We start from the raw sequence: 226987 nt of genomic DNA on the forward strand, positions 1-226987 counted from the left end.
GCCCTCGCCCTCGCCGGTGAGGTTGTCACCGGTGTGCTCGACCGAGCCGTCGGGGCTCGTGAGGTTGTTGTAGAAGACGAAGTGCTGGTCGGAGACGACCTTGCCCGAGGCGTCGCAGAGCAGCGCGCTGGCGTCCAGGTCGTAGTCCGTGCCGGTCGTGGTCCGCACGTCCCAGCCGAGGCCGACCAGTACGGCGGTGAGGCCGGGCGCCTCCTTGCTCAGCGAGACGTTGCCGCCCTTGGCGAGGGAAACTCCCACGGTGTCCTCCTGTGGTCCTCTGCGGAGATGGTCCTTGTTGGAAAACCGGCCCCGTCCGTGAACCGGACCGGGAATTAGAATCTACATGACTGTAGAAGTTGCTGCGGCGGCCGCACCGGCGCCCAGGGGGCCTCCTGCCCACTGCGGCCGTTACGATGTGGCGCTCCCCGGTGACGTGCCCGACAGGCGTGCGGCGCGCGGAGCGCTGACGGCGGGCCGAGCGCGCGCCGTCGTCACGACGGCAGGCGAGGACACGGCATGGAGCGGCAGGACGGCGACGGGCGGGAGCACCGCACGCGCAGGCGGGGCCAGGGCGAACTGGAGGCCCAGGTGCTCGCGGCGCTGCACGAGGCACCGGGCCCGGTCGGCGCGGTCTGGGTGCGGGAACGGGTCGGCGGCGACCTCGCGTACACCACGGTGATGACGATCCTCACCCGGCTCCTCGCCAAGGGCGTGGTGAGCCGGGAGCGCGCGGGCCGCTCCTTCCACTGGCGCTCCACCGCCGACGAGGCGGGCCTCGCCGCGCTGCGCATGCGCAAGGTGCTCGACAGCGAGCGCGACCGCGGGGCCGTGCTCGCCAGCTTCGTGACCACCCTGTCCGCCGCCGACGAACGCCTGCTGCGCGAGCTGCTCGGCGACGCGGGCGGCGCCGCGGCGGAGGGCTGACCGGTACCCATGGGGCTCTTCGTCTATCTGCCGCTCGTGCTGCCGCTCACCGCCTGGCCGGTCGCCCGGCTCGCCGCGCAGCACCTGCACCCGCGCACCGCGACCCGGCTGCTCGCCGGGCTCGCCGCCGTCATGGCCCTGTGCAGCACGCTGTGCCTGGCCCTGCTCATGGTCGTCGGCACCGCCCAGCTGCCCGGCAATCCGCTGCCCGACGCCTGGTCCGACCCCGAGGTCCGCGCCGCCCTGCCGTACGACGAGGTCGCGGGCGCGGCCGCGATCCCGGCGCTGCTCGCCGTGTGCGCGGCGGTGGGCCGCACGGTGGGGCGGCACCTCGCGGTGCGCCGCCGGGCCGCGCGGGCCGTCGCGGGCCTTCCGGGCACCTCGGTGGCGGTCCTCGGCGACAGCGCCGACGGCGCTGCCTACGCGTACGCCCTGCCCGGACCGCCCGGTCGCTCCGGATCCGGCCGCGTCGTCGTCACGCGCGCCCTCCTCGACCGGCTCGGCCCCGCCGAGCGACGGGCCCTGTTCGCGCACGAGCGGGCCCATCTGGCCGCGCGTCACCACCGGTTCCTGTTGGTGACGCAGCTGGCCGCGCGGGCCAACCCGGTCCTGGTGCCGCTGCGCACGGCCACCGCCTACACCGTCGAGCGGTGGGCCGACGAGGAGGCGGCCCGGGTGGTGCGGGACCGGCGCGTGGTCGCGCGGGCCATCGGCAAGGCCGCCCTGGTGGCGGGCCGCGCCCCCGCGCCGGGCCTCGCGGGGCTCGCCGCGGCGGGTCCGGTGCCGCGCCGGGTCGCCGCGCTGCTCGCGCCCGCCCCGGCCGCGCGCACCCGCCCCTCGCTGTTCACGGGGGTGGGGCTCGCCCTGTGGTGCGCGGCGGGCGGCACCGCCGTCTCCGCGATGTCGTCGGCGAACGCGGCGGTCACGATGGTGCTCGTGCTGCGGGCGGCGACGCCCCTGTGAGGTGCGCCTGAGGTGCGCCGCCGCCCGCGGTGCCCCGCGGGGCGTCCGTCAGAGGTCGAACTCGTGCGGCGGCAGGTCGAGGGCGTAGCACGCCTCGCGCACGACGGCCTGCTCGTCCTTGTCGAAGTCGCCGTCGGCGCCGCCGATGACGATGCCGATCTGCACCACGGCACGGGCCTCGGCGGGCTTCTTCTTGGCCTTGGCGACCTCCTGCAACACGCTGACCTTGCCGAAGTCGAAGTCGGTCGTGAGCTTGTTCACGTACTCCTCGAAGCGGTGGCGCAGGTCGTCCGCCGGGAAGTTCTGGAGCACGTCGTTCGACGCGATGAGCTGGGCCACGCGCTGGCGCTCGGCCTGGTCGACGGTGCCGTCGGCGGCCGCGACCAGGGCGCACATCGCCATGCTCGCGTCGCGGAAGGAGCCGCTCTTGAGGTCGTTCTTCTTCGCGAGCAGCTGGGCCTGCATCGTCGAGGCGGATTCCTTGAAGCGGTCCCACAGGGCCATGGAAAGTCTCCATCGGGTTGGTGCTCGTGAGCGGGCGTCAGACAGCGCCGACGCGGCACGCTCGTTTCTACAACGATGTAGAAACTAACACCCGGGCGGGAAAGTTCCGCAAGGATGGGGGAGGACCTACACGAGGGATGTACGCGAGGGACGTACGCGGACCTGTTCGGCGGACGCGCGCACGCGTACGCCGTGGACGTACCACCACGGAAGGGGTGCCCCGATGACATCGACGAGCCCGGGGCCGAGTGGGCCGCCCGGCGGGCGGCCGCAGTTCACGGCGCGGGACCTGCTGGCCCGCGCGGCGGCGGAACTCCTGCCTCCGCCGGACGCCAACCCGTTCGTGCCGCTCGTCGCCGACGGCACGGCGGAGCGGGGCGCCGTGGCCGCGCTCGCCCTGGAGCAGTGCCAGGTCATCCCGGCCGACCGCCGTTCCTTCCTGCACCTGGCGGACCGCTCGGCGCGGGCCGGGCTGCCCGCGGGCGCCGCGTTCTTCTCCACCCTCGCCGAGGGCGAGGCCCTCGCGGCCGACCGGCTCGGCCCGCTGCTCGCCGCCTGCCGGGTGAGCGCGGAGCAGGCGCGCGCGTACGTACCGAGGGCGGGCTGCCAGGCCTACCCCGCGTATGTGGCGTGGCTGGCCCTCAACGGCGAACCGGCCGACGTGGTGCTCGCCCTGACCGCCAACTTCGCGGCGTGGGGCGGCTCTTGCGCGACGCTCGCGGCCGCGCTGCGCACGCGCTACGGCTTCCCCGACGAGGCCTGCGCGTTCTTCGACCTCTTCGCCGCGCCGGCACCCGACCTCGACCGCGCGGCCCTGGCCGCCCTGGAGGAAGGGGTGGCCCGGGGCACCGTCACCCCCGGGACCGCACTGCGGCAGGGGCGGCTGCTCCAGGAGTACGAGGAGATGTTCTGGGCGAGCCTCGCCGGGCGGGCGGGGGACGAACGGCCGTGACCCCGCCGCCCGGCGCGCGGCTCACTCCGGGCGCAGCACGATGGCCGTCGCGATGACCCCGTCCCGCATGGTCCACAGGCCGTCGAGCCCGGTCAGCTCGGAGCCCGCGACCAGCGGGCCCTCGATGAGGATCTTGGCGGAGAAGGTGCCGTCGGCGCGGATGGTCAGGTGCGCGTCCTCGAAGCCGAGCCAGCGCCGGGCCAGCGGGAACCACGTCTTGTAGACGGACTCCTTGGCGCTGAACAGGAGCCGGTCCCAGGGCACGGACGGCTGCTCGGCGGCGAGGGCGGCGAGCGCGGCGCGCTCCGCCTCGTCGCTGACCAGGTCGAGCACGCCCGGGTCCGAGAGCCGCTCGGCGGGCTCCGCGTCGATGCCGAGCGAGGTCACGGCGGCGGCTTCGGCGACGACCGCCGCGCGGTAGCCCGCGCAGTGCGTCATGGTGCCGACCACGCCGTCCGGCCACACCGGCTCGCCCTTCTCGCCGCGCGGAATGGGCCCGGGCGGCACGCCGATGCGGGCGAGGGCGGTACGGGCGCAGTGCCGCGCGGTGGTGAACTCCCGCCGCCGCTTGTCCACGGCCTTCGCCACGTGCACGGCCTCTTCGGGGTACAGGACCGCGTCGGCCGGGTCCTCGCGCGTCTCGCAGACGGCGACGGGCAGTCCGGCCAGGAGCGCGCTCAATATGCGGGTTCCGCCGGAGGCCTCGGCCGCCGCGTTCGAAGGTGAGTTCACGGCGGATCACTCTACCGGGGGGCCCGCGCCCCCGACAGGGCCGCACGGCCCGCCCGCGCCGGGCTGGTCACCGTATAGGTCACATATAGCGACCGAACCGACGCTCGACTCATTCGAACGATTGAGGGGGGCTTCACGTGGAGTCGGACCAGGGGGCCGGGCGTCAGGCCGGGCAGCAGGGCAAGGGCCGGGAAACACGCGTCGCGCTGGTGACCGGGGGCTCCCGGGGCATCGGCCGCGCGGTGGCGACCCGGCTCGCGCGGGACGGCTTCGACGTCGCGCTGTGCTACCGCTCGGACCAGGCGGCGGCCGACGTCGTGGCCAAGGAGGTCGAGGCCGCGGGCCGCCGCGCCCTGACCCGGCAGGTCGACGTCGCCGACGGGGCGGCGGTGCGCGAGCTCGTCGCCGAGGCCGAGGGGGAACTGGGGCCGCTGCACGCCGTGGTGGCCTCCGCGGGCATCACCCGGGACCGGCCGCTCGGCCTCATGACCGACGACGAGTGGGACGGCGTCGTCCGCACCAACCTGGACGGCACCTACCACCTGCTGCGGTCCGTGGTGCGGCCCCTGATGGGGCGGCGCGGCGGAGCCATCGTCACGCTCTCCTCGGTGTCGGGCGTCGCGGGCAACTCGGGCCAGGCCAACTACGCCGCCTCCAAGGCCGGGATCATCGGCCTGACCCTGTCGCTCGCCAAGGAGGCGGGCCGCTACGGCGTGCGCGCCAACGTGGTGGCGCCCGGCTTCATCGACACCGACATGGTCGCGGGCCTCCCGGACAAGGCGGTGCAGGGCGCCCTCACCGCCATCCCGCTGCGCCGCTTCGGCCGCGCCGAGGAAGTCGCCTCGCTCGTCTCGTACTTGGTGTCCGACGAGGCCTCGTACGTCACCGGGCAGGTGCTGCGCGTCGACGGAGGCATGGCCCTGTGACCGCCCCCGACGATCCGGGCCTGTGGTTCCACCGCGCACCCGGGCCGCCGCGGACGCCGCGCCTGCGCCTGGTCTGCTTCCCGCACGCGGGCGGCACCGCACGGCTCTTCGACGGCTGGCGGCACCGCCTGCCCACCACCGTCGAGGTCGTCGCCGTGCGCTACCCGGGACGGCAGGAGCGGCTCGACGAGCCGTGCGTGGAGTCCATGACCGAACTCGCCGACCGGATCACCGGCGCCCTCGCCGGGTACGACGACGTGCCGCTCGCCCTGTTCGGGCACAGCATGGGCGCGAGCGTCGCCTACGAGGTCGCGCGGCGCCTCGAAGCGGGCGCGGGCCCCGCCCCCGTCCACCTCATGGTGTCCGCGCGGGCCGCCCCGGGCCACGGCGGGCGCACCACGCTGCACCGCGCGGCCGACGAGGTCCTGCTCGCCGCCGTGCGCCGCCTCGGCACGCTCGGCGGCGTCGACCCGTTCGCCGAGCCCGAGCTGCGCGAGCTGCTGCTTCCCGTACTGCGCAGCGACTACCGGCTCGTCGAGACGTACGCGCCCGCCGCCGAGGCCGCCCCGCTGCACGCGCCCATCACCGCCTACCTGGGCGACCGCGACCCGGGCTGCTCGGGCGACCGGGTGCGCGCCTGGGCGGGGTTCACCACCGGTGACTTCGCGCTCCGGGCGTTCTCAGGAGACCACTTCTACCTCGCCCCCAGGGAGGCGGAGCTGACCTCGGACATCGCCGAGCGGCTCGCGCCCGCCCCGGTGGCAACCGCGAGAGGAACGACAGCGACATGACGCGATCCCAGACCTGGGCCCCGCACGAGGTGCGGGCGGACGCCGGCGGCGGCGCCGACGAGCTGCTCACCCGCATCGACGAGCTCGACGGCGGCCTCGACGCCGCCCTCGTGCGCGAACGGGCCCTGGTGTTCAGGGGGTTCGAGGTCGGCACGGACGAACTCGACCGGGTCCTCGACCGGCTGCTGCCGCACCGCCTCGCCTACGTGCACGGCAACTCGCCGCGCACCAAGGTCGGCGGCAACGTCTACACGTCCACCGAGTACCCGCCCGAGTTCACCATCTCCATGCACAACGAGATGAGCTACGCGCACGTGTGGCCCGCCCGGCTCGCCTTCTACTGCGCGATCCAGCCCGGCGGCGGCGGAGCCACCCCCGTCCTGGACGCCGCCCGGTGGCTGGCGGCCCTCGACCCGGAAGTACGCGAGGCCTTCGCGGGCGGCGTGCGCTACATCCAGAACCTGCACGACGGCTACGGCCTCGGCAAGAGCTGGCAGGACACCTTCGAGACCGCCGAGCGCGGCGCCGTCGAGGACTTCCTGAAGGGCTCGGGCGCCGAGTGGGAGTGGCAGCGCGACGGCTCCCTGCGCGTGGAGTCCGTGCGGCCCGCCACCACCCGGCACCCGGTCACCGGCGCCGAGGTGTGGTTCAACCAGGCCGACCAGTGGCACCCGGCGGGGCTCGGCGACGAGACGGCCGCCGAACTCGCCGCGATCCTGCCCGAGGACCAGCTGCCCCAGATGGTCACCTTCGCCGACGGCGGCCGCATCCCGGGCGAGTACGTCACCCAGATCCGCGACCGCGGCCTCGAAGCCGCCGTCGACGTCGACTGGTACCAGGGCGACCTGCTGCTCATCGACAACGTCCTGCTGGCGCACGGCCGCCGCCCGTTCACCGGCGACCGGCGCGTCCTCGTCGCCATGTCGGACTGACGGCGCGCGCCGCAAAGAGAGCGAGACAGCCATGAGCCACCAGGTCGAAGAGGTGCCCGCGGGCTGGGCAGGCGCCGGAACCCTGCCCGGGCTGCACCGGCCCGAGGTCCCGGGAACCCGGATACAGGACTACATCCACAGCCATCGGACCGCGCTGCGCGCCCAGCTCACCGAGCGCGGCGCCCTGCTCCTGCGCGGCTTCGACGTCGCGGGCGTCGACGGCTTCGACGGGGCGGTGCGCGCCTTCTCCGGCACGCCGCCGCTGGCCTACGCCGAGCGGTCCTCGCCCCGCAGCACCATCAAGGGCCAGGTGTACACCTCGACCGACTACCCGCCGGACGAGGAGATCTTCCTGCACAACGAGAACTCCTACCAGGCGGTGTGGCCGCGCACCCTGTACTTCTACTGCGTCGAGCCGCCCACCACACAGGGCGCGACCCCGCTGGCCGACACCCGGCAGGTGCTGCGCTCCCTCGACCCGGAGGTCCGCGAGGAGTTCCAGCGGCGCGGCTGGCAGGTCGTGCGCAACTTCCACCCGGGCTTCGGCGTGCCCTGGCAGGAGGCCTTCAACACCACCGACAGGGCGGCCGTCACGGCGTACTGCGCGGAGCGCGACATCACCGCCGAGTGGCGTCCCGGCGGCGGCCTGCGCACCACCGCGGTGCGGCACGCCGTGCACCGCCACCCCGTCACCGGCGAGCAGGTGTGGTTCAACCACGCCACGTTCTTTAACCTCACCACCCTCGCCAAGGACGTGAGCGCGGGGCTGCGGGCCATCTTCGACGACCCGGACCTGCCGACCCACACCTACTACGGCGACGGCGGCGCGATCCCCGACGCCGTCACCGACCAACTGCGCGCCGCCTACCGGGCCGCGACGGTCCGCTTCGACTGGCAGCGCGACGACGTGCTGATCGTCGACAACATGCTCACCGCGCACGCGCGTGAGCCCTTCACCGGCCCCCGGCGCATCGCCGTCGCCATGGCCGAGCCTTCGGACACCTGAGCGCCCCGAGCGCCGAGGACACTTCAGAGAAGTCGAGGAAGACATGCCCCTGGCAGACCTGTTGCAAGACGAGCGCACCTACGGCTCGCGCATCACGGGCATCGCCGCCTACCGGCCCGCCCGGCAGCTCACCAACGAGGACCTGGCACCGCTGACGACGGTGTCCCCCGAGTGGATCGAGCAGCGCACGGGCATCAAGACCCGCCACCACGCGGGTGAGGGCGAGGGCCTGGTCGCCATGTCCGTGGCGGCCGGCGAGAAGGCGCTCGTGCACGCCGACGTCGACCCCGCCGAGGTCGACCTCACCATCGTCGCGACCGCCACCCGCAAGCGCCGCATGCCCGGCATCGCCCCGGAGGTGGCCAGCCGCATCGGCCTGCCCAACTCCGGCGCGTACGACCTGAACGCGGTCTGCGCGGGCTTCACCTACTCCCTCGCGATGGCGTCCAACGCGGTGCGGCTCGGCGAGGCCCGGACCGTCCTGGTCGTCGGCGCCGAGCGCACCAGCGACTGGATCGACCCCCAGGACCCGGACACCTTCGTCATCTTCGGTGACGGGGCCGGTGCCGCCGTCGTCTCCCGCTCCACCGAGGTGGGCGTCGGACCCGCCGTGTGGGGCAGCGACGGCGCCCGGCACAAGGTGCTCGGCATCACGGAGAAGGCCGACGGCCGCGAGTACGTCCAGATGAACGGGCCGCTGGTCTACAAGTGGTCGACCGCCACCATGCCGGACGTCGCCCACCGGGCCTGCGCGGCCGCGGGCATCACCATCGACGACGTCGACTGGTTCGTGCCCCACCAGGCCAACAACCGCATCATCAGGACCCTCACTCACGAACTGGGGCTGCCGCCGGAGCGCGTCGTCAACGACGTCGTCGTCACCGGCAACACCTCGGCCGCGTCCGTACCGCTGGCCCTCAGCAGCCTCTACGACAGCGGTCGCAGCACACCCGGCGACATCGTGCTGCTGCTCGGCTTCGGCGCGGGGCTCACGTACGCGGGCCAGATCGTACGGATGCCGTAGCGCTTCGCTGGATTTGCCGCGCTGTGCCGTCGATCGACTGCGGGTTCGTCGTGGCTGGTCGCGCCCACGCGGCGGAGCCGCATATCAGCACAGCCTCGCGCCCCTTCGGGGCACTCCCGTGCCGCAGCGCACTTCATCCGTCACCGTCCATTCACGTCCCCAACCGCACACAGAAAGAGGTCACCATGGCCAGAGACGTACTCACCGCCGACGTCGTCCGCCTCGTTCAGGACACCGCGTTCGACCTGGACGGCGAGGTCACCGCCGAGTCCAGCTTCGAAGAGCTCGGCATGGACTCGCTCACCCGCGTCGACCTGCTCGCCGCCGTAGAGAAGACCTACCAGCTCTCGGTGCCCGACGACACCGTGGCGACGCTGCTTCGCGTGCGCGACGTCGTCGACTTCCTCGTCGAGGCCAAGGCAGGAGTCTGACGCATGGACCGCACCGACCCCTTGGCCGGGACGCTGCCCCTGTCGGTGGGGCAGGAGGGGCTGTGGCTGCTGCACACGCTGCACCCCCAGTCCACCACCTACAACCTCGCGGGCGGTGGGCGGATCACCCCCGCCCCCGACCTGGCGGCCCTGGACCGGGCCTGGCGGGCCCTGCTCACCCGGCACCCGATGCTGCGCTCGCGCTACACCGAGGTCGCGGGTCGGCCCCGGCGCGTCGTCGACGCCCCGGAGGAGGCCGCGCAGATCGCGGTCGTCGAGGTGCCGGACGCCACCGAGGAGGAGCTGCGCCGCCGCGTCAACGCCGAGGTGCGCGCGCCCTTCCGGCTCCGGGACGAGGGGGCGGTGCGGGCCACGCTGCTGCTGCGCCGCACGGACGCGCTGCTGGTCGTCGTCACGCACCACATCGCGACCGACGCCATCTCGCAGTGGCTGCTGTGGCGCGACCTGTTCGCCGCCTACGAGGCGGAGATCGCCGGAAGCGCCCCCGACTGGCGGCCCATCAGCCATGACTACGACGAGTTCGTGGGCCGGGAGCGCACCCTCCTCGACTCGCCGCGCGGCACCGGGCAGGGAGAGTTCTGGCGCGCCGAGTGCGAGGGCTCCACCCCCGCCGAGCTGCCCACCGACCGGCCGCGCCCCGCGGTGTCCTCGCACACCGGGGCCAGCCTGGTGCGCAGGCTGCCCGACGCGCTCGCGCAGGCGGTGACCAAGGCCGCCGCCGAGCGCCACGTGTCACCGTTCGCCCTGATGGTGGGCGCCTTCCAGGCCATGCTGCACCGCTGCACGGGACAGAGCGACTTCCTCATCGCCTGCCCGGCCTCCACCCGGCGCGCGGCGGCGGCCGACATCATCGGCTACTTCGTCAACCCGGTCCTGATCCGCGCCCGCTTCGACCGCGAGACCACCCTGCGCGACGCCGTGGACGCGGCGGCGGACCGCGTCCGGCAGGCCACCGCGCGCGTCTCCTACCCGTTCCCGCTGGTCGCCCAGGGCGCCTCCGGGCCGCTGTTCCGCATCTCCGTCACCATGGTCGCCACCGACCGGTTCGGGCACGGCATGGACGGCCTGGTCGCGGGCGAGAAGGTGGCCCTCGCCGGACACGAGCTCGCCTACGTGGAGATCCCGCACCTGGAGGGCCAGTGCGACCTGGCCCTGGAGATCACCCGGGACGCGCACGGCCTCACCGTGGCCCTGCGCTACGACACCGACCTGTTCGAAGAGGCCACCGCCCAGCGGCTGTTCGACCAGTTCCAGCGGTGCGTCACGGCCGCCGTCGAGGCGCCCGACACCCGGGTCGCCCGGGTGCCGCTCACCGACGACACCGAGCGCGACCTGCTGCTGGCGCTGAGCGGCGGGCAGGCGTGAGCCCCCGCACCGCGGTCCACGACAGCATCCTCGACGCCGTCGGCGGCACCCCGCTGGTGGAGCTCGGCGGGCTGCTGCCGAGCTTCGGCTCCCGCGTCTTCGCCAAGCTGGAGTCCGCCAACCCCGGCGGCAGCGTCAAGGACCGCTCGGCGCTCTCCATGCTCCTGGGCAAGATCCGGGCCGGGGAGCTGCTGCCCGGCCGGTCCACCGTCGTGGAGTCCAGCTCCGGCAACCTCGCGATCGGCATCGCGCAGATCTGCCGCTACTACGGCATCGACTTCACCTGCGTCGTCGACCCGCGCACCACCCGGCAGAACCTGGCGATCCTGCGCGCCTACGAGGTCACCGTCGACATGGTCACCGAGCCCGACCCGGAGACCGGCGCCTATCTGCCGAGCCGACTCGCGCGGGTGCGCGAGCTGGTGGCGACGACCCCCGGCGCCTACTGGCCCAACCAGTACCGCAACCCGCTCAACCCGCGCGCCCACGTGCGCACCATGCGGGAGATCGACGAGGCGCTCGACGGCAGGGTCGACTACCTCTTCTGCTCCACCGGCACCGGCGGCACCCTGCGCGGCTGCGCCCAGTACATCCGCGACCGCGGGCTCGCCACGACGGTCGTGGGCGTCGACGCGCTCGGCAGCGTGCTGTTCGGCGGGCCGCCCGGGCCGCGCCTGCTGCCCGGCCACGGCGCCGCCGTGCGCCCCGAGCTCTTCGACCCGAGCGCCGCCGACGAGGTGGTCCTCGTCTCCGACCTGGAGTGCGTGGTGGGCTGCCGCACCCTGACGCTGCGTGAGGCGATCCTCGCGGGCGGCTCGTCCGGCGCCGTCACCGCGGCGCTCGGCAAACTCGCGGACCGCATCCCCCCGGGCAGCACCTGCGTGCTGGTCTTCCCGGACCGCGGCGACCGCTACCTCGACACGATCTACGACGACGACTGGGTGCGGCGCCACTTCGGCGACATCGAGCACCTGTGGAAGGAACAGGGACACACCATGGCGGTGGCGGCATGCTGATCCTCGGACACGGCGCGGTGGAGGGGCTGCTCGCCGGGCGCGAGCGGGAGCTCATCGACCTGGTCGCCGCCGCGTACACCGCGCACGACGAAGGCCGCACCAGCCTTCCGCACTCCGTGTTCCTGCGCTTCCCCGACCGGCCGAAGGACCGCATCATCGGGCTGCCCGGCTACCTCGGCGCGAGCGCGCCCACGGACGGCGACGAGGGCCACGAAGCCGTCGCGGGCATGAAGTGGATCGCCTCCTTCCCCGACAACGTCGCCTCCGGCCTCCAGCGGGCCAGCGCCGCGATCCTGCTCAACTCCCTGAAGAACGGCCACCCCGAGGCCCTGATCGAGGCCTCGGTGATCTCCGCCCGGCGCACCGCGGCCTCCGCGGCGCTCGGCGCCCGGCTGCTCCTCGGCGAGCGCAGGCCCACCGGCGTCACCCTCATCGGCTGCGGCGTCATCAACCGCGAGGTCCTGCGCTTCCTCGCCGCCGACCGGCCCGAACTGACGGACCTCACCCTGTACGACAGCGACCCCGAGCGGGCCCGCTGCTTCGCCCGGGACCACGCGCGGCTGCTGCCCGACGTCAAGGTCCGCAGGCGCGACCGGCTCGACGAGGCCCTCGCCGACCACGACCTGGTGTCGTTCGCCACGACCGCGGCGACCCCGCACACCGGCCTGGCCGCCTGTAGGCCGTCGGCCGCCGTGCTGCACGTGTCGCTGCGGGACCTGACCGTGCCCGCGATCCTCGGCGCGCACAACGTCGTCGACGACGTCGACCACGTCTGCCGCGAGCGCACCTCCATCCACCTGGCCGAACAGGAGACCGGCGGGCGGGACTTCATCGAGGCCAGCGTCGGCGAGCTGCTGCGCGGGCGGGCCACCCTGAGCCCCGCCCCGGGCAGGCCCCTGGTGTTCTCGCCGTTCGGCCTCGGCGTCCTGGACCTGGCCCTGGCCCGCTTCGTCCACGACAAGGCGCGCCGCTGCGGCATCGGCACCGTCGTCAGCGACTTCCTGCCGTCGCCGGTCCTCTGACACCGCGGCTCGACACTCTTACGGAGAAACAGACATGACCGTCCCGCTCCATCAGCTCATCGCCGCCCGGGCCGCGTCGACGCCGCGGGCCGTCGCGGTCGAGGACGACCTCGGCTCCCTCACCTACGAACAGCTCGACCGGCGGGCGGGCGACGTCGCGCGGCTGCTCGTGGCGCGCGGCGTCGCCCCCGAGTCGCGCGTCGCCGTGTGCCTGCCCCGCGGGCGCGACCTGCTCGCGGCGCTGCTCGGCGTGTGGCGGGCCGGCGCGGCGTACGTGCCCCTCGACGCGGGGCACCCGGCGGAGCGGAACACCTGGGTGACCCGGGACAGCGGGGCGGCCCTCGCCCTGACCACGCGGGCCTCGGCCGGGCTCTTCGACGCCGCCCTGGCCGGGCGCGTCGCCGCCCTGGACGAGGAGGGCGCCTTCGACGGGCTCCCCCCGGAGGACGTGGCGGTCGAGGTCTCCGGCGACCACGCCGCGTACCTCACCTACACCTCGGGGTCCACCGGCCGCCCCAAGGGCGTCGTCATCCAGCACGGCGGCATCGCCAACCGCGTGGCCTGGTCGCTCTCCCACCAGGAGCTCTCCGCGCGGGACCGGGTGCTCCAGAAGACCGTGATCACCTTCGACGCGGCGGCCTGGGAGCTGTTCGCGCCGCTCGCCGCGGGCGGCACCGTGGTGATGGCCCCCGCGGGCGCCGAGTCCGACCCGGCGCTGCTCGCCCGCACCGTCGCCGAGCGGCGCGTCACCGTCCTGCAAGGCGTGCCCTCGGTCCTGCGGATGGCCGTCCAGGAGCCCGCCTGGGCCGACTGCGCGGCGCTGCGCCTGGTCGCCTCCGCGGGCGAGCCGCTGGACGCCGCGCTGTGCCGCCGCCTCGCCGAGCCCTCCGGCGCGCAGGTGTGGAACACGTACGGGCCCACCGAGTGCTCCATCGACGTCAGCGGCCAGCTCTTCGACCCGGAGCGGCACACCGACGCCGTGCCGATCGGCCGCCCCCTCGACGGCATGCGGGCCTACGTCCTGGACGAGGAGTTCGCCCCGGTGCCGATCGGCGTCGTCGGCGAGCTGTACGCGGCGGGCGTGGGCGTCGCCCGCGGCTACGCGGGCAACCCCGCGGGGACCGCCGAACGGTTCGTGCCCGACCCGCACGGCCCGGCCGGAAGCCGCATGTACCGCACGGGCGACCTCGCCCGCTGGCGCTCCGACGGCGCCCTCGACTTCCTCGGCCGCGCCGACCACCAGGTGAAGGTCAACGGCGTACGCATCGAACCCGCCGAGGTCGAGGCCGCCCTGACCGCCCACGAGGACGTGCGCGGCGCCGTCGTCGCGGCCCGCGAGACCCCCGGCGGGAAGCGGCTCGTCGCCTATCTCACCACCGGCCGCCGGGTGCCGCGCGACGAGCTGCGCCGCTCCCTGCGGGGCAGGCTGCCCGAGGCGATGATCCCCTCGATGTTCGTCACCCTCGACTCCTTCCCGCTCACCACGAGCGGCAAGGTCGACCGCGCGGCCCTGCCGGACCCGGTCGACGACCAGGGCGCCCAGGGCACCCACACCGCGCCGCGCACGCCCGCCGAGAAGCTCGTCGCCCAGGTCTGGGAGGAGCTGCTCCAGATCGAACGGGTCGGCGCCCACGACGACTTCTTCGCCCTCGGCGGCTCCTCGCTCGTCCTGACCCGCCTCGCCGACGCGCTGCGCACCGCGTCGGGCGGCGACGTGCAGCTGCGCGGCCTGTTCGGCGCCTCGACCGTCGAGGCGCAGGCGCGCCTCCTCGAAGAGGCGCGGCCCGCCGTGCCGCCGGTGACGCCCGTCCCGCGCACGGAGCCGCTGCCCCTGTCGTTCGGCCAGCACCGCCTGTGGTTCCTCGACCGCATGCACCCGGGCAGCCCCGAGTGGGTGGCGCCCATGTTCCTGCGGCTGCCCGCGGGCACGACCACGGCCGCCGTGCAGGGGGCCCTGGACACGCTGGAGTCCCGGCACGAGTCGCTGCGCACCCGCTACGTCCTGCGCGGCGAGGAGCCCCGGCAGGCCGTCGTGCCCGCCGCCCCCGTGGAACTGCGGGTCGAGCACGCCGGTGAGGACGAGCTGGAGCGGCTGTTCGGGGAGCAGTTCGGCCGCGGCTTCGACCTGGGCGAAGGGCCCCTGTGGCGGGCGCTGCTCGTCCACGTGCCGAAGGGCGGCCCCGTGCTGCTCGTCACCACCCACCACATCGCCACCGACGGCTGGTCGACGGTCCTCCTGGAGCGCGAGCTGCGGGAGCTGTGCGCCGCCCGCTCCGAGGGCCGCGCCCCGGTCCTCGCCGAGCCGTCCGTCCAGTACGCCGACTACGCCGCCTGGCAGTCCGAGCGCGCCGACGACCCGGCCCTCGATCGCGAACTGGAGTACTGGAAGGAGCAGTTGGCGGACCTCACGGAACTCCAGCTGCCGACGGACCGGCCCCGGCCCGCCCGGCGCGACGCCCGCGGCGCGGGGGTCCGCTTCACCATCCCCGCCGGGCTCGCCGACGCCCTCACCGGCGTCGGCCGCCGCCACGGCGCCACCCCGTACGTCACCTTCCTCGCGGCGTTCGCCGGGCTCCTCGCCCGCTACTGTGGCCAGGACGACATCGGCGTCGGCAGCCCGGTCACGGGCCGTACCCGCCCCGAGACGCAGGACACGGTCGGCTTCTTCCTCAACTCCCTCGTCCTGCGCTGCGACACGAGCGGCGACCCCGCGTTCACCGAGCTGCTGGAGCGCGTGCGCACCACGACACTCGCCGGGTTCGCCCACCAGGAGCTGCCGTTCGAGCGCCTCGTAGACGAGCTCCAGCCGGTGCGCGACCTCTCCCGCACCCCGCTCTACCAGGTCGCCTTCGACCTCCAGGACGAGGGCGCCACCGCCGTCGCCACCGACGACGTCCTGATGGACGCCTTCCAGGGCGCCTGGCGGGTCGCCAAGACGGACCTGACGCTGTTCATGTGGCGCCAGGCGGACGGCTCCCTCGTCGGCGCCTTCGAGTACGCCACGGCCCTCTTCGACCAGCCGACCGCGGCCCGCATGGCCGAGCACTACGTCCGCCTCCTGGAAGGCGTCGCCTCCCACCCGGAGCTGCCCCTGTCGGCCCTCGACATCTCCTCCGTCCAGGAACGCCGCCTGCTGCGCGCGTGGGGCGGTTCGGAGTCGGCGGCGGTCCTGTCCGGCGTGTCGGTGCCGGAGCTGGTGGCGCGCCAAACGGTACGAGTTCCTGACGCTGTTGCCGTCGAGTGCGGTGAACAGCGCCTGACATACGCGGAGTTGGACGCGGCGGCGAATCGTCTGGCTCATCGTCTGCGTGCGGACGGCGTGGGCGTGGGTTCGTCGGTGGCGGTGCTCCTGGATCGTTCCGTGGAGCTGATGGTGGCGCTGTTGGGTGTGTGGCGCGCTGGTGCGGGTTACGTACCGATGGATCCGGTACTGCCGTCGGAGCGGATCGCGGCGATGGTGGCGGACGGCGGGGTCTCGGCCGCTGTCACGTCGGTTGAGTACGCGGATCGGTTCACCGGCGTACCGACGGTGCTGACGGCCGTAGACCTGTCGGCCTATCCGGCGCAGGCGCCCGAGGTCGTGGTCGATTTGGACGCGATGGCGTACACGGTGTTCACGTCGGGTTCGACGGGTCGGCCCAAGGGTGTGGAGGTCACGCACCGGGGTCTGGCCAATCATGTGGAGTGGGCCGAGCGGGAGCTGGCGTCTGCTGGTTCGGGCGGAGCCCCGGTCTTCTCCTCCGTCGCCTTCGACCTGGTGGTGCCGAATGTGTGGGCGCCGTTGGTGGCTGGTCAGCGGGTGTGGCTGTATGGCGGTGAGCTGACGGAACTCGGTGATGCGTTGGTGGCGGCGGGTCCGTTTGCGTTCATCAAGCTGACGCCCGGTCATCTGGAAGTGTTGGACCAGCAGTTGTCGGACGAGCGTGTGCAGGAGCTGACGCGCAAGGTCGTGGTCGCGGGTGAGGCGCTTCCGGGGCAACTGGTGGAGCGGTGGCGGCAGTTGCTGGGTGATGGGCAGGTCATCAATGAGTACGGTCCGACGGAGGCGACGGTGGGGACGTGTGTGTTCCCGCTGGAGGAGGAGTTCACCGGGGTCGTGCCCATCGGACGGCCACTTCCCAACATGGTGATGCGGGTGCTTGATGGTGGGATGCGTCCGGTTCCGGTCGGGGTCGTGGGGGAGCTGTTCGTCGGTGGTACGGGTGTCGCGCGCGGTTACGCGGGCCGCCCCGGGCTGACCGCCGAGCGGTTCCTGCCCGACCCGTACGGGGGCTCGGGCGAGCGTCTGTACCGGACCGGTGACCTGGTCCGGTGGCGGGCCGACGGGGCGGTCGAGTTCGTCGGCCGCATCGACGACCAGGTCAAGGTGCGGGGCTACCGCATCGAGCTGGGCGAGATCCGTGCCGCCCTCGTGGCGCAAGCGGCGGTGTCCGATGCCGCCGTCGTCGTCTCCGACGAACAGCAGCTGATCGCGTACGTCGTCGGCGACAGCGACGGACTCGCCGAGGCACTGGGCGAGGCGCTGCCGCCGTACATGGTGCCCTCGCTCTTCGTGGAGCTGGACGCGATCCCGCTCACGGCCAACGGCAAGGCCGACCGCAGGGCCCTGCCCGGCCCCGGCGCGACGGTCACCGACACCTATGTCGCCCCGCGCTCCGAGGTCGAGGCGCGCATCGCCGAGGTGTGGAGCCAGATCCTCCTCGTGGACAAGATCGGCGCCGACGACAACTTCTTCGAGCGCGGCGGCCACTCGATCCTCGCGGTCCGGCTGATCTCGCGGCTCCAGGACGAGTTCGACCTCGACCTGCCCGTCCGGGTCGCCTTCGAGCGGCCCACCGTCGCCGGGCTCGCCCAGGAGATCGAGGACCGCGTACGCGCCGAGATCGAGGCGATCCTCGCGCCCACCGCCGACGACGGCGGCGAAGCCCGCACCGGCACGCCCACCGACCAGGCCTGAGACAGGGGGACAACCACCATGCAGCAGCACGCTCGACACCACCTCAACGGGGCCCGGACGGAGGCCGCGGGAGCACCGGACGGCGCCACCCGCCATCTGATCTCCGTGTGCGACCTCAGCGACGACGACCTGCGCGCCCTGGTCGCCCGCGGCGCCGAGTTCGCGGCGGGCGTCCGCGAGGAGACCCTGGCCGGGGAGATCGTCGGGATCTACTTCCGGCGCACCTCCACGCGCACCCGCACCGCCTTCACCACCGGCGCCCTGCGCCTCGGCGCCAGGACGGTGACGTTCGGGCCTGGCGACCTCCAGCTCAACACGGGGGAGACGAGCGAGGACACCGGGCGCGTCCTCGCGGGCATGCTCGACCTGCTCGTGGCCCGGACGTCGGACGCCACCGAGGAGCTGCGGACCTGGGCCGCGGCCGGGCCGATGTCCGTCGTGAACGCGATGAGCGCCGAGGAGCACCCGACGCAGGCCCTGACCGACCTGACCACGCTGCACCGCCACTTCGGGCACGTCGACGGCCTGCGCGTGCTGTACGTCGGCGAGGGCAACAACAGCGCGGCCGCCCTCGCGCTCGCCCTGAGCCGGTTCCCCGACACCACCCTCGACCTGCGGACGCCGCCCGGCTACGGCCTGCCCGCGGACGTCATCACCACGGCGGTCGCGCAGGCCGACATGCACGGCGCGACCGTGCGCGAGCGGCACGACATGGCGGACCTGCCCGAAGGCGTGGACGCGATCTACACCACGCGCTGGCAGACCACGGGCACGACGAAGCCGACCGCCGACTGGCGCGAGGTCTTCGCCCCCTTCCAGGTCACCCGCGACCTGTGGCGCTCCAGCCCCGACGCGGTCTTCCTGCACGACCTGCCCGCGCACCGTGGTGAGGAAGTCACGGCCGACGTCCTGGACGGGCCCGCCAGCATCGCCTTCACCCAGGCGACCCACAAGCTGCACAGCGCGATGGCCGTCCTGGAGTGGTGCCGGGCCGGGGCGCGATGAGAAAGGCAGCCGACGGCGGCACGAAACCGCGTCGACGGCACGCCCTCCCGGGCCTCAACTCCTACCGCGACTTCCGGCTCCTGTGGACCGGATCGGCCCTGTCGGTGATGGCCGAGCGCTGCTCCGGCATGGCCTTCACACTGCTGATCCTCTGGCACACCGGGTCCAAGAGCAGCGCGGGCCTGGTCGGCTTCGCCGCGCTCCTGCCCGCGCTGCTCGTCCAGCTGCCCGCCGGGGTCCTCGTGGACCGCTGGAACCGGCGCGGCGTGATGCTCGTGTGCGTGGTGGGGCGGATGGTGGCGGTCGCGACCGTCGCCGTCGCCCTGGCGGGCGACCGCCTCTACGTGTGGCACATCGCCGCCGTCGCCTTCGTACAGGGCGCGCTGACCGTCTTCTACCAGCTGGCCGAGCGGGCCACCGTGCGCGGCGTGGTGCCCGCCCGGCAGCTGTCGGCGGCCATGGCCACGAACGAGGCGCGCTCGCGTGCGGTCAACTTCGTCGGACACCCGGCGAGCGGCATGCTGTTCGGCATCTCCGCGTGGATGCCGTTCATGTCCAGCGTCGGGATGTACCTGCTGTCCCTGATCACCCTGGTGCGGCTGCGGGCCAAGGACGACACGAAGGCCGAGAAGGGCAAGGGGAAGGGCGGCAAGGGCGGGAAGAAGCGGCCCATGACGGCGGAGATCCGCGCCGGGCTCGACTGGGTATGGAAACGCGCCTATTTCCGCACCGCGCTGCTCATCATGGCGGGCAGCAACCTGATCTTCCAGGCCCTGATCCTCAGCGTGGCCGTGGTGGTGCGGGACTCCGGCAGACCCGCGGGCACCGTCGGCCTGATCATGGCCGCGGGCAGCGTCGGAGGCCTCCTCGGCGCCATCACCGGCGGCGCGCTCAGCAAGCGCCTGCCGATGCGCCACACCATGATCGTGTCCCATGTGGCCTGGGCACTCGTCCTGCCCGGAACGGTGGTTTTCCACCATCCGGCCGCACTTGGGTCTCTCTTCTTCATAACATCGCATATAGGAGCCGCTGTTACCGTCGCAGGCATGTCCCACCAGGTGCGCATCACCCCGAACAACATGCAGGGGCGGGTCGGCAGCGTCGTCATGCTGCTCGTGTCCGGGGCGAGTTCCCTGGGCGCGCTCGGCACCGGCTTCCTCCTGGACGCGTACGGCACCCGTCAGGTCCTGATCGGCGCATCCGTGGTGATGGCGGTCCTCGCCGCCGTCGCGACCCTCGTGTTCACACGCCGAGGCGCGGCACTGGAGGACGAGAACAACATGGCGCCGCCCCCCGAGAGGGAGAGCGAGCCAGTGGTCGTCTCCTCGCGTACGACCCTGACCTTACGGAGAATCGATGGATGAGGCAGTGCGGCTGGAGTCGCTCACCAAGACATACAGCTCGGGAGCCAACCCCGTGACCGCGCTGCGCGAGGTCACGATGGCCTTCCCCCGGGGCAGCTTCACGGCGATCATGGGCCCCTCCGGCTCCGGCAAGTCCACACTGCTGCAGTGCGCCGCGGGCCTGGACCGGCCCACGTCGGGCCGGGTGAGCGTCGACGGCACCGATCTGAGCACCCTGAACGAGACGCAGCTGACCGAGCTGCGCCGGGAGCGGACGGGCTTCATCTTCCAGTCCTTCAACCTGCTGCCCTCGCTCACGGCCGCGCAGAACGTGTCCCTTCCGCTGCGCCTCGCCGGGCGCAAGCCGAAGCGCGAGGCGATAGCCCGGTCGCTGGCCCTCGTGGGCCTCGGCGACAAGGCGGGCAGCCGCCCCAGCCAGCTCTCCGGCGGTCAGCAGCAGCGCGTCGCCATCGCCCGCGCCCTGGTCAGCCGCCCCGCCGTGCTGTTCGCCGACGAGCCAACGGGCGCCCTCGACCTGCACACGGGACGGGAGCTCCTCGACACCCTGCGCAAGCTCGCGGGCCCGCCGACCGGCGACGGCTACGCGGCCACCGAGCTCGCCGACCGGCCCACCACGATCGTGATGGTCACGCACGACCCGAACGTCGCCGCGTACGCCGACCGCGTCGTCTTCCTCGCCGACGGCGTCCTCGCCGGTGGCCTGGAGCGGCCCACGGCGGAGGCGGTCGCGGCCCGGATGACCAGCCTGGCGGTGTCGTAAGTGCTCTTCATCGCCTATCAGACCCTGCGATCGCGCTGGGTGTCGTTCCTCGGCACCCTCGTGGCGCTCGTCCTCGGCGTCGCCCAAGTCGCCGCCATGGGCGCCCTGCTGCTGACCGTGCTCGACCTGCCCGACCGCCCCGTCGAACGGTTCGCGAAGGCCCCGGCCGTCGTCAAGCCCGACGACGGGGACTGGAACGCCTCCCAGCACGACCTCGGCGTCCGCTCCCTGCCCGAGTCGCAGGGCGTCGAGCCCGCCCTGCGGCAGAAGGTCGCGGGCACCGGCGGGGTCGTCGTCGACCGCGCCTTCTACGCCCAGCTCGACGGCGGCCCCAAGGACCAGGTGGGCCACCCCTGGCCGGTCGCGCGCTTCGGCGGCTACCGCCTCACCGACGGGCGCCCGCCCACCGGCAAGGACCAGGTCGTCGTCCCCTCCGACCAGGCCCGAACCGGCGAGCGGATCACCGTCATGACCGCCGCGGGCGTCTCCCGCTACACCGTCTCCGGCACCGTCTCGCCCGTCGACTGGGAGGACGCCGTCTTCTTCAGCGACGCCGAGGCCGCCCGGATCTCGCCGCGCGTCGAGGCCCTCGTCCCGCTCGGCCCGCTCGACGCGGTCCGCGCGGCCGTCGGCGACGACGCCGAGGTGCTCACCGGGCAGGACCGGCACAAGGCCGACGCCAGTGAGGACCGCGACCGCGAGACGCTCGACAACACCGTCACCCTGGTGCCGGTCATGGCGAGCGTCGCGGGCACCACCGCGGTGTTCGTCGTCGCCTCCACGTTCGCCTTCGCCGTCGTCCAGCGCCGCCGCGAAGTCGCCCTGCTGCGGGCCGTCGGCGCCACCCCCAAGCAGGTGCGGCGCATGGTGCGCGGCGAGGCCCTGCTCGTCGGCACGCTGGCGTCCGCGGCGGGCGCGGCGCTCGGCCTGTACGGCGCGCAGCTCCTCGCCGACGTCCTGATCGCCATGGACATCGCCCCCGACTGGTTCGAGGTGAAGCCGTCCCTGCACTGGACGATCACCGCCCCGCTCGCCGGAGCGTTCCTGGTCGGCACCACCGTGGCCTGGTGCGGAGCCGTCGCCGCCGCCCGCAGGGCGGGCACGGTCCGCCCCGTCGAGGCGCTGCGCGAAGCCGCCGTGGACGACACCGGGATGACGCCCGCGCGCCGGCTGCTCGGCGCGGTCGGGGTCGCCGCGGGAGTGGGCCTCGCCGGGTGGATCGCCTTCGGCAAGCCGCAGAGCGTCCTGTCGCCCAACACCTACGTCACCGAGCTGCTCGTGCCCGTCCTGGCGGCGGCCGTCCTCGCCCCGCTCGCCGTCGGACCGCTCACCCGGTTCTTCATGTGGCCCTTCCGCAACTCCGCCGGGCCCACGGCCATGCTCGTGCGCGAGAGCGCGCTCACCGCCCGCCGCCGCACGGCCGCCACCGCCGCGCCGATCCTGCTCACCGTCGGCCTCGCCCTGTCGCTGCTCGCGGCCACCGACTCCCTCGGCGCCGCCCGCGACCACGGCCTGCGCAACTCGGTCACCTCCGAGTACGCGCTCGCGCCCGACCACACGCCGGGCATCAGCCCCGACGTCATCGACAAGGTCAAGCGCATCGACGGCGTACAGATCACCGCGCCGCTCCTGACGACCGTCTACACCCGCGACGAGGACCGCTTCGACGTGAACGACGGCCTGGTCGTCGACACGGCCGCGCTGAAGCACACCATGGACCTCGACGTCACCGAAGGATCCCTGGACAGCCTTGACGACAACAGCATGGCCGTCGCCGACCTGTGGGGCTGGGACGTGGGCACCCGCGTGAAGATCTTCCTGGGCGACGGCGAACAGGCCACGCTGAAGGTCGCCGCCGTCTACAAGGCGCTGCGCGGCTCGGACGTCGCCTATCTGCCCGAGCGGTTCGCCGCCTCCGCCGCGTACTCCCGCGACGGCCTGGCACGGCGCGCCTACATCTCCCTGAAGCCGGGCACCGACCGGGCCGCCGCCACCGCGGCCATCGAGAAGGCCGTGCGGGGCAACGGCGCGAAGTTCATGACGCGCGACGAACTCGTCGCCACCGAGAGCGCGTACGCGCGCCACCTCATCGAGGTGCGGCAGCGCTCCACCGCGCTGATCGTCGTCCTGTTCTGCTTCATCGCCATCCTCAACACCCTGCTCATGGCCACCGCCGACCGGCGCCGCGACCTCGCCGTGCTCCGCCTCGCCGGGGCCACGCCGAAACAGGTCGTGCGGTTCTTCGTCGCCGAGTCGCTGCTCGTCACCGCGATCGGCGTGGCCCTCGCCGTCATCGCCTCCGCGGTCAACCTCATCGGCCTGTGGGGCGCGCTCCACGAGCTGTTCGGTGCGGCGCCGATCGTGGTGCCGTGGGCCGTCGTCGGCACCGTCACCGCCGTCTCCGCGGTCCTCGCCGTCGTCGGCACCGTACTGCCCGTCGGCGCGGCCCTGCGCTCGCGCATCGTCCAGCTGGTGGGCGCCCGCGAGTAGGCGCTTCGCGCCCGCCCCGAAGATCACGCGGCCCGGTCCCCATCGCCCCGGCGGGACCGGGCCGCGTGCTGTCCGCGCGCGCCCGAGCGGCGCGCGCCCGCCGTGTTGCCTGCGTAGAGGCCGCATATAGGTGCCCGCCGGAAGCTGAGGACGTAACGATCCCCGGGGCTTGCCCCGGCATTCCCCCCGGGCTCGCCCCGGCTTTCGAAAGGGACGCCGACATGGCTGACGACCTCAACGACGACCGCCTCTACCGCGTCGTCCGCAACGACGAGGAGCAGTACTCGATCTGGGCCGCCGACCGCGAGCCGCCCGCGGGCTGGCACACCGAGGGCACCGAGGGCACCCGCCAGGAGTGCCTGGACCGGATCGACACCGTCTGGACCGACATGCGCCCGGCGAGCCTGCGCCGCCGCATGGAGCAGGCGGGCACCTGACATCCGCGCCCCGGCCGGGGCGCCACACCCAGCAGGTTCGCGGCAACGCACGGACGCATCACGTGAAAGGTCGGGAGGAGCGCTCAGCATGAGCACTGGCGGAAATCGGACGGGCCAAGGGGCCGGTGCGGCCCAGGACAAGCGCGAGGAGCTGGTGCGCGCCAGGCTCGCCGGAGCCCGTGGCGGACGGCGCACCGCGGTGGCCCGTGCCGACCGCGAAGGGCCCCTCGCCCTCTCCCACGGTCAGCAGCAGATGTGGTTCCTCAGCCGCCTCGACCCGGACAGCTGGGAGTACAGCGTCCCGGTGGCGCTGCGCCTTCGCGGGCCGCTGGACCCGGACGTGCTGTGCCGCGGCCTGACGGCGGTCGTGGCCCGGCACGAGATCCTGCGCACCCGCTACCGCCTGGACGGCACCGAGCCCGTCCAGGTCATCGACGAGCCGGGCCTGTTCGACCTGCCCACCGACGACGTCAGCGCGTTCGGCGACCCCGCCGAGCGCGAGCGGCGCGCCCTCGCCCTCGCCGAGGCCGAGCCCGGCAGGCCCTTCGACCTGGAGCGCGGCGGCCCGGTGCGGGCCCGCCTCATCCGCGTCGCCGCCGAGGACCACATCCTCGTCGTCGTCTTCCACCACGTGGCGTGCGACGAGTGGTCCGTCGGCCAGTTCCTCGGCGAACTCTCCGCCCTGTACGAGGCGTTCGCCGCCGGGCGGCCGTCGCCGCTCGCGCCGCTCGCGGTGCAGTACGCCGACTACGCCGCCTGGCAGCGCTCCCGGCTCGCCGACGGCGCGCTCGACCGGCACCTCGCGTACTGGCGCACCCAGCTGGAGGGCCTCACGGCCCTGGAGGTGCCCACCGACCGGCCGCGCCCCGCGACCCGCTCCTGGGACGGCGACGCGGTGCCCGTCGCGCTCTCGCCGGAGCTGACCGCCCGCCTGCGCGACCTCGGCGGCGGCCGCGGCGCCACGCTCTTCCACACCCTGCTCGCGGGCTACCAGGCGCTGCTCTCCCGCTACACCGGCCGCACCGACGTCCCCGTCGGCACCGTCGTGTCCGGGCGCGGCAGACCCGAGCTGGAGCAGCTCATCGGCTACGGCATCAACACCCTGGTGCTGCGCGGCCGGTGGAGCGGCGACCCGGCCTTCACCGACCTCGTCGCACAGGCCCGCGCCACCACCCTGGACGCCTTCGACCACCAGGAAGTGCCCTTCGCCCGGCTCGTCGACGACCTCCAGCCCGAGCGCGACCTGTCCCGCACCCCGCTGTGCCAGGTCGCCTTCACCCTGCACCAGGAGCGCACCAGCTCCTTCCGGCTGCCCGGCGTCACGGCCGAGCCGCTGCGCGCCACCAGCCGCGTCTCCCGCTTCGACCTCACCCTCCAGCTCGGCGAGCGCCCCGACGGCGGCGTGCGCGGCACCCTGGAGTTCAGCACCGCCCTGTACGACAGGGCCACGGCCGAACGCCTCGCCCGCCACTACGTCCGCCTCCTCGAAGCCGCCGCCGAAGCCCCCGGCCTGCCGCTGTCCCGCCTCGAGCTGCTCGACGCGGCCGACCTGGCCGTGCTCGTGCCGCCCGCCGAGACGCTCCCGGCGCCCGCCGCCTGCGCCCACGAGGTCTTCGCGGAGCGGGCCGCGGCGGCCCCGGACGCCGTCGCCCTGGTGTGCGGCGCGCAGCGCCTGACGTACGGGGAGCTCAACGCCCGCGCCAACCGCGTCGCCCACCACCTGCGCCACCTGGGCGCCGGAGTGGGCGACCTGGTGGGCATCAGCCTCGACCGGGGCATCGACCTGCTGCCCGCCCTCATCGGCGTGCTCAAGTCGGGCGCCGGATATCTGCCGCTCGACCCGGAGCACCCCGCCGACCGCATCGCGTACACCCTCAAGGACGCGGGCGCCGAGATCGTCCTCACCTCGCGGGCGCGCGCCGAGCATCTGCGCGGCGCGCACACGGGGCGGCTCGTCGTCCTCGACGGCGACGAGAACGACGAGGACACGGCCGCCCTCGCGGCCGCGCCCGACACGAACCCGGACTCCGGCGTCACCCCCGACGACCTGATCTACACCATCTACACCTCCGGCTCCACCGGCCGCCCCAAGGGCGTGGGCCTGACGCACGCCAACGTCCTGCGCCTGTTCACGAGCACCGAGCGGTACTACGGCTTCGACGACCGCGACACGTGGACGCTCTTCCATTCGTACGCCTTCGACATGTCGGTGTGGGAGATGTGGGGCGCCCTGCTGTACGGCGGGCGGCTCGTCGTCGTGGGCGCGGAGACCGCGCGCTCCCCGGAGGACTTCCTCGCGCTGCTCGCCGAGCAGCGCGTCACCGTCCTGAACCAGACGCCGTCCGCGTTCCGCAGCCTGGTCTCCCTGGCCGGTGACGGACATCCGCTGATCGACGAACTCGCCCTGCGCGTCGTCACGTTCGGCGGCGAGCGCCTCGACGTGCCCGGCCTCGCCCCCTGGACGGCCCGGCGCGACCTGGACCGCACCCAGCTCATCAACATGTACGGCATCACCGAGACCACCGTGCACACCACCTACCACCGCGTCACCGAGGCCGACATCGCCTCCGACGCGGGCAACCCGGTGGGCGTGCCGCTGCCCGACCTCAGCGTGCAGCTGCGCGACGCGCACGGCGAGCTCGTGCCCGTCGGCGTGCCCGGCGAGATCCACGTCGGCGGCCCCGGCGTCGCCCGCATGTACCTCGGCCGCCCGCGCCTGACCGCCGAGCGCTTCGTGCCCGACCCGTACGGGCCGCCCGGCTCCCGCCTCTACCGCAGCGGCGATCTGGCCCGCTACCGCCCCGACGGCACCCTCGACTACCTCGGCCGCATCGACCACCAGGTCAAGATCCGCGGCCACCGCGTCGAACTCGGCGAGATCAAGGCCCTCCTGGCCGGGCACCCGCGGGTGCGGGACGCCGTCGTCGTGGTCCGCGAGGACACGCCGGGCGACCGGCGCCTGGTCGCCTACACCGTCCCCACCAGCGACGCCGTGGCCGCGCCCAGCGAGCTGCGCGCCCTCCTGGCCCGGGCACTGCCCGCGTACATGGTGCCCAGCGCGTTCCTCGTCATCGCGAAGATCCCCCTGACCGTCAACGGCAAGCTCGACCAGGCCGCGCTGCCCGCGCCCGACCGCGGTGCCCTCGCCGTCGAGCGCGCGCACGTCGCGCCCCGCACCGCGGCCGAGGAGGAGATGACGGGCGTCTGGCGCGACGTGCTCGGCGTCGACCAGGTCGGCGTGGAGGACAACTTCTTCGACCTCGGCGGCGACTCCCTGCGCGCCGTGGCCCTCGTCGGCGCCCTGCGGGAGGCCGCGTACGACGTGACGGTCCGCGACGTCTTCGCGCACCGCACCCCCGCCGAACTCGTCGAGTTCCTCACCGGCCGCCCGGCGCCCGCCGCGCCCGAGCCCGGCGTCGAGCCCTTCGCGCTCCTGTCCGCCGAGGACCGGGCGAAGCTGCCCTCCGGCGTCGTGGACGCCTACCCTCTGGCGCAGGTCCAGCTCGGCATGGTCGTCGAGATGCTCGCCGACGACGGCCGCAACCACTACCACAACTCGACCTGCTTCCGGATCCTCGACGACCGCCCCCTGGACCCGGCCGCCCTCGACCGGGCCGTGCGGACCGTACTCGGCCGCCACGAGATCCTGCGCACCTCCTTCGCCCTGGAGGGCTACTCCGTGCCCCTCCAGCTCGTCCACGCCCCCGGCGAGGTCCACTCCCCGGTCGCCGTCCGCGACGTACGGGCGCTCGACGCCGAGGAACTCGACCGCGACCTGCGGCAGTTCATGGCCGCCGAGCGAGCCGAGCTCTTCGACCTCACCGCGGCGCCGCTGGTCCGCTTCACCGGCCACACCCGCGACGACGGCAGCTGGTGGCTCACCCTCACCGAGTGCCACGCGGTCCTGGAGGGCTGGAGCCACCACTCGCTCCTGATGGAGCTCGTCGCCACCTACCGCGCGCTGCGCGACGGCGTCACGCCCACCGAACCGGAACCGGCCGCCGTGCGCTACGCCGACTTCGTCGCGGCCGAGCTGACGGCCCTCGCCTCCGACGAGGACCGCTCCTACTGGCGGCGGATCATCGACGGCCACGCCAAGTTCGACCCGCCCGCGGGCTGGGGCGACGACCCCGCCACCACCCCGCGCGGACTGCACCGGGCCTGGGTGCCCTACCACGACGTGGAGCAGGGCCTGCGCGCCCTCGCCGCCACGGCGAAGGTGCCGATCAAGAGCGTCCTGCACGCGGCGCACCTGAAGGTGATGAGCCAGCTCACGCCCGAAGCGACCCTGCGCACGGGCCTGGTGACCAACGCCCGCCCCGAAGCCGTCGGCGCCGACCGCGTCCACGGCGTCTACCTCAACCCGCTGCCGTTCCCCTTCCGGCGCGGTGCCCGCACCTGGCGCGACCTCGTCCAGCAGGTCTTCGACCAGGAGATCGAGCTGTGGCCGCACCGCCGCTACCCGCTCGGCGCCATGCAGCGCGACAGCGGGGCCGCCGGGCGCCTGGTCGACGTCCGCTTCAGCTACCAGAACTTCCGCCAGGTCGACCAGGACGTCATCGACTACCCGGCCACCATCGACGACAGCCCCACCGAGTTCCCGCTCGGCGTGTCCACCCGGGCCGGATTCATGGTCATCACCGCCCAGAACCACGTGCTGTCCCGCGCGAGCGTCGACCGCCTCGCGGCCATGTACCGCGCGGTCCTCGAAGCGATGGCCGCCGACGCGGACGGCGACGCGCACCACGACTACCTGCCCGGCGGCGAGCGCGAGCGCGTGCTGCGCGCGTGGGGTGGTGCGGAGTCGGTGGTGGCGGTGTCCGGGGTGTCGGTGCCGGAGCTGGTGGCGCGCCAAACGGTACGAGTTCCTGACGCTGTTGCCGTCGAGTGTGGTGAACAGAGCCTGTCCTACGCGGAGTTGGACGCGGCGGCGAATCGTCTGGCGCATCGTCTGCGTGCGGACGGTGTGGGTGTGGGTTCGTCGGTGGCGGTGCTCCTGGATCGCTCGGTCGAGCTGATGGTGGCGCTGTTGGGTGTGTGGCGTGCGGGTGCGGGTTACGTACCGATGGATCCGGTACTCCCCTCCGAGCGGATCGGGGCGATGGTCGCGGACGGCGGGGTCTCGGCCGCTGTCACGTCGGTTGAGTACGCGGATCGTTTCGTGGACGTTCCGGTGGTGCTGACGGCCGAGGATCTGTCGGCCTATCCGGCGCAGGCGCCCGAGGTGGTTGTCGATTTGGATTCCGTGGCGTACACGGTGTTCACGTCGGGTTCGACGGGTCGGCCCAAGGGTGTGGAGGTCACGCATCGGGGTCTGGCCAATCACGTGGAGTGGGCCGAGCGGGAGCTGGCGTCTGCTGGTTCGGGCGGAGCCCCGGTCTTTTCCTCCGTGGCTTTCGACCTGGTGGTGCCGAATGTGTGGGCTCCGTTGGTGGCCGGTCAGCGGGTGTGGCTGTATGGCGGTGAGCTGACGGAACTCGGTGACGCGTTGGTGGCGGCGGGTCCGTTCGCGTTCATCAAGCTGACGCCCGGCCATCTCGAAGTGCTGGATGGCCAGTTGGGCGATGCGGAGATCCAGTCGCTCGTCTCGCGTGTGGTCGTGGCCGGTGAGGCGCTTCCGGGGCAACTGGTTGAGCGGTGGCGGCAGTTGCTCGGTGATGGGCAGGTCATCAACGAGTACGGTCCGACCGAGGCGACGGTGGGGACGTGTGTGTTCCCGCTGGAGGAGGAGTTCACCGGGGTCGTGCCCATCGGGCGGCCGCTCCCGAACATGGTGATGCGGGTGCTCGACGGCGGGATGCGTCCGGTCCCCGTCGGTGTGACCGGAGAGCTGTACGTCGGTGGGACGGGTGTCGCGCGCGGTTACGCCGGGCGCCCTGGGCTGACCGCTGATCGGTTCGTGCCGGATCCGTACGGGGGGCCGGGGGAGCGTCTGTACCGGACGGGTGACCTGGTCCGGTGGCGGGCCGATGGAGCCGTGGACTTCCTGGGGCGTATCGACGACCAGGTGAAGATCCGGGGCTATCGCATCGAGCTCGGCGAGATCCGCGCGGCGCTGGTCGCGCAGTCGTCGGTGTCCGACGCGGCCGTCCTCGTCTCCGACGACCAACGGCTCATCGGCTATGTGGTCGGGGACAGCGAAGGACTGGCCGAGGCGCTGGGCGAGGCACTGCCGGAGTACATGGTGCCGTCGGTGTTCGTGGAGCTGGAGACGATCCCGCTCACGGCCAACGGCAAGGCCGACCGCAGGGCCCTGCCCGACCCCGGCGCGAGCGACTCGGACACCCATGTCGCCCCGCGTACGGAGGCCGAGGCGCGGATCGCCGAGGTGTGGGGGCAGATCCTGGGTCTGGAGAAGGTCGGTGTGGAGGAGAGCTTCTTCGACCTCGGTGGGCACTCGATCAAGGCGATTGCCCTGGTGGGTGCGTTGCGGGCGCAGGGCTTCGAGGCGGGTGTGGGGGACGTGTTCCGGTACCGGACGGTGGCGGGGCTCGCCGCCGCGCTCGGCACCGGTGGCAGCGCCCCCGAACCGGAAGGCATCGCGCCGTTCGCGCTGCTCGACCCGCACGACCGGGAACGGCTGCCCGAAGGACTCGTCGACGCGTTCCCGCTCGCACAGGTCCAGCTCGGCATGCTGGTGGAGATGCTGGCCGACGACGGCCGCAACAAGTACCACAACACCACCACCTTCCGGATCAAGGACGGCCGACCCTTCGACCGCGCCGCGCTCGCCTCGGCGGGCCGCGCAGTCGTCGAACGCCACGAAATGCTGCGCGCCGCCTTCGACCTGGAGGGCTACTCGACACCACTGCAACTGATCCACGCGGCCGCCGAACTGCCGGTCACCGTCCACGACCTGCGCGACCGGAGCGCGGACGAGCAGGAGACCTTCCGCCGCGAGCACATCGTCAGCGAGCGCGCCCTGCCGTTCGCCCTCGACCGCGCGCCGCTCCTGCGGATCTCCGCGCTCGTCGAGTCCGACGAGGCCTGGTGGCTGTCGGTCAGCGTCTGCCACCCGATCACCGAGGGCTGGAGCCACCGCTCCCTGCTGAGCGAGATAGTCGAGGGCTATCTGACGCTGCGCGCCGACGGGGAACTGCCCCGGGCGGAGACCCCCGACGTGCGGTACGCCGACTTCGTGGCCGCCGAGATCGCCTCCCTCGCCTCCGAGGAGGACCGCGCCTACTGGCGTGACGTCATCGACGGCCACAGCACGTTCGAGCTGCCGTCCGCCCTGGGCGACCCGGAGGCCGCCGGACGCGACGCGCACACGCTGCGCGTCCCGCTCGACGACCTCGCGCCGACGCTGCGCGCCCGCGCCCGTGAGACCGGCACCTCGCTCAAGGCCGTGCTGCACGCCGCGCACCTGAAGGTGATGAGCCAGCTCACACCGGAGGACGCCTTCAGCACCGGCCTGGTGTGCAGCGGCCGCCCCGAAGCGGTGGGCGCCGAACGGGTCTACGGCATGTACCTCAACACCGTGCCGTTCGCCCACCGCCGCGGCGCCCGCACCTGGCGCGAGCTCATCGGCCAGGTCTTCGAGCAGGAGGGTGCCCTCTGGCCGCACCGGCGCTTCCCGATGCCGGTGATGCAGCGCGAACTGGGCGACGGCTCCCGCCTGCTGCACGTCCGCTTCAGCTACCTCGACCTGAGCGACGCCCAGACGGACAGCGACATCGTCGACGCCGACTCCGGCATGGGCGAGGGAGCCACCGAGTTCGGCCTCGCCGTGGCGGCCCGCGCCAGCGGCCTGCTCCTCACCGTCGACCCGAGCGCCGTCACCCGGACGAACCTCACGCGCCTCGCCGCGATGTACCGCGCGACCCTCGAAGCGATCGCTGCGGACGCCGACGGCGACGCCGAGGCGACGCTCCTCCCGGACGGCGAGCGCGAGCGCGTGCTGCGCGCGTGGGGTGGTGCGGAGTCGGTGGTGGCGGTGTCCGGGGTGTCGGTGCCGGAGCTGGTGGCGCGCCAGGTGGCTCGGGTTCCGGATGCTGTGGCCGTCGAGTGTGGTGAACAGCGCCTTTCGTACGCGGAGTTGGACGCGGCGGCGAATCGTCTGGCGCATCGTCTGCGTGCGGACGGTGTGGGTGTGGGTTCGTCGGTGGCGGTGCTCCTGGATCGTTCCGTGGAGCTGATGGTGGCGCTGTTGGGTGTGTGGCGTGCGGGTGCGGGTTACGTGCCGATGGATCCGGTACTGCCGTCGGAGCGGATCGCGGCGATGGTCGCGGACGGTGGGGTTTCGGCCGCCGTGACCTCGGTTGAGTACGCGGATCGTTTCACCGGCGTACCGACGGTGCTGACGGCCGAGGATCTGTCGGCCTATCCGGCGCAGGCGCCTGAGGTCGTGGTCGATTTGGACGCGGTGGCGTACACGGTGTTCACGTCGGGTTCGACGGGTCGGCCCAAGGGTGTGGAGGTCACGCACCGGGGTCTGGCCAATCATGTGGAGTGGGCCGAGCGGGAGCTGGCGTCTGCTGGTTCGGGCGGAGCCCCGGTCTTTTCCTCCGTGGCCTTCGACCTGGTGGTGCCGAATGTGTGGGCGCCGTTGGTGGCCGGTCAGCGGGTGTGGCTGTATGGCGGTGAGCTGACGGAACTCGGTGACGCGTTGGTGGCGGCGGGTCCGTTTGCGTTCATCAAGCTGACGCCCGGCCATCTGGAAGTGCTGGACCAGCAGTTGTCGGACGAGCGTGTGCAGGAGCTGACGCGCAAGGTCGTGGTCGCGGGTGAGGCGCTTCCGGGTCAACTGGTCGAGCGGTGGCGGCAGTTGCTCGGTGATGGGCAGGTCATCAATGAGTATGGTCCGACGGAGGCGACGGTGGGGACGTGTGTGTTCCCGCTGGAGGAGGAGTTCACCGGGGTCGTGCCCATCGGACGGCCACTTCCCAACATGGTCATGAGGGTGTTGGACGCACAGCACCAGCCCGTACCCGTAGGGGTCGTGGGGGAGCTGTACGTCGGTGGGACGGGTGTCGCGCGCGGTTACGCCGGGCGCTCCGGGCTTACGGCTGAGCGGTTCGTGCCGGATCCGTATGGGGGGCCGGGTGAGCGGCTGTACCGGACGGGTGACCTGGTCCGGTGGCGGGCTGATGGGGCCGTGGACTTCCTGGGGCGTATCGACGACCAGGTGAAGATTCGCGGTTACCGCATCGAGCTGGGTGAGATCCGCGCCGCCCTCGTGGCGCAGGCGGCGGTGTCCGATGCCGCCGTCCTTGTCTCCGACGAGCAGCAGTTGATCGCGTACGTCGTCGGGGACAGCGACGGGCTCGCCGAGGCGCTGGGCGAGGCGCTGCCGGAGTACATGGTGCCGTCGGTGTTCGTGGAGCTGGAGACGATCCCGCTCACGGCCAACGGCAAGGTCGACCGGCGGGCCTTGCCCGAGGCGGCGGCGGTGGCCGACACCTACGTCGCCCCGCGCTCCGACGCAGAGGCGCGGATCGCCGAGGTGTGGGGGCAGATCCTGGGTCTGGAGAAGGTCGGTGTGGAGGAGAGCTTCTTCGACCTCGGCGGGCATTCGATCAAGGCGATCGCGCTGGTGGGTGCGTTGCGGGCGCAGGGCTTCGAGGCGGGTGTGGGGGACGTGTTCCGGTACCGGACGGTGGCGGGGCTCGCCGCCGCGCTCGACACCGGTGGCAGCGCCCCCGAACCGGAAGGCATCGCGCCGTTCGCCCTCGTCCCGCAGAGCGTGCGCGAGGCCCTGCCCACGGGCGTCGCCGACGCCTACCCGCTCTCCCAGGTCCAGCTCGGCATGCTCCTGGAGATGCTCTCCGACGACGGCCTGAACAAGTACCACAACACGTCCACGTTCCGGATCAAGGACGGCAGGCCGTTCGACGCGGACGCGCTCGCCCGCGCCGCACGGACCGTGGTGGCCCGGCACGAGATGCTGCGGACGTCCTTCGCGCTCGAAACGTACGAGATGCCCCTGCAACTCGTGCACCAGGAGGCCGACACCACCGTCGCCGTGCACGATCTGCGCGGGACGACGCCCGAGGAGTTCGAGGAGGGGCGGCGCGCGCACATCGCGCGGGAACGCGCCGAGCTCTTCGACGTCGCGCGCCCGCCGCTCCTGCGGATCTCCGCGCTCGTCGAGTCCGACGAGGCGTGGCACCTCGGCTTCACGCACTGCCACGCCATCACGGAGGGCTGGAGCCAGCAGTCGCTCCTGATGGAAGTGCTGAACGCGTACCGCGCGTTCGCCGAGGGCGGGGAACCGGAGCCGCAGGAGCCGATGCCGGTGCGGTACGCGGACTTCGTCGCCGCCGAACTCGCGGCGCTCGACTCCCCGCAGGACCGCGACTACTGGCGGCTCGTCGTCGACGGCCACGCGCCGTGCGCGCTGCCGCCCGAGTGGGGCGACGGCGTGGCCGCCGAGCGGGAGGACTTCAAACTGTCGGTGGAGTTCCGTGACATCGAACCCGCGCTGCGCGCGCTCGCCACGGAGACCGGCACGTCCTTCAAGGCCGTCCTCCTCGCCGCGCACCTGAAGGTGCTCGGCTCGGTCACGAACGAGGACGCCTTCCACACCGGCGTCCTGTACAGCGCGCGCCCCGAAGTCCCGGGCGCCGAGCGGGTGTACGGCATGTTCCTGAACACGCTGCCGTTCGCCCACGACCGCACCGCCGACACCTGGCGCGACCTCGTGCGGCAGGTCTTCGACCGCGAGGCCGAGGTCTACCGTCACCGGCGGTACCCGCTGCCCGCCGTGCAGCGCCTCGCGGGCGGCGGGCGGCTGTTCGACATCATGTTCCGCTACCAGGACTTCCACCAGGTCGACACCGGCTCCGTGGACGTCCGGGCGGGCGCGGGCGACAGCTCCAACGAGTTCACGATGTCGATCGCCAACGTCCCCGGCAGGCTCGTCCTGCGCGCCGTGAGCACCGGCCTCAACCGCGCCAACGCGGAACGCCTCGCCGGGATGTACCGGACCGTCCTCGAGGCCATGGCGGCCGACGCGGACGGCGACGCCCGCGCGGCGGTCCTCACGGACACCGAACGCGCGCGGCTTCTCCAGGACTGGAACGACACCGACATGGAGTGGGAATGAGCAGGCGCGTGCACGACGTGTTCGAGGCGACGGCCGCGGCCACCCCGGACGCGGTCGCCGTACGGGCGGGATCGACCGTCCTGACCTACCGTGAACTGGACACCCGCGCCAACCGCGTCGCGCACGAGCTGCGCGCTGCGGGCGTCGGCCCGGAGTCCGTGGTGGGCGTGCTCATGGAGCGCGGCCCCTGGCTGCTCCCGGTGCTGCTCGGCATCTGGAAGGCGGGCGGCTCCCAGCTGGCCCTCGACGCCGCCCTGCCCACCGAGCGCCTGGCCTACATGCTGGACACGGCGGGCGCCCGGCTCGTCGTCACCCAGCGCACCCTGGCCGGGCTGCTCGGCGATGCCTACGACGGGCAACTCCTCGACCTGGACCGCGACCAGGGGCGGATCAGCGAGCGGCCCGGCACCGCGCCGGGCCCCGCCCCCACCGCCCCGGCGGGCCCGCCGCCGCCCGAGGGCCTCGCCTACACGCTGTTCACCTCCGGCTCGACCGGGCGGCCCAAGGGCGTGCAGATCGCCCACGGCTCGCTGCTCAACCTGCTCTTCTCGCTGCGGGCGCGCTTCGACGCGGCGCCGGAACACGTGTGGCTCGCGGCGACGTCGGTGTCCTTCGACATCTCGTACGCCGAGCTGTATCTGCCACTGATCACCGGCGGCTCCGTGGTACTCGTGGACGACAGCGGCCTGGGCGACCCGCTCGCCCAGCTCGACCTGATCGACACCCACGGCGTCACCCACCTCCAGGCCACCCCCGCGGGCTGGAAACTGCTGCTCGCCGCCGGATTCGCGGACCGCCCCGTCACGGCGGTGACCGGGGGCGAGACGTGCCCGCCGTCACTGGGCCGTGAACTGCGCGGCCACGTGCGCCGCCTGTTCAACCTGTACGGGCCGACCGAGACGACCATCTGGTCCACCGGCTGGGAAGTGCCCGCGGGCCCGACGGACATGCCCGTCGGACGGCCGATCCACAACACCCGCGCGTACGTGCTCGACGCCGCGCTCCAGCCCGTGCCGGTCGGCGTCATCGGCGAGCTGTACCTGGCGGGCGCGGGCGTGGCCCGCGGCTACGCGGGCCGCCCCGGTCTGACCGCGGGCCGCTTCCTGCCGGAGGAGCTCGGTGGGCCGCCGGGATCGCGCATGTACCGCACCGGCGACTGGGTCCGCTTCCGCGCCGACGGCGAACTGGAGTACCTGGGCCGCGCCGACCACCAGGTGAAGATCCGCGGCTACCGCGTCGAACTCGGCGAGATCGAGGAACAGCTGGTCACCCACCCCGGCGTCGGCACGGCCGTCGTCGTCGCCCGCGAGGACGGCCAGGGCGAACCCTGGCTGGTCGCCTACGTCGTGCCGCCCGGCGGGCCCGCCGGGCCCGAAGCCGCCGAGGCTGGGCAGGACGAGCTGCGCCGCCACCTCGCCGCGCGGCTTCCCGGATACATGGTGCCCACCGGCTTCGTGCTGCTCGACCGGCTGCCCCTGAACGCCGCGGGCAAGGTCGACCGCGCCGCCCTGCCCGCCCCCCAGCGCACGGCGCTCGTCGCCGACCGCGCCTACCAGGCGCCCCGGACCCCGACCGAGCGGCTGCTCGCCGACGTGTGCGCCGAGGTCCTCGGCGTGCCCGGCGTCGGCGCGCACGACCGGCTCGCCGACCTCGGGGTCGACTCCATGCGCATCGTGCACGTCCTCGCTGCCGGGCGGCGCGCGGGCCTCACCGTGACCCTGCGGATGCTCCTGGACAGCGTGACCATCGCCGACCTCGGGGCCGCGATCGACGGAACCCCCGCTACCTACGGAGCACAAGACGATGACGGCCACCCTCAGGAAGCCCACGACGCCCACGCGGCGGACGACGGCGAAGGGAACGCGGCGGACGACGGCTCCGGCGGCCGGTCACGGGCCGGTGCGCCGGTGACCGGCGGCACGCCCGCGCCCGACGTGGAAGCCGTGATGGCGGCGCACGGCATCCCCGGCGCGGCCGTCGCCGTCCTGCGGGACGGCGAGGTCGCGGCCCTGCACGTGCACGGCGTACGGTCCACGGACACCGGCGCGCCCGTCACCCTGCGCACCCGCTTCCAGGCCGGGTCGATCAGCAAGCACGTCATCGCGTTCGCCGCGCTGCGCCTAGTCGCCGACGGGCCGCTCGCCCTGGACGAACCGCTCGACGCGTATCTGACCGGGCGGACCGTGCCGCGGCTGCCCGGCGGCGGCCGCGTCACCCTGCGGCACTGCCTGTCGAACACCGCGGGCCTGTCCTCGACCTCGGCCACGTGGTGGCACCCCGACGAGACCATGCCCACGCTGTCCGACGTCCTCGACGACGTCGAGGCGGAGGCCGATCCGGGGTCGGTGTTCCGCAAGGCGGGCAGCCAATGGGCCTTTGTTGAGCAGGTGTTGACCGATGTGACGGGCCAGGAGCTCGGCAAGCTCGTCGACGAGCTGGTGTTCCGGGAGCTCGGCATGCGGGACAGTGCCTTCGCGGCGGGCGGCGCCGACCTCGCCGCGGGCCACGACCGGCACGGAGAGGCGCTGCACGGCGGCCACCGCCACCGCCCCGCGCGGGCGGGCAGCGGGCTGTGGAGCACGCCCGCCGACCTCGCCCAGTTCGCCGGCGCGCTGCGCAGGACCCGCAACGGCCTCGGTGACCTGCTGCCGGGACCGCTCGCCGACGCGATGCTCACGGAAGCCTTCCCGGGGAGCTTTTACGGCCTCGGTACGGTCATCGACCACTCCCTGGGAGAGGTGGAGTTCGGCCACGGCGGACAGACGCCCGGCTACCGCGCGCTGACCTCCCTGCGGCTGCGGTCCGGCACGGGCTGCGTCGTGATGACAAACTCCGACCTGGGGAAAGAGGTGCACAAGGCCGTCGCTGCCGGGCTCGGCCGGGACATCACCGCGCGGCTCGCGGGCGACTGAACGCCCCCCCCCGAGGCACGGGAGCACCAGGATCCGGCACCGCACCGCATACGGCTGAAGGCAGGTATTCAGCCGTATGCGGTGCGTGAGGTTTAAAGGTTGTTGTCCGCCGAATAAGCCGTGGATAACGGCACTTCGTAGCGTCAGGCCCAGCAAGTGTTCGCCTGAAGACGGGGGGAGCCGAGATGGACTTTCGAGTCCTCGGCCCGGTGGAAGCAGTACGGGGCGCCGACAGAATCGCCCTGACCGGATCCAAAGTACCTACGGTGCTCGCGGCGCTGTTGCTCGCGCGGGGGCGCGTGGTGTCCGACGCGCGCATGAGCACCCTGCTGTGGGGGTGGGAGCCGCCGGCCACGTCCGGCGCGCAGATCTACACGTATATGTCGCGGCTGCGGAAGCTGCTCGGCGACGAGGTCGCCATCGAGCGGCGCCCGCCGGGGTACGCGCTGCGCGCGCCCCGCAGCACGGTCGACCTCATCGAGTTCGAGCGGCTCGCCGAGCGGGGCCGCGCCGAACTGGCCGCGGGCCGCAACCGCGAGGCGTCCGCCCTGCTCGGCCAGGCCCTCGGCCTCTGGCGCGGCACCGGCGTCTCCGGCGTGACCGACCATCTCGCCGAAGCCGAGCTGCCGCGCCTGGAGGAAGCCAGGATGCACGTCCTGGAGCGGCGCATCGAGGCGGACCTCGCGCTCGGCAGGCACGAGCGGCTGACCGCCGAACTCACCGGCCTGGTCGCGGAGTACCCGCTGCGCGAGAAGCTGCGCGCCCAGCTGATGACCGCCCTGTACCGGTGCGGACGGCAGGCCGAGGCGCTGCGCAGCTACCACGAGGGCCGCGACGTCCTCGCCGACCAGCTCGGCATCGACCCGGGGGAGACGCTCGGCTCGACCTACCACGCGGTCCTCGTGGGCAAGCTCGGCCCCGGCGCCGCCAGCGGCGGACCGGGCGCCGACGCCTACGACGACGCGCCCCGGCCCTCGACGCTCCCCGCGGACGTCGAGGAACTCATCGGCCGGGAGGTCGAACTGGCCTCCATGCAGAAGCAGTTGACGCCGGACCCGGACGGCGGCGGCCCGCGCGGCCTGCTCGTCACCGGCATGGCGGGCGTCGGCAAGACGGCGCTCGCGGTCCGGGCCGCGCACGCCGCCGCCCGGCACTACCCCGACGGCCAGCTCTTCGCCGAGCTCACCACGGCCGACGGCACGCCCCGCAGCGTGCGCGACGTCCTCACGATGCTGCTCCGGGCGCTCGGCGCGGTGCCGGAGCTCACGGACACCAGCGGCGGCGTGGGCGGCACGGACGGCTCCTACGACGACCGCACCTGCCTCGACGAGCTGATCCGCCTCTACCGCATCCGCACCGCGGGCAAGCGGCTCCTCGTCGTCCTCGACGGCGCGGTCGACAGCGGCCAGCTGGAGCCCCTGGTGCCGGGCTCGCCCGAGGCGACGGTCCTCATCACCAGCCGGGCCCGGCTGCCGCGCGTCACGCAGGCCCGCACCACGGTGCTCACACCGCTGGAGGACGACGCCGCGCTCGACCTGCTCGTCAGCGTGGCGGGCCGCGCCCAGCTCCTCGCCGACCCGGCGGCCACCCAGGCGCTGCTCGCCCACTGCGGCGGCCTGCCGCTGGCGCTGCGCGTCGTCGGCAGCCGCCTCGCCGCCCGGCCCCGCTGGCCCGCCGCGTGGCTCGCGAACCGCCTCGCCGAGCCGTCGACGCGACTGCGCGAACTGTCGTACGGCGGCCTGGACGTGCGCGGAGCGCTGCTCACCTCGCTGCGGCAGCTGCCCCGGCACACCGGCCGTACGCTGATGTGCCTGGCGGGCCTCGGGACGGAGCCGTTCCGGGCCGCGACCGCCGCGCGCTGCCTCGCCGAGCCGGAGTCGACGGCCGAGCGGCGCCTGGAGCGCCTGGTGGACGCCGCCCTCCTGGACATCTGCGGCGTGGACCGCCTGGGGCGGCCCCTGTACCGCTTCCACGAACTGGTGCTGCTGTTCAGCCAGTCACTCGGGAGCGCGAGAGCCGAGCCCGCGCGGACCTGACCGGTGCGGGACCGCGTGCCAGTCCTCGTCGTCGCCGGTCTCCAGGGGCCCGGCGACGACCCGGTCCTTGAGGGGGGCGGCATCGCCGCCCGGTGTGGTCCGCCTGCTGTGCATCGCATTCCTTCCACGAACGACGAGAACGATGAGGACGACGAGAACGATGAGGACGATGTGAAGAACGAGAACTGACGAGAACTGACGAGAACAATGCTTGTCGTGGCGCCTCGCGGGACACCGCGGGGCGCCACGGCGACGTACGGGGTGCCGTGGGGGCCCACGGCGGTGCGGGGCCGCGTCGGTGAGGCGACCGGCCCCGCGCGGCCGACAGTAGGAGGCGGGGACTTCGGTCCCCTATCGATCCGCCTTCCGCCGGGCCCGCGCCGCGATATCGCCCCAGCTCAGCCATCGCGGTGCTCGCGCGGCCCCTCGTGCGGGGGCCCGCCGCCAGGGCCGCCGGGCGCCGCGCCGAGGGCGGTGGCCGTGTCGAGCTCGCGGTCCGCGCCCTGCTGGTCGGGGTGGATCCGGCGCGGCCCGCCGCGTTCGGGCCCGGGTTCGGCGCCGTCCTCGTCGTGGTCGCCGTGCTCCGTGGGCGCGAGCCCGGCCCGGGCCCGGGCCGCCGCGGGGTTCCAGATGGCGCGCTCGGCGGCCGTGCGGTCCCAGGGCGCGCGGGCCCGGGGCACCGTCGGACGCCGGGCGGCCTCGCCCTGGTGCGCCTGCCCCTCGGCGCGCCGCTGCGCCCCCGCCGTGCGCAGCGCGGCCAGTGCCTCGTCGGCGCGCTTGACCCAGTCGTCTACGCCCACGCGCAGGAAGCAGTCGCGGGCCGCCCGCAGATGCTCCCGGGCGCGGTCGTCCTGGCCGCCCATGCCGCAGGCCGCCCCGAGGGCCAGCTTGATCTTCCCCAGGACCAGCGGGCTGTGCACCGTGGCCACGATGTCGAGGGCGTGCAGGAGGGTGGCGCGGGCCTGCTCCCAGTCGCCGCGGCCGAGCCGGGCCTCGCCGAGGCCGAGGAGCCCATGGGCGAGACCGAGCAGGTCGGCGCTTGCCCGGGTGATGCGGATCATGCGCAGGAGAGCGCTCTCGGCCAGGTCGTAACGGCCTTCCGCCAGATAGACGCGGGCCAGCCGGTGGGTGCCCTGCGCCGTGCTGCGGGCGCCTCCCGGACTGATGCCCGACGAGATCCGCACGGACCGGAGGCTGAGCTTGCGCGCCTGCGCCAGATGGCCGCGGTCGAGCTCGATCTGCGCCATGTTGTTGAGCACATGGGCCTGTGACGACAGGTCGCCCACCGCGCGGAACACCTCCAGGGCGGCCACGCTGCGGTCCATCGCGGAGTCCGTCGCGCCCCGCATCTGGTCGATCATCGCCATGCTGCGCAGGACCAGGGCGCGCCCGTGCTCCTCGCCCGCGAGCTCGTGCAGCGCGAGCGCCGCGGCGAAGCCCGCGTCGGCGCCCGCGAACCGGCGCAGGCGCATCTCCAGGGCGCCCAGGGCGTAGAGCATGGCGCCCTGCCCGCGGACGTTGCCCGCGTCGCGGGTGGCGGTCAGGGCCTGCTGGGCGCACTGGCGCCAGTCGTCGACGTAGTTGCGGGTCTCGAAGAGGACCAGCGAGCACAGGGTGAGGTCCCAGGCCAGCTCGTCGAGGCCGGCCCCCGCGGCCTGCCCGACGAGACGTACCAGGGAAAGCCGCTCCGCCTCCAGCCACTCCAGCGGCCTCGCGAGCAGCTCGGCGGCCAGGGCGTCGGGCGGAGCGCAGCGCGGCGCCGCGCTGTGGATGATGCTGAAGTCGCCGCCGTAGAGCCGCCGGTGGGCCTGCTCGGCCAGGCCGAGCGCCGCCTGGAGGACCCGGACGACGGCGGCGCGCGCCTGCTCCTCGGCGTCCTCCCCGTGGGCCCGCTCGCGCGCGAAGAGGCGCAGCAGGCTGGGGGAGTGGTACCGCGGCTGCCCGGCCGCGTCAGGACCCACAGCGGTGAGGAACTGGGCGTCGACGAGCTGCTCGATGAGCCGCTCCGCGGTGAACTGGTCCGTGTCGAGCAGCGCCGCCGCCACCCAGGGCGCGAAGTCGTGGACGTCGAGGAGGCCGAGGCCGCGGTAGAGCCGGGCGGCGTCGGCGGACAGACAGCGGTAGCTGATCCCGAAGCTCGCCCGGATGCGCGAGGTGCCCTGGCTCAGCTCGTCCAGGCGCCGCTCCTCGTCGCTGAGCCGGGACACCAGGTGGGTCACGGTCCAGTGCGGCTTGGCGGCGAGCCGCGCGGCGGCGATCCGCAGCGCGAGCGGCAGCAGGTCGCACAGCTCCACGAGCCGGGCCACCGCGGCGGGCTCGGCGGCGACGCGCTGGGAGCCGACGACGCGGTCGACCAGCTCCACCGCCTCGGCCGGGGCAAGCCGGTTGAGGTGCACGCGCGCCCGCGGCGGCCAGGCCACGAACTCGGCGAGCTGGTCGCGGCTGGTGACCAGGGCGCTGCAGCCCTCGCTGCTCGGCAGCAGCGGCTGGATCTGCGCGTACGTACGGGCGTTGTCGAGGACCACGAGGACGCGCCGGTCGGCGAGCGCGCTGCGGTACATCGCCTCGCGCTCCTCGGGGGCCTGCGGGATCTGCACGCCCGCGAAGCCGAGGGAGCGCAGGAAGCCGCCGAGGACCCCGGCGGCGGCCGTCGGCTCGTGGCGCTCGTCGTAGCCGTGCAGATCGGCGAAGAGCACGCCGTCGGGGAACCGGTCGGCGACCCCGCGCGCCCACCGCACCGCGAGGCAGGTCTTGCCCACGCCCGCGAGCCCGCTGATCAGCCCGACGGTCGGCCCGCGCACGTCGGCGCCGCGGTCGAGGAGCACCCCGAGCTGCTCCAGCTCACGGGCGCGGCCGGTGAACCCGGGGGCGTCCGTGGGCAGCTCGAAGGGCGGATCGTGCGGGAGGGCCGCGGCGGCGGGCGGCTCGGCGCCCGCGCCGTCCCGCGGGTCGGGTCCGCGCTCGCGGTCGTCCTGGAGGATGAAGCGGTGCAGCTCCTTGAGGGCGGGGCCCGGTTCGAGACCGAGCTCGTCGATGAAGCGCTTGCGCCCATGCCGGTAGCTCTCCATGGCCTCGGCGCGGTGGCCCGAGCGGTACTGGGCGGTGATCAGCAGGTGCAGGGCGCGCTCGCGCAGCGGGTGGGCGCGGACGGTGGCGGCCAGCTCCGGAATGACCCGGTGGTGCTGGCCGAGGCGCAGCCGTACGTCGGCGGCGTCCTCGAACACGCTGAGCTTCAGCTCGTCCAGACGCCGGGCCTCGTCCTCGACGGCACGGCCCGTCACACCCGTCAATGCCGGGCCTTCCCAAAGGCCGAGCGCCCGGGTGTACGCATGGGCGGCGTCCGTTAATCGGTCAGTCCTGACGGCTTCCTCGGCCGCGGTCACGAGCTGTTGGAACTCGGTGGCGTCCACCTCGTGCTCGCCGATGCGCAACAAATACCCCGGGTGCGCCGTCACGATGACCTGGTCCGTAAATCCAGCAGCCTTGAACGCTTTGCGCAGCGCCGCGACGCAGATGGACACCTGAGTGCGTGCGGTGGCCGGTGGGCGGCCGTCCCACACCGTGTCGACGAGCGTGTCGACGGACACGATCCGGTCCACGTTGAGCAGCAAGGACGCGAGGATGGTGCGGTGTCGGGGGCCTCCCACGTGCACCTGGCCGGAGCCGGACATGACGCAGAGCGGGCCGAGAATCTTGAATCTGAATCGGTGCCCCATATCTCCTCCGGAGCCCTGGTGTCCCTGACCAGAGCACTTGAGTGTTACACCTTACGCATCGGTGCGAAGGAATCATGCACCGGAACCATAAATGGAAGCTTCAACTCCGTACCGCTCAGCGATTTTTCACCGTGGTGTGATCCCCGGTTGCGAATGCCCCTCAATAGACGCGCCGGTAACTGTCGCGGTTCCTGCTGGTACGTTCCGGATTCACGATGTCTGAATCCTATGAATACTGCGCGGTAATGTCCTTGTGGTACTTGTGAGTAAGAACTGGGGTAACACCGAGTACGGACATCGACTAATCGCGACGGCCGTGTGAACCGCCGCGAAAGTACCCAGGGCCGTCCGAGGGCGGCAAGCAGGCGCACCGGTCCGCCGCGTCGCCGCGGGCACCCGTCCGGGCCGCCCGACAGGGGGCATACGCTGGGCGGATGCTGGACGAGTACCGCACCGTGGCCCGTGAGGGCGTGCACGAGACCGAGATCAACCGCTCGCGCTTCCTGTGCGCGCTCGCGCCCGCCGCCACCGAGCGGGAGGCCCAGGACTTCGTCGCCCGCGTCCGCAAGGAACACCCCACCGCCACGCACAACTGCTTCGCGTACGTCATCGGAGCGGACGCCTCCGTACAGAAGGCGAGCGACGACGGCGAGCCGGGCGGCACGGCGGGCGTGCCCATGCTCCAGATGCTGCTGCGCCGCGACATGCGCTACGTAGTGGCCGTCGTCACCCGCTACTACGGTGGGGTCAAGCTCGGCGCGGGCGGGCTCATCAGGGCCTACGGCGGCGCCGTCGGCGAGGCCCTGGACGCGCTCGGCACCCGCACCCGGCGCCGCTTCCGCCTGGCCACCGTCACCGTCGACCACCAGCGCGCGGGCAAGCTGCAGAACGACCTGCGCGCGGCGGGCCGCGAGGTGCGCGACGTCGGCTACGGCGAAGCGGTGACCATCGAGATCGGCCTCCCGGAGGCCGACGTCGAGCAGTTCCGCGCGTGGCTGGCCGACGCGACGGCGGGCACCGCCGGGTTCGCACTGGGGGGAGAGGCGTACGGGGACGCCTGACCGGCTGGGCTCCGCTGGGTGCGCGGTGCCCGCGCGGGGCGCCGGGGCCCCGCCGGATGTGCCGTGCCGTGCCGTCGGTCGTCTGCCGCCACGTCGTGGCTGGGCGCGCAGTTCCCCGCGCCCCTTTGGGGCACTGCACCTACCGGGGCGCCTGTGATGTCAGACCCGGCCGTTAGTCTCGGGGGCCATGAGGCTGCTGCACACTTCCGACTGGCATCTCGGCCGGGCCCTGCACCGGGTGAGCATGCTCGACGCGCAGGCCGCGTTCGTCGGCCATCTCGTCGCCACCGTCCGCGAGCGCGCGGTGGACGCCGTCGTCGTGTCGGGAGACGTGTACGACCGGGCGGTGCCCCCGCTCGCCGCCGTCGAGCTGTTCGACGACGCCCTGCACCGCCTCGCCGACCTCGGCGTGCCCACGGTCATGATCTCCGGGAACCACGACTCGGCGCGGCGCCTCGGCGTGGGCGCGGGCCTCATCGACCGCGCGGGCATCCACCTGCGCACCGACCCGGCAGGTGTCGGCGAGCCCGTGGTGCTCCCCGACGCCCACGGGGACGTGGCCTTCTACGGCCTGCCGTATCTGGAGCCCGCCCTGGTGAAGGACGAGTTCGGCGTCGAGCGCGCCGGCCACGAGGCGGTGCTCGGCGCCGCCATGGACCGGGTGCGGGCCGACCTGGCCGTCAGGCCCGAAGGCACCCGCTCCGTCGTCCTCGCCCACGCCTTCGTGACCGGCGGCGAGATCAGCGACAGCGAGCGGGACATCACCGTCGGCGGCGTCGCCTCCGTGCCCTCCGCCGTCTTCGAGGGCGTCGACTATGTGGCCCTCGGCCATCTGCACGGCAGCCAGATCATCGACGAGCGCGTCCGCTACAGCGGCTCCCCGCTGGCGTACTCCTTCTCCGAGGCCGACCACCGCAAGAGCATGTGGCTCGTCGAGCTCGACGCGGCGGGCGGGCTGAGCGCCGCCGAGCGCGTCGACTGCCCGGTGCCCCGGCCCCTCGCCCGGGTCAGGGGCGACCTCCAGGACCTCCTCGCCGACCCGGCCCTCGCCCGGCACGAGGACGCCTGGATCGAGGCGACCCTCACCGACCCCGTGCGTCCGGACGAGCCGATGGCCCGGCTCTGCGAGCGCTTCCCGCACACCCTCAGCCTCGTCTTCGACCCGGCCCGCGCCCCCGAGGAGCCCGGTGTGTCGTACGCGCGGCGCCTCAAGGACCGCACCGACCAGCAGATCGCGGAGGACTTCGTGACCCACGTGCGCGGCGCGGGCCCCGACGACCGGGAGCGGGCGGTGCTGCGCGACGCGTTCGACGCCGTCCGCGCCGACGACGTGCTGCGCGAGGTGGCCGGATGAGGCTGCACCGGCTGCGGATCACCGCCTTCGGACCCTTCGGCACCCCCCAGGACATCGACTTCGACGAGCTGTCCGCCGCCGGGCTCTTCCTGCTGCACGGCCCGACGGGCGCCGGAAAGACCTCCGTCCTGGACGCCGTGTGCTACGCGCTCTACGGCTCGGTGCCGGGGCCCCGCCAGGGCAGCGGCCAGGGCGTCACCCTGCGCAGCGACCACGCCCGCCCGGACGCCCGCACGGAGGTGCGCCTCGAACTGACCGTGGCGGGGCGCCGCCTGGAGATCACCCGGCAGCCCCCGTGGGAGCGCCCCAAGAAGCGGGGCACGGGCACCACGACGGACAAGGCGCAGAGCTGGCTGCGGGAGCACGTCCCCGGCCAGGACGGCCCGGCCGCGACCACCGGGACCTGGAAGGACCTCAGCCGCTCCCACCAGGAGATCGGCGAGGAGATCACCCAGCTGCTCGGCATGAGCAAGGAGCAGTTCTGCCAGGTCGTGCTGTTGCCGCAGGGCGACTTCGCGCGCTTCCTGCGGGCGGACGCGGAAGCCCGCGGCAAGCTCCTCGGGCGGCTCTTCGACACCCGCAGGTTCGCCGCCGTCGAGCAGCGGCTCGCCGAGCGGCGCCGCGCCGCCGAGGCCCAGGTCCGCGAGGCCGACGCGGACCTCCTCGCGGACGCCCACCGCATGCAGCAGGCCGCGGGAGCCGCACCCGGCGACGCCGGTGCCGAGCTGCCCCTGCCGGACGTCGAGCCCGGCGACCCCGGGCTCGCCGACGCCGTCCTCGCCTGGGCCGCCGTGGCCCGCTCCGCCGCACGCGAGCGGCACACCGTCGCGCGCTGCGCCCTCGCCCAGGCCGAGTCCGCCCGCGCCGCCGCGGCCGCCGAGCTCGACGACGTACGCGAACGGGCGCGGCTGCAGCGGAGGTTCGCCGACGCCGAGGAGCGGGCGGCCCGCCTGGCGGAGCACGCGGAAGACCACCGGCGCGTGCTCGCCCGCATGGAGCAGGGCCGCAAGGCGGAAGCCGTCGCCCCCGCCCTCGCGCTGCGCGCCGACATCGACACCGACCACCGGCGCGCCACCGCCGCCGAGGCACACGCGCGCGGACGCCTCCCCGCCAGGTACGCCGACGAGAGCGCCGCAGGTCTCGCGAGCGCCGCCCGCAAGGCCAGCGAGGAGCTCGGCGGCCTCGCGTCGGCCCGCCGCGCCGAGCACCGCCTGAGCGACCTCTCCGCGCAGCGCGCCGACCTCGACCGCCAGGAGCGGGCCGACGACGACCTCCTCCAGGAGGCCGAGGGCTGGCTCGCCGGCTGGGACGGCACCCGCACCCGCCTCCAGCAGGACATCGAAGCCGCCCAGGAGGCGGCCACCCGCACCGAGCACCTGGCCGGTCAACTGCAGCCCGCCCAGGAGCGGCTTGACGCCGCCCGGCGCCGCGACGAGCTCACCGAGGCGGCCGCCACGGCCAGGGAGCGCGCCGTCACCGCCCGCGAGGGCGCCGCCCGGGCCCACGAGCACTGGCTCACCCTCAAGGAGCGGCGCCTCGCGGGCATCGCCGCCGAGCTGGCCGCGCACCTCACCGACGGCGCCCCGTGCGCGGTGTGCGGCGCCACCGAGCACCCCGTGCCCGCCCGCAGGGCCGAGGGCCACGTGGACCGCGCCACGGAGGAGGCCGCGCTCGCCGCCCACCAGCGCGCCGAGGAGGCCGCTCAGCGGGCCGAGCGCGAGCACGCCGACGTCCGCGCCGAGCTCGCCGCGGCCACCGCCGCCGCCTCGGACACACCGGTGGCCGAACTGGCCGCGTCCGTGGCGCGGTTGCGCCAGGAGCACGGGAGCGCCCGCGACCGCGCCGGTGGCCTGCACGCCGCGCGCGAGGCCCTCGCCCGGGCCGAGCGCGAGCACGACCGCAGGGTCACGGCCCAGCAGGAGGCCGCGCGCCGCGTCGACTCCCGCGCGGCGCTGCGCGACGCCCTGGAGCGGGAGCGGACCGCCCTGGCGGACGAGCTGGCCCACGCCCGCGGAGGCTGCGCGAGCGTCGCCGAGCGCGCCGCCCAACTGGAGCGCGAGGCCGCCCTCCTCACCGAGGCGGCCGACGCCGCGCGCACCGCCGACGACACCGCCCAGGGCCTGAAGGACGCCGACGCCCGCCTCGCCGACGCCGCCTTCCGCGCCGGGTTCGACACCCCGGCGGCCGCTGCCGCGGCGCTCCTGGACGACGCCCGGCACCGGGAGCTCCAGCACCGCGTCGACGCCTGGCAGCGGGAGGAGGCGGCGGTCCGCGCGCTGCTCGCCGAGCCGGACGCGGCCGCCGCGGCCCGGCTCCCGGCCGCGCCCCTCGCCGCCGCCGAAGCCGCCGCCGAGGCCGCGGACCTGCGGGCGCGCGCCGCCGCGTCCGACTGCGACGCCGCCGCCCGGCGCGGCGCCGACCTCGACCGGCTCTCCGCCCGCTCGGCCGCGGCGGCCCGCAGGATCGCGCCGCTGCGCGAGGAGTATGACCGCGTGACCCGCCTCGCCACGCTCGCCGCGGGCACCTCGGCGGACAACGAACGCAAGATGCGCCTGGAGTCGTACGTCCTCGCCGCCCGTCTCGAACAGGTCGCCGCGGCGGCCACCGCCCGGCTGCTCCGCATGTCCTCGGGGCGCTACACCCTGGTCCACTCCGCCGACCGCACCGGCCGCGGCCGCTCCGGCCTCGGCCTGCACGTCGTCGACGCCTGGACGGGCCGCGAGCGGGACACCTCGACGCTCTCGGGCGGCGAGACGTTCTTCGCGTCCCTCGCCCTCGCCCTCGGCCTCGCGGACGTCGTCACGGACGAGGCGGGCGGCGTCCGCCTGGACACCCTCTTCATCGACGAGGGCTTCGGCACCCTGGACGACCAGACCCTCGACGAGGTCCTCGACGTCCTGGACTCCCTGCGCGAGCGCGACCGCAGCGTCGGCATCGTCAGCCACGTCGCGGACCTGCGCCGCCGGGTGCACGCGCAGCTGGAGGTCGTCAAGGGGCGCGAGGGATCGGTGGTGCGCCAGCGCGGCGCCGGGTGAGGCCCGGGCCGGGCGGGGTCAGCGCCCCAGCGGGCGCCTCGGCAGGGGGGAGGAGTAGACGATGCTCGTCGTCACGGCGCCGAGCGCGCCTATCTTGCCGGAGACCTCCTCCAGGTGCCGCATCGAGCGCGCGGCGACCTTGATGACGAAGCAGTCGTCCCCGGTGACGTGGTGCGCCTCCAGGATCTCGGGCGTCGCGTCGACCAGGTCGTGGAACGGCTTGTAGTGGCCGTTCGGGTAGCGCAGCCGTACGAACGCGAGGATCGGCAGGCCGAGCCGCTCCGGGTCGACCACGGCCGCGTACCCCTGGATCACGCCCGCCTCCTCCAGGCGCCGCACCCGCTCGGTGACGGCGCTCGGGGACATCGAGACGGCCCGCGCGAGCTCCGCGTAGCTGGCGCGCCCGTCCCGCTGGAGGACGTCGAGGATGCGCCAGTCGGTGGCGTCCGTGGAATAACCGGTCATGCCCGAGAGGAAACAGGGAAAACCCCGGCCGATCAAGAGGTACGCCGGGAATCACGGGTTCAGCGCCGACCGCGCGGCCCGTAGATTTTTGGCCATGAACACGATCGCCGCCGTGAGCGCCACCGCCCCGAACCCCGTCCTCCGTGTGCCTCCGGCCGCTCCCGCCGCGGCCGCCGCCTACTTCGGCGCCAGCCTCGCCTTCCACGCCGACGTCTCGGACGTCGCCGCCGCGCTCGCCGCCGACGGCGACCCCGGCTTCGTCGTCCTCGACTCCCGCTCCACCGAGTCCTGGGACCAGGGCCACGTCCCGGGCGCCGTCCACCTCCCCACCGCCCTCATCCCCGAGCAGGCGGAGGCCCTCCTTGACAAGTCGGTGCCCGTCGTCACCTACTGCTGGGGCCCCGGCTGCAACGGCGCGACGCGCGCCGCCCTCGCCCTCGCCGAACTCGGCTTCCAGGTCAAGGAGATGCTCGGCGGCTTCGAGTACTGGGCCCGCGAGGGCTTCGCGTACGAGACCTGGGAGGGCCGGGACCGGCGCGAGCCGGACCCCCTGACGGCCCCCCTCGACGGCGACTGCGGCTGCTGAAGCCGCCGTCGAGAGGGGCGTACGGCGCCGGGGGCCCGGCAGCCGCAGGTCAGAGCGCCGACAGCTCGTCCACCAGGTCGTCGAGCCCCAGCGAGCCCTGGGAGAGCGCCGCCATGTGCCAGGCCTTCGCGTCGAAGGCGTCCCCGTGGCGGCGACGCGCGTTCTCCCGGCCGAGCAGCCAGGCGCGCTCGCCGAGCTTGTAGCCGATGGCCTGGCCCGGGATCGTCAAGTAGCGGGTCATCTCGCTCTCCACGTAGTCCGACGGGCGGCTGGAGCGCGCGTCGTAGAACTCCTGCGCCAGGTCGGGGGTCCACCGCTCGCCCGGGTGGAAGCCGGAGTCCGCCGGGATCTCCAGCTCCAGGTGCATGCCGATGTCGACGATCACGCGCAGGGCACGCATCATCTGCGCGTCCAGATAGCCGAGCCGCCGCTCCGGGTCGGTGAGGAAGCCCAGTTCGTCCATGAGGCGCTCGGCGTACAGCGCCCAGCCCTCGGCGTTGGCGCTGACGATGCCGACGGTCGCCTGGTAGCGGGACAGGTCGTCGGCGACGTGCACCCACTGCGCGAGCTGCAGATGGTGCCCCGGCACGCCCTCGTGGTACCAGGTCGACACCAGGTCGTACACGGGGAAGCGGGACAGGCCCATCGTCGGCAGCCAGGTCCGGCCGGGCCGGGAGAAATCCTCCGACGGAGGCGTGTAGTAGGGGGCCGCGGCACCGCCGGGCGGGGCGATGCGGGACTCCACCTTCCGCACCCGCTCGGCCAGGTCGAAGTGGGTGCCGTCCAGCGCCTCGATGGCCTCGTCCATCAGGCCCTGGAGCCACTGCCTGACCTCGTCCACGCCCTCGATGTGCGTGCCGTGCTCGTCCAGGTGCGCGAGCGCCACCCACGGCGTGGCCGCGCCGGGCAGGATCTTCTCGGCCTCCGCCCGCATCTCGCCGAGCAGCCGGTGGTACTCCGCCCAGCCGTAGGCGTACGCCTCGTCCAGGTCCAGGTCCGTACCGTTGAAGAAGCGGGACAGGCGCGCGTAGCGCTCGCGGCCCACGGTGTCGGGGGCCCCGGCGATGGCGGGCGCGTACACGTCCCGCATCCAGTCGCGCAGGGCCGCGACCGCGCCCGTCGCCGCCTTCGCCGCCGCGTCGAGCTCGCCCCGCAGGGACGCGGGCCCGGCCGCGGCGAAGTCCTCGAACCAGCCGCGCCCGTCCTGCGGCCCCACCCACTCCGTGAGCTGCCCGACGAACGTCGCCGTCGGTCGCGGCGCGCCCGGCAGACCCCGTTCGAGGCCGAGCGCCAGCGAGGCGCGGTAGCCCTCGTACGCGGCGGGCACGGCGCGCAGCCGCTCGGCGATCGCCGCCCAGTCCTCCTCGGTCTCGGCCGGAGTCACCGTGAAGATCTCCCGCACCTCGTGCGGCGGGGTGCCCAGGTTGCCGACGGCCCGCAGGGGCTCGTCGGCCTCGTGCACGGCCAGCTCCGCCGTCAGGCGCTCCCGCAGCAGCCGCCCGCAGCGCCGCTCGATCGCGGTGTCGGCCCCGGGGCGCGCCTCGGCCTCGTCGAGCCGCGCGAGGGTGGTGCGCAGGAGCTCGGCCCGGGCCGCGTGGCCCGCGGGGGAGAGGTCGGGCAGCTTGCTGTGGCTCTCCTTGACGCCGAGGTAGGTGCCGGTGACGGGGTCGAGGGCGACCAGGGCGTCGACGTAGGCGTCGGCGATCTCGCGGGGCAGCGGGCCCTGGCCCGCCGTGGTGCTTGCGATCTTCGTGTCTGACATGCGGACATCCTGATACGGGACCGGGGCGCACGTCACGCGCGTATCCCGGCCGGTGCGGCCGCTCCCGCCGCGGTGACCGCCGCGCCTCACGAGTGTTTGACTGACCGTTCCAGTTGCGGCTAGCTTCTGCGCCATGGCCAGAACCAAGGAATTCGACCCCGACGTGGCGCTCCGGTCGGCGCTCGACCTGTTCTGGAGCCGGGGGTACGAGGCGACGTCCATGGCGGACCTCGTTACGCATCTCGGCATCGGCCGCGCCAGCATCTACGCGACCTTCGGCAACAAGCACGAGCTGTATCTGAAGGCCCTGGACCGGTACGCGGAGGCGCGGGAGCCCGAGCTGCTCGACGAGCTGTCGCGCCCCGGGCCCGCGCTGCCCGGCGTGCGGAGCCTCGTGCGCCGCTTCGCCGCCGAGGCCACGGCCGACGGCCGCCGCCGCACCGGCTGTTTCATCACCAACACGGCCGCGGAGCTGGCCCCGCACGACGAGGCGGCGGACCGCAGGGTCGAGCGGAACTGGGAGGGCCTGGAGACGCTGCTGCGCTCCGCGCTCCTGCGCGCCCAGGCGCAGGGCGAGCTCCCGGACGACCGTGATCCGCGTGCCCTCGCCCGCATGCTGCTCGTACTGCTCCAGGGCATCCGCGTGGTCGGGAAGGTCTCCGGCGGGCGGGAGCGGGTGCGCGACGCGGCGGAGCAGGCGCTGGCGCTCCTGGACTGACGGGGCGGCCGGGACCCGCGGGAGGGGGGCGGGCCTCGCCGCGCGCGGCGAGCGCTCCCCAAGGGCCCTTGGCGCCCTTTCGCATGCCCAAATAATGGAACGTTCGGTCAAGAAAATTCGCTCGAAAGGAATCTCATGACAAGGAACCTCATGGCACAGCAGAAGGTCGCCGTGCTCGGCACCGGCACCATCGGCGCGCCCGTGGCGCGCAACCTGCGCGGCGCGTTCGCGGTGAGCGTGTGGAACCGCACACCGGCCAAGGCCGCCGAACTCGCCGCGCTCGACGGCGTGGAGGCGCACGCCGACCCGGCCGCGGCCGTGGCGGGCGCCGACGTCGTGGTGACCGTGCTCAAGGACGGGCCCGCGGTGCGCGAGGTCATGGAGGCCGCGGCGCCGGGCCTCGCGCCGGGCACGGTCTGGGTCCAGCTCAGCACCGTGGGCGTGGCCGCCGCCACCGACCTGGCGGGCTTCGCCGAGCGCCACGGGCTCGTCCTGTACGACGCGCCGGTGCAGGGCACGAAGCAGCCCGCGGAGAACGGGCAGCTCGTCGTCCTGGCCGCCGGCCCGCGGGCCGGGCGGGAGCGGGCGGAGCCGGTCTTCGACGCCATCGGCAGCCGCACGGTGTGGGTCTCCGAGGAGCACGGCGCCGCGAGCCGCCTCAAACTGGCCCTGAACGGCTTCGTGTTCGCGCTCACCCATGGCGCGGCGGAGAGCCTGGCCCTGGCCGAGGGCCTCGGCGTCGATCCCGCCCTCGTCGTGGACGTGATCGCGGGCGGGCCCCTGGACAGCCCGTTCTTCCGGGCCAAGGCGGCCGCCATGCTCGCGGGCGACCACGCGCCCAGCTTCTCCGTGGCCAACGCGGCCAAGGACGCGCGCCTGGTGGTCGAGGCCGCGCGGTCCGCGGGCGTACCGGTGGACGTGACGGCAGCCGGCCTGCGGCGGTTCGAGCGGGCGGCCGAGGCCGGGCACGGCGACAAGGACATGGCCGCCTCCCACCTCGCCCCGGACGCCGCGGCCTAGCCCCGCGCGGTCACCCCGCCGGGGCCCGGGACGCCCGGGCCCCGGCGGGGTCGCCGGTATCGCGTGGGACTACTGGTGGCTGTCGTACGGAAGGTGCGAGCGCACCGGTGTCGCGTCCAGGCGGGCGGTGATGACCAGCGTGCCCTCCTCGATCTGGAAGTCGAGGGGCAGGGCGAGGCCGCGCATCGCCGCGACCATGCCGGTGTTGGACGACTGCGTCACCGCGTACACGGTGTCGCAGCCCGCTTCCACGGCCATCGCGACGAGGCGGGCGAGCAGTTCACGGCCGATGCCGCGGCGCTGCCACGCGTCCTCGACGAGCAGGGCGATCTCCGTCTCGTCGCCGTCCCACAGCAGATGGCCGAGGCCGACGACCCGGCCGGAGGCCGTGCGCGCGGCCAGGGTGCGGCCGAAGCGCGGGCTCAACAGGTGGTTGAGATAGCGGTCGGCGTCCCCCACCGGGCCGTGGTAGCGCATGCCCAGGGTGCGCGGGGAGCAGCGTCCGTGCATGGCCTTCGCGGCGTCCAGGTCGGCGGTGTCGGCGCGGCTGACCGTGATGTCGTTGCCCTCGGCGAGGGTGAGGACGTCCTCGCCGCGCGGCACGCGGGGGCCGAGCCTGGCGTCCAGCTCCACCAGGGCCCGCGCGCGGGCGAACTCCGTGGGCGTGAACGGCAGCTGCGGACGCTCGACCGTGATCACTCCGCCTTCGGGGGCCCGCAGGCGCAGGAGCGTGCCCTCCCAGGTGCCTTCCACCGGCACCGCTTCGCCGTCCTGCCCGCTCCGGGCAGGCAGCAGGCGGATCGTGCAGCGCCCCAGCAACTGGCGCAGCGCGAGCGGCAGTTCCGCGGCGTCCAGGGCCGTGCGCGTGGCGAGGTTCAGGATGCGCGTGGGCGCGTCCACCAGGTCGTGCGCGTCCGCCCGCTCGATCCAGGTGCTCGATCCGCCCGCCCCGGCGATCGCCCGGGTGAGGTCCGCCGCGGGGAGCGCCGCGGGCGCGCGCAGCAGGAACTCGTCGACCGTGCCGTCGGCCAGGGGGTGCGTCTGCAGGCTGAGGATGTCCACGCGTGCGTGCGCGAGCGCCGTGCACAGCGCGGCGAGCGAACCCGGCTCGTCGCGCACGGTCGTCCGCATGCGCCACAGCGTCGATCCGTCCGGGGCCGGTGCCGGGCCGGTGGCCCGGTCCTCCACGGCGGAGGGCCGGGCGCCGGTATCGGGATGGCCCGTGCCGGGCGGTGCGTGGGTATGGCGCCGCGCCCACCAGGTGTGGAACCCGGCCGTGGCGACCAGGACGACGGCCGAGACGAGCAGCAGCTCGGGCCCGTCCGGGCCGTGCCCCACGAGATTCGCCACGGCGTCCGCGACGGCCACGGCCGTGAACAGCGCGGCCAGTTCGACGACGTCCCGGCGCCAGTGGTGCACCGGCCGACCGTCCTTGCTCCGTGTCACCTCAGGCATGTCAGCAGTCATACGGTCACTGTGGCCCAAGGGTGTTGCGTGATCACGAACGCCTTGTGTCTGATGGGTTAAGTGCGGATCTGTCGCTTTCATTCCTTTTAGTTCACCGTGATGGTCCATCGATCTCCCCCGTCGGCCGTCACCGGCCCATTGATCGTCACTGACCTCTCGGTCCGTCCGACCCGTGCGACCGTCCCGGGCCCCTGGGCCCGCGACGGTTCCGCGGCCGCCGTCGGCCCGCGCGTCGTCACCGACCGCGGGCCGTCAGCGGCACCGCGTCCACCGTGGCGCACCGGTGGACGTGCCGTCCAGCACTTCACCGGCGGAAGCCCCCATCGGTATGCGCCAACGGAAGCACCCGCGAGCGCTCGCCGGCGGACGCGCCCGCCGGAGGCTCACTGGCCCACGCGCCCCGGCTGCAGCACCTTGGTGAAGAGCACGCCTCCGCCCTGCTGCCGCAGCCGCACCGTCAACTCGCCGCTGCCGCCGTCGATGTCCACCTCCCCGTAGTACGGAGGCGTCTCCACCGGCGAGGTGTTGGGCCGGTCCGGTGCTTTGACGAACGTCTGGTCCGGGCCGAAGGTTCCGTCGAGCTTCACCGCCGGGAAGCCGCCCGCGGCCAGCGGGCCCGACACGAACTCCCAGAACGGCGCGAAGTCCTTGAACGCCGCGCGCGACGGGTCGTAGTGCTGCGCCGAGGTGTAGTGCACGTCGGCCGTCAGCCACACCGTGCCGGTGATCCTGCGGTGCTTGATGTGCCGCAGCAGCTCGGCGATCTGCAGCTCACGGCCCAGCGGCGCGCCCGGGTCGCCCTGCGCGACGGCCTCGAAGTTCGTCGCGCCGTCCGCGACGACCAGGCCAAGGGGCATGTCGGAGGCGATCACCTTCCACACCGCGCGCGAGCGCGACAGCTCCCGCTTGAGCCAGGCGAGCTGCTCGGCGCCGAGGATGCCGGTGGCGTCGTCGGGCTGCCGGTTCGGCGAGTTCGCGTTGCGGTACGTGCGCATGTCGAGCACGAACACGTCCAGGAGCGGGCCGTGCCGAAGGACCCGGTACACCCGCCCGCCCTTGTCGCCGGGGCGCTGCGTCGAGATCGGGTAGTAATCGCTGAACGCCCGCAGCGAACGGCCCGCGAGGACGTCCACGTTCTTCTCCGTGTAGCGCGGGTCCTCCAGGATCTGCCCCGGGTACCAGTTGTTGCGCACCTCGTGATCGTCCCACTGCACGATGGAGGGCACCTGGGCGTTGAAGCGGCGCACGTGCTCGTCGAGCAGGTTGTAGCGGAAGTTGCCGCGGAACTCCGCGAGGGTCTCGGCGACCTTCGACTTCTCTTCCGTGGTGACGTTCCGCCACACCCGCCCGTCGGGCAGCGTGACGCTCGCCTGGATGGGGCCGTCGGCGTAGATGTTGTCGCCGCTGCACAGGAAGAAGTCCGGGTCGCGCCGACGCATCTCCTCGTACACGCGCCAGCCGCCGAGGTCGGGGTTGATGCCCCAGCCCTGGCCCGCGATGTCGCCCGACCACAGGAAGCGCACGTCGTCCTTGCGCGAGCGGGAGACCGTGCGGAACGTGCCCGTGACCGGCTTGCTCGTGCGCCTGGGGTCGTCCGGGTCGGCCAGGAGCACGCGGTAGTGGATCTGTTCGCCGGCGGGCAGCTCGCGCAGCCGCGTCGTTCCCGTGAAGTCGGTGCGGGGGCCGAGCAGCGGCCCGTACCAGCGCTTGGGTCTGCGGAACGACTCGGTGGCGGAGGTCTCCACGATCATGCGGGCCGGGCGGTCGGAGCGGACCCACACCAGACCCGAGTGCGCGCCCACGTCCCCGGCCTGCACGCCCCACCGGGCGCTGGGGCGCCCGGAGAGGGCGAAGGCCGGGGCGGCGCCGCCCAGCGCGGACACGGCGGGCACGGCCAGCGCCGCGGGCACGGCGAGCGAGCCGCGCAGCACGCTGCGGCGGCGCGGGGACGGGCTCGACGGACGGTGTGACATGAGGGCGCCTCCAAGGACGGCGGTCGTTCGGTGTGCGAAGTCACGTTTACTTTCGTGTCACGGCTCGCACGCGAACCCCAAGTGAACAACTGGCCATGGCCCCAGGGGAACCGCCGCGCGGGCACCTCCGCACCCGACGCCTGGACGCCGGGAAGGGCCTAGTCCCGAAGGCGTACGCCGCGCGCCCCGAGCACTGGGACCGACGCCCGATGGTGACAAGATCCACTGCTTCCTACAGTGGCCAGGACGGCGCGCGACAGGGCGGGCCGCACCTCAGCAGGACGCAAGGAGTACGCCGTGCCCGTCAACGGTTCCCGTCACATCCGCATCGCCCGCCCCTCCCGTGACCTCGCCGCGGCGGAGCGGTTCTGGGTCGAGGGGCTCGGCCTGAGCGTCGTCTACCGCAAGGACGAGGGCGGTCCCGGCGAGCACGCGCTGCTCATGGTCGGCTGGCCGGACGCCTCCTGGCACCTGGAGCTCGTCCACGGGGCGCCTGTGGACTCCCGGCCCACCGAGGAGGACCTCCTCGTCATCTACGTGGACGGCGAGGTGCCGGACGACCTCGTCGCGCGCCTCGAAGCCCACGGCGGCAAGCGCGTCCTGTCGCCCAACCCGTACTGGAACGAGTGGGGCGTCACCGTCGAGGACCCCGACGGCTACCGCCTGGTGCTCTGCACGCGCGCGTGGTCCAACTCCTGACGCCTGCCCGCGCGTCAGCGGCTCGTGTCGAGGATGACGCGCGCCACGCGCGCGGGGTCGTCGTTCATCGGCACGTGCCCGCAGCCGGGCAGCCGGACGAGCCGGGCCCCGGGGATGGTCCGCTTGGCCCGCGCGCCCTGGCGGCGCAGGAGCAGGCGGTCGCGGGTGCCCCAGGCGATCGTCACCGGAAGGCCCGGCACGTCGTCCCGGAACACCACGTCGCGCCCCGCGGCCAGGGTCTGCTCGAACCCGGTCGCGTACCGCAGCGCCAGGGTCTCGGCGACGGCGGCCTCCGGCGCCCGGCGCGCGGGGCGGGCGTAGATGGTGCTCGTCAGGGCCGTGCGGCCCGCGGCGCTGCGGGAGAGGCGTTCGATCGCGGGCACCGGCAGGGCGGACGCCGCGCGTCGCATCGCGAGCAGGGTCGCGAACGCGTACCGCCGCTCGGCCTGGGTCCAGAACCCGGCGGGGGACAGCGCCGTGACGGACCGTACGAGCTTCTCGCGGCCGAGCTCCAGGGCGAGCAGGCCGCCCAGCGAGTTGCCCGCCACGTGCGGCCGCTCGACGTCCAGGGCCGCGCACAGCGCCGCGAGCGCGGGCACCACCGACGACAGGCCGTACGCGAGGCCGTCCGGGAGCGGCGGTGACACGCCGAAGCCCGGCAGGTCCACGGCGATCACGTCGCGCTCGGCCGCCAGGATGTCCACGACCGGGTCCCAGGCCTGGCGGTGGTGCCCGATGCCGTGCAGGAGCAGCAGGGGAGCGCCGTCACCCGTGCGCCGGTAGGAGACGGTCACCGTGCGCGGCCCGCGAGGCGACTCGACGGCGAACGTGACATCTGCCACCTCTGCGGCCATGACCACTCCTGACTTAGACAGCTTGTCAGCAACAATTACCCTTCAGTAGCGCCGAGTTCAAGGGGCCGTCCGGCACCGGCCGGGAACGCCCGGCCGCCCCCGGCTGTGATCCTCGTCCGCCGCGCCCGCCGCGGGTGGACAGCCCATCGCCGGTGAGCTGGGATGGGAACGTGGCTACCGACACCGCGACCGACGTCTTCGAAGAACACCGGCCCGTCCTCCTGGGCGTCGCCTACCGCATGCTCGGCCGCGTGGCCGACGCGGAGGACGTCGTCCAGGACGCCTGGCTGCGCTGGTCCCACGCCGACCAGGAGCAAGTGCGCGAACCGCGCGCCTACTTGGTGCGCGTCACCACCCGCCTGGCCATCGACCGGCTCCGCCACGTGCAGTCGCGCCGCGAGTCCTACGTAGGGCCCTGGCTGCCCGAGCCCTACGTGACCGACTTCGGGCCGACCGTCCCCGACACCGCCGAGCGGGCCGTGCTCGCCGACTCCGTGTCGCTCGCCGTCCTCGTCGTCCTGGAGTCCCTCTCGCCCCTGGAGCGCGCGGTGTTCGTGCTCCGCGAGGCCTTCGGGTTCCCGTACGCCGAGATCGCCGTCACCCTCGACCGCACCGAGGCCGCCGTGCGCCAGCTCGCCGGGCGCGCCCGCAAGCACGTCGACGAGGGCAGGCCGCGCTACGAGGTCGACCCCGCCGAGCGGCGCGACCTGACCGAGCGGTTCCTCGCCGCGGCCCTGGAGGGCGACCTGGACGGGCTGATGTCGCTGCTCGCCCCGGACGTGCGCCTGGTCGGCGACAGCGGCGGCAAGGTCAGGGGGCCGCTGCGGACCCTGGAGTCGGCCGACAAGGTGGGCCGTTTCCTCCTGGGCGTGACGAAGAAGAGCGTCCCGGGCGCCGAGCGGGTCGAGTTCCGCTTCCTGGAGCTCAACGGCGCCGCCTCCGTCGTCTTCCTGGTGGACGGCAAGGTGGACAGCGTCTTCCAGCTGGATGTCGCCGAGGGGCGCGTGCAGCGCGTGTACATCGTACGGAATCCGGACAAGCTCGTGAGTCTCTCCGCCTAGGTTCCCGACGCCCAGGACCAAGCCCCCGCCCGTGCCACCGGCGGGGGCTCGCTGCCGCACGCGCGCATGGGTGACGTATCGGTTTTCGTCACCCCAGGGGGTGAGGTGTCGACCCTGCGCGAACACCGCGTGAATGCTCTGTGGCACCACTTCTGTGCGGGCAGTAACGGAAGCAGGATTGGTCTTGACCAAGGATGAGCGCGGCTCTATCGTCGCTGAGATAGTGCAGGAACCTTTAATAAACAAGGCGCTGAAAAGCCGCCTGCGCACGGCGATTGCGGAGGACAGGGTGGGGACCACGCAGCTGGAAACGGTGCCGGAGCCGAAGTACTGGCACCTCAAGACCGTGCTCAGCGAAGCACTCGACTCCGAGTTCGCCGTCGGCGAGATCCTTCCGAACGAGCGGGACCTCGCCGCCCGGTTCGGCGTCGCCCGCGCGACCCTGCGCCAGGCCCTGGAGCAGCTGGAGCTGGAAGGCAGGCTCCAGCGCCGCCGCGGCGTCGGCACGACCGTGGCACCGCCGCGCATGGGCGTGGCCGTCGGCACCGACCGGGGCGGCTGGCCCGGGGCGCCCGGCGACGACTGGCAGCCCGCCGACAGCGAGGCCGCCGTGCCGCCCGCCGACGTCGCCCGCGCCCTGGAGACCGGCCCGGACGAGCCCGTCCACACGGTCCGCCGCACCCGCGTCTCGCACGGCCAGCCCGTCGCCGCCGAGCTGCTGTACGTGCCGTCGGCGTCGGTGCCCGACCTCACCGCCATCGACGCCCCGGCCGGACCGGCACGCGCGCGTGCCGTGCTGCGGGAGCTCGCCCGGCTCGACATCGAGGGCCAGGACCGCGCCGTCGAGCTCGGCTCGGCCCGCGCGGACGACGCCCGGGCCCTGGACCGGCTGCCCGGCGCCCCGGTCCTGGTCGTCACCACCCGCTTCCTCGCGGGCGGCCGCACGGCCGCGCTCTCCGTGGCCACGTACCGGGCCGACACCTGCCGCCTCACGTTCGGCGACCAGGGCGCGGTGGAGATCCACCACGGCCCGGAACGCCAGGCCTCCTGAGGCCTGCTGGAGAGCCGAACGCCGGACGGACGCAGCAATGAGCCCGTCCGGCGATCGAGGACAAGCGCGAAGCGCGAGGACCCCGCACCTCACCGCGGAGCGGCCACCGTGCCCTCCACGGCGAACAGCTCGTCCTCCACATGGTCGAGCGCAAGCCGCAGCGCACCCGTCGCGACGGCCGCCTCGCCCAGCATCGACAGCGCCACCCGGGGCGGCCGGAGGCAGTAGCGGGCCAGCTCGCGGCGGAGCGGGTCGAGGACACCGTCCAGGCCCGCAGCCCAGCCGCCCACCACGACCAGCTCCGGGTCGAGCGCCAGGACCAGCGCCGCCACGTCGTGCACCAGCCGCCGGATGAAGCGGTCCACCGCCGCGAGAGCCCGCTCGTCGCCCTCCCGGGCGTGCGCGAACACCTCCGCCACGGCCTGCTCGTCCAGCGGGTGCAGCGGCTCGTCCGTGGTCGAAAGGAGCGTCTCCGGCTTCACCTCACGGCCAAGCAGGTGCAGCGCGCCGATCTCGCCCGCCGCGCCGCCGTAGCCGCGGTGCAGGCGCCCGCCGATCAGCGAACCCGCCCCCGGGCTCAGCCCGGCGAGGACGAACACCACGTCGTCCGACTTCGTCGCCGCGCCCTTCCAGTGCTCGGCCACGGCCGCCGCGTTCGCGTCGTTCTCGACCAGGACCGGGCACTTGAAGGAGCGGCGCAGCCGCTCGCCGAGCGGCAGCCCCGTCCAGCCCGGCAGCGCCGTGCTGAGACGCACCGAGCCGTCCGCCTCCACGATGCCGGGGCTGCCCACGCCGACGGCGCGCAGCGAGCCACGGGCCACCCCGGCGCGGCGCAGCAGATCGGCGACCGCGCCGCGCAGCCGCTCCAGGCGCTCGTCCGCCGACGCCGTCTCCGAGACGTCCTTGGCCGCCGTGCCGAGGATCTTGCCGTGCAGGTCCGACAGGACGGCGGCCACCCGGTGCGGGCCGATCTCCAGGCCGAGCAGATGCCCCGCCTCCGCACGGAAGCGGAACTTCCGTGCGGGTCGTCCCTGGCGCCGCGCGGCACCGTCGTCCACGTCCGTCTCCACCACGAGACCGGCCTCGATCAGCCCTTCGACCACGCCTTCGACGGTGGGCCGTGACAGGCCCGTCGCCCGGGTGATCTCCGTGAGTGTCGCGAAATCCGCGGCGCGCAGCGCGTGCAGCACCACCGAGGAGTTGATCCGCCGTAGCAGAGATGGATCTCCGCCGGTCAGCCGCCCCAACGTCCTACCTTCCATCCCATGCGCATGATGGGCGGATGGTACTCGCAAGCCGTCCACCAGTGCGAGTGCTGATCGCGCCGGCCCCCTGGGAACCGCCCCCTCCGGAGCCGCGCGTCACCCCGGAGCCACGAAACCGGACTCGTAGGCCACGATCACCGCCTGTGTCCGGTCCCGCGCGCCGAGCTTCGCGAGCACCGCGCTCACATGCGACTTCACCGTCTCGGTGCCGACCACGAGCCGCCCCGCGATCTCCGCGTTCGACAGGCCGCGCGCCATCAGGCGCAGCACCTCCTCCTCGCGCCCGGTGAGCCCCGCCCGCGCGAACGCGGCCCGGGCGCCCTCCTCGCCCCGCTCCTCGCCGTGGCTGGCCGCCAGGCGGCGCACCGCGGCCGGGAACAGCAGCGACTCGCCCTCGGCCACCAGCCGCACCGCGTGCACGATCTCCGCGGGCCGCGCCCGCTTGAGCAGGAAGCCGTCGGCACCCGCGCGCAGCGCCTCGTACACGTACTCGTCGTTCTCGAAGGTCGTGATGACGACGATCTTGGGCGGGTCCTGCACCGTGCGCAGCACCGCGCGCGTGGCCTCGATGCCGTCCAGGAGGGGCATGCGCACGTCCATCGCGACGACGTCCGGGCGCAGCTGCCGCACCAGAGGGATCACGGCGGCGCCGTCGGCCGCCTCCCCGACGACCTCGATGTCGGGCTGCGCCTCCAGGACGGCGCGCAGCCCCGCGCGGACGAGGGGCTCGTCGTCGACGAGGAGCACGGTCACGGGCATCCGGCCAGCCTAGATCACCGGCCCGGCAGGGGGCTCAGAGGCCCTCAGCGCAGCGGCAGTTCGGCGTGCACCCGCCACTCGCCGTCCTCGGGCCCCGTGCTCGCCCGGCCGCCGAGCAGCACGGCGCGCTCGCGGATGCCGCGCAGACCGCTGCCGCCCCGGCCGGTCGGGGCCGCCTGCCGCGGCAGGGCGTTGCGCACGTCGAGGGTCAGCGCGCCGCCGGACACCGCGACGCGCACCCGGACCGGAACCGGGCCCGCGTGCCGCAGGACGTTCGTCAGGGCCTCCTGGAGCATGCGGTAGCCCTCCCGAGACACCGGCCCCGGCAGCTCGTCCACCGGGCCGGACACCTCGGCGTCGACCTCGGCGCCCACCGTGCGCGCGGACTCCAGGAGCCGGTCCGCGGCGGCCAGGGTCGGCCGCTGGTGGGCGGGCTCGGCGTCCTCCCGCAGCACCCGCAGGACCCGCTCCAGGTCCTCCAGGGCGTCGCGGCCCGTCTCCTCGATCGCCTCCAGGGCGCGGTCGGTGAAGTCCGCGTCGGCCGCGGCCCGTGCGGCACCCGCCTGCACCACGGCGACGGTCAGGGCGTGCCCGATGGAGTCGTGCAGCTCACGGGCGATGCGGTTGCGCTCCAGGAGCTGCTCGGTGCGCTCCTCCAGGGCCGCGAGACGCTCGGTCGGCGACGGGCCCAGGAGGCCGCGCGCGGCGGCCGCGGCGAGGCGGCCCGCCACGACCACCAGGACGCTCAGGACGAGCAGGGGCAGCGGCAGGAGCAGCGCGTTCCAGGCCGCCGAGGCGGGCCGGGGCAGGAACAGGCCGTCGTCGTCGGGGGCATCGGACGTCGTGCCCAGCAGCGCCAGCGCGTACCCGATGAGCTGCACCGAGGCGACGCCGAGCCCCCACCCCAGCTCCAGGCGCACCACGAGCCACACGGCGGTCCGGCCGCGGTCGCGCCACGACGCCGAGGGAGCCACGGAGACGCCGGGGCCCTCCCCGTCGGCGCCGTCGGCCCCCGGGTCCCCGGATCGCGCCTCCCGCGCGTGCGCCCCCGGGAACAGCATCAGGCGCGCCTGGAGCCCCTCGGCCCGGCGCATCGCGGGCACCAGGGCGACCGCCGCCATCAACGGCACGGGCAGCAGCGTGATGACCACCCAGTCCCGGGCCGTGGCGTCCTCGATGCCGTGGACCGAGGCCGCGGCGAGCACCACGAGACCGCCGACGAGCAGATGCAGCCAGCGGGTGTACGTGACCGCGCGGGTCAGCGGTCGCAACAGGCGGATCATGCCGGTCATCGTGCCAGTACGCGCGCGTGGCCCGGCTCCCCCGCACGGGGGAGGCGATCTCCTCGGCCGGGGGAGGCCCAACCCCGGCGCGGAACGCGAGGGTTGCCCCATGACCAGCATCGACGTCCACCACCTGACCAAGGAGTACGGCACCAGGCGCGCGGTCGACGACCTGACCTTCAGCGTCCGGCCCGGCCGCGTCACCGGCTTCCTCGGCCCCAACGGCGCCGGAAAGTCCACCACGATGCGCCTCGTGCTCGGCCTCGACCGCCCCACATCGGGCACCGCCACCGTCGGCGGCCGCCCCTTCGCGACGTACGACGAGCCGCTGCGCCAGGTCGGCGCCCTGCTCGACGCGCAGGCCGCCCATGGGTCGCGCACCGCCCGCGACCACCTGCGCGCGCTCGCCGTCAGCAACCGCGTCGCCGCCCCGCGCGTGGGCGAGGTCCTCGAAGAGACCGGCCTCGCCGCCGTCGCGCACCAGCGCGTCAAGACGTTCTCGCTGGGCATGCGGCAGCGCCTCGGCATCGCGGCCGCCCTGCTCGGCGACCCCGCCGTGGTCCTCCTGGACGAGCCGTCCAACGGCCTCGACCCCGAGGGGATCATCTGGATCCGCGAGCTCGTGCGCCGCCTCGCCCGGGAGGGCCGCACCGTGCTCGTGTCGAGCCATCTGATGAACGAGACCGCCACGTTCGCCGACCACCTCGTCGTCCTCGGCAAGGGCAGGCTCCTGACGGACACGCCCATGCGGGACTTCATCACCGCGCACAGCAGCCCCCGCGTGCGCGCCCGCACCAGCGACCCGGCACGGCTGCGCGCCGCCCTGGCCCGCGCGGGACACGAGCTGACCGAGGCCGAGGACGGCGCCTGGACGGTGGACGGCGTCCGCGCCGCCGAGGTCGGCGCCCTCGCCGCCCGCGAGGGCGTCCCGATCCTCGGACTCGCCGACGAGGAGGCCTCCTTGGAGCAGGCCTATCTGGCCCTCACCGCCGAGGAGACCGAATTCTCCGCGGGCCCCACCGGCTCCGCGACCACCACCACCCGACAGGAGGCCTGACCATGTCGACCGCCGCCGTGCTCCACTCCGAGTGGATCAAGATCAAGTCGCTGCGGGCGACGCTCGTCTCCCTCTTCGCGGTGTGCGCGGCGACCCTGGCGATCACCGTCCTCGCGTTCGCCACCGTCGGCAAGGCGGAGGCCGACAACGTCGACGCCGAACCCGTCTTCGACGCCTTCTACGCCCTCAACTTCGGCCAGATCGCGGCCATCAGCTTCGGCACGGCCGCCGTCGGCTCCGAGTACGTGACGGGGGCGCTGCGCGTCTCGCTCACGGCCGTCCCGCGCCGCGGCCTGTTCTACACCGCGAAGACCGCCGTCATCGGCGCGGCCGCCCTGCTCGTCGGCCTCGTCACCTGCTTCGGCGCGTTCCTCGCGGGCCAGGCCTTCCTGGGGGAGTACGCCATCGGGCTCGGCCACCCCGGAGCGCTGCGCGCCTGCCTGGGCGGCGGGGTCTACCTGGCCCTGATGGCGCTGTTCGCGGCGGGCCTCACCGCCCTGCTGCGCAGCGGAACCGCCGTGCTCAGCCTGCTGATCCCGTTCCTCCTCATCGTGTCCTTCGTGGTCGGCGACGTCGCGGGCGGCGCCGCCCAGTTCCTGCCCGACAGGGCCGGACAGCAGATCCTGCACGCGGACCCCACGGGCACCCTCGGCGCGTGGACGGGGCTCGCCGTGACGGCGGCCTGGGCGGGCGCCGCGCTGCTCGCGGGCTGGTGGGCGGTGCGCCGCAGGGACGCCTGAGCGGCGCCCGCACGGTCCGGGCAGACCGCTGTCGCCCCGGCGTCGATGACTGATTGTCAGTGGCGGCCGCTTTACTGGACGCATGAGCAGCGCAGAGCACCTCGCGACGATCGACCTGCTGCGCGCCCGGGACTTCCCCGAGGCGCCCGGCAGGTCCGCGGCCGTCCGCGCCGGACCCGGCTTCCACATCGCGGAGTTACGCACGTACGAGACGGCGGAGGACGACGACGGCACGGCCCGCGACGCCATGGAGGAGCAGTACGAGGCGGAGCGCGACGCCCTCGCCGTGCTCCTGACCGCGCGCTGGGGCGAACCCCACATCATCAGCCTCGCCAGTGCCTTCGCCCGCGTCGTGGCCGGTTCGGGGGACGTGCCGGAGCCCTGGGCGTCCCTCAGCGAGACCGTGCCCGACGTGCACCTGTGGCAGGTCGAAGGCCACTGGCTGGCCCTGGGGGTGGCCCGCTGGGGCGGCTGGGACGCGCTGCAACTCCTCGCGGTGATCACGAAGGTCGACCCGCCGTGACGACGCCACCGCCTCCACCCGGGCGACCCCGTACGTCAGCCTCGGCCGCCCCGAAGGCCAGGACCGTCAGCCACCGGGGCGAACGTCAACTCCCCGTACGGGGACGGCAGGAAGAAGCGGGCCACCTCCGCGTCCCGCACCTCCGCGAGGCGCGCGGGCGACCAGCGGGGCTTGCGGTCCTTGTCCACGACCTGGGCGCGCACGCCCTCCGGGAAGTCCGCGGAGGTCAGACACGCGCACGACGTGCGGTACTCCTGACGCAGCACGTCCTCCAAGGAACCGAGGGCGCGGGCGCGGCGCACGGCGGCGAGCGTGACCTTCAGGGACGTGGGCGAGCGCGAGAGGAGCGTCTGTGCGGCCTCCTTCGCCGCAAGATCGCCCCAGGCAAGGAGCCGGTCGACGATCTCCTCCACGGACCCGGCGGCGTAGCAGGAGTCGATCCACTCCCGGTGCGCGGCCAGTTCGCCCTCGGGCGCGGCCTCGGCGAAGGCGGCCACCACGTCCGCCGCCTCGCCGTCCGCGAGCGCCGCGGTGAGCTCCCCGAGCCGCCCGGAGGGCACGTAGTGGTCGGCGAGCCCGCACAGCAGGGCGTCCGCGGCGCCCACCGCCGTGCCGGTCAGGGCCAGATGCGTACCCAGCTCACCCGGCGCCCGCGACAGGAGGTACGTCCCGCCGACGTCCGGCACGAAACCGATGATCGTCTCGGGCATGGCGACCCGCGAGCGCTCCGTGACGACCCGCACGCCGCCATGGGCCGACACCCCGACGCCACCGCCCATCACATAGCCGTCCATGAGGGCGACATAGGGCTTCGGATAGTGCGCGATGCGGGAGTTGAGCACGTACTCGTCGTGCCAGAACGCCGCCGACGCGGCGCCACCGCCCGCCAGGATGTCCGCGCGCACCGCCCGGATGTCACCGCCCGCGCACAGGCCCCGCTCCCCGGCGCCCGACACCACGACGGTCGCCACCGCCTCGTCCCGCTCCCAGGCGGTGAGCGCCTCGTCGATCAGACGGACCATGGTGTGGTCCAGGGCGTTCAGCGCGCGGGGCCGGTTCAGGACGACGTGGGCCGCGCGGCCCTCGGTGCGCAGGAGGACCGGGGGTGGTGCGTCATGGCTCACGGGGTGGTTCCGTCCTTCGGTAGTACGTCGTGAGGGGGCGCGTCCCCGGAGGTCCGGCGCTCTCCTGCGCTCTCCGGCGCGCCGCCGCCCGCCTCGGTGTCCTGGAACGCTCCGGTGGTCTGGACCGCCCCGGTGTCCTGGAACGCCGCCAGGATCCGCTCCGCGGCCGTCGTCGCGGTCACCGTCCCCTCGCGCACGCCCCGCTCCAGCTCCGGCGCGAGCCGCCGCACGTCCGGGTGGGCGTACAGACGGCCGAGGAGCTCCTCGCGCACCATCGTCCACGTCCAGTCGACCTGCTGGTCGCGGCGCTTGGCGGCGAGACGGCCCGTGGAGTCCAGGAGCGCGCGATGCTGCTCAAGGCGCTCCCAGAGCGTGTCGAGCCCGCTGCCCTCGCGGGCACTGCAGCTGAGCACCGGCGGCGTCCACACCGCGTCCGAGCTTGGGGTCTCCCCTGCTCGAGCGGAGCCGAGAGCTTGGGGATGCATCAGGCGCAGCGCGCCCGCCAGTTCACGGGCCGCCGAGCGCGCGTCCCGCTCGTGCGGGCCGTCGGCCTTGTTGACGGCGATGACGTCCGCGAGCTCCAGGACGCCCTTCTTGATGCCCTGGAGCTGGTCACCGGTCCGGGCGAGCGTGAGCAGCAGGAAGGAGTCGACCATGTTGGCCACGGCCGTCTCCGACTGGCCCACGCCGACGGTCTCCACGAGCACCACGTCGTAGCCCGCGGCCTCCATCACCACGATGGACTCACGGGTCGCCTTCGCCACGCCGCCGAGCGTCCCCGCCGTGGGCGAAGGGCGTACGAACGCCATCGGGTCCACCGACAGGCGCTCCATGCGCGTCTTGTCACCCAGGATGGAGCCGCCCGTGCGCGTCGACGACGGATCGACGGCGAGCACCGCGACCCGGTGCCCGAGGGAGGTGAGCATCGTGCCGAGCGCGTCGATGAACGTCGACTTGCCCACCCCCGGCACACCACTGATGCCCACGCGCCGCGCCCGCCCCGCGTGCGGAAGCAGCTGGGTGAGCAACCGCTGGGCGAGGACGCGGTGTTCGGGCTTGGTGGACTCCACGAGCGTGATGGCCCGCGCGATGTGCGCGCGCTTGCCGTCGAGGACACCCTTCACATAACTGTCGAGATCGATCGTCGGTGCCATGGGGTCAGCGGCTCACAGCCCGTTCCCGGGACCGTCGGCGGCCTGTTCGTCCTCAGGGCCGTCCGCGGGCAGCTCGTGGCCGAGGCTCACGGCGAGCCGCCGCACCAGGTCGTACGCCGCGTCCGGGATCACCGTGCCCGGCGGGAACACGGCCGCCGCCCCCATCTCCAGGAGCGTCGGCACGTCCTGCGGGGGAATGACACCACCCACGACGATCATGATGTCCTCGCGGCCCTCGGCGGCGAGCTCCTCGCGCAGCGCGGGCACCAGCGTCAGATGCCCGGCCGCCAGCGAGGACACGCCCACGATGTGCACGTCCGCCTCGACGGCCTGCCGGGCCACCTCACCGGGCGTCTGGAACAGCGGGCCGACGTCGACGTCGAAGCCCAGGTCGGCGAAGGCCGTGGCGATGACTTTCTGGCCGCGGTCATGGCCGTCCTGGCCCATCTTGGCGACCAGGATGCGCGGTCGGCGCCCCTCGGCCTCCTCGAAGGACTTCACCAGCGCGCGGGTGCGCGCCACGGACGGCGACGGGCCTGCTTCGGTGCGGTACACACCGGAGATCGTACGGATCTGGCCCGCGTGCCGCCCGTACGCCTTCTCCAGGGCGTCCGAGATCTCGCCGACGGTCGCCTTCGCACGGGCCGCGTCCACGGCCAGCGCCAGCAGGTTGCCTTCCAGGCCGGGGCCGGAGCCGCGCTCGGCCGCCGCCGTCAGCTTGGCCAGCGCGTCCTGGCAGACTGCGTCGTCGCGCTCGGCGCGCAGCCGCCGCAGCTTCTCGATCTGCTGCGCGCGCACCGAGGAGTTGTCGACCTTCAGGACCTCGATCTGCTCGTCGGTGTCCACGCGGTACTTGTTCACGCCGATCACCGGCTGGCGCCCGGAGTCGATCCGCGCCTGTGTGCGCGCCGCGGCCTCCTCGACGCGCAGCTTCGGGATGCCCGCGTCGATGGCCTGCGCCATGCCGCCCGCGGCCTCGACCTCCTGGATGTGCTGCCAGGTGCGGCGGGCCAGGTCGTAGGTCAGCCGCTCCACGTAGGCGCTGCCGCCCCACGGGTCGATGACCCGGCAGGTCCCGGACTCCTGCTGGATGAGTAGCTGCGTGTTGCGCGCGATACGGGCCGAGAAGTCCGTGGGCAGCGCCAGCGCCTCGTCCAGGGCGTTGGTGTGCAGCGACTGGGTGTGGCCCTGCGTGGCGGCCATGGCCTCCACACACGTACGCGTCACGTTGTTGAACACGTCCTGCGCGGTCAGCGACCAGCCCGAGGTCTGCGAATGCGTGCGCAGCGAAAGCGACTTGGGGTTCTGCGGATCGAACTGCTTGACCAGCTTGGCCCACAGCAGGCGCGCCGCCCGCAACTTGGCGATCTCCATGAAGAAGTTCATGCCGATCGCCCAGAAGAACGAGAGCCGCGGAGCGAACGCGTCCACGTCAAGACCCGCCTCCCGCCCCGCCCGCAGGTACTCCACGCCGTCCGCGAGCGTGTACGCCAGCTCCAGATCGGCCGTCGCCCCGGCCTCCTGGATGTGATAGCCGGAGATCGAGATGGAGTTGTAGCGCGGCATCTTCTGCGAGGTGTACGCGAAGATGTCGGAGATGATCCGCATGGAGGGCTTGGGCGGATAGATGTAGGTGTTGCGGACCATGAACTCCTTGAGGATGTCGTTCTGAATGGTCCCCGCCAGCATCGTAGGCGGCACGCCCTGCTCCTCGGCGGCGACGATGTACAGCGCGAGCACCGGGAGCACCGCGCCGTTCATCGTCATCGACACCGTCATCCGGTCCAGCGGAATGCCGTCGAACAGCTGACGCATGTCGTAGATCGAGTCGATGGCCACGCCCGCCATGCCGACGTCACCGGTCACCCGCGGGTGATCGCTGTCGTAGCCGCGGTGCGTGGGCAGGTCGAAGGCCACCGAGAGGCCCTTCTGCCCGGCGGCCAGATTGCGGCGGTAGAAGGCGTTGGACTCCTCCGCGGTGGAGAAGCCCGCGTACTGGCGGATCGTCCACGGCTGGTTCACGTACATCGTCGGATACGGCCCGCGCAGATACGGCGCCACCCCCGGATACGTGCCGAGGAAGTCCAGGCCCTCCACGTCCGCGCCCGTGTACAGCGGCTTGACCGCGATGCCCTCGGGCGTCTCCCAGAGCAGGTCGTCCGCGTCCTTGCCGGTGACCGCCTCGACGGCGGCGCGCCACTGCCCGGCGGAGCCCTGCGGCGGCGCGCCCGCCCCCAGGTCGATGCCGGAGAAGTCGGGGATCGTCATGACGCCACTCCCATGAGGTCGAGGGTGGAGGACAGCACGGCCACGGCGTCACAGCCGGCGAAGACGTACGCGTCGACGCTCTCGCCGTACGCGCCGGGCCGCCCCGCGAGGAACACCTGCCGGGCGCCCGCCGCCTTCAGCGCGGCCGCCACGCCCGCCGCCTCCTCGGCGTACAGCGCGTCGCTGGAACACAGGCACGCGACCGTCGCCCCGCTGGCGCGGAACGCGTCGGCGGCGGAGTCGGCCGTCACCGACACCGGGTCATGGACCGGCTCGACACCGCCCGCCTGGAAGAGGTTCGCGGCGAACGAGGCGCGCGCCGTGTGCGCGGCCGCCGGGCCGAGCGCGGCCAGGAACACCTTCGGCCGGGCGCCGGTCGCCGCCAGATGGGCGTCCGAGCGGGACCGCAGCGCCTCGTACGCCTCGTCGCGGCGCACCCGCGGCAGACCGCCCGTCGGCCCCGCGGGCGCGGGCTCGCGCTCGACCGGCTTCTCACCGAGGTGCGGGAACTCGCTGACGCCGGTGATCGGCTCGCGCCGCTTGGCGAGCTTGCGGCTGCGCTCCGCCCAGGTCGCCGCGAGGCGCTCGCCGAGCAGACCCGAGCGCAGGGCCGCCGCCTGGCCGCCCGCCCGCTCGATCCCCTGGAAGAACGCCCAGGCCGCGTCGGCCAGTTCGGCGGTCAGCCGCTCCACGTACCAGGAGCCGCCCGCCGGGTCGATGACCCGGGACAGATGCGACTCCTCAAGGAGGATCGTCGAGGTGTTGCGGGCGATCCGGCGCGCGAACGCGTCCGGCTGGCCCAAAGCGTGGTCGAAGGGCAGGACCGTGACCGCGTCGGCGCCGCCCACTCCGGCGGCCAGGCTGGCCACCGTCGTCCGCAGCATGTTCACCCACGGGTCGCGGCGGGCCATCATCACCGGGGACGTGACCGCGTGCTGCCGCTGGGCGCCCGCGCCCGCGTCGCCGCACGCCTCGGCCACCCGGGCCCACAGCTGCCGCGCCGCCCGCAGCTTGGCGATGGTCAGGAACTGGTCGGCGGTCGCCGCGTAGCGGAACTCCAGCTGCGCGCACGCCTCTTGGAGCGACAGGCCCGCATCCGTCAGGAGCCGCAGATACGCGACGCCCGTCGCGAGCGAGGCGCCGAGCTCCTGCGCGGCCGAGCCGCCCGCCTCGTGGTACGGCAGCGCGTCCACGACCAGGGCCCGCAGACCGCCGTACTCACGGCCGAGGAGCCGCGCGAGCTCCACGGCGGCGTCCGCGCCCAACTCCTCGCCCGTACGCGCCTCGTACCCCAGCGGGTCGGCGCCGAGCGTGCCGCGCACCGCGCTCTTGGCGACGCCCGCCGCGTCCACGAGCCCGAGGAAGGCCCGCGCCGCCGGCTCGTACGCCGCACCGGCGTCCAAGGCGACCGGGGCCAGATCCAGATACACGCCGTCGAGCGCCCGCTCCAGGCCGGACACGGGCAGCGCGTCCGGGCCGAGGGCCAGCCACAGCGAGGTGACGCCGTTCTCCAGGTCGGCGAGGACCGCTTCGTTCGTGCTCCCGGGGTCGCTCGTCGCATGCCGCTGGCGTACGTCCCAGCCGGTGGCGGCGGCGCCCGCGGCGGAGCCGCCCCGCACGAAGGGGGCGAAGCCCGGGTGACCCACGTCGGCCACGGCGTCACGGGCGGTGTACAGCGGGCGGGTGCTGAGCCCGTCCTCTAGCGCGGTGGACAGCGCTTCCTCAGCCGCCGCCCCCGATACGTCCTTGCCCGACTTGCGCAGTACGCCTTCCACCAGGCGCTGCCACTGCTCATGGGTCGCATCAGGGAAATCGGCGGCCAGCGAAAGCCCGTCGTCAGGCAGGACCGTCATGCGTCGATGCTAGGGCGGAAACGGCACCTGATGCCGAGGCTCGGCTGTGACCTTGGACTCTTTGGATGCTCTTGAACTCGGGCGGCGTGAACGCTATTGCCGCACGTCACAGAAGGGGCATCAGGGGTGATGTGGGGTTCGGGAGGGGTTTGCCCAATGCCGCCGATTGAGGTAGAGGAGCGCCGGTGGCGAACCGGGTGTGCTCGCTCTCGAGCCGGAAGCCCGTCGTCCAGGCGAGGAGGCGGCTCGGGCGGTTCTCGCGTGCGCAAGACCAGCTCGCGGTGCGGCCGCGCGCCGCTACGTCCGCCGTGAGCGCGGTCACGCAAGCGTGCGCGAGCCCTCTGCGGCGGTGCTCGGGCGCGGTGGCGACGGCCACGTCCTCGTACGCGGCCCCCGCGAAGTAGGCGCAGGCCACGGAGAGGACCCGGCCGCCGCGGTCGAAGGCGGCGACCGCGCGCCCGGAGGCGGCGAGCCCCTCGGCGCCGCCCCAGCTGTCGTGGATCCAGTCGGAGCCGGGCCACCCAGCGGCCAGCGCCGCCGCGTCGTCCGCCGTCACCGGGCGGACCCGCACCCCGCGCGGCGGGGGCGGCACGGCCACCGGCTCCCGATGGACGTACACCATCCGCTCGACGGGCACCAGGCGTTCGAACGCGGCACCGAGCACGGGCAGGAAGCGCAGCGGGGCATCGACGTGCCCGGCCGCGAACGGCGCGAGACCCGCGGGCGTCACCGCGCGCGGGTCGCCGCGCAGCACGACGTGCCCGGCACAGGTCACCGCGAGCGCGCGCGGCGCGTCGGCACGGTCGGCCCACCACTGCCCGGCGCCGTGCGCCAGGACGTGTTCGGGCAGGGCGGCGGTCCCGGGCGCCCCGACGGCGAACCAACGGGAGAGCGCGGGAAGTTGACGCGGATCGAGCGGGATCACGGAAGCCGACCTCCAGAGGTTTCCACCAGCGATCGAGAGGATAAAGGGTTGGCACTCGGGCCGGGACGCGCCCGCCCGGGCCGCACGGACAGCGGCCGGGCCGGGCGCGGGAACCGGCAGCTCCGTCAGGAGGCGTGGCCGACCAGCACGTCGGCCAGCTTGGTGAGGCGCTTGACCGTGCGGTCCTCCCGGGCGGCCGCGGCCGGTTCCACCCGCTCCGCACGGTCGTAGTACGCGCCGTTGACGATCTCGACGGCCGGATCGCACAGGCGCACCACGTGGGCGGCGCCCTCGGCGGCGGCCGCGCCCTCGTGCGCGTACAGCGCAAGCAGCGCCGTGTCGCACACGCCCGGGTGCACGGACACCGCGGTCACGCGCGGATCGGCGGCGAAGACGGTGAGCGCGAGCTGCGACTGGGCGTACGCGGCCAGGCGCGAGTAGCGGCGGACGCGGTTCGGGTCGTTCCACTGGATCGACGCCGTGCGGTGCAGCGACGAGGAGACGTTGACGACGCGGCCGCCCGGATCGCTGGTCAGCGCGGGTTCCAGGAGGCTGGTCAGGAGGTAGTGCGCGAGGAAGTTCACCTGGAAGGCGATCTCGTTGCCATCGGCGGTGACCGTGTGCCGCTCGGGGGCCGCGATGCCCGCGTTGTTCACCAGGACGTCCAGGTGCGGGTGCTCGGCCACGACGCGCCGCGCGAGCTCCTCGACCTCCTCCAGGCGCGTGAAGTCGGCGGCGACGGCGTACGGGCGCGCCGCGCCGGCGCGGGCCGAGACGCCGAGCGCGTCGACGGCGGCCCGCGCCTCGGCGGCGGTGCGGCCGTGCACCAGCACGGTGACGCCGCGCTCGGTCAGGAGGCGGGCGGTCTCGAAGCCGATGCCGGAGGTGGCTCCGGTCACGAGCGCGGTACGGCCGGACAGTGAGGCAGAAGACATGGTCGTGTTCCTGTGTCGGGGCATGCCGGGGCGACCCCCCGGCGGGGGTCGGGCATGCGAATGGAGAGCTGTGCGTCCGGGAAGGGGCCGGGCGCGCTCGTCAGGAGCGCCGGGGCACGGCTGGAAGGCGCCGACGGGTGTCGGCGGGGGTGGTGAGTGTGGCGGGTGTGGCGGGTGTGGCGGGTGTGGCGGGTGCGGCGGGTGCGGTGCGGGTTGAGCGCCCCGTCAGGAGAACGGGCGCGCGACCGGCACCGCCGTATGAGGCGGCCGGTCGTCATGGCGCGCGAAGCTGTTCACGATCCTCATCCAACTGGCCCCTGAGCTGGCCTTCAAGCCGCCCGTACGGTCCTTGACGGGGCCCTGATACGCGCCGCGCCACCCCTGGGCACGCTCTGGCCCTCGGGCGTCAAGACCGCGTCAACAGGCCCTGATGGCGCATCAGGAGAGCGTCAACAAGAACAGGAACCTCCGGAACCGGCCCAAGACTGATCACTGCGGGGGGACGGACGAACGGAACCCCGGTGCGGGCTCGGAGGTCGCGTGACGACGACCATCGCCGACAGCGCACCCCTCCGGATACGGGGGTAACGGGGGGCGGGGCGGGTGCGCCCCGCACCGGGCATCCCTCGTCCGTCCAAGCGGACGTCCCGGGTCACGGCCACGAGGGGGCCGGGGCCCGGGACGTTTTCGTGTGCCCCTTCTTCCTTCCCGGCCTCCTTGGGTTGCTCGCTGTGGCTGTCGCTGCTCGTTGTCGCTGTTCGCTGCGGCCGCTCGCTGCGGCTGCGTGCTGTGGCTGCGCGCTGTGGCTTCTGAAAACGGGTGGGGCGCATCGGTTTGACGAGGCGTCGCGCGGATACGCGACCCGCCAGATCGGCCACCGACCCGACAGGGGAGCGAGGATGAGCGACCGAGGCCAGAACAAGACGGGCCCCTTGCGGGACGACGAGTTGAAGAGGGAACTGCGCGGGCACCTCCTGAGCGGCCACGAAACCCGAGCGCGCGAGGAGCGGGCCCTGGAGCCCTCCGGCGAGGACCAGCCCGCCGTCGACCCGATGCCCGTACCGCCACGGCCGGGCTCGACACCACCCGGAGTCACCCCGAGAGAAGTGGAACTGCGCGGCGAACTGGCCCGCCACCTCAGCCGCCGCGCCTACCCCCTCCACCGCGACGAACTGGTGCGGACCCTGCGCGACCACCACGCGCCGGACCTTCTCGTCGACCTCGCGGCACGGCTCCCCGACGACCGGCCCTACGCCAGCGCCCAGGACATCGCCCGAGGACTCGCCGACGACTGAGGACATGTAAGAGACGCGTCAACGCCGTGGGGCCCGCCGTATGAGAGACATCAAGAGCGACGGCGAACCCGCTGGTGGGCGCTTTGCTGAACGGGACCGCACTAATTCCTGCGGGCCCGTTCCGCTGCGGCCGCGTACGGTCGCGGGCAGGGTCCGCCCGCACTGTCAGGAGGCGGCACACGATGACCCGGGTGCTGGTGGTCGAGGACGACCCACAGCTCGTACGGGCTCTGGAGATCAACCTCAAGGCGCGTATGTACGAGGTGGACGCGGCGGTCGACGGGGGCATGGCCCAGCGTCTGGCGTCGGCGCGGCCGCCGGACGTGGTCCTCCTTGATCTCGGACTGCCCGACATGGACGGCATCGATCTGATCGGCTGGCTGCGCGGATTCAGCCGCGCCCCGATCCTCGTCGTATCCGCCCGCCAGGCCTCCGACGAGAAGGTCGCGGCGCTCGACGCGGGCGCCGACGACTACATACCCAAACCGTTCAGCATGGACGAACTCCTCGCCCGGCTGCGGGCCGCGGCCCGCAGGACCCGGCCCGCCGACCACGAACAGACCCCGGCCCTCGTCGAGACGCCGGGCTTCACCCTCGACCTGCTGGCCAAGAAGGCCTTACGCGACGGCCGCGCCGTGCGCCTCACCCCGACCGAGTGGCACTTCCTCGAAGTCCTGATCCGCCACCGCGGCCGCCTCGTCAGCCAACAGCAACTGCTCGGCGAGGTATGGGGACCCTCGCACAGCACACGCACCAACTACCTGCGCGTGTACATGGCCCAACTACGCCGCAAACTGGAGCCGGACCCGGCCCATCCACGGCATCTGATCACCGCGCCGGGGATGGGCTACCGGTTCGAGGAGTGACAGCTTCGAGAAGCGACGGCGGGGCGGGGCCGGAGCTGAGGCCAGGGCAGGGTGGGGCCGGGCCGGGGCTGGGCCGGGCTGGGCGTCACGCATGCCCGCACCCGTTCACCCGTTCTGGGCCCGCCGACCGGGGGGCGCGTCAGCAGAGTGTCAGCGTGCACCCCTTTACCGTCAACGGCACGTCATGGACAGTCGGTTGACACCCCGTGCCGGGCATAACGTCACCATGTGCCCGCTGCCCGGCACCGGGCCCCCGCGCCCGCGCCGACCGAGGCCGCGGCGCCCGACCGACCCACGAGAGCCTCACCCGAGGCTGCTCAAGGAGGAACCATGACCCAGCCCCTGGTGTGCGGCGAAGACCCCGAGCCTGCCGAACGGGGCCCGGCCGGACCCCTTTTCGTCCCCGTCCGGCCGGGACCCGCGGGCTGCATCGCCCGCCTGTTCCGCACACCCGTCGGCGGCCGGACCGCCGTCGCCTTCACCTCCGAGCAGCGGCTGGCCGCCACCCTCGGCGCCCGCCAGCCCTGGATCCGCCTCTCCGAACCCGCGCTGCGCGCCCTCGCCGAACCCCTGGGCGTCACCGGCGTCACCCTCGACCCGCGGCTCACCTCCGACGCACCGGCCACCCCCGTGCTGCCGGTCACTCCCGTGCCGCCGGTCACCGTGCCGTCCGTCGCCGCCTCTTCGGCCCACCGCCCCACACGCCGACGCGAGTGGGACCCGCAGGCCGCGGGCGCGCCGCGCGTCACCGGGGCCGCCGCCCTGGTCGGCGCGCTGACCGCCTGGATCGGCTGAGACGGCCCGGTGACGATGTGAAGACGAGGCGAAACGAGGACCCCGCCATGACCCTTGCCGACCTGCCCGCGGCCAGAGACCACGCCGCGCCCCCCACCCCCGCCGCGCCCCCCGCACACCTGGACGCCGCCGACGACCTGACGGTCTGGCCGCACTCCACGACCCGCCTCCCGCACGGCGACCTGTCCGTCGGCGGCGTGGCACTCACCGACATAGCCGACCGCTTCGGCACCCCCGCCTACCTCCTGGACGAAGCCGACGTACGCGACCGCTGCCGCACCTACCTGCACGCCTTCCCCCACACCGACGTCCTGTACGCGGCCAAGGCCTTCCTGTGCCGCGCCATGGCGCACTGGGTGGCGGAGGAGGGGCTCGGCCTCGACGTGTGCTCCGCCGGCGAGCTCGAACTCGCCGTCACCACCGGCTTCCCCGCCCACCGCATCGTCCTGCACGGCAACGCCAAGAGCCCGCAGGACCTGCACGCCGCCCTGCGGCTCGGCGTCGGACGCATCGTCATCGACAGCGCCTCGGAGATCGCCCGGCTCGCCTCGGCCGTGCCCCACGGCAGCCGCCAGAAGGTCCTCGTCCGCGTCGTACCGGGCATCGCCGCGGGCGGCCACAGCAAGATCCGCACCGGCACCGAGGACCAGAAGTTCGGCCTGTCCATCACCGACGGCTCCGCCCAGCACGCCATCGCCCGCATCCTCGACCAGCCCGGACTCGAACTCGTCGGCCTGCACTGCCACTTGGGCTCCCAGATCACCACGGACAAGCCCTACCTGTGCGCCGTGCGCCGCCTCGTCGGCCTGATGGCCCGCATCAAGGACCACCACGGCGTCACCCTGCCCGAACTCGACCTCGGCGGCGGCCACGGCATCGCCTACCGCCCCGGCGAGGACGCACTCGACATCACCACACTGGCCCGCAAGGTACGCGCCGAACTCAACGAGAGCTGCGCGGCGGCCGGCCTCCCCGTGCCCCGCCTGATCGTCGAACCCGGCCGCGCCATCGCAGGACCCGCAGGCGTCGCCCTCTACCGCGTCCTGTCCGTGAAGCGCACCAGCGAACGCACCTTCGTCGCCGTCGACGGCGGCATGAGCGACAACCCACGCCCCGCCCTGTACGGAGTGCGCTACCTGCCCCGCCTCATCGGACGCCGCTCCACCGCCGCACCCACCACCGTCACCGTCGTCGGCCGACACTGCGAAGCCGGGGACGTCCTCGCCACCGACATCCAACTGCCCGGCGACACCCACCCCGGCGACCTGCTCGCCGTACCCGTCGCCGGCGCCTACCACCTCTCCATGGCCTCCGGCTACAACCTCATCGGCCGCCCACCGGTCGTCGCCGTCGCAGACGGCCACGCCCGCCTCCTCGTACGCCGCGAGTCCCTGGAGGACATCCGCAGCCGAGACGTCGGCCTCTAGCCGCACCGAAGGCGGGCCGCCCCCTCCACGCCCCCTCAGGGGCGGCCCGCCAGCGGGTCTCCAGCCCCGGCCCCCAGACAGCCCCCGCACCCACCGCACCCGGGCCCTGCCTTCCGTACCCCCCACGTGATCCCTCCGCCACCCCAACGGCCGCACCTCAGGACCCCACGAAGCGCAGCACCGCCAACACCCGGCGGCTGTACCCGCTCGCCGAAGGCAACTCCAACTTGTCGAAGATCGCGTTCACATACTTCTCCACCGCGCTCTGCGACACGTGCAACTGCTCCGCGATCGCCGCGTTCGTATGCCCCTGCGCCATCTTGCCCAGCACCTCGCGCTCCCGGTCCGTCAACCGCGACAGCGGATCAACCTGACTGCTGAACGTCAGCAACTGACGCACGACCTCCGGGTCGAAAGCCGTCCGCCCCGCACCCACCCGGTCCAAGGCGTCCAAGAACTCGTCGACCTGCACCACCCGGTCCTTCAGGAGATAGCCCACACCCTCCGTCGCCGTGGTCAACAAGTCCGTGGCATACCGCCGCTCCACATACTGGGACAGCACCAGAACCCCCGTACCCGGCCAAGAACGGCGAATCTCCAGCGCCGCGCGCAGACCCTCATCCGTATGCGTCGGAGGCATCCGCACATCCACGACCGCCGCGTCCGGCGGATCGGCCGCGATCGCATCCAGCAGCGCCTGCGCGTCCCCCACGGACGCCGTCACCTCATGCCCCTCGTCCGCCAACAGCCGGGCCAGACCCTCGCGCAGCAGCGTCGAATCGTCGGCGAGCATTACACGCATGGCAACTCCGCGGTGATGACAGTGGGACCCCCGGCCGGGCTGGCCACACTGAACGTACCGTCGAGCGCGGCGACCCTCCGCGTCAGGCCCAACAGCCCACCGCCCGCCGGATCGGCACCACCCCGGCCGTCGTCCTCCACCCGCAGCCGCAACACCCCCTCCGCACCCCGCGCACACACCGTGACCAGACTGGCCCCCGAGTGCTTGACCGCATTCGTCACGGCCTCGGCAGCCACGAAGTACGCGACGGCCTGCGCCGTGGGCGGCGGCGCGTCCCGCAGCTCACAGTCGAGTCGCACCGGAATCGCGGCCCGCTCCGCGACCGTCTCCAGAGCCGCCGCAAGGCCGCCCTCGTCCAACGCCGCCGGATACACTCGCCAGGCCACCTCCCGCAGCTCCACCAGCGCCTGCTGACTCTCCTCATGCGCCTGGCGCAGCAGCGCCGCCGCCTTCTCCGCATCAGGCGTACGACGGGCCCGGCCGAGCAGCATGCCCAGCGCCACCAGACGCTGCTGCACGCCGTCGTGCAGATCGCGCTCGATACGGCGCCGCTCGTCGTGCACCGCCTCCACGACGCCCGCGCGGCTCTCCGCCAGCTCCCCGATCCGGCGCTGCATGCGCTGACGGGCACTCGGACCCAGGAAGTGCCGCGCGAGGCGCTCGTCCATCAGCGCCACCGCCCGCACTCCCTGAGCCGCCAGGAACAGCAGGAACATCCCGCCGAAGCCCGAGACGCCCATGGTCATTGGCCATCTGCTCAGATCGACCGCGGCCCAGCCCCACAGCAGCAACGAGGCATAGCCCCCACCTATCAAGGCGCACACCAGGACCATGCCCCCGAGCAGCCCCACCGGCCAGCGCGTGGCGACGAAAGCAAGCGCGGGCGCACCACTCGTCGGCGGCGCTATCTCCGAGCCGTACCACCTCGCCATCCGGCGCCGCTGCCCGTCGGCCCACCGGCGGGCGACCCGAGCGACCACGCCCGACTCGCCCCGACCCGCGCCCGACCGCCCGAGCGTGAGCAGCAGCCAGAGGCCCGACGCCAAGGTGAGGACCAGCTCGACGACCGCGCTGAGGAATCCGAGCAACACGCCCACGGCGACGCGCAGTCGGCGAATGAGATAGCTCCGCATGATCAATCACGCTAGTCGAGCGCCGCGCTCCGCGGACTGCGGAAAACCGCAAACCTCACTGAGGCACCCCACAGCCCCGCCCTACGGAGCCCCACAACGAATCTCTGCGGCGGCCCCCATACCGCCCTGGCCTGCACATTCCGTAGCGTCGACGACATGATCCTCACAGCTGAGCACGCCCTCGACACCCCCCTCCTCACCGCCCACGCGTCCACATCACCGGACGCCCCCGCGGGCGGCATAGCGGGCTGGGCCGCCGACCTCATGGACTCCCTCGGCGCGGCAGGCGCGGGCGCCGCCATCGCGCTGGAGAACCTCTTCCCACCCCTGCCCAGCGAAGTCATCCTGCCCCTCGCCGGATTCGCCGCGAGCCAGGGCAAGTTCAGCCTCCTCGCCGCACTCGTGTGGACCACCGCCGGATCAGTGGCGGGCGCCATCGCCCTCTACGCCATCGGCTCACTGCTCGGCCGCGACCGCACCGTCGCGATCGCCGCCCGCCTGCCGCTGGTCAAGACGTCCGACATAGAGAAGACAGAAGCGTGGTTCGCCCGGCACGGCACCAAAGCCGTGTTCTTCGGCCGCATGGTGCCCATCTTCCGCAGCATGATCTCGATACCAGCGGGCATCGAGCGCATGCCCCTGCCCGTCTTCCTCGGCCTCACCACCGCGGGCAGCCTCATCTGGAACAGCGTCTTCGTGCTCGTCGGCCACGCCCTCGGCACCCGCTGGCACGAAGTCACCGACGTCGTCGGCCTCTACTCGAAGGCCGTCCTCGGCATCGTCGCCCTCGCCACCCTGGCCTTCGTGGCGGCCCGCATACGCAAAGCGGGCCGCGGCGCGCACCGGGCACGGAGCTGACCGTGCCGGGCACGCGAGCCACGGCCCGCCCGACGAGTGAAGCCTCCCGATGCGCGGGAGACCGTGCCTCAGAGAATCGCGCCCGGCGCGTACGCCGCAGCCGCGGGGTGCTCCTTGAGCACCGCCTCGATCTGCGCGACGACCGCGGCGACCTGGGCACCAGCGGCGCCGGTGAACGACAGCTTGTCGGCCATCAGCTCGTCCAGCTGCGCGCGGTCCAACGGAATGCGGGAGTCGGCGGCCAGCTTGTCGAGGAGCTCGTTGCGCTCCACACCCTGCTCTCGCATGGCGAGCGCGGCAGCCACCGCGTTCTCCTTGATCGCCTCGTGGGCCTCCTCACGGCCCACACCCGCCCGCACCGAAGCCATGAGGACCTTGGTGGTGGCGAGGAACGGCAGATAGCGGTCCAGCTCCCGGGCGACGACGGCGGGGAACGCACCGAACTCGTCGAGCACCGTCAGGAACGTCTCAAGGAGCCCGTCCAGCGCGAAGAACGCGTCGGGCAGGGCCACCCGGCGGACCACGGAGCACGACACGTCGCCCTCGTTCCACTGGTCGCCGGCCAGCTCGGCGGTCATGGAGGCATAGCCGCGCAGGATGACCGTCAGACCGTTGACACGCTCGCAGGAGCGGGTGTTCATCTTGTGCGGCATGGCGGACGAGCCGACCTGGCCCGGCTTGAAGCCCTCGGTGACCAGCTCGTGCCCGGCCATCAGCCGGACCGTCTTCGCCAGGGACGACGGCGCGGCGGCCAGCTGCACGAGCGCCGTGACGACCTCGTAGTCGAGGGAACGCGGGTAGACCTGACCGACGGAGGTGAAGGCACTGTCGAAGCCCAGATGCGTCGCGATACGGCGCTCCAGGTCGGCGAGCTTGTCCGCGTCGCCGCCGAGCAGGTCCAGCATGTCCTGAGCGGTGCCGACGGGGCCCTTGATGCCACGCAGCGGATAGCGGCCGAGGAGGTCCTCAAGACGGCGATAGGCGACGAGCAGCTCGTCGGCAGCGGTCGCGAAGCGCTTGCCGAGGGTCGTCGCCTGCGCGGCCACGTTGTGCGAGCGGCCCGCCATGACCAGCTCCGCGTACTCGCCGGAGAGCCGGCCGAGCCGCGCGAGCACCGCCACCGTGCGGTCCCGCACCAGCTCCAGGGAGAGCCGGATCTGCAGCTGCTCCACGTTCTCCGTCAGATCGCGGGAGGTCATGCCCTTGTGGACGTGCTCGTGTCCGGCGAGGGCGTTGAACTCCTCGATGCGGGCCTTCACGTCGTGGCGCGTGACCTTCTCGCGCTCGGCGATGGAGGCCAGGTCGACCTGGTCGAGGACCCGCTCGTAGTCGGCGAGCGCCGCGTCCGGCACCTCGATGCCGAGGTCCTTCTGCGCGCGCAGCACGGCGAGCCAGAGCTGACGCTCGAGCTTGACCTTCTGCTCGGGCGACCAGAGCGTGGCGAGCTCGGCGGAGGCGTAACGCCCGGCGAGGACGTTCGGGATACGGGGCTTAGCAGGCGCAGCAGTCACAGTCGGCCATTCTACTGGCGGTTTCTGCAGGCCAGCGCCATGGCTGGGTTCGTCTGAATCTACGAGGGGAGGGAGCGGGGTGGGGAGGGGGAGGGGGGGAGGGGGCCCCACCCCCCCGTATGACGGTCACCTCAGCGTGTAGCCCCCATCCGGATACAACGCAGACCCCGTCGTATACCCATTCCCAAACAGATAGAGCACCGCGTGGGCGATCTCGTCCTCGCTGCCGAGGCGGTGCAGGAGGGTGTCCCTGCGGTACTGGGCGAAGGCCTGGTCGCGGGCCTCGGCGGGGCGGCCCTGCCACAGGTTGCCGTCGATGGTGCCGGGGGAGACGACGTTGACGCGGACGGGGGCGAGCTCGACGGCGAGGCCGCGGGCGAGGCCTTCGAGGGCGGCGTTGCAGGCGGCGTAGGCGGGCGCGGGGCCCGGTGGGCGCGCGCCCGCGGCGCCGGACATCAGGACCACGGACCCGTCGGCCGTGAGCTTGGGCGCGGCGAGCCGTACCGCGTGGTACTGGCCCCAGAACTTGGTGACGAAGGGGCTCTCGGCGTCCTCGTCGCTCAGTTCCAGCATGGGGCCGACCCGGTAGGTGCCCGCGGTGGTGAGGAGGTGGTCGACGCGTTCCACGGGGGCGAAGAACGCGGCGAGGGAGGCGCGGTCGGTGACGTCCACCGTGCGCCAGGTCGCCGCGTCCCCCAGTTCCCGGGCCGCGGCGGCGAGCCGGTCTGCGGAACGCCCGCCGAGCACCACCCGGGCACCGGCCGCGACCGCCTGGTGGGCGACGCGCAGCCCGATGCCGGAGCCGCCGCCGATGAGGACGACGGTACGGCCGTGCAGGGTCCCCGGGCCGGGCACGGCAGGGGCGGGGGCCGTGGGGCGAGGGTCGGGAGGCGGGGTGGTCATGGCGCGATCCTTGTCGAGGTGGGGAAGCAGGAGTGATCGACTTCTGCTCCGGCCAACTCCCAGGACCGCGACGGCATTCCGGGCAAGGGGGTACCCCTTGTACCCGGCTGCCCGCTACCCGTCTACCGGCCTACCCGGCTGTGCCGGGGACGAGCGGGCGGTGCCTGGCACAAGCAGCCGTGCCGGTTGCGAGCAAGCTGCGCCGCGGGCTCAGGTGGGGTCCGGCTCCACGCGGTGCCAGCCCTGGACCGGGCCGGGCGTCGCGGTGTCGGCCGGGGTGACCCAGAAGGCGCGGCCCGTCGCGGGGTCCACGTGGGCGCCGGTCCGGCCGTCGCCGGAGGAGCGGCCCGTCAGCCGACGGCCGATCCACGGGGCGAGATGCTGCCGAGCGAAGCGGGCGTCGGCGACGCGCCGCGCGGACCAGGACGGCGGCACGGCGGCGGGAAGCGGTGCCTGCCAGTCCTCCTCCGGCGCGTACCCGAGCGTCTGCCAGACCGCCTCGGCGACCCTGCGGTGCCCCTCCGCCGTCAGATGCAGCCGGTCCACGTCCCACATGCGCTGGTCGCCGAGCGCCACCGACCCGTACAGATCGACGACGACGGCGCCGTGGCGGGCCGCGAGGTCGTCGACGTGGGAGAAGAGCTCCTCCATGCGGGGGCGGAACCGTTCGAGGACCGGGCCGTTGCGGCCCGGGCTGCGCATCAGGACGAGCTGCTTGCAGGACGGGGCGAGGGTCTCCACGGCCTGTTCGAGCAGACCGCGTACGCGTCCCATGTCGCACTTGGGGCGCAGGGTGTCGTTGAGGCCGCCCACGAGCGTGATCACATCGGCGCCGAGCGCGGCGGCGACGCCGACCTGCTCGTCGACGATCTGCCCGATGAGCTTGCCCCGCACGGCGAGGTTGGCGTACCGGAATCCGGGGGTGCGGGCGGCGACGCGCTCGGCCAGGACGTCCGCCCAGCCGCGGTAGCCGCCGTCGGGCAGCAGGTCGGACATGCCCTCGGTGAAGGAGTCGCCGACCGCGACGAGGCTGGAGTAGGTGGCGTTGATCTGCATGGCGGGGTCGATGGTATCCCGCGGGCGCGAGCCGGGCCCGAGCCGCCTACGGCACCCGGGCCCGCGCGCCGGGCTCCGCGAAGCACCCGCTCAGGCTGCCGAAAGCCCGGCCCAGCCCGAGGCCCAGTCCTGCCCGGCGCGCGGCCCCACCCGAGGCCCGGCCCCGCCCGGCGCCCGGCCCCGCCCGACGCGCGCCCCCGCGCTCAGGCCGCCGTGAAGCGCCCGCTCGGCTCCCCCCGCAGCCGCCCCCGCGGCACCGCGCGGCCGAACGCGGCGAGCAGCAGGTCCTGGCCCGCTCCCCGCAGCGGCGCCCCGGTGCCGTACGTCCGGTCGAGGTCGTCGGCGCACAGCTGGACCCCGGCGAGGTCGGCGCCGAAGAACTTGGCGCCCTTGACGGTGACGTGGTCCAGGAGGATCCGCACCCGGTCCTCCGGCACGCGCCGGTCCAGGCCGAGGGCCACCGTGATGTCCATGCCGTGCACGACGTCGTGGCCGAGCGCGCTCGCGAAGCCGCCCACCGGCGGGGTCCAGGGGTGGTGCGCGTGCGTGCGCAGGAAACCGGCGAGCTCGTCCGTCCCGTACGCCGCCGCGTCCGCGCGGGCGCACCGGTCCGTCATGCGGTGCAGGCTGCCGCCCGCCCTGACGAGCTGCCACAGGACGCGGGGGAGCGGGTAGCGGAAGCCGAGCGACATGTGCGCGGCGACCTCGCGCACCCGCCAGCCCGCGCACAGCGACGGCGCGTCCCACTGCTCGGGCGTCAGGCTCTCCAGGAGGTCGGCCAGCTCGTGGCGCTCGGCCGCGATGGCGGCCCGTATGCGCTGTTCCGACGTGGTTTCGGGACCCGTGCTCCGTGTGTTCCCCATGGTTCCAAGATCTAAGGGGCGGTGTGATAAGTCCAAGAGTCAGTACGTATGGTGACTAGCATTCCTGGTTATGGAACTTCGCCAGTTGCGGTACTTCCTGACCGTCGTGGAAGAGGCCAACTTCACCCGTGCCGCCGCCCGGTTGCACGTGGCGCAGCCCGGGGTGAGCGCCCAGGTGCGCCAGCTGGAGCGGGAGTTGGGGCAGCGGCTCCTCGACCGTTCGGGCCGTACCGTCACGGTGACGGAGGCGGGCGCGGCGGTACTGCCGTACGCCCGGGCCGCGCTGGCCGCCGTGGAGGGGATGCGGCAGACGGCCGACGAGTTCACCGGGCTGCTGCGCGGCCGCGTCACGATCGGGGTGGTCTCGGGCTCCGCGACGGGTGTGTTCGGCGTGGCGGAGCTGCTCGCCGACTTCCACGACGACCATCCGCACGTGGAGATAGCCCTGACCGAGGACACGTCGGAGCGCATGCTGGCCGCGCTCCGGGCGGGCGAGCTCGACATCGCCCTGGTCGGCCCGCCGGGCGAGACCCCGCCGCAGGGCATTCTCTGGGACATCGTGGTGGACGAGCCGCTGGCGGCCGTCGTGGCCGAGGGCGACCCGCTGATCGCGTACGCGGAGGGGCACGCGGGCCACGCGGACGCCGACGCCGACCCCGCGCCGAGCGACGCCCTGACGAGCCCCCTCCCTCCGGTCGCGGTCGGCGAGACGCGCCCCACCGCCCCCGGCCTCCCCCTGGCCGCGCTCGCCGAGCGGCCGCTCATCAGCCTGCCGCGTGGCACCGGGCTGCGGGCGGCCCTGGAGCGGGCCTGTGCGCGGGCCGGGTTCGCGCCGCGGGTCGCCTTCGAGGCAGCGGCGCCCGACCTCGTCGCCCAGCTGGCGGCGCGCGGCCTGGGCGTGGCGGTCTTCCCCGCCTCGGAGGCGGAGGTCGCGGAGCTCGGTCTGCGGGCGCTGCCGTTCGCCGAGCCGGTGCCGCGCGGCCGGATCGCGCTCGCCCGCCGCGCCGACGGCCCGCAGGGACCCGCCGCCCACGCCTTCCTCACCCGGCTCCAGGAGGCCCTCATGCCCGGGGCGGCCGACGCGTCGACAAGCGGTGCCAAGGGGCGCGACCATAAGGGCAGTTGAGGGCTCAACCGTGAGGCCTCGCTCCTGGAGAGGGGGCCGCCATGTGGAGCGCTGCCTTCTGGAAAGCCACCGCGGAGCGTGCCGTCCGCACCTTCGCGCAGGCACTCGCCGCGATCCTCGTCGCCGGGGCGACGAACCTCCTGGACGTGGCCTGGGCGGCGGCCCTCGGCACCGCGGGCATGGCGGCGCTGCTCGCCGTCCTCACCGCGCTCGGATCGGCGAAGGTCGGCCCGCCCGGACCCGGCTTCACGGAGACCCCGGACGGCGGAGGGCGCGCCCCCGTCGGCTGACGAAAAGCGCGCCCTCCGCGGAGCTGGCGCGGGCGGAGCTAGACGGGCTGCCCGAACAGCTCCCGCAGCACGTCCTCCATCGTGACCATGCCCGCCAGGCGGCCGTCCGCGCCGAGCACGGCGGCCACGTGCGTGCGGCTGCCCCGCATGGCCGTGAGCACGTCGTCCAGCGGCGTGGTCTCGCGGACACGCGCGATCGGCCGCATGTCCGCCACCCGGAAGGGCAGGTCGCGCGGACCGACCTCCAGCGCGTCCTTGACGTGCAGATAGCCGACGATCCGCCGTCCCTCGTCGACGACGGGGAAGCGCGAGAAGCCGCTGTCCGCCGACAGGCGCTCCAGCTTCTCCGGGGTGACGCCCACGCGCGCGTAGACCACGCGTTCCAAGGGGAGCACCACGTCGCGGACCGGGCGGCGGCCGAGTTCGAGCGCGTCGTGCAGCCGTTCCTGGGCGCGGTCGTCGATCAGTCCGGCGTCGCTGGAGTCCTGCACCATGCGGGCCAGCTCGGCGTCCGAGAAGGTCGCCGCGACCTCGTCCTTGGTCTCGACCCGCAGCAGCTTCAGGATCCCGTTGGCGAACGCGTTGACCGTGAAGACCACCGGGCGCAGCGCGCGGGCCAGCGCCACCAGCGGCGGCCCGAGCAGCAGCGCGCTGCGCACCGGCTCGGCCAGGGCGACGTTCTTGGGGATCATCTCGCCGAGCAGCATGTGCAGATACGTCGCCACGGCGAGCGCGATGACGAACGAGATGGGGTGGACCAGGCCGTGCGGCACGCCCACCGCGTCGAACAGCGGCTCCAGCAGGTGCGCGATCGCCGGTTCGGCGACCACACCGAGCACCAGGGTGCACAGCGTGATGCCGAGCTGTGCCGCGGCCATCAGCACGGACACGTGCTGGAGCCCCCACAGGACGCTCTTGGCGCGCCGGTCGCCGTCCTCGGCGTGCGGTTCGATCTGGCTGCGGCGCACCGAGATCAGCGCGAACTCGGCACCCACGAAGAAGGCGTTGACGACGAGCGTCGCCAGGCCGATCAGCAACTGGATGACGGTCATCGCTCGCCCTTCCCCTTCTCGCCCCGCCCACGGGAGCCTTCACCCCGCCCACGGGAGCCTTCACCCCGCCCACGGGAGCCTTCGCCCCGCCCACGGGAGTCTCCGTCCCGCTCGCGGGAGTCCCCGCGCTGGAGGCCTGAGTCACCGTGCCGCTCGTGGGCGTCCCCGCGTGCCTTGTCGTGGTGCGCACGATTCCGGGCCCCGCGCCGCCCGCCACCCCCGCGCCGCCCGCCACCCCCGCGCCGCCCGCCGCCCCCGTGGCGGCCCTCGCGGCCGTGTCCGTCGCCCTCGCCGTCCCCGGCGTCCGCGTCGTCGCTCGGCGCCGGGGCGTGCAGCAGGACGCGTGCGGCGCGTCGGCCGCCCGCGTCCACCACCTCCAGGTGCCAGCCGCCGACGTCGACGCGGTCGCCGACCGCGGGGATGCGGCCGAGCTCGGTCGCGACGACTCCGGCGAGCGTCTCGTACGGTCCTTCCGGTACGCGCAGGCCCACGCGGGCCAGCTCGTCGGTGCGGGCCGCGCCGTCCGCCGAGTACAGCTCGCGGCCGTCCTCGTCGGTGCCGACGGCGGCCAGGTCGGGCGTCTCGTGCGGGTCGTGTTCGTCGTGCACCTCGCCGACGACTTCCTCGACGATGTCCTCGAGCGTGGCGACGCCCGCGGTGCCGCCGTACTCGTCGATGACGACGGCCATGGTGCGCTTGCCCGAGAGCCGGTCGAGCAGCCGGTCGACGGTCAGGGACTCCGGTACGAGCAGCGGCTCGCGCATGAGCTCGCGGACGGGCAGCCGCGGCCTGCGCTCGGCGGGCAGCGCGATGACGTCCTTGATGTGGACGACGCCGACGACCGTGTCGAGGGAGCCCTGGTAGACGGGGAAGCGCGACAGGCCGGTCCCGCGGGTCGCGTTGGCGACGTCCTGGCAGGTGGCCTGGGCCTCCAGGGCCACGACCTGGACGCGCGGCGTCATCACGTTCTCGGCGGTCAGGTCGGCGAGGTTCAGCGTGCGCATGAACCGCTCGGCGGCCTCCGGCTCGAGAGCGCCCTCCTTCGCGGAGTGCCGGGCCAGGGCCGCGAGCTCCTTGGGGCCGCGCGCGGAGGCGAGCTCCTCGGCGGGCTCCATGCCCATGCGGCGTACGGCGCGGTTCGCGGTGTTGTTCAGATGCGTGATGAAGGGCCGGAAGGCCGCGCTGAAGATCCGCTGCGGGGTCGCGACGCGCTTGGCGATGGGCAGCGGTGAGGAGATCGCCCAGTTCTTGGGCACCAGCTCGCCGACGACCATCAGGAAGACCGTGGACAGCGCCGTGCCGAGCATCAGGGCGACGGTCGACGCGGCTCCTTCGGGCACGCCGACGGAGCCGAGCGGGCCCTCTATCAGATCGCCGATCGCGGGCTTGGCGAGCATGCCGACGACCAGGCCGGTCACGGTGATGCCGAGCTGTGCGCCGGAGAGCTGGAACGTGAGGTTCTTGACCGCCTTGAGGGCGCTCTCGGCGCCGCGTTCGCCGCGCTCCGCCGCGCTCTCCAGTTCGCTGCGCTCGACGGTCGTGAGCGAGAACTCCGCCGCGACGAAGACGCCGCACGCGAGCGAGAGCAGCACCGCCACGAGGAGCAGGAGCACTTCGGTCATCGGGTCACCTCCGTCCCATGATCGGCCAGGGGCGTGGTGAATGCGCGATGTCGGGTACTAGGAGGCTCGCCCATGGGCGGACGCTCACACCTTTCGTCGGGGTTACAGGGGTCCCTCCATGTTAAAGGATCAGCAAAGCACCACCAGGAGCATTACTTTCCGTAGCGAATGGCCACGAAAAGTAGTGGAGCTGGGCGTCACCGGTCGAGGTGCTTCACCCAGCGGCTCCACTGCGGCTCCGGTGCGTACCCGGCCGCGTGCCAGGCGTGGTGGGCCCGCTCGTTGCGGTTGAGCACCATGGCGTCCGCGCGGCGCCCGCCGAGCGCCGCGAACCGCTGCTCCGCCGCCGTGAGCAGCGCCGAGCCGATCCCGCGCCGCCGCAGGTCGGGGTGGACGGCGAGCCGGTACAGATGGCACCGCCAGCCGTCGAAGCCCGCGATCGCCGTGCCCACCAGCTCGCCGCCGCGCTCGGCCAGGAGCAGCGCGTCGGGGTCGCGGGCCACGAGGCGCTCCACACCCGCGTGGTCGTCGCTGATGCTCGTGCCCTCCGCGGCCACCTTCCAGAAGGCGAGGACCGCGTCCAGGTCGCCGGGCAGAGCGGGTCGAATTCGTAGATCATCCATGGCCGCATCCCATCACCGACCGTGGCTCCGCCGCCCGGAATTTCAGAATCCGGACAGCGGCCCGGCCCACCGCACGCACGGCTACGCCACGTCGGCCGCGCGCTACGTCATGCCGCACGCGCGGTACGTCACTCGCCGCGCAGCTCCTCGATCACGGGGCCGAACGCCTCGTAGTACGCCTCCAGGACCGAGACGTAGGAGAAGCCGTAGCGCTCCCGCTGGGCGCGCAGTTGGTCGGCGATCTGGCGGACGGTGCCGATGAGCATGGTCGGCAGGTCGAGGGCGCTGTCGGTCGTCAGGTGCGGGACGCGGTCGACGAGCTCCTGTACGGCCGCGCGCCGGTCGTCGGTGATCCGGATCGTCTGGACGATCAGGTTCAGCTCGGCGGGCTCGGCTCGTCCGGCCGCGAACCGCCGGTAGGCGGCGACCCGTTCGTCCAGTTCCTCGGCCGAGAGGGGGACCAGCTTGCCGCCCCTGTCGCCCGGTACCGTGCGGGCGCCGGTGAACGCGGCGATGTCGGCGTGCTCGGCGGTGAGCCGCAGCACGCGGTCGCCGCTGCCGCCGATGAGCAGGGGCGGGCGCGGCCGCTGGCGGGGCCGAGGCTGGAACTCCTCGTCGGCGAAGGCCCGGCCCAGCTCCTCCACGGTGCGCCGCAGATGCGTCACGCGCTCGCCCGGCGAGCCGAACGGCAGGCCCGCGGTGTCGTGCTCGGCCCGCACGTACCCGGTGCCGAGGCCGAGTTCGAGCCTGCCGTCGGTGAGCAGGTCGGTGGTGGCCACGTCGCGTGCGAGCAGTGTCGGGTTGAAGAAGCCCGCGTTCAGGACGAACGTGCCGACGCGGGCCCGCTCGGTGGCCTCCGCCGTGGCCACGACCGCGGGGAACGGCGAGGCCATGCCCAGGTGGTCCGCGACCAGGATGACGTCGTAGCCGAGGCGCTCCGCCGTGCGGCACTTCTCGCGCCACTCGGTGCGCGGGGCGGGCGTGAGCAGGGTGACGCCGAAACGGAAGGGGCGCACGGGCATCAACTCTCCAGCGGTGCACGGGGATCGGCACGGGTACGCCCGAGTCCATCATCCGGCCCCCGGTCGCCGCCAGACACTGCGTGGCACGACGGCCGGACCCCGGGCCCGCGACGGCCGGACCCCGGGTCGGGCGTCCCAGGCCCGCGGCCTCCCGGCACCCGAGGCGCCGCTCCGGCCTCCCGGCACCCGAAGCGGCACCCAAGACAGCACCCAAGACAGCACCCGAGGCGGCACCCAAAGCGGCACCCCGGTATCCCGCCGCCCCCGGCACCCCGCCCCCTCACTCGTGCGCGATCGCCTCCAGTACGTTCATGCGCGACGCCCGCAGCGCCGGGAGTAGGGCCGCCACGATCCCCACGACCACCGAACCGACCACCACGGCGACGATCGTCGACCACGGCACCGCGAACGCCTTCAGCCCTTGCAGCGCCAGGACCTGCTGCATCGACACGCCCCACACCAGGCCGAGCGCGAGCCCGAGTACCGCGCCGAACACCGCGATCACCACCGACTCCAGGCGGATCATGCGCCGCAGCTGCCGCCGGGCGAGGCCGATCGCGCGCAGCAGCCCGATCTCCCGGGTGCGCTCCACGACGGACAGGGCCAGGGTGTTGACCACGCCGAGCACGGCGATGACGATCGCGAGGCCGAGCAGCGCGTACACGAGGTAGAGCAGCACGGCGATCTGTTCGCGGATCAGCTTCTTGTAGTCGGCCTGGTCGAGCACCTTCAGCTGCGGGTACGGGTCGAGCACGGACTCGAGCCGGTCCCGCAGCGTGCCCGCGTCCGTGCCCTCGGCGGCGTTGACGTAGAGCGTGGCGTCCTGTCCGTCGGGGACGTACTTCTCCAGGGTGTTGAGCCCCATGAAGATCCCGCCCTCCAGGCCGGGTCCTTCCGCGAGGTCCATGTCGGTGAGCGCGCCGACCGTGAGGTCGGCCGCGCGCCGGTCCGCGATCTCCACGGGCAGCACCGAACCGACGCGTACGCCGTGGTCCGCGGCGAAGTCCTTGTCCATCGCGACGTGTCCGGGGGCCAGCGCCCGGGCCGTACTGCCGCGCGCGTACGAGAGGTTGAGGACCTCGTCGACCCGGTCGCCGTAGCCCGCGACGGTGGACTTCACGGTCCTGCCGTCGGGCGTGCGCAGCTTCAAGGTCGCGAAGCGGTTGCGGACGGTGAGCCCCGCGCCCGGTGTCGCCCGCACCTTCTCGGTGACCTCGGCGGGGAACGGGGTGAAGGGGTTGGCGGCGCCGTTGACGACGAAGTCCGCGCCCAGCGTCTTGTCGATCTGTTCGTCGAACGACTTCGTCATCGACGCGCTCGCCACGGACAGGCCGCCCACCAGCGCGAGGCCCACCATCAGGGCGGCGGCCGTCGCACCCGTGCGGCGCGGGTTGCGCAGCGCGTTGCGCTGGCTCATGCGGCCCACGGACCCGAAGACCGCGGGGAAGGTGCCGCCGAGCACCCGGATCACCGGGCGGACGAGCAGCGGGCCCGCCACGACCATGGCGACGAGGGTGAGGGCGACGCCGAGCCCGAGCAGCGAGGCCGACGTCGAGGTGTCGCCCGCGGCCGCGCACCCCACGAGCGCCGCCGCCCCGGCCGCCCCGATCACGGTCCCGACGAGCGCCCGCAGCCGCAGCGGCCGCCCCACACCGGCGATCTCGGCGTCCGCGAGCGCGGCCATCGGCGAGACCCCCGCGGCCCGGCGCGCGGGCAGGTAGGCGGCGACGAACGTGACCCCGACGCCCACGACGTACGCGGCGACGGGCGTGGGCCAGCCGATCGCCATCTCCGTCGACTTCAGGTTCATGCCGAGCAGACCCATCAGTTCGATGAGCCCGGCCGCGAGCCCGATCCCGGCGCCGAGCCCCAGGGTGGAGCCCGCAAGCCCGAGCAGCACGGCCTCGATGAGCACCGAGCGGCGCACCTGTCTGCGGTCGGCGCCGAGCGCGCGCAGCAGCCCCAGCTCGCGGGTGCGCTGCGCGATGAGCATGGAGAAGGTGTTGACGATCAGGAACACGCCGACGAGGACGGCGACCCCGGCGAAGCCCAGCATCACGTACTTGATGACGTCCAGGAACCCGCCGAGCGCGGCCGCGGCGGACTCGGCCTGCTCGGCCGCGGTCTTCAGCTCGTACGTCGATCCGATCCTGGCGGCGACGCGCCGCTTCAGCTCGGCGTCGCTCACCCCGGGCGCCGCGTCCACGGCGATGCTCGTCGCCGCGTCCTCGTCGCCGAGCAGCTTGGTCTGCGCGGTCGGGGTGTCCAGGAAGACCAGGGCGGCACCGGGGTTGGTGGTGCGGAACGTGACGATGCCGACGACCTCGACCCGGAACGAGCCGGGCGCGGCGATCACCGTCAGCGTGTCGCCGATCTCCACGTCCCTCTTGTCGGCCGTGTCCGCGTCGAGCAGGGCCTGACCAGGGCCGCGCGGAACGTGACCCGAGGTGAGCCGCACCGGGCTGCGCTCGGTCTCGTACCAGTTGACGGCGATGGTGGGGGCGCCGGTCGTCGGGCCCACCGGGTCGTTGTCGCGGTCGACGACGGTGACGTCCTCCACGGACGCGTCGACGTGCGTGGCCGCGACGCCCTCGACCTTGGCGACCTCCTTCGCCACGGCGGCGGGCAGCGTCGGGGTGTGTCCCGTCGACACGCGCCCGTCGTCGTCCTTGGGGGAGACCGCGACGTCGGCCGAGGTGGAGGCGAAGAGCCGGTCGAAGGTGCGGTTGACGGTGTCCGAGAAGATCAGGCTGCCCGCGACGAACGCCACCGAGAGGACCACGGCGAGGGCGGAGAGGAACAGCCTGCCCTTGTGGGCGAGGAAGCTCCGGAGCGTGGACTTGAGCACGACCGTCCGCCTCAGCCTTCGTCGGGGGTGCTCTGCGCCGGGCCTTCGGCGTCGCGCGGCACCGCGTGCAGGACGTCGAACCGCTTCATGCGCTCCAGGACGGCCTCCGCCGTCGGCCGGTCCATCTCGTCCACGATCCGGCCGTCGGCGAGGAAGAGCACCAGGTCGGAGTGGGCGGCCGCGCCCGGGTCGTGCGTGACCATCACCACCGTCTGGCCCAGCGCGTCCACGGCCTCGCGCAGGAAGCCGAGGACTTCGAGCCCGGCCCGCGAGTCGAGGTTGCCGGTCGGCTCGTCGGCGAAGATCAGCTCGGGGCGGGAGGCGAGGGCCCGGGCGCAGGCGACGCGCTGCTGCTGACCGCCGGACAGCTGCGCGGGCCGGTGCCGGAGCCGGTCGCGCAGGCCGAGCGTGTCGATGACGTGTTCCAGCCACTCGGCGTCGGGGCGCTTGCCCGCGATGTCCATGGGCAGCGTGATGTTCTCGCGGGCGTTGAGCGTCGGGATCAGGTTGAACGACTGGAACATGAAGCCCACCCGGTCCCGCCGGAGCCGCGTCAGCTCGCGCTCCTTGAGCCCGGTGATCTCGGTCTCGCCGAGCCACACCTGGCCCGCCGAGACCGAGTCGAGCCCGGCGAGGGTGTGCATCAGCGTGGACTTGCCGGAGCCGGAGGGGCCCATCACGGCCGTGAACCGGCGCCGCGCGATGTCGACGTCCACCGCGTCCAGGGCGAGCACCGCGGTCTCGCCCGAGCCGTAGGCCTTGGTCAGGCCGCGGGCGCGGGCGGCGGTGCCCGGGGGCTCGGCGCGTTCCGTGTGCGGCGTCGTAGCGGGTGTGGACAAGGCCGCCTCCCTGGTTGAGGCCGTCGGCCGGGCCGGGCGGGCGCGGCGCAGGAGTGGAGAGGGTTCAGAGGGTAGGCGCGGGGTCACGTGGCCGGTATCCCTCGCAGGTCGGGCACCCGGACGTATGTAAGGGGCACGGTCCTGGCGCCCTTGTCGGTGCTAGCGCGGCGGCGCTAGCTTGAGGGCATGGCGAAGACGCAGCTGAACGTGCGGGTGGACGAGCACACCGCCCGGGCCGCGCGCGAGCGGGCCCTGGCCCGCGGCATGAGCGTGAACCGGTACATCGAAGAGCTGGTCAAACAGGACGTCGGCGAGCTCGGCCACACGTTCGTGGAGGCCGCCGCCGACTTCATGAAGCAGTACGAGGGCGTGTTCGCCGAGGAGTTCGGCTCGGACCGCGAAGGTCGTCGCTGACTCTTGAACCTCCGCATCGACCTCGCCTGGCTCCTGATGATCGCCGAACAGAAGACTCCGGGAGACCCCCAAGTCACCGACTGGGGCGCCTTGGTGGCCGCCGTGGCCCGGCACCGGGCCGAGATCTTCGACGTCCCCGTCTACGAGGGACCGCACGACCGCGCCGCCGCCCTGCTCCAAGTACTGCTCCACGTCCCCGCCCTGGAGCGTTCGAACGCGCTCTTCGCGGTGTCCGTCGCGTACGCCTATCTGGTCGCGAGCGGAGTGAAGGTCGTGACCTCGCCCGAGCAGGTCCGCGACCTCGCCCGCCTGGTGAAGGAGGACGCGGCGGGCGTCGGGGAGATAGCGCGGGAGCTGCGCCAATGGAGCCGCTGACGGGCGCGCCCACCGGGGCCCCCGCCACCGCGCGCCTCCGCGTCGCCGCGCGCCTCCGCGTGGCGGTGTGCCCCCGCGTGGCCGTGGGCGCTCGGCGCCGCCGGGTGGCCTGACGCGGGCGGCCCGCGTTCCTGACCGGGTGAGCCCGGTGGTAGCCCGCACCCTTGGCCGGGACGCCCGAAGAGCGAGCCGGTGGCCCGCACCCGTGGGCGGGAAGCCTGAAGCGGTCCGTGGTCCGGTGGTCCGTGCCCGTGGTCGGGTGGCCTGTAGCGGTCGGGTGGTCCGCGCTTCCGGCTGGGCGGCTTGTCAGGGGGCTGGTGACTCGTACTCGTGGTCGGGGGGCTCGAAGGCAGGTCCGGTGGCCTGTGCCCGTGGCCGGGTGGCCTGTAGCGGCCCGGTGCCCCGCACCCGTGGCCGGGAAACGCGAAGCGGCCTGGGTCCGCACCCGTGGCCGAGCGGTCGGTAGCGAGCCGGTGGCCCGCCCCCCCCGGCCAAGCAGCCCGGAGCGGGCCGTACTCGCACCCCCAACCAGGCAGCCCGGAGCGGGCCGTACTCGCACCCCCGGCCAGGCCACCCGAAGCGGGCCACACCCGCACCCCCGGCCGGGCGACAAGGCGAGCGGCGGCGCAGGGGCGGGCGCTCCGCTCGGCGGCGATGAGTTTCGCGGCCCGCGCCGGTCACCCCCACAGGGCCGGTCACCCCTACCGGGCCGGTCACCCCCACAGGCCCGTTTCCACGCCCCCGCGCCCGTTCCCGACTCCCAGGAGGCCACGCATGCCTGCCACCATCCAGCCGATGCTCATCACCCCGGACGTGATCCGGCTCCAGTCCTTCTACGCCCAGCTCCTGGGCGCCGAACAGACCACCCGCGTTCCCGAGGAGGGCCCGGTGTTCTTCGTAGGCCTGCGCGTACGGGAGTCCGAACTGGGCATCGTCGCCGACGAGAAGGCCCCGCTGGACGCGCCCCAGCGCTCGCTGCTCAGCGTCACCGTCGACGACGTGGACGCGCTCCTCGGCCCCGTCGAGGACCTCGGCGGCCGGGTCCTCGGGCCGCCGAACGACATGCCGTGGGGCCAGCGGGTCGCCCACATCAAGGACCCGGACGGCAACGCGGTGAATCTCGTCCAGCCCCTCTGAGACCGCTCAGGCCCCGTCCTCCGACGGCCGCCAGGCGGTGCCGAGCACACACGGTGACGTGGGCAGGCGCGGACGCTTCGCGGGCACCAGGACCCGGCGGTAGGGGCCGAGTTCGAACCCGGCCGCACGCAGCGCGCCCACCGGGTCCCGCGCGGTGTGGCAGCCGCCGAACAGCAGCGGCCACACCGTGCGGTCCAGGGCGCGCTGGGCCGTGGCGAAGGCCGCGCCCCGCGCCCGCCCGTGCTCGAAGAACCGCAGCTCGCCGCCCGGCCGAAGCACCCGCCGCAGCTCCGCGAGCGCGCGCGGCACGTCCCGCACGCTGCACAGCACCAGCGAGGCGACGGCCACGTCGAAGGCCTCGCTCTTGACCGGCAGGGCCTCCGCCGCGCCCGGCACCACGTCGACCGGCACGTCCGCGCGCAGCGCCGCCGAGACGGCCAACTGGCGCAGCAGACGCTCCGGTTCGATCGCGACGACCTCGGAGACGGTGGCGGGGTAGTGCGGGAAGTTGAGGCCGTTGCCCGCGCCCACCTCGATGACGCGGCCACAGACCCCGGCGAGCAGCTCCGCGCGGTACGGGGCGATCGCCGGTTCGGCCGCGACGCTGACGCGGGCGTAGCAACGGGCGAAGAGCGGGTGGTGGACGGGCGCGCGCCCGGAAGGCTTGGCGGTCGGCACGGTGGCCTCCTCACGGAGGGGAGATGGCTGGTTCTTCCCCCCTCAGGGCCCGCCGCAACCGGGCCGCGGCCCTGCCCGTGGGCGCCGGACGGGCCCGGCCCGCCCCACGCCCGCGCCCCGTGCGAAGGGGCGGCCTAGGGGAGGGAAACCCCGTCCCACACGCCGCCCAGCTCCGGCCCCAACCACCCCGGGGCCGCCTCCTGGAACTCCTGCCCGCTCAGCCTCCCGGCCCCCTCCGGCACCGCCCCGAGCAGCGGCGCACCCGCCACCCGGGCCAGCTCCTCGACGTTGCAGCGCGCCGCGAGGTCGGGCGCGGCGGGCCAGCTGCCGATGACCAGGCCGAGGCTTTCGATCCCGCGCGCTCGCAGGGCCTCGCCCGTCAGCTGGGTCACGTTGAGGGTGCCGAGCCCCGGCGCCGTGACGACGAGCACCGGCGCCGCGAGCTCGCGGGCCGCGTCCGCGAGACAGGCGCCGGTCCCGTCGAGGTGGACCAGGAGACCCCCGGCGCCCTCGACGAGGACCAGGTCGTGCGAGGCCGCCAGCTTCCGCGCGGCCTCGACGACGTCGCCGGGCGTGACGGGCGCGAGCCCCGCGCGCCGCGCGGCCGTCGCCGGAGCCAGCGGTTCGGGGAAGCGGGCCAGCTCGGCGCCGGTCACCCGGGCGCCCGCGAGCCGCTGCACCTCGTCAACGTCACCGGGCTCCTCGGGGCCGACGCCGGTCTGCGCGGGCTTGAGGACGGCCACGCTGCGCCCGGCGGCGAGCGCGAGCGCGGCCACGGCCGCCGTGGTCACCGTCTTGCCGATCTCCGTGCCCGTGCCGGACACCACGATCACGCTCACGCCTGCGCCTCCCCGCTCGCGCGCGCCGCCGCGCACACGGCGCGCCCGATGCGCGCCACGTCGTCGTCCCCGGTGATGAAGGGCGGCATCGTGTAGATGAGGTCGCGGAACGGCCGCAGCCACACCCCCGCAGCCACGCTCGCCCGCGTCGCCGCCTCCATGTCGACCTGGTGGTCGAGCTGGACGACGCCGAGCGCGCCGAGGACCCGTACGTCTCGGACGTGACGCAGCTCCGCGGCCGGGGCGAGGGCGGCCCGCAGGCCCGTCTCGATCCGCTTGACCTCGGTCTGCCAGTCCTGGCCGAGCAGCAGGTCGATGGAGGCGCTCGCCACCGCGGCGGCCAGGGGGTTGCCCATGAAGGTCGGGCCGTGCGCGAGCACGGGCACCTCGCCGCGGGCGATGCCGTCGGCGACGCGCGGCGTGCACAGCGTCGCCGCCATCGTCAGATAGCCGCCGGTCAGCGACTTGCCCAGGCACATCACATCGGGGGTGACGGCCGCGTGGTCGGCGGCGAAGAGGGCGCCGGTACGGCCGAAGCCCGTCGCGATCTCGTCGAACACGAGCAGCACGTCGTGCGCGTCGCAGGCCTCGCGCAGCGCCCGCAGATAGCGCGGGGAGTGGAAGCGCATGCCGCCCGCGCCCTGCACGACCGGCTCCACGATGACGCCCGCGAGTTCGTGCGCGTGCTTGCCGATCATGTCGTGCAGGTGGGCCGCGTACGCGTCGTCGTACGCGTCGAAGCCCGCGGGCGGCAGGTCGGCGAAGACCTGCTGGGGCAGGACGCCCTGCCACAGGGAGTGCATGCCGCCCTGCGGGTCGCACACGGCCATCGGCTGCCAGGTGTCGCCGTGGTAGCCGCCGCGCCAGGTGAGCATCCGCTGCTTGTCGGGCCTGCCGACGGAGCGCCAGTACTGGAGGCACATCTTCACGGCGACCTCGACCGACACCGAGCCGGAGTCGGAGAGGAAGACGTGTTCCAGGCCCTCGGGCGTGAGGTCGACGAGCCGCTTGGCCAGGCGCACGGCGGGCTCGTGGGTGAGGCCGCCGAACATGACGTGGCTCATGCGGCCGAGCTGGTCGCGCGCCGCCTCGTTGAGGACCGGGTGGTTGTAGCCGTGGATCGCCGACCACCACGACGACATCCCGTCGACCACGTCGCCGACGCCCGCGATCCGCAGCCGGACCCCGCTGGCCCCCTCGACGACCAGCGGCTCCTGTCGGCCGGGCATCGGCCCGTAGGGGTGCCAGACGTGGGCGCGGTCGAGGTCCAGGATCTCCCGCACGTCAGGCATTGGGCGCCACGTCCGTCCCCGCGCCCCGGCGGCGCACCGCCACCAGGTCGGTCCGCGCGCCGCCCGGCTCGGCCTGCCCGGAGGCCTCGGGCGCTTCGGCGGAGGCGCAGACGGAGCCGCAGCCCGCGCCCTCATCGGCCCCGGACACAGAACCGGAACCGCATCCTCCGCCCCGGCGGTGCTCCGGCAGCGTCACCTGGTCCGTGGTCTCCACCTCGAACCCGGCGTCCGCGATCATCTCCAGGTCGGCCTTGCCCGCCTGGCCCTCGCTGGTCAGATAGTCGCCGAGGAAGATCGAGTTGGCGAGGTGCAGGGCCAGCGGCTGGAGCGTGCGCAGATGCAGTTCGCGGCCGCCCGCGATGCGGACCTCGATGTCCGGGCAGACGAACCGCACCATCGCGAGGATGCGCAGGCAGCGCTGCGGCGTGAGGTTCCACTCCTTGGCGAGCGGGGTGCCCTCGAAGGGGATGAGGAAGTTCACCGGCACGGAGTCCGCGTCCAGGTCGCGCAGCGCGAAGACGACGTCGACGAGGTCCTCGTCCGTCTCGCCCATGCCCGAGATCAGCCCCGAGCAGGCCGACAGACCGGCCGCGTGCGCCTTCTGCACGGTGTCGACGCGGTCGGCGTAGGTGTGCGTCTTGGTGATGTCGCCGTACGTCGACTCCGAGGTGTTCAGGTTGTGGTTGTACGCGTCGGCGCCCGCGCCGCGCAGCCGCTCGGCCTGGCCGTCGGAGAGCAGGCCGAGGCAGGCGCAGACCTCGACGCCCTCGTGTCGCTCTTTGATCGCCTTGATGGTGTCCGAGACCCGGTCGATGTCCCGGTCCGTCGGCCCCCGGCCGCTCGCCACCAGGCAGACCCGCTTGGCGCCGCCCGCGAGCCCGGCCGCCGCGGCCTGCGACGCCTCGTCCGGCTTCAGCCAGGTGTACTTCAGGATGCCGGTGTCCGCGCCGAGCCGCTGCGAGCAGTACGAGCAGTCCTCGGGGCACAGGCCCGACTTCAGATTGACCAGATAGTTCAGTTTCACCCGCCGACCGAACCAGTGGCGCCGCACCTTTCCGGCCGCCGCCACCACGTCGAGCAGTTCGTCGTCGGAGGTCGCGAGCACGGCGAGCGCCTCGTCACGGGTCGGCAGCTCGCGCCGAAGCCCCTTGTCCACCAGCGTGTTGAGCAGATCCATGGCGCCGATCCTGGCGTACGCGCGTCCGTCTGACCATGGAGAAACCACACAACAGAAGCCCTGACAGCTGTGGGTATTGCCACACCATGGCCCGGTGGCGCGACAGCTAGGGTCTGTGCACTGTCTACAAACGTATCCCCCCGCCCCGCTCAGGCGGGCGACGACCTGGAGGCCTCATGGCGAGCGCGCCGTTCGACTGGATCGACGAGCGGGCGCGGGCGCGCGAACGCGCCGGGCTCGTCCGCCGCCTGCGCCCGCGCCCGGCCGAAACCACCCTGCTCGACCTCGCGGGCAACGACTACCTCGGTCTCACCCGCCACCCGGAGGTCACCGCGGGCGCGGCCGCCGCCGCCCACCGCTGGGGCGGCGGCGCCACCGGCTCGCGCCTGGTCACGGGCTCCACCGAACTGCACGCGGACCTCGAGCGGGAACTGGCCGCCTTCTGCGGCTTCGAGGCCGCCCTCGTGCTGTCCTCCGGCTACGCGGCGAACCTCGCGGCCGTCACCGCCCTGGCTCCCTACGGCTCGCTGATCGTCTCGGACGCGGGCAACCACGCCTCCCTGATCGACGGCTGCCGCCTCGCGCGCGGCGCCACCCAGGTCGTGCCGCACGCGGACCCCGAGGCGGCGCGCAAGGCGCTCGGCACCCACGAGGGCCCCGCGATCGCCGTGACGGACTCGGTGTTCTCGGTGGACGGCGACGCCGCGCCGCTTGCCGAACTGGCCGCCGCCTGCCGCACGTTCGGCGTGGGCCTCGTCGTCGACGACGCCCACGGGCTCGGCGTCCTCGGCGACGGCGGCCGGGGCGCCCCGCACGCCGCCGGGCTCGCGGGCGCGCCCGACACGGTGGTCACCGTCACGCTCTCGAAGTCCCTGGGCAGCCAGGGCGGCGCCGTGCTCGGCCCGGCGCGGGTCATCGACCACCTGGTCAACACCGCCCGTACGTTCATCTTCGACACGGGCCTCGCGCCCGCGGCCGCCGGGGCGGCGCTCGCCGCGCTGCGGCTGCTCCGCCGCGAGCCCGAGCGCGCCGCACGCGCGCGTGCGGTGGCGCGTCGGCTCCACGAACTGCTGGTGGGTCAGGGGTTCTCGGCGGTCCGTCCGGACGCCGCCGTCGTCTCCGTGCGCGCCCCGTCACCCGAGGCGGCGGTGCGCTGGGCGGCCGACTGCCGTGCCGCCGGTCTCGCCGTGGGGTGCTTCCGTCCGCCGTCGGTCTCCGACGGCGTCTCGCGGTTGCGGCTGACCGCCCGCGCGGACCTGAGCGACGCACAGGTCGCCGAGGTCGTCGGGGTGATCAGCCGCACCGCACCCTGACACCTGAGATCTGGCACCTACGACCTGGGTCCGGGGTCCGGCGCACTCACTCGGGCCTCACCTAAGGGCCGTGGGCCTTCATCGAAGGGCGTCGACGAAGACTCCCCAGGCCGCGGGGGAGAAGAGCACGGCCGGGCCAGCCGTGTCCTTCGAGTCGCGCACGGCGAGCAGACCCGTCAGGGGGCCTGCGCCGAGCGGGGCCGTCTCCACACAGTTGTTCATTCCGTTGCTGCGGCTGCTGCGCCGCCACCGCGCGCCCCTGAGAGACGTGCTGGAGGGAACGTACCGAGGCAGTGCAGTCATGGTGCCTCCTTACGCGCCGTCACCTAACTCGGCGATGAAATCCATTGAATCCTGAACGGAAAGCGCCTGTCCGCGAAGCGAGTTGAAGGCGTCGGTGTACGCCTGAAGGTCTTCTTTCCGTTCGAGGTAGAGGCTACTCGTCAAGTGGTCGAGAACAACCACATCCAGATCGGAAATGTTCGGAAAGGAGAGAATAACGAAAGGCCCGATCAGGCCGATGTGCTCGCCGGAGGCGAACGGGAGTACTTGGAGCCGCACTTGTGGCAGCCGAGCCGCATCCAGTAACCGGCGCAATTGTCCGGAAAGCACCTCGGGGCCGCCCACCTGCCGCCGCAGCACCGCCTCGTCCAGGACCACGCTCAGCCGCAGCGGCGGCTCGCTGCGCAGCACGTCCTGGCGGGCGAGGCGCACCTGCACGAGGGCCTCGACCTGTTCCTCGGGCCGCCCGCCGAGCGCGGCACGTGTCACCGCGCGGGCGTACTCGGGCGTCTGGAGCAGGCCGGGAACCACCGTCGTCTCCAGCGTGCGCACCCGGCAGGCCTGCGACTCCAGGCTGATGAAGTCCCGGTACGCGGGCGGCAGGAGCCCGCGGTAGGCGTGCCACCAGTGGTGGCGCCCGTGCTCGTCGCCCCCGCCCGCGAGGGCGACGAGCAGCTCCCGCAGATGCGGGTCCTGAACGCCGTACGCTTCAAGGAGAAGCCGTACGTCGGCGGCCTTCACGCCGCTGCGGCCCGTCTCGATCCGGCTCACCTTGGACTGGTGCCAGCCGACGAGGGAGGCGGCCTCGCCGCTGGTGAGCCCAGCCTCGGCGCGCAACGCCCGCAATTCCGCGCCGAGCTTGCGACGGCGCACCGCGGGACCGTACTGCATGGCTGTCTCCTTCTGGGTCCTTCCGGAGGACCGCGCCAACGGTAGGGGACAGTAGGGGAACTGCCAGTGTTGCGCCCAAATACGGTCTGCCGTCGCAGAGTTCACCGCTTCGAGCGACAGATATATGCACATCTCGGTGGATCGGCGGGCGCTGCCCGCCCGAGAGTGGCAATCTGGCGCGAAGCACCAGCTCCGGGACGATCCTCAGTACTTTCGCCACGCGTCGGAAGTGCGGTCCCGGTGGGAAAGGGACGGCGCCGTCATGGCAGACCACCAGGAAGCATCAGTCACCCTGCCGAGCGACCCTGTCTCGGTCTCCACCGCCCGCACGTACGTGGCGGACGTCCTCACCGAGTGGGGCCTGCCGTCGGACGCCGACGTGGCCGACACGGTGCGGCTCATCGTCTCCGAGCTCGCCACGAACGCGGTGCAGCACACCCTCGGCCTCTCGCCCACCTTCACCGTGGACGTGCGGCTCGACCGCGACGAGCGGCTGCGCATCGGCGTCACGGACAGCCACCCCCGCTTCCCCCAGCGGTTGCCCGCCGCCGTCCAGCAGGACAACGGCAGGGGCATGGTCATCGTCCGCTGGCTCACCGCCGAGTGCGGCGGCAGACTCACGGTCCGTCCCACGGCGGAGGGCGGCAAGACGGTGTGGATCACACTGCCGTGGTCGGTGCCGGTGCAGAGCTGACCCGCGCGCGGGTCAGCTCCGCCCGCCCGCGCGGCCGACCAGGCGGGGCAGCACGCCCCACAGCCCGCCGCACACCAGGAACGTGCCCACGGCCGCGAGCACCCCGTCCGTGCGGCCCACGGCCACGTCGACGACGAGCAGGACGGATCCGGTGAGGGCCAGCACGAGCACCGCGAGGCCGACGGCCGCCAGCCGCGAGGACACCCGCACGATCAGCGGTTTGGCACCCCGCGCGAACAGGGTGCGGTGCAGCGCGGCGGGCGCCGTGAACAGCGCGGCGGCGAGCACCGCCAGGAGCAGCGTGACGACGTACGTGGCGCGCTGCACCGAGTCGAGCGAGGGGAAGCGCGGGGTGAAGGCGAGGGTGAGCAGGAACGCGAAGAGGATCTGCACACCGGTCTGGGTGACCCGCAGCTCCTGGAGGAGCTCGGAGAAGTTGCGGTCGGCCCGCTCCAGCGGCGTCTCGTTGCGCGTGTGCCGGGCGGCGTCCGGTCTGGAGACGCCCGCGGCACGGGGGTGATGGTCGGCCATGGTCCACGAGTATCCGCGCGGGGCCGCTCCACTCCCGCTCTGACGGCGAGGCCGGGCGGGTGACACCGGCGGCGCGTGGTGATCCGCCGCGTCGTCCGGGAGGGTGCCGCCGTCCGGGACCTGACCGGACGGCGGCGAAAGGCGCTGGTGGCGCCCGGAGCGGGCGGCGGCGCGGGCCCTGGGTGGGCCGCCGCCCGCCGACGGGTCAGCGGACCCGGCCGTACCAGACCTGGTTGGTCCAGATCTTCTCGAGCCGCACCACGGTGCCCCGCTTCGGGGCGTGCCAGATCTTGCCCTTACCGGCGTATATGCCGACGTGGTAGACGCTCCGGCCGGAGTGGAAGAAGACCAGGTCCCCCCGGGTGCGGTTGGCGGAGGACACCTTGCGGGTCTTGTTGTACTGCTGCTGTGCGGTGCGCGGCAGCTTCTTGCCGACGCGCTTGAACGAGTAGAGCGTCAGGCCCGAGCAGTCGAAACGGTTCGGCCCGACCGCTCCGTAGCGGTACGGGGAGCCCTTCTTGGACGCCGCGACCTTGAGCGCCTTCGTCCCGTGCGAGGTGGCCGCTTGGGCGTCTCCGGTGAGCCCGGGGGCCACGATGGTGCCGCCCACGGCGGCGAGTGTGAGAGCCGAAGCCGTACTGGCCCTCGTCAGCAGCGACGGAACACGATGCAGCGCAGTCATGCGCAACCCTTCGTCAGCCGCCTGAGAAGGATGACCTGTCGGGTTCGGGCAGGCGAAGATGCCCGGCCGCGCGATGCGACTTCACCCCAAGGGCCTTCCGGACTAGCCGGACGGCCCGCCTTGCTGGGTCCTCCACTCCTGCCGGTGCACAGATGTCGACCGGGCATCCGGGCGGCGGCAGGATTCGGCGTCCGCCCGGATCGCCCCGCCGCCTGTGGCGGGGGCTTGTCGTCGGAAGGGATCTTCACCCGAGAGGGGCGAAAAAGCCGAGCCGGATCGGCGGTATGTGAGGCTCCTCACGCCTGACCCGTTCCGGTGGACAGCGCCCGAATGGGGTCTAGGTCACACTCGGAGATGATTGCCCCATCAGCGCCGGAACGCCCGAATCCGGGTGCGGCGTAAGGGAGTTGCGCATTTTCGGGGGGCCGCCGGGACGATCGCCGATTACGCAGAAGGGGCGATCATCTCTGGTCATCTCCGGGGCAACCCCGAACTCGGCCCGACATCGGCGCACACCGGCAACGGGCGGATGGCGCAGGCGCGCTGGGTCCGGGGCGCGTTCCACGGTGTCAGATGTCACCGGCGCACGGGGTGACCAGGCCGAAAACGGAATGAGGGCTGGCTGGAAGTGTGGCACGGGACGGCCGGTCGTGGGGGGTGAATCGGGCGGAATCATGACGGACCCGCGTCCGCCGACGCCGCCTTGACCTCCGTCACGGCCCCGTCGGCGGCGGCACCGTCACGCGCGCGGCGCGCCGCTCGCCGTCCAGGACGCGCAGCGCCCGCGCGAGCGTCGGCGCGTGCACCTCGTTCTCCCCGCGCTGATGCATGAGCGCCAGCGCGTCCCGCAGCTCGGTCGCCCGGGCGACCAGCGCCTGCGCGGCACGCAACCCGCCGTACGTGTGTTCGACGCGGGCCGGGTTGATCCGGCCGAGGAGGTCGAGGACCGCCAGGTAGGCGTCGACCAGCTCGCCCTCGGCGCGGGTCAGCGCGGGCAGCGGCGGCAGTTCGGGAAGCACCCGCGCCTCACTCCGCGTCCGGGCGCGCGGCCTTGCGGCTCGGGACGACCCGGTCCACCAGACCGTAGGCGACGGCGGCTTCGGCGTCGAGCACCGTGTCCCGCTCGATGTCCGCCGAGATCTGCTCGGGCGTGCGCCCGGTGTGACGGGCGAGCATCTCCTCCAGGAGCGCGCGGGTGCGCCGCAGCTCCTCCGCGCGGATCCGCAGGTCGGTCGGCTGGCCGCGCACCGGCTCGGGCAGGGCGGGCTGCTGGAGCAGCACCCGGGCGCCGGGCAGGATCGACCGCTTGCCGGGCGTGCCCGCGGCCAGCAGCACCGCGGCGGCGGCCGCGGCCTGTCCGAGGCAGACCGTCTCCACCTCGCAGGAGGCGTACCGCAGCGTGTCGTAGATCGCGGTCGTCGCGCTGAAGTCGCCGCCGGGGGAGTTGACGTACAGCGAGATGTCCCGGTCGGGCGCCGCGTGCTCCAGATAGAGGACCTGCGCCATCACGTCGTTCGCCGAGACGTCGTCGATCGGCGTGCCGAGGAAGACGATCCGCTCGTCCAGGAGCTTGGAGTACGGATCCCAGGTGCGCGCGCCCGAACTGGTGCGCTCGGTGAACTCCGGCAGGACGGAACGGGCGGACGGTCCGCGCATGGCACGCCTCCTGGCAGCACGGGGCCGCCGCCCACCGCGGCGGCCTTCTGTAAAAAATGTACAGGACGTACGTGACGTTATGATGGGGACATGGCCTACGAGATTCCGGTGACGCAAGCCCGGGCGGAGCTTGCCGACCTGATCAACCGCGTGGTGTACGGCGGTGAGCGCGTCGTCGTCACGCGGCACGGCAAGCCGCTCGTGGCCCTGGTGTCGGCGGACGACCTGCGACGCCTCGAAGAGGCGGAGGAGCCCGCGCAGGAGCCGGTGATCACCTCGGTGTCGTCGATCGGCGGCGCGGCGTCCGCCCCCGGGGAGCGACAGCGCTTCGGCATCGCCGCCGAGCACCACGGGCCCCGGATGACCTAGGGCTTGTCCGATGGGTATGGCGGAGCCCTGCTGATGGTCATGGCTCAGTCAAAGGCTGGTTAACCTCGCTGAAACTCCGTCCAACTAGCCTGCCCTGCCACGCCACCTGGGGATTCCGTAAGCGAAAGTGGACACCGGCACGTAAGTCGCTGCGTGTTACATCTATGCCCGTCGCGGTGGCCGCGGCAGCCGGACCCCGCACGGTCCGGGGCGAGGACTGTGAGGTGGGACGTGCAACTGACCCCGCACGAGCAGGAGAGACTGCTCATCCATGTGGCCGCCGACGTGGCCGAGAAGCGCAAGGCGCGCGGCCTCAGGCTCAACCACCCCGAGGCGATCGCCCTCATCACGTCGCACGTCCTGGAGGGCGCGAGGGACGGCCGCAGCGTCGCCGATCTGATGGCTTCGGGGCGCAGGGTGCTCACGCGGGACGACGTCATGGAGGGCATCCCCGAGATGATCCACGACGTCCAGGTCGAGGCGACCTTCCCGGACGGCACCAAGCTCGTCACCGTCCATGACCCGATCGTGTGACGGGAGTCCGCGCAGCATGAACGCCGTGACCGGATCGGGCCGTGGGCCGATCCCCGGGGAGGTCCTCTTCGCCGAGGAGCCCGTCCCCTTCAACGAGGGCCGCGAGACGACCCGGCTGACCGTCCTGAACGCCGCCGACCGGCCCGTCCAGGTCGGCTCCCACTACCACTTCGCCGAGGCCAACCCCGGTCTGGACTTCGACCGCGCCGCCGCGCGCGGCCAGCGGCTCAACATCGCCGCGGGCACCGCCGTGCGCTTCGAGCCCGGCATCCCGGTGGACGTCGAGCTCGTCCCCCTCGCCGGGGCCCGCGTCGTCCCCGGACTGCGCGGGGAGACCGGGGGCGCCCTCGACGTGCCCGACGCCCCCGGCCCGGGCGGCGAAGCGAACGGAGCGACCCGTGCCTGAGCTGTCCCGCGCCGCGTACGCGGACCTGTTCGGCCCCACCACCGGCGACCGCGTCCGGCTCGCCGACACCGACCTGCTCGTGGAGATCGAGGAGGACCGCTCGGGCGGCCCCGGACGCTCCGGCGACGAGGCCGTGTTCGGCGGCGGCAAGGTCATCCGCGAGTCGATGGGCCAGGCCCGCACGACCCGGGCCGAGGGCGCGCCCGACACCGTCATCACCGGCGCGCTCATCATCGACCACTGGGGCGTCGTCAAGGCCGACGTCGGCATCCGTGACGGCCGCATCACCGGCATCGGCAAGGCGGGCAACCCCGACACCATGGACGGGGTGCACCCCGAGCTCGTCATCGGCCCCGAGACCGAGATCCTCGCGGGCAACGGCAAGATCCTCACCGCGGGCGGCATCGACACGCACATCCACTTCATCTCGCCGACCATCGTCGACGAGGCCCTGGCCTCCGGCGTCACCACGCTCATCGGCGGCGGCACGGGCCCCGCCGAGGGCAGCAAGGCCACGACGATCACGCCCGGTGCCTGGCATCTGGCGCGGATGTTCGCCGCGATGGAGAACAGCCCCGTCAACATCGGCTTCCTGGGCAAGGGCAACACCACCAACGCCGCCTCGATGCACGCGCAGCTGCGCGCGGGCGCCGTCAGCTTCAAGATCCACGAGGACTGGGGCGCCACCCCCGCCGTCATCGACGCCTGTCTGAACGTCTGCGAGGACACAGGCGCGCAGCTCGCCGTCCACACCGACACCCTGAACGAGGCGGGCTTCGTCGACGCCACCTTCGCCGCGGTCGGCGGCCGCACGCTGCACGCCTTCCACGTCGAGGGCGCGGGCGGCGGCCACGCCCCCGACATGATCACGGCGGTCTCGCTGCCGAACATGCTGCCCAGCTCGACCAACCCGACCCGCCCGCACACCGTCAACACCGTCGAGGAGCACCTCGACATGCTGATGGTCTGTCACCACCTCAACCCGGCGGTCCCGGAGGACCTGGCCTTCGCCGAGTCCCGCATCCGCCCCACCACCATCGCCGCCGAGGACATCCTCCACGACCTGGGCGCGATCTCGATCATGTCCTCGGACTCCCAGGCGATGGGCCGGATCGGCGAGGTCGTCCTGCGCACCTGGCAGACGGCGCACGTGATGAAGCGCCGCCGGGGCGCCCTGCCCGGCGACACCCGCGCCGACAACCACCGGGCCCGCCGCTACGTCGCCAAGTACACGATCAACGCGGCGATCGCCCAGGGCATCGAGCACGAGGTCGGCTCGGTGGAGAGCGGCAAGCTGGCCGACCTGGTCCTGTGGGAACCGGCCTTCTTCGGCGTCAAGCCGCAGGTGGTCCTCAAGGGCGGGCAGATCGCGTACGCGCAGATGGGCGACGCCAACGCCTCGATCCCCACCCCGCAACCGGTCCTGCCGCGCCCGATGTTCGGCGCCCGCGGCCGGGCCCCCGCGCTCAACTCCCTCAACTTCGTGACCCAGTCGGCCCTCGACGACGACCTGCCCGAGCGCCTCGGCCTCGACCGGCGCTTCGTGGCCATCCGCTCCACCCGGGGGCGTACGAAGGCGGACATGCGGGAGAACGACGCCCTGCCCCGCGTTGAGGTGGCGCCCGACAGCTTCGCGGTCACGATCGACGGCGAGCTGGTGGAGCCCTCACCGGCGGCCGAACTCCCCATGGCGCAGCGCTACTTCCTCTTCTGAGCCGCGCTTCCCTGCCCGCTCTCCGCCCCTCTGATCCTGGTTGTCCTCAACATGTCGCGAGCAGCACTCCTCATCCTGGCCGACGGCCGCTTCCCCGCCGGGGGCCACGCGCACTCCGGCGGCGCCGAGGCGGCCGTCAAGGCCGGGCGGATCACCGGGGCGCCGAGCCTGGAGGCCTTCTGCCGGGGGCGGCTCCACACCACCGGCCTGGTGTCCGCCGCCCTCGCGGCGGCCGCCGCGCTCGGCGTCGCGGAGCTCGCCGCCCTCGACGAGGCCGCCGACGCGCGCACCCCGTCCCTGGCCCTGCGGACGGCCGCGCGCAAGCTGGGCCGCCAGCTGCTGCGGGCGGCGCGTGCCACCTGGCCCGCGCCCGAACTCGACGCGCTGGCCCGGGCCTTCCCCAAGGGCGCCCACCAGCCGGTCGTCCTCGGCGCCGCAGCGCGGGCCGCCGGGCTCGGGGCCGCCGACGCGGCGTACTGCTCCGCCTACGAGTCCATCAGCGGGCCCGCCACGGCGGTCGTACGCCTGCTGAGCCTCGACCCCTTCGACGCCACGGCCGCCCTTGCGCGGCTCGGGGACGACGTGGACCGGGTGGTGGGGGAGGCGGTGGCCGCGGCGGGACGCGTACCCGACGAAGGCCTGGACGCGCTCCCGGCGGCGTCGGCGCCGCTCCTCGAGATCGGGGGCGAGGCGCATGCGGCGTGGCCGGTACGGCTGTTCGCGTCGTAGGGAAGCCCCGATCCGGACCCGCCCCGGAACACCTGCCACGCAGTAAGTGAAGCACTGAGCACCAAGGACGCCGAGGAGAACCATGCACTTGGACCACACCCACGACGAGGCCTCGGCCGTGAGCGCGGACGCGCACCGTCCCGACGGCCGGCGCCGGGCCCTGCGCATAGGCCTGGGCGGCCCGGTCGGCTCGGGCAAGACGGCCACTGTGGCGGCCCTGTGCCGGACGCTGCGCGAGGAGCTGTCCCTCGCCGTCCTGACGAACGACATCTACACCCGCGAAGACGCCGAGTTCCTGCTCAAGGAAGCCGTGCTGCCGCCGGAGCGGATCACCGCCGTGGAGACGGGCGCCTGCCCGCACACCGCGATCAGGGACGACATCTCCGCGAACCTGGAGGCGGTGGAGGACCTGGAGGACGAGGTGGGCCCGCTGGACCTGATCCTCGTGGAGTCCGGCGGCGACAACCTGACCGCGACGTTCTCGCGCGGCCTCGTGGACGCCCAGATCTTCGTGATCGACGTGGCCGGAGGGGACGACATCCCGCGCAAGGGCGGCCCCGGCGTGACCACGGCCGACCTGCTCGTGGTGAACAAGACCGACCTCGCCCCGTACGTCGGCTCGGACCTGGCCCGCATGGCCGCGGACGCCGAGGCGCAGCGCGCCGAACTGCCGGTGGTCTTCCAGTCGCTGCGCTCGGCCGAGGGCGTCACGGCGGTGGCCGACTGGGTGCGCGCGCAGTACGCGGCCTGGGCCGCGGCCGACGCGTGACGAGCCCACCGGTGGCGCGGGCCCTGGGCGCCGCGGGCGTCAGGGCCACCGCCCGCGTCACCGCCCGGCCCGACGGCCGCGGCGGCACCGCCCTGCCCGTCCTGGAGGGCGAGGGCCCGCTGGCGCTGCGCCGCGTCCGCGCCGCGGGCCCGGCGGGCGCGGCCGCCCGGGTCCTGCTGGTCGGCGCGATGAGCGGCCCGCTGGGCGGCGACCACCTCACCGTCGAGGCGACGGCGGAGCGGGGCGCGCGCCTGCACATCGGCTCCGCGGCGGCCACGATGGCCCTGCCGGGCCAGGACCGGCACGAGGCGCGCTACGACGTGCGCCTCACCGTCGCCGAGGGCGCGGAGCTGCGCTGGCTCCCCGAGCAGCTGATCTCCGTGCAGGACAGCGACCTGCGGGTCACCACCCGGGTGGACATCGCCGAGGGCGGCCGCCTGGTCCTCCGCGAGGAACAGGCCCTGGGCCGCACCGCGGAACCCCCCGGCCTCCTCCGAACCCGCCTCACCGTCCACCACGCCGGCCGCCCCCTCCTCGACCAACAACTGACCTGCGGCCCCTCCGCCCCACCGGGCTGGAACGGCCCAGCGGTCCTGGGAGGCCACCGGGCGGTGGGCCAGCTCCTCATCATCAGCCCGGATTTCCTCACCAACCCGCTAAAGCCCGCCATCCTGTCCGAAACCGCCACCCTGACCCCCCTCGCAGGCCCAGGAGCCCTGATCACAGCCCTGGCCCCCGACGCCCTCCACCTACGCCGCCTCCTCGACAAGGCCTTGACGCGCTGGGCCTAGCCCACCCAGGCCCCCGAAGCGGCCCCCTGTCCGGCTCCCCGGACCACGCGGAGCCCCGGCATCCGCCCGCTGGCGTGCATGAACCGTTCACCGCACTGGCCGGTCCGTCTATCGGATGGGGAACTACCTGCTGCGATCGCCCGAAGCCGTCCGCGCCAGTCCGCCGTTGCCCTACCTCGGCGGTTCATCAATGTTCACGGGCTGGTGCCTGCGCCGGTGCCCAACGCGCCGCTTCTCAGAGGTGGGAGGGTCATACGTCCTGGTTTACCAGCTCCATATCTGCAATTTCTTGGAAGATTAATTCCAGCTCTTCTGTGTCGAGTGCTGGATTTTCGCTAGGGCTCATTCCCAATCCGGACCAGTGGAGTGGCGCAACACCCCTCAAGCTCCACCGGACTACTGCTGAACCGTCTTCGCTAACTGCAGTGATCGTTGCGTCGAGTCGGGATCGGTTTGCCTTGATATGCGAGAACCACTGCCATACCTTCAAAGTTTGTCGTGACGGTGCGCGAGTGAGTCTGACTCTGCTAGGCAGAAGGGTGAGGGGGGTTAATCCGTCATCGTTTAGCTCTTCAAGCTCCACGCGGCAGCCCAAACCTTGAAGGGTATCGAATTTGCCCAGCTCAAATTCGCCGATCCGTGTGTGAAACTTTTTTATTGTGGATACTGGATCGTTCATGGATTCACTTCCTTGATTCGTATGCGCCTTGGTCCGTGTGCAGCTTCTCACACGACGTAGGTCGGTGGAGCGGTTTAGGCGGGGCCTGCTTTGGGCCGAGTGATCATGGCCCCTTATGCTGGCCGCGATTCGGGCAGCACCTCGCCTGCCCGCAACAGCCCGAATCTGAGCCATGCCCTTAGAGGCTCGCTCGCCCCAAAGTGGCTGTCTAACTGATCGTTTCAGAATGAGTTGAACCGCGAGTCTTGCGGTTAGCGACCTTGATCGGCAAGGTGTCCGGGTGCGTGCTGATCTTGTTCTGGATGACCTGTGGGAGCGCGTGGCTCCGCTCCTGCCACCCGCTCTTAGCTGCGTTGCCGCCACCCTGGGCGACTGCGGGTTCCCGACCGGGCGGGCCTCGCCGGGGTGATGTACGTACTGCGGACCGGCGTCGCCTGGCGCGATGCCCCGGCCGAAACGGTCGGGTGCTCCGGGGCAACGGCGTGGCGCCGCCTACGGGACTGGACCGAGGCCGGCGTCTGGCCGCGCCTGCACGCAATCCTGCTGACCGAGCTGCGCCGCGCCGACCTGTTGGATCTTGAGCACTGCGCTGTTGACGGCTCGCATGTCCGGGCCCTGAAAGGGGGGATCAGGTCGGCCCCTCACCGGTCGACCGCGCCCGTCCCGGTTCCAAGCACCATCTGATAGTCGACCGGCATGGAACCCCGCTCGCCGTCAGGCTCACCGGCGGCAACCGCCACGATGTCACCCCGTCGCTGCCACTACTCGACGTGGTCCCGCCGATCCGGGGGCTGCGAGGACGGCCTCGCAGCGGGCCGCGGCGCCTGTATGCCGACCGGGGCTACGACTTCGACAAGTACCGCCGCCTGCTGTGGAAGCGCGGCATCACGCCGATGATCGCCCGACGCGGTGTGGCCCACGGTTCAGGGCTTGGCAAGGTGCGTTGGGTGGTGAAGCGGGCCTTTGCCTGGCTGCACCAGTCCAAGCGGCTCCGGATTCGCTACGAAAGACGCGCCGACCTCCATCAGGGCCTGGTCGAACTGGCCTGCAGCCTCATCTGCCTCCGCCGCCTGCGCACCTCACGATGAAGCGAGCGGTCAGTTGAGGATGATCGGATTGGTGAGTGCGGCGACGTGCCCGTTGGGATGGCGGACCTCGATGCGAACGAACCCCGAGTGCTCCGCTGTCGTGTCCCACTGCGCCACGCCCGCCCCGTCAGCGGGGAGAGATGCTCGGTGGACCTTCCCTCGATCGGTGTGGAAGCTGACGGTCCCCATTGGCACACCTCGTACTGCTGCCTGCACTTCCACCTGCCCACTGTGAGTTACGAGCCGTTCTCCCACCCCGACAACGCGACCATCGGCATTGGCGGTGAACGACACGTCCACGTCCGCCGACTCGGCGATCCAGCTGCGGCCGGCACGGATTCCGGCCAAGACCGCCTCGGTACTCAGCTCCTCGGCGAAGACCACGGTGTGAGGGATGCCGATCTGCCCTTCCAGGTGGGTGTCGCTGTTGCCCATCGCTGGCCGCCACGAGCCAGTGCGAATGTCCGCTGCCAGACTCCACCCCCACTCCGCCAGAGCCGCCTCGTTGTCAGCATTCCAGGGCCGGTCCGAAGTCCACAGTCCGTTCCACACCTCCACCACGTCGAAGCCCCGGAAGGGGAACATGAAGTCGCCCGATGGGTAGGGCGCATGCGGGTGCGCGGCCACGCACAGGCCCCCTACTCGATGGACCTGGTCCAGGCACTTATCAACCAATCCGTCCCTGACCTGGTGGTTCCAGTTGACGACCTCGCCGGGATGGATGCCGAGCGCGAGCCAGTGTCCGTCTTTCGTGGTCACCTCTTCGCCGAGAAGGATCAAGAAGTCATCGGCGGCCAGGTGCCCCCAGACACCCGGGGCCGCGGCTGAGTTGTGCTCCGTCGTCGCGATGAAGTCGAGCCTGGCCGCGCGCGCCCGGACGGCCAACTCTTCGGGGGTGAGTTCCCCGTCCGAGTGGACGGAGTGGACATGGCAGTCCCCGCGATACCAGGCCGCTCCGCGTCCGACTGCCCGCGCCGACGGGAAGCTCAAACTCGACAAGGTTCTCCTCCCAAGAGTCCTGTCGACCCAACGCACCGCCAGGGCAACCCGTTCCATCGCTCACAGCGCCATCTCGTCGAGCCGTCAGACCAAGATCTCATTCTGAAACGATCAGTAAATCCATGGAGCCGACCGCCCCAGCCACGACGGGTCTTCCTCCCCATCCAGGCGTGCGCCCGCCATCCGGCCGGGAGCTGCCGCGCGAGGGCGTGGGCGCTGGGGGTTCTTTCCCTCTCGGGCCTGGTGGCGGCCGGGGTAGGCGAAGGCCACGCAGCGCGGCTGCGCCGCCCCGGCCAGCGAGCGCAGCGAGCCTTGATGAAGTAGAGAAACCGGTAACAGCTCGGGGACTGGCCGATCGGCTACCGCGTCGCGGTTCGGCCTGACCGGTCCGCCTCCTTGTGATGATGGCGGCCTCCTGTTGCCATGGCTCTGGGGACGGAGTCTTGACAGGGGGCGAGCATGGGGGAGCTGAAGGTCGTCGCGTGGAAGCGCTACGGGCAAGATCGGCTGTATGTGAACCTGTCGGACGGCACAGCTGTCGCGTGGGCCGACCGTCGTACCGGCAAGGTCACGATCCTTCAGGAACCTTATCGGCGCGAGGCCCTGCGGCTTTTACGGGCCCGTCTTACTCGCAGCGCCAAGCCTGCGACTGCCGCATCCCCGAATCCTCCCCTCCATCGGCAGGAGGCGCCCCCCGTACCGAAGTTGCCTCCGCTGACGCCAGCGCATGACCTAGCGTTGAATCGTCCCGGTGAATCCTTGCGTGAGAAACTTGAAGCAGAGGGGCCTACGCTGTCCCAGCGATTAATCAACTGGTTGTTGCGGAGGCCGTCCGAACTGGATTCCTACCGCAAGGGTTTGACCGGGGAACTCCGGGTAGGGGCTGAGTTGCAGAGACTCTCCCACCATGGTTGGCGCGTCCTGCACTCGATAGAGCTGCCCCGCAAGGTGGACATCGACCATCTCTTGATCGGCCCCGGCGGGGTCTTCTGCATCAACACGAAACGCCACCTCGGCAAGGCCGTTTGGGTCGGTGACGAGATGGCGCGGGTCAATCATGGGAAACCGCAGCCCTATGGCCGTAAGAGCAAGGCAGAGGCCGACAGGGTTCAGACAGTACTGGAACGCCACGTCGGATTTCCGGTGCGAGTGGAGCCAGTGCTCGTGTTCGTCGGTGTGACACGCCTTGAAAAGGCCCCTACTCAGCTTGCCGTGCGCGTGTACCGCGAGCGGGAGGTATCCGCTCTTGGCCCGCTTTCCGGAGTTCTGAGCCCTGAACAGATCGATACCGTGTACGCCGTGGCGCGTCATCGATGTGTCTGGTTGACGACCTGATGGGAGCGCCCGCGCTTCAGGTGAAGCGCAACGTGATTGCACTGTGCGACGTGCCGAGGGGCAACCCGGCCGTCCCCGGAGGCAGAGCCCGCGGTCCCTCCGCACATCGCGGTATGGCGTTCGGTCCGGCGCACGGGGGACACGAAGACGCGCAAGTCCAGCGTGAGCGTTAGCGTCTTCACCACGGGTGTCGGCACGTAGGTGGACGCGACCGCCGTGCGACGCGAGTTCCGACGCGTGCTCGGGCGAGTCAAGGTCGCAGGGACGGAGCTCAAGCCCCACGAGTGGACGACGTGGGAGACCCGGACATCCTCCGTCTCGCTGCTCTCCGACGCTGGGATGCCGCTCGAAGAGATCCCGCGGCTCGTCGGCCACTCCAGCCAGACCACGACGGAGACCGTCTACCGCAGGCAGATCCGTCCGGTGATCCAGATTGGCGCAACCGCGACGGACGGCATCTTCGGCCCCGAGCCCGGGTCATAGTCACTCAGACAGTCACACACCGCACGTCAGAGGCCCGCTCCCGCACGGGGATCGGGCCTCTGACCTGCCATGGCCGCTCACCGGTACTCACCGGTCCGTTTATCGGATTGGTAAAGAACAACAACCACACCTGTCCTGACCGCCCCCGCAGACGGAAGTATCCCCGTACCGAGGGAATGACCGAATCGATGTGCGGGAGGCCCCACTTGACACGTACCCCGATGACCGCGCGGAGCAGACGAGCGATGACGCTCGGGTCCGCGGGTGCTCTTGTTGCGGCGACGCTGATCGCGGGGGCGCTCGGTGCGCCTGCCGCCAGTGCCGATGCCGCCGGCGGCAAGGCCGCTTACGCCAAGGACCGTGAGGCCCGGGGCGCCGCCGTCGCCGCGGCGCGGGCGGCGAAGAAGGGCGTCGACTGGAAGGACTGTCCGGAGGACTGGGGCTTCCCGAAGCCCGTGCAGTGCGGCTGGGTCAGCGTTCCGCTCGACTACGCCAAGCCCTACGGCAAGCAGATCAAGCTGGCCGTCGACCGCATAGGCAACACGGGGAGCAAGGAGGAGCGCCAGGGCGCGCTCGTCTACAACCCCGGTGGCCCCGGCGGCTCCGGCATGCGCTTCCCGCTGCGCGTCGTGAACAAGAGCAAGCTGTGGGAGAAGACCGCGAAGGCCTACGACTTCGTCGGCTTCGACCCGCGCGGCGTCGGCCACTCGACGCCGATCTCGTGCGTCGACCCGCAGGAGTTCGTCAAGGCGCCCAAGCTCGACCCGGTGCCCGACTCCGCGGCCGACAAGCGCGCCCAGCGCAAGCTCGCCGCCGAGTACGCGGACGGCTGCAAGGAGCGCAGCGGCTGGATGCTGCCGCACATGACCACCCCGAACACCGCGCGGGACCTCGACGTCATCCGCGCCGCGCTCGGCGAGAAGAAGCTGAACTACCTGGGCGTGTCCTACGGGACGTACCTGGGCGCCGTGTACGCGACGCTCTTCCCCTCGCACGCGCGCCGCATGGTCTTCGACTCCGTCGTGAACCCCTCGCGCGAGAAGATCTGGTACCAGGCCAACCTCGACCAGGACGTCGCCTTCGAGACGCGTCTCAAGGACTGGATGACGTGGGTCGCCAAGTACGACTCCGTCTTCCACCTCGGTGACACGCAGAAGAAGGTGGCCGCGCAGTGGACCGACCTGCGCGCCGCCGCGAAGAAGGCGCCGTTCGACGGCGTCGTCGGCCCCGCCGAGCTGACGTCGTACTTCCAGAGCGCCCCGTACTACGACTCCACGTGGGTCTCCATCGCCACGAACTGGAGCAAGTTCGTCGCCGGTGACCGGCAGCCGCTCATCAAGGCCGCCAGCCCCGACCTGTCCGACATCGCGGGCAACAAGGCCTCGGAGAACAGCAACGCGGTCTACACCGCCGTCGAGTGCGCCGACGCCAAGTGGCCCACCAGCTGGAAGAAGTGGGACCGGGACAACACCCGCCTGCACAAGGACCACCCGTTCATGACCTGGGCGAACGCCTGGATGAACCTGCCGTGCGCCACCTGGCCCAGCAAGCAGCACCAGCCGATCGAGGTCAAGACCGGCAAGGGCCTGCCCGCCACGCTGATCGCCCAGTCCACGCGCGACGCCGCCACCCCCTACGAGGGCGGTGTGGAGCTGCACAAGCGCCTCAAGGGCTCGCGTCTGATCACCGAGAAGGACGCCGGTTCGCACGGCATCACCAACCTGGAGAACCCGTGCCTGAACGAGCGGGTGGACGCCTACCTGCTCACCGGCAAGGTCGACAGCCGCGACGTGACCTGCGCCCCGCATGCCACGCCCAAGCCGTAGTACCTGTACGACACCTGTAGTCCTGTAGTGATTTCTGCTGTCGGGAGATCCTCCTTGGCCTTGCCGGACGGTCTCCCGACGGCGTTCCCGAACGCTCCCGTCAGGCCTGCGCGTCGAAGCCGCGGCCCGCACGTCCTCGTACACGCTCAGCTCAGCGGTGGCCTCGGGAACCTGCGGCGCGGCGCGGGCCGCCCGCTCTCCTCGGTCTGTCCGGCGGCCTCCTCCGCCTTCACGACGGCCGCGTACTTGTCGACGTACTCCTGGCCCGACAGGCCGAGGATCGCGTACATGATCTCGTCGGTGACCGCGCGCAGGATCGCCTTCTCGCCGTCCATGCCCGCGTACCGCGAGAATTCGAGGGGCTCGCCGAAGCGGATCGTCACGCGCTGGAAGCGCGGCACGACCTGGCCGGGCGGCTGCGCCTCGAAGGTGCCGATCATCGCGCACGGGATCACCGGCACCTGCGCCTTGAGGGCCATCGCGGCCACCCCGACCTTGCCCTTGTACAGGCGTCCGTCGTGCGAGCGGGTGCCCTCGGGGTAGATGCCGAGCAGCTCGCCCTTGCGCAGCACGCCGAGCCCCTCGCGGATGGCGGCCTGCCCGGCCTCCTTGCCGGAGCGGTCCACCGGGATCTGTCCGGCGCTGCGGAAGAACGCGGCGGTGAGGCGGCCCTTCACGCCGGGGCCCGTGAAGTACTCGGCCTTGGCCAGGAACGTGATGCGCCGCTTGAGGATCGCGGGCATCAGGAAGTGGTCGGAGAACGACAGGTGGTTCCCGGCGACGATCGCCGCGCCGGACTCCGGGATGTGTTCGAGCCCCTCGATCCTGGGCCGGAACATCAGCCGCAGCACAGGCCCGATCAGCGCGTACTTGAGGACCAGGTAGAACATGCGGGCGCCGCCTTCCCCCAGGGGTGGTGCCGACGCACAGTAGTCAATCGGCGGCGCCTAGGCGAGAGCCCGTTCGGGTCGACTCGATCGTGCGGCGGACTGGTCCGTTCGGGTTCCGCCGTGCGCCCGGCCGGGGGAGTGCGGGGCGTGGCCGCTGGCCGGGCGGCGCCCGGCGGGGGTGCTCTGGGCCCGGCCCGCCGTCGTCCGGCGGGTCCGGCCCGGCGCCGTACGACGCGATGGGCCGGTGCCGAGGCGTCCCTGACGCCACCGTCCGTGACGCCGGATGTCCCTGCCTGTGACGCGGCGTCCGCCCTCGCCCCTCGGAGGTCCCATGCGTTCGCTCCTCGTCACCTCGGCCGCGCTGCTCGCGCTCGCCGCGTCCGCCGTGCCGTCGGCAGCCGCATCCGCCGAAGGGCCGCCGCCCGGCGGGCGCGGTCTCTTCCTGACGCTGTCGGGCGACCAGAACACCTGGATCCGCGGGGTGCTGCTGCGCTGTGCGCCCGAGCCGTCCGGGCACCACCCGTTCGCCCGGGAGGCCTGTGCGGAGCTGGACCGCGCGGGCGGCGACTTCGACGAGCTGCCGCACGAGGACCGGATCTGCACCAAGGAGTTCGACCCAGTGACCGTCGGCGCGACCGGCACGTTCCGGGGGCGCCCGGTCGCCTGGCACAAGACGTACGGCAACGCGTGCGAGCTGGAGGCGTCGACGGGCCACGTGTTCCGCTTCTGACCGGAAGGGCCGGGGGCCGGAAGCGCCGAAGGTGCCCGAAGGGTTCAGGGCCCCGGTGAAGGCCCCCGGCCCCGCCCCGCCTCACGTGGGCCGGGAGAAGACCATCGCCACCGTGATCAGGCCGAGCACCACCCAGCCGAACCACAGCCAGCCGTTGCTGCCGAGGGCCACCGTGTAGGCGGTCACCATGACCAGACCGCCGATGGTGAACGCGCCCATCGTCTTCGTAGCACCCGGCATCGCCCTGCCTCCTCACGACAGACGGCTCGGGCGTCCGGTATCCGGGGCACCGAGACCGTGGCCTCGATGCCATCCTCACCCGTGAGGAGGCCCGGACGCTAGCGCCCGCGCGACGCCAGTGACGCCAGATAGGCGTTGTACGCCTCCAGCTCCTTGTCCCCGTCGCGGTCGGCCGCGCGGTCCTTGCGCCGCCCTTCGCGCTGGTCGGAGCGGTACCACTGGAAGAGCAGGGCGATGAGGACGAGCACCGACGGGATCTCGCTGAACGCCCAGGCGATGCCGCCCGCCGCGTTCTGGTCGGCGAGCGCTTCGACGCCGAGCGAGGCCGGGGGGTTCTTGTACGTCTCGATCATGGGCTCGGACGCCATCATCAAGGCGATGCCGAAGAACGCGTGGAACGGCATGCCCGCGAACAGCTCCAGCATCCGCATCAGATGGCCGGGCCGGTGCGGTCCCGGGTCGATGCCCATGATCGGCCAGAAGAAGACCAGGCCGACGGCGAGGAAGTGCACCATCATCCCGATGTGCCCGGCCTTGGAGCCCATCAGGGTGTCGAACAGGGGCGTGAAGTACAGCGCGTACAGGCTCGCGATGAACATCGGGATGGTGAACGCGGGGTGCGTGATGATCCGTACGTACCGGCTGTGCAGGAGCATGAGCAGCAGCTCGCGCGGCCCCTTGCGGCCCCGGCCCGCGACCGGCAGCGCCCGCAGCGCGAGCGTGATCGGCGCGCCGAGCAGCAGCAGGATCGGCGACAGCATGCTGATGATCATGTGCTGCACCATGTGCACGCTGAACAGGACCATGCCGTAGTCGTTCAGCTTGGTGCACATCACGAGCAGGATCGAAAGGACGCCCACGACGAACGACACCGTGCGCCCGACGGGCCACTTGTCGCCGCGCCGCACGAGGCGGACGACGCCCCACCCGTACAGGCCGAGCGCCACCAGGCAGCTGATGAGGAAGAAGGGCTCGACCGAGATCTCCAGGCCGCGCGCCAGCGTGAACGGCGGCAGGTCCATGTTCATCCCATGGTCCATGCCGTGCATGCCGTGCCCGCCGTGATCCATCCGCTGGCTCCTGTTTCGTGCAGATTGTGCGCTGTGTGTCCGCACCAGAGTAGAACCGCCCCCGGGCGCGCTCGCGACCGGGGGCGGATTCGGGACCCCGGCGAGCGCCGGGGGGCGGGGCGGTGGCCTAGAGCACGCACTCCGCTTCCTCGTACCGCTGCTCGGGCACGGTCTTGAGCGTCTCGACGGCCTCGGCGAGGGACACCGTCACGATGTCGGTGCCCCGCAGCGCGGTCATCCGTCCGAACTCGCCGCGGTGCACGGCCTCCACGGCGTGCCAGCCGAAGCGGGTGGCGAGCACGCGGTCGTACGCCGTGGGCGTGCCGCCGCGCTGGACGTGGCCGAGGATGACCGGGCGGGCCTCCTTGCCGAGGCGCTGCTCCAGTTCGAGGGAGAGCTGCCGGGCGATGCCCGCGAACCGCTCGTGGCCGTAGACGTCCTTGCCGCCCTCGTCGAACTCCATGGTGCCGGGGCGCGGCTTGGCGCCCTCGGCGGCCACGACGATGGCGAACTTCTTGCCCGCCGCGAAGCGCTCGCCGACCTTCTTCGCCAGCTCCTCGACGTCGAAGGGCCGCTCCGGCACGACGACGGCGTGCGCGCCCGCGGCCATCCCCGAGTGCAGCGCGATCCAGCCGGTGTGACGGCCCATGACCTCGACGATCAGGACGCGCTGGTGCGACTCGGCGGTGGTCTTGAGGCGGTCGAGGGCCTCGGTGGCCACGCCGACGGCGGTGTCGAAGCCGAACGTCACGTCGGTGACCGCGATGTCGTTGTCGATGGTCTTCGGTACGCCGACGATCGGCAGGCCCGCGTCGGACAGGAGCCGGGCGGCCTTCAGCGTGCCCTCGCCGCCGATCGGGATGATCGCGTCGAGGCCGAGCTCGGCGACGTGTCCCTTGGCGCGCGCGACGCCGTCACGCAGATGGGCGGGCTGCACCCGGGAGGAGCCGAGGATCGTGCCGCCGAGCGCCAGGATGCCGCCGACCGCGTCCAGGTCGAGCTTGCGGTAGTCGCATTCCAGGAGGCCCCTCCAGCCGTCGTGGAAGCCGATGACCTCGTCGCCGTGGTCGACGACGGCACGGTGCACGACGGAGCGGATGACGGCATTGAGTCCGGGGCAGTCGCCGCCGGAGGTCAGGACACCGATACGCATGGTGCGAAACCTTTGCAAGGTGGGCGGTGACCGGACCCCGTCGTCCGGCTGAAATCCCGGCCCACCCTACCGGCGCACCGCCCGCCCCCGCAGGCATCGCCCACCCACTGGACACACAGACGCCGGACGGGCGGAATCATCCAGCCCGTCCGGCGTTTGAGGACGAGCGCGCAGCGCGACAGAGCCGCACCCCGCGCGAAGGCGCGGCCTAGGCAGGCTGCTGGGCGGCTGCGATCCGCTCAGCGCGCAGCGCCTCGTACCAGCGGTCGTCCGTCGGCGGCAGCGCGTTCACATCGAGCGCCAGCTTCAGGAGCAGGTCGGCGAGGAGCGGGTTGCGGGCCAGGACGGGCCCGTGCATGTACGTCCCGAAGACGGTGCCGTTGTAGGCGCCTTCCGTGCCGTCGCCCGTGCCGTTGCCCTTGCCGAGGCGGACGCGGGCGAGCGGGCGGGCGTTCGGGCCGATGTGCGTGACGCCCTGGTGGTTCTCGAAGCCGGTGAGCTCCGGCAGGCCGAGCTGCGGGTCGATGTCGCCGAGGACGTCACCGACGCAGCGCTCGCCCTCGCCGCGCACGGAGACCACGTCGAGCAGGCCGAGGCCGGGCTCGCGCTGGCCCAGGTCGTTGATGAACTCGTTGCCCAGGATCTGGTAGCCGGCGCAGACCGAGAAGACGATCGCGCCGTTGCCCACGGCCCGCTGGAGGCCGCCGTCGCGGCGCAGGCGCTCGGCCGCGAGCCGCTGCGGCCGGTCCTCGCCGCCGCCGATCAGATAGATGTCGCCGGAGGTGGGCACCGGCTGGTCGCTGCGCACGTCGTAGCGCTCGACCTGGAGGCCGCGCTGGTGGGCGCGGCGCTCCACGACCAGGGCGTTGCCCTGGTCCCCGTACGTGGACAGCAGGTCCGGGTAGACCCAGACCAGCCGGAGGCTGTTGTCGCTCATGCTCATTGGTCCTCAGTGACGGTCGGGGCGCGGTCAGTTGCCCACGCGGCGGCGCAGGTCCTGGAAGGCGGTGTAGTTCGCGATGGTCTCGATGCGGCCGGGCGGGGCCAGCTGCACGGCCTCGTCGAGGCTCTCGCAGACGCGGAAGTCCAGGTTCGCGACCTCCAAGCGGACGGCGAGGTCCAGCTTGCGGTCGCCGAGCACGAAGATCGGGTGACCGGCGAGCCGGGTGTAGTCGACGTCCCACAGCCAGGAGGTGTCGGTGCCGTCGGCCCCGCGCGCGTTCACCGAGAGGATCACCGGGGCCGGGGGGCCGTCGATCAGCGAAAACGTTTCGAGCCAGCCCGCCGGGTTCTTCGCGAGAAGCAGCCGCAGGTCACGGCCCTGGAACTGGACCACGTCATAGCGGCCCGCGACGGCCTGGACCTGATACATCCGCTCCAGGGCGACCTGCGGCGGCACGCCGAAGACGGCGGCGACGGCGGCGGACGAGGTGGCGTTCGCCTTGTTCGCCCGGCCCGGGAGCTGGAGGTGGATCGGCCAGGCCGAGCCGTGCGGGTCCAGGACGTGGTCGCCGGACAGGGCCCAGCTGGGCGTGGGGCGGCGGAAGCCGCACTCGCCGCAGTACCAGTCGTCGCCGGGGCGCTGCATGACGCCGCCGCAGGCCGGGCACGACCAGGCGTCGTCCTTCCAGGCCTGGCCCGCGGCCACCCACACCACGTTCGGCGAGGAGGAGGCGGCCCAGACGACCAGCGGGTCGTCGGCGTTGGCGATGACGACGGCCTTGGTGCCCGCCAGGCCCTCGCGCCACTTCTCGGCGAGCATGCGGGTCTCGGCGGCGCGGTCGAGCTGGTCGCGCGAGAGGTTCAGGAGGGCGATCGCCTTGGGGTCGACGTCGCGGGCGACGCCCGCGAGGTACTTCTCGTCGACCTCGATGACGCCGAACTTGGCGTCCGAGCCGCCCGCGAGGGCGGAGGTGATGCCCGCGGGCATGTTCGCCCCGAGGGCGTTGGACACGACCGGGCCGCTGGCGCGCAGGGCCTCGGCGATCAGGCGCGTCGTGGTCGTCTTGCCGTTCGTGGCCGAGACCAGGACCACATCCAGGTGGGTCGCGAGCCGGCCGAGGAGCTCCGGGTCGAGTCTGAGCGCGACCTTGCCGCCGATCACCGAACCGCTGCCGCGGCCCGCCGCGCGCGACACCGCCGCGGCCGCCTTGCCCGCCGTCACGGCCAGCTTGGCGCGTGCCGACAGCGACTCTGAGCTGCCAGGGTGTCCTGCCATCGTTCTGGGTCCTCCTTGCGTACGGCGCCGCGCCTGCCCGGCATCGTGTCGGCCCAGCCTATCGAGATCGACTGACAAGCCCGAATCGCACCACCACCCGGCACCACTGCTGTCCCCTGGACCGTACTCTTGCGGCCATGCGACACGGCTCGATCCCGGGCGCCTCAGGGCGCGTACGACCCCTGACCCTGCTCGGTGACCCCGTGCTCCACACCCCCTGTGCGGAGGTGACGGACTTCGGGCCCCGACTGGCGGCGCTCGTCGAGGACATGTTCGCCACGATGTACGCGGCCCGGGGCGTCGGCCTCGCCGCCAACCAGGTCGGCGTGGGCCTGAAGGTGTTCGTGTACGACTGCCCGGACGACGAGGACGTGCGTCACCTCGGCCACGTGGTGAACCCGCGGGTGGTGGAGCTCGACGGCGTGACCGTGCGCGGCCCCGAGGGCTGTCTGTCGCTGCCGGGCCTGGAGGCGGCGACGCCGCGCTTCGACCACGCGGTCGTCGAGGGCGTGAGCGTGACGGGGGAGCCGGTGCGGGTGCACGGCACCGGATTCTTCGCGCGCTGTCTGCAGCACGAGAGCGACCACCTGGCGGGCGGCGTGTACACGGACCACGTCACGGGCTGGCGCAGGCGGCGGGTCCTGCGCAGGGCGGCGCGGGCGCCCTGGGCGACGACGGCCTGAGCGCGTCGGCCGAGCGGAGGCGGGCCCGGGGCGTGACGCGCCCCGGGCCCCCGCGCGCTCAGAAGCCGGGCCCGCCCACGCGGTTGCCCGCGGCGGCGAGGCGGCCCCACAGCAGGTCCGCCAGGCTGCGCACCAACTGGGCGCGGGGGCAGGGGCGTTCGCCCAGCCACCAGTCGCCCGCGGCGTGCATCATGCCGACGATGCCGTGGCCCCACACGCGCGCGAGCTCCGCGCTCTGCGGGCCGAGGTCGACGCGCTCCTCGATGACCTCGGCGAGCTCCTCGCCGAGGCGCCGCAGCAGGGGAGCGGAGTGCAGGCCCACGTCGAAGCCCTCGCCGCTCACCTCGCCGGACGAGACGGCCTCCGACGGATGCATGAGGAAGCGGTAGACCTGCGGCCGGGCCTCGATCGCCGCGAGGTAGGTGTCGAGCGTGGCCTCCACGCGCTCCCTGCGCTCGGCCGGGGCGTCCAGGGCCGCGCGCAGCGAGGCCAGCAGCGCGTCCGTGTGGCGCTTGGCGAGCGCGGCGTAGAGGCCGCCCTTGTCGCCGAAGTGCCGGTACAGGATGGGCTTGGTGATGCCCGCCTCGGCGGCGATGGCGTTCATCGAGGCCCCGGGTCCGTCGCGGAGCACGACGCGGTCGGCCGCCTCAAGGAGTTCGCGCCGTCGTTGCTCGGCGGACCGCTGTTGATCGGTCCGCTGCGTGGTCTCCATGTGGTGTTCTCCGCCCGTGCGATTCCTGACGCAACGCGCAACGTAACACCCGGAAGCCCCCGCGCATCGAACGGGCTGCCGGGAGTTGACACAGGCTACCGGCCGGTAACAGACTCCAGTTACCGCAAGTAACGTAGCACGGGTTCGCAGCCTGGAGGGGTCATGGCCGAGTTCACCATGGAGCTCAACGACGAACAGAAGGAAGTCAGGGACTGGCTCCACGGGTTCGCCGCGGACGTGATCCGTCCCGCGGCCGCCGAGTGGGACGAGCGCGAGGAGACGCCCTGGCCGGTCATCCAGGAGGCCGCGAAGGTCGGCATCTACTCCCTGGACTTCTACGCGCAGCAGTACTTCGACCCCACCGGGCTCGGCATACCGATGGCCATGGAGGAGCTGTTCTGGGGCGACGCGGGCATCGCCTTGTCCATCGTCGGCACCGGCCTCGCCGCCGTGGGCGTCCTCGCCAACGGCACCGAGGAGCAGATCGGCACCTGGATCCCGCAGATGTACGGCGACGCCAGTGACGTGAAGGTCGCCGCCTTCTGCTCGTCCGAGCCGGACGCGGGCTCCGACGTGGCCTCGATGCGCACCCGCGCGGTCTACGACGAGGTCAAGGACGAGTGGGTCCTGAACGGCACCAAGACCTGGGCGACGAACGGCGGCATCGCCAACGTCCACGTCGTCGTCGCCGTGGTCGACCCCGACCTCGGCTCCAAGGGGCACGCCTCCTTCATCGTGCCGCCGGGCACGCCCGGCCTGTCCCAGGGGCAGAAGTTCAAGAAGCACGGCATCCGCGCCTCGCACACCGCCGAGGTCGTCCTGGAGGGCGTACGCGTCCCCGGTTCCTGTCTGCTCGGCGGCAAGGAGAAGCTGGACGAGCGCCTCGCCCGCGCGCGGGAGCGCGCGAAGAGCGGCGGCGAGCGCGTGAAGAACGCGGCCATGGCCACCTTCGAGGCCTCCCGCCCGGCCGTCGGCGCGATGGCCGTGGGCACCGCACGCGCCGCGTACGAGGAGGCGCTGGAGTACGCGAGGACGCGCGAGCAGTTCGGCCGCCCGATCATCGACAACCAGGGCGTCGCCTTCCAGCTCGCGGACATGCGCACGCAGATCGACGCGGCCCGGCTCCTGGTGTGGCGCGCCTCCTGGATGGCGGTCACGGGCAAGAAGTTCGAGAGCGCCGAGGGCTCCATGTCCAAGCTGTTCGCCAGCGAGACCGCCAAGAAGGTCACCGCGCAGGCGATCCAGATCCTCGGCGGCAACGGCTACACGCGCGAGTACCCGGTGGAGCGCATGCACCGGGACGCCGCGATCTACACGATCTTCGAGGGGACCAGCGAGATCCAGCGCCTGGTGATCGCGCGCACGCTGTCGGGGCTGCCGATCCGCTGAGACGGCCGCCGCCCGGGGAGGGGCCCCACCACTGCCCTCCCCTTGCGGTACGCCCTCTGGTTGGCGTCATGTGCATGCCCTTACGGTGGCCCCGTCGTCGTCCTGCCGAGGAGTGCCCATGCGCTTACGTCCCCTGACCTGGCTGGTTCCCGCCCTCGCCGCCGCCGCGGTCACCGCCGCCGCGCTCGCCCTCCCGCAGGGCGGGGAGCGCGCTCCGGACGGCCGCGCCGCTGCCGCCGCCGACGCCCGGCCCACGGGCAAGGCCAGGCCCGACGCGCGGAACGTGGTGCTCGCCGTGCACGGCGGCGCCGGTACCGCCCTCGACCGGGACACGACCACGCCGGAGCGCGAGAAGGCGTACCGGGACGGGCTCACGAAGGCTCTGAGAGCCGGGCGGAAGGTGCTCGACAAGGGCGGTTCGAGCGTGGACGCCGTCCAGGCGGCGGTCACGCAGCTGGAGGACGACCCGCTGTTCAACGCGGGCAAGGGCGCGGTCTTCACCGCCGACGCGGGCCACGAGCTGGACGCGTCCCTCATGCGCGGCTCGGACCTGAAGGCCGGTGCGGTCGCGGGCGTGAAGAACCTGCGCAACCCGATCGCGGGCGCCAGGGCCGTGCTGGACAAGTCGAAGCACGTGCTGCTCGCGGGCGAGGGCGCCGACGACTTCGGCGCCCGGCACGGGCTGCGGACCGTCACTCAGGACTACTACTGGACACAGGCGCGCTGGGACGCCCTGATGGCCGCCAAGGAGGCCGAGAAGGGCGGCAACGGCGACAAGAAGGCCGCGCGCTCCCCGGCCGCCCTCGCCGACGAGCAGTCCAAGGGCACGGTCGGCGCGGTCGCCGTGGACAAGCGCCGCGACCTGGCGGCGGCGACCTCCACCGGCGGCCTGACCAACAAGCTCCCCGGCCGCGTCGGCGACTCGCCCCTGATCGGCGCGGGCACGTACGCGAAGAACGGCACGGTCGCGGCGAGCGCCACCGGCGCGGGCGAGGTGTTCATCCGGGGCGCGGCCACCTCGACGATCTCGAACCTCATGGAGTTCAAGGGCGTGGGCGTGGCCAAGGCCGCGTACGAGGTGATCGTCAAGCGCCTTCCGGCCCTCGGCGGCGACGGGGGTGTGATCGCCCTCGCGCCCGACGGGCAGTTCGACGCGCCGCACAGCAGCCCCGGCATGCTGCACGGCTATCTGACCGAGGACGGCGAGGTGGTCACGAAGATCTTCCCGGACGAGACGCCGCCGAACAGCTGAGCCGCCGCGGACCTCCCGGAAATAGGCAGGCAGACTTGCAAGTTTGCCTGCCTATTTCGTACGGTGACGTCATGACCGACTCGTCAGGAAGCACGGCTGGACCCGGGCCGGAGCAGATCGCCGCCGACCTCACCGTCGCCGTCCGGCACGTCGTGCGCAGGCTGCGCACGCAGACGCCGGAGACCGGCCTGACGGCCTCGCAGCGGTCCGCGCTCGCCCTGCTCGCGGAAGGCCCCGCCACCACGGCGGAGCTGGCCCGCGCCGAGCACGTGCGGCCCCAGTCCATGCGCCTGACCGTCGGCGCGCTGGAGGCCGAAGGCCTGGTCGAGCGGGCGCCGGACCCGCACGACGGACGCCGGTCCATGGTCTCCGTGACCGAGCGCGGCCGCCGGGTCCTCGCCGAGGCGCGGGATGCCAAGCGGAACTGGCTCGCGGCGGCCGTCGCGGACCGGCTCGACGAGCGCGAGCAGCGACAGCTGGCCGACGCCGTCGTGCTCCTGGAGCGCCTGGTCCACCCGTGACCCCGGCGCCGCCGGGTGCGCCCACCCCGTACGAGAAAGGCAGTGCGATGACCGCCACCACCCTCGACCCGAAGACCGCCCTCGTCCTCGTCGACCTGCAGAAGGGCATCACCGCCCTGCCCACGCTCCATCCGGCCGACCGGATCGTCGAGCGCGGGGCCCGGCTCGCCGCCGCCTTCCGTGCGCACGGGCTGCCCGTCGTCCTTGTCCGCGTGACCGGCCGGGCGCCCGGGCGCACCGAGGTCACGCTCGGCGGCGGTGGCGCGACCCCCGCCGACTGGGCGGAGCTGCGGCCCGAACTGGACCGCCAGGACAGCGACATCGTGGTCACCAAGCACCAGTGGGGCGCCTTCCACGGCACCGACCTCGACCTTCAGCTGCGCCGCAGGGGCGTCACCCAGATCGTCGTCGGCGGCATCGCGACGGCGTTCGGCGTGGAGTCGACGGCGCGGGCCGCGCACGAGCACGGCTACCACGTGACGGTGGCCGTGGACGCCGTGACCGACATGGACGAGCAGGCCCATCTGGCCGCCGTCGAGAAGGTCTTCCCGCGGCTCGGCGAGACGGACACCGCCGACGCGATCATCAAGCTCCTGGGCTGAGCGGCTCCCCGGGCCGGTACACGTACGGCGTGGTCGTGGCCAGTTCCGCGAAGCCGAGCCGCCGCAGGATCGGGCGGCTCTCGCTGGACGCGTCGACCTGGAGGTAGCGCACGCCGCGGGCGGCGGCGAGGCGGGCGCGGTGGGCGATCAGCGCGCGGTAGATGCCGCGGCCGCGCCATGCCGGCACCGTGCCGCCGCCCCACAGGCCCGCGAAGTCCGTGCCCGGCCGGAACTCGATGCGCGCCGAGCTCACCGGCTCGTCCCCGGCCAGGGCGACGACCACGGCCAGCGTGTCGGGCGCGGCGGTCAGCTGGTCGAGCACCTGGCGGCCGAGCGCGGCACCGTCCGAGCCGAAGGCCCGGTCGTGCGCGGCGACCATCAGCCGCACCCCCGCCTCGTCCGTCACCGGGACGAGCTCGATCCCCTCGGGCGCGGCGGCGTCCAGGGGCAGCGCGTCGACCTCCGTGACCATCAGGGTCTCGGGAGGCTCGGGCGTGAACCCGGCCGCGAGGAGCCGCTCGGGCAGGTCGGCGGGCAGGTCGTGGGAGTGCAGCTTCCACTCGAACTCGCGCCCCAGACCGGTGAACACGCGCACCTGCGCGGCGATCGCGGCGTCGGCCGTGGCCGGGTCGAGGTCCGACCACAGCACGCCGTTCCAGTCGTGGGCGGCGGCGCCCACATGGCGGATGACACCGTCCGCCCGCTCCACGAGGCCGCCGGGCCCCTCCGGGTCGGGGCTCTGCCGGATCTGCTGGTCGTACGCCGCGAGGGCTGCTGTCGAGTCCATCCGGCCACTTCAGCAGGGGGCTTCGCGCCGGACAACCGAATTTCTCCGGCGGGCGGTCAGCGGTCCGCGCGCGGGGCCCGGGCCCGGGACAGCGGCGGCAGGTGCAGCGACCTGGTGATCGCTGTGAGGCGCAGCGCGAGGACGAGGGCGGCCGACGTCACCGTGGTGGTGGTCGGGGACGCGCCCGCGTGGTGCAGGCCGAGGTAGCAGCCGGCGCCCGCGAGCGCGGCGGTCGCGTACACCTCCTCGCGCAGCAGCAGCGGTGGGAACTGCCCGCACAGCACGTCGCGCAGGACCTCGCCCGTCACCCCCGTCAGGACGGCCAGGATGATCACGGCGAGCGGGGTGACGCGCGCGTCGATGGCGGCCTGCGCGCCCATGACGGTCACCACGGCGAGGCCCACCGCGTCCACCACCATCAGCGTGCGCTGCGGCAGCTCGCGGTGGCGCAGATACAGCATCGTGGTGACACCCGTGACCGCGATCACGGTGAGCAGGACCCAGTCGTGGGTCCAGTACAGCGGGTGGCGGTCCAGGATCAGGTCGCGCAGCGTGCCGCCGGAGATGGAGGCCACGAAGGCGAGGACGAGCCCGCCGAAGGGGTCCATGCGCGCCCGGTGCGCGGCGAGCACGCCGCTCGCGGCGAAGGCGGCGATGCCGACGAGGTACAGCGTGTGCAGCATCAGCGGGCCGCCGTACGTGCGGCCGGTCGCCGGATGCCTCCACGGCGCAGGGCCAGGAGCCCCGCCGTCGACGCGGCGGCCGTCAGGCCCAGGGCGGTCGCGTCCAGGCGCCGGTCCGAGGCGGCGGGCCGCCCACCGCCGTCGGCGACGGCCGTTCGCTGCTGCCCCTGCCGGGCGGGCGCCGCCGTGGCGAGGGCGAAGGCCACGGCGGCCGCCACCGCACCGGCGACGGCCACCGCGATGAGCCGCCGCCCGCGATTCCACACCGTGTCCATGCTCCCCACCGTCCCGGACGCCCCGGGGCCCGCGCCATCGGTCAGGTGGCCGGATCACGGTGGCCGAAAGGACGAAAGCCGCACGGTCGCAGGGCTGAGCAGCGGCCCCCGCGCCGCTGCTCCGGGGCGCCCTCACCCGTGCCAGCGGCAGCGCAGCGCGGCGGTGGTGAAGCCGGGGCCGTAGGCGACGGTGTAGCCACGGGCGCCGTCGGCGGGCGGCGCGCTGTGGGTGCGCTCCAGGACGCGCAGCACGCTCACCCCGCCCAGGTTGCCCTCCTCGGCGAGCGTGTCCGTGGAGTGACGCGTGTCGACGGCGTCGAGTCCGAGGGCGGCCGCGGTGTCGGCGATGATGCGCGGACTGCCCGGGTGGACGACCGCGAATTCGGCCGTCTGCGGACCGACCCACTCCAGAAGCTGCGGAAGGACGTCGTCCGCGGCCGTGAGCGCCTTCCTGGTGGAGTCGAAGTGGAATCCGTCGGGCGTGATCCGGCCGCGCTGGCGGTCGATGCTGCCCGGCAGCACGTACTCGTACGTGTCCTCGATGACCAGGCCCGGGCCGAGGGGCTCGTCCGTCACGACGGTGGCGCCCGCCGAGTCACCGAACAGGGCCTTGTAGATCATGGCCTCGATGCCGGTGTCGTTGTGGTGGTAGACGGAGGAGATGACCTCCGCGGCCACCACGAGGACCTTGCTGCCCGGCCGGACGGCGACCAGGTCCGCGGCCCGGATCAGGGACTGGGTGCCGCCGGGGCAGGCGAGCGTGGTCAGGGCGACGCGGCGCACGGTGGGACGCAGGCCGAGCCGGTCGATCAGGTGGATGTCCAGGTTGGGGACGGACCAGCCGGTGGTGTGCGTGGTGACCACGGCGTCGATGTCGGTGGCGGCGAGCCCGGCCGACGCGAGCGCGGCCGATGCCGCGCGCTCGGCCATGGCGAGGGCGTCGCCGAAGGCCGTGGTGGCCCGCTCGTGCACATCGGCCGTGCCCGCGACGGTCGGGGAGTCGAGGGGCCGGGTGAAGTAGCGGCTCTCGACGCCGCAGTTGCCGATGACCCGCAGGAACGCGGTGAGACGGGGGTGGTCGGGGTGGTGCCTGCGTATGTCGTCGGTGATCTCCGCGGTGGTGACCTTGTGGTCACCGACGACGGTCTGGGGTCTGAGGACATATGCGGACACGAAGGAACTCCCGCCAGGTGCAGGTCGGATGTGGAGGGCATAAGGAAACGTACTGCACCTCGTCGAACGTGCGTCCTGGCGTGGCGGTTCCAGCGCGGGCCCCGGACCTGGGAAGAACCGTCGTACGGGCCCGCTCGGGGCCGTCGGCCCCGAGCGGGCCCGCGTGCGGCGATCAGGTGGCGCCGGGGCGGGGCCCGCCCCGGCGAGGGGGCCGGGCGGTGGCCGACCGCGGCGGGCCGTCAGGTGGCCCGCAGCATCGGCGCCCGTGCGTGGACGCGCTCCCGTCCGGGGTGGAACACCAGGATCATCATCCGGGCGCCCGGGGCGGTCAGCGGCTGGGCGGCGCACATGGTGACCCAGCCCGCGCCCTTCTCGGCGTGCAGCAGGGGCCGCTCGTCGCCGTCGGGGTGGGGGTAGGGCTTGTCCGCGCCGTACAGCGGGGCGGCCAGGGGGTCGGCGAGGACCTCCTTCTCGATCTGCTGGAGGGTCTCGTCCTCGGGCCGGGTGGCGAGCGCCCCGCGCAGCTGCGGCAGCAGCATGGGGGCCCAGGAGGTGTCCCAGTCGAGGAGGATCTCGCGGGCCACCGGGCTGAGGACCATCCAGCGCATGATGTTCGGCGGGACCTCGCCGCCGGGGAAGACGGCGGCGCAGGCGTCGTTGTACACGAGCATGTCCCAGGACGCGTCCGCGATGTACGCGATGTGCGAGATGCCGTTGACGGCCTCGCGCCAGACGCCCGGCACCTCCTTGCCCGACGACAGGTGCAGCGGCCCGGGCGGGTCCTGGAGCAGGGCGTACCGGCACAAAGACACCCATTCCTGCTCGTTCAGCCCGAACAGGCGGGCCACGTCGCGCAGGAGGGCCGTCGGTGGGTTGGGGTAGTTGCCGGACTCGAGGCGGTGGTACGTACCAAGGGTGCGATGCAGGAGTTGGTCCACCTGATGCTGGGAGAGCCCCGGTGCCCGTCTGCCCTGCCCCGTCGAGCGGACGAACCCGTGCGATTCGGGGGCGATGAGGGCGCGTCGTTCACGGAGCAGAGCGCGCAGCGCCGTCTTGTTCATGGTGGGTAATCCCTCTTCGTACACGCCGAGTTGAGCGTCAGCAGTCTAAATATTCGCATCGTCTTTGGGCATAAACATTGCCTGAAGAAAACGATCAGCTCGTGCGGCATCATGGAGTGGGCGGGGCCACCGACCTGCAGGTTTGATCGTCGGTGGGCTCGCGGGCACAACTCAGGGGCATCTTGTTCGGGGAGCATGAAATTGGCTGAAATTCCTCGGCGTCGGATACCCCCTCCGCCTACGGGGTCGTAGTCGGGTAGCGCGCGGGACCGGTTGTTCGTATTCCGATCTATGTGGTCGGAAACTGAGCAGTGTGTACCTGCGTGGCAGTTACTACCCGGTTCGGTTCCTGGGTTCACTGGCTGCGGCCGGTGCCGTCACTCGCCATTACGTAGCGGCCACGGTACCGGCCGCCCCGTGTTGTTCCGGGCGGCCCTTGTGGCTGGTATTCGCTCAAGAGACCTGAGTCCGCGTTCGGCCCTGTTGCCGCGTGCCGTCGAGCGCCGTCACCTGCTTTTCCGCCGCTGCCAGGATCTCCGTCACGCGGGCGCCGAAGCGCACGTCGCACGCGTGCGGCCGTCCGGCATGTGCCGCCGTCACGAGCGCGCTCACGGCTGACCGAAACGCGACGCCCGAATCGCCCCACCCTGTCTCCCCGAAGACCTCCGGGGACGCCGTCCCGCGCTCGCCGCGGAACTCCAGCGTCACGCCGGTCGCCCGCTCCGGGGCGCGCAGCGTCAGGGTCGCCGTACTGGACGCGCCGCCCGCGTGCCGCAGGATCAGATGGACCGTGTCCGCCGGTCCCGGAGCCGCCGTCACCGTCGCGATCTCGCCGAGCACCGCCGTCAGGACGGACAGCGCGTGCGGCCCGACGTCCCACAGGCCACCCTTGCTCGCCCGCCACGGCGAGTCGAAGGCGCCGCTCCCGTCCGCCGCGTAGAACGCGCTGTACCAGTCGGCGCGCCCGGTGAACCACGGCCCCTCCCCGGCCCGCTCGGCCAGCCAGTCGGCCATGGGCGGGGCGAACCGCAGGGTGAAGAACACCACGGAGGCCACACCGGCCCGCTCCACCTCCGTGACCAGGGCGCGCGCCGCCGCCGCGGTCGTGGCCACCGGCTTGTCGAGGAGCAGGTGGCAGCCCGCCCGCGCGGCCCGCGCCGCCAGGGGTGCCTGCGCGTCCGGCGGCACCGCGAAGGCGACCGCGTCGCTCGCGGCGAAGAGCGCGTCCACGTCCTCGTACGCCGTGGTGGCGTGCGCGGCCGCGAGCTCGGCGGCGGCCTCGGGACGGCGGCCCCACACACCGGCGAGCTCGGCGTCCGGATGCGCGGCGAGCACCGGCGCGTGCGTCGCGGTCGCCCAGGGACCCGTACCGATCAAGCCCACACGAAATCTGGTCATGGCCGCAGTATGGCGGAGCGGGGCGGGGCGCCCCACGGGCCGGGGGGCGGTCGCCGCGGGGCGGGGCGCGCGACGATCTCCGCGCCCGCGCCGGGACGGCCCTCGGCGGCTCTCGGTCATAAAGGTACGGACCTTGCGGCGGGACGGTGTCCGGCCGCCGGAGCGTTTCCCGGGGCCGGTGCGCGAAGTCCGGCCCGCTAATCGACGTACCGTCAACTCTCGGCAAGTGAATGGCAATTCGCCGGGCCAGGTGAATTGCCATTCACTCCGCCTCGGGGAAGATGTCCGAGAATCGCGCGTGAACTGTCCCGACTGTCCCGGAATTCTCCGGTATCCGATGGTGCGGCTGGTGGCGGGGCTGTTGCGCCCTGTGCAACCGCCCGTGGCCCGTGGGGTGCCTGCCGCCTACCCTCGGACGCGGCCGCCGCGACCGGGCGGCCGGTGAGGGAAAGTGACGCCATGACCAGCTCCACCCCGCGGCCGCACCGGCGCGTGACGGGGGCCGCGCGCCGTGACGCCGAAGCGACCAAGGCCGCCATCGTGCGGGCGGCCCGGCATCTGCTCGCGCGGCACGCGCACGCCGACATCACGCTGAAGGCGGTGGCCGAGCGGGCCGGGGTGAGCCCGCCGCTCGTCCTGAAGTACTTCGGCAGCAAGGACGCGCTGTTCGCGCAGATCATGTCCTTCGAGACGGACGCCGCGGCCATCCTCGACGCGCCCCTGGAGGACCTCGGCCGCCACATGGTCCACCACCTGCTCACCAGCCAGGCCGAGCAGGGCGCCGACCCCATCCTGCGCATCGTCTTCGCCCCGCTGCACCGCGAGCACGGCTATGTGCTGCGCGCCAACTTCCGTACGCAGGTCGTGCGCAGGCTCGGTGAGCGCCTCCCGGGTGCCGACGCGGGGCTGCGCGCCGAGATGGCGGTGGCGATGCTGCTCGGCCTCGGTGTGATGTACGGCATCGCCCGCGGCCCTCATCTGCGGGCGATGGCGATCGCCGAGATCACCGACCGGTACGCGCCCGCCGTGCAGGCCTGCCTGACGCCGGGGTGAGCCTGCGTCTGCGACACCTGCCTTGAGTGCGCCGCTGGATGTGCCGCTCGGTGGCGTCGGGCGTCCGCGAGTGTCGTGGCCGGAAGTCGGTGTTCCGGGTTGGCCCGGGGCGGCGTCCGGGGATATAGATGCCACGTACATCTACTTCGGCGAGGGGAGCCCGTATGTGCGGCATCACCGGCTGGGTCTCGTTCGACCGCGACCTGCGGACCGAGGGCCGGGTCCTGGACGCGATGACGGAGACGATGGCCTGTCGCGGTCCCGACGACCGCGGCACCTGGGCGGAGGGCCCCGCGGCCCTCGGCCACCGGCGCCTGGCCGTCATCGACCTGCCCGGCGGCCGCCAGCCCATGACCGCGGTCACGCCCGGCGGCACGGTCGCGCTCGTGTACTCCGGCGAGACGTACAACTTCACCGAGCTGCGCGCCGAACTGGCCGGGCTCGGGCACGCCTTCACCACCGACTCCGACACCGAGGTCGTGCTGCGCGGCTACCTCCAGTGGGGCGAGGAGGTCGCCGAGCGGCTCAACGGGATGTACGCCTTCGCCGTGTGGGACGGCCCCCGCCAGCGGCTCGTCATGGTGCGCGACCGCATGGGCATCAAGCCCTTCTACTACCGCCCGACGTCCGACGGTGTCCTCTTCGGCTCCGAGCCCAAGGCGATCCTCGCCCACCCGCTGGCCCGGGCGCGCGTGACCGTCGACGGGCTGCGCGAGGTGTTCGCCTTCGTCAAGACGCCGGGGCACGCCGTGTGGGACGGCATGCGCGAGGTCGAGCCCGGCACCGTCGTCACCGTGGACCGCCGGGGCCCGCGCGCCCGCACCTACTGGCGCCTGGAGACGCGGCCGCACCCGCACGGCCGCGACGAGTCCGTGGCCACCGTCCGCTCCCTGCTCGACGACATCGTCCGCCGCCAGCTCGTGTCCGACGTGCCGCGCTGCGTGCTGCTCTCCGGCGGCCTCGACTCCTCCGCGCTCTCGGCGCTCGCCGCCCACCAGCTCAAGGAAGCGGGCGAGACGCTGCGCAGCTTCTCCGTCGACTTCACCGGGCAGAGCGACCACTTCGTGGCGGACGAGCTGCGCGGGACGCCGGATTCCCCCTACGCCCACGACGTGGCGCGGCTCGCGGGCACCGACCACCGGGACATCGTCCTCGACGCGCAGGCGCTCGCCGACCCCCAGGTGCGGGCGAAGATGCTCACCGCGCGCGACATGCCCGTCGGCTTCGGCGACATGGACGCCTCGCTGTACCTGCTCTTCCAGGCGATCCGCGAGCACTCCACGGTCGCCCTGTCCGGCGAGTCGGCGGACGAAATCTTCGGCGGCTATCTGCAGTTCTTCGACGAGGAGGCGCGGCGCGGCACCACCTTCCCCTGGCTGGTGCGGCACGCCGAGACCCTCGGCGACGAGGCGGGACTGCTGCGCCGTGACGTCCTGGACACCCTCGACCTGCGGTCCTACGTCGCCGACAGCTACGCGGGGGCCGTGGCCGCGGTCGAACGCCTCGACGGCGAGAGCGACGTCGAGTACCGCATGCGCACGATCAGCCAGCTGTATCTGACGCGCTTCGTGCGGGTGCTGCTCGACCGCAAGGACCGGGCGAGCATGGCCGTCGGCCTGGAGGTGCGGGTGCCGTTCTGCGACCACCGCCTCGTCGAGTACGTCTACAACGCGCCCTGGGCCCTGAAGACCTTCGACGGCCGGGAGAAGTCGCTGCTGCGGGAGGCCGCCGCGGACCGGCTCCCCAAGTCGGTGTACGACCGGGTGAAGAGCCCCTACCCGTCGACGCAGGACCCGAAGTACGCCTTCGCGCTCCAGGAGCACGCCAAGGACCTGCTCGCGCGGCCCGGCCATCCGGTCTTCGACCTCGTGGACCGCGACGCGCTGCGGCGCCTAGCGCACCGCGAGACGCCGCAGATCAGGCCCGCCTCGCGGCGCGGCATGGAGCGCGCCCTCGACCTGGCCGTGTGGCTCGACCTCTACAAGCCGGAGGTCGCGCTGGGCTGAGCCCCCGGCCGGGGGAGTCCTGCGCCGGGTTTCAGGACCCCGTCGCCAGGGTGTCCAGGAACCGCTGGAGCGCGGGCGCCGACGAGGCGTCGAGGCGGCGGCGCACCGGCGGCACGCTCGCGCCCCGCCGGACCGCACCGGCGCGCACGTCGCCGCCCCGCCGTACGTGCCCGGTCGCCACCCGCCGTATGAACTCCGCCACGGTGAGGCCGAGCCGGTCCGCGTGCCGCAGTACGGCGTCGTACTCGTCGGGTGGGAACAAGACCTGCACAGGCGTGGCACCGTCCATGGACGCATGATGTCGTCCTGTCCAGCCAGGCGCGGGACAGATGGCCTATTCCGCCCGAAGGGGTGGCGCGGGGGTGCGGGCGCGCGGCGGGGCGCGCGCGTACGGAACGGAGCCCGCACCGGCCGGTGCGGGCTCCGCCCGGGACGAGCCGCGGACTGCGGACTGCGGACTGCGGTCTGTGGGCTGCGGACTAGGGACGGTTGTCGATCAGGTCCTGGATCTGCGGGTAGATCTTCTCCATGCGCGTGCCCACGTTGGTCGGGCAGGAGCCGCCCCAGTGCAGGGCGATCACCTTGTGGGAGGAGCCTGCAAGCACCGGGGAGCCGGAGCTGCCGCCCGAGGTGTCGCAGTTGTAGCCGACGTCCTCGGAGCCGAGCTGCGGGGTCCGCACGCCGCAGTAGGCGCCGCCGTCGCGCTCCTCGTAGATCGAGATGCGCTTGGGCCGGGTGTCGCCGTGCCCGGCGATGTACGCCTGCTCACCCGCGATCGGCGCGCGCGTCTCCAGGAACAGGGTGCCGAACGGGGTGATCCGGTCGAAGTCGTCCACGCTGAAGAGCGTGAAGTCGAGGCTCGCCGAGGTGCGGAGCAGGGCGTTCGCGCCGACCTTGGTGCCGGGGCGCGGGTCGTTGCCGCCGCAGGTGGCGCAGTCGTAGTCGAACTGGAGCTCCACGCGGTCGAGTTCGGCCTGTGTCTTGATGCAGTGGTTGTTGGTCATCATGTGGTTGCCGCGGCCCACGCGCCAGGCGGTGCAGTAGCCCCCGCCGTTGAGGAGCATGCGGGCCACGCTGCGCGAGGCGGCGTAGTGCGCGGGGTGACTGGTCTTGTAGCAGACCGCGTCCCGGCGGCCGTCGGCGCCGCACACGCTGCGCGTCGCCGGGTTCTCGGCGGCGAACTCCGCCGGGGTGTAGCCGCGCCAGTACCGGTCGACCCTCGCCTGCGAGCGCCGCTCGCCGCGCGTGTGCAGGGTGATCACCGCGGTGTCCCCGTCGACGGACATCGCGGCGAAGCCGGTGCGCCCGTGCCGGGTGAAGCCCGCGTCGCCCGGCGCTGCCCCGCCGCGGGTGGGGTCGCCGTGGTAGGTGTGCACCTCGCGTCCGGCCGGGTCGGCCACGGTCAGGCGGTCGCCGGGGGCGAGCGCGAGGCGGGCGAAGTGCACCTTGACGTACGCCGCTCCCGGGTGCCGGAGCACCTGTCGGGCCGGGCCGCCGGGGGAGCCGAGCCGCAGGTCGACCGCCTGCTCCTCGCCCGCGGCCGGGACCGGGGCGGTGCGGACGGGGGCCGGTGCCGTTGCGCTCGCCGTCGTCGGCGCGGCGGGGACGAGGGCGGCCGTGACCACGAGAGCGGCCGCCGCGATGACGCGTCTGAACACGGTGCCTCCTTGGAGGGCGGTGGGGGAAGGAGCTCCTGCCCTCGACCGTAGGCCTGTACATGACAACAAGGGAGGTGCGTGTCAGTCAGAAGTGCTGGGAGAGGGGGCGCGCGAGAGGGCCCCGGCCGGACGGGGGAATCGCGGTCGGGACCCTCATCTTGTTCAACGGTGAAATAGGAGGGGAGGTTCCCGCGCACTCCTCGCCCCTGTGTGATCTGTGCAACATGCAGGCGATGTGGACGCCCCGGCCGGGGCAGGCTCCGGATGTGACACCCGTGCCGGAAACGCCCTAGCGTCGTGCCGTGACGCTCGACGATCTCCGTGTCTTCATCGCCGTCTGCCGCGCGGGCAGCCTCAGCGCCGTGGCGCGCGACCTCTCCTGTACGCAGTCGGCGGTGAGCCAGCACGTCAAACGCCTGGAGAAGGAGCTGGCCGTCAGCCTCCTGGAGCGGCACGCGCGCGGTGTCGTGCCGACGTCGGCGGGCCGCATCCTGCACGCCGCCGCCTCCGACGGCATCGGCGGCATCGACCTCGCCCTGCGCCGCCTGCGCGACCTGGTGCGCGGGGAGAGCGGCGCGGTGCGCATCACCACGGGCGCCACGACGGTGCGGCACTTCATGGCCGACGCGATCGTCGGCTTCCGGCAGCGCTTTCCGCAGGTGGCCCTGGAGTTCCAGACGGCGAGTTCGAGCCGGGCCTGCTTCGACGCGCTCGCCGCCGACGACCTGGACCTGGCCTGGGTCACCATCGGTGACCCCGTGCGCGGCATCGAGCAGCGGCCCGTCGCCGAACTGCGCTGGGTGCTCGCCGTCCCCTGCGGCGACCCCCTGGCCGCCAAGCGGCGCGTCACCCTCGCCGACCTGGCCGCCGTGCAGCTCATCCGGCCCCCCGAGGTGTCCAGTTCGCGCTCCCGGCTCGACGCGGCCCTCGCCGACGCGGGGCTGCGGCCGCAGGGGCACACCAGCGTGGCCGACTGGGACACCGCCCTGCTGCTCACCGAACTCGGCGTCGGCCAGGCCGTCGTGCCGGAGCTGCCCGGCTGGCGCGACGCGGGTCCGCCGGGGCTCCGCCTCATTCCGGTGCCGGAGCTGCCCGCGCTGTCCGTGGGCTGGGCGGTGCGCCGCTGGGACGCGCTCAGCCCGCTGGCACGCGCCTTCGCCGACACGGTGGCCACCGACTGCGGCGCGGGGCGCGTGGGCGCGGTGCCCGCGCAGTCGGGGCCCGCTCAGGGGGCGAGCCGCGCGGCACGCGTCTGACGGCAACGGACCTCCGGGCGGACCAGGCGCGCGCCGGGAGGGTGTCCCCCGACCGGCCGCACCCCGCGCGCGGGCCCGGTGCGCCGCCCGGAGAGTGGGAGGCATGCGTGCCTGGCGGGAGACGGTGGCGGGGCGGCTGCCGCCTGCCGGGCGCGCCGTCCTCGCCGGGGTGCCGGGGCTGTTCGCCGTGGGGGCGCTCGCGCTGTGCACGGTGGGCGTCGAGCACGCGGTCGACGAGGCCGGGCACCGGCCCGCCGCCGTGGTCCCCGCGGCCCACCGCGCGGCCCGGCCGCCCATCGTGCCGCGCGCCAAGTGGCTGGGCGACACCGGCGAGACCGGCCCGCCGGTGCGCTACGGCGGCCCCGTCATCGCCGTCTTCGTCCACCACACGGACTCGCCCAACGGCTACGACTGCGCCGACGCGCCCCGCATCATCCGGGCCCTCGCGGCCGGGCAGACCGGGGCCCGGCTCTTCGACGACATCGGCTACAACTTCCTCGTCGACCGCTGCGGCACGATCTACGAGGGCCGCGCGGGCGGCGTCGACCGGCCCGTCGTCGGCGCGCACACGCAGGGGTTCAACCACCGCACGGCCGGGATCGCCGCGCTCGGCACGTTCACCGCGGGCACTCCGGTGCCGCGGCCGATGACGGAGGCCATCGCCGCGCTCACCGCGTGGAAGCTCGGCCTCGCGGACGTCGACCCACGGCTGCGGGCGCAGCTGGTGTCCAGCAACAGCCTCAGCCGGTTCCCGGTGGGGACGCGTGCCGAGTTCGACGCCGTGGCCGGGCACACCGACGGCTACACCACCAGCTGTCCGGGCGCCGCGCTCCGCGCCGAGCTGCCCGCGATCCGGGAGCGGGCCGCCCGCCTCCAAGGCCGTACGCACCAGCGGGCGCAGGCGGCCCGTCCGCCGCGGTGACCTAAGGCGCCGGTCAGGTGACGCGGGCGGCGATGGCCCGGGCGCACTCCAGGGACTCGGTCCGGGTGGTGTCCACCTCCAGGTCGTAAGCCACGCCCTCGTGCACGAGGCGCGCCTGCGCCGCGGCCATGCCGGGCGTGCGGTCCCCGCGCGCGACCTCGCGGCCCGCGGCCACGGCGCTCTCGCACCGGACGCCGACCCACAGCACGTCCAGGTCGCCGAGCGCCTTCTCCCACCGCCGCTGGGACGCCGTGCCGCCGAGGAAGACGTCGTCGACGACGATCCGGGCGCCCGCGCGGGCCATCGCCACGATGCCTTCGGTCCAGGCCGTCTCCAGGGCCCGGAAGTCCGCCCCGACGTCCACGCCGCCGTCGGCGGCGAACACGATCCCGCCGTCCGCGCCCCGCATCCGCGCGGGCAGGGCGTCGACGAACGCGTCGCACCCGAACGCCAGCCACTGGTCGGGCAGGACGGCCTGCAGGCACCGCACGATCCCGGACTTGCCCGAGCTGGAGCCGCCGTTGAGGATGATCATCCGCGTGGTCACCGCGCCACCCTAGGACGCCGGGCCCCGCGCCGACCACCGCGTTTTCGCGGGTGCGGGGACGGGCCTAGCCGTCGAGGCGGATGCCCTTCACAGCCGTGTCGAAGACCGGGCGGTACTGCTTCCACCGCTCGTTCGGCGCGGAGAGGTAGACGACGTACTGGGTGCCGTCGTCGTCGGAGAAGGCCATCTCCACGGCCCGGAACGTGCGGACCTTGCCGTCGAAGGTGAACTCCCAGTACCCCGCGGGCGTGCCCCGGAAGGTCGTGGCCGCCATCCGCACCCGCTCGTAGCCCGGGTTGTCCCGGCGGGTCTGGCTCTCCTCGGTCCTGCGCCAGTGCTCGACCGGGTCGGACCCCGCGAACTCCGCGACGTTGACCCGCAGGCCCACCAGTCCGGTGGGGTCGATGTACGCGACGTCGCCGCCCGGCAGGTTCTTGCGGGTCCAGCCGTCGCGCACGGGCAGGGACAGGCCGCCCTCCTGCCGCGCCAGGTGGAAGCCGGACGGCACGGGCGGCAGTGCGGGGCGGGAGGCACCGGTCGCGGGCCGCGCCCCGGACGCCTCGTCGCCGTCGCCGGGCCACAGCAGGACGCCGCCCGCCACGCACCCGGCGACCACGGCGGCACCGCCGCACCACAGGGCCGCGCGGCGGCCGGTCCCGCGTCCGCCCCGGCGCGCGGGCGCGGCGACGGGCACCGCCGGGTCGAGCACGGCGGTGCCCGTACCCGCCGCCCGGCGCAGCAGCCGCTCCGCCTCGTGTGCCGGGGTGCGGCGCTCGGGGTCCTTCTCCAGCAGGCCCTCGATGAGCGGGGCCAGCTCCCCGGCGGCGCGCGGGGGCGCGTGGGGTTCGGTGGCGATGGCGTACGCCGTCTCCATCGCGGTGCCCCGCTCGAACGGATGGCGGCCCTCCACCGCCTCGTACAGCGTCACGCCCAGGGACCACAGGTCGCAGGCGGGGCCGGGCTCGGCGCTGCGCAGCCGCTCGGGTGCCAGATAGCGCACGGAGCCGATCAGCTCGCCGGTCCGGGTCAGGGACGGCGTACCGCTCTCGACGGCGATGCCGAAGTCGGTGAGCACGGTCCGGCCGTCGTGCCCGAGCAGGACGTTGGCGGGCTTCACGTCCCGGTGCAGGACGCCCGCGTCGTGCGCGGCGCGCAGCGCGGCCGCCATGGCCAGGCCGTGCCGGGCGGCCTCGGCGGGCGCCAGTGTGCCGCGCTCGGCCAGGACGTCGCCGAGCGTGACGGAGGGGATGTACTCCATGACGATGCACGGCAGGCCCTCGTCGTCCACGACGTCGTGGACGACGACCACGTGGGCGTGGGTGATCCGGGCGGCGCTGCGGGCCTCGCGGCGGGTGCGCTCGTGCAGCGTCTGGATCTCGTCGTCGTTCAGCTGCGGGGGCACGTGCAGCTTCTTCACGGCGACGTGACGGCCGAGCAGCTCGTCCTCGGCCCGCCACACGGTGCCCATGCCGCCCCGGCCCACGCGTTCCGCCAGGCGGTACCGTCCGGCCACGAGCCGTCCCAGATCGGACACCGTCGACGTTCCCCCGCTTCGCACACATGAACAGGTTGCGGAAGAAGCCTAACCCGATCGGCGCCTGCTTCCCGGGGCCGGATCCGAGGGCAGGACCTGCTAGCGATTCGCGGTCGCGTACACGATGAGATTGTCCACGGGGTGCCCCTGGGCGTCGTACGCGCCGTCGCAGGTGATCAGGCGCAGGGCGCGGGCGTCGGTCGTGCCGTAGACCTTGTCGGTGGGGAAGGCCTTCTTGGCGGCCGTCTCGGTGGCGGTGACCCGGAAGTGGACCGTCCTGCCGCGCGCGTCCCGTACGGCGATGTCCGCGCCCACCCGCACCTTCTTCAGGTCGTGGAAGACGGCCCGGCCGAAGCGCGTGTCGTTGTGGCCGATGATGACGGCCGCGCCGCGCTGCCCGGGGACCGCGCCGCCGGTGTACCAGCCCGCCGTCATGCCCTTCTTGGCGGGCGGCACCTCGACCGTGCGGTCCGGGTTCAGCCCGAGCCGCAGCAGCGGGCTGCGCACGCCGATGGACGGGATCGCCACGTGCACGGGGGCGGCGGGCGCGGGCGACGCGGACGCGTCGGGGGTGCCCACGTCGTACGTCCTGGAGGCGGACGGCCTCTCCTTGGTGGCGGCGGCCGTGGTGTCGGCGGCGGAACAGCCGCCCACGGCCGCGCCGCCGACGACGGCGAGGACGCAGGCGCCGAGGGCGCGCCGCGGGAGCGGTCGGCTCTTCAGGGGCATGGGTGCTCCGGACGCGGGGCGCCGCCCGGGCAAGGGGCGGCGCCACCGCGCGTGATCGGGCCGGACGGGCGCGCGGTGGCGCGGTGCCCGGCGGGGGAGGTGGGCCTCGGGGCCGGGCTCAGCCCTGGGCGCGACCGGTGGCGCGGCGGCGCAGGACCAGGGTGCTCGCGCCCGCGAGCAGGGCGATGCCCGCCGCCGAGCCGATGAGGGCCGGGGTGGTGTCGCTGCCGCCCGCCGCGGGTCGCTCGCCCGCGGCGACGCCGCCCCTGGGCGTCACGGTGGGCTTCTTCCGCGCGGGCTCGGGCGCGGGCGCCGCGGTCTTCTCCTTGGCGACGGGCTTGTCGCCCGCGGCGACGCCGCCGCGCGGCGCGGCCAGCTCGCGCTTGTCCCGCAGGGACTTCTCCGCCGCGGCCCGCTTCTTGGCGACGGACTCCTTGGAGACCTCGGGCGCGGGCGCGCTCTCGCCGGCCGTCGGCTTCGGCTTGGGCGTCGCCTCGGAGGCGAAGGCCACGGCGGACGGGGCGGCGAGCACCCCGACGGTCACGGCGGAGGCGACGACCGCGGCGCGCAGCGGGCGGGCGTGGGGACGGGCGTGGGCGCGGTGGGTCATGGGGTGGGGCTCCGTTCCGGCTCGTACTGAGGGGACGTGCCCGGCGGGGGCGGCGGACACCGGGGTTCCGCCGGGCACGGTCGCCAGCCTGGCGCGCAGTTATGTGGAAGCTGTCAGGTTCCTGTTGGGGTTCGATCAGCCTCCGGGCGGCCTTAGGGTGGCGCCATGACGACGCTGCTCATCCACGCAGGTGAGACCGGTGCGCAGGCGCCCGGCCCACGGACGGGCGGGGTGCCGCTGGTGCCACCGGGCTTCGTGTGGCCGACCTGCCGTGCCTGCGGCGGCGCGCTGCTGTTCCTGCTGCACCTGCCGCTCGACGAGGACGGCGGGGACGGCGACCGCGCCGAGGGCGGCGCCCGGGGCCGTGGGGACGTCGTGTCCGTGTTCCTGTGCCAGAACGACCCCGGCATGTGCGACGAGTGGGACGCCACGGGTGGCGCCAACCGCGCGTACCTCTTCGCCGCCGAAGGCCTCGCCGCGCCCGCCGTCCCCGCGCACGGGGAAACCCGGCTCGGCGCGGTCAGCGCGCTGCGCACCGAGGAGGTCGACGCGGCGGGCTTCCCCGAGGCGCTCGACGCCTGGGCGGACGACGACGCGGCCTCGCTCCTGGTCCAGGGCCAACTCGGCGGTGAACCCGCGTGGATCCAGGGCGACGAGACCCCGCACTGTCCCGGCTGCGCCGAGCGCATGACCTTCACGGCCCAGCTGGAGGAGGGCTACGACTTCTCCACCTCGGCCAACTTCGGTGGCGGTGGCATCGGGTACGTCTTCACCTGCGCCCGCTGCCGCGACGCGGCCTTTCTCTGGCAGTGCTGATGGCAGTGCTGATGGCAGTGCTGAGCACCGGCCCCGCTGTCGGACCCCTCTGGCAGAGTGCGCGGCATGAGTGATCGCCACGAAGCCTTCCGTGCCCTGCACCGCGCCGGGGCGCCGCTGTTGCTGCCCAACGCCTGGGACCACGCGTCCGCCGCCGCGCTCGCCCGCGCCGGGTTCCCCGCGATCGGGACGACGAGCCTCGGCGTGGCCGCCGCCGCGGGCAAGGCGGACGCCACCGGGGCCGCGCGCGAGGAGACGCTGTGGCTCGCCCGGGGCATCGCCCGGCTGCCCGCCCTGATCTCCGTCGACATCGAGGGCGGCTTCAGCGACCGGCCCGAGGACGTCGCGGACCTGGCCCGCGCGTTGGACGGGGCGGGCGTCGTCGGGGTGAACCTGGAGGACGGCCGCCCGGACGGCACGCTCACCGCCGTGGACGCGCAGTGCGCGCTGATCCGGGCGGTGAAGGCCGCCGCGCCCGACCTCTTCGTCAACGCGCGCACGGACACGTACTGGCTCGCCGCGGGGGGAGTGCCCGAGACCGAGCGGCGCCTCGCCGCGTACCAAGAGGCGGGCGCGGACGGCGTGTTCGTGCCGGGCGTGCGGGACGAGGCCGTGATCGCCGGACTCGTCGGCGCCCTCGACGTACCGCTGAACGTGCTGCACGCGCCGGACGGCCTGTCGCCCGCGCGCCTCGCCGACCTCGGCGTGCGCCGCGTGAGCACGGGCTCGCTGTTGTTCCGCGCGGCCGTGCAGCAGGCGGTGGACGTGGCCCAGGAGTTCACGCGCGGCACCGCACGCCCCAGGGACGTACTCTCGTACGCCGAAGCCCAAGATCTCGCAACGGCGTTCGAGCCCGGGGAGTGATCCCGGGCCGCCGGTGGGCGGGGCGGCGGAGGGGGAGCGGATGGCGGGGCGGGACACCTCACGGCACGTGGCACGGACGTCGAGCCCCGGCCCTTCCTCCCTGTGGGCGGACCCCAACTACCGCCTCTTCCTGGCCCTCCAGGGCCTGTCCGCGCTCGGCGACTCCTTCTCGCACGTGGCGATCCCGCTGCTCGTGCTGCACCAGACCGGCTCGGTGGCGCAGATGGGACTCGTCACCGGCCTCACGGGCCTGGCCTCGATCGTCACCGGCCTCTTCGCGGGCGTCGTCGCCGACCGGGTGAACCGGCGCCGTCTGCTGGTGCTCACCGACGTCGCCCGCTGCGTGCTCTTCGGCATGGTGCCGCTCGTGTGGCTGTTCGCGACGCCGCTGTGGCTGGTCTACGTGGTCGTGCCGGTCGCCGGGGTCTTCGCGATGCTCTTCCAGGTGACGTACGTGACGGTGGTGCCCGCCATCGTGGGGCCCGGCCGGATCCTCAAGGCCAACAGCCATCTGTTCGGCGCGTACGCCATCGCGAGCGCCGGCGGGCCCATGCTCGCCGGGCTCGTCGCGGCCGCGTTCGGCCCCGCCGCCGCGCTCGGCATCGACGCCGCGACGTTCGCGGTGTCGGCGGTCGGCATCCTCTTCGTCCGCATAGGGCCGATGCCCTCGCCCGCCGAGGCGGAGCAGCGCGAGGGGCGGGACGAACGGGGCGGTGTCCGGCGGGAGTTCCTCGCCGGGGCCCGCTTCCTGTGGCGGCACCCGGTGCTGCGCTCGCTGACCGTGCTCCTGGCGCTGCTCACGTTCCTCACCTACGGCCTGACCGACGTCGTCGTCTACTACGTCAAGCACGGCCTCGGGCACGGCGACAGCACGGTCGGCTATGTGCTGACGGCCGGGACGCTCGGCACGCTCGGCGCGTCGCTCGCCGTCGACCGGTTGCGCAGGCGCCTCGGATTCGGCGCGAGCTGGATCGGCGTCCACCTGCTCGCCGGGGGTGCCGTGGCCTGCCTGGGGCTCACCGGAAGCGTGCCGCTGGTGGCGGTGCTCGCGGCCGTGGTGCTCTTCTGCACCGGCGTCGCGGGCATCAACTCCATGTCCCTGCGCCAGGAGGTGACGCCCAGTCACCTCCTGGGCCGGGTCACCTCGTCCTTCTGGACCCTCCACAACGCCCTCGGCCCGATCGGTGCCGCCGCCGTCACCGCGGCGGCCGGGGCGTGGGGCGTCCGGGCCGTGTGCCTGACCGTCGGTAAGTGCGTCGTGGCCGTGGCCCTGTCCGCCACGGTGACCGGCATCGGCCGCACCGGCAGGGGCCGCGCCGCCCGGGCCGACGGGGCCTGAGGCCGGGGCGGCTACCGGCCGGGGCGCGGCAGCCGGACGGTCGCGATGCCGCCGTCCAGGTCCACCGTGGTGCGGTGCGGCGGGGCGCCGTCCTCCTCGTCGTCGCGCATCACGAGGGAGGACTGGCGCTCCTTGAGCTCGTTCTGCTTGCCCGGCGAGAAGCTGGCGTGGAGCTGCTCGAAGCCGGTCGCCGATATCTGGCCCTGGCGGGCGCTGTTGCGCCAGGGCAGCAGCCCGGCGCGCCCGGCGCGGAGCAGCAGTTGGTCCACGAAGGCCACGACGGTCAGCGCGATGACGAGGCCGGGCAGGGTCATCAAGACGGCGAATCCCATGACTTCAGTATGCGCGGCACTCCCCACCGCCGGGCGGCGGCCAGCGTCGCTTCCCACCGCCGGGCGGCGGTCACCGTCGTGCCTCCCCGCCGGTCGGCGGTCAGTGCCGCGACTCCTCCCGCGTACGGCCCCGTTCGTCCGCCCCGGCCCCGGGCGCCCGGTCGCCGTGGCCCGGCCACCACGCCGCGTGCCCGATGAGGGCCGTCAGCGCGGGGGTGAACAGCATCGCCATGACGAACGCGGCGATCGCGATGCCGAAGGACAGGGAGAAACCCATCTGGGAGAGCGTCGAGTTGCCCGCGAGCATCAGCGTGGCGAACGTCCCCGCGAGGATCACACCGGCGGAGCCGATGGTCGGGCCCGAGTGCCGCACCGCGACGCCCGCCGCCTCGTGCGGGCCGCGGCCCTCGCGGGCCTCCTCGCGCAGCCGCGAGACCATGAGGATGTTGTAGTCCGTGCCGAGCGCGACCACGAACAAGTACATGATCACGGGCAGCATGAACATCAGGCCGGGCTGGCTGCCGAGCTGCTGGAAGAGGAGCGAGGTCGCGCCCAGCGTCGCGCCGAACCCGAGCGCGACCGACAGCATCAGGTACCACGGCGCCACCAGGCTGCGCAGCAGCAGCCCGAGGATGACCATGATGGCGATCGCGGCCACCGGGAAGACGACCGAGTAGTCGCGGTCCACGGCCTTGTTGATGTCGACGTACACGGCCGTGATGCCGCCGACCAGCGCCTTGGTGCCGGGCGGCGCGTCGGCGTGGGCGGCGGGCCGCAGCTCGTCCTTGAGGGTGCCGAGAGCCTTCTCGGAGGCGGGCGGGTCGGCGAGCACCACCGAGTACGACGCGGTCGTGCCGTCCTTGCTGACCTTCGCCGGGGCCACCGAGCCCACGCCGTCGACGGACTCCAACCGCTTGCGGAACGCGGCCGGTCGGCCCTCGGGCAGCGGCTTGTCACCGGTCGACGTGAGGTACACGAACGTCGGGTCGGTGGTGCCCGCCGGGAAGCCCTTCTCCAGGTTGTCCTGCCAGACGATCGACTCCTTGTCCTTGGGCAGCGAGGACCCGGCGAGGTCGAAGTTGGCCTTGTAGCCGAGCGCGCCGAGCGCGAGTACGCCCATGAAGAGGGCCGAGACGACCGCCCACACGGCGGGTTTGCGGGCGATGGACGCGCCGAGCCGGGCGAAGCCCGTGCCCTGCGGCTCCCGCTGCCAGGACTTCGACGGCCAGAAGACCTTCGTACCGAGCAGCGACACCACGGCAGGGACCAGGGAGAGCCCGGCGAGCAGGGTCAGGAACACGGCGATCGCGAGGGCGGGACCCATCGAGCGGAGCATGCCGAGGGAGGAGAGCGTGAGCGCGGCGAACGCGACGATGACGGCGCCCGCCGCCGACGTGATGGCCTCTCCGACCCGCTCCACGGCGTGCACCATGGCGCCCTTGGCGTCCTCGCCCGCGCGCAGCGCCTCGCGGTAGCGGAAGAGCAGGAACAGGATGTAGTCCGTGCCGACGCCGAACAGGACGACGGTGAGCAGTTCCTGGACGGACGAGTCGGCCTTCATGTCGAAGGCCTCGTTGGCCCAGGCGATCAGGCCCGTCGCCATCGGCGAGATCAGACCGATCAGGACGACCGGCAGCAGCGCGATGATGGGGCTGCGGAAGATCACGAGTAGCAGCACGATGATGATGACGATCGTGCCGACACCGACGAGCAGGCTCGCGCGCTCGGACGCGTCGCTCTCGTCGAGGGCCTGCGCCGCCGAGCCGGTGATGCCCGCGTCGAGGCCGGTGCCCTTCAGCTCCCCCTTGAGGTCCTTGCGGAGCTGTTCGACGGCGTCCTGCTGCTGGGTGTCCTCGGGGTTGGTGATCTTCGGCATGGCGACGACGGACGTCTGGACGCGCTTGTTGGGCGATACCTCACCGGGCGTGACGGCCTGGACTTCCTTGATCTTCCTCGCTTCCAGGTCCTTCGAGACGCGGGTGACCGCGGCGGAGTCGGCGGGGGTCAGCCGCCCGCCGTCGGAGCGCTGGAAGACGATGATCGCGCCGATGTTCTCCTGGCGCGGGAAGTCCCGTTCCTGCAGGTCGGAGGCGCGGATGGATTCGTAGTGATCCGGCAGGAAGCTGGCCTCGTCGGTGCTGGAGGTGAGCTTCGGTGCCAGCGAGATCACGGCGGCGGCCGCGACGACCCAGGCGAGGATCACCCACCAGGGGCGGCGGACCACGAAACGGCCCAGTGCAGAGAACATGGATCACTGCCTCTCCTCGCCCCCGAGGCACATCACATCCTGCCCAGCATCGGCTGGACCATGCGGGCCCGCCACTCGGGACGGCCTTCCCGGGACCGCCTTCCCGGGACCGCGGCGGCGGCCCCGGGAAGCGCGGGGAGTACAGCAGCGGACTCAGAAGTTGATCATGTGTCCGGCGAGGCCGTGCACGGCCTCCTTGACGGCTTCGCCCAGGGTCGGGTGGGCGTGCACGTTGCGGGCCACCTCGTGCACCGTGAGGTCCCACTGCTGGGCCAGGGTCAGCTCGGGAAGCAGCTCCGTCACGTCCGGACCGATGAGGTGGGCGCCGATGATCTCGCCGTACGTGGCATCGCTGATGATCTTCACGAAGCCGACGGTGTCGCCGAGGCCGTGCGCCTTGCCGTTCGCCTGGAAGGGGAACTTGGCGACCTTGACGTCGAAGCCCTTCTCCTTGGCCTGCGCCTCCGTCCAGCCGAAGCTCGCGATCTGCGGCTGCGAGTAGGTGGCGCGCGGGATCATCGGGTAGTCGAGCTCCATCGTCTCGGCGTCCGCGATGGTCTCGGCCGCCACGACGCCCATGGACTCGGCGGTGTGGGCGAGCATCAGCTTGGCGGTCACGTCGCCGATGGCGTAGATGTGCGGCACGTTCGTACGGCAGCGGCCGTCGACGTCGATGGCGCCGCGCTCGGTCAGCGCCACGCCGGTCGCCTCCAGGCCGTAGCCCGTGACGTTCGGCGCGAAGCCGATGGCCTGGAGCACCTTGTCGGCCTCCAGGACCTGCTGCTTGCCGTCCTTGGCGGTGACGGTCACGCGGACCTGCGGCCCCGACTCGTCGATCGACTCCACGCGGGTGGAGGTCAGCACGTCGATGCCGAGCTTGCGGTACTGCTTGGCCAGCTCCTTGGAGACGTCCGCGTCCTCCAGCGGGGCGACGCGGTCCAGGAACTCGACGATCGTGACCTTCACGCCGTAGTTGTGCAGGACGTACGCGAACTCGATGCCGATCGCGCCCGCGCCCGCGATCACCACGGAGCCCGGCAGCTCGTCGGCGAGGATCTGCTCCTCGTACGTGACCACGCGGTCGCTGCGGCGCGTGCCGGGCAGCAGCTTCGGGGTGGCGCCGGTGGCGATGATGCAGTGGTCGAAGCCGATGGTGGCGGTGGTGCCGTCGGACTTGGCGACCTGGAGGGTGTTCGCGTCCAGGAAGGTGCCCCGGCCGTCGAACTCCGTGATCTTGTTCTTCTTCATCAGGAAGTGGACGCCCTTGACGCGGCCGTCCGCGACCGTGCGGCTGCGCCGGAACGCCTCGCCGTAGTCGAAGGACACCTCGCCGTCGACCTTGATGCCGTACGTCTTGGCCTCGTGCGTGAACAGGTGGGCGAGCTCGGCGTTGCGCAGGAGGGCCTTCGTCGGGATGCAGCCGACGTTGAGGCAGACTCCGCCCCAGTACTTCTCCTCCACGACCGCTACCCGCTTGCCCAGCTGGGCGGCGCGAATGGCGGCCACGTAACCGCCGGGTCCTGCTCCGAGCACGACGACGTCGAAGCGGTCATCCATGGGGTGGTTCCTCTCTGCGTTTGCGGTGCTGTGTGCAGCTCTGTGGTGTGGCTGACACGATCATCCGTCATACCCTCCCCGCGGCGCGGGGCGGGTCGGTTTCCTCACCCCTCAAGGCTCTCGCCCGAGCCGCCACTTGACCTCCCCGGCCTGCCGCTCGGCGGTGGGGGCGAGCCCGGCCGCGCGGGCGACGGCGGCGGACGCGAGGTGATCGGGGTGGATGTGCGCGCTCACCGACGTCACCCGGGGGTGCCGCAGCAGCCAGGCGACGAGGGCCCGCGCCGCCTCCGTGGCGATGCCGCGCCCCTGCCACGGCGTGCCCACCACCCACGCGACCTCGGCGGTCAGCTCACCGGCGTCGCCGGGTGTGACGGTGGCCTGCACGGTGCCCGCGAGGCACCCGTCGGCCCGGACGCGGACGACCCAGTTGCACCAGGAGGCCCCGGGCTCGGGAGGTCCGGCGAGCATGCGCGCGTACCGGGCGCGCAGGGCGGGCAGGTCGTCCGGGGCGCCGCCGGTGAACGCGTGCAGCGCCGGGTCGGCGAGGACGAGGGCCATCTCCTCGGCGTGCGCGGGACGGAGGGGTTCCAGGGCGAGCCGGTCGGTGTCGAGTGGCTCGGGGGCGACCGGGCCGGTGCCGGGACGGCTCACGCGTCCTCCGCCACCGGCTCCAGGATCACCACGGGCAGCACCCGGTCGGTCTGTCGCTGGTACTCGGCGTACTGGGGGAAGGTCTCCACGGCCCGCGCCCACCAGGCGGCGCGCTCCTCGCCCTCGGCGACGCGCGCCTCGTAGTCGCGGATCACGGGGCCGTCCTGGAGCCGTACGCGGGGGTGGGCGAGCACGTTGTGGTACCAGGCGGGGTGCTTGGGGGCGCCGCCGACGGAGCCGACGGCGGCGTAGCGCTCGCCGTCACGGACGCGGATCACCGGGGTCTTGCGGATCTTCCCGGACCGGGCGCCCCGCGTGGTGAGGACGACGGTGGGGAAGCCGTTCAGGAGGGTGCCGTCCAGGCCGCCGCTGGACTCGTAGCGGGCGACGTGCTCCGCCACCCAGTCCCAGGTGTTGGGGGCGTACTCGCCGTCGAGGGTGTGGTCGTCCGCGAGGCTCATGGGGGCTCCTTCGGCAAGGGCGTGCGGACCGGTCCGATGCCGGTCCGGTTGGTGCCAACCGGCCGGGCCCGCGAACTCTTCCCGCACGCCCGCGCACCGGGCGCGAGAGGGCATGGTGCGGCCCCCGATGCTCGGGACATCGGGGGCCGCGTGCCTCGGCTGCCTCCCCCCACGAAAGGTGGCCGAGGGGTCTTGGGGGACGGTCCGTCAGAAGTTCAGGAGCGCCCCCTCGGCGAGCGCCGCGTCCTTCGTGCAGGGGTTGCCGAACGTGGTCGTCCAGGCGACGTGCTTGCCCTGCCAGACACCGCTCACGGAGACGATGACCGGGTTCCACTCCTTGGTACACAAGGCCTTGGGCTCCTTGTTCACGAGCGCGTCGAACCGCGCGCCCACGGCGGCGGCCTCCGCGCAGGCGGCACGCGGTGCCGGATGGGTGCCCGAGGCCTTCGGCGCACACGTCAGGGTGACCGCGCGCTGCACCGTGGCCGTGGCGGCGTCTTCGCCCTGGCCGACGGTGAGCACGAGGTCCGAGGGCGCGTACAGGCCCATCGGCTTCGGCGTGGCGGCCTGGGCCGCGCCCGTCGTGACCGCCGAGACGGTCAGGACGCCGGCGGCCACGGCCGCGGCCGCGCTCACGGTCTTGAGGAGGTGACGCACTTTGATGCTCCTTCAACTGCGGGTGAGTGGTACGAGAATGGGTGTTGCGTACCGATACTGCTGCGCGTTACGGACGGGTTGCGTGCCGTAGCGGCGGTTGCGTTGGGGAGTCTGGCAAGTGCGCTGAGTGAGCGGCAAACTGATGGTCGATTTCCGGATGCGGGCGTCCGCTGAGCGAGGCGCTCTTGGTCATTCGGGCAGCTCAACGTATGCGGGAGCGCACCCACTGGCCCTGCGGCGCGCCGTTTTGACCCTGGTGGTATAACCCAAAACAACCCTCTGACCTGCGAAAATGAGCGGTCGGTCGTTTTTCGCTGCGTGGGCTTCGACCGGAAACCGGTGCTTGACCGGCCGCGTCCCGCCCGGTAACCAGCGGGGCGCACGGAGCGCGCGGGAGGCCTGCGGCGGGCGCTGAAGCAGGGGCGATGCCGGGTATCGCCCCAGGTCACACGGGTGCGTTCGAGGCCACGAGGGCGCGTGCCGCCACCGGGCCAAGGCGCTGCCCTTGCTTGAAAGCGGTTGTGTACGACTGCGTGCCGAGGCGGGCGCGGGCCGCCGCCGCCACGCGGTCCACGTCCCCGCGCTCGGCGTCGGGCAGCGGCGCGCCCACCGAGGCGCGGGCCGCCGCGGCCGCGCCGAGCAGCGTCGCCGCCGTGCCGTGCGCGCCCGCGGCCGCCTCGGCCCCCGCGAGGCCCTCCAGGGCGAGGGCCAGCGCCCGCGGGTCGCCGAGGGGCAGCGCCGCCGCGAACCCGTCCGCGTGCAGCGCCCGGGCCGCCGCCGCGTCGCCGCGCAACTCCGCCGCGAAGCCGAGCTCGGCGAGGGCGAGCGTCACGCCGGGGCCGTAGTCGGCCTTGCGGAACCACGCGAGGAGCGCGCGCATGTGCCGCTCGGCGCCGTCCAGGTCGCCCTCCCTGCGCGCGCCGAGCCCGAGGCCGATCAGGGCGTCGATCTCGCCGGAGCGGAAGCTGTGGTCGCGCGCCAGCTTCAGGGCCCGCTCGTGATCGGCGCGCGCCTGGGCCAGGTCGCCGGTGAGCAGCGCGATCCGGCCACGCCCGGACAGTCGCTTGGAGGCCTCCGTCCACAGCCCGAGCCGCTCCGCGACGAGCAGCCCCTCGTGGTGCAGCCGGGCGGCCTCGGCGTGGTCCCCCGCGATCTCGCTGAGCGTGGCCAGCGGGAACACGGTCTGCAACTGCCCCAGGGCATCGCCGAGTTCACGGAACAGACGCGCGCCGCGCTCGCTGTCACGCCGCACCGCCGCCAGGTCGCCGCGCGCCATCGCGTGCCGGGCCCGCACGCTGAGCGCGGCGGCGGTGCCCCAGCGGTCGCCGAGCGCCTCGAAGGCGGCGAGCGCCTCGTTCACCAGCCGCTCCCCGGTGCGCACGGCACCCGCGCCGAGCTGTGCGGAACCGAGGATCCACAGGGCGGTGGCCCGCCCCGACGGGTCGTCGACGTGCCGGTACGCCTCCAGGACGGCGGCGAGGGGCGGCTCGACGTCCTCCAGGTGCTCGGCCGCCGACGAGTCGGCCACAGGCGTCGGGCCGTTGACGGCGGCGGCCGGGCCGTCCGTGTCGGCCCCGGTCCCGGCGCACGCGTCGGTGAACCCCTCGTCGCCCTCCCGCAGGGCGATGCCGGTGCGCCAGGCGAGGGCGAGCGCCCGCGCGGCCGCCGTCCCCGGCGCGAGCCCCGTGGCGGTGGGCGCGAGCGCCAGGGCCGCGTCCAGGGAGCGCCGCGCCTCGGCGACCCTGCCCCGCAACACCCAGTACCAGGCGAGGGCGTTCACCATCCGCAGCGCCCGCTCCACGGCCCCGCGCCCGACCGCCGCGTCCAGGGCGCGGCGCAGATTGCCGCTCTCCTCGTCGAGCCGTTCCAGCCACCGCCGCTGCTCCGGGCCGCGCAGCGCCGCGCCGCCGCGCTCGGCGAGCGCGGCGTAGTGGGCGCTGTGCCGCTCGCGCACGTCCTCGGCCTCGCCCGCCGCGCGCAACTGCTCCGCCCCGTACGCCCGTACGGATTCCAGGAGGCAGTAGCGCGGCCCGTCCGGGCGGTCGGACAGGGCCACGAGCGAGCGGTCCACGAGCCGCGCGAGCAGGTCGAGGACGTCCGCGGCGCGCACCGCGCCGCCCGCGCCGACGGCCTGGGCCGCGGCCGGGCCGCAGCCGTCGTGCACGGCGAGCCTGCGCAGGAGCGCGCGCTCGGGCCCGCTCAGGAGCGACCAGCTCCAGTCGATCACCGCGCGGAGCGTCCGCTGCCGGGCCGGGGCGCCGCGGAGGCCCCGGCCGAGCAGCGCGAACCGGTCGTCGATCCGGGCGAGCAGACCGTGCACCCCCATCGTGCGGACCCGGGCCGCCGCGAGTTCGAGGGCCAGGGGCAGCCCGTCGAGCCGTACGCACAGCTCGGCGACGGCCTCCGCGTCGTCCGCGCCGAGCGCCGCGGCGCCGGACCCGAGCCCGGCCCGCTGGACGAACAGCTCCATGGCGCCGTCGAGTTCCAGCGGCGGCACCGGCCACACCCGCTCGCCGCTCACGTCGAGCGGCTCCTGGCTGGTCGCGAGGACGGCGAGGTCCGGTGCCGCGCGCAGCAGCCCGGCGGCGACCGCGGCCACGGCGTCCACCACGTGCTCGCAGTTGTCGAGCACGAGGAGCAGCCGCCGGGCGCGCAGCGCGTCCGTCAGCCGGGCCACGGCGTCCCGGGGCGGGCCCGCCTTAGGCTCCTCGTGCAGGCCGAGGACCCGCGTCACGGCCTCGGCGACGGCGGCCTCCGCGCCGTCCTGGCCCGGGTCGACACCCGCGAGCTCCACGAGCCACACCCCGTCCGGGAAGCCGGACACGAGCCCGTGCGCCGCCGCCACCGCGAGCCGCGTCTTGCCCACGCCGCCGGGCCCGGTGAGCGTCACCAGGCGCGTGGCGCCGAGCAGTCGGCGGACTCCCGGCACGGCGTCGTCCCGGCCGACGAGGCCGGACACCGGGGCGGGAAGGTTGGAGCGCGCACCCGGGGCGGCGGTCGGCGGACGGCCGCGGCGCGCGGGCCCGCCGGGCGCCAGGGAGGGCCCGTCGAGCGACGGGTCCTGGCGCAGGATCGCCCCGTGCAGTGCGGCCAGTTCCGGGCCCGGCGCGAGCCCGAGGTCATCGGCGAGGCGACGCCGCAGGTCCTCGTACGCGGCGAGCGCCTCCGTCTGGCGGCCCGAGCGGTACAGCGCCCGCAGCTGCGCCGCCCGCAGCCGCTCCCGCGTCGGATGGCGTACGACCAGGTCGGCGAGGTCCGCGGCCAGCGGCCCGTGCTCGCCGCTGTCGAGGCGCGCCTCGGCGTGCTCCTCCCACGCGGTGAGCCGGGCCTCGTCGAGCCGGTCCGCCGCGCCCCGCGCGAACGCCTCACCGGCGAAGTCGGCGAACGCGTCGCCGCGCCAGAGGCCGAGCGCGTCCGCGAACAGCCGTACCCGCTCGCGCGGCTCCCCGGCGGCGCGCGCCCGCTCGACCAGGGCCGTGAACCGGGTCGCGTCCACGTCGTCCGGCGCGGCCCGCAGCGCGTACCCGGCGGGCCCCGACGCGAGCAGGTCACGGCCGCCGGGACCGGCCTCGTCCAGGGCCCTGCGCAGCTGGGAGACCTTGCCCTGGAGGGCGTTGGCCGGGTGCTCCGGCAGCGCCTCGCCCCACAGCCCGTCGATGAGCCGCTCGGCGGAGACCGGCCGCCCGGGGTGCACGAGCAACTGGGCGAGCAGCGCACGGACCTTGGCGCCCGGCACGGTGACGGCCGCGCCGTCCGTCGTCCACACGGCCAGCGGACCGAGCACCCCGAATCGCATACGGACGACGATAACGCGCCAGGTGAGCGGCCCCTCGGCCCCAGACCCCGGGTCCCCCCGCCCCCAGGCCCCGGTCCCTCACCCCCCGGTGGCAGCCGGACCGGCAGGGAACCGACAGCCGACCGACAGCGCCCGCCCGCAGGGTGATCACCACAGGCCGCGGCGCCCAGCAGCCTGGCCCCTCACCACGGAGCGACCCCATGAACACCGCCACTCCCACGGCCCCCACCACGGTCACCGTCATCGGCCTCGGCAACCTCGGCCAGGTCCTCGCCCGCGCCTTCCTCGACCAAGGCCACCAGGTCACGGTCTGGAACCGCTCGCGGGGCAAGGCGGACGAACTCGTCGCGCTGGGCGCCACCCTGGCGCCCACGCCGAAGGCCGCCGTCGAGGCCAGCGAGCTGGTCGTCGTCTGCGTCCTCGACTACACGACGGTCCGCGACCTGCTCACCCCCGTCGGCGACGCCCTCGCGGGCCGCGCCGTCGTCAACCTGACGTCGGGCACCCCCGGCCCCGCCCGCGACCTGGGCGCCTGGGTCACCGAGCGGGGCGCGGCCTACGTCGACGGCGCGGTGTACGCGATCCCGCAGACCATCGGAACGCCGGAGGCCTTCGTCCTGTACAGCGGCGACGCCGACGCCTTCGCCGCCTACCGGCCGCTCCTTGAGCCGCTCGGCGCGCCGGTGTTCGTCGGCGCCGACGCCGGACTCGCGCCGGTGCACGACGTGGCCCTGCTCAGCGGCATGTACGGGATGTTCGCGGGCTTCTTCCAGACCGTCGCCGTCGGCCGCTCCGCCGGGATCGCGGCTGCGGAGGTCACCGAACTCCTCGTGCGCTGGCTGAAGGAGGCGCTCGGCGCGCTGCCCGGCTTCGCCGCCGAGATCGACGCGGGCGACTACCGCACGGACACGTCGAACATCGACATCAACGCCGTCGGGCTCGCCAACATCCTCACCGCGACCCGGGCCCAGGGCGTCGGCGTCGACCTGCTCCAGCCGCTGCACGAGGTCTTCCAGCGGCAGCTGGCCGAGGGCCGCGGCAGCGAGAGCATGGCCCGCGCCATCGAGTCCCTGCGCTAAGCGGTCTTGTGGAATTGTGGTGCGGTTCGGCACGCCCCGAAGGGGCGCGGGGAACCGCGCGACCAGCCACGACGGTACCGCAGACGACCGACGGCCCATCGCGGCAATTCCAGCGAAGCGCTCAGGCATTCCCCCTGGTGGGCCCTTCGTCAAGGCCGCGTCAACGTCCCGGCTGTGGCTGCCAAGGATGCGTCAAGGGCCGTGTCCGAAGTCCCCGGCACCCGCTTCGGTGGGAGAAGTGACCCAGGACGCCAGGGAGTTGAGGCACATGAGCGCCGAGAACGTGGTGGGACTTCTGATCGCCGCCGCCCTCGTCGGGTACCTCGTCCTCGCGCGGCTCTACCCCGAGAGGTTCTGACACCGGCGCGATGACGGACGGACGACCCGGACAGCTGAAGATCTACCTCGGAGCGGCACCGGGGGTCGGCAAGACCTGCCGCATGCTCGACGAAGGGCGCCGCAGGGCCGCCCGCGGCGCGGACGTCGTCATCGGCTACGTGGAGTGCCACGGGCGGCCGCACACCGAGGCCGCCCTGGCCCGGGCGCGGGCCGACGGCGTGACGGCCGTCGACCGCGCCCGCTGCTCCTGCCGGGGCGGCGAGTTCACCGAGCTCGACCTGGACGCGCTGCTCGCCCGCCGCCCCCAGGTCGCGCTCGTCGACGACCTGGCCCACGCCAACGTGCCGGGCGCGGGCCGCAACCCCCGGCGCTGGCAGGACGTCGACCGGCTGCTCACCGCCGGGATCGACGTCGTGACCACGGTCAACATCCAGCACATGGAGTCCCTCAACGACGTCGTCGAGAAGATCACCGAGGTGCCGCAGGCCGAGACCGTCCCCGACGAGGTGGTGCGCCGCGCCCACCAGATCGAACTCGTCGACATCGCCCCCGAGGCGCTGCGCCGCAGGATGGCGCGCGGCGACATCCACGCCCCCGAGGACGTCGACGCGGCCCTCGCCCACGCCTTCCGCCCCGGCAACCTCACGGCCCTGCGCCAGCTCGCCCTGCTCTGGCTCGCCGACCGCGTCGACGAGGCCCTCCAGGCCTACCGCTTCGAGCACGGCATCGGCGGCGTGTGGGAGACCCGCGAGCGCGTCGTCGTCGGCCTCACCGGCGGGCCCGAGGGCGACACCCTGGTCCGCAGGGCCGCCCGCATCGCCGACCGCTCGGCGGGCGGCGAACTGCTCGCCGTGCACATCACGCGCAGCGACGGCCTCGCCGCCGGGGCCTCGCACGCGTCCCTGACCCGGCAGCGGCGCCTGGTGGAGGACCTCGGCGGCAGCTACCACTCGGTGGTCGGCGACGACGTGGCCGGTGCCCTCGTGGAGTTCGCGCGGGCGGAGAACGCCACCCAGCTCGTCCTCGGCTCCAGCCGCCGCGGCCGCTTCGAGCGGTTCCTCACCGGGCGCGGCACCGGCGAGACCGTCGTGGCCCTCTCGGGGGCCATCGACGTCCACACCGTCACGCACGAACGCGCCGGGCACGGCACCCTCCTGCCCTCCCGCAGACGCACCCTGTCGGGCCCGCGCCGCGTCGCGGGCCCGGTGGCGGGGCTGCTCCTGCCCCTTGCCCTGACCTTCCTGCTCGACCTGGACGCCGCCCGCGGCCGCCTCAACCTCACCAGCGAGGCGCTGCTCTTCCTGCTCGCCGTGGTGGGCGTGGCCTGCATCGGCGGCGTGGCCTCCGCGGTGGTCGCGTCCGTGACCGCGTCGCTGCTGCTCAACTACTGGTTCATGCCGCCCGTCGGGCACTTCGCGCTCGGCGACCCCAACAGCGTCCTCGCGCTCGTGGCCTTCGCGATCGTCGCGGCCACCGTCGCCGCCGTCGTCGACCGCTCGCTGCGCCTGTCCCGGCGCTCGGCGCGCGCCACCGCGGAGGCCGAGACGATGTCGGCGCTCGCGGGCACCATCGTCCGCGGCGGCCGACCCGTCCCCGCCCTCCTCGAACGGGCCCGCGAGGCCTTCGGCGTGGCCGCCGCCGAGCTCGTCGACCGGCCGCCCGACACCAGCGACGCCCGGGTGACCGCCGTGCCCGCGGGCGCCGACGCCTACCTGGTGCTGCGCGGCCGCACCCTGTCCGCCGCCGACCGGCGCGTGCTCACCGCGTTCGCCGCGCACGTCGGCGCCGCCGTGGAGCGGGCCCGGCTCGCCGAGGCCGCCGCCGAGGTGGAGCCGGTCAAGGCCGCCGACCGGATGCGCACGGCCCTGCTGCGGGCCGTCGGCCACGACCTGCGCACCCCGCTGGCCGCCGCGCTCGCCGCGATCGGCTCGCTGCGCAGCCCCGACCTGGACTTCTGCGAGCAGGACCGGCAGGAGCTCCTCGCCACCGCCGAGGAGTCCCTGACCCGCCTCAACCGGCTCGTCGACAACCTGCTCGACATGAGCCGCCTCCAGGCGGGCGCGCTCCGCCTGGAGCTGCGCGCCACCGCCCTCGAAGAGGTCCTCGGGCCCGCCCTCGACTCGCTGCCGCCCGCCTGCCCCGTGGACACCGGCGGCCTGGAGGAGATCCCCGCCGTCCTCGCCGACCCGCCGCTCCTGGAGCGCGTCCTCGCCAACCTCGTCAACAACGCCGCCCGGCACACCCCGCCCGGCGGCCGGGTCCTGGTCACCGCGAGCGCCCTGGCGGGCCGCGTCGAGGTGCGCGTCGTCGACCGGGGCCCCGGCCTCCCGGCCGCCGACCGCGACCGCGTCTTCGAGCCCTTCCAGCGGCTCGGGGACACCGACAACACCACGGGGCTCGGTCTCGGCCTGGCCCTGTCCCGGGGCCTCGCCGAGGCGATGGACGGCACCCTCACGCCGGAGGACACCCCCGGCGGCGGGCTCACCATGGTCCTCTCGCTGCCCTTCGCCGGGCACTTCGCCGAGGTCAACGGTGCGCACCCGGGAAGCGTCTGGCATTCTGAGCGCCTTTGAGTGATGGGCGCATCCATCGCATCCGAGCGCAGAGACGAGAACATGGCACGCGGCAAGCTGCGGATCTATCTGGGGGCGGCACCGGGCGTCGGCAAGACGTACGCGATGCTGTCCGAGGCCCACCGTCGCATCGAGCGCGGCACGGACTGCGTGGTGGCCTTCGTCGAGCACCACCACCGTCCGCGCACCGAAGTGATGCTGCACGGCCTGGAGGTCGTACGGCGCAAGGAGCTGGAGTACCGGGGCGCGGCCTTCACCGAGATGGACGTGGACGCCGTCCTGGAGCGGGCCCCGGCCGTCGCGCTCGTCGACGAACTCCCGCACACCAACGTGCCGGGCTCGCGCAACGCCAAGCGCTGGCAGGACGTCGAGGAACTCCTCGCGGCGGGCATCGACGTCATATCCACGGTCAACATCCAGCATCTGGAGTCGCTGGGTGACGTGGTGGAGTCGATCACGGGGGTGCGGCAGCGCGAGACGGTGCCGGACGAGGTGGTGCGCCGGGCGGACCAGATCGAGCTGGTCGACATGTCGCCGCAGGCGCTGCGGCGCCGGATGGCGCACGGCAACATCTACAAGGCGGACAAGGTCGACGCGGCCCTGTCGAACTACTTCAGGCCGGGCAATCTCACGGCGCTGCGGGAGCTGGCGCTGTTGTGGGTGGCCGACCGGGTCGACGAGTACCTCCAGCAGTACCGGGGCGAGCACAACATCCGCTCGACCTGGCAGGCCCGCGAGCGCATCGTCGTCGGCCTCACCGGAGGCCCCGAGGGCCGCACCCTGCTGCGGCGCGCCGCCCGGCTCGCCGAGAAGGGCGCGGGCGGCGAGGTCCTCGCGGTCTACATCGCCCGCAGCGACGGCCTGACCGCGGCCTCGCCCAAGGAGCTCGCCGTCCAGCGCACCCTGGTCGAAGACCTCGGCGGCTCCTTCCACCAGGTGATAGGGGAGGACATCGCGGCGGGCATCCTGGAGTTCGCCCGGGGCGTCAACGCCACCCAGATCGTCCTCGGCGTCTCGCGCCGCAAGGCCTGGCAGTACGTCTTCGGGCCCGGCGTCAGCGCCATGGTGGCCCGCGAGTCCGGGCCCGACCTGGACGTCCACCTGGTCACCCACGACGAGATCGGCACCGGCACGGGCCTGTCCAGGACCCCGCGCACCGCCCGGCTCAGCCGCAACCGCCTCATCTGGGGCTGGCTCATCGGCATGGTCGGCCCGGTGCTGCTCGCCCTGCTGCTGCGCGGCGTCGCGCCGGGCCTCGGCCTCGCCAACGACATGCTGCTGTTCCTGACCCTCACGGTCGCGGCGGCCCTGCTCGGCGGCATGCTCCCGGCCCTCGCCTCCGCGGCCTTCGGGTCCCTGCTGCTGAACTACTACTTCACGCCACCCGTCCACCACGTACTGATCTCCAACCCCAGGAACATCGTCGCCCTGGTGATCTTCATCGGGGTCGCGGTGTCCGTGGCGTCCGTGGTCGACCTGGCGGCCCGCCGCACCCACCAGGCCGCGCGCCTGCGCGCCGAGTCGGAGATCCTCTCCCACCTCGCGGGCAGCGTGCTGCGCGGCGAGAACGGCCTCGCCTCGCTCCTGGAGACCGTCCGGGAGACCTTCGCCATGGAGGCCGTGGCCCTCCTGGAACGCGAGAACGACACGGCGCCCTGGACCTGCGCGGGCAGCGTCGGCACCCGGCAGCCCGCGAGCCGCCCGGAGTACGCCGATGTGGACATGCCGGTGGGCGACCACATGTCGCTCGCGCTCACCGGGCGCGTGCTGCCCGCCGAGGACCGCCGCGTGCTCGGCGCCTTCGCCGCGCAGGCCGCCGTGGTCCTGGACCGCCAGCGCCTGCAGTCCGAGGCCGACCAAGCCCGCGCCCTCGCCGAGGGCAACCGCATTCGCACCGCCCTGCTCGCCGCCGTCAGCCACGACCTGCGCACGCCCCTCGCCGGGATCAAGGCGTCCGTGTCCAGCCTGCGCTCCGACGACATCGAGTGGTCCGAGGAGGACCGGGCCGAACTCCTGGAGGCGATCGAGGCGGGCGCCGACCGGCTCGACCACCTCGTCGGCAACCTCCTGGACATGTCCCGCCTCCAGACCGACACCGTTCAGCCGATCGTCCGCGAGGTCGACCTCGACGAGGTGGTGCCGCTCGCCCTGGAGGGCATGGCCGCGCCCGCCGAGCACGTCGTCCTCGACATCCCCGAGGACCTGCCGATGGTGGCCGCGGACAAGGGCCTGCTGGAGCGCGCCGTCGCCAACGTCATAGAGAACGCCCTGAAGTACAGCCCCGAGGGCGAGTCCGTGCTCGTCGCCGCCAGCACCATGGCCGACCAGGTGCAGCTGCGCGTCGTGGACCGCGGCCCCGGCGTCCCCGACGACGCCAAGGACCGCATCTTCGAGCCGTTCCAGCGCTACGGCGACGCCCCGCGCGGCGCCGGAGTGGGCCTCGGCCTCGCCGTCGCCCGCGGCTTCACCGAGGCCCTCGGCGGCACCCTGACCGCCGAGGACACCCCCGGCGGCGGACTCACCATGGTCCTCGTCCTGCGGACGGCCCCCGGGCGCCCGCAGCCCCGCACGGACCTCCCGGCGGCGGCCACGTCGTAGCGGGCGCGCCCGGCGGGTCAGCCGAGGCGCACCGTGACCTTCTGGGTGGCGCCCCGGGCGCCCGCGAGGTCGCCGAAGACGAGCGTCAGCGAGCCGCCCGTCGCGGCCGAGGCCACGGTGGCGGGCCTGCCCGTGACCTCGGCGACCGGCCGCTGCCAGGTCACGCGCAGGCCACCGCCCGTGGCCCGGGTCGGGTCGCTGACGCACACGGTCGCCGTACCGTCGGGCCGCTCGGTGACGAGGACGGAGCAGGCGGCGCTCGTGGCGAGCGGCCCGGCCGCCCCGGCCGTCCAGAAGTTCGCGGCGGTGCAGCCGAGCGAGGGCACGCCGACGCCCTGGACCGCGTCCGTGTTGGCGAGGATCCGCAGCCAGTCGACGGCCGCCGCCCGCTCGGCGGTGCGCTCGGCGCTCGCGCCGGGCAGCAGCAGATACGCGTACGACCCGTCCGTGGGGTCGGTGCCGTGGTCCACGTACAGCGTGAGGAAGGTGCGGGTCAGGGGCGTCGCGGAGCCGCTCCGGTTGATGTCGCTCCACCTGCCGGTGCGCTGTTCCCGCAGGGCCTTCACGGTGGCGCCGCCGGGGAAGACATAGCCGCCGTGCCCGCCGATGTGCGCCCACCGGGCGCCGGTCAGGGTCTGGGACCAAGGCGTGGTGACGGGCTTGGAGACGCCGTCGGCCTGGAAGGGGGCGCGGCCCGCCGTCCCCAGGTTGCGGTTCTCGACCGTCGACTCCACCGCCGTGCCGTCCGTGCAGCTGATGCCCGCGCCCAGGCACACGATCGCGTCGTCCAGGCAGAACCACGCCTTCCGCGCCGACAGGGTGCTCCGCAGCCCCTTCAGATGCTGCCCGAGCGCGGCCCGCTGTCCGTCCGTGGCGCCGCCCACCCAGCGCACGGCGGGACGTGCGGCGCCCCAGTCCCCGCCCGCCCCGTCCGCGAGGACCGTGCGCGAGGCGGTGGTGCCGGGCAGCCGGTAGGGGTCGACGGTGGGCCAGTAGGCGTCGCTGTACTGGCCGCCCGCGAAGCTGTCGCCCCACCAGGCGAGCAGGCCCGAGCCGGTGTGCCAGCCGCGCAGGTTCTCGCCGTTGCCGGTCTCGTAGTACGTGATGCGCGCGTCGGCCATGCTGAGGGACGCGGCCCAGCCGGGGCGCCGGTGCGTGGCCCGCGCCATCTCGGGGAAGAGCCGGTGGCCGGTCGGCTCGGGCACCGGGGCGGTCCCCGCGTCGTCCTCGACGTCCTTGAGGCGGGCCAGGGCGGCGAGGCCGAGGAGCGGGTCGGCGAGCGGCGGGCTGTAGTGGTCGCGGCGCATCCAGCCCTTCACCAGGCCGCGCCAGCGGGCCCGTTCGGCGGCGGACGCGCTCTGGCCGAGCAGCAGCACCGACGCCAGGATCGGATGGCCGCGCAGATGGTCGTCGGCCTGGATCCGCCGGTCGTCGGACGCGGCGACGCCCCGGCTGAGCGCGCGGCCCGCGACGCAGTCCATCACCAGGCCGTTGTGGAGGAACGGCGCCCACGCGTGTTCCACGGCGTCGAACACGATGTGCCGCCCGGGGTCCGTCACCGCCCAGGGCGAGTCGGCGAGCAGCGCGAACAGCAGGCCGAGCCCGCCGAGCAGCACCGCGCCGTAGGAGCCCGTGTAGGGCACGGCGGTGTGCTGGATGAACGAGCCGTCGCGGTACAGGCCGTCGCCGCTCGTCACGTACGGGAAGACCGGTGACAGGGCGTCCCGGGCCAGGGCGAGCTTCGCCGGGTCCGCGCCCACGACCCCGCGCAGCGCGAGCACCCGGCACAGGTCCACGCGGTTGGCGCCCGTGCTGGTGCCGGTGTAGTGCGCGACCGCCGCGTCGGGCACGAAGTGGTCGACGGCCGCGCAGAACCGGGCCACCTGCTCCGCCGACAGCGCGTCGTACAGCAGCACGCAGGTGTCGAGCAGCGCCTGCGGGGCGCCGATCTGCCAGCTCCACCAGTTGCCGAAGCGCGTCGTGCGCTCGTTGTAGACCCGCGTGTAGAGGTGGTCGAGCCCGGTGAGGACGTCGGCCCGCAGCCCGGCGTCGCCGGTCAGTCCGGTGCCCGGCTGGCAGGAGGCCTGCGCCATCGTGGCGAGCCGGGTGCAACTGGCCACGACGTTCGCAGAGTACGTGAACGAGTCCTGGTCGGTGTCCGGTTCGGGGTCGGCGTACGGCAGGTCGGGCCAGAGGGAGCCGCTCGCCGGGGCCATCGTCGAACGCCACCGCCGGGCCGCGTCACCGAGCCCGGCGAGGCGGCCCTTGAAGGGCTCGGCGGTCGGACTGAACCCCTCGCCGAGGACGAGGGTCCGCCAGGTGGCGCGCAGCTGGGCGTACGCGTCCCCGGTCGAGGCGCGGGCGGTGGGCCCGCCGGGGGCGCCGAGCGCGAGGGCGGTGGCGCCGGTGGTCAGCAGGAAGGCACGGCGGGGCCATGAGGGCATGCGGGACTCCCGGGAGACGGAGGGGGAGCAGCGGGTGCAGAGGCGTGCCGCGCGGCCTGGCAAGCGCTTTCTAGCATGCGGCGGCAGGCCCCTCAAGACCTTGCGGCCCGCTTCTCAGCTCCCGCCCTGCGGGGGCTGCTGTTGTGCGGCCCGTTCCAGGAAGCGCAGGAGTTCGACGGGGAAGGGCAGGACGAGGGTGGAGTTCTTCTCGGCGGCGACGGCGACGACGGTCTGGAGCAGGCGCAGTTGGAGGGCGGCGGGCTGTTCGGACATCTCCTTGGCGGCTTCGGCGAGTTTCTTGGAGGCCTGGAGTTCGGCGTCGGCGTTGATGACGCGGGCGCGGCGTTCGCGGTCGGCCTCGGCCTGGCGGGCCATGGAGCGTTTCATGGTCTCGGGCAGGGAGACGTCCTTGATCTCGACGCGGTCGATCTGCACGCCCCAGCCGATGGCGGGGCTGTCGATCATCAGCTCCAGGCCCTGGTTGAGCTTCTCGCGGTTGGAGAGCAGGTCGTCCAGGTCGCTCTTGCCGATGATGGACCGCAACGACGTCTGGGCCATCTGCGAGACGGCGAAGCGGTAGTCCTCGACCTGGACGATGGCGTTGGCGGCGTCGACGACCTTGAAGTAGACGACGGCGTCGACGCGCACGGTGACGTTGTCCCGTGTGATGCCCTCCTGCGCGGGCACCGGCATCGTCACGATCTGGAGGTTGACCTTGCGCATCCGGTCCACGCCCGGCACGACCATCGTGAACCCGGGCGGCCGCGGCGAACCGTGCAGCCGCCCGAGCCGGAACACGACACCGCGCTCGTACTGCTTGACGACACGCGCCGCCGACGCCGCGTACACCAGGCAGGCCGACCCCGTGGCCGCGCCCGCCACGATCAGTTCCTCCAGCATGACGACCCCCTGTCTCTCCGAGTCGTCCGTGCGAACCATCCGTGATCAATGAATCATCCGCAATTTCACGATACGCCCGGATACGGGGCCGGGGCGAGGAGCGGCCCTCAGTCGATGCCGCGCCAGATGTGCGGCTCGTGCTCCTCGTCCTCGTCCTCGCCTGCGAGCAGCGGTGGCGGGCCGCAGGGCCCCGTCCCGTAGTCGAGCGGGGGGCCATCGGAGCGGAGCGGGTCTTCCATGTGGGTTCCTCCGGTTCTGTGCTCCAACGAGGCGCGGCCGATCGTCCAGCCGTCCGCGAGCCGAGGTCGACACGCTGTGCCGTGGTGGATCGGCCCGATGGAGGGAGAGCGGACATGAACGGCTTCCCGCAGCGCGGCGCGGCCCTTCTGCGGGCCTTCGGCCGGGGCGTGCTGAGCGCCCTGGTCGCGCTGGGCTCGATGTATCTGACCGTGCCGGAGGCGGGGGAGGCGGTGGCACGCTCGCGCCGGGGCCCCGGCGGCCCGGCCCACCCGCCGCGGTGTGTGCTCAGCGGGCCGCCACCGGGCCATCCCGAACGGCTGTGCCCCGGCCTGCCGCTGAGTCCGCAGGAACGGGAGCTGCTGCGTGAGCTGCCCTCCCTCCGCCGTCGAGGAACCGCCCGGTGACGGCCACGGCTCTCGGCAGGCCCTCACGCCGGACCGAACAGGTCCTCCCGCACCCCGATGCGCCGGTTTCCGAAGGCCAGTTGGCTCAGCACGGCACCGTAGAGGGGGGTGCGGGAGACGACGGCCGCCATCCGGGGGCGGACGGCGGACGCGACCCTGCCGGTCGACAGCATCACCTTGCTCTGCATCACCTGGATCCTGGTCGTCCGGCGCACGTCGCGCGCCCTGGTGACGGCGTAGCCGCGCAGCGCGGCGGTGTCGTCGCCGCCCCGGGACGCGCGCAGCGACTCGAGCAGCGCGGGATGGGCCGCGACGGCGTCCTGGATCGCCAGGTTGATGCCCTGGGCGCCGATGGGGCCGTGGGTGTGCGCGCTGTCCCCGACCAGGACCAGGCCGGGCCGCACCCACTCCCGGGCCGTGCCGGCGAACACGTCGAGCAGGGAGAGGTCCTTGAACGTCTTGATCTCCGCTTCGATCTGCTCCGCGTGCTCCGGTACGGCCGCCGCGAGTCCGTCCTTGACGTGGCCGAGACCTCGTGCGGCAAGCCGCCGGTAACCCTTGTGCGGGAGCGTCCAGCCGATCTGCACGCTTGCGGGATACGAGGCGTAGGCGAGCGCGGGGTTCCCGCCTGCCCGGAAGATCCGTACGTCGTGCGGCGGCGCACCTCGCGCGGCGAGTCGGAACCACAGCACGTCCTGGTCGAAGACGTCGAGCCGCTCGTACCCGAGGCGGGCCAGCTGCCGGACTTTGGAGAACCGTCCGTCCGCGCCGATGACGCAGTGGGCGCGCACGGCCCGGTCGCCGCCCGGCCCGCGGCCGAGGACCCCGCGCACCCGCTGCCCGGCGTCCTCGATCAGGGCGGAGCACTTCGTCGACTCCAGGTACGTGAAGCCGTCGTGGGCGCGGCACTGGTCGAGCAGCTCTTCCAGGATGTGCCGCTGGGGAACGCTGAGCAGACAGTTGAAGGGGCCGGGCAGTCGGCGGTAGTCGCCGTTGATGAGGACCCGGCCCCGTTCCTCCAGGAGGAAGCGGCCGTGCTCGTGGCAGCCGCGTTCCCGGGCCCCGTCCAGGACGCCCAGGTCGTGCAGGAGCGCCTGCCCGCCCGGTTGCAGGATCTCGCCCCGGTACTCGCGCTCCAGGGACCGCGTCCGTTCCAGGACGGTGACGCGGACGCCGGAGCGGAGCAGCAGCAGGGCGAGCGTCAGACCGGCCGGGCCGCCGCCCACGACGCAGAAGTCGGTGCGTGTCTCGTCCACCGTCCGCTCCTCACACGTCGAGGGTGATGTCGTACTCGGTGAGCCAGGCGTTGAGCCAGAGCGCCATCTCCAGGCCGCCGCGGTCGTAGGGCCTGCTGACGTCCCCCACCGGACGGTCCGCCATCGCGCGGGCCCGGGAACGGTCGAGGAGCGGGAGCACGGGGGCGTCGGCGTCGGCGAGCAGCGCGGCAAGTCGGCCGCGCAGCGCCCGCTCGTACGACGGGTCCTGGGTGGCCGGGTAGGGGCTCTTGACCCGCTCGCGCACCGAGGCGGGCAGCAGCTCGGCGGCGGCCGCCCGCAGCAGGCTCTTCTCGCGGCCGTCGAACGACTTCATCGCCCACGGGGTGTTGAAGACGTACTCGACGAGCCGGTGATCGCAGAACGGCACCCGGACCTCCAGGCCGAGGGCCATGCTCATCCGGTCCTTGCGGTCCAGCAGAGTCTGCACGAAACGGGTGAGGTTGAGGTAGCCGACCCTGCGCATCAGCCGGTCGTCCTCGCTCTCCCCCGGCAGTGCGGGCACCTCGGCCAGCGCCTCGTGGTACCGGTCCCGGCGGTAGCCCGGAAGGTCGAGCTTGTCGAGGAACCCCTTGTCCAGCAGGGCCCGGCCGCCGAAGTACCGGGCGGAGCCGGAGGTCAGCCAGGGGAAGGTGTCGGCGCGCAGCGCGTTGGGGTTGCGGAACCAGCGGTACCCGCCGAAGAGTTCGTCGGCGGCCTCACCGGACAGGGCCACCGTGGAGTGCTGCCGCACGGCACGGAACAGCAGGTACAGCGAGGGCCACATGTCCCCCCAGAACGCCGGTGGCTGGTCGACCGCGCGCAGCACGGCCGCGCGCAGCGCCGGGTCGGTCAGCTCGTCGGTCTCCAGGACCACCTCGGTGTGGCGCGAGCCGGTGTGCCGCACCACGTCCCGTACGAAGGGGGCGTCCCGCATGCCGCGCACCGCGTCCGGCAGGAAGCGGTCGTCCGCGTGCGCGAAGTCGACGGAGAAGGAGCGGACCGGGTCCAGGCCCCGGGCGGCTGCCGCGCGCGCGGCGAGGGCGGTCACCGTGGAGGAGTCGAGGCCGCCGGAGAGCAGCAGGCACAGCGGGACGTCCGCCACCATGTGCCGTTCGACGATGTCCTCGAGCAGTGCGCGGGTGGTCGCGATGGTGGTGGCCAGGTCGTCGGTGTGCTCCCGCGCCTCCAGCTTCCAATAGGCACGGGCCCGCGCCCCCTGCCGTGCGAAGCGCACCGTGTGGCCCGGCCGCACCTCGTACATCCCCTGGAAGACGCCGACTTCCGGGGTCTTCACCATGTCCAGGACCTCGCACAGCCCTTCGGCGGACACCCGCCGCGGCGCCCGTGGGTTGGCCAGGATCGCCTTGGGCTCGGAGCCGAAGAGGACGCCGTGCTCGGTGGGCAGGTAGTACAGCGGCTTGACGCCCATCCGGTCGCGCAGGAGCAGCAGTTCTTCCCTACGGACGTCCCAGACGGCTAGCGCGAACATGCCGTTGAGCCGGGTGGCCACGTCCTCGCCCCACTGGAGGTAGCCGCGCAGGACGACCTCGGTGTCGCTGGCGGTGCGGAAGCGATGGCCTCGTGCGACCAGATCCGTGCGCAGCTCGCGGTAGTTGTAGATCTCGCCGCAGAAGGTGAGTGCGGCCAGGGTGTGTCCTTCGTCGTCCTCGGCCGTCATCGGCTGGCGGCCGCCGTCCAGGTCGATCACCGAGAGCCTGCGGTGGCCGAGTGCCGCGTGCCCCCCGATCCACACCCCCTCGGCGTCGGGACCTCGGCACGCCATGGTGCGCGTCATCGCGCGCACGGTGGTGGACGCCGTCGCGAGGTCCCGCTCGTAGTCGAGCCATCCCGTAATGCCGCACATCACAATCTCCTTCGGATGAGGCGCGGTGCCCCGACGGCACCGGCTGCGGACGCCTACACCCGCTCGGCGAGTCCGGCGGCGACCAGGTCGAGCAGGTGCCGGGGTGTCCTGGCCTCGACGACCACTTCGTCGGGCAGCGTGAGGGAGTAGTCACGCTCGATCCGGCTCACCGTGTTGAACAGGGCGAGCGAGTCGTAGCCGAGGTCCTCGAAGGTGGTGTCGAGGATGTCGCCGTCCAGGTCGACGGTCTCCTCTTCGCCCGCGCACTCGCGCAGCAGTCGCACCAGGTCCTCGATCTCGAACGCGGTCATGGCAGTGGGTTCCTTCCGGTGAGGGACTGGGTGGTGGCCGCGGGGCGCGCGCCGGGCGGCCCCGCGGACGTGGGTCAGACGGCCTCGCGTACGACGAGGGCGGAGTTGAAGCCGCCGACGCCCCGGGCGAGGATCAGCGCGCTGCGCAGGGGTGCTTCGCGGGGCGTGTCCCGGACGAGGTCAAGGAGCCGCTCGTGCGCCGGCGCGTCGACGTGGACCGTCGGCGGGACGACCCCGTCGCGCATGGCCAGCAGGGCGGAGGCGACGTCCAGCGGCGCTCCGCCCGCGAGCAGTCGTCCCGTCATGGTCTTGGGCGCGGTGACCGGGACGCCGCGCGGCCCGAAGACGGCCGTGATCACCTCGGCCTCGATCCGGTCGGCTCCGGGGTCGCCGGAGGCGTCGGCGAAGACCACGTCGATGTCCGCCGGGTCCATGCGGGCGTCCGCGAGGGCCAGGTCGACGGCTCGGCGCAGCCCCGGCGCGCGGCCCGAGCCGGGGCGCGGGTCGAACGTCGCGGCGTGACCGGCCACTTCGCCGTAGCGGTGGGCCGCGTCCCGCCGCCGCGCGTGGTCGGCTCCTTCCAGGACGAGCAGGGCGCCGCCCTCGCCGACGACCGCACCCGTGGCCCGGCGGTCGAACGGCACGAAGGCCGAGCGAGGATCGCCGGACGTGGTCAGCCTGCCGGAGCGGATGAGGCACAGCCAGCTCCAGGGCGAAAGGGAACCGTCGACCCCGCCCGTGATCATGAGGGGGGTGCCCGAGCGCACGTGGCGACGGGCCTTCGCCACCGCGTCGAGGCCGCCCGCCTGCTCGGCCACCAGCGCGCTGCCCGGGCCCCGCAGCCCGTGCCGGATCGAGATCTGCCCGGTGTTGACGGGATAGAACCAGGCGAACGACTGGTAGGCGCTGACGTACTTGCCGCCCTTGCCCCACAGGGCCTGAAGCTCCTTCTGGCCGAACTCGAAACCACCGGCCGACGCGGAGGTGACCACGCCGCAGGAGAACTCCGGCAGGTCCGCCGGGGCGGCCCCCGCGTCAGCGAGGGCCTGTGCCGCGGCGATGAGCGCGAGCCGCGTCATCCGGTCCGTCTGCGGCAGCAGGCGACTGGGCAGGTACTGGGACGGCTCGTACTCCGGTATCTCCCCGGCGAGTTCGGCCGAGTAGCCGGACGGGTCGAAGCGGGTGATCCGGTGGATGCCGCTCTCGCCGCGGAGCACGGCCGACCAGTAGTCGGCGGTGTTGAGTCCGTTCGGCGCGACCACCCCGATGCCGGTGATCACCGACCGCTCCGTGGTGCCCGGGGCGCTGCTCACGCCGCCCTCCGCTGCGGCCCGGTGAGCACCAGGGCGCTTTGGAAGCCGCCGAATCCGCTGGCCACGCTGAGGACGGTGCCGACCTTCCGCTCGCGGGCCACCAGCGGCACGTAGTCCAGGTCGCACTCGGGGTCCGGCTCGTGCAGATTGGCCGTGGGCGGCACCACCGCGTGCTCGATGGCCAAGGCGCAGGCCGCGGTCTCCAGTGCTCCGATGGCGCCGAGCGAGTGCCCGATCATCGACTTGATGGAGCTGACCGGGGTGCGGTAGGCGTGGTCGCCGAGGCCGCGCTTCAAGGCGTTGGTCTCGTGCCGGTCGTTCTGCTTGGTCGCCGAGCCGTGGGCGTTGACGTAGTCGATGTCGGTCGGCGCGACGCGGGCCGCGTCCAGGGCGGACGTGATGGCGTCGGCCAGCTCCGTGCCCTCGTCGCTCAGCCCGGTCATGGAGTACGCGTTGCAGCGTGAGGCGTGCGCGGCGACCTCGGCGTAGAGGTGAGCGTCGCGCCGGCGGGCGTGCTCCAGCTCTTCCAGGACGAAGAAGGCGCAGCCCTCGCCGAGCACGAAGCCGTTGCGGGTGCGGTCGAAGGGCCGGGACGCGGTCTCGGGGCTGTCGTTGCGCGCCGTCGTCGCTTTGATCGCGTCGAAGCAGGCGACCGTGATGGGCGAGATCGCGGCGTCGGAGGCACCCGTGGTGATCACGTCGGCGTGGCCCTCGCGGATCAGGTCGGCCGCGTGTCCCAGCACGTCGACGCCGGAGGTGCAGCCGGTGGACACCACGCCCACCGGGCCCTCCGCCTCGGCGATCCAGGCCAGCTCGGCGGCCATGGAGGACGGTACGAAGTAGTCGAAGAGATACGGCGAGCCGTGGAACTCGTCGACGAGCCAGGACTTCCCCTCGTTGCTGACGAGCGCGTACTCGCTGTCCAGGCTCATGGTGCTGCCGCAGGCCGTACCGGCCATGACGCCGGTGCGGTACGGATCGCAGTGGCCGAGGACCCCGCTGTCCTCCAGCGCCTCCCGCGCGGCTACGACGGCGAACTGCGTGGTGCGGTCCCACTGCCGGATCTGGCGTCGGCTCAGCCCCGCGGCGGCCGCGTCGAAGTCGCATTCCGCCGCCACCCGGGAACGAAACGGCGACGCGTCGAACAACGAGATGGTGCGGGTCGCCGTCCGGCCTGCCGACAGTAGATCCCAGAACGGCTTCCTGCCGATTCCACCTGGGGCCACCACGCCGATTCCCGTGATCGCCACGCGGCGCCCCGCTGGTATTCCAGCCACCGTTTCTCCCTCCGCAGGTGCTTTCCGCCCCTCGGCTTCCAGCGACCTCAAGTCCGGGTCGCGTCCGAGCATGTGGCGGTGCGCTCGAGGGTGCTTCGAGGGCCGATCGACCGGCTCGGGGACCCCCACCCACCAGGCGTGCGGTGTGGTGACCGGCGCTCGAACGGATTTTGAAGCCCCACTGGTCTACTGCGTGCCGAACAACCCAGTCGGCCTTGAGCGCAACCAACGAAGGGGTACGTGAATATGCGGCGCGACGAAGGTACGTACGATGTCGCCATTGTCGGCACCGGCCTGTCCGGAACGATGGTCGGCGCCATTCTCGCCAAGCACGGATACCGCACGCTCCTGCTGGACGGGGCGCAGCATCCGCGCTTCGCCGTGGGGGAGTCGACGATCGGGCAGACGCTCTTCATCCTTCGCCTTCTCGCGCACCGCTACGGCGTGCCCGAGATCGGCCACCTGGGGAGCTTCGACAGCGTGATGAAGCACGTCGGAACCTCGCACGGGCAGAAGAGCAACTTCGGGTTCATGATCCACCGGGACGGCGAGGAGCCCGACCCGCGCGAGACCAACATGTTCCGGCTGCTCGAAGTGACCGGGAACGCGGCGCATTTCTTCCGCCAGGACAGCGACTCGTACATGTTCCACGTCGCCCTGAAGTACGGCTGTGAGGCACGGCAGAACTACCGCGTCTCCAAGGTGGACCTCGCCGCTGACGGGGTCACCGTGATCGGCGCGGACGGCTCCAGCTACCGGGCCCGGTACCTCGTCGACGCGAGCGGCTTCCGCTCGCCCCTCGCGGACCAGCTCGGCCTGCGCGAGGAGCCGAGCCGCCTCAAGCACCACGCCCGGTCGATCTTCACGCACATGATCGGCGTCGAACCGGCCGACGACCACCTGCTCCACGCGGAGCGGGACCGGCCGCCCGTGCCGTGGCACGGCGGCACGCTCCATCACATGTTCGACCGCGGCTGGATCTGGATCATTCCGTTCGACAACCACCCGGGCGCCACCAACCCCCTGTGCAGCGTGGGCCTTCAGATCGATCCGCGCCGCTATCCGGAAGAACCCGGTCTGAGCCCCGAGGACGAGTTCTGGAAGCACGTGCGACGCTTCCCGGCCGTCGAACGTCAGCTGGCCCGCGCTCGGAGCGCGCGCGAATGGGTGCGCACCGGTCGGATGCAGTACTCCTCCACCCGGACCGTCGGCGACCGCTGGTGCCTGATGTCCCACGCGGCCGGCTTCATCGACCCGCTGTTCTCCCGCGGTCTGTCCAACACCTGCGAGCTCATCAACACCCTGGCCTGGCGCCTGATGGAGGCCCTGCGCGAGGACGACTTCACCGTGGAGCGCTTCGAGCCGGTGGAGCGCCTGGAACAAGGGTTGCTCGACTACAACGACAAGCTGGTGAACGCCTCGTACATCGGGTTCCAGAACTACGACCTCTGGAACGCGGTCTTCCGGATCTGGGTGACGGGGAGCGCTGTCGGCAGCAAGCGGTTCCTGAACGCCCTGGCCGCCGCCAAGGCGGCCGGTGACGACGGCCCGCTGCGCGCCCTGGACGAGAGCAAGTACCCCGGCCTGTGGTGCCCGACGGACTTCAACGCCGAGCTCTTCGAGGAACTCGTCGCTCAGTGCGAGGCCGTGGACGAGGGGCGCCGCTCGGCGCAGGAGGCCGCCGACACGATGCTCGGGCGGATCCGCGAGTCCGACTGGATGTTCCCCGCGCTCGGACTCGACCGGCCGGAGACGCGGTTCATCAGCCCGACGGCGGAGAACATGCAGGAGGTCGCCGAGTGGGCCCGGGCCCACCCGCGTCAGGAGATACGCGATCTGCTCGCGGTCTCGCCCCAGCAGGTGCAGGCCGCCCTCTGAGCCGCGCGCGTCGACGCGGTGTGCCCGCCACCGGAGTTCACCGGTGGCGGGCACACCGCGTCAGCACGTCGCCCGGCCCGTGGGGAGGGCCCCTCACCCCTCGGTGGCGAGGGTGAGGCCCGAGCCCACCGGGTCGTGGCCGGGCCAGCCCGCGTACTCGCGGCGCCAGTACATGAGGGGGCCGCGGGCCTGTCGCACGTCACCGTCGACGATCGTGCCGATGACGACGGTGTGGTCGCCCGCCGTGATGGCGGAGGTCAGCACGCACTCGGCGTACGCGGACGTGTCGGACGGCAGCCAGGGCAGTCCGTGGCGCGGTGTGGGCTGCCACGCGACGGCGGCGAACCTGTCGGCCCGCCGGGCCGCGAAGTGGGCGGAGAGCCACTCGCGGTTGTCCCGCAGGAAGTTGACGGCGAACGCGCCGGTTCCCAGCATCTCGCGCAGCACGCGGCTGCGGCTGTTGACGCAGACGAGCAGGAGCGGCGGTTCCTGGGACACGCTGCACGCGGCGCTACAGGTGAATCCGCAGGGATCGCCCTGGGAGTCGAGCGTCGTCACGACGGTGACGCCGGTGGGCAGGGAGCCCATGATGGCGCGGAAGGCCTCGGCGTCGACGTGCTGTGCGGGGCCAGCCCCTGCTGCGGGGTCGGCCGATGGGGTCCTTGAACGCATCGGCGGATGCCTCTCTTCGGGGAGCGTACGGGGGGGCGCGGGCCCTGCCGCGCCCGCGGGGTCAGAGGGCGGGCGCGGGCTGGTGGTGGACGAAGCCGAGGGCGGCTCCCCGCGAGGCCAGCGGACCACGGGCCGGGGAGGTGCTCGGCGCGCCGCGGCCGTGCGCGTCGGCGGCCAGGATCTCCTGGTGCAGCTGCCACAGCTCGGGGGACGGGTCGAGCCCGAGCTCCCGGCGCAGGAGGTCGCGCACGGTCTGATAGGCGCGCAGGGCCTCGCTGCGCCGTCCCGACATGTTCAACGCCATGATCAGTTGGGCGTGGAACCATTCGTTGAGCGGATGGACCGTCACGATGGAACGCAGTTCCGCGATCATTTCGCGATAGTTTCCGAGCTGCATTTCGGCGTGCACGCGCAGTTCAAGCGCGGCGGTGTGACGCTCCTCCAGGTTGGCCACATAGCCGTTCAGGAAGCTTCCGCAGTCGACCCCGGCCAGTGGTGCCCCCGTCCATAGGGCGAGCGCCTCCTCGGCGTATCGGGCGGTTTCCTTGAATCGGTTCGCCTTCGCCGACGCCTGGGCGCGTGAAATGACCCAGTCAAATTGCTTGAGGTCGATGTTCTCGTCGTCGACGCGCAGCACGTAGCCGGGGGCCGCCGTCTCGACCAGGTGCTCCGCCTGGTCCGGACCAACAGCGCGGCCCAGTGATTTGCGCAGGTGGTAGACGTAGGTCTGCGTGGTGGTGACGGCAGTCTGGGGCGACTTGTCGCCCCACAGCTCTTCGATGAACGAGTCCAGGCCGACCACCTGATTGGCGCGCAGCAGGAGAAGGGCTAAGACTTTCTTGACCTTGGGTGCGCGCGGCGTGCACACGCGCCGGTTGTGTATTGCTTCGAGCGGGCCGAGAAGCTTAAATTCCATTTGCCCTCTCCTTCTTCCCTGAGGGTCCCGTTTCCCTGTGCTGGATCACGTCAGAACGGTAAGGAGCGTGGAGATCCTTAGCAATGGACTCCTCTGAAGGTTGGGCCTCATGGGTCGGGTGGACCGGCGTCCGTGTATCTTTCGATGTACTCGAATGGGCGCCGCATGACTGGTAAGTCCGCATCTGTCACGTTGTGAGTGATGGCGTGGATTAGCGGGTGAGGAACGGCGGGCCCGTCCGGCTCTCGGTCTCCCTTCGAACGGCTCTCCGATGGGCGATGCGACGGTGTTCGCTCCGCACGCGACCTCGTCGACGCAGAGGAGCGCCATGCTGATCGCCTCATCGGTGACCCCCATCCCCGCCCATTCACTCCTTGTCTTCCTCCTCCAGGTCGGCCTGCTGCTGCTCCTGGCGCTGCTGCTCGGACGGCTCGCGGCCCGCTGCGGACTGCCCGCGGTGGTGGGGGAGTTGTGCGTCGGGATCGTTCTGGGCCCGACCGTGCTCGGCCACGCCGGGGGTGGGCTCGCGGACTGGCTGCTGCCCCAGCGAGCGGACCAGTTCCACCTCCTCGACGCCGTGGGCCAGCTCGGCGTGCTGCTCCTCGTGGGCGTCACCGGGATGGAGCTCGACCTGGGCCTCGTCCGCAGGCGTGGCCGCGCCGCCCTGGGGATCAGCCTGGTCGGACTCCTCATCCCCCTCGGCCTCGGTGTCCTCGCGGGCTGGTACGTGCCCGAGTCCTTCCTGGGGGGCGCGGTGCACGAGCGCCATGTCTTCGCGCTCTTCCTCGGCGTCGCGATGTGCGTGAGCGCGATCCCCGTGATCACCAAGACGCTCTCCGACATGAACCTGCTCCATCGGAACGTGGGGCAACTGACCCTCGCCGCAGGCATGATCGACGACGTGGTCGGCTGGCTCCTGCTCTCCGCCGTCTCGGCGATGGCCACGACCGGCGTGCGTGCCTCGACCGTCGGCCTGTCCTTGATGTGGCTCGCCGTGGTCGTCGTCCTGGCCGCGACGCTGGGACGCCACGTGGTGGGCGTGGCCATGCGGCTCTCCGCCCGCAGCCGCGAGTCCGGGGCGCCCGTCGTGGTGGCGGTGGCGGTGGTGCTGCTGTGCAGTGCGGCGACCCAGGCGATGGGCCTGGAGGCCGTCCTCGGCGCCTTCGTCGCCGGAATCCTGCTGCGGCTGACCGGCGGCGGTGAACTGGCCCGGCTCGCGCCGCTGCGGACCTTCGTGATGAGTGTCCTCGCGCCGCTGTTCTTCGCCACGGCGGGACTCCGGGTGGACCTGACGGCGCTCCGCCGCCCCGAGGTGCTCGTCACCGCGCTGGTCGTGCTGTTGCTCGCGGTGCTCGGGAAGTTCGTGGGCGCCTTCGCGGGCGCCCGGTTCGGCCGCCTGAACCGGTGGGAGGCGCTCGCCGTCGGCGCGGGCATGAACGCGCGCGGCGTCATCGAGATCGTGGTGGCGTCGGTGGGGCTGCGCCTCGGCGTCCTGACCACGGAGTCCTACACGATCGTGGTCCTCGTGGCCGTGGTCACCTCGCTGATGGCGCCCCCCATCCTGCGGTACTCCACCCGGCGCATCGAACACACCGCGGAGGAAGCGCTCCGCGCGCGCGTGGCGGCCCAGGCCCGAGGGGACCGGGCGGACTTGCGGTGATCAGGGGCGCGCACCGAGAGGGGAGTGGTCCGCCCGGTGCGCGCCGGGCGGACCACGGTGGTCAGCCGGCCAGCAGCGCGGCCACCGTCGTGCGGATGTGCTCCCGCAGGGTGTCCGTGCTCAGGTCCTCGTAGAAGGTGGTGTACATGACCAGGGGGCCCATCATGGCGCCGAACGCGCAGCCGAGGCGGATGCGGTCCTCGGGGGCGAGGCCCGGATCCGCGAACAGGGCGCCGAGCGGCTCGCCCTGGGCCTCGATCTGCGGGCCGAGCACCGGATCGTCGGCGAACAGTTTCTGGAACGCGTCGTCGTTGCGGTCCCAGACCATGAACAGCTGTCGGTTCGTCAGGGCGATCTCGATGATCTGGTCGAAGGCGCGCTGCCAGGCCTCGGAGTCCTTGCCCGCCACGGTCAGCCGGTCGGCGATCCCGCCGTTCACCTCCATGATGCGCTCGACGATCGCCCGCGCGATGTCTTCCTTGGTGCGGAAGTGGTAGTAGATCGCGGCCTTGCTGACGTCGAGGCGCTCCGCGATCTCGCGCAGGGACGTCCCACCGTATCCCTGGGTGGTGAAGAGCTCGGTCGCCACCGCGAGCAGGCGCTCACGGGTGCCGCCGGGGCCGGAGCCCGATCCTCCCCTGCTGACCTGGCTCTTCGCTGCCTGGTTGACCATGACTCGTGACATCTCCTTGACGATCGGCAAGCGTTGCCTTACTGTTTGGCAAGTGACGCCTGGCCGGTGAGCTTAGGTTGAGCTTGTCGCTGGGGTCAATTATGGGTGCACGGTAGCAATTCGGGATACCGGCGGTTCCTTTCCGACCCCTCCTGTCGAGCCGTCCGCGATCCCTCATCCGCGAGAGGAGCAACGCTGTGCCTGTCTCGTCCGGAAGCGACATCGCCATCCGCGTCAGGGGTCTCGTCAAGCGATTCGACGACCACGAGGTGCTCAAGGGGGTCGAGTTCGACGTGCCCGCGGGCTCGGTCGTCGGCGTGCTCGGCCCCAACGGCGCCGGCAAGACCACGACCGTGCGCGTGCTGGCCACCCTGCTCAAGCCCGACGGCGGCGAGGTCCTCGTGGCCGGTCACGACGTGTGCAAGGAACCGGACGCGGTGCGCCGCGCCATCGGATTGACGGGGCAGTACGCCGCTCTTGACGAGTTCCAGTGCGGCCGCGACAACCTCGTCATGATCGGGCGGCTGGCCGGACTGCGCCGCCGGGCGGCCCGGGAGCGGGCCGAGGAGCTGCTCGAGGAGTTCGACCTCGTCGAGGCCGCGGGCCGCCCCGTGAAGACGTACTCCGGCGGGATGCGGCGCAGGCTGGACCTGGCCGCGAGCCTGGTGGCCAGGCCGCGGATCCTCTTTCTCGACGAGCCCACCACCGGCCTCGACCCGCGCAGCCGCAATGTGATGTGGGACGTCATCCGCGACCTGGTGGCAGGCGGTACCACCCTCTTCCTCACCACGCAGTATCTGGAGGAGGCCGACCAGCTGGCCGACCGGATCGTGGTGATCGACCGGGGGCGGGCCATCGCCCAGGGCACCCCCCGCGAGCTCAAGTCCGTACTCGGCGGGGCCCAGTTGGAGCTCGTGGTGTCCGCCGGGCACGACCTGGCCACGGCCGCCCTGGTGCTCGGCGGCTTCGGCGCGGGCCCGGCCACCATCGACTCCGGGACCCGTCATGTGCGGATGCCCGTCGTCGCGCGCGAACGCCTGGTGACGGACGTCGTCCAGGAGATGGCCCTGTCGGGCGTCGACCTCGACGACTGCACCATCCGCCGCCCCTCCCTCGACGACGTCTTCCTGGCACTGACCGGCCACGCGGCCGCGGGCGCCGACGTGCCCGACGAGGACGACGCCGTGGCCCTCACCCACTGACCACGCCCCGGCGTGGGAGAAACCGGAGAACACGAGATGACCACCCTCGTGGCTGCCCCCAGCCCGCACGCACGGCCTGGTGCGTCGGCCCGGGCCCGCCAGGCGATCAGCGACACCCTGGTGCTCGCTCGCCGGAACCTGGCCCGCACGCTCAGTGAACCGGAGTCACTGATCGACGTGACTCTCACCCCAGTGATCTTCACACTCCTCTTCGCCTACGTCGTCGGCGGCGCCATCGCCCTGCCGCACGGCGTGAGTTACCACGACTACTTGGTGCCGGGCATGTTCGCGATGACCATGGCCTCGGCCTCCACCGGCACCGCGGCCGCCGTCAACCACGACATGGCGGGCGGGATCATCGACCGCTTCCGCTCCCTGCCGATGTCACGGGCCGGGGTGCTGGCCGGTCAGAGTCTGGCCGACCTGCTCACCACCCTCATCGCGGTGGTGGTCCTCGCCGTCACGGGCCTGGCGATCGGCTGGCGCGTCCACACCGACTTCGCGCACGCGCTGGCAGGCTTCGCCCTCATCCTGCTCTTCGCCTACGCGCTCAACTGGGGCATGGCCTGCTTGGGCATGGTGTTCCGCAGCGCGGAGGGCGTCCAGCAGTTCGGCGTCCTGATGATGCTGGGCCTCACCTTCGTGTCGAGCGCCTTCGTGCCCACCGGGGGCATGCCGGCCTGGCTGCGCGAAGTGGCCAACTGGAACCCGCTCAGCGCGCTGTCGGCCGCGGTCCGCGACCTCTTCGGGAACCCGAATCCGGCCAGTGCGGTACACGCCTGGCCGCTCCAGCACCCCGTGCTCGCGACGGTCGTCTATTCGCTGGGGATGATCGCCGTGCTCGCCCCGCTCGCCGTCCGGCTCTACCGGACGCGCACCGGCAAGTAGCCGGAAGAAATCGTGGACCCCTCGAAATGCGAGGGGTCCACGATGCATGCCGATCATGGTTGGCGGCTTGGCTCCATAGGCATGGAATCATTCGCTCCGAATATCGTGCTTGTAGTTGATACATTTCGATTGCAAAAGCTTTACTTTGGGCGCGGCCCTGGTCCAGTAGAGTGCCTCTAGGGGGTTAACTTTTGAGCCATCGGCTCCGATGCTCTGCGCGATTCGATTGGTGTTGCTCTCTGGCGTACTAACGGGGGTTACGCGGTGTTGTCGAGGCAGATAAAGATCCTTCTTGTTGATCATCAAACCCTGCTCAGGGAATCGCTGGGCGCCATGCTGGGCGCGGAACGGGACCTCACCGTCGTCGGGTGCGCCGACTGGGGTGAAGAGGCCGTCAGGCTCACGGTCCAGTTCCAGCCGCACCTCATCATTCTCGACGGGGACCGGCCAAGGGAGGTGATGGAGACCTTCGCGCGACTGCGGCACGCGGCGTGCGATGCCCGCTTCCTGGTGCTGAGCGCGCACGATCAGCCGACACTGCTCCGAGAGCTGCTCGCCCGGGGGATCAGCGGGTATCTGATGAAGAGCGTCACCGTCCTCGAACTCGTCACGGCCATCCGGGCGGTGGTGGCGCGGGACGGCCGCGTGGTCCTGTCGGTGGCGCGCACCAGCCTCGCGAGCCTCGGGCGCTCGCCGTGTGACGAGAGTGGCCTTTCGGGGCGTGAGAAGGAAATCCTCGACCGCATAGCGGATGGGTTGAGCAACGGCCAGATCGCCCGTCGGCTCGCCATCTCGGAAGGCACCGTGAAGCGGCATGTGCACAGCGTATTCGTAAAACTCGGTGCTGTGTCCCGAATCGACGCTGTCAATAAGTACTCGGGATTGCGCGAGAGCGGGCTCGTGTCGTGAAACCAGGTCGGATCGGAATATGGGAATCGCATTAGTGAATGCGGTAAATGGCCTGATGCTTCTCTAGTCCGGTGTGTCCAAGGTGCCTATCTTCTGGTTGTGGCTGACTTGGCGTACGGCACCGCGTACCGAGCGACGCTCGACGGACTCAGGGCCCTCGCGGTCCTGAGTGTCGTCCTCTTCCACGCCGAACTCCTCCCTTGGGGCTGGGTGGGCGTCCCGCTCTTCTTCACCTTGAGCGGGCACTTCATCACGCTCACCCTGCTCAAGGACCCCGGGGCCGGGCGCGCGCACCGGGCCGGATCCTTCGCCCGCAACCGCGCCCTGCGGCTCGCGCCGCTGTACGTCACCTTCTGCGCGGTGCTGACCGTGCTCGCCGCCGTGGACTACGGCGACGGATCCCTCGCGCGCAACCTCCCCTACTTCTGGACCTGGTCCTTCGACCTGTCGACGATGGCCCACGACTTCACCCCCACCTCGCTGCAGCTCTACACCCACCTGTGGTCGCTCTGCGTCGAAGTGCAGATCTATGTGCTGTGGGCGGTGGCGGCAATTTGGCTGCCCCGCCGGTGGTTCGTCCGCACGGTGGTGGCCCTGGCCCTCGCCGGACCGCTGCTCCGGGTGGCGCTCTGGATCTTCCTGACCAGGACCGGCTACCCCGCGGAGCTGCGTCCGACGGCGCTCTACACCTCCCCGGCGACCTACGTCGACGCCTTCGCCCTCGGGGCGCTGACGGCGCTGCCGGAGCTGCGTCGTCGACTGCGGGCACCGGCCCGGTGGGTGCCGGCCGTGTTCGCCGCCGTCACCGCGGCGACCGTGCTGCGCGAACTGGCCGAAGGCCACGGCTTCCTCGACGACCTCGGCTATCCGATCCTGCTCGCCGACCACCACGGCTGGATCTGGAAGTACACCGTGCTCGGCCTGTTCTTCGCCGCGGTCGTCCTGGTGCTGGCCGACCGCGGTGAGGGCGGCGTGAGGCTCCTCGGCCGGGCCCCGCTGGTGCGCGTCGGCGTGATCTCGTACGGCGTCTACGTGCTGCACCTGCCGCTGCTCGGGCAGATCCAGCGCTGGCAGCCCTCGTCCGGTACGGGATGGAGCCGGTCCGGTCTGCTGGCCGCCACCGTGCTCCTTGCCGGGTCGGTGCTCGCCGCGGAAGTGAGCTACCGCTTCCTGGAGCGGCCGTTCCTGCGCCGCAAGCGCGACGCGCTGCTCCGATGACCCCTGCTCCGGGGGCTGGTGCCGGTGCACGCGCTTCGACGCGCGCGGCCGAGCGCCCCCGCACCGTCGGGTGCGGGGGCAAGCGGCCGCGAGCGGGTTCACGTCCGGGCGTGGTCCGTCGTCCCGCCGCCCTGGTGGGGTACCTCGGCCCGTGCCTGCGCCGTGGGCTGTGCGGCGGGTTCGAAGTCGGGCAGTCGGCGCAGCACCGCCGGTACGTGCCAGTTGCGTTCACCGAGCAGAGCCATCGCGGCGGGCAGCAGCATGCCCCGGATGACGGTCGCGTCGATGAGGACGGCCATGGCCAGGCCGAGACCCATCTGCTTCATGCCCTGCAGCGAGAGGGTGCCGAAGATGGCGAAGACGCCGACCATGATGACCGCCGCGCTGGTGACGACCCCCGCGGTGGTGGCGATGCCGTGGCTGATCGCGTCCCGGGTCGGCATGCCGCGCAGTCGTGCCTCGCGGATGCGCGACACCACGAACACGTGGTAGTCCATGCTCAGCCCGAAAAGGATCACGAAGAGGAACAGCGGCAGCCACGACTCGATGGCGCCCACGCCCTCCGCCCCGATGAGCCCGGCGCCCCAGCCCTTCTGGAACACGGCGGTGAGGACCCCGTACGCGGCCCCCACCGAAAGGAGGTTGAGGACCGCTGAGGTCAGGGCGATCACCGGGGACCTGAAGGCCAGCAGCATCAGGACGAAGGCGAGCGCCACCACGAAGACGAAGACGGGGGCGACGCTGGAGCCGAGCTTGTCCGCGAAGTCCTTGGAGGCCGCGGTGGATCCGCCGATGGGCGCCTTGACCCCGTCGACCTGGCCGAGCGTCGCGGGGCGCACGTCCTCACGCAGGACGTCCAGGCTCTTCTCGCTCCTGGCCTGAGAGCCGCCGCCGGCCAAAGGGACCTCGATGACCGCGAGGTTCTCCTTGGCGTGCACGGTCACCTGGACCGGCCCCTTGGAGGCGCCGGAGCTGACGGCCCGCTTCTTGAACGCGGCGATGGCCCCGCTCACCTCCGGGTCCTTGATGTCCTCCGCGGTGACCACGACCTCGGCCGGCTCGGGGCCGCCGGGGAAGGTCGTGCTGATGTCGTCGTACGCGCGCACCAACGGCACGCTGCCCAGCTCCTGTTCGAGCGAGAGCTCCGCCGGGTGCAGCGAGACCGCGGGCACCGCGAGGGCGATCAGCGCGCCCGCGCCGACCAGGAGCGAGAGCGTGGGGCGGCGCAGGACGCGGCCGAGGACGGCACGCCAGAAGCGGCTCTCGCCGTCCGGTTCCCGCCGTGCCGCCCTGCGAAGCGGCAGTCGGCCCTTCTCGACCCGGTCGCCGAGGAGCGACAGCAGGGCGGGCAGCACGGTGACGGAGCCGATCATGGCGACGGTGACCACGAGGAGGGTCGCCAGGCCCATGGCCTCGAACTCGACCATCCCGGTGAGGAACATCCCGGCCATCGCCACGATGACCGTGCTGCCCGACACCAGGATCGCGCGGCCGGAGGTGGCCGAGGCGATGTGCAGGGCCGAGCGGGCGTCGTGGCCGCGGGCCCGTTCCTCGCGCTCGCGCCGCAGGTAGAACAGGCAGTAGTCGACGCCGACGGCCATGCCGACCAGCAGCATCACGATGCCGGAACTGTCGCTCATCGGCACCGCGTGGCTGGCGAGCGCCACCAGGCCGGTGGTGGCGAGCACCGCGGTCAGGGAGAGGATCACCGGGAGCACGGCCGCCACGAGCGCGCCGAAGGCGATGAACAGGATGCCGACGGCGACCGGCACGACCGAGTACTCGGCCCGGGTGAAGTCCTCCGAGAACGCGTCCCCGATGGCCTTGTCGGCGCTGGCGGCTCCGAACTGCTCGACCGTCAGGTCCTTGTGACGGTCCGCCACCTCGCGAACGGCGTCGAGGACGGGGCCGACGCGGTCCGCGGCCGTGGCCGGATCGCCCACGACGGAGAACTGGACGAGCGCCGAGCGCCGGTCCTTGGAGACGGCGTCGGTGTCGTACGGCGAACGGACGTGCGTCACCTTGCCGGTGTCCTTGACCGCGGCCAGCAACTCGTCCACGGCCTCGCGCGCGTTCCGGTCGGTGACGGGGCCCTTGGCGCGCACGAGCACGGACTCCAGCGCCGGGTCCTGCACATCGGCCTTGCTGAGCGTCTTCACCACTTGGCCCGCCTCGCCGGGCAGGGTGTCGCGGTCCGTCGCGTCGATCTGTCCGACGGCGCCGCCGACGACCATGGCGATGACGGCGAACGCGAGCCAGGCCCCCACGGCCGTCCAGCGGTGGCGGACGCTCCAGGCGCCGACGCGGCCCGCCAGGCCGTGCGGCGGGGCGCCGGGCTGCGATGTGGTCGGGTCGGCCGGCTGACCCCGGCCTGGTCCGCGTGCTTGCGCCACGAGTCCGCCCCTTTCGGGTCGTTGGGTTGGTGCTGCGGAGAGCTGAAAGCAAAGGCAGGACTGGGGGATGAGCGCAGGAGGGCGTGCGGGCCGCGCAGGCGGCGGCCCACCCCTCGCTGTCTCATCGACAAGTAGCTACTTGCCAAAAGGTAAGCAGTCGATTGTCTTAGCGTCAAGCCAGCAGGCGGGACGCCGCGGACCGGAAGAACGGCACGTCCCCGCCGGGCCGCGGCGGCAGCAGCGGGACCACCTCGCTGTGGCGGGCCCGCACCCGTGGGTGCCTGCGCGCCAGCATCGACAGGCCCTGCCCGGGGCCCGTCTCGACGAGCGTGCAGCGGCCGTGGCGCAGCAGGCCGTCCAGGGCGGGCCAGAACAGGACGGGGGTGGCGAGCTGCCCCGCCCAGAAGCCCGGGTCGACGGCCTGGTGCGGGCGCACGGGGAGGCCGGTGCGCGTCGACCACACGCGGATCGAGGGCGAGTTGAGGGCCACACCGCGAAACGCCGCCCGGAAGGCGTCGGCGGCGCCCGCGACCGCCGGACAGTGGAAGGCCTGCCGCGCGGGCACCCTGCGCGTCGCGACGCGGGCGCTCTTCAGGGCCCGTTCGACCCGGGTGAGGTCCGGCTCGGGGCCGCTCAGCACGGTGTGCGCAGGGGCGTTGACCGCGCCGACGGTCACGGTGCCGACAGCGGGCTGGGCCACCGTCGGCGCACCCGGACCTTCCGGCCGGGGAGCCAGCAGTTCCGCCAGTTCCTCCGGGCGCGCGGCCACCGCCAGCATGCCGCCGGGGCCGGTGGCGGCCATCGCGGCCGAACGCGCCGACATCAGCCGGGCCGCGTCGGCCAGACTGAACACGCCGGCGAGCGCGGCCGCCGCCAGCTCGCCGACGCTGTGGCCGAGCAGCGCGGTGGGCCGGACGCCGTACGACGCGAGGGCGCGGCCCGCGGCGTAGCCGATGGCGAACAGCAGCGGCTGGGCGCGCGAGGCGTCGTCGAGCGGGATCCGCGGACGGGCGCTCAGCCAGTCCGCGCGCAGCTCCTTGCCCTCGTGCCCCATCAGCGCGAAGAACTCGTCCATGACGGCGCCGAAGGCGGGCTCGCCGTCGTACAGCTCCCGTGCCATTCCGGGGTGTTGGGAGCCCTGGCCGGGCAGCAGCAGGGCGACCGTACGGGTGTCGAGCGGCATGCGGTCCTCCAAGGGGTGAGCGCCGGGTCCGGGCATGCCGCACTGCCGGCGCGGACCGTCCGCGCCGGCAGTGCGGCATGCCCCCGTCAGGGGAAGGGAGTGCGCGGTCAGGCGGGCACGGTCGCCTCGAACAGGTGCAGATACGAGTTGATCGGGCGGATCCCGTCGATCCGCAGACCGGCCTTCTCGATCAGGGAGGCGAGACCGCACTCGGTGTGCTTCTTGCCGCCGACGTTCAGGAGCAGCAGCAGGTCCATCGCCGTGGTGAACCGCATCTCCGGGCTGCCGTCCACCAGGTTCTCGATCACGAACACCCGGGCACCGGGGCCGCCCGCCGCCACCGCGTTGCGCAGCGCGGTCACCGTGCTGTGGTCGTCCCACTCCAGGATGTTCTTGAACAGGTACGCGTCGGCTCGGACGGGAATGTCTTCCAGGCAGTCACCGGGCAGCAGCCGGGCGCGCGACGCCACCGCACCGCCCTCGCGCAGCCGCGCGTCCGGGCTCGCCACGACGTCCGGCAGATCGAGCAGGGTGCCACGCAGCCCCGGGTGGTGTTCGAGCAGGGTGGCGAGGACCAGTCCCTGGCCGCCCGCGACATCGGCCACGCTGCGCACCCCGGTCAGGTCAAGGCGCTCCGCGATCGCGCGCGCCGACAGCTGACTCGACTGGGTCATGGCCTTGTCGAACACCTCGGCCGAGCGTGGCATCCGGGAGTGCAGGCAGGAGAAGAACTCCTCGCCGTACAGGGACGGGAAGACGCCCTTGCCCGTGCGCACGGCCTCGTCGAGGTGCGACCACAGCTCCCAGGTCCAGGGTTCGGTCGCCCAGAGCACGTTGTACTTGACGCCGTGCTCGGCGTCCTCGCGCAGCAGCCGGGACTCAGGGGTGTGCGTGTACATCCCGTCGTCCGTCTCGGCGAACACACCGTACGTCGTCAGTGAGCGCAGCAGCCGGACCAGCGCGCCCTCGTCCGCGCCGACGGCCGAGGCCAGTGCGCCCGCGGACGTGGGCTCGTCGCCCAGCGCCTCGGGGAGACCGAGCTGTGCCGCCGCGCGGACGGACGCGGCACAGGCCGCGCTGTGGGCGAGCTCCCGCAGTCGCGTCACCGGGGCCGGTACGGCGGTCGTCGGTGCGGTCACCGCTGGTTTCCTTCCGCCGCGTCGGTCCGCTCGGTGATCAGCTGGTACGGGCCGGGCTCGGCCTTCGCCAGCTTCATGACCTCCATCACCGGGCCGCGGAATCCGTCCGCGCCGGTGGCCCGCTCGTGCGCCGCGCTGTCCGTCCAGGCGGCGGTCTCGACATAGACAGTGGGGTCCTGCCGCGACCGGTACAGGCGGTAGGAGCGGAAACCCGGCTGGGCGGCCATGTGGTCAGTGATCTTGGCGAGGAGACGCTCGAACTCCGCCGCGTCGCCGGTGACGGTGAAGCGGTTGACGAAGTGATGCATGACGGTTTTCTCCTTCGGCTGGGTGGTGGAGGAAGGCGGTCGGGTGAGCGGCGAAGCGGCGGCGAGAGGAGCGGGGCGCAGCCGGGCGCGCAGTTCCTGGCGGAGGACCTTGCCGGTCGGCGAGCGGGGGACGTGGTCGAGCGGTTCGATGTGCTCCAGATGCTCGTAGTACGGGAGCCGGGCGTTCACCTCGGCGGCCACGACGGCCGGGTCGGTGCCCTCCGAGCCCGGGGCGAACACGACGAACCCCTGGGCCACGGCTCCGCTGAACGCGTGGGGACGGTCGACGACCGCGCAGTCGGCGACGGCGGGGTGGCGCAGCAGCGCGCGCTCGATCTCCGTCGGTGACACCAGCCAGTTGTCCCGCTTGAAGACGTCCTTGATCCGGTCGACGACGTAGAGGCACCCGTCGTCGTCCTGTACGCCGATGTCACCGGTGGCGAACCAGCCGTCGGCGTCGGTGTCGCGGGTGAGGTCGCGGCCCAGATAGCCCTTCATCAACTGCGGCCCGCGGACCTGGATCTCGCCCTTCGCGCCCGGTGGCTGTGCGGACCCCGTGTCGACGTCCACGATCCTGCACTCCGTGCCCGCCACGGGCCGCCCCGACGATCCGGGCCGGGGCGCCACCAGGCTGTCGAAGTGCGTGGAAGGAGAGGTCTCCTGAAGCCCGTACCCCTGCACGACCGGTACGTCGAAGTGCTGGCCGAGCGTGGTGACAGCGCCGGGCGCGAGCGTCGACCCTCCGGAGAGCACCGCCCGGAGGGAGGGACATGCGAGCTCCGGCAGCCTGGGGTGCACGGCGAGGCGGGCGAGGCGTACCGGCAGGCTGTAGCAGTGCGTGGCGCGGTACCGATGGGCCGTGGCCATCGCGTCGGCGGGGTCGGCACCGGGGCACAGGACGAGGGTGCCCGCCACCGCGACGGTGATGGTCAGGTGCATCAGGTGGAAGGTCGGCAGCCAGTCGAAGACCACGGACGACGCGTCGAGGCCGTGGGCCCGCGCCGACTGTGCCGCGTTGACGGTGAGGTTGCGGTGGCTGAGCAGCACCGCCTTGGGCGCGCCCGTGGTGCCGCTGGTGAACTGGACGCACGCCACGGCCTCCGGATCCGGATCGAGGCGCGGGGCCCCGGCCCCCGTGGCCCCGGCGGCCAGCTCGGCGAGTGTGGGCACGGCCGCGGGCACTTTGGGGAAGGCCGCGTCCCGGTGGGTGAGGACGAGGTGCCGCAGCTCGGGCAGCCGTCCGCGCACGGCGGCGAGCCGCTCGTACACCTCGGGCGCGACCACCGCGACCCGCGCCCGGCAGATCCCGAGTACCTGGGCGAGACCGGCCTCCCGGAGCAGCGGGTTGACCAGGGCCGGGGTGTTCCCCGACCGCACGGTGCCGAAGAAGGCCGGGGCGAAGTGCGCGTCCAGCGCGGTGGTCAGAGCCACCACACCCCCCGGGCCGCCGGCGATCGCGTGCAGTGCCGCCGCGAACCGATCGGCCAGGGCGTCGAGTTCGGCGTAGCACAGGGACGTGTGGTCCGTGCGCACGGCCGGGTGACCGGGGGCCGACGCGGCGGCACGGCGCAGCAGATCGTCGATGCGGGGCCCGCCGAGCAGGTCCGACAGGGTACTCAGCGGCGGGCCGGACGCGACATGTCCCTCCGGGCCCGGCGGAGCACCCCGCGGGACGCCCGCCGTGGGGGAGGGGCGCCCGGTCACCATGGGACGGCTCCTTGCGCACCCTCGCCGCGGGATCGGGCGGCCGTCACGGGCGGGGCAGGTCGTCGCGGTCCACCCGGCGGTGCCGCACGAGCAGCCGGTCGCCCTCGCGCACCAGCAGGTCCTCGCAGGTGCAGCTGAGTTCGACCGCCGCCTGTCCACCGATCGGCGTGTCGATGACCTGGGCGTACGAGCGCGCGGTGAGGGAACCGTCGCCGTGCCGGGTCACGTCGAGCATGCCGAGCCAGTGACGGCGGCGGACGCCGCGCTCGGCGAGCCGCCGGACGGCCTCGGCCGCCCCCTGCCGGATCGCCTCGCGCCCCTCCTGCGGCCGGGGGTGGGCTTGCGCGCTGAACACGCCGTCCTCGGTGAAGGTCGCGGCCCACTCGGTGACCCGCCCCTCGTCGAGGCTGCGCATCTGCCGGGCGTAGAACTCCAGGACTTCCTGGTACAGCGCGCTGCCCCGCGCACTGTCCACGGGCGGTGCCGACAACGGCATGACGGGCCCCTTTCCGGTCACGGTGGTGTGCTGGTGGACCGAGGCTGACAGCCGTGCCTCGAGAACCGTTGGAGCCGCGATCAGCTGTCCGTCCACACCGTCGCGCGGCCGACGGCACGCCCTTCGCGGGGGCGCGGGAGGCCGCCCGTGAGGCTCGAAGGATCCTCGGCGGGATCTCGAATCCGCTCGGCGAGGCTGCCGCCATCCGACGGAGGAGGACGAGATGACCACAGCAGACACCCCGGGCGTGGCGGAGCACCGCGCGGCCCGCCCGCCCCGGGTCGCCCTCGTGACCGGCGGGACCAGCGGGATCGGCCTGGCCGTGGTGGTCCGTCTCGCACGCCGCGGCATCCCGGTCTTCCTGTGCGCGCGGACCGCCGAGCAGGTGGCGTCGACGGTGAAGGAACTGCGGGACCAGGGGCTGGAGGTCGAGGGGCAGGCGGCGGACGTACGGTCCACCGAGTCGGTCGCCGCGCTGGTGCGGACGGCCGTCGACCGCTACGGACCGATCAACGTGCTGGTCAACAACGCGGGCCGCAGCGGCGGCGGGCGCACCTCGCAGCTCGCCGACGCCCTGTGGGACGACGTCATCGACACCAACCTCAACGGCGTCTTCCGCGTCACGCGCGAGGTCCTGACCACCGGCGGTCTGGAGCACTGCGGCGACGGACGCGTCATCAACATCGCCTCCACCGGCGGCAAGCAGGGTGTCCCGCTCGGCGCCCCGTACTCGGCGTCCAAAGGCGGCGTCATCAGCTTCACCAAAGCACTCGCCAAGGAACTCGCCACCTCGGGCGTCACCGTGAACGCGGTCTGCCCCGGCTATGTGGAGACGCCCATGGCCGTCAGGGTCCGCCAGGCGTACGCGAGCGCCCGCGGCCTCTCCGAGGACGAGGTGTTCACCGAGTTCCACGCGAAGATCCCCATGGGGCGCTACTCCACTCCCGAGGAGGTGGCCGGGCTCGTGGACTACCTGGTCACCGACACCGCCGCGTCCATCACCGCGCAGGCGCTCAACGTCTGCGGCGGCCTGGGCATCTTCTGACCCCGTACGCCCGCCGCCGGTACGCCCGGCGGCCAGGCCGTCAGCCGGAGAGACCAGTTGAGAAGGGCAGAGCCATGCTGCGCACCGGAACGCACCGCACCACGCACCACACCGACATCGACGCGCCCGCGGAGGCCGTCTACGGCATCATCGCGGAGGCCACCGACTGGCCCGCGTGCTTCGCTCCCACCCTCCACGTCGAGCGCCTCGAAGGGGCGGGCGCCCCGGCGGCGGGCGGCCGCGAGCGGCTGCGGATCTGGGCCGTCGCCAACGGCGACGTGACGTCCTGGACGTCACGGCGGGACCTGGATCCCGGCGCGGCGCGGATCCGGTTCCGGCAGGAGGTGTCCGCGCCGCCCGTCGCCTCGATGAGCGGCGAGTGGACGGTCGGGCCGGGAGCGACGCCGGGCACCGCCCGACTCACGCTGGTCCACGAGTTCACCGCCGTCGACGACGACCCGGCAGGAACCGAGTGGGTCACCCGGGCCACCGACCGCAACAGCAGGACCGAACTGGCGAACATCAAGGCGCTCGCCGAGAGCCGCGACACGGCCGCGGACCTCGTCTTCGACTTCGCGGACTCGACCCTGGTGGACGGCGACCCGGAGGCCGTCTACCGGTTCCTGCACGACGCGGCCGCCTGGCCCGACCGGCTGCCGCACGTGTCCCGCATGCGGCTGCGCGAGGACCACGAAGGCGGTGAGTACGTCCAGTGGATGGTGATGGACACCGTCACCGAGCAGGGGTCCGCCCACACCACCGAGTCCGTTCGGCTCTGCTTCCCCCAGGCGCGGCGGATCGTCTACAAGCAGGTGGTGACGCCGCCGCTGCTGGCCGCTCACATCGGCGAGTGGACCGTGACGCGCGCACCGGACGGCGTGCGCGTGACGTCCTGGCACCGCGTCCGGCTGAACGAGGACGCCATCACCTCGGTCCTCGGCGGTGACGCCACCGTCACCGCCGCCAAGGAGTTCGTCCGCCGTGCCGTCGGCGGCAACAGCGCGGCCACCCTCGCCCTGGCCAAGACCCACGCGGAGGGCGGCCGTGGCTGACGTCACGGCAGGCGGGTGCGGGCGCCCCGCCGTGCTGGTGGTGGGCGCGGGGCCCGTCGGGCTGACCCTCGCCCATGAACTGGCCCGCCGCGACGTGCCGGTGCGCGTGGTGGACCGCGCCCCGGGCCCGGCCGTCACGAGCCGGGCCCTCGCGGTGCACGCGCGCACCCTGGAGGTGTGCGATCAGATGGGAGTGCTCGACGCGCTCCTGCCGCGCGGTCGCAAGGTCGAGCACTTCACTGTGCACCTGCGCGGGCGCACGCTGGTCCGCTTCGACACCGACTACTCGGCCATGCCCACCCGCTATCCGTTCAGCCTCATGGTCGACCAGGTGGTGACCGAACAGGTCCTGCGCGAGCGGCTCTCGGCGCTCGGGGTCGAGGTCGAATGGGGCGTCGGGCTCGACTCCTTCACGCCCGGCGACGACCGGGTCGAGGCCTGCCTCGGCACACCGGGCGGTGGCACCGAGACGGTGACCGTGCCCTGGCTGGTGGGCGCGGACGGCGCCCACAGCACGGTACGCAAGAGCCTGGGGCTGCGGCTGGTCGGTGACGCCACCGAGACCTGGCTCAACGCCGACGTGGAGAGCGACGTCGATCTGCCCGGGGACAGCAATCACCTGCTGCACACGGGCAAGGGGACGCTGCTCCTCGTGCCCTTCCCCGAGCGCGGCAAGTGGCGGGTCGTGGACACCCAGGACATCGGCGGAGCGGACGACCCGGAGGCGGTGCGCGGCCGCCTCGCCCGGAAGATCTCCACAGCCGTCGGGCGCCCCGTCGAGGTGGCGGCGCCCACCTGGATCTCGGTCTTCACCGTCCAGCAGCGCATGATCGACGCCATGCGCGTCGGGCGCTGCTTCGTCGCCGGTGACGCGGCCCACGTGCACAGCCCCGCCTCGGGCCAGGGGATGAACGCCGGGATCCAGGACGCCTACAACCTCGCCTGGAAACTCGCCGACGTGGTGCGCGGCCACGCGCAGGAGCGACTTCTCGACAGCTACAGCGCCGAGCGCGTCCCGATCGGCGAGCGGCTGCTCGGGTCCACGCGGGTCGCGACGGCACTGGTCGCCCTGCGCAACGCCCTCGGCCCGCTGCTGCTGCCGGTGGGCCTCGGCACGGTACGGCGCCTGGCTCCGCTCAAGCGCAAGCTGGAACGGAAGATGATCCGCGGCTTCTGCGGGCTCACGGTGGCCTACCCCGACAGCCCGCTCACCCTCCCGGACCCGGCCGCCGCCGTCGGTGCCCCGGCACCGGGGCAGCGCGTCGGATGCACCGAGCGGGCCCACCGCGACGAGCCCGGCTGGACCGGTCTCTGTGCCGAACTCCGCGACCCGCGCTGGACGTTGCTCGCGAGCGCGGACGCCGGACGGGCCACCGACGACGACCTGCTCCGCGACCTCGCGTCCCGCTACGGGACCGCCGTGTCGGTGCGCTGTGCCGGGAGCGCCGGGGAGCGGGCGGGCGGCGTCGTACCGCTACCGGACCACAGCGGTGCGCTGAGGCGCCAACTCGGTCTGAAGGATGGCTACTTCGCATTGATCCGCCCCGACGGCCACCTCGCGGCGAGAGGGCCTCTGGCAGGTCCGTACGGGGCGCGGAACGCCCTGGAAGCGGTCGGTCTCGTCGAGGCGACGGCCGCCTCGGGGCCGGTCCCACAGCTCACCCATGACAGGAAGGCATGACGTGATGAGCCGGAGTCAAGGTCGCGGTCAGGACCCGAGCGAGAGCGACGAGGACGCGTTCAAGGAGCTCTTGCGCGCGCGGAGCGGAGGGCGGGGCGTGCTCGTCACCCTCAAGCGGGACGGGCGCCCCCAGCTCTCCAACGTGGGCTACAGCTACGACCCCGCCACGGAGACGATCCGCGTCGCCACCACCGCCGACCGGGCCAAGACCCGCAACGTGCGCAGGGACGCGCGGGTCAGCTTCCACGTGACGACCGAGGACATGTTCTCCTACGGCGTCTTCGAAGGCACCGCCTCGGTCTCGGCGGTGGCCTGCGACCCCTACGACGCCACCGTCGACGAGCTGGTGGAGATGTACCGTGCCACTCAGGGCGAACACCCCGACTGGGAGGAGTTCCGCGAGACCAAGGTGAAGGACCGGCGCCTCGTCCTGCGGGTCAAGGTCGCACGCGCCTACGGCTTCGTGTTCCAGCGGAGCTGACCGTGACGACGCACTCGGTGCCGACCGTCACCCGGCAGAGCCTGCTCGAGACGTTGCAGGCGTTCAAACGGACGAGCCTGCTCAAAGCGGCGGTGGAGCTCGGCCTCTACGACGCGCTGGCCGCGCAGCCGCTGACGGCGGAGCAGCTCGCCCGGGCCGTCGGCGCGGACCCCAGGGCGCTGCGCGTCCTGCTCGGCGCGGCGGCCGCCAGCGGGCTCATCGCGACCGACGGCACCCGCTACCACCTGCCGCCGGGCGCCGCCGAACTCCTGGTCAGCACCAGCCCCCAGTACGCCGGACACGCGGTGGGGGTCAATGTGAGCGACTGGGAGTGGGAGGCGATGCGCGACCTCGCCGCCGTGGTCCGAGCGGGCGGCACGCTGCTGAGCCCCGACGCCACCGAACGGGACTTCCCGTACTGGACGCGGTTCGCCGCGGACGGCACCTTCGTGACGCGCGCCGCCGCCGCGGCCCTGGTCGAGGAGACCCGCGCCTGGGCCGAGGCCCGGCGCGGCGTGCGGCTGCTGGACGTGGGCTGCGGACACGCCCTGTTCGGCCTCGAGTTCGCGCGGCAGCACCCCGACGCCGTGGTGCACGGCCTGGACTGGCCCGAGGTGCTCGACCAGGCGCGGACGCACGCGCGGCGCATGGGGCTCGCCGACCGCGCCGCGTTCCTCGCGGGCGACGCCTTCACCGCGCCGCTGGCGGGCCCGTACGACCTGGTGATCGTCGCCAATCTGCTGCCCCTGTTCCCACGGGAGCGGGCGGTGGCGCTGCTGCGCCGCCTCGCGGGGGTGCTGCGGCCCGGCGGGCGCCTGGTCACGGTGGGCTTCTGTGTGAACGGCGGGCCGCCCGCCGAGGAGCACGCGGCGCACCTGCTGTCCCTGCTGATGCTGATCTCCACACCCGGCGGCGAGGCGCATTCGCTGGAGGCGACGCGGGACATGCTCACCGCCGCCGGATACACGGAGCTCGCGGCCCGCCGCGTGGGTCCGCTGCCCGTCCACGTCGTCTCGGCGGCACCGCCGACGGGCGGCACCGAACCCCTGGTGACACACCGTACGGACGCACAGGAAGGAACCTTGCGATGAAGTACGCGCGGGTGGGTGAGAGCGGCCTCGTGGTGAGCCGGATCATCTACGGCAACGCCATCACCCATGGTGACCAGATCGACGAGACCGCCGCCCGGGAGTGCATACGCGCGGCCCTGGACAGCGGGATCACCACCTTCGACACCGCCGACCTGTACGCCGAGGGCCGGGCGGAGGAGATCCTCGGCCGGGCCCTCGCCGGAGAACGCCGCGAGGAGCTGGTCATCTGCACGAAGGTGGGGCGCTGGGCCCGGCCCGGCGACCCCAACGCGGGCCTGCTGTCCCGCAAGCACGTCACCGAGTCGATCGACGCGTCCCTGCGTCGGCTCGGCCTCGATCACGTGGATCTGTACCAGGCCCACCGCCACGATCCGCGGACCCCGCTGGAGGAGACCGTCGCGGCCTTCGCCGACGTGGTGAAGTCCGGGAAGGCGCACTACATCGGCGTCTCCGAGTGGCCGGGCGACCGGATCCGCGCGGCCGCGCGGATGGCTCGCGACCTCGGCGTCCCGCTCGTCGCCAACCAGTCCCAGTACTCGGTCCTGTGGCGCGTCATCGAGGCCGACGTACTGCCCGCGAGCCGGGAGTCGGGTGTCGGCCAGATCGCGTGGATGCCGCTCGCGGGCGGTGCGCTCACCGGCAAGTACCGGGCGGGCGAGGCCGTACCGGCGGACAGCAGGGCGGGTGCGGGAGCGAGCGGCGCGAAGTCCATCGGCCGCTGGGACTACCTCAACGAGAAGGTGCTCGCCGCCGTCGCCGACCTGGCGCCGCTCGCGACCGAGGCCGGGCTGACCCTGCCGCAGTTGGCGATCGCCTGGGTCCTGCGCACGGCGGGGGTGAGCGCGGCGGTCGTGGGTGCCTCGCGGCCCGCGCAGCTCCTGGAGAACGCCGGGGCGGTCGACGTGCTGCTCGACGAGGCGCTGGTGCGGCGCGTCGACGCCGCTGTCGCCGCGGTGGTGCGGGCGGACGCCTCGCTCACCCTCGATCCGCTCGGCCCGGCCGCGCGGCTGTGAAGGGGACGACGGCGTGATCTTCACGGAGAAGGAGATCGAGTACCTGACGTCCCAGCCGTTCGGCCGCCTCGCGACGGTGGGCGCGGCGGGGGACCCCCATGTCGTGCCGGTCGGCGTCCACTACAACCCGCACCGGCAGACCATCGACATCGGCGGCATCGGCCTCGGCAGCAGCCGCAAGTACCGTGACGTCCAGCGGCGGCCCCGGGTCGCCTTCGTCGTCGACGACGTGGACCCGGCCGACCCCACGGCGCCCCGGGGCATCGAGATCCGGGGCGTCGCCGAGGCACTGGCCGAGGGGGGTCGGCAGTTCGGCGGCGCGGTGGCCGACGCGATGATCCGGATCACACCGACGAGGGTCATCTCCTGGGGCATCGAGGCCCACTGGCGGGCAGGCCCGTTCGCCCGCGGCGTGGCCGCCGCCCCTGGGCCCGAACCCCGCCCGGCCCCAGACACGTCAGGAACGTCCGACGACCGACGAGCTGTGGAGGATGCCCGATGACGGCCGAACTGACGCACGAGACCGTCGTGGCGGCCCCGCCCCGGCTGCTGTTCGACCTCGTCGCGGACGTGGTCGAGGCCCCTCGGTACTTCCCGACGCACCTGTACGCGGAAGTGGTCGCGGCCGAGAGCGCCGAGCGCGACCTGGTGGCCCGCTGGGTGATCGATCAGGGCGCCGTACGCGGCTGGCGGCTGTGGCGCACCCGGGACACCGAGGCGTTGACGATCGCCTTCCAGCACGAGACCCCCAAGCCCCCGCTGAGCCACATGCGCGGCGAGTGGCGCTTCGAGGGGCAGGCCGACGGCGGCACGCGCGTCCGCGTGCGTCACGCCTATGCTCTGGCCCCCGACGCGCCGCCCGGGGCGGGCGACACAGTGGCCCGGCAGCTGGACGGCAACGTTCCGGGGCAGTTGCGCGCCATCGCGGGGCTCGCGGGGAGCATCGACGCGCTGCGGCGGAACACCGTCACCACCGCGCGCAGTGTCCGCGTCGCCGCGCCCCGGGCCGCACTCGTGGCCGCCGCGGCCCGGGCCATGGGCGACGGCACGGCCTGGGCCCACCTCGAACTCCCCGACGGTCGCCTCGTCTTCAAGCGGTACGCGGGCCTCCCACCGCACCTCCACACCGTGAGCGGTGAGCTCCGGTGCACCGAGGAGGCCTCCGGCACCACGGTCCGCCTCACCGGCACCGCCACGCTCGCCGGGCCCTCGGTGGACGAGGAGGCGACCGTCGCCGCGCGCAAGGAGCTCGAAGCCGACCTTCATGAGCGGCTCACGCTCCTCGCCCGGCTCGGCCCGCGCGCGGCGGCCGACTGACCCGTACACGCGTGACGTCGTGGCCCCGGAACGCTTCACAGGTTCCGGGGCCACGACGTCGTCGGGGGCGTAGCGCGGGGCGCCGCGTCACACGGTCTTCGCGGCGACGACCACGGTGTCGTTGCCCTTCTCCAGGCGGGTCGCGGACAGGAACGTGAACCCGGCCTTCTCCACCCACCCCCGGCACTCCGGCACGGTGTACTCCGAGCCGCCCGGCGTGATCAGCGCCACGTTCAGGCTGCCGATGAGGCTGCGCAGGTCAGGGGTGTCCTCGTCGAGCATCTGGTCGTAGACGACGACGGCGCCGCCCGGGGGAAGCGCGGCATGGGCGCGCTCCAGGAGTTCCTGCCGCAGGACCTCGGACCAGTCGTGGAGCACATGGCCGAAGACGAGGACGTCCGCCTCGGGCAGCGCGTCGGTGAAGAAGTCACCGGCGTGGAAGCGCACCCGGCCGGAGAGGCCGGTCTCCTTCATGTACTCGTCGAAGAACGGCTGCACGGCCGGGAGTTCGAAGACGCCGCCGCTCAAATGCGGGTGCCGCCGGACCAGATGCGCGGCCACGTTGCCGCGCGCGCCGCCCACGTCGACGAACGACGCGTACGCCGACCAGTCGACGGCGGCCGCCAACTGCGGCCCCACCACCTGGTTGTTGGCGTCCATGTGGACGAGGAAGGCGCGGGTCGCCGCCGGGTCGTCGTACAGCGTGGCGAAGGCGTCGCCGCCGACTCCCGCCTTGGGCGCGCCGTCCCGCAGTGCCTCCGTGAGCTGGCCCCAGGTGTGGTAGTGGCGCCGCGCCGCGGTCTTGATCCGAGCCCCCAGGTAGTGCGTGCCACCGGGCACCAGGAACTCCTGGGCCTGCGGCGCGTTGTGGTACTCGGCGCCTGCGCGGGTGAGCAGTCCGAGCGCGGTCACCGCGCCGAGGAAGTCCCGTACGAGCCGCGGGTGGAGCCCCAGGCGTCCGCGGATGCCGTCCTGGTCCAGGGGCCCTTCGGCGAGCAGCTCGAAGAGGCCCACCTCGACGGCGCTGTGCAGGATCCGGGCCTCCGCGTAGGAGGCGCTGAGCCGGGCGATCGCCGGGGCGTCGAGGGTCGGCGGGGTGCTGGTGTCGCTCCTGGTCATAGGTGTCCTCGTATCCCTTCTGGAATGCGGATGGGGGCCCGTGGGCGTCGCGGGCGTACGGTCGGCCGTGCCAGGGGCGTCAGGTCGTCAGGGACAGGCCGCCGTCGACGGTGATGACCTGACCCTGGATCCAGGCCGCGTCGGGGTGGCAGAGCAGGGAGACCGCCGCCGCGAGGTCCTCGGGGGTGGTGAGCCGCCCCGCCGGGGCGCGCCCGGTCGGCGCGGCGACCGCCCGCGCGGGCCCTGCGGTGTGCGGTCCCTTGTCGAGCCTCCCGGTGGCCACGGCGTTCACGGTGACGCCGAGCGGCGCGAACTCGACGGCGAGATACCGGACCAGACTCTCCAGGGCGGCCTTCGCCATGCCCTGTGCCGCATAGCCGGGCACGGCCAGCCGGGCGCCACTGCTGCTGACCGCGACGATCCGCCCGCACGGCCGCCCCGCCATCAGCTCGGCGAGCTCGGGCGCGGCGGCGAGCAGCGGTGTCGCGGCCAGCGCGAGCGCGTCCCGCGCGGCCCGCAGCCCGGTCTCCAGCGTCGCCTCGGGGCGCCATGCGGCGGCGGTGTGCACGTACACGTCCAGCGCGCCCCACCGCCGCCGCACCTCGTCGAGCACCCGGGTGACGCCGCCGGGCCGGGTCAGATCGGCGCGCAGCGCCCGCGCGCTTCCCGGCAGCCCGGAGAGCGCGTCGACGGCGTGCTTGGCGTCCCTGTCGTCGTGGCCGTACACCAGCAGAACGTCGACGCCGTCGGCGCACAGCTTGTGCGCGACGGCCAGGCCGACGCCTCGGGTACCGCCCGTCACCACTGCCTTGCCGCTCATGGCGAGCACATCCTTCCCGTCGTTGGGCACCGCGCCTTGCGGAGAGGATCGGCCCCGCTCGTCCACGCCCGGTCGAGGGACGCTCGCACGCCGGACCCCACCGGTGCTCCAACGCTCCTCGACGCCGGTCGCCGACGCTGACGGGGCTGCGGCCCGGACCGCGGCCGACGGGCAGTGAAGCGTTCCGAGGAGGAAGACATCCATGGACGGATCCAGGAGCGCGGTGACGCGTCGCGCGCAGGCCCCGTACGAGCCCTGGTTCGGAGAGATCGCCGACGGCGTGTACGCCTTCGTGCAACCGGACGGCGGGTGGTGCCTCAGCAACGCGGGCGTGCTGCCGGACGCCGACCACACGGTCGTGGTCGACACGGCGGCCACGATCAGCCGGGCCGCCGTGCTGCGCGGGCACACCGAACGGCTGCGCGGCGACGCGCGCCTGACGGTGGTCAACACCCACCAGCACGGCGACCACACCTTCGGCAACTGCCTCTTCGCCCCGGACGCCCTGTTCCTCGCGCACGCCACCGCGCGCACCGACATGGCACGCTCCGGCCTCGGGCTCACCCGGCTGTGGCCGGACGTCGGGTGGGGGCCGGTCCGCCTGACCCTGCCGCACGTCACGTACACGGACCGGCTGACCGTGCACCGGGCGGACGACGAGATCCAGCTGCTCCATCCGGGGCCCGCGCACACCCTCGGCGACACCGTCGTGTGGCTGCCCCGCCAGCGGGTGCTGTTCACCGGCGACATCGTGATGAACGGCGTCACGCCCTACTGCCTCATGGGCTCGGTCGCGGGCACGCTCGCCGCCCTGCGGGAGCTGCGCGCGCTGGGCGCGACGACCGTCGTCCCCGGTCACGGTCCGGTCTGCGGCCCCGAGGCCCTGGACACCTGCGCACGCTATCTGCGCTGGGTCCAGCGGCTGGCCGAGGACGGGATCTCGGCCGGGCTCACGCCCGTCGAGGTGGCTCGCGAGACACGCCTGGGGGAGTGGGCGGACCTCCTCGACACCGAGCGCCTCGTGCCCAATCTCGTACGGGCCTACGCGGAGGACCGGGGCGGGCACGTCGACGAGATGGCCGCGTTCGGGCAGATGCTGGAGTTCCACGGCGGGCTGCCCGCCTGCCACGCCTGACCCGTCGGCGTCCGGAGCGCGCCCCGCCCCCGCCGCCCGAGCTCTCAGGCCGCCGCGGGCCGCGACGTGTACAGGCGCGTGTAGTACCGGCCCGCCGCTTCGAAGCCCGTGGGGTCGGCGCCCGTGGCGGCGACCCGGGTGACGGCGTCGTGCTGCTCGGCGGGGCCGGTGAACAGCCGCTGCGGGTAGAGGCGGTCCGGGTCCGTCGTGGTGGTGAGGCCGTGCGCGGCGAGGCTCTCGGCGATGCGGTCGTAGGGCACCGTGCGCAGCACGAACGCGCTGACCCACAGGGGCAGCCGGATGTGGGCGAGGAGGGCGTCGAAGGTGCGGTGCGAGACGTAGCCGATGCCTCCGGTGACGGTGATCAGACCGACGCGGCCCAGGGCGCGGGCCAGTTCGGGGCTGGGCGGGACCCGCTCCAGGTTCTCCGCGTAGGCCTCGTCGAGCAGGCCGACGGCCAGGGCGTAGGCCGTGGCCTGCGCCGCCGTGTCGACGCCGATGATCCGCACCGCGTCCGGGCGGCGCCGCGCGGCGTAGAACTCCTTGTCGCGGTCCAGGAGTTCACCCGGTGTGAGCCGGTCCGCCGCCTCGTCGGTGTAGTGCGCGTACAGGTCGTCGAGCGTCAGGTCGTGGTTCAGGAGCGCCGCGTTGATGCCGTACGAGCAGCACAGGTCCAGGACCGTGACGCGCTCGCCGTCCGCGCCGGGCGGGCCCTCCTGCTCCCGCTCGGCGAGCGTGCGGCGGAAGACGCCCTGGGCGTGCTGCGGGATCTCGTAGGCGAAGGGCGCCAGGCGGCGGAAATACGCCCTCGGGTCGGGGCGGTCGTAGATGTCGTCGAAGCGGGTCTTGCCCGCCATCTCCGCCATCGCCGGTCCGGTGCCGTCGGGCGTCCTGCGTGCGCGCATGGGGTACCTCCGGGGCGTGAGTTCGGGTGTGCGGCAGTTGAAGCTCTACCCGACGCGTTTCCCGGCCCGGTAGACCGCGTGGCGGTTCCCGGCCAGGCCGACTCATTAGGCTGTGCCGGTGTTCACCTCCCAGGGACCCTCGCTCCGCGAACTGGCCGTGCAGGCGCTGTCCTCCACCGAGCACGGCTACGACCTGCTGGCTCCCCAGTTCGACCGCACGCCGTTCCGCACGCCCGACCGCATCCTGGACGCGACCGCCGACGCCCTGCGTCCACTTGGCCCGTTCCCGGCGGGTCTCGACGTGTGCTGCGGCACCGGGGCGGGCGTGCGGACGCTGCTGCCGCTGTGCCGGGAGCGGGTCACCGGCGTCGACTTCAGCGCCGGGATGCTGGCCGAGGCGCGGGCGGCTCTCGCCGCGCCGGATCCGGGACCGGCGGTGGACTGGGTGCGGGCCGACGCCCGCGCGCTGCCGTTCGCCGGAGCCTTCGACGTGGCCGTCAGCTTCGGGGCGTTCGGCCACTTCCTGCCGTCCGAGCGGCCCGGGCTCTTCGCCCAGGTGCACCGGGCGCTGCGCCCCGGCGGCCTGTTCGCCTTTCCCCTCGGCGCACCCCAGCCACTCACGTCACCATGGTACTGGGCCATGCTCGGCTTCGACGCGGCGATGCGGGTGCGCAACGCGCTGTGGCGGCCGCCCTTCGTCATGTACTACCGCACGTTTCCGCTGGCCGGGGTGCTGGCCGACCTGGAGCGCGCCGGGTTCGCGGTACGGCTGCTTCCGCTGGCGGAGTTCGGGCGCAGGGACGACGGCAGCCCGCGCTGGCGCCTGGTGGTGGCCCGCAAGGCGGGCGGCGCGCGGGAGGGGTGAGGCCTCAGGCGTCGGGGACCGTCACCTCCTCGTCGTACGCCGCCCGCGCCGCGAGCACCACGTCCATGTGCTCCTCCGCCCAGCCCTTGATCGCCCCCATCAGACCGGCCAGGCTCTCGCCGACCGGTGTGAGCGCGTAGCTGACGCGGACCGGCACGGCCGGGGTGACGGTGCGGCTCACCAGGCCGTCGCGCTCCAGGTTGCGGAGGGTCTGGGTGAGCATCTTCTGGCTGACGCCCGCGAGGCGGCGGGCCAGCTCGCTGTAGCGGTGCGGCCCGTCGGCCAGCGCCACGAGGGCGAGCGAGACCCACTTGTCGGCGATGCGGTCGAGGAGCTGGCGGGTGGGGCACTGCGCGACGAAGGCGTCGTACGCGGCCCGCGCCTCGGCGCGGCGCTGTGCGGCGGTCCGGGTGGTCACGGGGTCTCCTCCGGGTGACATAGGCACTCTGAAGTGCGTACTTCCCTGTGGAGAGCAACTCTCCCTACGTTGGGCGGCGAGGTCAACCGGCCGCCGGAGGGGCGGCGGGGCCGACGACGGAGGGACGGGGCGATGAGCGCGACGACGGTGATGCGGGCAGCGGTGGTGCGGGCGCCGGGCGGGCCGGAGGCCGTGGAGCTCGCGCGGGTGCCGGTGCCCGCACCGGGCCCCGGCCAGGTGCGGATCCGCGTGGCGGCGGCGGCCGTCAACCCCGTGGACCTGCTGACCCGCTCCGGCGCGCTCGTGGCGGCGGGGCGGATGGCGCCGCGCGCGATGACCGGCCTCGGCTGGGACGTGGCCGGGACGGTGGACGCGACGGGCCCGTCCGTAACCGCGTTCGCCGTGGGCGACGAGGTCATCGGCCTGCGCGACCTGCTGGACGCCTCCCTCGGGACGTACGCCGAGTACGTGGTCCTGGACGCGACGGCGGTGGCACCGGCGCCGGAGGGGCGGCCGTCGGTGGCGGCCGCGACCCTGCCGCTGAACGGGCTCACGGCCTGGCAGTCGCTCGCCGCCCTCGACCTGCCGCCCGGGGCGGCGCTGGTGGTGACGGGCGCGGCGGGGGCCGTCGGCGGATACGCCGTGGAGCTGGCGGCGCTGCGCGGCCTACGGGTGGTGGCGGTCGCGGGCGCGGCGGACGAGGGCCTGGTGCGGGGCTTCGGCGCCGAGTGGTTCGTGCCCCGGGACGTCCCGGACCTGGCGGCGGCGGTGCGGTCGGCCGTCCCGGGCGGCGCGGCCGGGGCCCTGGACGCGGCGGGTGTCGGGCTGCCCGCGCTCGCGGCCGTGCGGGGCGGCGGGGCGTTCGTTGCGGTGGCGGCGGACGCCCCGCCCGGCCTGCGGGGCATCCGCTCCCACAACCACTGGATCGCGGCGGACGGCGCCGCCCTGGGACAGCTGTCCGCCCTGGCGGCGGCGGGCCGCCTCACGCTGCGCGTGGCCGACACGCTGCCCCTGGCCCGCGCGGCCGAGGCCCACACCCGCCTCGCCGCAGGGGGCCTGCGCGGCCGTCTCGTCCTGGTGCCCGGAGCCTAGACCCGCGTCCCGAAGGCCCGCCGGTACGCCTGCGGGCTGACCCCCGCGACCCGCTTGAAGCGGTCGCGGAACGCCGTCGGCGAGCCGAAGCCGACCTGCGCGGCGATGCGTTCCACCGGGTGGGCGGTGGTCTCCAGGAGGTGCTGGGCCCGGCGCACCCGCGCCCGGTGCAGCCACTGCAGCGGCGTCGTGCCGGTCTGCTCACGGAAGCGGCGCAGCAAGGTGCGGCTGCTCAGGCCCGCGTGCGCGGCGATGTCGTCGAGGGTCAGCTCGCGGGCCGCGTTCTCGTCGAGCCAGGCGAGCAGCGGTTCCAGGGCCTGGCCGCAGGGGCGCGCGGGGGGCTGGTTGACGATGAACTGGGCCTGGCCGCCCTCGCGTTCCAGCGGCATCACGGAGGCCCGCGCGGCGTCGGCGGCGACCGCCGAGCCGTAGTCGCGCCGGATCATGTGCAGACACAGGTCCATCCCGGCGGCCGCGCCCGCGGAGGTGAGGATCTGGCCGTTGTCCACGTACAGGACGTCCGGATCGACGTCGATGTCCGGGTAGGCCGCGGCGAGTTGGTCCGCCGCGTACCAGTGCGTGGTGGCCCGCAGCCCCTTGAGCAGCCCGGCCTGGGCGAGCACGAACGTGCCGACGCAGACCGAGGCGATCCGGGTGCCCGCGCGGGCCGCCTCGCGCAGCGCGTCCAGGACGTCCTCGCGCACCGGCACCGAGGGGTCGTGCACGCCCGGCACGATCACCGTGTCGGCGTCGGCGAGCGCGCTCAGGTCGTAGGGCGCCCGCAGCGCGAACGCGCCGCCCGCGTCGACCTCCTCCTCGGCCGCGCACACCCGCACCCGGTAGCCGGGGCGCTCGCCGGGCAGCCGGGTGCGGGCGAAGGCGTCGATGGGCATCGCCAGGTCGGAGGGGATGACGTCGTCCAGGGCGAGGACCGCGACCGTGTGCATGGCGGCAACGTACGGCACCACCGGCATCCCGCCAAGCCCGGAAGCCGTCCGCGCACAGCGCCCGACCAGGCCTTCCCCGACCCGCGCACGGCATCGGGCCACCCCGATGCCGTGCTGGCGATATCCCGTTGAAAGCTGTCATTCCAGCCACTGTCGAGGCGCGTGACGCCCTGGCTAGCCTCGGCGGTGCCCGAGCCCCTCAGCACGGATCCCTCACCACGGAACGGAACCCCGGCATGCGCGTGCAGGCAGTACTCTTCGACGGCTTCGACCCGCTGGACGTCCTCGGCCCGCTGGAGGTCCTGTACGCGGGCGGGCACGCCACCGACGGCGCGCTCACCGTGGAACTGGTCTCGGCGGAGGGGCCCCGCTCCGTCCCCAGCGGCCTGGCGTCGATCGCCCTCAGGGCCACGGCGAAGCTCGATCCCTCCCGTGCCGACCTGGTGCTCCTGCCGGGCGCCGCCGGGGCGACCGAGCAGCGCGACCCCGACGACGACAGCATCCCCGCCCGGCTCGGGCGCACGCTCCGCACCGACCTGCCCGGGCTCCTCGGCGACGCCCTGGCCCGCCCCGGCGTGACCGTGGCCAGCGTCTGCGGCGGCTCGCTGCTCCTGGCCCTGGCCGGGCTCATCGAGGGCCGCCCCGCCACCGGGCACCACGCCGCCCTGGACGGCATGGCCGGGCTCGGCGTGCGCACCGTCCGGGCCCGCGTCGTCGACGACGGCGACCTGGTCACGGGCGGCGGCGTCACCTCGGGCCTCGACCTTGGCCTGTACCTCCTTGAGCGGGAGTTCGGGCCGCGCGTCGCCCACGCCGTCGAGGAGCTCTTCGCGTACGAGCGCCGCGGCGTGGTCTGGAGTGACACCGGCACCGCGCCCGTCGCGATCTGAGGCCCCGTCCCGCCGCCCACCCGAGAGACCCTGATGTCGAAACTCTTCCTCACCCTGCACGTGCTCGCGGCCATCGTCGCCGTGGGCCCCGTCACCGTCGCCGCCAGCATGTTCCCCAGGGTCCTGCGCGAGGCCCTGGCCGCCCCCGACGACCCGCGGCCCGTCACCACGCTGCGCACCCTGCACCGCATCAGCCGCGTCTACGGAGGCCTCGGCATCGCCGTGGTGGCCTTCGGCTTCGCCACCGCGAGCAGCATGGACGTCCTGGGCAGCCCGTGGCTGATCACGTCGATCGGCCTGACCTTCCTGGCGGCCCTGATCCTGATGCTGCTGGTCCTGCCCCGGCAGGAGGCGGCCCTGGCGGCGGTGACCGGGCCGGGGCCCGATGCCGCCTCCCGCGCCGAGGACGGCACGGCCCACGAGCCCGACGGCGCGGTCGCGGTACGGCCCGACGCGCGGGCCAGTGCTCAACTCGCCATGTTCACCGGGATCTTCAACATCCTGTGGGCGACCGTCACCATCCTGATGATCGTCCGCCCGGGCTCCACGACGGGAGCCTGACACCCCCGCCCCTCAGGCCAGCAGCCGGGCCCGCCGGGCGGACACGGCGTGGGCGAAGCCGTCCCCCGCCGCCCAGCGGGCCACCTCGCTCACGGCGAGGTCGGTCAGGCGCCGCCACTCGTTGCCCTGCGACCCGGCGAGGTGCGGGGTGAGCAGCACGTTCTCGCAGTCCCACAGCGGATGTCCGGGAGGCAGCACGTCGGGGTCCGTGACGTCGAGCACGGCCCGGATCCGCCCCGCCGCCACGGCCTCGGTGAGCGCGTCCTGGTCGACGACGGCGCCGCGCGCGGTGTTGATGAGCACCGCGTCCCGGCGCAGGGCGGCGATGAGGTCCCGGCCGACGAGCCCGCGCGTCTCGGGCAGCAGCGGCGTGTGCACGCTCACGACGTCGCTCTCCTCGAAGAGCTCCCGCAGGCCCACGCCGCGCACGCCGAGAGCGGCCGCCTGTGCCGCGTCGACGTACGGGTCGTGCAGCAGGACCCGCAGGTCGTACGGGCGCAGCAGCTCGATGACGCGCCTGCCGACGTGCGAGGCGGACAGGATCCCCACGGTGCGGCCGTGGTTGCCAAGCGTGCGGGGCGTGCGCAACGGGTCGTCGGGGCGGCGCGCGGCGGTGTAGGCGCGGGCCCGCTCCAGGACCCGCTTGCCCGCCAGCAGGATCATCGCGACCGTGTACTCGGCGACCGGCAGGGCGTTGGCGGCGGCCGCCGACGACACCTGCACGCCGCGCTCCCAGCAGGCGTCCGTGACGTGCCCCCGCACCGAGCCCGCCGTGTGCACGACGGCCCGCAGGCCGGGCGCGGCGGCGAGCGCGGCCGCGTCGAGCGGCGGGCAGCCCCACCCGGTGACGAGCACCTCGATGCGGCCGAGGACGGCCCGGGCCGCCGCCGTGCCGAAGTCGTCGAGCAGCGGTGGGTACGTCAGGTCGCAGACGGCGTCGAGCGCGGCGAGCGCCTGGTCGTCGAGGAGGGCGGTGGCGGCGTCGCGCGCCATGGCGAGCGCGGCACGCGGCCGGGATGCGGGGCGGGGCTGCGGCGTGGTCATGGGCCTCAGGTATACGGGGCGCGGCCCGCGCGGCGCAGCAGGAGGCCGGGCGGCTCCGGGCGCGCCGGGCTCAGTCGTCCGCGCTCGGGACGCCGAGCCTGACCCGGTAGCCGCCGTCCGGGGTGGGGCCCGCGTGGAAGGTGCCGTGCAGCAGGTCCGCGCGCTCGCGCAGGCCGATGAGGCCCTGCTGGGAGCCGGGCAGGGGCAGCGAAGGCCGGGTGGGCGGGGTGTTGGTGACCGTGACGCCGAACTCCTCGCCGTCGTCCCACAGGTGGACGCGGGCGCGGGCTCCGGGCGCGTGCTTGCGCACGTTGGTGAGCGCCTCCTGCACGGTGCGGTACAGGGCGCGCTGCGCGGGCGTCGCGATGTCCGGCGGCAGCGCGCCGGTCAGCTCCGCCTCGATGCCGCTGGAGCCGACCAGGGTCCGCAGGTCGGCCAGGGTGGGCTGGGGCGTGAGCTCGGTGGCCCGGCCGCCGGAGGCGCGCAGCAGCGTGACCATGTGCCGCAGCTCGTCGAGGGTGTTGACGCTCAGGGAGCGGATCGTGCGGGCCGCCTCCCGCGAGTCGGCGTCCTTGGCGGCGACCTGCCAGGCGCCCGCCCGCACGGCGATCAGCGACACCTGGTGCGAGACGACGTCGTGCATCTCGCGGGCCAGCTGCGCGCGCTCCTGGGCGAGCACGGCCTGCGCGTGCAGCGCCCGCTCGTGCTCGCGCGCCTGCTCGATCTCGGCCAGGCGGCGCGACAGGTCCCGGCGCGCCTGGGTGAGCTGGCCGAGCAGCACGGGGGCGGCCGCGGTCGTCAGCGTGTAGACGAAGTAGATCAGGGTCCAGGCCTGGTCGCCGGAGGTGAGCGCGCTCGGCGGCCACGGGAAGGCGGACGCGGCCGCCGACAGGATCGCGCACATCGCGAGGAGCCTGCGGTCCCGCGTCCGGTCGGCCAGCGTGAACAGGGCGGCGAACGGCGGCACCGTGAGCTCCACCAGCACGCTGGCGGGCAGCGTGAGCAGCACGACGGCGAGCGGGAACCGCCGCCGGAGAAGCAGCGCGAGACAGGCCACCGTCGCCGCGGTCAGCGCCCCCGGGGTCTCGTCGTAGCCGTCGGTGGTGAAGCCAAGGTCGATCACCGCGCAGAGGAAGACGACCAGGTCGACGAGGTACGGCGGCACCCGCCGCGGCCGCTTGGCCCACAGCGCCGCGAGGGTTCCCGGGCGGCGCGCCGCGGGCGGCGACGCCTGCCGGTCGCTCACCGGGGCTCCTCCGCGCGGCCTCCCGCGTCCAGGAGCCCGGCGCGCTCGGCGAGCAGGGCCGCCTGGACCCGGCTGGTGACGCGGAGCTTGGTCAGGATGGCGCTCACGTGGTCCTTGACGGTGCCCGCGCTGAGGTGCAGGCGGGTGCCGATGTCGGCGTTGGTCAGGCCCTCGGCGATGAGGACGAGGACGTCGCGCTCGCGGCCGGTGAGGCGCTCCACGCGGGCCCGGTCCGCACCGGAGGCGGCGGAGCCGCCGGGCCCGGGGTGGGCGCGCAGCATGGACCGCGACGCCTTGGGCGACATCACCACGCCGCCCGCCGCGAGGGTGCGCACGAGCTGCGCGAGCTGGTCGGGCTCGGTGTCCTTGAGCAGGAACCCGGCCGCCCCTGAGCGCAGCGCGGTCACGATGTACTCGTCGGTGTCGAAGGTCGTCAGCATCGCCACGGCCGGGGCCTCGGGCAGCGACCGCAGCTCCCTGAGGACGGTCAGGCCGTCGACGTCGGGCATGCGGATGTCGAGCAGCACGACGTCGGGGCGCTCGCGCCGCACGGTGTCCACGGCGTCGCCCCCGGCGGCGGTCGCGACGACGCGCAGGTCGTCGGCCGCGTTGAGGATGAGTTCGAACCCGGACCGCACCAGGGCCTCGTCGTCGACCACCACTACCCGGATCACGCCTGCCGCCTCGCCCTCGTCGTCCCGCGGACGCCCGCCCGCGAGGGGGAGCGCCCTCGTGATCGTCCCCGTACGACTCTAGGCGGCGGTGCCGGTGGCGCGCGGGGGCGGTCCCGTACGGCAGCCACCCGGCGTGGGGGTTCCAGCCGTTCGGGGGGAGGGGCGGGCCGGGCGGCGGAGCGGCGGCGGACGACTGCCGGATACCGCGCGCGCGACCCGCCGCGAAGGCTGACCGGCATGACACAGAACGCAGGGGCCACGGCCCCGGCACCGGCCGCGCCGCCGGTGGCCGAGGCGCGGTCGACCGGCCGTCTCATAGGCGTCGACCTCGCCCGTGGCCTCGCCGTCTTCGGCATGTACGCGGCCCATGTGGGGCCCGACCCCGCGACGGCGGGCGGGGTGCGGGGGTTCCTCATGGAGCTGGCGCACGGCCGGTCGTCCGCGCTCTTCGCGTTCCTCGCGGGCTTCTCCGTCGTCCTGATGACCGGGCGCCGGGCGCCCAGGACCGGCCGCGCGGGCCGCCAGGCCGTGGCGAAGGTCGCCCTGCGCGCCGTCGTCCTCCTGGTGCTCGGCACCGCGCTCACCATGAGCGGCACCCCGGTCGAGGTGATCCTCGCCTTCTACGGCCTGTACTTCCTGCTCGTCCTGCCGCTGTACCGCCTCTCGGCGCGCACGCTCGCCGAGATCGCCGTGGTGGCGGCGCTCGTGCTGCCGCAGCTCCTGTTCCTGATCGTGCGAGCGGTGTCCTACGACGGTGCCCTCGGCGGCGGCTCCACGGGCCCTCTGGCCTGGCCCCGCACCGGCGACGGCCTGGTCTCGCTGCTGTTCACCGGCTCCTACCCGGCCCTGTCCTGGCTGCCCTTCGTCATCGCGGGGATGGCCGTGGCGCGGCTCGACCTGGCGGACACGGCCGTCCGCGTCCGCCTGGCCGCCACCGGCGCGGGCCTGGCCGTGCTCGGCTACGGCGGGTCCTGGTTCGCCCTGCACCACCTGCCCGGCGTGGCGCGGGCCCTGAGCCGGGCGGGCTTCCCAGCCGACGGGACCGGCACGGCGTGGTGGTCCGACGTCGCGGGCTGGCCCGAGGAGGACACCTGGGGCTGGCTGTTCGTCGCCGCGCCGCACAGCGAGACGACCCTGTCCATCGTGGCGAACACCGGGGTCGCTCTCACCGTGCTCGCCCTGTGCCTGCTCGCCGTCGACGCGCTGCCGCGCTTCAAGCGCCTGGCGGGGCCGGTGATCGCGGTCGGCAGCATGTCGCTGACCGCGTACGTCCTGCACATCGTCGCCATCCGCTTCCTCGGCGGCGACGAACTGCCGCAGTCGACGCTCGTGCTGCTCGGGTTCGTCGTGGGCAGCTGCGCGTTCGCGGCGCTGTGGACGCGGTTCTTCCGGCGCGGCCCGCTGGAGGCGCTGCTCCAGCGTGCGACCAAGGTCGCGGACCGCGTCCCGTGACCGGTCCTCACGACCCCCGCCGAACGGCGGGGGTCGCTCCCGCCGTTCGGCGCCCCGGATTCAACCCCCGGCGGGACGCCTCGGACCCCGCCCGGGCGGGAGGGTGTAGGAACCACGGACATCTCGGACGACACCATGCCTAAGGCCCCACACGTGATCTAACCGCCGGAGCGCGCCCCAGCGCTCGCCCCCTACGCCACCCCCTCGCATCGAAGCCCACGGGACAGCCCCCTCATGAAGATCACCTTCCTGCTCTACAACGCGTACGGCATCGGCGGCACCATCCGCGCGACGGCGAACCTCGCCACCGCGCTCGCCGAGCGCCACGAGGTCGAGGTCGTCTCGTACTACCGCACCGCCCAGACCCCGAGCCTGCCCTTCGGGCCCGGCGTCACCCTGCGCCCCCTGGTCGACCTGCGCCCGGGCTCCCGGCACTACGACGGCCGCGACCCGGCCCAGCGCGCGTCCGGCACCGTGTGCCCGCACGACCTGATGTACAAGGGCAAGACGCCGCCCAGCAGGCTCGGCGAGACGCGGCTGGCCGAGCACCTGCGCCGCTCCGACGCGGACGTCGTCATCGCGACCCGCCCCTACCTGGTGTGCTTCCTCGCCGAGCACGGCCGTGCCGACCAGCTGCGCATCGGCCAGGAGCACGTCACCCACGACTTCCACCGCGCGGGTCTGCGCCGCGACCAGGACGCCGCGATCGCGCGCCTCGACGCGTTCGTGACCGTCTCGCACGGCGACGAGCGCGCCTACCGCGCGGCCCTGCCCGACGTCCCCACGCGGCTCACCCACATCCCGAACTGCATCCCCGCCCCCGAGGCCGAGGCCTCCCGCGGCGACACCAGGACGGTCGTCGCGGCGGGCCGCCTGGTGCCCGTCAAGCGCTACGACCGCCTGATCGGCGCGTTCGCCAAGGTCGCGGCCCAGCACCCGGACTGGACCCTGCGGATCTACGGACAGGGCCGCGAGAAGGAGAAGCTGCGCCACCGCATCCACGAACTCGGCCTGCACGACCACGTGTTCCTGATGGACGCCCGCACGTCCATCGACACGGAGTGGGCCAAGGGCGCCGTCGCGGCCGTCTCCAGCTCCACCGAGTCGTTCGGGATGACGATCGTGGAGGCCATGCGCCTGGGCGTGCCGGTGGTCAGCACGGACTGCGACTTCGGGCCGCGCGAGATCATCACGCACGGCGAGGACGGACTGCTGGTCCCGGCGGACGGCCCGGACGCCGCCGTCGAGGAGGGCATCGCCGACGCGCTGTGCCGCCTCATCGAGAACGACACCGAGCGCTTCCGCATGGCCCAGGCCGCGATCCGCTCGGCCCGCCGCTTCCTGCCGGACCACACGGCCGCCCAGTACGAGGCGCTGATCGCCGAGCTGCGGCCCGGCGCGGCGGCCTCCCGCCGCTCCCGGATCCGCGCCGCGCGCACGGCCGCGGCCCGCACGCCCCGCCAGCGCGTGGGCGCGCTCGCCGAGCGCCTCGGCGTGGCCGCCTGGCTCGGCAAGTCGCTGCCGCCCGTCGCCGTCGGCTGCCGCGTCGCTCCCGACGGCTCCCTCTACTTCCGCGTGCCCGTGGCGGAACTCACCCACGGGGACTGGCAGTTGGTGCTCAGGCCGCGCGCGGGCACCGAGGACGACACGGTACGCCTGCCGTTCCGGATCACCGCCGACGACACCGAGCCGTACGTCAAGCTCCTGCTCCACCGCAGCGGCCGCCCCATGGCCGAGGGCTACTGGAACGTCCACCTCCAGCAGGGGCGCAAGGGCCGGGTGCGGCGGGCGCGGGCGGGACTCGTGGAGACCGGCAGGCTGCTCGCGCCGACCGTGCCCCCGCACCCCTCCGGCGCGGGCTTCGCCACCGCCGTGCCGTACCGCACCCAGGACGGCAACCTCTCCCTGCGCACCTGGAGCAGGGCGGCCCACGCCGAACTGGAGTCGCTCGCCGTGGACCCGGACGCGATCACCCTCACCGGCACGGTGCACGGCACGGCGGCACGCGGCCACCACTACCGCCTCAGGGCCCGGCTGCGCGGCGGCGACGCCACGTTCGAGACCCGCTGCACGGTCGACGAGGCGGGCTGCTTCACCGCCCGGGTCCCGCTGGCGGACCCGGCCGCGCAGCACCCCGGCGGCGAGGCGATCTGGGACCTGGGCCTCGAACCGTACGACGAGCAGGGCGACGTCATCCGGCTCGCGCGGCTGCGCGGCGACGTCATCGAGCGGCGCCGCACCGACGTCTTCCCGAGCGCGCGGCCCGCCACCGCCGACGGCGCCCTGGAGCTGCGCCCGTACCTGACGTCCCACAACGACCTGGCCCTGAAGGCGGTGCCGGATCCCGTGGCACCCGCGCGGGAGTCCGTCGTATGATCGGGGGCGTACCGCATCGCATGGCGGCCTCCTCGACCACCACGGCCCCGACCGGCCCGCACAGTGAGGTCCGCGCATGCCCGCGCTTCAGGTACGCCCCTTCCACCGCGACGACCGCGACCAGCTCACGGAGCTGGTGAACGCCCATGTGGCCGCCGTCGTCCCCGGCGTCACCGTCTCCGTGAACACCGTCCTCGGCCAGTTGGCGCGCAGGCCCGACGAGTTCATCGTCGACCCCTGGGTCGCCGAGCGCGTGACGCTCGTCGCCGAACAGCGCTCGTACGTCGTGGCCGCCGCGCACCTGCTGCGCTACCGCGCCGACGCAGAGGTCGGCCCGGACTACCGGGACATGGGTGTCATCGACTGGTTCGTGGCGCGCCCGGCCGCCTCGTTCTGGCCGGACGCGGACACGGCCGCCGAGCTGCTGATGAGCGCCTGCCTGGCCCAACTGGCCCGCTGGGGCGTGCGCGTGCGGGAGGCCGACGGCGCCCTGCCCGCGCCCGCCGTGTACGGCCTGCCCCGGACCTGGCCGCACATCCGCGCCGTCTACGAGCGCGCCGGGTTCCGGCACACCGGGCACACGGAGGTCGTCCTCATCGCCGCGGTGCCCGACCTGCCGGCGCCCCCGGCCCCGGTGGACGGCCTGGCCGTCCGCCGCACCCTCGGCGAGTGCGGCACCCGCCTCACCGCGCACCTGGACGGCCGCGACCTCGGCTTCATCGAGGTCGACACCGCCCTCGGCCGCCCCGAGCGCCAGGCCCGCAACGGCTCCCTCGCCGACATCGGCAACCTCCACACCGAGCCGGGCCACGGCGTCGAAGCCCTGCCCGCCCTGCTCCTCGGCGAGGCCGCCCGGTGGCTGCGCCTGGCCGGAGCCGACCGCCTCCTGGCCTACGAGTCCGCCGACGACCCCGAGGGCCTCGCGCTCCTGAAGGACCTGGGCTTCACGGAACTGGTCCGCACGGACCGGGGCTGGCGGCACCAGGGCTAGCTAGCCCTCGACACCGGTCGAGGTGTGGGCCGAACCCACCGGCTTGGACTCCGGTGAGCCGCGCTGGCGCAGATAGACGGAGAAGATCGCCATCGATCCCACGGCGAGCAGCTCGGACTGCCAGTTCTGCAGGGTGCGGTCCCAGAAGTCGGCGGCCGTCAGATACGCGGACCAGCTGATCGGGGCCTGGAGCTCCCGCAGGTGCTCCTCGTTGTAGGCGGCCACCCCCGTGACGGACTGCGCCAGCCAGGAGAGCAGGAACAGCGAGCACATCACGATGCCGAGGGACCGGGAGTACCAGGCCTGGCGGATGCCGCCGACGGACGCCAGGCGCGGCGAGTCGGCCTTCGCGTACCGGCCGACCTTCTGCTCCCGGTCCGTCTCCGGGCCCGCCTTGTCCAGCTCCTTGGACTCCGGCGAGCCGCGCTGGAGCAGCCACACCGTGCCGAAGATGTAGAGGAAGAACTGGAGGTACTCGGACTGCCAGTTCTCCGTCACGTCCACCGCGAAGTCGGAGGTGAGCAGATAGCCGCCGAGGCCCACCGGGTGCAGTTCCTCGGCGACGAGACGGTTGTTGAACTCGGCGTGCCCGGCGACCGCCTGCCCCGCGAGGGCGAGGAGGAACCCGGCCCCGAACGCCAGCGTCAGGCCGTTGTGGCGCAGAAACCGCAGCACTCGCTTCACCGTTGCGTCAACCCCAGCACCATGCAGTAGGCGAGCCCACCGAGCACCACCACCAGATACAGCGTGAACAACGTCCGCACGCGTCAACCACCCTTGACCAGACACTGATACGGCTTCCCGGACCGGGGCACGCAGCCCGCGGCCGTGACCTTCCAGCCGCCCGGGAACGAGGAGAGGAAGAGCGTGTCGCGCCGGGTCACCACCCGTGCCTGGCCGCCGTACACCTCGACGGAGCGCACCGGGCCCGTCGGCGGAAGCCCCGCCTGCGGCAGCGCCCGGACGCACGGCTGCTCCGCGGACCGCTCCAGTTCGTCGCGGGTCCCGGGCGCGAGGGCCGCGCAGCCGCGCACCGCGTCCGAGGTCCGCAGGCTCGTCCCGAACCGGGCCGCGGCGGCGCCCGCCGCGTCCTCGCGCTCGGTGAGCGAGCCACAGGACGTCAGCGTGCAGAGCAGCACCCCCGCCAGGACCCTCGCACCGCTCCCACGCACCAGACCCGCTCCCTTGCTCGGCCCGCCGGTCCCGGCGCCGCCTCCCGGTCGGGGGCGCACGGGTGCGAGCACTCCGACGATGCCGTGCGCGGTCGCGACGAGCGGACGCCGGACGTCCGACACGCGGGGGCGCGCCCGATCGGGCCGCGGCCGATCGGCCGCCCCTGATTCACCGGGACCGTGCCGGGCACCCGTGCACTCCGATCGCGAAGCCGGACCGGGTGGCATCCGCCCGCTCCGGTGGTGGCGGTGTCCCATCCGGCGGAGGGTGGAGCGGAACGGCTCGCGCCGCTGTGCCGCGCCCTCGTCGCCGGACACGAACTGCCAGGAGGTTCCGTTGTTCGACCACACTCTGCCGCTGCTCGTCCAGGGCTACGCGTGGCTGCCCGACCTGAGCCGCCGCCGGGGCCCGGGCCCGGTGCGCACCCGGCTGCTCGGCAAACCGGCCGTCGCGCTGCGGGGACCGGCCGCCGTCCGGTTCTTCTACGACGAGGACCATGTGCGGCGGCGGTCCGCCCTGCCCGAACCGGTGCTCAGCACGCTCTTCGGGGAGGGCGCCGTGCACACCCTCGACGGGGCGGACCACCGGGCGCGCAAGGCCCTGTTCGTGTCGCTCCTGAAGGACGCGCCGGGCGTGGCCGCCCTCGCGGGCCAGGTGGCCGAGGAGTGGGAGCGTGCGCGCGAGGAGTGGGCACGCGGCTCCGAGGTGACGCTGTTCGACGAGGTCGGCGTCCTCATCACCCGGGCCGTGTGCGCCTGGGCGGGCATCCCCCTGGGAGCGCCGTGGGACGACGAGCCCCGGCGGACCGCGGCCGACCTGGTCGCGATGGTCGACGGATTCGCCACCGCGGGGCCGCGCCACCTGCGGGCCCGGCGCGCCCGGCGACGCCAGGAGGCGCGCCTCGCCCGGCTGGTCGAGGCCACCCGGGCGGCGACCTCCGGAGGGCTCTCCGCCGGGGAGGACCCCGGTCGGCGGCCGTCCGCGCTGCACGCCGTCGCGGCGCACCGCGACGCCGACGGCCAGCCGCTCGACCCGCGCACGGCCGCCGTGGAACTCCTCAACGTCATCCGCCCCACCACCGCCATCACCTGGTACACCGTGTTCGGCGCCCACGCCCTGCACCGGAATCCGGAGCTGCGCGTGCCGCTCGCCAAGGGAGGCGAGGAGTACGCCCGGGCCTTCGCCCACGAAGTGCGGCGCTTCTACCCGTTCGCGCCCTTCGTCGCCGGGCTCGCCCCGAAGGACGTGGAGTGGCACGGCGAGCCGATCGCCGAGGGCACCCTGGTCCTGCTCGACCTCTACGGGCAGAACCACGATCCTGACCTGTGGCAGGCGCCGTACGCCTTCGACCCCGAGCGGTTCACGGGCCGCGAGCCCGGCCGCGACGAACTCGTCCCGCAGGGCGGCGGGGACGCCGCCACCGGCCACCGCTGCCCGGGGGAGGACGTCACCCTCGCGGTGCTCGGCACCCTGCTGCCCCGCCTCGCCCGGCTCGACTACCGCGTCCCCGACCAGGACCTGCGGATCCCGCTGCGCCGGGTGCCGACCCGGCCCCGCAGCGGCTTCGTCATCACGGACGTGCGCTGACGCGCCATCCCAGGGAGGACCGCCATGACGCACCACCACCACGACCACCGGCGCCCGTCCGGGCAGCCCGCGGAGACGGCCGCCGAAGAGGTCTTCGAGGAGGCCGAGGAAGCGGCCACGCGTGACCCCGGGGAGGAGCGGGACCGCGCCAAGGACGGCGAGGCCGGTGACGCGCTCACCCCGAACCCCGAGGCCCAGGACGACGCCCACCGCGACGACGACCGCGGCGGCGGGGCATAGCGCCCCTGTCCGCAGGCCGTCGCGCGGTCAGGCGTCGACGAGCCGCAGCGTCTCGATCCCGTCCCAGCCGCGCGCGGCGAGCCGGTCCCGCAGGCCCAGTTCGGGGGCGGCGCGGATGACCAGGCACTGGGGCGGGCGGAGGTGGCGGCCGAGGGCGACGAGGATCTCCAGGGCGCTGTTGGCGAAGTAGCGGACGCCGGTGAGGTCGAGGGTGATCTCCTGCGCGTCCTTGCTCTGTTCGGTGAGGGCGACGGCCAGCGGCCCTCGGTGGGCGCTGACGACTTCGCCGAACAGGCGGACGCCCGCGAAGGTGCCCGCGGGCATCATGACGAGGAGGTCGTCGGCGAAGTAGCCGCGCATGAGGAGTCCTGGATGCCGGGCACCTCGCGGGGGAGCCGCCGACGGGGGGAGGGCTTCGCGTGCGACCCCTCGCGCGGTGCCGAAGAAGCGGGTGCAGAGTCCCGCTGGACACAGCCGCTGGCGGAGGGAGCCTCGCTCCAGGCCCGAGAGGTCGCCGGAGGGCCGCCGCCGCGCTGACGGTGACGGACGCTCCACGGACTGATCGCAGCGTACTCCCGCACGTCACTCTGGGGGAGGGCGGGAACGCACGGAGTGGCCGCACGCCCCTGCCTCGCGCGCGGCCCGTCCGCCTCGACCGTCGCCCCGTGCGCGGGAGAACGCGGGGGGGGGGGGGACGGGAGTGGCCCACCGGCTGACCTGGGCTCCGCGCCCCGGCGGCACCGGTGTTGAGGGACGGGTGTCCCCCGCGGCGATCGTTACACCCCGGTGTGCGTACGCCGCCTGACGCAGTCACCCGTACGTGCGGGACGAGCCCGCGCACGCGGTCTGGCGTCCTGGGTACTCAGCCGAACTGGACCGAGCGCTTGGAGAGGCCGAGCCAGGTGCCCTCGATGACGCTGCGCTGCGTGCGCAGGTCGTCCACGGCGGTGCCGAGCGTGACCGCGAGCGGGACGAAGTGCTCCTCGCGGGGGTGGGCGTAGCGGGCGCCGGGGGCCTTGTGCGCGAAGTCCAGGAGCGCGTCCACGTCCCCGGCCGCCAGGGTGCGCCGGCCCCAGTCGTCGAACTCGGCCAGGACGGCGGGCACCTCGTTCTCGGGGTTGATGGCCCGGAGGTTGTGCGTGAAGTGCCCGCTGCCGACGATCAGGACGCCCTCGTCGCGCAGCGGCGCGAGCTTGCGGCCGATCTCCATCAGCTTGAGCGGGTCCAGGGTCGGCAGGCTCACCTGGAGCACCGGCACGTCGGCGTCGGGGTACATCTCCCGCAGCGGTACGTACGCGCCGTGGTCGAGGCCGCGGTCTGGCAGGTCCTGCACCGGTGTGCCCGGGCCGCGCAGCAGCTTGCGGACCTGCTCGGCGAGCTCGGGGGCGCCGGGGGCGGCGTACTGGACGCCGTAGTAGTGCTCGGGGAAGCCCCAGAAGTCGTAGACGAGCGGCACGGCGGTGGTGGCGCCGAGGGCGAGCGGGGCCTCCTCCCAGTGGGCGGAGACCATCAGGATCGCCGTCGGGCGCGGCAGCTCGGCGCCCCAGCGGGCCAGCTCGCCCGGCCAGACGGGGTCCTCGGCGAGGGTGGGGGCGCCGTGGCTGAGGAAGAGGGACGGCATGCGCTCCGGGACTGCGGTGGTCATGGGTCGGCTCCTTGCGGTGGGGCGCGCCCGGCGGGCGGTCGGGTTCGCGGCGGCGGATCACGTGAGTTCAAATTTGAACCACCCCTCGACCGTACTCGACGGTTCGAATTTGAACAACAGGCGTAGTCTGGGGCCATGCCCAAGACCCACTGGCTCGACGACGACGAGATGGCCGCCTGGCAGGCCTTCCTGACCGCGGGCGCGCTGCTCAACCGCCGCATCGAGGAGCAGCTCAAGGACGAGTCCGGCCTGTCCCACCTCCAGTACGAGGTGCTCGTGCGGCTCTCCGCCGCCGAGGGCGGTGCGCTGCGCATGACCGAACTCGCCGCGGTGGTCGTCACGAGCAAGAGCGGGCTGACCTATCAGATCACCCAGCTGGAGAAGGCGGGCCTGGTGCGCCGCCGCTCCTGCGCCGACGACGTGCGCGGTGTGTACGCGGTCCTCACCGACGAGGGCCGCCGCCGTCTTGAGGCCGCCGCCCCCGGCCATGTCGACGTGGTCCGGGGCCACCTCATCGACGTGCTCACGCCCGGCCAGCTCACCGCCCTGAAGGAGGGCCTCGGCGAGGTCGCGCGGCGCCTCGGCGCGGCGTGAGGGGCGGGCGACGACCGCGGCGCGCCCGGGGAGGCGCTCAGGCGGCGGCGACCGTGATGTGGCGCTCCGGGCCGGGTGACTCCAGCTCGTCGACCACCGCCACCGCCAGGTCCTCCGCGCTGATCCACGAGCGGCCGTCGGCGCCGGTGAGCAGGGTGTCGGTGCCGCGCCGGTAGCGGCCCGTGCGGGCGCCGGGTTCGAGCAGCGCCGGCGGGCTCAGATAGACCCAGTCGCCTCCGGGGTGGTCCTGGCAGGTGCGCAGCTGGGCCACCCCGGCGGCGGCGACGGCCGTCACCGCCGCGGGCACGTACGCCGGATCGTCGGCGACCAGCAGATCCGCCGCGCCCGGGCTGCGCAGCGCCCCCGCGCCCCCGACCACGAGGACGCGGACGCCGAGCCGCGCGGCGCTGTCGAGGACCGTCCGGGTGGCCCCGACCAGGAACTCCTGGTCGACCGGCAGGGTCCGCAGGGTCACCACGACCGCGTCCGCGCCGGAGCCCGCGAGGGCCGCGTGCAGGGACTCGGGGTCGCGGGCGTCGACGCCGACCGGCGTCACGTGCGGCGCGTCGCCCGCGGGCCGCCGGGACAGGGCGAGCACGCGGTGCCCGCGGGCACCGGCCTCGGCGATCACCCGGCTGCCCACCATCCCGGTGGCGCCCAGCACGGCGATCGTCATGCCCGCCCTTCCTTCCTCCGGCGCCTCCGCCATGGCCGTCTTCACCGAGGTGTTCATCGCGTCCGCTCTCCTTGCGTCAGGTCTTGCGTTACGTGGCTGGGGGGTGTGGGGCCGCGGTGCCGCAGCCGTGGGGGAGTGAGCTGGGTGGCCAGCAGGGCCGCGAGGGCGAGCACGAAGCCGAGGCCCTGCGGCAGGTTCAGGGACTCGCCGAGCGCGAGGCCGACGACGGTGGCGACCAGCGGCGAAAGGAGCACCAGCGGCGCGGACGCGCCGACCGGCAGCTTGCCGATGCCCCGGAACCACAGCGTGAACGAGACGATCCCGCCCATGCCGCCGAGCCACAGATAGCCGCTCACGGCAGCGCCGTCGACCCCGTGCGGCACCCCCTCGACCAGGAGTGTGAGAGGGAGCAACAGCAGCCCGCCCGCCGTCAGTTGCCAGCCCGCGAGGGCCAGCGGGCCGACGCCCGCGGGGCGGCCCCAGCGCTTGGTGAGGACGATCCCGCCCGCCATGCCCGCCGTACCACCGAGGGCGGCCAGGACGCCGACGGCGTCCAGGCGGGCCTGCGGGCCGAGCACGACGAGCCCGACACCGAGCACACCGAGCCCGCCCCAGGTCCACTGCCAGGCCGTCGGCCGTTCGCGGAGCACCGCGATGGAAAGACCGGCGACCAGCAGCGGCTGGGTGGCGCCGAGGGTGGCCGCCACCCCGCCGGGGAGCCGCTCGGCCGCCAGGAACAACAGGGGGAACAGCGCGCCGATGTTGAGCGCGCCCACGACGGCCGCCTTCCACCACCAGTCCCCGCGCGGCAGGACCCGGGTGAGCGCGAGGGCGAGCAGCCCCGCGGGCAGGGCGCGCACGAGCCCGGCGAACAGCGGCTGCCCGGGCGGCAGCAGCTCCGTGGTCACCGCGTACGTGGTGCCCCAGGAGGCGGGAGCGAGTGCGGTCAGCGCGACGGTCGCCACGCGTGGCGCCGCGGGGGCCCGCGAAGGGGCCGGTGACCGCTCGGTCGGTGTCGTCATGCTCGGCATACGAGGAGTCTCGGCCGCACCCCGTCATGGCTCCAAAGCATGGTTGTCATCGCAGCTATGAACGAGGACCATGATCGAGTGGATCTCCAGCAGATGCGGTACGTCGTCGCCCTCGCCGAAACCCGTAACTTCACGCGCGCCGCGGAGCGCTGCTCCGTGGTGCAGTCGTCCCTCAGCCACCGGATCGCGAGCCTGGAACGGGAGCTGGGGGTCAAGCTGTTCGCCCGGTCCAGCCGCCGCACCGAACCGACCAGCGCAGGGGAGGCGTTCCTCGTCGGCGCGCGCGAGGCCCTGGCCGCCGCCGAGCGCGCGGCCGCCGACGCCGCGGCCGCGTCGGGCGTGGTGCGCGGGCGGCTCGCCGTCGGCGTGATCGTGACCACGGCGGCCGTCGACGTGGCCGAACTGCTCCAGCGCTACCGCGCCCGGCACCCGGACGTCCGGGTCTTCCTGCGGGGCGGCCGCAGCGACGCGCTGACGGCCGCGGTCCGCGACGGCGACCTGGACATCGCCTTCCTCGGCCTGCCGGAGGGCGATCTGCCCTCCGGCGTGGAGTCCCTCGTCCTCGACCGCGACGAGCACGTGCTCGTCGTGCCCGCCGGGCACCGCCTCGCGGGCGCCGACCGGGTCACGCTGCGGGAGATCGCGGGGGAGACGTTCGTGGACTTCGCGGCCGGGTCGCCCGCCCGGGCCCAGTCCGATCAGGCGTTCGCGGCGGCGGGCCTGGTCCGTGACGTGGCGTACGAGGCCCAGGTCGCCCTGATGACCGGCCTCATCGCGCGCGGGCTCGGGGTCGCGCTGCTGCCGTCGGCGTTCATCCGCCCGCAGGCCGCCGCGGACCCCGGGCTCGCCCTCGTCCCGGTGGTCGACGGGCCGCGGCGCGTGGAGTACCTGGTGTGGAGCCGCTTCAACCCCAGCCCCGCCACCCGGGCCCTGCTCGCCGTCCTCGGCGTCAACGGGCAGCGGGCGGCGACGTCCTGACGAGCGGTCCGCCTTGCGGCCACGAGCCGCGCGGTCATGCGCGGGACTGTACCCAAAGGGGCGCCCCCTGCCCACTTCTTGCGCAAGCTTGCGCAACCCGCGGAAGGCACAGCACGTACAGAAGGCACCGAAAGCGCTGAGGTGCCCGCCGTGTCTGGACCGCAACCCGCAGGACACGCGGCGGTAACGATCGTCATCTCTTGCAGAAAATCTCCGCAAGGCCTTTCGGGACGTTTTCAAGCCTGTTACGTTCCTGCCAACCCGGCGCCGCGTCGAGTGCGGCCAGCAGGAGGCCCCCCTTTCGCCTCCCCTCGTTCCGGGTCCAGTTGAAGGAGTTCACATGCGGCGTGGCATAGCGGCCACCGCGGTGGTCGCCGCCCTGACGATGACAGCGGCGGCCTGCGGCGGCGACGACGGCGACAACGGGAAGAAGAGCGGCGGCAAGCTGTCCGGCACCGTCACGTTCTGGGACACCTCGAACGACGCCGAGAAGGCGACGTACGAGAAGCTCGCCAAGGGCTTCGAGGACCTGCACCCGGGCGTCGAGGTCAAGTACGTCAACGTCCCGTTCGGCGAGGCCAACGCCAAGTTCAAGAACGCCGCGGGCGGCAACTCCGGCGCCCCCGACGTGATGCGCACCGAGGTCGCCTGGGTCGCCGACTTCGCCAACCTCGGCTACCTGGCCCCGCTGGAGGGCACCGCCGCGCTCGACAAGCCCGACGACTACCTGCCGCAGGCCGCCGCGAGCACCAAGTTCAAGGGCAAGACGTACGCGGCCCCGCAGACCATCGACACCCTCGCGCTCTTCTACAACAAGAAGATGCTCAAGGCCGCGGGCGTCGAGGTCCCCAAGACGTTCGACGACGTGAAGGCCGCCGCCAAGAAGATCAAGTCGAAGTCCGGCAAGACCGGGCTCTACCTGCGCGGCGACGACCCGTACTTCTACCTGCCCTACCTCTACGGCGAGGGCGGCGACCTCCTGGACACCAAGAAGAAGGAGATCACCGTCGACGACGCCGAGGGCGCCAAGGCCTTCGAGGTCATGAAGGACCTGGTCGACTCCAAGGCCGCCGTGACCGACGCGAGCGACGGCTACAACAACCAGCTCAACGCCTTCAAGGACGGCGACGTCGCCATGGCCCTCGACGGCCCCTGGTCCATCGAGGGCGCCCTCCAGGGCAAGCAGTTCAAGGGCGACAAGGCCAACCTCGGCGTCGCCCCGGTGCCCGGCGGCAGCGCCCGCCAGGCCTCGCCGCAGGGTGGCTGGAACCTCGCCGCCTACGCGGGCTCCAAGAACCTGGACGCCTCCTACGAGTTCATCAAGTACATGAGCTCCGCGAAGGTCCAGCGGCAGACCACCGAGAAGCTCAGCCTGCTGCCGACGCGCACCTCCGTCTACGACGTCAAGTCCGTCAAGGACAACCAGATGGTGCAGTTCTTCAAGCCCGCCGTCGACAAGTCCGTCCAGCGCCCCTGGATCCCCGAGGCCAACTCGCTGTTCGAGCCGATCCGCCTGCAGATGCAGAAGGTGCTCAGCGGCAAGACCTCGCCCGAAGACGGCGCCAAGGGCATCGGCGACGCCTACCGCAAGCTCCTCAAGGACTACAAGTAGCGATGGCTGTTGAGAGCGGCCCCCGGGTCGCCCCGGCCGCGGACGCCCGGCGCGTCCGCGGCCGGGGCCCCCGCGCGGGGAAGAGCCCCGGACGCCTGCGCAGGGCGCTGAGCACGTACTGGTACGCCTGGGCCATGGTCGCCCCCGTGGTGATCGTCATCGGCGTCATCGTCGGCTACCCCCTGGTGCGTGGCATCTACCTGTCGACGACGAACGCCAACGAGGCGAACGTCGAGCGCACCATCGGCGTCAACCACATCCCGGCGACCTACGAGTCCGTCGGCCTGGACAATTACAAGGCGATCCTCGACGACGGCGTCTTCTGGGACCGGCTGACCTGGACCGTGGTGTGGACGGTGTCCTGCGTCGCCCTGTCCTTCGCGATCGGCCTGGTCCTCGCGAACATGCTCAACCGCAAGCTCAAGGGCCGTTCCCTCTACCGGATGGCGCTGATCCTGCCCTGGGCGGTGCCCGCCTTCGTCTCCGTCTTCACCTGGCGGCTGCTCTTCAACGAGAAGAAGGGCCTGCTCAACAAGATCCTCGAAGGCGGCGGCCTCGACGCCATCCCCTGGCTGAACGACCCC

General features: G+C 73.3%; 199 protein-coding genes, 2 pseudogenes and 1 riboswitch (1 of these 202 cut by a window edge). Of the genes and pseudogenes, 103 read left to right on the forward strand and 98 right to left on the reverse strand.

All coding sequences use genetic code 11. The annotated features are described in order from the left end of the window. On the reverse strand, nt 1-258 hold a 258-nt coding region (locus ACIG3E_RS25395; RefSeq protein WP_399620667.1), incomplete at its 3' end, for a TerD family protein. Nucleotides 259-516: 258 nt separating this feature from the next. Between ACIG3E_RS25395 and ACIG3E_RS25400 the strand changes: the two genes are divergently transcribed. Continuing rightward, complete coding sequence (locus ACIG3E_RS25400; RefSeq protein ID WP_399620670.1) at nt 517-924, forward strand: BlaI/MecI/CopY family transcriptional regulator; 408 nt, start codon at nt 517-519, stop codon at nt 922-924. A 9-nt stretch (nt 925-933) separates the two neighbouring features. Further along, nucleotides 934-1887 carry a M48 family metalloprotease gene (locus tag ACIG3E_RS25405; protein WP_399620673.1) on the forward strand — a complete coding sequence of 318 codons (954 nt, stop codon included), beginning with the start codon at nt 934-936 and terminating at the stop codon, nt 1885-1887. Between the two features lie 48 nt (nt 1888-1935). On the opposite strand, the gene ACIG3E_RS25410 is transcribed toward ACIG3E_RS25405, so the two are convergent. Then, nucleotides 1936-2391, reverse strand: coding sequence for a tellurite resistance TerB family protein (locus ACIG3E_RS25410; RefSeq protein ID WP_399620676.1), 456 nt, complete (start codon nt 2389-2391; stop codon nt 1936-1938). A gap of 223 nt (nt 2392-2614) precedes the next feature. On the opposite strand from ACIG3E_RS25410, the gene ACIG3E_RS25415 reads away from it, so the two are divergent. Beyond that, nucleotides 2615-3343: a transcriptional regulator gene (locus tag ACIG3E_RS25415; protein WP_399620679.1), complete on the forward strand. Its 729-nt coding sequence runs from the start codon at nt 2615-2617 to the stop codon at nt 3341-3343. A gap of 21 nt (nt 3344-3364) precedes the next feature. Here the strand turns inward: ACIG3E_RS25415 and ACIG3E_RS25420 are convergent, their stop codons facing one another. Beyond that, nucleotides 3365-4024, reverse strand: a complete 660-nt coding sequence (locus tag ACIG3E_RS25420) for a 4'-phosphopantetheinyl transferase (RefSeq protein ID WP_399621420.1) — start codon at nt 4022-4024, stop codon at nt 3365-3367. A 188-nt stretch (nt 4025-4212) separates the two neighbouring features. Between ACIG3E_RS25420 and fabG the strand changes: the two genes are divergently transcribed. The 19 genes from fabG (at nt 4213) to ACIG3E_RS25515 (ending at nt 39806) form a co-directional block, all read left to right on the forward strand. After that, complete coding sequence (fabG, locus tag ACIG3E_RS25425; protein ID WP_399620682.1) at nt 4213-5001, forward strand: 3-oxoacyl-ACP reductase FabG; 789 nt, start codon at nt 4213-4215, stop codon at nt 4999-5001. Beyond that, entirely contained in the window at nt 4998-5792 is a 795-nt protein-coding gene (locus ACIG3E_RS25430) for a thioesterase II family protein (protein WP_399620685.1), read from the forward strand. Before fabG ends, ACIG3E_RS25430 begins: the two co-directional genes overlap by 4 nt. Then, nucleotides 5789-6724, forward strand: a complete 936-nt coding sequence (locus ACIG3E_RS25435; protein WP_399620689.1) for a TauD/TfdA family dioxygenase — start codon at nt 5789-5791, stop codon at nt 6722-6724. Before ACIG3E_RS25430 ends, ACIG3E_RS25435 begins: the two co-directional genes overlap by 4 nt. 31 nt (nt 6725-6755) lie before the next feature. Continuing rightward, entirely contained in the window at nt 6756-7730 is a 975-nt protein-coding gene (locus ACIG3E_RS25440; protein ID WP_399620693.1) for a TauD/TfdA family dioxygenase, read from the forward strand. A gap of 43 nt (nt 7731-7773) precedes the next feature. Beyond that, complete coding sequence (locus ACIG3E_RS25445) at nt 7774-8754, forward strand: beta-ketoacyl-ACP synthase III (protein WP_138958383.1); 981 nt, start codon at nt 7774-7776, stop codon at nt 8752-8754. Between the two features lie 185 nt (nt 8755-8939). Continuing rightward, entirely contained in the window at nt 8940-9185 is a 246-nt protein-coding gene (locus tag ACIG3E_RS25450; RefSeq protein ID WP_030678588.1) for an acyl carrier protein, read from the forward strand. A 3-nt stretch (nt 9186-9188) separates the two neighbouring features. Then, nucleotides 9189-10571: a condensation domain-containing protein gene (locus ACIG3E_RS25455; protein ID WP_399620698.1), complete on the forward strand. Its 1383-nt coding sequence runs from the start codon at nt 9189-9191 to the stop codon at nt 10569-10571. Further along, on the forward strand, nt 10568-11587 hold the full coding sequence (sbnA, locus tag ACIG3E_RS25460) for a 2,3-diaminopropionate biosynthesis protein SbnA (protein WP_399620701.1): 1020 nt from the start codon (nt 10568-10570) through the stop codon (nt 11585-11587). The genes ACIG3E_RS25455 and sbnA overlap by 4 nt, the downstream gene beginning before the upstream one ends. After that, entirely contained in the window at nt 11581-12609 is a 1029-nt protein-coding gene (gene sbnB, locus ACIG3E_RS25465) for a 2,3-diaminopropionate biosynthesis protein SbnB (protein ID WP_399620704.1), read from the forward strand. The genes sbnA and sbnB overlap by 7 nt, the downstream gene beginning before the upstream one ends. Before the next feature lie 34 nt (nt 12610-12643). Then, entirely contained in the window at nt 12644-17566 is a 4923-nt protein-coding gene (locus ACIG3E_RS25470; protein ID WP_399620707.1) for an amino acid adenylation domain-containing protein, read from the forward strand. Nucleotides 17567-17584: 18 nt separating this feature from the next. Further along, a complete protein-coding gene (locus ACIG3E_RS25475) occupies nt 17585-18571 on the forward strand; it encodes an ornithine carbamoyltransferase (protein WP_399620710.1) in 987 nt (328 codons plus the stop codon). Then, nucleotides 18568-19935 (forward strand): MFS transporter, encoded by a 1368-nt coding sequence (locus ACIG3E_RS25480; protein WP_399620713.1) that lies wholly within the window; start codon nt 18568-18570, stop codon nt 19933-19935. The genes ACIG3E_RS25475 and ACIG3E_RS25480 overlap by 4 nt, the downstream gene beginning before the upstream one ends. Further along, on the forward strand, nt 19928-20695 hold the full coding sequence (locus tag ACIG3E_RS25485) for an ABC transporter ATP-binding protein (RefSeq protein ID WP_399620716.1): 768 nt from the start codon (nt 19928-19930) through the stop codon (nt 20693-20695). The genes ACIG3E_RS25480 and ACIG3E_RS25485 overlap by 8 nt, the downstream gene beginning before the upstream one ends. Further along, the gene (locus ACIG3E_RS25490) at nt 20696-23185 is read left to right on the forward strand and encodes an ABC transporter permease (RefSeq protein ID WP_399620719.1); all 2490 of its coding nucleotides are present in this window, start codon (nt 20696-20698) and stop codon (nt 23183-23185) included. A 221-nt stretch (nt 23186-23406) separates the two neighbouring features. Then, nucleotides 23407-23622, forward strand: coding sequence for an MbtH family NRPS accessory protein (locus ACIG3E_RS25495; RefSeq protein ID WP_144001990.1), 216 nt, complete (start codon nt 23407-23409; stop codon nt 23620-23622). An 88-nt stretch (nt 23623-23710) separates the two neighbouring features. Then, on the forward strand, nt 23711-34669 hold the full coding sequence (locus ACIG3E_RS25500; RefSeq protein ID WP_399620722.1) for an amino acid adenylation domain-containing protein: 10959 nt from the start codon (nt 23711-23713) through the stop codon (nt 34667-34669). Further along, nucleotides 34666-37581 (forward strand): amino acid adenylation domain-containing protein, encoded by a 2916-nt coding sequence (locus ACIG3E_RS25505; RefSeq protein WP_399620725.1) that lies wholly within the window; start codon nt 34666-34668, stop codon nt 37579-37581. Before ACIG3E_RS25500 ends, ACIG3E_RS25505 begins: the two co-directional genes overlap by 4 nt. Before the next feature lie 185 nt (nt 37582-37766). Then, complete coding sequence (locus tag ACIG3E_RS25510; RefSeq protein WP_399620728.1) at nt 37767-39617, forward strand: BTAD domain-containing putative transcriptional regulator; 1851 nt, start codon at nt 37767-37769, stop codon at nt 39615-39617. A gap of 15 nt (nt 39618-39632) precedes the next feature. Further along, nucleotides 39633-39806, forward strand: coding sequence for a hypothetical protein (locus tag ACIG3E_RS25515; protein ID WP_399620731.1), 174 nt, complete (start codon nt 39633-39635; stop codon nt 39804-39806). A gap of 209 nt (nt 39807-40015) precedes the next feature. Here the strand turns inward: ACIG3E_RS25515 and ACIG3E_RS25520 are convergent, their stop codons facing one another. Beyond that, a complete protein-coding gene (locus tag ACIG3E_RS25520; protein WP_399620734.1) occupies nt 40016-43288 on the reverse strand; it encodes a BTAD domain-containing putative transcriptional regulator in 3273 nt (1090 codons plus the stop codon). 479 nt (nt 43289-43767) lie between these two features. Between ACIG3E_RS25520 and ACIG3E_RS25525 the strand changes: the two genes are divergently transcribed. From ACIG3E_RS25525 to ACIG3E_RS25535, 3 genes are all read left to right on the forward strand, one after another. Then, entirely contained in the window at nt 43768-44394 is a 627-nt protein-coding gene (locus tag ACIG3E_RS25525; protein WP_399620736.1) for a YigZ family protein, read from the forward strand. A gap of 187 nt (nt 44395-44581) precedes the next feature. Beyond that, nucleotides 44582-45748, forward strand: a complete 1167-nt coding sequence (locus ACIG3E_RS25530) for an exonuclease SbcCD subunit D (RefSeq protein WP_399620739.1) — start codon at nt 44582-44584, stop codon at nt 45746-45748. Then, on the forward strand, nt 45745-48783 hold the full coding sequence (locus ACIG3E_RS25535) for an AAA family ATPase (protein ID WP_399620742.1): 3039 nt from the start codon (nt 45745-45747) through the stop codon (nt 48781-48783). The genes ACIG3E_RS25530 and ACIG3E_RS25535 overlap by 4 nt, the downstream gene beginning before the upstream one ends. Nucleotides 48784-48801: 18 nt before the next feature. Here the strand turns inward: ACIG3E_RS25535 and ACIG3E_RS25540 are convergent, their stop codons facing one another. Then, nucleotides 48802-49248: an Lrp/AsnC family transcriptional regulator gene (locus ACIG3E_RS25540; RefSeq protein ID WP_399620745.1), complete on the reverse strand. Its 447-nt coding sequence runs from the start codon at nt 49246-49248 to the stop codon at nt 48802-48804. A gap of 94 nt (nt 49249-49342) precedes the next feature. Between ACIG3E_RS25540 and ACIG3E_RS25545 the strand changes: the two genes are divergently transcribed. Beyond that, on the forward strand, nt 49343-49834 hold the full coding sequence (locus ACIG3E_RS25545) for a rhodanese-like domain-containing protein (protein WP_399620747.1): 492 nt from the start codon (nt 49343-49345) through the stop codon (nt 49832-49834). A 49-nt stretch (nt 49835-49883) separates the two neighbouring features. Here the strand turns inward: ACIG3E_RS25545 and ACIG3E_RS25550 are convergent, their stop codons facing one another. Further along, nucleotides 49884-51596, reverse strand: a complete 1713-nt coding sequence (locus tag ACIG3E_RS25550; protein ID WP_399620749.1) for a DUF885 domain-containing protein — start codon at nt 51594-51596, stop codon at nt 49884-49886. Nucleotides 51597-51729: 133 nt separating this feature from the next. Between ACIG3E_RS25550 and ACIG3E_RS25555 the strand changes: the two genes are divergently transcribed. Both ACIG3E_RS25555 and ACIG3E_RS25560 read left to right on the forward strand, forming a co-directional pair. Further along, nucleotides 51730-52314 carry a TetR/AcrR family transcriptional regulator gene (locus ACIG3E_RS25555; RefSeq protein WP_399620751.1) on the forward strand — a complete coding sequence of 195 codons (585 nt, stop codon included), beginning with the start codon at nt 51730-51732 and terminating at the stop codon, nt 52312-52314. A gap of 135 nt (nt 52315-52449) precedes the next feature. Further along, a complete protein-coding gene (locus ACIG3E_RS25560; RefSeq protein ID WP_399620753.1) occupies nt 52450-53334 on the forward strand; it encodes an NAD(P)-dependent oxidoreductase in 885 nt (294 codons plus the stop codon). Nucleotides 53335-53403: 69 nt separating this feature from the next. On the opposite strand, the gene ACIG3E_RS25565 is transcribed toward ACIG3E_RS25560, so the two are convergent. Further along, a complete protein-coding gene (locus ACIG3E_RS25565; protein ID WP_399620756.1) occupies nt 53404-54789 on the reverse strand; it encodes a GNAT family N-acetyltransferase in 1386 nt (461 codons plus the stop codon). A 395-nt stretch (nt 54790-55184) separates the two neighbouring features. Beyond that, nucleotides 55185-56774 carry an alkaline phosphatase D family protein gene (locus tag ACIG3E_RS25570; RefSeq protein WP_399620759.1) on the reverse strand — a complete coding sequence of 530 codons (1590 nt, stop codon included), beginning with the start codon at nt 56772-56774 and terminating at the stop codon, nt 55185-55187. A 297-nt stretch (nt 56775-57071) separates the two neighbouring features. Here ACIG3E_RS25570 and ACIG3E_RS25575 point away from each other — a divergent pair, with 297 nt between their 5' ends. Further along, nucleotides 57072-57473, forward strand: coding sequence for a VOC family protein (locus ACIG3E_RS25575; protein WP_399620762.1), 402 nt, complete (start codon nt 57072-57074; stop codon nt 57471-57473). 14 nt (nt 57474-57487) lie between these two features. Here ACIG3E_RS25575 and ACIG3E_RS25580 read toward each other — a convergent pair whose 3' ends face one another. Then, nucleotides 57488-58327, reverse strand: a complete 840-nt coding sequence (locus tag ACIG3E_RS25580; RefSeq protein ID WP_399620764.1) for an alpha/beta fold hydrolase — start codon at nt 58325-58327, stop codon at nt 57488-57490. Between the two features lie 170 nt (nt 58328-58497). Here ACIG3E_RS25580 and ACIG3E_RS25585 point away from each other — a divergent pair, with 170 nt between their 5' ends. Next, nucleotides 58498-59388 carry an RNA polymerase sigma-70 factor gene (locus tag ACIG3E_RS25585; RefSeq protein ID WP_399620767.1) on the forward strand — a complete coding sequence of 297 codons (891 nt, stop codon included), beginning with the start codon at nt 58498-58500 and terminating at the stop codon, nt 59386-59388. 289 nt (nt 59389-59677) lie between these two features. Further along, the gene (locus ACIG3E_RS25590; protein ID WP_399621423.1) at nt 59678-60439 is read left to right on the forward strand and encodes a GntR family transcriptional regulator; all 762 of its coding nucleotides are present in this window, start codon (nt 59678-59680) and stop codon (nt 60437-60439) included. An 89-nt stretch (nt 60440-60528) separates the two neighbouring features. Here the strand turns inward: ACIG3E_RS25590 and ACIG3E_RS25595 are convergent, their stop codons facing one another. The 3 genes from ACIG3E_RS25595 to ACIG3E_RS25605 all read right to left on the reverse strand — a co-directional run bounded on the left by ACIG3E_RS25595 (nt 60529) and on the right by ACIG3E_RS25605 (nt 63746). Then, the gene (locus ACIG3E_RS25595; RefSeq protein ID WP_399621426.1) at nt 60529-61686 is read right to left on the reverse strand and encodes an ROK family transcriptional regulator; all 1158 of its coding nucleotides are present in this window, start codon (nt 61684-61686) and stop codon (nt 60529-60531) included. A gap of 114 nt (nt 61687-61800) precedes the next feature. Beyond that, entirely contained in the window at nt 61801-62463 is a 663-nt protein-coding gene (locus ACIG3E_RS25600) for a response regulator transcription factor (protein WP_242715222.1), read from the reverse strand. 44 nt (nt 62464-62507) lie between these two features. After that, nucleotides 62508-63746, reverse strand: coding sequence for a sensor histidine kinase (locus tag ACIG3E_RS25605; RefSeq protein ID WP_399620771.1), 1239 nt, complete (start codon nt 63744-63746; stop codon nt 62508-62510). Nucleotides 63747-63855: 109 nt separating this feature from the next. Here ACIG3E_RS25605 and ACIG3E_RS25610 point away from each other — a divergent pair, with 109 nt between their 5' ends. The 3 genes from ACIG3E_RS25610 to ACIG3E_RS25620 all read left to right on the forward strand — a co-directional run bounded on the left by ACIG3E_RS25610 (nt 63856) and on the right by ACIG3E_RS25620 (nt 66066). Next, nucleotides 63856-64803, forward strand: coding sequence for an ATP-binding cassette domain-containing protein (locus ACIG3E_RS25610; RefSeq protein WP_399620773.1), 948 nt, complete (start codon nt 63856-63858; stop codon nt 64801-64803). Nucleotides 64804-64805: 2 nt separating this feature from the next. Then, nucleotides 64806-65543, forward strand: a complete 738-nt coding sequence (locus ACIG3E_RS25615) for an ABC transporter permease (RefSeq protein ID WP_399620776.1) — start codon at nt 64806-64808, stop codon at nt 65541-65543. Nucleotides 65544-65625: 82 nt separating this feature from the next. After that, nucleotides 65626-66066 carry a hypothetical protein gene (locus tag ACIG3E_RS25620; protein ID WP_399620779.1) on the forward strand — a complete coding sequence of 147 codons (441 nt, stop codon included), beginning with the start codon at nt 65626-65628 and terminating at the stop codon, nt 66064-66066. Between the two features lie 35 nt (nt 66067-66101). On the opposite strand, the gene ACIG3E_RS25625 is transcribed toward ACIG3E_RS25620, so the two are convergent. The 6 genes from ACIG3E_RS25625 to ACIG3E_RS25650 form a co-directional block, all read right to left on the reverse strand. Then, nucleotides 66102-67190, reverse strand: a complete 1089-nt coding sequence (locus ACIG3E_RS25625; RefSeq protein ID WP_399620782.1) for an enoyl-CoA hydratase/isomerase family protein — start codon at nt 67188-67190, stop codon at nt 66102-66104. After that, on the reverse strand, nt 67187-68344 hold the full coding sequence (gene meaB, locus ACIG3E_RS25630) for a methylmalonyl Co-A mutase-associated GTPase MeaB (protein ID WP_399620785.1): 1158 nt from the start codon (nt 68342-68344) through the stop codon (nt 67187-67189). The genes ACIG3E_RS25625 and meaB overlap by 4 nt, the downstream gene beginning before the upstream one ends. 12 nt (nt 68345-68356) lie before the next feature. Next, nucleotides 68357-70612, reverse strand: a complete 2256-nt coding sequence (scpA, locus tag ACIG3E_RS25635; protein WP_399620788.1) for a methylmalonyl-CoA mutase — start codon at nt 70610-70612, stop codon at nt 68357-68359. Beyond that, entirely contained in the window at nt 70609-72465 is a 1857-nt protein-coding gene (locus ACIG3E_RS25640; RefSeq protein WP_399620792.1) for a methylmalonyl-CoA mutase family protein, read from the reverse strand. The genes scpA and ACIG3E_RS25640 overlap by 4 nt, the downstream gene beginning before the upstream one ends. Before the next feature lie 106 nt (nt 72466-72571). Next, a complete protein-coding gene (locus ACIG3E_RS25645; protein WP_399620795.1) occupies nt 72572-73390 on the reverse strand; it encodes a GNAT family N-acetyltransferase in 819 nt (272 codons plus the stop codon). A gap of 125 nt (nt 73391-73515) precedes the next feature. Next, complete coding sequence (locus ACIG3E_RS25650) at nt 73516-74325, reverse strand: SDR family NAD(P)-dependent oxidoreductase (protein ID WP_399620798.1); 810 nt, start codon at nt 74323-74325, stop codon at nt 73516-73518. An 899-nt stretch (nt 74326-75224) separates the two neighbouring features. Between ACIG3E_RS25650 and ACIG3E_RS25655 the strand changes: the two genes are divergently transcribed. The 4 genes from ACIG3E_RS25655 to lysA all read left to right on the forward strand — a co-directional run bounded on the left by ACIG3E_RS25655 (nt 75225) and on the right by lysA (nt 78708). Further along, entirely contained in the window at nt 75225-75620 is a 396-nt protein-coding gene (locus tag ACIG3E_RS25655) for a DUF2795 domain-containing protein (protein WP_399620801.1), read from the forward strand. A 182-nt stretch (nt 75621-75802) separates the two neighbouring features. After that, nucleotides 75803-76486 carry a response regulator gene (locus tag ACIG3E_RS25660; RefSeq protein WP_399620804.1) on the forward strand — a complete coding sequence of 228 codons (684 nt, stop codon included), beginning with the start codon at nt 75803-75805 and terminating at the stop codon, nt 76484-76486. Nucleotides 76487-76816: 330 nt separating this feature from the next. Further along, on the forward strand, nt 76817-77281 hold the full coding sequence (locus ACIG3E_RS25665; RefSeq protein WP_399620806.1) for an SAV_915 family protein: 465 nt from the start codon (nt 76817-76819) through the stop codon (nt 77279-77281). A gap of 47 nt (nt 77282-77328) precedes the next feature. Continuing rightward, nucleotides 77329-78708 carry a diaminopimelate decarboxylase gene (lysA, locus tag ACIG3E_RS25670; protein ID WP_399620809.1) on the forward strand — a complete coding sequence of 460 codons (1380 nt, stop codon included), beginning with the start codon at nt 77329-77331 and terminating at the stop codon, nt 78706-78708. Nucleotides 78709-78865: 157 nt separating this feature from the next. On the opposite strand, the gene ACIG3E_RS25675 is transcribed toward lysA, so the two are convergent. Together ACIG3E_RS25675 and ACIG3E_RS25680 are read right to left on the reverse strand one after the other, a co-directional pair. After that, nucleotides 78866-79501, reverse strand: a complete 636-nt coding sequence (locus tag ACIG3E_RS25675; RefSeq protein WP_399620811.1) for a LuxR C-terminal-related transcriptional regulator — start codon at nt 79499-79501, stop codon at nt 78866-78868. Continuing rightward, a complete protein-coding gene (locus ACIG3E_RS25680) occupies nt 79501-80643 on the reverse strand; it encodes a sensor histidine kinase (protein WP_399620814.1) in 1143 nt (380 codons plus the stop codon). Before ACIG3E_RS25680 ends, ACIG3E_RS25675 begins: the two co-directional genes overlap by 1 nt. Nucleotides 80644-80907: 264 nt before the next feature. Between ACIG3E_RS25680 and ACIG3E_RS25685 the strand changes: the two genes are divergently transcribed. Next, complete coding sequence (locus ACIG3E_RS25685) at nt 80908-81501, forward strand: DedA family protein (RefSeq protein WP_399621428.1); 594 nt, start codon at nt 80908-80910, stop codon at nt 81499-81501. A gap of 68 nt (nt 81502-81569) precedes the next feature. Here ACIG3E_RS25685 and purB read toward each other — a convergent pair whose 3' ends face one another. From purB to ACIG3E_RS25705, 4 genes are all read right to left on the reverse strand, one after another. Further along, a complete protein-coding gene (gene purB / locus ACIG3E_RS25690; RefSeq protein ID WP_399620817.1) occupies nt 81570-83012 on the reverse strand; it encodes an adenylosuccinate lyase in 1443 nt (480 codons plus the stop codon). A 126-nt stretch (nt 83013-83138) separates the two neighbouring features. Then, complete coding sequence (locus tag ACIG3E_RS25695; protein ID WP_399620820.1) at nt 83139-83915, reverse strand: SDR family oxidoreductase; 777 nt, start codon at nt 83913-83915, stop codon at nt 83139-83141. 210 nt (nt 83916-84125) lie between these two features. Continuing rightward, nucleotides 84126-84971: an SGNH/GDSL hydrolase family protein gene (locus ACIG3E_RS25700; RefSeq protein ID WP_399620822.1), complete on the reverse strand. Its 846-nt coding sequence runs from the start codon at nt 84969-84971 to the stop codon at nt 84126-84128. 203 nt (nt 84972-85174) lie between these two features. Next, complete coding sequence (locus tag ACIG3E_RS25705) at nt 85175-85834, reverse strand: maleylpyruvate isomerase family mycothiol-dependent enzyme (protein WP_399620824.1); 660 nt, start codon at nt 85832-85834, stop codon at nt 85175-85177. Nucleotides 85835-85904: 70 nt separating this feature from the next. Between ACIG3E_RS25705 and ACIG3E_RS25710 the strand changes: the two genes are divergently transcribed. Together ACIG3E_RS25710 and ACIG3E_RS25715 are read left to right on the forward strand one after the other, a co-directional pair. Further along, on the forward strand, nt 85905-86960 hold the full coding sequence (locus tag ACIG3E_RS25710; protein WP_399620827.1) for a LysR family transcriptional regulator: 1056 nt from the start codon (nt 85905-85907) through the stop codon (nt 86958-86960). 41 nt (nt 86961-87001) lie between these two features. Then, a complete protein-coding gene (locus ACIG3E_RS25715; protein ID WP_138958337.1) occupies nt 87002-87250 on the forward strand; it encodes a holin in 249 nt (82 codons plus the stop codon). Between the two features lie 38 nt (nt 87251-87288). Here ACIG3E_RS25715 and ACIG3E_RS25720 read toward each other — a convergent pair whose 3' ends face one another. The 6 genes from ACIG3E_RS25720 to ACIG3E_RS25745 all read right to left on the reverse strand — a co-directional run bounded on the left by ACIG3E_RS25720 (nt 87289) and on the right by ACIG3E_RS25745 (nt 95256). Further along, complete coding sequence (locus ACIG3E_RS25720; protein WP_242715200.1) at nt 87289-88302, reverse strand: hemolysin family protein; 1014 nt, start codon at nt 88300-88302, stop codon at nt 87289-87291. Continuing rightward, nucleotides 88299-89924, reverse strand: coding sequence for a hemolysin family protein (locus ACIG3E_RS25725; protein ID WP_399620831.1), 1626 nt, complete (start codon nt 89922-89924; stop codon nt 88299-88301). The genes ACIG3E_RS25720 and ACIG3E_RS25725 overlap by 4 nt, the downstream gene beginning before the upstream one ends. A gap of 197 nt (nt 89925-90121) precedes the next feature. Then, nucleotides 90122-90547, reverse strand: coding sequence for a GNAT family N-acetyltransferase (locus ACIG3E_RS25730; protein WP_399620833.1), 426 nt, complete (start codon nt 90545-90547; stop codon nt 90122-90124). A 128-nt stretch (nt 90548-90675) separates the two neighbouring features. Then, entirely contained in the window at nt 90676-91569 is an 894-nt protein-coding gene (locus tag ACIG3E_RS25735; RefSeq protein WP_399620836.1) for an LLM class F420-dependent oxidoreductase, read from the reverse strand. Between the two features lie 280 nt (nt 91570-91849). Next, nucleotides 91850-94417, reverse strand: coding sequence for an ABC transporter permease (locus ACIG3E_RS25740; protein WP_399620838.1), 2568 nt, complete (start codon nt 94415-94417; stop codon nt 91850-91852). An 11-nt stretch (nt 94418-94428) separates the two neighbouring features. Continuing rightward, nucleotides 94429-95256: an ABC transporter ATP-binding protein gene (locus ACIG3E_RS25745; RefSeq protein WP_399620841.1), complete on the reverse strand. Its 828-nt coding sequence runs from the start codon at nt 95254-95256 to the stop codon at nt 94429-94431. Nucleotides 95257-95442: 186 nt separating this feature from the next. Between ACIG3E_RS25745 and ACIG3E_RS25750 the strand changes: the two genes are divergently transcribed. The 3 genes from ACIG3E_RS25750 (at nt 95443) to ACIG3E_RS25760 (ending at nt 97182) form a co-directional block, all read left to right on the forward strand. Then, nucleotides 95443-95670, forward strand: coding sequence for an antitoxin (locus ACIG3E_RS25750; protein WP_399620843.1), 228 nt, complete (start codon nt 95443-95445; stop codon nt 95668-95670). 36 nt (nt 95671-95706) lie between these two features. Continuing rightward, nucleotides 95707-96045, forward strand: coding sequence for a fic family toxin-antitoxin system, toxin component (locus tag ACIG3E_RS25755; protein WP_138966161.1), 339 nt, complete (start codon nt 95707-95709; stop codon nt 96043-96045). Between the two features lie 774 nt (nt 96046-96819). Next, nucleotides 96820-97182, forward strand: a complete 363-nt coding sequence (locus ACIG3E_RS25760) for a VOC family protein (RefSeq protein WP_399620846.1) — start codon at nt 96820-96822, stop codon at nt 97180-97182. Between the two features lie 6 nt (nt 97183-97188). Here the strand turns inward: ACIG3E_RS25760 and ACIG3E_RS25765 are convergent, their stop codons facing one another. The 4 genes from ACIG3E_RS25765 to bioB all read right to left on the reverse strand — a co-directional run bounded on the left by ACIG3E_RS25765 (nt 97189) and on the right by bioB (nt 101168). Further along, complete coding sequence (locus tag ACIG3E_RS25765) at nt 97189-97860, reverse strand: class I SAM-dependent methyltransferase (protein ID WP_399620848.1); 672 nt, start codon at nt 97858-97860, stop codon at nt 97189-97191. Nucleotides 97861-97994: 134 nt separating this feature from the next. Beyond that, a complete protein-coding gene (gene bioD / locus ACIG3E_RS25770) occupies nt 97995-98699 on the reverse strand; it encodes a dethiobiotin synthase (protein WP_399620850.1) in 705 nt (234 codons plus the stop codon). Then, the gene (locus ACIG3E_RS25775) at nt 98696-99991 is read right to left on the reverse strand and encodes an adenosylmethionine--8-amino-7-oxononanoate transaminase (RefSeq protein WP_399620853.1); all 1296 of its coding nucleotides are present in this window, start codon (nt 99989-99991) and stop codon (nt 98696-98698) included. Before ACIG3E_RS25775 ends, bioD begins: the two co-directional genes overlap by 4 nt. After that, on the reverse strand, nt 99984-101168 hold the full coding sequence (gene bioB, locus ACIG3E_RS25780; RefSeq protein WP_399620855.1) for a biotin synthase BioB: 1185 nt from the start codon (nt 101166-101168) through the stop codon (nt 99984-99986). The genes ACIG3E_RS25775 and bioB overlap by 8 nt, the downstream gene beginning before the upstream one ends. 176 nt (nt 101169-101344) lie before the next feature. Between bioB and ACIG3E_RS25785 the strand changes: the two genes are divergently transcribed. Beyond that, the gene (locus ACIG3E_RS25785; protein ID WP_399620858.1) at nt 101345-102481 is read left to right on the forward strand and encodes an 8-amino-7-oxononanoate synthase; all 1137 of its coding nucleotides are present in this window, start codon (nt 101345-101347) and stop codon (nt 102479-102481) included. 78 nt (nt 102482-102559) lie between these two features. Here ACIG3E_RS25785 and ACIG3E_RS25790 read toward each other — a convergent pair whose 3' ends face one another. Continuing rightward, on the reverse strand, nt 102560-102784 hold the full coding sequence (locus ACIG3E_RS25790) for a DUF397 domain-containing protein (RefSeq protein ID WP_399620861.1): 225 nt from the start codon (nt 102782-102784) through the stop codon (nt 102560-102562). A gap of 9 nt (nt 102785-102793) precedes the next feature. Continuing rightward, nucleotides 102794-103654, reverse strand: a complete 861-nt coding sequence (locus ACIG3E_RS25795) for a helix-turn-helix transcriptional regulator (protein ID WP_242715188.1) — start codon at nt 103652-103654, stop codon at nt 102794-102796. Between the two features lie 262 nt (nt 103655-103916). Here ACIG3E_RS25795 and ACIG3E_RS25800 point away from each other — a divergent pair, with 262 nt between their 5' ends. Next, nucleotides 103917-104348, forward strand: coding sequence for an ATP-binding protein (locus ACIG3E_RS25800; protein WP_242715187.1), 432 nt, complete (start codon nt 103917-103919; stop codon nt 104346-104348). Nucleotides 104349-104360: 12 nt separating this feature from the next. Here ACIG3E_RS25800 and ACIG3E_RS25805 read toward each other — a convergent pair whose 3' ends face one another. The 4 genes from ACIG3E_RS25805 to ACIG3E_RS25820 all read right to left on the reverse strand — a co-directional run bounded on the left by ACIG3E_RS25805 (nt 104361) and on the right by ACIG3E_RS25820 (nt 107217). Then, nucleotides 104361-104879 carry a DUF6328 family protein gene (locus ACIG3E_RS25805; protein ID WP_399620866.1) on the reverse strand — a complete coding sequence of 173 codons (519 nt, stop codon included), beginning with the start codon at nt 104877-104879 and terminating at the stop codon, nt 104361-104363. A 205-nt stretch (nt 104880-105084) separates the two neighbouring features. Continuing rightward, nucleotides 105085-105561, reverse strand: a complete 477-nt coding sequence (locus ACIG3E_RS25810) for a C40 family peptidase (RefSeq protein ID WP_399620868.1) — start codon at nt 105559-105561, stop codon at nt 105085-105087. Between the two features lie 3 nt (nt 105562-105564). Beyond that, nucleotides 105565-105761, reverse strand: a riboswitch (cyclic di-AMP (ydaO/yuaA leader). Between the two features lie 513 nt (nt 105762-106274). Further along, a complete protein-coding gene (locus ACIG3E_RS25815; protein WP_399620871.1) occupies nt 106275-106580 on the reverse strand; it encodes a hypothetical protein in 306 nt (101 codons plus the stop codon). Between the two features lie 7 nt (nt 106581-106587). Then, the gene (locus tag ACIG3E_RS25820) at nt 106588-107217 is read right to left on the reverse strand and encodes an ATP-dependent Clp protease proteolytic subunit (RefSeq protein ID WP_399620874.1); all 630 of its coding nucleotides are present in this window, start codon (nt 107215-107217) and stop codon (nt 106588-106590) included. Between the two features lie 90 nt (nt 107218-107307). Between ACIG3E_RS25820 and ACIG3E_RS25825 the strand changes: the two genes are divergently transcribed. The 7 genes from ACIG3E_RS25825 (at nt 107308) to ACIG3E_RS25855 (ending at nt 112529) form a co-directional block, all read left to right on the forward strand. Continuing rightward, nucleotides 107308-107586, forward strand: coding sequence for a type II toxin-antitoxin system Phd/YefM family antitoxin (locus ACIG3E_RS25825; protein WP_242715182.1), 279 nt, complete (start codon nt 107308-107310; stop codon nt 107584-107586). 231 nt (nt 107587-107817) lie between these two features. Next, nucleotides 107818-108120 carry an urease subunit gamma gene (locus tag ACIG3E_RS25830; RefSeq protein ID WP_242715181.1) on the forward strand — a complete coding sequence of 101 codons (303 nt, stop codon included), beginning with the start codon at nt 107818-107820 and terminating at the stop codon, nt 108118-108120. A gap of 16 nt (nt 108121-108136) precedes the next feature. Then, nucleotides 108137-108526 carry an urease subunit beta gene (locus ACIG3E_RS25835; protein ID WP_399620878.1) on the forward strand — a complete coding sequence of 130 codons (390 nt, stop codon included), beginning with the start codon at nt 108137-108139 and terminating at the stop codon, nt 108524-108526. Further along, the gene (locus ACIG3E_RS25840; protein WP_399620881.1) at nt 108519-110240 is read left to right on the forward strand and encodes an urease subunit alpha; all 1722 of its coding nucleotides are present in this window, start codon (nt 108519-108521) and stop codon (nt 110238-110240) included. Before ACIG3E_RS25835 ends, ACIG3E_RS25840 begins: the two co-directional genes overlap by 8 nt. A gap of 51 nt (nt 110241-110291) precedes the next feature. Next, nucleotides 110292-110969 carry an urease accessory protein UreF gene (locus ACIG3E_RS25845; RefSeq protein ID WP_399620884.1) on the forward strand — a complete coding sequence of 226 codons (678 nt, stop codon included), beginning with the start codon at nt 110292-110294 and terminating at the stop codon, nt 110967-110969. Between the two features lie 82 nt (nt 110970-111051). Beyond that, the gene (gene ureG, locus ACIG3E_RS25850) at nt 111052-111738 is read left to right on the forward strand and encodes an urease accessory protein UreG (protein ID WP_399620887.1); all 687 of its coding nucleotides are present in this window, start codon (nt 111052-111054) and stop codon (nt 111736-111738) included. Continuing rightward, the gene (locus ACIG3E_RS25855) at nt 111735-112529 is read left to right on the forward strand and encodes an urease accessory protein UreD (protein WP_399620890.1); all 795 of its coding nucleotides are present in this window, start codon (nt 111735-111737) and stop codon (nt 112527-112529) included. The genes ureG and ACIG3E_RS25855 overlap by 4 nt, the downstream gene beginning before the upstream one ends. A 250-nt stretch (nt 112530-112779) precedes the next feature. Here the strand turns inward: ACIG3E_RS25855 and ACIG3E_RS25860 are convergent, their stop codons facing one another. Further along, a complete protein-coding gene (locus ACIG3E_RS25860) occupies nt 112780-113208 on the reverse strand; it encodes a phage tail protein (protein WP_399620893.1) in 429 nt (142 codons plus the stop codon). 280 nt (nt 113209-113488) lie between these two features. Between ACIG3E_RS25860 and ACIG3E_RS25865 the strand changes: the two are divergent. Further along, nucleotides 113489-114296 (forward strand): annotated as a pseudogene (locus tag ACIG3E_RS25865) (IS5 family transposase). Between the two features lie 9 nt (nt 114297-114305). Here ACIG3E_RS25865 and ACIG3E_RS25870 read toward each other — a convergent pair. Next, complete coding sequence (locus tag ACIG3E_RS25870; protein ID WP_399620895.1) at nt 114306-115295, reverse strand: CehA/McbA family metallohydrolase; 990 nt, start codon at nt 115293-115295, stop codon at nt 114306-114308. 459 nt (nt 115296-115754) lie between these two features. Here ACIG3E_RS25870 and ACIG3E_RS25875 point away from each other — a divergent pair, with 459 nt between their 5' ends. The 3 genes and pseudogenes from ACIG3E_RS25875 (at nt 115755) to ACIG3E_RS25885 (ending at nt 118939) form a co-directional block, all read left to right on the forward strand. Next, nucleotides 115755-116630 carry a nuclease-related domain-containing protein gene (locus tag ACIG3E_RS25875; RefSeq protein ID WP_399620898.1) on the forward strand — a complete coding sequence of 292 codons (876 nt, stop codon included), beginning with the start codon at nt 115755-115757 and terminating at the stop codon, nt 116628-116630. Between the two features lie 75 nt (nt 116631-116705). After that, nucleotides 116706-117113: pseudogene (locus ACIG3E_RS25880) on the forward strand (site-specific integrase); the annotation flags it as partial. Nucleotides 117114-117334: 221 nt separating this feature from the next. After that, complete coding sequence (locus ACIG3E_RS25885; RefSeq protein ID WP_399621432.1) at nt 117335-118939, forward strand: alpha/beta hydrolase; 1605 nt, start codon at nt 117335-117337, stop codon at nt 118937-118939. Between the two features lie 146 nt (nt 118940-119085). Here ACIG3E_RS25885 and ACIG3E_RS25890 read toward each other — a convergent pair whose 3' ends face one another. Continuing rightward, on the reverse strand, nt 119086-119829 hold the full coding sequence (locus ACIG3E_RS25890; protein ID WP_399620901.1) for a lysophospholipid acyltransferase family protein: 744 nt from the start codon (nt 119827-119829) through the stop codon (nt 119086-119088). Between the two features lie 331 nt (nt 119830-120160). Here ACIG3E_RS25890 and ACIG3E_RS25895 point away from each other — a divergent pair, with 331 nt between their 5' ends. After that, nucleotides 120161-120559, forward strand: a complete 399-nt coding sequence (locus ACIG3E_RS25895; protein WP_399620903.1) for a subtilase-type protease inhibitor — start codon at nt 120161-120163, stop codon at nt 120557-120559. Nucleotides 120560-120640: 81 nt separating this feature from the next. On the opposite strand, the gene ACIG3E_RS25900 is transcribed toward ACIG3E_RS25895, so the two are convergent. The 5 genes from ACIG3E_RS25900 to ACIG3E_RS25920 all read right to left on the reverse strand — a co-directional run bounded on the left by ACIG3E_RS25900 (nt 120641) and on the right by ACIG3E_RS25920 (nt 125240). Next, nucleotides 120641-120799 carry a hypothetical protein gene (locus tag ACIG3E_RS25900; RefSeq protein ID WP_242715171.1) on the reverse strand — a complete coding sequence of 53 codons (159 nt, stop codon included), beginning with the start codon at nt 120797-120799 and terminating at the stop codon, nt 120641-120643. 98 nt (nt 120800-120897) lie between these two features. Then, a complete protein-coding gene (locus ACIG3E_RS25905; protein WP_399620907.1) occupies nt 120898-121869 on the reverse strand; it encodes a cytochrome c oxidase assembly protein in 972 nt (323 codons plus the stop codon). A 127-nt stretch (nt 121870-121996) separates the two neighbouring features. Then, entirely contained in the window at nt 121997-123022 is a 1026-nt protein-coding gene (locus tag ACIG3E_RS25910; RefSeq protein WP_399620910.1) for a 6-phosphofructokinase, read from the reverse strand. A 208-nt stretch (nt 123023-123230) separates the two neighbouring features. Next, nucleotides 123231-123959 (reverse strand): type 1 glutamine amidotransferase, encoded by a 729-nt coding sequence (locus ACIG3E_RS25915; protein ID WP_138958284.1) that lies wholly within the window; start codon nt 123957-123959, stop codon nt 123231-123233. A 33-nt stretch (nt 123960-123992) separates the two neighbouring features. Then, nucleotides 123993-125240 carry a MurT ligase domain-containing protein gene (locus tag ACIG3E_RS25920; RefSeq protein WP_399620912.1) on the reverse strand — a complete coding sequence of 416 codons (1248 nt, stop codon included), beginning with the start codon at nt 125238-125240 and terminating at the stop codon, nt 123993-123995. Nucleotides 125241-125377: 137 nt separating this feature from the next. Between ACIG3E_RS25920 and def the strand changes: the two genes are divergently transcribed. After that, nucleotides 125378-125923, forward strand: a complete 546-nt coding sequence (gene def, locus ACIG3E_RS25925) for a peptide deformylase (RefSeq protein ID WP_399620915.1) — start codon at nt 125378-125380, stop codon at nt 125921-125923. Between the two features lie 58 nt (nt 125924-125981). On the opposite strand, the gene ACIG3E_RS25930 is transcribed toward def, so the two are convergent. Beyond that, entirely contained in the window at nt 125982-126635 is a 654-nt protein-coding gene (locus ACIG3E_RS25930) for a TetR family transcriptional regulator (protein WP_138958281.1), read from the reverse strand. Between the two features lie 162 nt (nt 126636-126797). Between ACIG3E_RS25930 and ACIG3E_RS25935 the strand changes: the two genes are divergently transcribed. The 4 genes from ACIG3E_RS25935 (at nt 126798) to ACIG3E_RS25950 (ending at nt 130399) form a co-directional block, all read left to right on the forward strand. Beyond that, on the forward strand, nt 126798-128024 hold the full coding sequence (locus ACIG3E_RS25935; protein WP_138958280.1) for an acyl-CoA dehydrogenase family protein: 1227 nt from the start codon (nt 126798-126800) through the stop codon (nt 128022-128024). 118 nt (nt 128025-128142) lie between these two features. Then, a complete protein-coding gene (locus ACIG3E_RS25940; RefSeq protein WP_399620918.1) occupies nt 128143-129276 on the forward strand; it encodes an isoaspartyl peptidase/L-asparaginase family protein in 1134 nt (377 codons plus the stop codon). 71 nt (nt 129277-129347) lie between these two features. Further along, complete coding sequence (locus ACIG3E_RS25945; protein WP_399620920.1) at nt 129348-129797, forward strand: MarR family winged helix-turn-helix transcriptional regulator; 450 nt, start codon at nt 129348-129350, stop codon at nt 129795-129797. Between the two features lie 47 nt (nt 129798-129844). Then, a complete protein-coding gene (locus ACIG3E_RS25950) occupies nt 129845-130399 on the forward strand; it encodes an isochorismatase family protein (protein WP_399620923.1) in 555 nt (184 codons plus the stop codon). On the opposite strand, the gene ACIG3E_RS25955 is transcribed toward ACIG3E_RS25950, so the two are convergent. The 6 genes from ACIG3E_RS25955 to ACIG3E_RS25980 form a co-directional block, all read right to left on the reverse strand. Then, the gene (locus tag ACIG3E_RS25955; protein WP_399620926.1) at nt 130383-131186 is read right to left on the reverse strand and encodes a GNAT family N-acetyltransferase; all 804 of its coding nucleotides are present in this window, start codon (nt 131184-131186) and stop codon (nt 130383-130385) included. The two genes, ACIG3E_RS25950 and ACIG3E_RS25955, sit on opposite strands and share 17 nt — an antisense overlap. Before the next feature lie 56 nt (nt 131187-131242). Then, complete coding sequence (locus tag ACIG3E_RS25960; protein WP_399620929.1) at nt 131243-131869, reverse strand: trimeric intracellular cation channel family protein; 627 nt, start codon at nt 131867-131869, stop codon at nt 131243-131245. Then, a complete protein-coding gene (locus ACIG3E_RS25965) occupies nt 131869-132144 on the reverse strand; it encodes a hypothetical protein (protein ID WP_399620931.1) in 276 nt (91 codons plus the stop codon). Before ACIG3E_RS25965 ends, ACIG3E_RS25960 begins: the two co-directional genes overlap by 1 nt. Nucleotides 132145-132276: 132 nt before the next feature. Further along, the gene (locus tag ACIG3E_RS25970; RefSeq protein ID WP_399620934.1) at nt 132277-133317 is read right to left on the reverse strand and encodes a PhlD; all 1041 of its coding nucleotides are present in this window, start codon (nt 133315-133317) and stop codon (nt 132277-132279) included. Between the two features lie 239 nt (nt 133318-133556). Continuing rightward, nucleotides 133557-134378: a helix-turn-helix domain-containing protein gene (locus ACIG3E_RS25975; protein WP_399620936.1), complete on the reverse strand. Its 822-nt coding sequence runs from the start codon at nt 134376-134378 to the stop codon at nt 133557-133559. A gap of 453 nt (nt 134379-134831) precedes the next feature. Next, on the reverse strand, nt 134832-135776 hold the full coding sequence (locus tag ACIG3E_RS25980; RefSeq protein ID WP_399620939.1) for a Gfo/Idh/MocA family protein: 945 nt from the start codon (nt 135774-135776) through the stop codon (nt 134832-134834). 459 nt (nt 135777-136235) lie between these two features. Here ACIG3E_RS25980 and ACIG3E_RS25985 point away from each other — a divergent pair, with 459 nt between their 5' ends. Beyond that, nucleotides 136236-136829 (forward strand): TetR family transcriptional regulator, encoded by a 594-nt coding sequence (locus ACIG3E_RS25985; protein ID WP_399620941.1) that lies wholly within the window; start codon nt 136236-136238, stop codon nt 136827-136829. Between the two features lie 164 nt (nt 136830-136993). After that, nucleotides 136994-138835 carry an asparagine synthase (glutamine-hydrolyzing) gene (asnB, locus tag ACIG3E_RS25990; RefSeq protein ID WP_399620944.1) on the forward strand — a complete coding sequence of 614 codons (1842 nt, stop codon included), beginning with the start codon at nt 136994-136996 and terminating at the stop codon, nt 138833-138835. A gap of 31 nt (nt 138836-138866) precedes the next feature. On the opposite strand, the gene ACIG3E_RS25995 is transcribed toward asnB (ACIG3E_RS25990), so the two are convergent. Then, nucleotides 138867-139124, reverse strand: coding sequence for a plasmid mobilization protein (locus tag ACIG3E_RS25995; RefSeq protein WP_399620947.1), 258 nt, complete (start codon nt 139122-139124; stop codon nt 138867-138869). Between the two features lie 190 nt (nt 139125-139314). Further along, a complete protein-coding gene (locus ACIG3E_RS26000) occupies nt 139315-140493 on the reverse strand; it encodes a trypsin-like serine peptidase (protein WP_399620949.1) in 1179 nt (392 codons plus the stop codon). 302 nt (nt 140494-140795) lie between these two features. Between ACIG3E_RS26000 and ACIG3E_RS26005 the strand changes: the two genes are divergently transcribed. Both ACIG3E_RS26005 and ACIG3E_RS26010 read left to right on the forward strand, forming a co-directional pair. Next, the gene (locus tag ACIG3E_RS26005; protein ID WP_399620952.1) at nt 140796-141749 is read left to right on the forward strand and encodes a LysR family transcriptional regulator; all 954 of its coding nucleotides are present in this window, start codon (nt 140796-140798) and stop codon (nt 141747-141749) included. 103 nt (nt 141750-141852) lie between these two features. After that, complete coding sequence (locus ACIG3E_RS26010) at nt 141853-142671, forward strand: peptidoglycan recognition protein (protein WP_399620955.1); 819 nt, start codon at nt 141853-141855, stop codon at nt 142669-142671. Between the two features lie 13 nt (nt 142672-142684). Here ACIG3E_RS26010 and cpt read toward each other — a convergent pair whose 3' ends face one another. From cpt to ACIG3E_RS26030, 4 genes are all read right to left on the reverse strand, one after another. Then, nucleotides 142685-143206, reverse strand: a complete 522-nt coding sequence (gene cpt, locus ACIG3E_RS26015; RefSeq protein ID WP_399621435.1) for a chloramphenicol phosphotransferase CPT — start codon at nt 143204-143206, stop codon at nt 142685-142687. Nucleotides 143207-143282: 76 nt separating this feature from the next. Further along, nucleotides 143283-144752, reverse strand: a complete 1470-nt coding sequence (locus ACIG3E_RS26020) for a serine/threonine-protein kinase (RefSeq protein WP_399620958.1) — start codon at nt 144750-144752, stop codon at nt 143283-143285. Nucleotides 144753-144851: 99 nt separating this feature from the next. After that, nucleotides 144852-145481, reverse strand: a complete 630-nt coding sequence (locus ACIG3E_RS26025) for a class F sortase (protein WP_399620961.1) — start codon at nt 145479-145481, stop codon at nt 144852-144854. 118 nt (nt 145482-145599) lie between these two features. Further along, nucleotides 145600-146091: a hypothetical protein gene (locus ACIG3E_RS26030; protein ID WP_399620964.1), complete on the reverse strand. Its 492-nt coding sequence runs from the start codon at nt 146089-146091 to the stop codon at nt 145600-145602. A gap of 165 nt (nt 146092-146256) precedes the next feature. Between ACIG3E_RS26030 and ACIG3E_RS26035 the strand changes: the two genes are divergently transcribed. From ACIG3E_RS26035 to ACIG3E_RS26045, 3 genes are all read left to right on the forward strand, one after another. Then, complete coding sequence (locus ACIG3E_RS26035) at nt 146257-146907, forward strand: hypothetical protein (RefSeq protein WP_399620967.1); 651 nt, start codon at nt 146257-146259, stop codon at nt 146905-146907. A 66-nt stretch (nt 146908-146973) separates the two neighbouring features. After that, nucleotides 146974-147771 (forward strand): isocitrate lyase/phosphoenolpyruvate mutase family protein, encoded by a 798-nt coding sequence (locus ACIG3E_RS26040; protein ID WP_399620970.1) that lies wholly within the window; start codon nt 146974-146976, stop codon nt 147769-147771. Nucleotides 147772-147811: 40 nt separating this feature from the next. Further along, nucleotides 147812-149110 carry an MFS transporter gene (locus ACIG3E_RS26045; protein WP_399620973.1) on the forward strand — a complete coding sequence of 433 codons (1299 nt, stop codon included), beginning with the start codon at nt 147812-147814 and terminating at the stop codon, nt 149108-149110. Between the two features lie 11 nt (nt 149111-149121). On the opposite strand, the gene ACIG3E_RS26050 is transcribed toward ACIG3E_RS26045, so the two are convergent. The 7 genes from ACIG3E_RS26050 to ACIG3E_RS26080 all read right to left on the reverse strand — a co-directional run bounded on the left by ACIG3E_RS26050 (nt 149122) and on the right by ACIG3E_RS26080 (nt 158812). Then, on the reverse strand, nt 149122-149442 hold the full coding sequence (locus ACIG3E_RS26050) for a DUF6191 domain-containing protein (RefSeq protein ID WP_399620975.1): 321 nt from the start codon (nt 149440-149442) through the stop codon (nt 149122-149124). A 100-nt stretch (nt 149443-149542) separates the two neighbouring features. After that, complete coding sequence (locus ACIG3E_RS26055; RefSeq protein ID WP_399620978.1) at nt 149543-151690, reverse strand: MMPL family transporter; 2148 nt, start codon at nt 151688-151690, stop codon at nt 149543-149545. A 153-nt stretch (nt 151691-151843) separates the two neighbouring features. Continuing rightward, on the reverse strand, nt 151844-153247 hold the full coding sequence (gene lpdA / locus ACIG3E_RS26060) for a dihydrolipoyl dehydrogenase (protein WP_399620981.1): 1404 nt from the start codon (nt 153245-153247) through the stop codon (nt 151844-151846). A 111-nt stretch (nt 153248-153358) separates the two neighbouring features. Continuing rightward, nucleotides 153359-153898 (reverse strand): GNAT family N-acetyltransferase, encoded by a 540-nt coding sequence (locus tag ACIG3E_RS26065; RefSeq protein ID WP_399620983.1) that lies wholly within the window; start codon nt 153896-153898, stop codon nt 153359-153361. Further along, nucleotides 153895-154359, reverse strand: a complete 465-nt coding sequence (locus ACIG3E_RS26070; RefSeq protein WP_399620985.1) for a nitroreductase family deazaflavin-dependent oxidoreductase — start codon at nt 154357-154359, stop codon at nt 153895-153897. The genes ACIG3E_RS26065 and ACIG3E_RS26070 overlap by 4 nt, the downstream gene beginning before the upstream one ends. A gap of 207 nt (nt 154360-154566) precedes the next feature. Beyond that, nucleotides 154567-155016 (reverse strand): SSI family serine proteinase inhibitor, encoded by a 450-nt coding sequence (locus tag ACIG3E_RS26075; RefSeq protein WP_399620988.1) that lies wholly within the window; start codon nt 155014-155016, stop codon nt 154567-154569. A 445-nt stretch (nt 155017-155461) separates the two neighbouring features. After that, nucleotides 155462-158812, reverse strand: coding sequence for an AfsR/SARP family transcriptional regulator (locus tag ACIG3E_RS26080; RefSeq protein WP_399620990.1), 3351 nt, complete (start codon nt 158810-158812; stop codon nt 155462-155464). Between the two features lie 200 nt (nt 158813-159012). On the opposite strand from ACIG3E_RS26080, the gene ACIG3E_RS26085 reads away from it, so the two are divergent. From ACIG3E_RS26085 to ACIG3E_RS26100, 4 genes are all read left to right on the forward strand, one after another. Beyond that, nucleotides 159013-159891 (forward strand): NAD(P)-dependent oxidoreductase, encoded by an 879-nt coding sequence (locus ACIG3E_RS26085; protein ID WP_399620992.1) that lies wholly within the window; start codon nt 159013-159015, stop codon nt 159889-159891. A 268-nt stretch (nt 159892-160159) separates the two neighbouring features. Then, a complete protein-coding gene (gene kdpF, locus ACIG3E_RS26090; RefSeq protein WP_037825521.1) occupies nt 160160-160249 on the forward strand; it encodes a K(+)-transporting ATPase subunit F in 90 nt (29 codons plus the stop codon). A 10-nt stretch (nt 160250-160259) separates the two neighbouring features. Further along, nucleotides 160260-162803: an ATP-binding protein gene (locus ACIG3E_RS26095; RefSeq protein ID WP_399620996.1), complete on the forward strand. Its 2544-nt coding sequence runs from the start codon at nt 160260-160262 to the stop codon at nt 162801-162803. A 42-nt stretch (nt 162804-162845) separates the two neighbouring features. Beyond that, on the forward strand, nt 162846-165401 hold the full coding sequence (locus tag ACIG3E_RS26100; RefSeq protein WP_399620998.1) for an ATP-binding protein: 2556 nt from the start codon (nt 162846-162848) through the stop codon (nt 165399-165401). 17 nt (nt 165402-165418) lie between these two features. Here the strand turns inward: ACIG3E_RS26100 and ACIG3E_RS26105 are convergent, their stop codons facing one another. The 3 genes from ACIG3E_RS26105 to ACIG3E_RS26115 form a co-directional block, all read right to left on the reverse strand. Continuing rightward, nucleotides 165419-167845, reverse strand: coding sequence for a polysaccharide lyase 8 family protein (locus ACIG3E_RS26105; protein WP_399621000.1), 2427 nt, complete (start codon nt 167843-167845; stop codon nt 165419-165421). A gap of 114 nt (nt 167846-167959) precedes the next feature. After that, entirely contained in the window at nt 167960-168745 is a 786-nt protein-coding gene (locus ACIG3E_RS26110; protein WP_399621003.1) for a slipin family protein, read from the reverse strand. A gap of 107 nt (nt 168746-168852) precedes the next feature. Then, complete coding sequence (locus tag ACIG3E_RS26115; RefSeq protein ID WP_399621006.1) at nt 168853-168984, reverse strand: hypothetical protein; 132 nt, start codon at nt 168982-168984, stop codon at nt 168853-168855. A gap of 114 nt (nt 168985-169098) precedes the next feature. Here ACIG3E_RS26115 and ACIG3E_RS26120 point away from each other — a divergent pair, with 114 nt between their 5' ends. Next, nucleotides 169099-169389: a DUF6059 family protein gene (locus tag ACIG3E_RS26120; RefSeq protein ID WP_399621007.1), complete on the forward strand. Its 291-nt coding sequence runs from the start codon at nt 169099-169101 to the stop codon at nt 169387-169389. 23 nt (nt 169390-169412) lie between these two features. Here the strand turns inward: ACIG3E_RS26120 and ACIG3E_RS26125 are convergent, their stop codons facing one another. The 5 genes from ACIG3E_RS26125 to ACIG3E_RS26145 form a co-directional block, all read right to left on the reverse strand. Then, the gene (locus tag ACIG3E_RS26125) at nt 169413-170645 is read right to left on the reverse strand and encodes an FAD-dependent monooxygenase (protein WP_399621009.1); all 1233 of its coding nucleotides are present in this window, start codon (nt 170643-170645) and stop codon (nt 169413-169415) included. A 10-nt stretch (nt 170646-170655) separates the two neighbouring features. Further along, nucleotides 170656-172509, reverse strand: a complete 1854-nt coding sequence (gene asnB, locus ACIG3E_RS26130) for an asparagine synthase (glutamine-hydrolyzing) (RefSeq protein ID WP_399621011.1) — start codon at nt 172507-172509, stop codon at nt 170656-170658. Between the two features lie 53 nt (nt 172510-172562). Beyond that, nucleotides 172563-172820 carry an acyl carrier protein gene (locus ACIG3E_RS26135; protein WP_399621014.1) on the reverse strand — a complete coding sequence of 86 codons (258 nt, stop codon included), beginning with the start codon at nt 172818-172820 and terminating at the stop codon, nt 172563-172565. Between the two features lie 74 nt (nt 172821-172894). Next, a complete protein-coding gene (locus ACIG3E_RS26140; protein ID WP_399621016.1) occupies nt 172895-174133 on the reverse strand; it encodes a ketosynthase chain-length factor in 1239 nt (412 codons plus the stop codon). Next, nucleotides 174130-175410, reverse strand: coding sequence for a beta-ketoacyl-[acyl-carrier-protein] synthase family protein (locus ACIG3E_RS26145; protein WP_399621019.1), 1281 nt, complete (start codon nt 175408-175410; stop codon nt 174130-174132). Before ACIG3E_RS26145 ends, ACIG3E_RS26140 begins: the two co-directional genes overlap by 4 nt. A 246-nt stretch (nt 175411-175656) precedes the next feature. Between ACIG3E_RS26145 and ACIG3E_RS26150 the strand changes: the two genes are divergently transcribed. Further along, the gene (locus tag ACIG3E_RS26150; protein ID WP_399621021.1) at nt 175657-177288 is read left to right on the forward strand and encodes an NAD(P)/FAD-dependent oxidoreductase; all 1632 of its coding nucleotides are present in this window, start codon (nt 175657-175659) and stop codon (nt 177286-177288) included. A gap of 93 nt (nt 177289-177381) precedes the next feature. Here ACIG3E_RS26150 and ACIG3E_RS26155 read toward each other — a convergent pair whose 3' ends face one another. Both ACIG3E_RS26155 and ACIG3E_RS26160 read right to left on the reverse strand, forming a co-directional pair. After that, nucleotides 177382-177960: a flavin reductase family protein gene (locus ACIG3E_RS26155; RefSeq protein WP_399621024.1), complete on the reverse strand. Its 579-nt coding sequence runs from the start codon at nt 177958-177960 to the stop codon at nt 177382-177384. A gap of 61 nt (nt 177961-178021) precedes the next feature. Further along, nucleotides 178022-178876, reverse strand: coding sequence for a BTAD domain-containing putative transcriptional regulator (locus ACIG3E_RS26160; RefSeq protein ID WP_399621026.1), 855 nt, complete (start codon nt 178874-178876; stop codon nt 178022-178024). A 328-nt stretch (nt 178877-179204) separates the two neighbouring features. Between ACIG3E_RS26160 and ACIG3E_RS26165 the strand changes: the two genes are divergently transcribed. Further along, entirely contained in the window at nt 179205-180536 is a 1332-nt protein-coding gene (locus ACIG3E_RS26165) for a cation:proton antiporter (protein ID WP_399621029.1), read from the forward strand. A 61-nt stretch (nt 180537-180597) separates the two neighbouring features. Here ACIG3E_RS26165 and ACIG3E_RS26170 read toward each other — a convergent pair whose 3' ends face one another. Continuing rightward, nucleotides 180598-181209, reverse strand: a complete 612-nt coding sequence (locus ACIG3E_RS26170) for a TetR/AcrR family transcriptional regulator (RefSeq protein WP_399621031.1) — start codon at nt 181207-181209, stop codon at nt 180598-180600. Between the two features lie 197 nt (nt 181210-181406). On the opposite strand from ACIG3E_RS26170, the gene ACIG3E_RS26175 reads away from it, so the two are divergent. The 4 genes from ACIG3E_RS26175 to ACIG3E_RS26190 all read left to right on the forward strand — a co-directional run bounded on the left by ACIG3E_RS26175 (nt 181407) and on the right by ACIG3E_RS26190 (nt 185426). Next, entirely contained in the window at nt 181407-182411 is a 1005-nt protein-coding gene (locus ACIG3E_RS26175) for an ATP-binding cassette domain-containing protein (protein WP_399621034.1), read from the forward strand. 36 nt (nt 182412-182447) lie between these two features. Further along, nucleotides 182448-183299, forward strand: a complete 852-nt coding sequence (locus ACIG3E_RS26180; protein ID WP_399621037.1) for an ABC transporter permease — start codon at nt 182448-182450, stop codon at nt 183297-183299. A gap of 264 nt (nt 183300-183563) precedes the next feature. Beyond that, complete coding sequence (locus ACIG3E_RS26185; protein ID WP_399621040.1) at nt 183564-184208, forward strand: LuxR C-terminal-related transcriptional regulator; 645 nt, start codon at nt 183564-183566, stop codon at nt 184206-184208. Between the two features lie 99 nt (nt 184209-184307). Continuing rightward, nucleotides 184308-185426, forward strand: a complete 1119-nt coding sequence (locus tag ACIG3E_RS26190; protein WP_399621042.1) for an acyltransferase family protein — start codon at nt 184308-184310, stop codon at nt 185424-185426. A gap of 98 nt (nt 185427-185524) precedes the next feature. Here ACIG3E_RS26190 and ACIG3E_RS26195 read toward each other — a convergent pair whose 3' ends face one another. The 5 genes from ACIG3E_RS26195 to ACIG3E_RS26215 form a co-directional block, all read right to left on the reverse strand. After that, nucleotides 185525-187741, reverse strand: a complete 2217-nt coding sequence (locus tag ACIG3E_RS26195) for an MMPL family transporter (RefSeq protein WP_399621438.1) — start codon at nt 187739-187741, stop codon at nt 185525-185527. A gap of 250 nt (nt 187742-187991) precedes the next feature. Next, complete coding sequence (locus ACIG3E_RS26200; protein ID WP_399621045.1) at nt 187992-189002, reverse strand: acyltransferase domain-containing protein; 1011 nt, start codon at nt 189000-189002, stop codon at nt 187992-187994. A 107-nt stretch (nt 189003-189109) separates the two neighbouring features. Next, entirely contained in the window at nt 189110-190141 is a 1032-nt protein-coding gene (locus tag ACIG3E_RS26205; protein ID WP_399621047.1) for a methyltransferase, read from the reverse strand. After that, nucleotides 190138-192156 (reverse strand): AMP-binding protein, encoded by a 2019-nt coding sequence (locus ACIG3E_RS26210; protein ID WP_399621050.1) that lies wholly within the window; start codon nt 192154-192156, stop codon nt 190138-190140. Before ACIG3E_RS26210 ends, ACIG3E_RS26205 begins: the two co-directional genes overlap by 4 nt. A gap of 43 nt (nt 192157-192199) precedes the next feature. Continuing rightward, on the reverse strand, nt 192200-192652 hold the full coding sequence (locus tag ACIG3E_RS26215) for a nuclear transport factor 2 family protein (RefSeq protein WP_399621053.1): 453 nt from the start codon (nt 192650-192652) through the stop codon (nt 192200-192202). 223 nt (nt 192653-192875) lie between these two features. Between ACIG3E_RS26215 and ACIG3E_RS26220 the strand changes: the two genes are divergently transcribed. From ACIG3E_RS26220 to ACIG3E_RS26255, 8 genes are all read left to right on the forward strand, one after another. Then, the gene (locus ACIG3E_RS26220) at nt 192876-193697 is read left to right on the forward strand and encodes an SDR family NAD(P)-dependent oxidoreductase (RefSeq protein ID WP_399621056.1); all 822 of its coding nucleotides are present in this window, start codon (nt 192876-192878) and stop codon (nt 193695-193697) included. A 74-nt stretch (nt 193698-193771) separates the two neighbouring features. Beyond that, nucleotides 193772-194749 (forward strand): aromatase/cyclase, encoded by a 978-nt coding sequence (locus ACIG3E_RS26225; RefSeq protein ID WP_399621058.1) that lies wholly within the window; start codon nt 193772-193774, stop codon nt 194747-194749. After that, nucleotides 194742-196430 (forward strand): FAD-dependent monooxygenase, encoded by a 1689-nt coding sequence (locus ACIG3E_RS26230; protein ID WP_399621060.1) that lies wholly within the window; start codon nt 194742-194744, stop codon nt 196428-196430. Before ACIG3E_RS26225 ends, ACIG3E_RS26230 begins: the two co-directional genes overlap by 8 nt. Before the next feature lie 4 nt (nt 196431-196434). Then, nucleotides 196435-196911: a PPOX class F420-dependent oxidoreductase gene (locus tag ACIG3E_RS26235; protein WP_399621062.1), complete on the forward strand. Its 477-nt coding sequence runs from the start codon at nt 196435-196437 to the stop codon at nt 196909-196911. A 2-nt stretch (nt 196912-196913) separates the two neighbouring features. Further along, nucleotides 196914-198002 (forward strand): methyltransferase, encoded by a 1089-nt coding sequence (locus ACIG3E_RS26240; protein WP_399621064.1) that lies wholly within the window; start codon nt 196914-196916, stop codon nt 198000-198002. Further along, entirely contained in the window at nt 197999-199015 is a 1017-nt protein-coding gene (locus ACIG3E_RS26245) for an aldo/keto reductase (protein ID WP_399621066.1), read from the forward strand. The genes ACIG3E_RS26240 and ACIG3E_RS26245 overlap by 4 nt, the downstream gene beginning before the upstream one ends. A 13-nt stretch (nt 199016-199028) precedes the next feature. Then, nucleotides 199029-199517 carry a PPOX class F420-dependent oxidoreductase gene (locus ACIG3E_RS26250; protein ID WP_399621068.1) on the forward strand — a complete coding sequence of 163 codons (489 nt, stop codon included), beginning with the start codon at nt 199029-199031 and terminating at the stop codon, nt 199515-199517. Beyond that, a complete protein-coding gene (locus tag ACIG3E_RS26255) occupies nt 199514-200332 on the forward strand; it encodes an aromatase/cyclase (RefSeq protein WP_399621071.1) in 819 nt (272 codons plus the stop codon). The genes ACIG3E_RS26250 and ACIG3E_RS26255 overlap by 4 nt, the downstream gene beginning before the upstream one ends. Before the next feature lie 87 nt (nt 200333-200419). Here the strand turns inward: ACIG3E_RS26255 and ACIG3E_RS26260 are convergent, their stop codons facing one another. Next, on the reverse strand, nt 200420-201451 hold the full coding sequence (locus tag ACIG3E_RS26260) for a methyltransferase (RefSeq protein ID WP_399621074.1): 1032 nt from the start codon (nt 201449-201451) through the stop codon (nt 200420-200422). Between the two features lie 79 nt (nt 201452-201530). Next, nucleotides 201531-202271 (reverse strand): SDR family oxidoreductase, encoded by a 741-nt coding sequence (locus tag ACIG3E_RS26265; protein ID WP_399621076.1) that lies wholly within the window; start codon nt 202269-202271, stop codon nt 201531-201533. Nucleotides 202272-202473: 202 nt separating this feature from the next. On the opposite strand from ACIG3E_RS26265, the gene ACIG3E_RS26270 reads away from it, so the two are divergent. Next, the gene (locus ACIG3E_RS26270; protein WP_399621078.1) at nt 202474-203406 is read left to right on the forward strand and encodes an MBL fold metallo-hydrolase; all 933 of its coding nucleotides are present in this window, start codon (nt 202474-202476) and stop codon (nt 203404-203406) included. A gap of 44 nt (nt 203407-203450) precedes the next feature. On the opposite strand, the gene ACIG3E_RS26275 is transcribed toward ACIG3E_RS26270, so the two are convergent. Beyond that, the gene (locus ACIG3E_RS26275) at nt 203451-204311 is read right to left on the reverse strand and encodes a hypothetical protein (RefSeq protein WP_399621080.1); all 861 of its coding nucleotides are present in this window, start codon (nt 204309-204311) and stop codon (nt 203451-203453) included. A gap of 118 nt (nt 204312-204429) precedes the next feature. Between ACIG3E_RS26275 and ACIG3E_RS26280 the strand changes: the two genes are divergently transcribed. Further along, nucleotides 204430-205176 carry a class I SAM-dependent methyltransferase gene (locus ACIG3E_RS26280; protein ID WP_399621082.1) on the forward strand — a complete coding sequence of 249 codons (747 nt, stop codon included), beginning with the start codon at nt 204430-204432 and terminating at the stop codon, nt 205174-205176. Nucleotides 205177-205180: 4 nt separating this feature from the next. Here ACIG3E_RS26280 and ACIG3E_RS26285 read toward each other — a convergent pair whose 3' ends face one another. Continuing rightward, a complete protein-coding gene (locus tag ACIG3E_RS26285) occupies nt 205181-205594 on the reverse strand; it encodes a winged helix-turn-helix transcriptional regulator (RefSeq protein WP_399621084.1) in 414 nt (137 codons plus the stop codon). Nucleotides 205595-205726: 132 nt separating this feature from the next. Between ACIG3E_RS26285 and ACIG3E_RS26290 the strand changes: the two genes are divergently transcribed. Further along, the gene (locus ACIG3E_RS26290) at nt 205727-206686 is read left to right on the forward strand and encodes an NADP-dependent oxidoreductase (protein ID WP_399621085.1); all 960 of its coding nucleotides are present in this window, start codon (nt 205727-205729) and stop codon (nt 206684-206686) included. On the opposite strand, the gene ACIG3E_RS26295 is transcribed toward ACIG3E_RS26290, so the two are convergent. Then, nucleotides 206683-207633, reverse strand: coding sequence for a GlxA family transcriptional regulator (locus ACIG3E_RS26295; protein WP_399621087.1), 951 nt, complete (start codon nt 207631-207633; stop codon nt 206683-206685). The genes ACIG3E_RS26290 and ACIG3E_RS26295 overlap by 4 nt on opposite strands. Before the next feature lie 236 nt (nt 207634-207869). On the opposite strand from ACIG3E_RS26295, the gene ACIG3E_RS26300 reads away from it, so the two are divergent. Continuing rightward, a complete protein-coding gene (locus tag ACIG3E_RS26300) occupies nt 207870-208523 on the forward strand; it encodes a DJ-1/PfpI family protein (protein ID WP_399621088.1) in 654 nt (217 codons plus the stop codon). A 33-nt stretch (nt 208524-208556) separates the two neighbouring features. After that, entirely contained in the window at nt 208557-209084 is a 528-nt protein-coding gene (locus tag ACIG3E_RS26305) for a hypothetical protein (RefSeq protein ID WP_399621090.1), read from the forward strand. A 12-nt stretch (nt 209085-209096) separates the two neighbouring features. Here the strand turns inward: ACIG3E_RS26305 and ACIG3E_RS26310 are convergent, their stop codons facing one another. The 3 genes from ACIG3E_RS26310 to ACIG3E_RS26320 all read right to left on the reverse strand — a co-directional run bounded on the left by ACIG3E_RS26310 (nt 209097) and on the right by ACIG3E_RS26320 (nt 212036). After that, on the reverse strand, nt 209097-210128 hold the full coding sequence (locus ACIG3E_RS26310) for a hydroxyacid dehydrogenase (protein ID WP_399621092.1): 1032 nt from the start codon (nt 210126-210128) through the stop codon (nt 209097-209099). A 70-nt stretch (nt 210129-210198) separates the two neighbouring features. Beyond that, entirely contained in the window at nt 210199-211251 is a 1053-nt protein-coding gene (locus ACIG3E_RS26315; RefSeq protein WP_399621440.1) for a sensor histidine kinase, read from the reverse strand. A 119-nt stretch (nt 211252-211370) separates the two neighbouring features. Next, the gene (locus ACIG3E_RS26320; protein ID WP_138966131.1) at nt 211371-212036 is read right to left on the reverse strand and encodes a response regulator transcription factor; all 666 of its coding nucleotides are present in this window, start codon (nt 212034-212036) and stop codon (nt 211371-211373) included. Between the two features lie 249 nt (nt 212037-212285). Here ACIG3E_RS26320 and ACIG3E_RS26325 point away from each other — a divergent pair, with 249 nt between their 5' ends. From ACIG3E_RS26325 to ACIG3E_RS26335, 3 genes are all read left to right on the forward strand, one after another. Then, nucleotides 212286-213500 carry a DUF418 domain-containing protein gene (locus tag ACIG3E_RS26325; RefSeq protein ID WP_399621094.1) on the forward strand — a complete coding sequence of 405 codons (1215 nt, stop codon included), beginning with the start codon at nt 212286-212288 and terminating at the stop codon, nt 213498-213500. Nucleotides 213501-213734: 234 nt separating this feature from the next. Continuing rightward, nucleotides 213735-215876 (forward strand): glycosyltransferase, encoded by a 2142-nt coding sequence (locus tag ACIG3E_RS26330; RefSeq protein WP_399621096.1) that lies wholly within the window; start codon nt 213735-213737, stop codon nt 215874-215876. Between the two features lie 76 nt (nt 215877-215952). Further along, nucleotides 215953-216867, forward strand: coding sequence for an N-acetyltransferase (locus ACIG3E_RS26335; protein WP_399621098.1), 915 nt, complete (start codon nt 215953-215955; stop codon nt 216865-216867). On the opposite strand, the gene ACIG3E_RS26340 is transcribed toward ACIG3E_RS26335, so the two are convergent. Next, entirely contained in the window at nt 216868-217551 is a 684-nt protein-coding gene (locus ACIG3E_RS26340; protein ID WP_399621100.1) for a DUF6766 family protein, read from the reverse strand. It lies immediately after the preceding gene. A gap of 83 nt (nt 217552-217634) precedes the next feature. Further along, nucleotides 217635-218039: a hypothetical protein gene (locus ACIG3E_RS26345; protein ID WP_399621102.1), complete on the reverse strand. Its 405-nt coding sequence runs from the start codon at nt 218037-218039 to the stop codon at nt 217635-217637. Nucleotides 218040-218376: 337 nt separating this feature from the next. Between ACIG3E_RS26345 and ACIG3E_RS26350 the strand changes: the two genes are divergently transcribed. Both ACIG3E_RS26350 and ACIG3E_RS26355 read left to right on the forward strand, forming a co-directional pair. Next, nucleotides 218377-219627 (forward strand): cytochrome P450, encoded by a 1251-nt coding sequence (locus ACIG3E_RS26350; protein WP_399621104.1) that lies wholly within the window; start codon nt 218377-218379, stop codon nt 219625-219627. Between the two features lie 24 nt (nt 219628-219651). Further along, entirely contained in the window at nt 219652-219867 is a 216-nt protein-coding gene (locus ACIG3E_RS26355) for a hypothetical protein (protein WP_399621106.1), read from the forward strand. Between the two features lie 27 nt (nt 219868-219894). On the opposite strand, the gene ACIG3E_RS26360 is transcribed toward ACIG3E_RS26355, so the two are convergent. Together ACIG3E_RS26360 and ACIG3E_RS26365 are read right to left on the reverse strand one after the other, a co-directional pair. Further along, nucleotides 219895-220227, reverse strand: coding sequence for a hypothetical protein (locus tag ACIG3E_RS26360; protein ID WP_399621109.1), 333 nt, complete (start codon nt 220225-220227; stop codon nt 219895-219897). Between the two features lie 502 nt (nt 220228-220729). Continuing rightward, complete coding sequence (locus tag ACIG3E_RS26365) at nt 220730-221512, reverse strand: dioxygenase (protein WP_399621111.1); 783 nt, start codon at nt 221510-221512, stop codon at nt 220730-220732. A 135-nt stretch (nt 221513-221647) separates the two neighbouring features. Here ACIG3E_RS26365 and ACIG3E_RS26370 point away from each other — a divergent pair, with 135 nt between their 5' ends. Further along, nucleotides 221648-222106 carry a MarR family winged helix-turn-helix transcriptional regulator gene (locus tag ACIG3E_RS26370; protein ID WP_399621113.1) on the forward strand — a complete coding sequence of 153 codons (459 nt, stop codon included), beginning with the start codon at nt 221648-221650 and terminating at the stop codon, nt 222104-222106. A gap of 37 nt (nt 222107-222143) precedes the next feature. Here the strand turns inward: ACIG3E_RS26370 and ACIG3E_RS26375 are convergent, their stop codons facing one another. Both ACIG3E_RS26375 and ACIG3E_RS26380 read right to left on the reverse strand, forming a co-directional pair. Beyond that, a complete protein-coding gene (locus ACIG3E_RS26375; protein WP_399621444.1) occupies nt 222144-222782 on the reverse strand; it encodes an NAD(P)-dependent oxidoreductase in 639 nt (212 codons plus the stop codon). 53 nt (nt 222783-222835) lie between these two features. Next, complete coding sequence (locus ACIG3E_RS26380) at nt 222836-223804, reverse strand: EamA family transporter (protein WP_399621115.1); 969 nt, start codon at nt 223802-223804, stop codon at nt 222836-222838. Between the two features lie 87 nt (nt 223805-223891). Between ACIG3E_RS26380 and ACIG3E_RS26385 the strand changes: the two genes are divergently transcribed. The 3 genes from ACIG3E_RS26385 to ACIG3E_RS26395 all read left to right on the forward strand — a co-directional run. After that, nucleotides 223892-224791, forward strand: coding sequence for a LysR family transcriptional regulator (locus ACIG3E_RS26385; protein WP_399621116.1), 900 nt, complete (start codon nt 223892-223894; stop codon nt 224789-224791). 340 nt (nt 224792-225131) lie between these two features. Continuing rightward, on the forward strand, nt 225132-226403 hold the full coding sequence (locus ACIG3E_RS26390) for an extracellular solute-binding protein (RefSeq protein WP_399621118.1): 1272 nt from the start codon (nt 225132-225134) through the stop codon (nt 226401-226403). Nucleotides 226404-226405: 2 nt separating this feature from the next. Then, nucleotides 226406-226987, forward strand: partial view of a carbohydrate ABC transporter permease gene (locus tag ACIG3E_RS26395; RefSeq protein WP_399621121.1) — the 5' portion only. Its footprint extends 429 nt past the window's final position; only the first 582 of its 1011 coding nucleotides appear in the window; its start codon is at nt 226406-226408; its stop codon lies beyond the right edge, outside the window.

This window comes from Streptomyces sp. NPDC053474 (genome assembly GCF_044544845.1).
Lineage (GTDB): Bacteria > Actinomycetota > Actinomycetes > Streptomycetales > Streptomycetaceae > Streptomyces.

Coding starts and splice junctions, on each gene's coding strand:
- ACIG3E_RS25730 (WP_399620833.1), bottom strand. CDS start 90,547: ATGGATGATCTACGAATTCGACCCGCTCTGCCCGGCGACCTGGACGCG.
- ACIG3E_RS25665 (WP_399620806.1), top strand. CDS start 76,817: ATGACCCAGCCCCTGGTGTGCGGCGAAGACCCCGAGCCTGCCGAACGG.
- kdpF (WP_037825521.1), top strand. CDS start 160,160: ATGAGCGCCGAGAACGTGGTGGGACTTCTGATCGCCGCCGCCCTCGTC.
- ACIG3E_RS25760 (WP_399620846.1), top strand. CDS start 96,820: ATGCCTGCCACCATCCAGCCGATGCTCATCACCCCGGACGTGATCCGG.
- ACIG3E_RS25540 (WP_399620745.1), bottom strand. CDS start 49,248: ATGACCGGTTATTCCACGGACGCCACCGACTGGCGCATCCTCGACGTC.
- ACIG3E_RS26270 (WP_399621078.1), top strand. CDS start 202,474: ATGGACGGATCCAGGAGCGCGGTGACGCGTCGCGCGCAGGCCCCGTAC.
- ACIG3E_RS25570 (WP_399620759.1), bottom strand. CDS start 56,774: ATGTCACACCGTCCGTCGAGCCCGTCCCCGCGCCGCCGCAGCGTGCTG.
- ACIG3E_RS26115 (WP_399621006.1), bottom strand. CDS start 168,984: ATGGAAGACCCGCTCCGCTCCGATGGCCCCCCGCTCGACTACGGGACG.
- ACIG3E_RS26360 (WP_399621109.1), bottom strand. CDS start 220,227: ATGCGCGGCTACTTCGCCGACGACCTCCTCGTCATGATGCCCGCGGGC.
- ACIG3E_RS25440 (WP_399620693.1), top strand. CDS start 6,756: ATGAGCCACCAGGTCGAAGAGGTGCCCGCGGGCTGGGCAGGCGCCGGA.
- ACIG3E_RS25655 (WP_399620801.1), top strand. CDS start 75,225: ATGAGCGACCGAGGCCAGAACAAGACGGGCCCCTTGCGGGACGACGAG.
- ACIG3E_RS25835 (WP_399620878.1), top strand. CDS start 108,137: ATGAACGCCGTGACCGGATCGGGCCGTGGGCCGATCCCCGGGGAGGTC.
- ACIG3E_RS25905 (WP_399620907.1), bottom strand. CDS start 121,869: ATGGATCACGGCGGGCACGGCATGCACGGCATGGACCATGGGATGAAC.
- ACIG3E_RS25735 (WP_399620836.1), bottom strand. CDS start 91,569: ATGCCCGTGCGCCCCTTCCGTTTCGGCGTCACCCTGCTCACGCCCGCC.
- ACIG3E_RS25435 (WP_399620689.1), top strand. CDS start 5,789: ATGACGCGATCCCAGACCTGGGCCCCGCACGAGGTGCGGGCGGACGCC.
- ACIG3E_RS26355 (WP_399621106.1), top strand. CDS start 219,652: ATGACGCACCACCACCACGACCACCGGCGCCCGTCCGGGCAGCCCGCG.
- ACIG3E_RS26055 (WP_399620978.1), bottom strand. CDS start 151,690: ATGTTCTCTGCACTGGGCCGTTTCGTGGTCCGCCGCCCCTGGTGGGTG.
- ACIG3E_RS26070 (WP_399620985.1), bottom strand. CDS start 154,359: ATGAGCCTCGCGGACGACCACACCCTCGACGGCGAGTACGCCCCCAAC.
- ACIG3E_RS25565 (WP_399620756.1), bottom strand. CDS start 54,789: ATGCCTGAGGTGACACGGAGCAAGGACGGTCGGCCGGTGCACCACTGG.
- ACIG3E_RS25860 (WP_399620893.1), bottom strand. CDS start 113,208: ATGAACGATCCAGTATCCACAATAAAAAAGTTTCACACACGGATCGGC.
- ACIG3E_RS25600 (WP_242715222.1), bottom strand. CDS start 62,463: ATGCCCGTGACCGTGCTCCTCGTCGACGACGAGCCCCTCGTCCGCGCG.
- ACIG3E_RS26260 (WP_399621074.1), bottom strand. CDS start 201,451: ATGACCAGGAGCGACACCAGCACCCCGCCGACCCTCGACGCCCCGGCG.
- ACIG3E_RS25455 (WP_399620698.1), top strand. CDS start 9,189: ATGGACCGCACCGACCCCTTGGCCGGGACGCTGCCCCTGTCGGTGGGG.
- ACIG3E_RS26040 (WP_399620970.1), top strand. CDS start 146,974: ATGAGTGATCGCCACGAAGCCTTCCGTGCCCTGCACCGCGCCGGGGCG.
- ACIG3E_RS25680 (WP_399620814.1), bottom strand. CDS start 80,643: ATGCGGAGCTATCTCATTCGCCGACTGCGCGTCGCCGTGGGCGTGTTG.
- ACIG3E_RS25985 (WP_399620941.1), top strand. CDS start 136,236: ATGACCAGCTCCACCCCGCGGCCGCACCGGCGCGTGACGGGGGCCGCG.
- ACIG3E_RS26170 (WP_399621031.1), bottom strand. CDS start 181,209: ATGGTCAACCAGGCAGCGAAGAGCCAGGTCAGCAGGGGAGGATCGGGC.
- ACIG3E_RS25955 (WP_399620926.1), bottom strand. CDS start 131,186: ATGGACTCGACAGCAGCCCTCGCGGCGTACGACCAGCAGATCCGGCAG.
- ACIG3E_RS26220 (WP_399621056.1), top strand. CDS start 192,876: ATGACCACAGCAGACACCCCGGGCGTGGCGGAGCACCGCGCGGCCCGC.
- ACIG3E_RS25705 (WP_399620824.1), bottom strand. CDS start 85,834: ATGGGGAACACACGGAGCACGGGTCCCGAAACCACGTCGGAACAGCGC.
- ACIG3E_RS26325 (WP_399621094.1), top strand. CDS start 212,286: ATGACACAGAACGCAGGGGCCACGGCCCCGGCACCGGCCGCGCCGCCG.
- ACIG3E_RS25510 (WP_399620728.1), top strand. CDS start 37,767: ATGGACTTTCGAGTCCTCGGCCCGGTGGAAGCAGTACGGGGCGCCGAC.
- ACIG3E_RS26100 (WP_399620998.1), top strand. CDS start 162,846: ATGGCACGCGGCAAGCTGCGGATCTATCTGGGGGCGGCACCGGGCGTC.
- ACIG3E_RS25660 (WP_399620804.1), top strand. CDS start 75,803: ATGACCCGGGTGCTGGTGGTCGAGGACGACCCACAGCTCGTACGGGCT.
- ACIG3E_RS25950 (WP_399620923.1), top strand. CDS start 129,845: ATGACCGCCACCACCCTCGACCCGAAGACCGCCCTCGTCCTCGTCGAC.
- asnB (WP_399621011.1), bottom strand. CDS start 172,509: ATGTGCGGCATTACGGGATGGCTCGACTACGAGCGGGACCTCGCGACG.
- ACIG3E_RS26035 (WP_399620967.1), top strand. CDS start 146,257: ATGACGACGCTGCTCATCCACGCAGGTGAGACCGGTGCGCAGGCGCCC.
- ACIG3E_RS25475 (WP_399620710.1), top strand. CDS start 17,585: ATGCAGCAGCACGCTCGACACCACCTCAACGGGGCCCGGACGGAGGCC.
- ACIG3E_RS25495 (WP_144001990.1), top strand. CDS start 23,407: ATGGCTGACGACCTCAACGACGACCGCCTCTACCGCGTCGTCCGCAAC.
- ACIG3E_RS25535 (WP_399620742.1), top strand. CDS start 45,745: ATGAGGCTGCACCGGCTGCGGATCACCGCCTTCGGACCCTTCGGCACC.
- ACIG3E_RS26275 (WP_399621080.1), bottom strand. CDS start 204,311: ATGCGCGCACGCAGGACGCCCGACGGCACCGGACCGGCGATGGCGGAG.
- ACIG3E_RS26180 (WP_399621037.1), top strand. CDS start 182,448: ATGACCACCCTCGTGGCTGCCCCCAGCCCGCACGCACGGCCTGGTGCG.
- ACIG3E_RS25700 (WP_399620822.1), bottom strand. CDS start 84,971: ATGCAGATCAACGCCACCTACTCCAGCCTCGTCGCGGTCGGCGACTCC.
- ACIG3E_RS26265 (WP_399621076.1), bottom strand. CDS start 202,271: ATGAGCGGCAAGGCAGTGGTGACGGGCGGTACCCGAGGCGTCGGCCTG.
- ACIG3E_RS26200 (WP_399621045.1), bottom strand. CDS start 189,002: ATGCCGCTCGACACCCGTACGGTCGCCCTGCTGCTGCCCGGCCAGGGC.
- asnB (WP_399620944.1), top strand. CDS start 136,994: ATGTGCGGCATCACCGGCTGGGTCTCGTTCGACCGCGACCTGCGGACC.
- ACIG3E_RS26300 (WP_399621088.1), top strand. CDS start 207,870: ATGCGCGTGCAGGCAGTACTCTTCGACGGCTTCGACCCGCTGGACGTC.
- ACIG3E_RS25695 (WP_399620820.1), bottom strand. CDS start 83,915: ATGACCACCCCGCCTCCCGACCCTCGCCCCACGGCCCCCGCCCCTGCC.
- ACIG3E_RS26335 (WP_399621098.1), top strand. CDS start 215,953: ATGCCCGCGCTTCAGGTACGCCCCTTCCACCGCGACGACCGCGACCAG.
- ACIG3E_RS26080 (WP_399620990.1), bottom strand. CDS start 158,812: ATGCGATTCGGGGTGCTCGGTCCGCTGGCCGTGTGGACGACGGACGGC.
- ACIG3E_RS25980 (WP_399620939.1), bottom strand. CDS start 135,776: ATGACCAGATTTCGTGTGGGCTTGATCGGTACGGGTCCCTGGGCGACC.
- ACIG3E_RS26310 (WP_399621092.1), bottom strand. CDS start 210,128: ATGACCACGCCGCAGCCCCGCCCCGCATCCCGGCCGCGTGCCGCGCTC.
- ACIG3E_RS26025 (WP_399620961.1), bottom strand. CDS start 145,481: ATGCCCCTGAAGAGCCGACCGCTCCCGCGGCGCGCCCTCGGCGCCTGC.
- ACIG3E_RS25930 (WP_138958281.1), bottom strand. CDS start 126,635: ATGGAGACCACGCAGCGGACCGATCAACAGCGGTCCGCCGAGCAACGA.
- meaB (WP_399620785.1), bottom strand. CDS start 68,344: ATGGCACCGACGATCGATCTCGACAGTTATGTGAAGGGTGTCCTCGAC.
- def (WP_399620915.1), top strand. CDS start 125,378: ATGCGACACGGCTCGATCCCGGGCGCCTCAGGGCGCGTACGACCCCTG.
- lysA (WP_399620809.1), top strand. CDS start 77,329: ATGACCCTTGCCGACCTGCCCGCGGCCAGAGACCACGCCGCGCCCCCC.
- ACIG3E_RS25915 (WP_138958284.1), bottom strand. CDS start 123,959: ATGAGCGACAACAGCCTCCGGCTGGTCTGGGTCTACCCGGACCTGCTG.
- ACIG3E_RS25900 (WP_242715171.1), bottom strand. CDS start 120,799: ATGCCGGGTGCTACGAAGACGATGGGCGCGTTCACCATCGGCGGTCTG.
- ACIG3E_RS25945 (WP_399620920.1), top strand. CDS start 129,348: ATGACCGACTCGTCAGGAAGCACGGCTGGACCCGGGCCGGAGCAGATC.
- ACIG3E_RS25750 (WP_399620843.1), top strand. CDS start 95,443: ATGGCGAAGACGCAGCTGAACGTGCGGGTGGACGAGCACACCGCCCGG.
- ACIG3E_RS25725 (WP_399620831.1), bottom strand. CDS start 89,924: ATGACCGAAGTGCTCCTGCTCCTCGTGGCGGTGCTGCTCTCGCTCGCG.
- ACIG3E_RS25545 (WP_399620747.1), top strand. CDS start 49,343: ATGAACACGATCGCCGCCGTGAGCGCCACCGCCCCGAACCCCGTCCTC.
- ACIG3E_RS25675 (WP_399620811.1), bottom strand. CDS start 79,501: ATGCTCGCCGACGATTCGACGCTGCTGCGCGAGGGTCTGGCCCGGCTG.
- ACIG3E_RS25995 (WP_399620947.1), bottom strand. CDS start 139,124: ATGGACGGTGCCACGCCTGTGCAGGTCTTGTTCCCACCCGACGAGTAC.
- ACIG3E_RS25650 (WP_399620798.1), bottom strand. CDS start 74,325: ATGTCTTCTGCCTCACTGTCCGGCCGTACCGCGCTCGTGACCGGAGCC.
- ACIG3E_RS26050 (WP_399620975.1), bottom strand. CDS start 149,442: ATGGGATTCGCCGTCTTGATGACCCTGCCCGGCCTCGTCATCGCGCTG.
- lpdA (WP_399620981.1), bottom strand. CDS start 153,247: ATGGATGACCGCTTCGACGTCGTCGTGCTCGGAGCAGGACCCGGCGGT.
- ACIG3E_RS25685 (WP_399621428.1), top strand. CDS start 80,908: ATGGACTCCCTCGGCGCGGCAGGCGCGGGCGCCGCCATCGCGCTGGAG.
- ACIG3E_RS25920 (WP_399620912.1), bottom strand. CDS start 125,240: ATGGCAGGACACCCTGGCAGCTCAGAGTCGCTGTCGGCACGCGCCAAG.
- ACIG3E_RS25560 (WP_399620753.1), top strand. CDS start 52,450: ATGACAAGGAACCTCATGGCACAGCAGAAGGTCGCCGTGCTCGGCACC.
- ACIG3E_RS26150 (WP_399621021.1), top strand. CDS start 175,657: ATGCGGCGCGACGAAGGTACGTACGATGTCGCCATTGTCGGCACCGGC.
- cpt (WP_399621435.1), bottom strand. CDS start 143,206: ATGATCATCCTCAACGGCGGCTCCAGCTCGGGCAAGTCCGGGATCGTG.
- ACIG3E_RS25845 (WP_399620884.1), top strand. CDS start 110,292: ATGTCGCGAGCAGCACTCCTCATCCTGGCCGACGGCCGCTTCCCCGCC.
- ACIG3E_RS26085 (WP_399620992.1), top strand. CDS start 159,013: ATGAACACCGCCACTCCCACGGCCCCCACCACGGTCACCGTCATCGGC.
- ACIG3E_RS26370 (WP_399621113.1), top strand. CDS start 221,648: ATGCCCAAGACCCACTGGCTCGACGACGACGAGATGGCCGCCTGGCAG.
- ACIG3E_RS25405 (WP_399620673.1), top strand. CDS start 934: ATGGGGCTCTTCGTCTATCTGCCGCTCGTGCTGCCGCTCACCGCCTGG.
- ACIG3E_RS25555 (WP_399620751.1), top strand. CDS start 51,730: ATGGCCAGAACCAAGGAATTCGACCCCGACGTGGCGCTCCGGTCGGCG.
- ACIG3E_RS26225 (WP_399621058.1), top strand. CDS start 193,772: ATGCTGCGCACCGGAACGCACCGCACCACGCACCACACCGACATCGAC.
- ACIG3E_RS25710 (WP_399620827.1), top strand. CDS start 85,905: ATGGAACTTCGCCAGTTGCGGTACTTCCTGACCGTCGTGGAAGAGGCC.
- ACIG3E_RS25615 (WP_399620776.1), top strand. CDS start 64,806: ATGTCGACCGCCGCCGTGCTCCACTCCGAGTGGATCAAGATCAAGTCG.
- ACIG3E_RS25775 (WP_399620853.1), bottom strand. CDS start 99,991: ATGCCTGACGTGCGGGAGATCCTGGACCTCGACCGCGCCCACGTCTGG.
- ACIG3E_RS25525 (WP_399620736.1), top strand. CDS start 43,768: ATGCTGGACGAGTACCGCACCGTGGCCCGTGAGGGCGTGCACGAGACC.
- ACIG3E_RS25975 (WP_399620936.1), bottom strand. CDS start 134,378: ATGAACAAGACGGCGCTGCGCGCTCTGCTCCGTGAACGACGCGCCCTC.
- ACIG3E_RS25935 (WP_138958280.1), top strand. CDS start 126,798: ATGGCCGAGTTCACCATGGAGCTCAACGACGAACAGAAGGAAGTCAGG.
- ACIG3E_RS25960 (WP_399620929.1), bottom strand. CDS start 131,869: ATGCTGCACACGCTGTACCTCGTCGGCATCGCCGCCTTCGCCGCGAGC.
- ACIG3E_RS25785 (WP_399620858.1), top strand. CDS start 101,345: ATGGCGAGCGCGCCGTTCGACTGGATCGACGAGCGGGCGCGGGCGCGC.
- ACIG3E_RS26095 (WP_399620996.1), top strand. CDS start 160,260: ATGACGGACGGACGACCCGGACAGCTGAAGATCTACCTCGGAGCGGCA.
- ACIG3E_RS25450 (WP_030678588.1), top strand. CDS start 8,940: ATGGCCAGAGACGTACTCACCGCCGACGTCGTCCGCCTCGTTCAGGAC.
- ACIG3E_RS25445 (WP_138958383.1), top strand. CDS start 7,774: ATGCCCCTGGCAGACCTGTTGCAAGACGAGCGCACCTACGGCTCGCGC.
- ACIG3E_RS25965 (WP_399620931.1), bottom strand. CDS start 132,144: ATGGACACGGTGTGGAATCGCGGGCGGCGGCTCATCGCGGTGGCCGTC.
- ACIG3E_RS25795 (WP_242715188.1), bottom strand. CDS start 103,654: ATGCAGTACGGTCCCGCGGTGCGCCGTCGCAAGCTCGGCGCGGAATTG.
- ACIG3E_RS25720 (WP_242715200.1), bottom strand. CDS start 88,302: ATGACCGTCATCCAGTTGCTGATCGGCCTGGCGACGCTCGTCGTCAAC.
- ACIG3E_RS26255 (WP_399621071.1), top strand. CDS start 199,514: ATGACGGCCGAACTGACGCACGAGACCGTCGTGGCGGCCCCGCCCCGG.
- ACIG3E_RS25800 (WP_242715187.1), top strand. CDS start 103,917: ATGGCAGACCACCAGGAAGCATCAGTCACCCTGCCGAGCGACCCTGTC.
- ACIG3E_RS25895 (WP_399620903.1), top strand. CDS start 120,161: ATGCGTTCGCTCCTCGTCACCTCGGCCGCGCTGCTCGCGCTCGCCGCG.
- ACIG3E_RS25890 (WP_399620901.1), bottom strand. CDS start 119,829: ATGTTCTACCTGGTCCTCAAGTACGCGCTGATCGGGCCTGTGCTGCGG.
- ACIG3E_RS25805 (WP_399620866.1), bottom strand. CDS start 104,879: ATGGCCGACCATCACCCCCGTGCCGCGGGCGTCTCCAGACCGGACGCC.
- ACIG3E_RS25530 (WP_399620739.1), top strand. CDS start 44,582: ATGAGGCTGCTGCACACTTCCGACTGGCATCTCGGCCGGGCCCTGCAC.
- ACIG3E_RS25820 (WP_399620874.1), bottom strand. CDS start 107,217: ATGCGCGGACCGTCCGCCCGTTCCGTCCTGCCGGAGTTCACCGAGCGC.
- ACIG3E_RS25580 (WP_399620764.1), bottom strand. CDS start 58,327: ATGGCCGCAGAGGTGGCAGATGTCACGTTCGCCGTCGAGTCGCCTCGC.
- ACIG3E_RS26330 (WP_399621096.1), top strand. CDS start 213,735: ATGAAGATCACCTTCCTGCTCTACAACGCGTACGGCATCGGCGGCACC.
- ACIG3E_RS25550 (WP_399620749.1), bottom strand. CDS start 51,596: ATGTCAGACACGAAGATCGCAAGCACCACGGCGGGCCAGGGCCCGCTG.
- ACIG3E_RS25605 (WP_399620771.1), bottom strand. CDS start 63,746: ATGATCCGCCTGTTGCGACCGCTGACCCGCGCGGTCACGTACACCCGC.
- ACIG3E_RS25480 (WP_399620713.1), top strand. CDS start 18,568: ATGAGAAAGGCAGCCGACGGCGGCACGAAACCGCGTCGACGGCACGCC.
- ACIG3E_RS26290 (WP_399621085.1), top strand. CDS start 205,727: ATGAGCGCGACGACGGTGATGCGGGCAGCGGTGGTGCGGGCGCCGGGC.
- ACIG3E_RS25715 (WP_138958337.1), top strand. CDS start 87,002: ATGTGGAGCGCTGCCTTCTGGAAAGCCACCGCGGAGCGTGCCGTCCGC.
- ACIG3E_RS26160 (WP_399621026.1), bottom strand. CDS start 178,876: ATGGAATTTAAGCTTCTCGGCCCGCTCGAAGCAATACACAACCGGCGC.
- ACIG3E_RS26245 (WP_399621066.1), top strand. CDS start 197,999: ATGAAGTACGCGCGGGTGGGTGAGAGCGGCCTCGTGGTGAGCCGGATC.
- ACIG3E_RS26135 (WP_399621014.1), bottom strand. CDS start 172,820: ATGACCGCGTTCGAGATCGAGGACCTGGTGCGACTGCTGCGCGAGTGC.
- ACIG3E_RS25940 (WP_399620918.1), top strand. CDS start 128,143: ATGCGCTTACGTCCCCTGACCTGGCTGGTTCCCGCCCTCGCCGCCGCC.
- ACIG3E_RS25790 (WP_399620861.1), bottom strand. CDS start 102,784: ATGACTGCACTGCCTCGGTACGTTCCCTCCAGCACGTCTCTCAGGGGC.
- ACIG3E_RS25520 (WP_399620734.1), bottom strand. CDS start 43,288: ATGTCCGGCTCCGGCCAGGTGCACGTGGGAGGCCCCCGACACCGCACC.
- ACIG3E_RS26030 (WP_399620964.1), bottom strand. CDS start 146,091: ATGACCCACCGCGCCCACGCCCGTCCCCACGCCCGCCCGCTGCGCGCC.
- ACIG3E_RS26380 (WP_399621115.1), bottom strand. CDS start 223,804: ATGACGACACCGACCGAGCGGTCACCGGCCCCTTCGCGGGCCCCCGCG.
- ACIG3E_RS26305 (WP_399621090.1), top strand. CDS start 208,557: ATGTCGAAACTCTTCCTCACCCTGCACGTGCTCGCGGCCATCGTCGCC.
- ACIG3E_RS26235 (WP_399621062.1), top strand. CDS start 196,435: ATGAGCCGGAGTCAAGGTCGCGGTCAGGACCCGAGCGAGAGCGACGAG.
- ACIG3E_RS25910 (WP_399620910.1), bottom strand. CDS start 123,022: ATGCGTATCGGTGTCCTGACCTCCGGCGGCGACTGCCCCGGACTCAAT.
- ACIG3E_RS25415 (WP_399620679.1), top strand. CDS start 2,615: ATGACATCGACGAGCCCGGGGCCGAGTGGGCCGCCCGGCGGGCGGCCG.
- ACIG3E_RS25470 (WP_399620707.1), top strand. CDS start 12,644: ATGACCGTCCCGCTCCATCAGCTCATCGCCGCCCGGGCCGCGTCGACG.
- scpA (WP_399620788.1), bottom strand. CDS start 70,612: ATGACGATCCCCGACTTCTCCGGCATCGACCTGGGGGCGGGCGCGCCG.
- ACIG3E_RS26390 (WP_399621118.1), top strand. CDS start 225,132: ATGCGGCGTGGCATAGCGGCCACCGCGGTGGTCGCCGCCCTGACGATG.
- ACIG3E_RS25885 (WP_399621432.1), top strand. CDS start 117,335: ATGACCGCGCGGAGCAGACGAGCGATGACGCTCGGGTCCGCGGGTGCT.
- ACIG3E_RS26295 (WP_399621087.1), bottom strand. CDS start 207,633: ATGCACACGGTCGCGGTCCTCGCCCTGGACGACGTCATCCCCTCCGAC.
- ACIG3E_RS26155 (WP_399621024.1), bottom strand. CDS start 177,960: ATGCGTTCAAGGACCCCATCGGCCGACCCCGCAGCAGGGGCTGGCCCC.
- ACIG3E_RS25640 (WP_399620792.1), bottom strand. CDS start 72,465: ATGACGGTCCTGCCTGACGACGGGCTTTCGCTGGCCGCCGATTTCCCT.
- ACIG3E_RS25505 (WP_399620725.1), top strand. CDS start 34,666: ATGAGCAGGCGCGTGCACGACGTGTTCGAGGCGACGGCCGCGGCCACC.
- ACIG3E_RS25620 (WP_399620779.1), top strand. CDS start 65,626: ATGAGCAGCGCAGAGCACCTCGCGACGATCGACCTGCTGCGCGCCCGG.
- ACIG3E_RS26375 (WP_399621444.1), bottom strand. CDS start 222,782: ATGACGATCGCCGTGCTGGGCGCCACCGGGATGGTGGGCAGCCGGGTG.
- ACIG3E_RS26110 (WP_399621003.1), bottom strand. CDS start 168,745: ATGCTGGAGGAACTGATCGTGGCGGGCGCGGCCACGGGGTCGGCCTGC.
- ACIG3E_RS25610 (WP_399620773.1), top strand. CDS start 63,856: ATGACCAGCATCGACGTCCACCACCTGACCAAGGAGTACGGCACCAGG.
- ACIG3E_RS25755 (WP_138966161.1), top strand. CDS start 95,707: ATGATCGCCGAACAGAAGACTCCGGGAGACCCCCAAGTCACCGACTGG.
- ACIG3E_RS26215 (WP_399621053.1), bottom strand. CDS start 192,652: ATGCCGTTGTCGGCACCGCCCGTGGACAGTGCGCGGGGCAGCGCGCTG.
- ureG (WP_399620887.1), top strand. CDS start 111,052: ATGCACTTGGACCACACCCACGACGAGGCCTCGGCCGTGAGCGCGGAC.
- sbnB (WP_399620704.1), top strand. CDS start 11,581: ATGCTGATCCTCGGACACGGCGCGGTGGAGGGGCTGCTCGCCGGGCGC.
- ACIG3E_RS25500 (WP_399620722.1), top strand. CDS start 23,711: ATGAGCACTGGCGGAAATCGGACGGGCCAAGGGGCCGGTGCGGCCCAG.
- ACIG3E_RS26045 (WP_399620973.1), top strand. CDS start 147,812: ATGGCGGGGCGGGACACCTCACGGCACGTGGCACGGACGTCGAGCCCC.
- bioB (WP_399620855.1), bottom strand. CDS start 101,168: ATGGATCTGCTCAACACGCTGGTGGACAAGGGGCTTCGGCGCGAGCTG.
- ACIG3E_RS25485 (WP_399620716.1), top strand. CDS start 19,928: ATGGATGAGGCAGTGCGGCTGGAGTCGCTCACCAAGACATACAGCTCG.
- ACIG3E_RS25825 (WP_242715182.1), top strand. CDS start 107,308: ATGGCCTACGAGATTCCGGTGACGCAAGCCCGGGCGGAGCTTGCCGAC.
- ACIG3E_RS26120 (WP_399621007.1), top strand. CDS start 169,099: ATGAACGGCTTCCCGCAGCGCGGCGCGGCCCTTCTGCGGGCCTTCGGC.
- ACIG3E_RS26210 (WP_399621050.1), bottom strand. CDS start 192,156: ATGGTGACCGGGCGCCCCTCCCCCACGGCGGGCGTCCCGCGGGGTGCT.
- ACIG3E_RS26165 (WP_399621029.1), top strand. CDS start 179,205: ATGCTGATCGCCTCATCGGTGACCCCCATCCCCGCCCATTCACTCCTT.
- ACIG3E_RS26010 (WP_399620955.1), top strand. CDS start 141,853: ATGCGTGCCTGGCGGGAGACGGTGGCGGGGCGGCTGCCGCCTGCCGGG.
- ACIG3E_RS26105 (WP_399621000.1), bottom strand. CDS start 167,845: ATGCCCTCATGGCCCCGCCGTGCCTTCCTGCTGACCACCGGCGCCACC.
- ACIG3E_RS26365 (WP_399621111.1), bottom strand. CDS start 221,512: ATGACCACCGCAGTCCCGGAGCGCATGCCGTCCCTCTTCCTCAGCCAC.
- ACIG3E_RS25875 (WP_399620898.1), top strand. CDS start 115,755: ATGGGGGAGCTGAAGGTCGTCGCGTGGAAGCGCTACGGGCAAGATCGG.
- ACIG3E_RS25410 (WP_399620676.1), bottom strand. CDS start 2,391: ATGGCCCTGTGGGACCGCTTCAAGGAATCCGCCTCGACGATGCAGGCC.
- ACIG3E_RS25810 (WP_399620868.1), bottom strand. CDS start 105,561: ATGACTGCGCTGCATCGTGTTCCGTCGCTGCTGACGAGGGCCAGTACG.
- ACIG3E_RS25400 (WP_399620670.1), top strand. CDS start 517: ATGGAGCGGCAGGACGGCGACGGGCGGGAGCACCGCACGCGCAGGCGG.